General features: G+C 71.7%; 148 protein-coding genes and 5 pseudogenes (2 of these 153 cut by a window edge). 86 read left to right on the top strand and 67 right to left on the bottom strand.

Features of this window, described 5'->3' with window-relative positions:
- The 6 genes in view from C1N81_RS07225 to mnhG are tightly spaced (each overlapping or abutting the next) and all read left to right on the top strand, a layout consistent with a single transcriptional unit that may run on beyond the window.
- A protein-coding gene (locus tag C1N81_RS07225; protein ID WP_394427864.1) for a Na+/H+ antiporter subunit A crosses the window boundary here: on the top strand, positions 1 to 2,382 show its 3' portion. 525 nt of this gene lie to the left of the window's left edge; the window shows 2,382 of its 2,907 coding nt (coding positions 526-2,907); its start codon lies beyond the left edge, outside the window; its stop codon occupies positions 2,380 to 2,382.
- Entirely contained in the window at positions 2,379 to 3,014 is a 636-nt protein-coding gene (locus tag C1N81_RS07220; RefSeq protein ID WP_394427863.1) for a Na(+)/H(+) antiporter subunit C, read from the top strand. The genes C1N81_RS07225 and C1N81_RS07220 overlap by 4 nt, the downstream gene beginning before the upstream one ends.
- Complete coding sequence (locus C1N81_RS07215) at positions 3,011 to 4,762, top strand: Na+/H+ antiporter subunit D (RefSeq protein WP_394427862.1); 1,752 nt, start codon at positions 3,011 to 3,013, stop codon at positions 4,760 to 4,762. Before C1N81_RS07220 ends, C1N81_RS07215 begins: the two co-directional genes overlap by 4 nt.
- Positions 4,759 to 5,346, top strand: a complete 588-nt coding sequence (locus C1N81_RS07210) for a Na+/H+ antiporter subunit E (RefSeq protein ID WP_394427861.1) — start codon at positions 4,759 to 4,761, stop codon at positions 5,344 to 5,346. The genes C1N81_RS07215 and C1N81_RS07210 overlap by 4 nt, the downstream gene beginning before the upstream one ends.
- Positions 5,343 to 5,645 (top strand): monovalent cation/H+ antiporter complex subunit F, encoded by a 303-nt coding sequence (locus C1N81_RS07205; RefSeq protein ID WP_394427860.1) that lies wholly within the window; start codon positions 5,343 to 5,345, stop codon positions 5,643 to 5,645. Before C1N81_RS07210 ends, C1N81_RS07205 begins: the two co-directional genes overlap by 4 nt.
- Entirely contained in the window at positions 5,642 to 6,013 is a 372-nt protein-coding gene (mnhG, locus tag C1N81_RS07200) for a monovalent cation/H(+) antiporter subunit G (RefSeq protein ID WP_394427859.1), read from the top strand. Before C1N81_RS07205 ends, mnhG begins: the two co-directional genes overlap by 4 nt.
- A 114-nt stretch (positions 6,014 to 6,127) precedes the next feature.
- Here the strand turns inward: mnhG and C1N81_RS07195 are convergent, their stop codons facing one another.
- Positions 6,128 to 7,426, bottom strand: a complete 1,299-nt coding sequence (locus C1N81_RS07195) for a YrhB domain-containing protein (protein WP_394427858.1) — start codon at positions 7,424 to 7,426, stop codon at positions 6,128 to 6,130.
- A 409-nt stretch (positions 7,427 to 7,835) separates the two neighbouring features.
- Between C1N81_RS07195 and C1N81_RS07190 the strand changes: the two genes are divergently transcribed.
- Both C1N81_RS07190 and C1N81_RS07185 read left to right on the top strand, forming a co-directional pair.
- A complete protein-coding gene (locus tag C1N81_RS07190) occupies positions 7,836 to 8,810 on the top strand; it encodes an aldo/keto reductase (RefSeq protein WP_394427857.1) in 975 nt (324 codons plus the stop codon).
- Positions 8,811 to 9,654: 844 nt separating this feature from the next.
- Positions 9,655 to 10,401: a methyltransferase domain-containing protein gene (locus tag C1N81_RS07185; RefSeq protein WP_394427856.1), complete on the top strand. Its 747-nt coding sequence runs from the start codon at positions 9,655 to 9,657 to the stop codon at positions 10,399 to 10,401.
- Positions 10,402 to 10,517: 116 nt separating this feature from the next.
- Here C1N81_RS07185 and C1N81_RS07180 read toward each other — a convergent pair whose 3' ends face one another.
- The 3 genes from C1N81_RS07180 to C1N81_RS07170 all read right to left on the bottom strand — a co-directional run bounded on the left by C1N81_RS07180 (position 10,518) and on the right by C1N81_RS07170 (position 14,187).
- Positions 10,518 to 10,946 carry a hypothetical protein gene (locus C1N81_RS07180; protein WP_394427855.1) on the bottom strand — a complete coding sequence of 143 codons (429 nt, stop codon included), beginning with the start codon at positions 10,944 to 10,946 and terminating at the stop codon, positions 10,518 to 10,520.
- 98 nt (positions 10,947 to 11,044) lie between these two features.
- Complete coding sequence (locus tag C1N81_RS07175; protein WP_394427854.1) at positions 11,045 to 13,495, bottom strand: ABC transporter permease; 2,451 nt, start codon at positions 13,493 to 13,495, stop codon at positions 11,045 to 11,047.
- Positions 13,492 to 14,187, bottom strand: a complete 696-nt coding sequence (locus C1N81_RS07170; RefSeq protein ID WP_394427852.1) for an ABC transporter ATP-binding protein — start codon at positions 14,185 to 14,187, stop codon at positions 13,492 to 13,494. Before C1N81_RS07170 ends, C1N81_RS07175 begins: the two co-directional genes overlap by 4 nt.
- A gap of 268 nt (positions 14,188 to 14,455) precedes the next feature.
- Between C1N81_RS07170 and C1N81_RS07165 the strand changes: the two genes are divergently transcribed.
- Both C1N81_RS07165 and C1N81_RS07160 read left to right on the top strand, forming a co-directional pair.
- Complete coding sequence (locus C1N81_RS07165) at positions 14,456 to 15,895, top strand: sensor histidine kinase (protein WP_394427850.1); 1,440 nt, start codon at positions 14,456 to 14,458, stop codon at positions 15,893 to 15,895.
- Positions 15,892 to 16,596 carry a response regulator gene (locus C1N81_RS07160; protein WP_394427848.1) on the top strand — a complete coding sequence of 235 codons (705 nt, stop codon included), beginning with the start codon at positions 15,892 to 15,894 and terminating at the stop codon, positions 16,594 to 16,596. Before C1N81_RS07165 ends, C1N81_RS07160 begins: the two co-directional genes overlap by 4 nt.
- A 63-nt stretch (positions 16,597 to 16,659) precedes the next feature.
- Here the strand turns inward: C1N81_RS07160 and C1N81_RS07155 are convergent, their stop codons facing one another.
- Together C1N81_RS07155 and C1N81_RS07150 are read right to left on the bottom strand one after the other, a co-directional pair.
- Positions 16,660 to 16,854 carry a hypothetical protein gene (locus tag C1N81_RS07155; protein WP_394427846.1) on the bottom strand — a complete coding sequence of 65 codons (195 nt, stop codon included), beginning with the start codon at positions 16,852 to 16,854 and terminating at the stop codon, positions 16,660 to 16,662.
- Positions 16,855 to 17,100: 246 nt separating this feature from the next.
- Positions 17,101 to 17,364 carry a hypothetical protein gene (locus C1N81_RS07150; RefSeq protein ID WP_394427845.1) on the bottom strand — a complete coding sequence of 88 codons (264 nt, stop codon included), beginning with the start codon at positions 17,362 to 17,364 and terminating at the stop codon, positions 17,101 to 17,103.
- Between the two features lie 257 nt (positions 17,365 to 17,621).
- On the opposite strand from C1N81_RS07150, the gene C1N81_RS07145 reads away from it, so the two are divergent.
- The 3 genes from C1N81_RS07145 (at position 17,622) to C1N81_RS07135 (ending at position 19,822) form a co-directional block, all read left to right on the top strand.
- A complete protein-coding gene (locus C1N81_RS07145; RefSeq protein WP_394427843.1) occupies positions 17,622 to 18,272 on the top strand; it encodes an HAD family hydrolase in 651 nt (216 codons plus the stop codon).
- A 171-nt stretch (positions 18,273 to 18,443) separates the two neighbouring features.
- A complete protein-coding gene (locus C1N81_RS07140) occupies positions 18,444 to 19,043 on the top strand; it encodes a hypothetical protein (protein ID WP_394427841.1) in 600 nt (199 codons plus the stop codon).
- Positions 19,044 to 19,243: 200 nt separating this feature from the next.
- A complete protein-coding gene (locus C1N81_RS07135; protein ID WP_394427840.1) occupies positions 19,244 to 19,822 on the top strand; it encodes a hypothetical protein in 579 nt (192 codons plus the stop codon).
- 41 nt (positions 19,823 to 19,863) lie between these two features.
- On the opposite strand, the pseudogene C1N81_RS07130 reads toward C1N81_RS07135, so the two are convergent.
- From C1N81_RS07130 to C1N81_RS07110, 5 genes and pseudogenes are all read right to left on the bottom strand, one after another.
- Positions 19,864 to 20,293: pseudogene (locus C1N81_RS07130) on the bottom strand (transposase); the annotation flags it as partial.
- Between the two features lie 10 nt (positions 20,294 to 20,303).
- A pseudogene (locus tag C1N81_RS07125) lies at positions 20,304 to 20,363 on the bottom strand (hypothetical protein); the annotation flags it as partial.
- Between the two features lie 81 nt (positions 20,364 to 20,444).
- Complete coding sequence (locus C1N81_RS07120) at positions 20,445 to 21,725, bottom strand: phospholipase D-like domain-containing protein (protein WP_394427838.1); 1,281 nt, start codon at positions 21,723 to 21,725, stop codon at positions 20,445 to 20,447.
- A gap of 122 nt (positions 21,726 to 21,847) precedes the next feature.
- The gene (locus C1N81_RS07115) at positions 21,848 to 23,983 is read right to left on the bottom strand and encodes a trypsin-like serine protease (RefSeq protein WP_394437780.1); all 2,136 of its coding nucleotides are present in this window, start codon (positions 23,981 to 23,983) and stop codon (positions 21,848 to 21,850) included.
- Positions 23,984 to 24,239: 256 nt separating this feature from the next.
- Positions 24,240 to 24,737 (bottom strand): hypothetical protein, encoded by a 498-nt coding sequence (locus tag C1N81_RS07110; protein WP_394427836.1) that lies wholly within the window; start codon positions 24,735 to 24,737, stop codon positions 24,240 to 24,242.
- 805 nt (positions 24,738 to 25,542) lie between these two features.
- On the opposite strand from C1N81_RS07110, the gene C1N81_RS07105 reads away from it, so the two are divergent.
- Both C1N81_RS07105 and C1N81_RS07100 read left to right on the top strand, forming a co-directional pair.
- A complete protein-coding gene (locus tag C1N81_RS07105) occupies positions 25,543 to 29,031 on the top strand; it encodes a polymorphic toxin type 17 domain-containing protein (protein WP_394427835.1) in 3,489 nt (1,162 codons plus the stop codon).
- Positions 29,031 to 29,486 carry a hypothetical protein gene (locus C1N81_RS07100; RefSeq protein WP_394427833.1) on the top strand — a complete coding sequence of 152 codons (456 nt, stop codon included), beginning with the start codon at positions 29,031 to 29,033 and terminating at the stop codon, positions 29,484 to 29,486. Before C1N81_RS07105 ends, C1N81_RS07100 begins: the two co-directional genes overlap by 1 nt.
- A gap of 84 nt (positions 29,487 to 29,570) precedes the next feature.
- Here C1N81_RS07100 and C1N81_RS07095 read toward each other — a convergent pair whose 3' ends face one another.
- Together C1N81_RS07095 and C1N81_RS07090 are read right to left on the bottom strand one after the other, a co-directional pair.
- Positions 29,571 to 30,092 (bottom strand): hypothetical protein, encoded by a 522-nt coding sequence (locus C1N81_RS07095; RefSeq protein ID WP_394427831.1) that lies wholly within the window; start codon positions 30,090 to 30,092, stop codon positions 29,571 to 29,573.
- 1 nt (position 30,093) lies between these two features.
- Complete coding sequence (locus tag C1N81_RS07090) at positions 30,094 to 32,301, bottom strand: hypothetical protein (protein WP_394427830.1); 2,208 nt, start codon at positions 32,299 to 32,301, stop codon at positions 30,094 to 30,096.
- A 592-nt stretch (positions 32,302 to 32,893) separates the two neighbouring features.
- Here C1N81_RS07090 and C1N81_RS07085 point away from each other — a divergent pair.
- From C1N81_RS07085 to C1N81_RS07070, 4 genes are all read left to right on the top strand, one after another.
- Complete coding sequence (locus C1N81_RS07085; protein ID WP_394427829.1) at positions 32,894 to 33,547, top strand: phosphotransferase; 654 nt, start codon at positions 32,894 to 32,896, stop codon at positions 33,545 to 33,547.
- Between the two features lie 295 nt (positions 33,548 to 33,842).
- Positions 33,843 to 34,388: an EF-hand domain-containing protein gene (locus C1N81_RS07080; RefSeq protein ID WP_394427827.1), complete on the top strand. Its 546-nt coding sequence runs from the start codon at positions 33,843 to 33,845 to the stop codon at positions 34,386 to 34,388.
- 274 nt (positions 34,389 to 34,662) lie between these two features.
- Positions 34,663 to 35,073, top strand: coding sequence for a hypothetical protein (locus C1N81_RS07075; RefSeq protein ID WP_394427825.1), 411 nt, complete (start codon positions 34,663 to 34,665; stop codon positions 35,071 to 35,073).
- Between the two features lie 184 nt (positions 35,074 to 35,257).
- Positions 35,258 to 35,917, top strand: coding sequence for a histidine phosphatase family protein (locus tag C1N81_RS07070; RefSeq protein WP_394427824.1), 660 nt, complete (start codon positions 35,258 to 35,260; stop codon positions 35,915 to 35,917).
- A 44-nt stretch (positions 35,918 to 35,961) separates the two neighbouring features.
- Here the strand turns inward: C1N81_RS07070 and C1N81_RS07065 are convergent, their stop codons facing one another.
- The 3 genes from C1N81_RS07065 to C1N81_RS07055 all read right to left on the bottom strand — a co-directional run bounded on the left by C1N81_RS07065 (position 35,962) and on the right by C1N81_RS07055 (position 38,267).
- Positions 35,962 to 37,020, bottom strand: coding sequence for a chitinase (locus tag C1N81_RS07065; RefSeq protein WP_394427823.1), 1,059 nt, complete (start codon positions 37,018 to 37,020; stop codon positions 35,962 to 35,964).
- A 267-nt stretch (positions 37,021 to 37,287) separates the two neighbouring features.
- Positions 37,288 to 37,476 (bottom strand): hypothetical protein, encoded by a 189-nt coding sequence (locus tag C1N81_RS07060; protein ID WP_394427821.1) that lies wholly within the window; start codon positions 37,474 to 37,476, stop codon positions 37,288 to 37,290.
- 206 nt (positions 37,477 to 37,682) lie between these two features.
- The gene (locus C1N81_RS07055) at positions 37,683 to 38,267 is read right to left on the bottom strand and encodes a CGNR zinc finger domain-containing protein (protein ID WP_394427819.1); all 585 of its coding nucleotides are present in this window, start codon (positions 38,265 to 38,267) and stop codon (positions 37,683 to 37,685) included.
- A gap of 151 nt (positions 38,268 to 38,418) precedes the next feature.
- Between C1N81_RS07055 and C1N81_RS07050 the strand changes: the two genes are divergently transcribed.
- Both C1N81_RS07050 and C1N81_RS07045 read left to right on the top strand, forming a co-directional pair.
- Positions 38,419 to 39,729, top strand: coding sequence for an MFS transporter (locus C1N81_RS07050; protein ID WP_394427818.1), 1,311 nt, complete (start codon positions 38,419 to 38,421; stop codon positions 39,727 to 39,729).
- A gap of 136 nt (positions 39,730 to 39,865) precedes the next feature.
- Positions 39,866 to 40,102, top strand: a complete 237-nt coding sequence (locus C1N81_RS07045) for a hypothetical protein (protein WP_394427817.1) — start codon at positions 39,866 to 39,868, stop codon at positions 40,100 to 40,102.
- Positions 40,103 to 40,141: 39 nt separating this feature from the next.
- On the opposite strand, the gene C1N81_RS07040 is transcribed toward C1N81_RS07045, so the two are convergent.
- Positions 40,142 to 40,597 (bottom strand): nitroreductase family deazaflavin-dependent oxidoreductase, encoded by a 456-nt coding sequence (locus C1N81_RS07040; RefSeq protein WP_394427815.1) that lies wholly within the window; start codon positions 40,595 to 40,597, stop codon positions 40,142 to 40,144.
- A 413-nt stretch (positions 40,598 to 41,010) separates the two neighbouring features.
- Here C1N81_RS07040 and C1N81_RS07035 point away from each other — a divergent pair, with 413 nt between their 5' ends.
- The 3 genes from C1N81_RS07035 (at position 41,011) to C1N81_RS07025 (ending at position 44,196) form a co-directional block, all read left to right on the top strand.
- Complete coding sequence (locus tag C1N81_RS07035; protein WP_394427813.1) at positions 41,011 to 41,853, top strand: mycofactocin-coupled SDR family oxidoreductase; 843 nt, start codon at positions 41,011 to 41,013, stop codon at positions 41,851 to 41,853.
- A gap of 51 nt (positions 41,854 to 41,904) precedes the next feature.
- A complete protein-coding gene (locus tag C1N81_RS07030; protein WP_394427811.1) occupies positions 41,905 to 43,563 on the top strand; it encodes an amidohydrolase in 1,659 nt (552 codons plus the stop codon).
- A 102-nt stretch (positions 43,564 to 43,665) separates the two neighbouring features.
- Complete coding sequence (locus tag C1N81_RS07025; RefSeq protein WP_394427809.1) at positions 43,666 to 44,196, top strand: hypothetical protein; 531 nt, start codon at positions 43,666 to 43,668, stop codon at positions 44,194 to 44,196.
- Between the two features lie 84 nt (positions 44,197 to 44,280).
- Here the strand turns inward: C1N81_RS07025 and C1N81_RS07020 are convergent, their stop codons facing one another.
- Positions 44,281 to 44,961, bottom strand: coding sequence for a HEAT repeat domain-containing protein (locus C1N81_RS07020; RefSeq protein ID WP_394427807.1), 681 nt, complete (start codon positions 44,959 to 44,961; stop codon positions 44,281 to 44,283).
- Positions 44,962 to 45,253: 292 nt separating this feature from the next.
- Between C1N81_RS07020 and C1N81_RS07015 the strand changes: the two genes are divergently transcribed.
- Positions 45,254 to 46,357 carry a TolB-like translocation protein gene (locus tag C1N81_RS07015; RefSeq protein ID WP_394427806.1) on the top strand — a complete coding sequence of 368 codons (1,104 nt, stop codon included), beginning with the start codon at positions 45,254 to 45,256 and terminating at the stop codon, positions 46,355 to 46,357.
- Between the two features lie 85 nt (positions 46,358 to 46,442).
- Here C1N81_RS07015 and C1N81_RS07010 read toward each other — a convergent pair whose 3' ends face one another.
- The 3 genes from C1N81_RS07010 to C1N81_RS07000 all read right to left on the bottom strand — a co-directional run bounded on the left by C1N81_RS07010 (position 46,443) and on the right by C1N81_RS07000 (position 48,966).
- A complete protein-coding gene (locus C1N81_RS07010) occupies positions 46,443 to 47,135 on the bottom strand; it encodes an SDR family NAD(P)-dependent oxidoreductase (protein ID WP_394427804.1) in 693 nt (230 codons plus the stop codon).
- Positions 47,136 to 47,341: 206 nt separating this feature from the next.
- Entirely contained in the window at positions 47,342 to 48,175 is an 834-nt protein-coding gene (locus tag C1N81_RS07005; RefSeq protein ID WP_394427803.1) for a helix-turn-helix domain-containing protein, read from the bottom strand.
- Positions 48,176 to 48,300: 125 nt separating this feature from the next.
- Positions 48,301 to 48,966 (bottom strand): hypothetical protein, encoded by a 666-nt coding sequence (locus tag C1N81_RS07000; protein WP_394427801.1) that lies wholly within the window; start codon positions 48,964 to 48,966, stop codon positions 48,301 to 48,303.
- Positions 48,967 to 49,743: 777 nt separating this feature from the next.
- Here C1N81_RS07000 and C1N81_RS06995 point away from each other — a divergent pair.
- The 4 genes from C1N81_RS06995 (at position 49,744) to C1N81_RS06980 (ending at position 52,827) form a co-directional block, all read left to right on the top strand.
- The gene (locus C1N81_RS06995; protein ID WP_394427800.1) at positions 49,744 to 50,112 is read left to right on the top strand and encodes a MerR family transcriptional regulator; all 369 of its coding nucleotides are present in this window, start codon (positions 49,744 to 49,746) and stop codon (positions 50,110 to 50,112) included.
- A gap of 89 nt (positions 50,113 to 50,201) precedes the next feature.
- The gene (locus C1N81_RS06990; RefSeq protein ID WP_394427798.1) at positions 50,202 to 51,020 is read left to right on the top strand and encodes an oxidoreductase; all 819 of its coding nucleotides are present in this window, start codon (positions 50,202 to 50,204) and stop codon (positions 51,018 to 51,020) included.
- Positions 51,020 to 51,634, top strand: a complete 615-nt coding sequence (locus C1N81_RS06985; protein ID WP_394427797.1) for a TetR/AcrR family transcriptional regulator — start codon at positions 51,020 to 51,022, stop codon at positions 51,632 to 51,634. Before C1N81_RS06990 ends, C1N81_RS06985 begins: the two co-directional genes overlap by 1 nt.
- 95 nt (positions 51,635 to 51,729) lie before the next feature.
- Entirely contained in the window at positions 51,730 to 52,827 is a 1,098-nt protein-coding gene (locus C1N81_RS06980) for a MerR family transcriptional regulator (RefSeq protein ID WP_394437778.1), read from the top strand.
- A gap of 46 nt (positions 52,828 to 52,873) precedes the next feature.
- On the opposite strand, the gene C1N81_RS06975 is transcribed toward C1N81_RS06980, so the two are convergent.
- A complete protein-coding gene (locus C1N81_RS06975; protein ID WP_394427796.1) occupies positions 52,874 to 53,656 on the bottom strand; it encodes an SDR family NAD(P)-dependent oxidoreductase in 783 nt (260 codons plus the stop codon).
- An 87-nt stretch (positions 53,657 to 53,743) separates the two neighbouring features.
- Between C1N81_RS06975 and C1N81_RS06970 the strand changes: the two genes are divergently transcribed.
- The gene (locus tag C1N81_RS06970; protein WP_394427795.1) at positions 53,744 to 54,598 is read left to right on the top strand and encodes a helix-turn-helix transcriptional regulator; all 855 of its coding nucleotides are present in this window, start codon (positions 53,744 to 53,746) and stop codon (positions 54,596 to 54,598) included.
- Between the two features lie 47 nt (positions 54,599 to 54,645).
- On the opposite strand, the gene C1N81_RS06965 is transcribed toward C1N81_RS06970, so the two are convergent.
- On the bottom strand, positions 54,646 to 54,981 hold the full coding sequence (locus tag C1N81_RS06965) for an STAS domain-containing protein (protein ID WP_394427794.1): 336 nt from the start codon (positions 54,979 to 54,981) through the stop codon (positions 54,646 to 54,648).
- Between the two features lie 356 nt (positions 54,982 to 55,337).
- Between C1N81_RS06965 and C1N81_RS06960 the strand changes: the two genes are divergently transcribed.
- Positions 55,338 to 56,051 carry a S1 family peptidase gene (locus tag C1N81_RS06960; protein ID WP_394427792.1) on the top strand — a complete coding sequence of 238 codons (714 nt, stop codon included), beginning with the start codon at positions 55,338 to 55,340 and terminating at the stop codon, positions 56,049 to 56,051.
- Between the two features lie 133 nt (positions 56,052 to 56,184).
- Here C1N81_RS06960 and C1N81_RS06955 read toward each other — a convergent pair whose 3' ends face one another.
- Positions 56,185 to 57,312 (bottom strand): sensor histidine kinase, encoded by a 1,128-nt coding sequence (locus C1N81_RS06955; protein ID WP_394427791.1) that lies wholly within the window; start codon positions 57,310 to 57,312, stop codon positions 56,185 to 56,187.
- The gene (locus C1N81_RS06950; RefSeq protein WP_394427789.1) at positions 57,309 to 57,962 is read right to left on the bottom strand and encodes a response regulator; all 654 of its coding nucleotides are present in this window, start codon (positions 57,960 to 57,962) and stop codon (positions 57,309 to 57,311) included. Before C1N81_RS06950 ends, C1N81_RS06955 begins: the two co-directional genes overlap by 4 nt.
- Before the next feature lie 148 nt (positions 57,963 to 58,110).
- Between C1N81_RS06950 and C1N81_RS06945 the strand changes: the two genes are divergently transcribed.
- The 3 genes from C1N81_RS06945 to C1N81_RS06935 all read left to right on the top strand — a co-directional run bounded on the left by C1N81_RS06945 (position 58,111) and on the right by C1N81_RS06935 (position 60,879).
- A complete protein-coding gene (locus C1N81_RS06945; protein ID WP_394427788.1) occupies positions 58,111 to 58,866 on the top strand; it encodes a BPL-N domain-containing protein in 756 nt (251 codons plus the stop codon).
- A 120-nt stretch (positions 58,867 to 58,986) separates the two neighbouring features.
- Positions 58,987 to 59,523: a hypothetical protein gene (locus C1N81_RS06940; protein WP_394427787.1), complete on the top strand. Its 537-nt coding sequence runs from the start codon at positions 58,987 to 58,989 to the stop codon at positions 59,521 to 59,523.
- A 357-nt stretch (positions 59,524 to 59,880) separates the two neighbouring features.
- Positions 59,881 to 60,879 (top strand): GAF and ANTAR domain-containing protein, encoded by a 999-nt coding sequence (locus C1N81_RS06935; RefSeq protein WP_394427785.1) that lies wholly within the window; start codon positions 59,881 to 59,883, stop codon positions 60,877 to 60,879.
- A 196-nt stretch (positions 60,880 to 61,075) separates the two neighbouring features.
- Here the strand turns inward: C1N81_RS06935 and C1N81_RS06930 are convergent, their stop codons facing one another.
- Both C1N81_RS06930 and C1N81_RS06925 read right to left on the bottom strand, forming a co-directional pair.
- A complete protein-coding gene (locus C1N81_RS06930) occupies positions 61,076 to 61,276 on the bottom strand; it encodes a hypothetical protein (RefSeq protein WP_394427783.1) in 201 nt (66 codons plus the stop codon).
- A 560-nt stretch (positions 61,277 to 61,836) separates the two neighbouring features.
- The gene (locus C1N81_RS06925; RefSeq protein WP_394427781.1) at positions 61,837 to 62,226 is read right to left on the bottom strand and encodes a VOC family protein; all 390 of its coding nucleotides are present in this window, start codon (positions 62,224 to 62,226) and stop codon (positions 61,837 to 61,839) included.
- 942 nt (positions 62,227 to 63,168) lie between these two features.
- Between C1N81_RS06925 and C1N81_RS06920 the strand changes: the two genes are divergently transcribed.
- The gene (locus C1N81_RS06920; RefSeq protein WP_394427779.1) at positions 63,169 to 64,254 is read left to right on the top strand and encodes a ThiF family adenylyltransferase; all 1,086 of its coding nucleotides are present in this window, start codon (positions 63,169 to 63,171) and stop codon (positions 64,252 to 64,254) included.
- Between the two features lie 5 nt (positions 64,255 to 64,259).
- Positions 64,260 to 64,859: a GNAT family N-acetyltransferase gene (locus tag C1N81_RS06915; protein WP_394427778.1), complete on the top strand. Its 600-nt coding sequence runs from the start codon at positions 64,260 to 64,262 to the stop codon at positions 64,857 to 64,859.
- A 211-nt stretch (positions 64,860 to 65,070) separates the two neighbouring features.
- Here the strand turns inward: C1N81_RS06915 and C1N81_RS06910 are convergent, their stop codons facing one another.
- Entirely contained in the window at positions 65,071 to 65,565 is a 495-nt protein-coding gene (locus tag C1N81_RS06910) for a MarR family winged helix-turn-helix transcriptional regulator (RefSeq protein WP_394427776.1), read from the bottom strand.
- A gap of 294 nt (positions 65,566 to 65,859) precedes the next feature.
- Between C1N81_RS06910 and C1N81_RS06905 the strand changes: the two genes are divergently transcribed.
- The 8 genes from C1N81_RS06905 to C1N81_RS06870 all read left to right on the top strand — a co-directional run bounded on the left by C1N81_RS06905 (position 65,860) and on the right by C1N81_RS06870 (position 75,262).
- Positions 65,860 to 67,038 carry a PP2C family protein-serine/threonine phosphatase gene (locus C1N81_RS06905; protein ID WP_394427775.1) on the top strand — a complete coding sequence of 393 codons (1,179 nt, stop codon included), beginning with the start codon at positions 65,860 to 65,862 and terminating at the stop codon, positions 67,036 to 67,038.
- Between the two features lie 190 nt (positions 67,039 to 67,228).
- Positions 67,229 to 67,585, top strand: coding sequence for an STAS domain-containing protein (locus C1N81_RS06900; protein WP_394427773.1), 357 nt, complete (start codon positions 67,229 to 67,231; stop codon positions 67,583 to 67,585).
- A gap of 346 nt (positions 67,586 to 67,931) precedes the next feature.
- A complete protein-coding gene (locus tag C1N81_RS06895; protein WP_394427772.1) occupies positions 67,932 to 68,264 on the top strand; it encodes an STAS domain-containing protein in 333 nt (110 codons plus the stop codon).
- A 1,144-nt stretch (positions 68,265 to 69,408) separates the two neighbouring features.
- Positions 69,409 to 70,251, top strand: coding sequence for a polyphosphate polymerase domain-containing protein (locus C1N81_RS06890; protein WP_394437776.1), 843 nt, complete (start codon positions 69,409 to 69,411; stop codon positions 70,249 to 70,251).
- Positions 70,248 to 70,925 carry a DUF4956 domain-containing protein gene (locus C1N81_RS06885; protein WP_149515877.1) on the top strand — a complete coding sequence of 226 codons (678 nt, stop codon included), beginning with the start codon at positions 70,248 to 70,250 and terminating at the stop codon, positions 70,923 to 70,925. Before C1N81_RS06890 ends, C1N81_RS06885 begins: the two co-directional genes overlap by 4 nt.
- Positions 70,925 to 72,655 (top strand): CotH kinase family protein, encoded by a 1,731-nt coding sequence (locus C1N81_RS06880; protein WP_394427770.1) that lies wholly within the window; start codon positions 70,925 to 70,927, stop codon positions 72,653 to 72,655. Before C1N81_RS06885 ends, C1N81_RS06880 begins: the two co-directional genes overlap by 1 nt.
- 196 nt (positions 72,656 to 72,851) lie before the next feature.
- Entirely contained in the window at positions 72,852 to 73,607 is a 756-nt protein-coding gene (locus C1N81_RS06875; protein WP_394427769.1) for a response regulator transcription factor, read from the top strand.
- Positions 73,604 to 75,262: a HAMP domain-containing sensor histidine kinase gene (locus C1N81_RS06870; RefSeq protein WP_394427768.1), complete on the top strand. Its 1,659-nt coding sequence runs from the start codon at positions 73,604 to 73,606 to the stop codon at positions 75,260 to 75,262. The genes C1N81_RS06875 and C1N81_RS06870 overlap by 4 nt, the downstream gene beginning before the upstream one ends.
- A gap of 161 nt (positions 75,263 to 75,423) precedes the next feature.
- Here the strand turns inward: C1N81_RS06870 and C1N81_RS06865 are convergent.
- Positions 75,424 to 75,705 (bottom strand): annotated as a pseudogene (locus tag C1N81_RS06865) (winged helix-turn-helix transcriptional regulator); the annotation flags it as partial.
- A 43-nt stretch (positions 75,706 to 75,748) separates the two neighbouring features.
- On the opposite strand from C1N81_RS06865, the gene C1N81_RS06860 reads away from it, so the two are divergent.
- The 3 genes from C1N81_RS06860 (at position 75,749) to C1N81_RS06850 (ending at position 80,423) form a co-directional block, all read left to right on the top strand.
- Positions 75,749 to 77,143, top strand: a complete 1,395-nt coding sequence (locus tag C1N81_RS06860) for an MFS transporter (RefSeq protein WP_394427766.1) — start codon at positions 75,749 to 75,751, stop codon at positions 77,141 to 77,143.
- 314 nt (positions 77,144 to 77,457) lie between these two features.
- On the top strand, positions 77,458 to 79,287 hold the full coding sequence (locus tag C1N81_RS06855; protein ID WP_394427765.1) for a serine/threonine protein kinase: 1,830 nt from the start codon (positions 77,458 to 77,460) through the stop codon (positions 79,285 to 79,287).
- Positions 79,288 to 79,412: 125 nt separating this feature from the next.
- The gene (locus C1N81_RS06850; RefSeq protein WP_394427764.1) at positions 79,413 to 80,423 is read left to right on the top strand and encodes an aldo/keto reductase; all 1,011 of its coding nucleotides are present in this window, start codon (positions 79,413 to 79,415) and stop codon (positions 80,421 to 80,423) included.
- Between the two features lie 135 nt (positions 80,424 to 80,558).
- Here C1N81_RS06850 and C1N81_RS06845 read toward each other — a convergent pair whose 3' ends face one another.
- Together C1N81_RS06845 and C1N81_RS06840 are read right to left on the bottom strand one after the other, a co-directional pair.
- Entirely contained in the window at positions 80,559 to 82,199 is a 1,641-nt protein-coding gene (locus tag C1N81_RS06845; protein ID WP_394427763.1) for an amidohydrolase, read from the bottom strand.
- Between the two features lie 150 nt (positions 82,200 to 82,349).
- Positions 82,350 to 83,027, bottom strand: a complete 678-nt coding sequence (locus C1N81_RS06840; RefSeq protein WP_394427761.1) for a TetR/AcrR family transcriptional regulator — start codon at positions 83,025 to 83,027, stop codon at positions 82,350 to 82,352.
- A gap of 70 nt (positions 83,028 to 83,097) precedes the next feature.
- On the opposite strand from C1N81_RS06840, the gene C1N81_RS06835 reads away from it, so the two are divergent.
- Positions 83,098 to 84,555 (top strand): purine-cytosine permease family protein, encoded by a 1,458-nt coding sequence (locus tag C1N81_RS06835; RefSeq protein WP_394427760.1) that lies wholly within the window; start codon positions 83,098 to 83,100, stop codon positions 84,553 to 84,555.
- 87 nt (positions 84,556 to 84,642) lie between these two features.
- Here C1N81_RS06835 and C1N81_RS06830 read toward each other — a convergent pair whose 3' ends face one another.
- On the bottom strand, positions 84,643 to 84,987 hold the full coding sequence (locus tag C1N81_RS06830) for an Atu4866 domain-containing protein (RefSeq protein WP_394427758.1): 345 nt from the start codon (positions 84,985 to 84,987) through the stop codon (positions 84,643 to 84,645).
- Positions 84,988 to 85,259: 272 nt separating this feature from the next.
- Between C1N81_RS06830 and C1N81_RS06825 the strand changes: the two genes are divergently transcribed.
- The 3 genes from C1N81_RS06825 (at position 85,260) to C1N81_RS06815 (ending at position 88,170) form a co-directional block, all read left to right on the top strand.
- Entirely contained in the window at positions 85,260 to 86,654 is a 1,395-nt protein-coding gene (locus C1N81_RS06825) for an amidohydrolase family protein (protein WP_394437774.1), read from the top strand.
- A gap of 253 nt (positions 86,655 to 86,907) precedes the next feature.
- Positions 86,908 to 87,342 carry an ANTAR domain-containing protein gene (locus C1N81_RS06820; protein WP_394427757.1) on the top strand — a complete coding sequence of 145 codons (435 nt, stop codon included), beginning with the start codon at positions 86,908 to 86,910 and terminating at the stop codon, positions 87,340 to 87,342.
- A gap of 186 nt (positions 87,343 to 87,528) precedes the next feature.
- A complete protein-coding gene (locus C1N81_RS06815) occupies positions 87,529 to 88,170 on the top strand; it encodes a hypothetical protein (protein ID WP_394427755.1) in 642 nt (213 codons plus the stop codon).
- Here the strand turns inward: C1N81_RS06815 and C1N81_RS06810 are convergent.
- Both C1N81_RS06810 and C1N81_RS06805 read right to left on the bottom strand, forming a co-directional pair.
- Positions 88,158 to 92,066 carry a CHAT domain-containing protein gene (locus C1N81_RS06810; protein ID WP_394427754.1) on the bottom strand — a complete coding sequence of 1,303 codons (3,909 nt, stop codon included), beginning with the start codon at positions 92,064 to 92,066 and terminating at the stop codon, positions 88,158 to 88,160. The genes C1N81_RS06815 and C1N81_RS06810 overlap by 13 nt on opposite strands.
- Positions 92,067 to 92,367: 301 nt before the next feature.
- Positions 92,368 to 92,661, bottom strand: a complete 294-nt coding sequence (locus C1N81_RS06805) for an STAS domain-containing protein (protein ID WP_394427753.1) — start codon at positions 92,659 to 92,661, stop codon at positions 92,368 to 92,370.
- A 402-nt stretch (positions 92,662 to 93,063) separates the two neighbouring features.
- On the opposite strand from C1N81_RS06805, the gene C1N81_RS06800 reads away from it, so the two are divergent.
- Positions 93,064 to 95,112, top strand: a complete 2,049-nt coding sequence (locus tag C1N81_RS06800; RefSeq protein ID WP_394427751.1) for a hypothetical protein — start codon at positions 93,064 to 93,066, stop codon at positions 95,110 to 95,112.
- Between the two features lie 57 nt (positions 95,113 to 95,169).
- Positions 95,170 to 96,060 (top strand): ricin-type beta-trefoil lectin domain protein, encoded by an 891-nt coding sequence (locus C1N81_RS06795; protein ID WP_394427750.1) that lies wholly within the window; start codon positions 95,170 to 95,172, stop codon positions 96,058 to 96,060.
- Positions 96,061 to 96,125: 65 nt separating this feature from the next.
- On the opposite strand, the gene C1N81_RS06790 is transcribed toward C1N81_RS06795, so the two are convergent.
- The 4 genes from C1N81_RS06790 to C1N81_RS06775 form a co-directional block, all read right to left on the bottom strand.
- Entirely contained in the window at positions 96,126 to 97,232 is a 1,107-nt protein-coding gene (locus C1N81_RS06790) for a hypothetical protein (RefSeq protein WP_394427748.1), read from the bottom strand.
- A gap of 2,607 nt (positions 97,233 to 99,839) precedes the next feature.
- The gene (locus C1N81_RS06785) at positions 99,840 to 110,897 is read right to left on the bottom strand and encodes a hypothetical protein (RefSeq protein ID WP_394427746.1); all 11,058 of its coding nucleotides are present in this window, start codon (positions 110,895 to 110,897) and stop codon (positions 99,840 to 99,842) included.
- A gap of 36 nt (positions 110,898 to 110,933) precedes the next feature.
- Positions 110,934 to 115,070 (bottom strand): type VII secretion protein EccCa, encoded by a 4,137-nt coding sequence (eccCa, locus tag C1N81_RS06780; protein ID WP_394427745.1) that lies wholly within the window; start codon positions 115,068 to 115,070, stop codon positions 110,934 to 110,936.
- A gap of 93 nt (positions 115,071 to 115,163) precedes the next feature.
- Positions 115,164 to 115,616 (bottom strand): WXG100 family type VII secretion target, encoded by a 453-nt coding sequence (locus tag C1N81_RS06775; protein ID WP_394427743.1) that lies wholly within the window; start codon positions 115,614 to 115,616, stop codon positions 115,164 to 115,166.
- A gap of 136 nt (positions 115,617 to 115,752) precedes the next feature.
- On the opposite strand from C1N81_RS06775, the gene C1N81_RS06770 reads away from it, so the two are divergent.
- Complete coding sequence (locus tag C1N81_RS06770; protein ID WP_394427741.1) at positions 115,753 to 116,361, top strand: hypothetical protein; 609 nt, start codon at positions 115,753 to 115,755, stop codon at positions 116,359 to 116,361.
- A 28-nt stretch (positions 116,362 to 116,389) separates the two neighbouring features.
- On the opposite strand, the gene C1N81_RS06765 is transcribed toward C1N81_RS06770, so the two are convergent.
- From C1N81_RS06765 to C1N81_RS06740, 6 genes are all read right to left on the bottom strand, one after another.
- Complete coding sequence (locus C1N81_RS06765; protein WP_394427739.1) at positions 116,390 to 116,713, bottom strand: WXG100 family type VII secretion target; 324 nt, start codon at positions 116,711 to 116,713, stop codon at positions 116,390 to 116,392.
- A 43-nt stretch (positions 116,714 to 116,756) separates the two neighbouring features.
- Positions 116,757 to 119,558 carry a right-handed parallel beta-helix repeat-containing protein gene (locus C1N81_RS06760; RefSeq protein WP_394427737.1) on the bottom strand — a complete coding sequence of 934 codons (2,802 nt, stop codon included), beginning with the start codon at positions 119,556 to 119,558 and terminating at the stop codon, positions 116,757 to 116,759.
- 7 nt (positions 119,559 to 119,565) lie between these two features.
- Positions 119,566 to 120,912: a type VII secretion integral membrane protein EccD gene (gene eccD / locus C1N81_RS06755; RefSeq protein WP_394427736.1), complete on the bottom strand. Its 1,347-nt coding sequence runs from the start codon at positions 120,910 to 120,912 to the stop codon at positions 119,566 to 119,568.
- A gap of 52 nt (positions 120,913 to 120,964) precedes the next feature.
- The gene (locus C1N81_RS06750; RefSeq protein WP_394427734.1) at positions 120,965 to 121,279 is read right to left on the bottom strand and encodes a WXG100 family type VII secretion target; all 315 of its coding nucleotides are present in this window, start codon (positions 121,277 to 121,279) and stop codon (positions 120,965 to 120,967) included.
- A 75-nt stretch (positions 121,280 to 121,354) separates the two neighbouring features.
- The gene (locus C1N81_RS06745; RefSeq protein ID WP_394427732.1) at positions 121,355 to 121,720 is read right to left on the bottom strand and encodes a WXG100 family type VII secretion target; all 366 of its coding nucleotides are present in this window, start codon (positions 121,718 to 121,720) and stop codon (positions 121,355 to 121,357) included.
- Between the two features lie 176 nt (positions 121,721 to 121,896).
- Entirely contained in the window at positions 121,897 to 122,469 is a 573-nt protein-coding gene (locus C1N81_RS06740; protein WP_394427730.1) for a TetR/AcrR family transcriptional regulator, read from the bottom strand.
- Between the two features lie 140 nt (positions 122,470 to 122,609).
- Here C1N81_RS06740 and C1N81_RS06735 point away from each other — a divergent pair, with 140 nt between their 5' ends.
- The 4 genes from C1N81_RS06735 to C1N81_RS06720 all read left to right on the top strand — a co-directional run bounded on the left by C1N81_RS06735 (position 122,610) and on the right by C1N81_RS06720 (position 127,175).
- The gene (locus C1N81_RS06735) at positions 122,610 to 124,100 is read left to right on the top strand and encodes an MFS transporter (RefSeq protein ID WP_394427728.1); all 1,491 of its coding nucleotides are present in this window, start codon (positions 122,610 to 122,612) and stop codon (positions 124,098 to 124,100) included.
- A 111-nt stretch (positions 124,101 to 124,211) separates the two neighbouring features.
- Complete coding sequence (locus C1N81_RS06730) at positions 124,212 to 125,105, top strand: SDR family oxidoreductase (RefSeq protein ID WP_394427727.1); 894 nt, start codon at positions 124,212 to 124,214, stop codon at positions 125,103 to 125,105.
- 145 nt (positions 125,106 to 125,250) lie between these two features.
- Positions 125,251 to 125,916, top strand: a complete 666-nt coding sequence (locus tag C1N81_RS06725; protein WP_394427726.1) for an O-methyltransferase — start codon at positions 125,251 to 125,253, stop codon at positions 125,914 to 125,916.
- Between the two features lie 146 nt (positions 125,917 to 126,062).
- Positions 126,063 to 127,175 (top strand): acetate/propionate family kinase, encoded by a 1,113-nt coding sequence (locus C1N81_RS06720; RefSeq protein ID WP_394427725.1) that lies wholly within the window; start codon positions 126,063 to 126,065, stop codon positions 127,173 to 127,175.
- Positions 127,176 to 127,214: 39 nt separating this feature from the next.
- Here C1N81_RS06720 and C1N81_RS06715 read toward each other — a convergent pair whose 3' ends face one another.
- The gene (locus C1N81_RS06715; RefSeq protein WP_394427723.1) at positions 127,215 to 128,840 is read right to left on the bottom strand and encodes a PucR family transcriptional regulator; all 1,626 of its coding nucleotides are present in this window, start codon (positions 128,838 to 128,840) and stop codon (positions 127,215 to 127,217) included.
- A 481-nt stretch (positions 128,841 to 129,321) separates the two neighbouring features.
- On the opposite strand from C1N81_RS06715, the gene dnaK reads away from it, so the two are divergent.
- From dnaK to C1N81_RS06675, 8 genes are read left to right on the top strand one after another with little or no spacing between them, the layout of a single operon-like run.
- Positions 129,322 to 131,235, top strand: coding sequence for a molecular chaperone DnaK (dnaK, locus tag C1N81_RS06710; RefSeq protein ID WP_394427722.1), 1,914 nt, complete (start codon positions 129,322 to 129,324; stop codon positions 131,233 to 131,235).
- Between the two features lie 9 nt (positions 131,236 to 131,244).
- Positions 131,245 to 131,859 carry a nucleotide exchange factor GrpE gene (locus tag C1N81_RS06705; protein ID WP_394427720.1) on the top strand — a complete coding sequence of 205 codons (615 nt, stop codon included), beginning with the start codon at positions 131,245 to 131,247 and terminating at the stop codon, positions 131,857 to 131,859.
- Between the two features lie 6 nt (positions 131,860 to 131,865).
- Entirely contained in the window at positions 131,866 to 132,825 is a 960-nt protein-coding gene (locus C1N81_RS06700) for a DnaJ C-terminal domain-containing protein (RefSeq protein ID WP_394427718.1), read from the top strand.
- Entirely contained in the window at positions 132,822 to 133,223 is a 402-nt protein-coding gene (locus tag C1N81_RS06695) for a chaperone modulator CbpM (protein ID WP_394427717.1), read from the top strand. Before C1N81_RS06700 ends, C1N81_RS06695 begins: the two co-directional genes overlap by 4 nt.
- Positions 133,214 to 135,853 carry an ATP-dependent chaperone ClpB gene (clpB, locus tag C1N81_RS06690; RefSeq protein ID WP_394427715.1) on the top strand — a complete coding sequence of 880 codons (2,640 nt, stop codon included), beginning with the start codon at positions 133,214 to 133,216 and terminating at the stop codon, positions 135,851 to 135,853. Before C1N81_RS06695 ends, clpB begins: the two co-directional genes overlap by 10 nt.
- Positions 135,850 to 136,308: a thioredoxin gene (gene trxA / locus C1N81_RS06685; protein WP_394427713.1), complete on the top strand. Its 459-nt coding sequence runs from the start codon at positions 135,850 to 135,852 to the stop codon at positions 136,306 to 136,308. Before clpB ends, trxA begins: the two co-directional genes overlap by 4 nt.
- A gap of 38 nt (positions 136,309 to 136,346) precedes the next feature.
- On the top strand, positions 136,347 to 136,610 hold the full coding sequence (locus tag C1N81_RS06680) for a UBP-type zinc finger domain-containing protein (RefSeq protein ID WP_394427711.1): 264 nt from the start codon (positions 136,347 to 136,349) through the stop codon (positions 136,608 to 136,610).
- A complete protein-coding gene (locus C1N81_RS06675) occupies positions 136,610 to 138,397 on the top strand; it encodes an FAD-dependent oxidoreductase (protein ID WP_394427709.1) in 1,788 nt (595 codons plus the stop codon). Before C1N81_RS06680 ends, C1N81_RS06675 begins: the two co-directional genes overlap by 1 nt.
- Positions 138,398 to 138,428: 31 nt before the next feature.
- Here the strand turns inward: C1N81_RS06675 and C1N81_RS06670 are convergent, their stop codons facing one another.
- Positions 138,429 to 139,172, bottom strand: coding sequence for an SDR family NAD(P)-dependent oxidoreductase (locus C1N81_RS06670; protein ID WP_394427707.1), 744 nt, complete (start codon positions 139,170 to 139,172; stop codon positions 138,429 to 138,431).
- A 238-nt stretch (positions 139,173 to 139,410) separates the two neighbouring features.
- Here C1N81_RS06670 and C1N81_RS06665 point away from each other — a divergent pair, with 238 nt between their 5' ends.
- Positions 139,411 to 140,244, top strand: coding sequence for an aldo/keto reductase (locus C1N81_RS06665; RefSeq protein ID WP_394427705.1), 834 nt, complete (start codon positions 139,411 to 139,413; stop codon positions 140,242 to 140,244).
- 160 nt (positions 140,245 to 140,404) lie between these two features.
- On the top strand, positions 140,405 to 141,598 hold the full coding sequence (locus C1N81_RS06660) for an alcohol dehydrogenase catalytic domain-containing protein (protein WP_394427703.1): 1,194 nt from the start codon (positions 140,405 to 140,407) through the stop codon (positions 141,596 to 141,598).
- A gap of 9 nt (positions 141,599 to 141,607) precedes the next feature.
- Here the strand turns inward: C1N81_RS06660 and C1N81_RS06655 are convergent, their stop codons facing one another.
- Positions 141,608 to 142,234: a TetR/AcrR family transcriptional regulator gene (locus C1N81_RS06655; RefSeq protein WP_394427701.1), complete on the bottom strand. Its 627-nt coding sequence runs from the start codon at positions 142,232 to 142,234 to the stop codon at positions 141,608 to 141,610.
- Positions 142,235 to 142,335: 101 nt separating this feature from the next.
- Between C1N81_RS06655 and C1N81_RS06650 the strand changes: the two genes are divergently transcribed.
- Positions 142,336 to 143,268, top strand: coding sequence for an NmrA/HSCARG family protein (locus C1N81_RS06650; protein ID WP_394427699.1), 933 nt, complete (start codon positions 142,336 to 142,338; stop codon positions 143,266 to 143,268).
- A gap of 28 nt (positions 143,269 to 143,296) precedes the next feature.
- Here the strand turns inward: C1N81_RS06650 and C1N81_RS06645 are convergent, their stop codons facing one another.
- Positions 143,297 to 144,268, bottom strand: coding sequence for an SDR family NAD(P)-dependent oxidoreductase (locus tag C1N81_RS06645; RefSeq protein ID WP_394427697.1), 972 nt, complete (start codon positions 144,266 to 144,268; stop codon positions 143,297 to 143,299).
- Positions 144,269 to 144,334: 66 nt separating this feature from the next.
- On the opposite strand from C1N81_RS06645, the gene C1N81_RS06640 reads away from it, so the two are divergent.
- From C1N81_RS06640 to C1N81_RS06630, 3 genes are all read left to right on the top strand, one after another.
- Positions 144,335 to 144,907, top strand: coding sequence for a TetR family transcriptional regulator (locus tag C1N81_RS06640; RefSeq protein WP_394427695.1), 573 nt, complete (start codon positions 144,335 to 144,337; stop codon positions 144,905 to 144,907).
- Between the two features lie 132 nt (positions 144,908 to 145,039).
- On the top strand, positions 145,040 to 145,708 hold the full coding sequence (locus tag C1N81_RS06635) for a Type 1 glutamine amidotransferase-like domain-containing protein (protein WP_394427693.1): 669 nt from the start codon (positions 145,040 to 145,042) through the stop codon (positions 145,706 to 145,708).
- An 86-nt stretch (positions 145,709 to 145,794) separates the two neighbouring features.
- Positions 145,795 to 146,742: a phytoene/squalene synthase family protein gene (locus tag C1N81_RS06630; protein WP_394427691.1), complete on the top strand. Its 948-nt coding sequence runs from the start codon at positions 145,795 to 145,797 to the stop codon at positions 146,740 to 146,742.
- 49 nt (positions 146,743 to 146,791) lie between these two features.
- Here C1N81_RS06630 and C1N81_RS06625 read toward each other — a convergent pair whose 3' ends face one another.
- The 7 genes from C1N81_RS06625 to C1N81_RS06595 form a co-directional block, all read right to left on the bottom strand.
- Complete coding sequence (locus C1N81_RS06625; RefSeq protein ID WP_394427689.1) at positions 146,792 to 149,014, bottom strand: 2-dehydropantoate 2-reductase; 2,223 nt, start codon at positions 149,012 to 149,014, stop codon at positions 146,792 to 146,794.
- Positions 149,011 to 149,892 (bottom strand): SDR family NAD(P)-dependent oxidoreductase, encoded by an 882-nt coding sequence (locus C1N81_RS06620; RefSeq protein ID WP_394427687.1) that lies wholly within the window; start codon positions 149,890 to 149,892, stop codon positions 149,011 to 149,013. The genes C1N81_RS06625 and C1N81_RS06620 overlap by 4 nt, the downstream gene beginning before the upstream one ends.
- Positions 149,892 to 151,226 (bottom strand): MFS transporter, encoded by a 1,335-nt coding sequence (locus C1N81_RS06615; RefSeq protein WP_394427685.1) that lies wholly within the window; start codon positions 151,224 to 151,226, stop codon positions 149,892 to 149,894. The genes C1N81_RS06620 and C1N81_RS06615 overlap by 1 nt, the downstream gene beginning before the upstream one ends.
- On the bottom strand, positions 151,223 to 152,179 hold the full coding sequence (locus C1N81_RS06610) for a polysaccharide deacetylase family protein (protein WP_394427683.1): 957 nt from the start codon (positions 152,177 to 152,179) through the stop codon (positions 151,223 to 151,225). The genes C1N81_RS06615 and C1N81_RS06610 overlap by 4 nt, the downstream gene beginning before the upstream one ends.
- A gap of 144 nt (positions 152,180 to 152,323) precedes the next feature.
- Positions 152,324 to 153,334 carry an Lrp/AsnC family transcriptional regulator gene (locus C1N81_RS06605; protein ID WP_394427682.1) on the bottom strand — a complete coding sequence of 337 codons (1,011 nt, stop codon included), beginning with the start codon at positions 153,332 to 153,334 and terminating at the stop codon, positions 152,324 to 152,326.
- A gap of 250 nt (positions 153,335 to 153,584) precedes the next feature.
- The gene (locus C1N81_RS06600) at positions 153,585 to 153,830 is read right to left on the bottom strand and encodes a hypothetical protein (protein ID WP_394427681.1); all 246 of its coding nucleotides are present in this window, start codon (positions 153,828 to 153,830) and stop codon (positions 153,585 to 153,587) included.
- 139 nt (positions 153,831 to 153,969) lie between these two features.
- Complete coding sequence (locus tag C1N81_RS06595; protein ID WP_394427680.1) at positions 153,970 to 154,989, bottom strand: M4 family metallopeptidase; 1,020 nt, start codon at positions 154,987 to 154,989, stop codon at positions 153,970 to 153,972.
- A 423-nt stretch (positions 154,990 to 155,412) separates the two neighbouring features.
- Between C1N81_RS06595 and C1N81_RS06590 the strand changes: the two genes are divergently transcribed.
- Entirely contained in the window at positions 155,413 to 155,892 is a 480-nt protein-coding gene (locus C1N81_RS06590; protein WP_394427679.1) for an SRPBCC family protein, read from the top strand.
- Between the two features lie 91 nt (positions 155,893 to 155,983).
- On the opposite strand, the gene C1N81_RS06585 is transcribed toward C1N81_RS06590, so the two are convergent.
- From C1N81_RS06585 to C1N81_RS06570, 4 genes and pseudogenes are all read right to left on the bottom strand, one after another.
- A complete protein-coding gene (locus tag C1N81_RS06585) occupies positions 155,984 to 156,817 on the bottom strand; it encodes an ABC transporter permease (protein ID WP_394427678.1) in 834 nt (277 codons plus the stop codon).
- A 194-nt stretch (positions 156,818 to 157,011) separates the two neighbouring features.
- Positions 157,012 to 158,019, bottom strand: a pseudogene (locus C1N81_RS06580) (ATP-binding cassette domain-containing protein); the annotation flags it as partial.
- A gap of 47 nt (positions 158,020 to 158,066) precedes the next feature.
- Positions 158,067 to 158,270 (bottom strand): MbtH family protein, encoded by a 204-nt coding sequence (locus tag C1N81_RS06575; protein ID WP_394437772.1) that lies wholly within the window; start codon positions 158,268 to 158,270, stop codon positions 158,067 to 158,069.
- Positions 158,271 to 158,401: 131 nt separating this feature from the next.
- The gene (locus C1N81_RS06570; RefSeq protein ID WP_394427676.1) at positions 158,402 to 168,991 is read right to left on the bottom strand and encodes an amino acid adenylation domain-containing protein; all 10,590 of its coding nucleotides are present in this window, start codon (positions 168,989 to 168,991) and stop codon (positions 158,402 to 158,404) included.
- A gap of 337 nt (positions 168,992 to 169,328) precedes the next feature.
- Between C1N81_RS06570 and C1N81_RS06565 the strand changes: the two genes are divergently transcribed.
- From C1N81_RS06565 to C1N81_RS06550, 4 genes are all read left to right on the top strand, one after another.
- Entirely contained in the window at positions 169,329 to 169,646 is a 318-nt protein-coding gene (locus C1N81_RS06565) for a hypothetical protein (RefSeq protein WP_394427675.1), read from the top strand.
- Positions 169,647 to 169,783: 137 nt separating this feature from the next.
- On the top strand, positions 169,784 to 170,119 hold the full coding sequence (locus C1N81_RS06560) for a PadR family transcriptional regulator (RefSeq protein WP_394427674.1): 336 nt from the start codon (positions 169,784 to 169,786) through the stop codon (positions 170,117 to 170,119).
- Positions 170,120 to 170,184: 65 nt separating this feature from the next.
- Positions 170,185 to 171,003, top strand: a complete 819-nt coding sequence (locus C1N81_RS06555; RefSeq protein WP_394427673.1) for a hypothetical protein — start codon at positions 170,185 to 170,187, stop codon at positions 171,001 to 171,003.
- A 233-nt stretch (positions 171,004 to 171,236) separates the two neighbouring features.
- Positions 171,237 to 172,298 (top strand): DUF4184 family protein, encoded by a 1,062-nt coding sequence (locus C1N81_RS06550; protein ID WP_394427672.1) that lies wholly within the window; start codon positions 171,237 to 171,239, stop codon positions 172,296 to 172,298.
- Between the two features lie 98 nt (positions 172,299 to 172,396).
- Here the strand turns inward: C1N81_RS06550 and C1N81_RS06545 are convergent, their stop codons facing one another.
- Together C1N81_RS06545 and C1N81_RS06540 are read right to left on the bottom strand one after the other, a co-directional pair.
- A complete protein-coding gene (locus tag C1N81_RS06545) occupies positions 172,397 to 172,990 on the bottom strand; it encodes a TetR/AcrR family transcriptional regulator (protein WP_394427670.1) in 594 nt (197 codons plus the stop codon).
- Entirely contained in the window at positions 172,987 to 173,352 is a 366-nt protein-coding gene (locus C1N81_RS06540; RefSeq protein ID WP_394427669.1) for a DUF1304 domain-containing protein, read from the bottom strand. The genes C1N81_RS06545 and C1N81_RS06540 overlap by 4 nt, the downstream gene beginning before the upstream one ends.
- 508 nt (positions 173,353 to 173,860) lie before the next feature.
- Between C1N81_RS06540 and C1N81_RS06535 the strand changes: the two genes are divergently transcribed.
- The gene (locus tag C1N81_RS06535) at positions 173,861 to 174,244 is read left to right on the top strand and encodes an ANTAR domain-containing protein (RefSeq protein WP_394427668.1); all 384 of its coding nucleotides are present in this window, start codon (positions 173,861 to 173,863) and stop codon (positions 174,242 to 174,244) included.
- Between the two features lie 108 nt (positions 174,245 to 174,352).
- Here the strand turns inward: C1N81_RS06535 and C1N81_RS06530 are convergent, their stop codons facing one another.
- The 3 genes from C1N81_RS06530 to C1N81_RS06520 form a co-directional block, all read right to left on the bottom strand.
- Positions 174,353 to 175,462, bottom strand: a complete 1,110-nt coding sequence (locus tag C1N81_RS06530) for a GDSL-type esterase/lipase family protein (protein ID WP_394427666.1) — start codon at positions 175,460 to 175,462, stop codon at positions 174,353 to 174,355.
- 268 nt (positions 175,463 to 175,730) lie between these two features.
- A complete protein-coding gene (locus C1N81_RS06525) occupies positions 175,731 to 176,357 on the bottom strand; it encodes a hypothetical protein (RefSeq protein ID WP_394427665.1) in 627 nt (208 codons plus the stop codon).
- A 169-nt stretch (positions 176,358 to 176,526) separates the two neighbouring features.
- Positions 176,527 to 177,399 carry a LysR family transcriptional regulator gene (locus tag C1N81_RS06520; RefSeq protein ID WP_394427664.1) on the bottom strand — a complete coding sequence of 291 codons (873 nt, stop codon included), beginning with the start codon at positions 177,397 to 177,399 and terminating at the stop codon, positions 176,527 to 176,529.
- Between the two features lie 150 nt (positions 177,400 to 177,549).
- On the opposite strand from C1N81_RS06520, the gene C1N81_RS06515 reads away from it, so the two are divergent.
- The 4 genes from C1N81_RS06515 (at position 177,550) to C1N81_RS06500 (ending at position 180,820) form a co-directional block, all read left to right on the top strand.
- The gene (locus tag C1N81_RS06515) at positions 177,550 to 178,299 is read left to right on the top strand and encodes an SDR family NAD(P)-dependent oxidoreductase (protein WP_394427663.1); all 750 of its coding nucleotides are present in this window, start codon (positions 177,550 to 177,552) and stop codon (positions 178,297 to 178,299) included.
- An 87-nt stretch (positions 178,300 to 178,386) separates the two neighbouring features.
- Complete coding sequence (locus C1N81_RS06510) at positions 178,387 to 179,199, top strand: SDR family NAD(P)-dependent oxidoreductase (RefSeq protein ID WP_394437770.1); 813 nt, start codon at positions 178,387 to 178,389, stop codon at positions 179,197 to 179,199.
- 85 nt (positions 179,200 to 179,284) lie between these two features.
- Positions 179,285 to 180,028 (top strand): Mut7-C RNAse domain-containing protein, encoded by a 744-nt coding sequence (locus tag C1N81_RS06505; RefSeq protein ID WP_394427662.1) that lies wholly within the window; start codon positions 179,285 to 179,287, stop codon positions 180,026 to 180,028.
- A gap of 162 nt (positions 180,029 to 180,190) precedes the next feature.
- On the top strand, positions 180,191 to 180,820 hold the full coding sequence (locus C1N81_RS06500) for a 4'-phosphopantetheinyl transferase family protein (RefSeq protein WP_394427661.1): 630 nt from the start codon (positions 180,191 to 180,193) through the stop codon (positions 180,818 to 180,820).
- A 78-nt stretch (positions 180,821 to 180,898) separates the two neighbouring features.
- On the opposite strand, the gene C1N81_RS06495 is transcribed toward C1N81_RS06500, so the two are convergent.
- Both C1N81_RS06495 and C1N81_RS06490 read right to left on the bottom strand, forming a co-directional pair.
- Positions 180,899 to 181,681 carry a thioesterase II family protein gene (locus tag C1N81_RS06495; RefSeq protein ID WP_394427660.1) on the bottom strand — a complete coding sequence of 261 codons (783 nt, stop codon included), beginning with the start codon at positions 181,679 to 181,681 and terminating at the stop codon, positions 180,899 to 180,901.
- A gap of 192 nt (positions 181,682 to 181,873) precedes the next feature.
- Positions 181,874 to 183,079, bottom strand: a complete 1,206-nt coding sequence (locus tag C1N81_RS06490; RefSeq protein ID WP_394427659.1) for a cytochrome P450 — start codon at positions 183,077 to 183,079, stop codon at positions 181,874 to 181,876.
- A 298-nt stretch (positions 183,080 to 183,377) separates the two neighbouring features.
- On the opposite strand from C1N81_RS06490, the gene C1N81_RS06485 reads away from it, so the two are divergent.
- The 3 genes and pseudogenes from C1N81_RS06485 to C1N81_RS06475 form a co-directional block, all read left to right on the top strand.
- Positions 183,378 to 184,529 carry a glycine amidinotransferase gene (locus tag C1N81_RS06485; RefSeq protein ID WP_394427657.1) on the top strand — a complete coding sequence of 384 codons (1,152 nt, stop codon included), beginning with the start codon at positions 183,378 to 183,380 and terminating at the stop codon, positions 184,527 to 184,529.
- Between the two features lie 230 nt (positions 184,530 to 184,759).
- Positions 184,760 to 204,643: a type I polyketide synthase gene (locus tag C1N81_RS06480; RefSeq protein WP_394427656.1), complete on the top strand. Its 19,884-nt coding sequence runs from the start codon at positions 184,760 to 184,762 to the stop codon at positions 204,641 to 204,643.
- Between the two features lie 130 nt (positions 204,644 to 204,773).
- Positions 204,774 to 216,032, top strand: a pseudogene (locus tag C1N81_RS06475) (type I polyketide synthase); the annotation flags it as partial.
- Positions 216,033 to 216,098: 66 nt separating this feature from the next.
- Here C1N81_RS06475 and C1N81_RS06470 read toward each other — a convergent pair.
- Positions 216,099 to 217,148 carry a methyltransferase gene (locus C1N81_RS06470; protein WP_394427655.1) on the bottom strand — a complete coding sequence of 350 codons (1,050 nt, stop codon included), beginning with the start codon at positions 217,146 to 217,148 and terminating at the stop codon, positions 216,099 to 216,101.
- 302 nt (positions 217,149 to 217,450) lie between these two features.
- Between C1N81_RS06470 and C1N81_RS06465 the strand changes: the two genes are divergently transcribed.
- On the top strand, positions 217,451 to 230,686 hold the 5' portion of the coding sequence (locus C1N81_RS06465) for a non-ribosomal peptide synthase/polyketide synthase (protein WP_394427654.1). 5,538 nt of this gene lie beyond the right edge of the window; only the first 13,236 of its 18,774 coding nucleotides appear in the window; the start codon lies at positions 217,451 to 217,453; its stop codon lies off the right edge, out of view.

Here is a 230,686-nt window from a genome sequence, read left to right as displayed (position 1 = left end):
GGGCTGCTCATGCTCGGGCACTTGGCGGGTACGTACCGGATCTCCGAGATCCTGGACGCGCCGCCCGCCGCGAGCGACACGCTGTCGGCCGCCCTCGTGCTCATCCTCGTAGGGGCGCTCGCCAAGTCCGCGATCTGGCCGCTGAGCATGTGGCTGCCGAACGCGATGGCCGCGCCCACCCCGGTCAGCGCCTATCTGCACGCGGCCGCGATGGTGAAGGCCGGGGTCTACCTCGTCGCCCGGCTCGCTCCCGCCTTCGCCGACGTCACGCCGTGGCGGCCGCTGCTGCTCACCCTCGGCACGGCGACGATGCTGCTCGGCGGCTGGCGCGCCCTGCGCCTGAACGACCTCAAGCTCGTCCTCGCCTACGGCACCGTCAGCCAACTCGGCTTCCTGGTCGTGCTCGCGGGGGACGGCACGTACAACACCGGGCTCGCGGCCGTCGCGATGATCCTCGGCCACGCGCTGTTCAAGGCACCGCTGTTCCTGATCACCGGCATCGTCGACCATGCGGCCGGGACACGTGATCTGCGGCGGCTCTCGGGTGCGGGGAGGGCTCTGCCGTGGGTGTGCGCCGTCGCCGTGCTCGCGGCGGGATCCATGGCCGCACTGGTGCCGCTGCTCGGCTTCGTGGCGAAGGAGGCCGCGTTCGACGCGCTGCTGCACGGAACGGTCGCCGAGCGCTGGGTGCTCGCCCTGCTCGTCGTCGGCTCCGCGCTGACCACCGCGTACACGCTGCGCTTCCTGTGGGGCGCCTTCGCCCGCAAGCCGGGCCTGGACGACACCCCGGTGCACCGCGTCGGCGCCACCCTCCTCGCGCCGCCCGCGATCCTCTCCCTCGGCTGCCTCCTGCTCGGCCCTGGCATCGGCCTGGTGGCGCCGCTGTTCGAGGCGTACGCCGCGCAGTACACCGTCCCGGCGCACCCGTACCACCTCGCGCTGTGGCACGGCTTCGGCACGGCGCTCGGTCTGTCAGCGCTCTCCTGGGCAGGCGGCGTCGTCCTGTTCCTCGGCCGGGACGGCGTCGTCGGACTCGGCCGGCGGTTCGCCTGGCCCAAGGCGGACGAGGTCTTCGGCCGCACCGTGCTCGGCCTGGAACGCACCGCGCTCCAGGTCACGGGCTCGGTGCAGAAGGGCTCGCTGCCCGTCTACGTCGCCACCGTCCTCGGCGTCATGCTCGCCGGGCTCGTCGCGGTCCTGGCCACCGACCGGCCCTGGGGCCACGCACCCGCGCCCCGCGCCTGGGACACCCCGTGGCAGGCCGCCGTCGCCGCGCTGACCTGCGCGTGCGCGGTGATGTGCCTCGCCGTGCAACGCCGCATGAAGGCCGCCGTCCTCGCGGGCCTCACCGGATACGGCACGGCGCTCCTGTACGTCGTCCAGGGCGCGCCCGATCTGGCGCTCACGCAGTTCGGCGTCGAGACCGTCTCGACCGTCGTCCTGATCCTCGTCATGCGGCGCCTCCCCGTGAACTTCGGCGAGGCCGTACGCTCCTGGCGCCGCACGGCCGCGGTACTGCTCGCGTTCGGCAGCGCCGCCGGGATCGCCTGCGCGGTGTGGCTGGCCGCGGGCGCCAGGACCGCCGTCCCCGCCGGAGCGGCGATGACGGAGGAGACCGCGCACCACGGCCTCAAGGACGTCGTCGCCACGATCATCGTCGACTTCCGCGCCTGGGACACGATGGGGGAGTCCGCCGTTCTCGCGGTCGCCGTGCTCGGCGTCACCAGCCTGCTCTACGTCCACCGCAGACAGGGGCCCTCGCCCGGTGCGGCGCCCGCGCTGCCCGGCGGGGTGACGGCCTGGTCCCTGGCCTCGCGCGCCATCCGGGTGCCGGACCGGTACACGCAGACCGCGCCGGGCCGCAGCTGGCTGACGGCGGGGGACACCCTCGCGCCCGAACACCGCTCCGTCGTCCTGGAAGTCATCGCCCGGCTCGTCTTCCACCCGATCCTGACGCTCTCGGTGTACCTGCTGCTGTGCGCCGAGAACCTGCCGGGCGGCGGATTCGTCGGCGGACTTGTCGCGGGCGTCGCCCTGATGATCCGCTACATCGCGGGCGGCCGCCACGAACTGGCCGCCGCCGCCCCCGTCCACGCCGGCTTCTTCACCGGACTCGGCCTCACCCTGTCGACGGGCGTCGCCCTCCTCGGCCTCGCCGACGGCACGGTGCTGCACGCCTTCACCTGGCACGGACACCTGCCGCTGATCGGCGACTGGCACCTGGGCACCGCCGTCCTCTTCGACGTCGGCGTCTACCTCCTCGTCCTCGGAGCGGTCCTCGACGTGATCCGCGCCCTCGGCTCGAAGATCGACCAGCACACGGAACACCGGGCCGGGCTCGCGCTCGCCGGGGACCGCGCGGAGGGGGAGGGCGCCCGGTGACCGTCAGTCTGACCCTGCTCGTCTGCGCCGTCGTCCTGACCGCGGTCGGCGGCATCCTCATCCACACCCGCAGCCTGACGCGCGTCCTCGTCGGCGTCATCGTCTGCGGCAACGGCGTCAACCTGTTCGTCCTCACCACCACCGGCCGCGCAGGGGCCCCGCCGCTCCTCTACCCCGGCGTCGCGTTCGCGCGGGTCACCGACCCACTGCCGCAGGTCATCGCCCTGACCGCCGTCGTCATCACGCTCGCCACCACGGCGTTCGTGCTCGCGATGGCCTACCGCAGCGGCCGGCTGACCGGCTCCGACTTCGTGCCCGACGACGTCGAGGACCGGCGCGTCGTGCTGCGCGCGGAGATCGCCGAGGAGCGTGCGGAGCTGCGCGAGCGCTACCGGGGCGAAGGGCTGGGCGCCTGGCGCGAGGAACGCCGCGAACAACGGCACCGGCTCCGCCTGGACCGCGCCTACCAGGCGCGAGCCCGGGACGCCACGGGGGATCTGTGGGACGACATCCTCGGCGCGGACCCGAACCAGGCCGCGGGGCGCGAGCGGGAGCCCGACGCCGGCCATGACACCGCCCCCGACCCCAACACCCCCGGCCCCGACGCACGGCAGGAGAACGACCCGTCGTGAACGCCCTCGTCCCGCTGCCCGTCGTGCTGCCGCTCGCCGCGTGCGGCCTGAGCATGTTCATCGGGCCCCGACTGCGCCTGCTGCACCGCATCATCGGCGTCGGCGTGCTCGCCGCCGTGCTCGTGGTCGACCTCGTCCTGCTCGTCGAGGCCGACCGCACCGGAGCGCACGTCGTCCACCTCGGCGACTTCGCCCCGCCGCTCGGCATCACCCTGGTCGCCGACCGGCTCGCCGCGCTGATGCTGACCGTCTCCGGCGCCGTCACCCTCATCGTGCTCGTCTACGCCCTGGGCCAGGACATGGCCGACCGGGAGGAGAGCGCCCCGATCGCCGTCTTCCACCCGGCCTACCTGGTCCTCGTCTCCGGCGTGTCGCTGACCTTCCTCGCCGGCGACCTCCTGAACCTGTTCGTCGGCTTCGAGATCATGCTGATGGCCAGCTTCGTCCTGCTCACCCTCGGCGGCACCGAACCGCGCCTGCGGGCCGGTTCGACGTACGTCGTCGTCTCCCTCGTCTCCTCCCTGGTGTTCCTCGCGGGCATCGCCGTCGCCTACGCCGCCACGGGCACCGCGAACTTCGCGCAGCTCGCCGTCCGCCTGCCCGAACTCCCGCTCGGCGTGCGGACGATGCTCGAGGTGCTGCTGCTCACCGTGTTCGGTGTCAAAGCGGCCGCCTTCCCGGTCGCCGCCTGGCTGCCCGACTCCTATCCGACCGCGCCCGCGCCGGTGACGGCCGTCTTCGCCGGGCTGCTCACCAAGGTCGGCGTGTACTCGATCCTGCGCACCGAGACCTTGCTGTTCCCCGGCAACCGGCTCTCCGCCGTGCTCATGGTCGTCGCGTTCGCGTCCCTGGTCATCGGCATCCTCGGCGCCGTCGCCCAGACCGACCTCAAACGGCTGCTGTCCTTCACCCTCGTCAGCCACATCGGCTTCATGCTGTACGGGATCGCGCTCGGCAGCCGGGGCGGCATCGGCGGCGCCATCGTCTACACGGCGCACCACATCACCGTACAGACGACTCTGTTCCTCGCTGCCGGACTATTGGAACGGCGGTACGGGACAACGGAGTTGACGCGGCTCGGCGGCGTCGCCCGCGCCGCTCCGCTGCTCGCCGCGCTCTGGTTCGTGCCCGCCATGAACCTCGCCGGAATCCCACCCCTGTCGGGCTTCCTCGGCAAGCTGGCCCTGATGCGGGCCGGTGCGGCGGACGCCGGGGTCTACGCATACCTCCTGCTCGGGGCCTGCGTCGTCGCCAGCCTCCTGACGCTGTACGTCATGGCGAAGGTGTGGAATCTGGCGTTCTGGCGGGCCGCTCCCGCAGACCTCCCGAGGGAGGGAAGCGTGCTGGAGGACCGCGACGACTCCGACAACTCCGACGACTCGGGCAAGTCGGACAATTCCAGCGACTCCAGCGACTCCAGCGACTCCAGCGACTCCAGCGACTCCGGCGACTTCGGCGACTCCGCGTATGGCCATGGCGCCCCGGGTGCGTCTGTCCGTACGTCCGTCGACACGTCCGTCACCGCTTCGGCCGGTGCGTCCGTCGACAGAGGCGGCGGCTCGGTGGCGGTCGCCTGCGTCCGCACCACCGCCCGGATGCCGCGCGCGATGACCGCGGCGACGGTGGCGGCCGTTCTCCTCGGTCTCTCCTACACCGTGCTCGCGACGCCACTGACCGGCCTTGCTGACCGCTCGGCCGCCGAACTGCTGGCAAGGACCCCCTACGTGGAGGCGGTGCTGAGGAAGTGACCACCAGACCTCCGGCCGCGAAAGTCCGCACCCGCCGTCTCGACGTACCGCTGATCGCGTGGCTCACGGTCATCTGGATGCTGCTCTGGTCGGGACCCACCTGGGGCAACCTCGTCAGCGGTATCGTGGTCTCCGTCGTCCTGTGCCTGGTCTTCCCCCTGCCCAGCGTCGAACTCGCCCTGCGTCTGCGCCCGTTGGGCATCCTGCGCCTCGCCGGTTACCTCGTCTACGACATGGTGGCGTCCAGCGTCTCGGTGTCGCGGCAGGCCCTGCGCGGCGGGCGGCGCCCCGCGGCGGTGATCGCCGTCCCGTTGCGCTGCCGCACGGACCTGATGATCGCGGCGACCGCCGTCGCCGTCTCCTGTGTGCCGGGCGGCGTCCTCGTCGAGGTGAACGGCTCGGCCGCCATCCTGTACCTGCACATCTCCGACGCCGACGACACGGCCGTCCTGCACCGGACCCGGACCGACGTGTGGCGCCTGGAGGCCCTCGTCGTACGAGCCTTCGGCACCCGCGCGGAGATCGAACGTGTCGCCGCGGACCCCGAACCTGTACCGCCCCGACGAAAGGACCCCGGGCCGTGACCTCGGTGGACACCATTCTGCTCGACGCCGCACTCGCCGTGATCCTGCTCGCGGGCGCCCTCCTGCTGATCCGCATCTGGCGCGGCCCGTCCATGCTCGACCGCGCAGTGGGAGTCGACGTCGCGGCGGCCCTCATGGTCGCGGGAATCGGCGTGCAGGCGGCGCACAGCCGGACCCGGTACTACCTGTCGATCATGCTCGTGATCGCCTTCCTCGGCTTCACCAGCTCGGTCGGCATCGCCCGTTTCATCGCCGTACGCGACCGCCCCGCCGAGCCCGCACCGAAGGAGCGCCCGTGAACAACTGGCACCTCGCGGCCGACCTCACCGGCGCGGCCTTGCTGCTCGTGGGCGCCCTGGTCTGCCTGTCCGGCGTCCTCGGACTGCTGCGGCTGCCCGACGTCCTCACCCGCAGCAGCGCCGCGACCAACCCGCAGACCCTGGGCATCCTCCTGCTCACCGCGGGCGTCGCACTGCGCCTGCGCTCCTGGGCCGACCTGGGCACGCTCGCCCTGGTCGTCTTCTTCCAACTGCTGACCAGCCCCGTCGCCGCGCATCTGGTGGCCCGCGTCGCCTACCGCACCGGCCAGACCGGCGACGACGCCCTGCTCTACGACGAACTCGCGGAGTCGGACGCGCTACGGGTGAGCCGCGACGCGGAGGCCTGACCCGGGGGTGACCTGGGGGTGACCTGGGGGTGACCCCGGGGTGCCCCGGGGCGTAGGGTCCCTGGCCCTGACCCGGCGTCGTACCGTCCCTGTGCGCTGATCACCGGGTCTTCGTCATCGGTACCGGATCACGTGCAGAGCTCGTAGGCCCGTCTCGTCCAGAGAGACCGGCTCGTCGGAGGAGCCGTCCATGAGGAGGACGCGCGTCTCCGTGGTCAGCGCCGTCACCAGCCAGCCGGCCGCTTCCCGGCCGCGCCCGTCCGTCCGTCGCACCCAGACCAGGCTCCGTGACCCCGCCGGGAACGTGGACACCTCATCGAGCGCCGACTGCCAGCCCCGGTGCTCGGAGGCGGAGAGCACGGGTCCGAGCTCGGCCAGCGTCGGCTCGAACCAGTACGCGCGCCCCGGTGCGGGCGGCGCCGGAAGCGCTCCGGTGCCCGGGGTACGCCCCTGATCCCAGTGCGCGAGCCAGGCCCATGGCGCGGAGTTGGGCAGGTGGAACGGTGCGCCGACCTCCTTCGGCACGACCACGGTCGCGTCCAGCAGCGTGTCCTGCCAGCGGCCCTCCCGCAGATGCCGTCGGGTGTCGCACGAGAACACCCAGCCGCGGGCCGTCTCGTCACCGGGGCCGGGCCCGACCAGCTCCACCTCACCGCCGTACACGCTGTGCAGCCACTGCCGCGCCTTGGCACACCCCGCCTCGAAGTCGCGTGCGGCCCCTTCCCAGGGCGCGGGCGTGGGCCGCGGCACGGAACGCAGGAGAACGATCTCGCGCACGTTGCCGGTGTCGAGGCGGGCCAGGGAGGAGGTGAGGGGGTCGAGGAAGACGACACGGCCCTGGTTGTTGTGCGCATAGATCAGGTTGCCGGTGACTTCATGACCGGCGGCCTCCCGGCGGACCCACACCACGCCGCGCGTATCGGGCCCGCCTTCGGCGACGGCTTCGATTACGTCGTCCCAGCTGCTCACCGGGACCGGGACCGGGGCGAAGTCGGGGAAGTAACGCTGATGCAGCCGGGCCCACCACCCCGGCGCCTCGTCGGACGGCTGCCAGGGCAGAGGCGTCGACGCGGCGCGGTCGATCATCGAGTGCAGGGTGACCAGGCAGCCGCGGGCGTTGATCCTGCGCGGCTGGTTCTGGACACGAGCCAGCGCCTCGTCGTACGACGCGGCCGGCGCGAGGTCCGCGAAGGGGGCGCTGGGCGACGGGTGGAACGGGGCGCCGCCGTCCTTGGGCACGACGACCGACGCCGCGAGCATGGGCGTCTGCGGAAAGCCGGACTGCGGCACGGTGCGGCAGGGGAACAGCCAGGCCGTGGCGCTCTCGTGCACCGGGTGCGGCGCCGCCAGCTCCACCAGGCCGCGATAGAGCTGGTGGAGCCAGGCGGACGCGGCCTGATCAGGGGTGTACATCTACGAGTGCGCCTTACTTGGGGGCCGGCTACCGGCGGTGGTGGGAGCGTGCGGGTGTGTGCCGTGCGCGACATCCTCACACCGTCGCGTCGTCGCTCGCAACGATGGAGCGGTGAACCAGGGGTTCGTGGGCGGTGGTTGAAGCAGGTGCACACCTGGCGTGCGGTCTGGTCGACGGTACGGCGGTCCGGTCGATGGTGTCGACGGTATGGCGGTCCGGTCGACGGTATGGCGGTGCGCTCTTCGCTTCCGCCGCCCATACGGTGAGTACGCTCGACCTGTTGTGTTTCTCGCAGGGCCGACTTTGCGGGCCCGCCCGGCTTGCGCCGGGGCTCCGTAGCGGCTGCCCGGCGGGAGCACGACAGCGCAGCGGCACCAGCGCTCCGCGCGGACAAGGAGAGAGGAAGCCATGAAGCACATCAAGCTCGGTGACCTGGAGGTGGCCCGGATCGGGTTGGGCGCCATGGGCATGTCCGCCGCCTACACCGGCGCGGGCAGCGACGACGCCGAGTCCGTCCGCACCCTGCACCGCGCCCTCGAACTGGGCGTCACTTTGATCGACACCGCCGAGGTCTACGGCCCGTACACCAACGAGGAACTCGTCGGCCGCGCGCTGAAGGGCCGTCGCGACGACGCGGTGCTGGCCACCAAGTTCGGCCTGGTCTCCCACACCGGACGCGAAGGCGGAGCCGACAGCAGCCCCGCCAACATCCGGACCGCCGTCGAGGGCTCCCTCGCGCGGCTGGGCACCGATCACATCGACCTCTACTACCAGCACCGCGTCGACCCGGGAACGCCCATCGAGGACGTCGTGGGCACCCTCGCCGAGCTGGTGGCCGAAGGGAAGATCCGCTACATCGGCCTGTCCGAGGCCGGACCGGAGACCATCCGCCGGGCCCACGCCGTCCATCCGGTGACCGCGGTGCAGTCCGAGTACTCCCTGTTCACCCGCGACCCCGAGGCCCACGTGCTGCCGGTGCTGCGCGAACTGGGTATCGGCCTGGTCCCCTTCTCGCCGCTCGGCCGCGGTTTCCTGACCGGGACCATCCGCTCCACGGAGCAGTTCGCCGCCGACGACTTCCGCGCCGACAACCCCCGCTTCGCCGAGGAGAACTTCCAGCACAACTTGCGGCTGGCCGACCAGGTCGCGGAGATCGCCGCGGGTATCGGCGCCACCCCGGCACAGGTCGCACTAGCCTGGCTGCTGGCCCAGGGCGAGGACATCGCGCCCATCCCCGGCACCCGGCGCGTCGCGCGTGTCGAAGAGAACGCCGCCGCCGACGCGGTGCGGCTGTCCGACGAGCAGCTCGCCCGGCTGACCAGCCTTCCGCCGGCCGCGGGCGACACGCACAACGAGGCACAGATGCGCCTGATGGAGCGCTGAGAACAGCCGCTTGGGTTGAGGGGCGCCATCCAGCCGCTTCCTTCCCTCCGCGCCGAGCGCGCGGAGGGAACGGTTCGGTGGGGGAGTGCCCGGAGGGAGGTCCCCTCACGTCGGCGCGGGCCGGACGAAGGCTGCGCCCTCAGCCGAGAATCCCGCTCCTCAGTGCAGCGGCTCCCAATGCGCAAACGCCTCCACCATGCCGGGCCTACCGGGGTCGTCCCAGACGAGACAGCCCCAGACGAGACCGGGGTACGTATGGTTCCCGTACATACCCCGCGGTGACGCACGGCGTCCGCGGTCCCGCTGCTCCTCGGACGGCATCGGTGATCCACGTCTCGAAGATGCCGCCCGATCGGACCCTCGTTCACGTTCACGGAGGGTGTTAGCGTAGGTGTGAGAGGGACGACCAGTTCGCTCATGGAGACTGAGGAGGTGTGTTGATGACTGTCGTGGAGACGCCCGCTGCGTGCGGCGCCCGGACCATCCTCACCTCCCGGGCCTCGTCCTGACCTTCGCCTGCCTGCCCCCCTTCTCGTAGGGGAGTGCTCTCGGCACGCCTGTTGTCCGGCGGGGCCCCAGTTCAAGGGTCTCCACTTTGCTTCATCGACTCACTCCATTCCCCTCCGCTCTCCCTAGAGCTCCTGAGCGCGCCCTTTCGGGCGAAGACCTCCTCGCCACCGGCGCGGAAGGGAGCAGCGACAGCAAGGGCACCCCGGGCCTGCGCGCCGTGGCCCGGCACGAGGCCGGCGCAGCCCGGGAACAGATCGTCGCCGTAGACAACGCGCCCGGCGCGCACCCTCAAGCAACCCCCTCACTTCAAGGCACGACGAAAAGGAAGCAGGTCATGGACCTCCCTCGCATCTTCACCATCCGCGAGAGCAACCACCGCATCCACAACCCGCTGACCGCGGACAAGCTCGCCGCCCTGGGCCGTGCCCTCCACCTCGCCCCCGGAACAAGGGTGCTCGACCTGGCCAGCGGCTCGGGCGAGATGCTGTGCACCTGGGCCCGCGACCTGGGCTTCACGGGCACCGGGGTGGACATCAGCACGCTCTTCACCGAGCAGGCCCGGGCCCGCGCCGCCGAACTCGGCGTCGCCGACCGGGTCGAGTTCCTCCACGGTGACGCCGCCGGCCATGTCGCCGACCAGCCGGTCGATCTGGCTACCTGCCTCGGCGCCACCTGGATCGGCGACGGCGTCGCCGGAACGACCGAACTGCTCCAGCGCAGCCTGCGCCCCGGAGGACTGATGCTGATCGGCGAACCGTACTGGCGGCAGACCCCGCCCGACGACAAGGTCGCCAAGGCGTGCCATGCCAACGCCGTCGCCGACTTCCTGCACCTCCCGGAACTGATCGAGCGGTTCCGGGAACTCGGGTACGACGTCGTCGAAATGCTGCTGGCCGACCAGGACAGCTGGGACCGCTACGCCGCGGCCCAGTGGCTCAGTATGCGCCGCTGGCTCGACCAGAACCCGGACGACGAACTCGCCCCCGAGGTAAGGGAAGAACTCACCACCGAGCCCGCCCTCTACGCGCGCTACGGGCGTGAATACCTCGGCTGGGGTGTCTTCGCCCTCATGAAGCGCTGACAACCCGTCCCGTGCGGGGCCCGGGCGCCACCACACCCGGGCCCCGCACTGGCGACGTCATCACCGCGTCGCGCGGGCGGTACGTGCGGGCGGGGGCGGCGTCCTGACGCGGCACCTCACCAAGGGATGTAGACGTGCTGCAGCCCGATGTAGAACTGAACCCCGGCATAGACATACAGGCCCACCGTCCCCAGCAGCGTGCCACGCGCCGCGTAGAGCCCAGGCCGTGACCGCCGTTCCATCAGCACCGTCAAGGTGATGCTGCGTTGCGTGCACCACCCCCACACGGCCGCGAGCCCGGCCCCGAGAAGGGCTCCCACGACCGGCGCTCCGACGAGCAGGCGCCCTGCGTTCTCCAGCGCGACCTTGCGGGCATGGTTGTACTGCCAGTTGACCGGATCCGGATGGTGCGCCGCGTCTGTCGCGGCAACGAAGAGCCCGACCAGCAACGGTGCCAACAACAAGGCCGCCCATACCAGCGGAGCGACGACACTGCCCTGCCGCCCGTGCCCCTCCCGCGTCGCACCCTCACCCGACTCCGTCATAGCGCCAGTGTGACGCACTTGAAGCGTGCGTGCGGCGCGAGGGGCGACATGAACACCGGTCCGCCTGCGCCTGGTTGGGCTCCACACCTGACGCGCAGTCACTCCGCGCGCAGGGCCGTAGCGGTGCGTGTTCCGGCCAGTCGGACGGCTGGCAGCAGCGCGCCGAGAACGGCGATGAGCAGACCACCGAGGACGAGGACGCCCAGACCGGCCGGCTGATAGACGTTCATGACCGAGGCGGGAATCCCGATACCCGCACGGTCGCCCATGGCGGGCACGATGAGGTGGTGCAGGGCCAGACCGAGGGGCACTCCCAGGGCGCCGCCGGCCAGGCCCGTGAGTACGACCGACGTGACGATCGTGGTGACGGTCTGGCGCGGGGTCATGCCGAGAGCCTTCTGGATGCCCATCTCGAGCGCGCGTTCACGGGTGTCCAGAAGCACCCCGTTGAGGACGCCGAGCGCGGCAACGGTGACGAGGAGAGCGGTGAGCAACGCGGTCAGGAAGTCGAGGGCGACGGCCTGATCGCCGCCGTTCGGGGGGCGCGGAACATCGGCGGTCAGATGCAGTGGCTCCAGGGCGGTGTTGAGTGTGTGGAGGTAGCCGGTGCGGTCGGTGCCGGGACGCAGGGCGATGTAGTGGCCGGTCGGCTTCAGGTCGATGCCGGCCGCGGTGATGGTGGCGAGGTCGGTGAAGACCTCCATGCCCTGGTTGCGGGTGTCCAGGACGGTGCCGACGATGCGGACGGTGACATGTGCGCCTTGGCGGTAGAGGGTCACCGTGTCGTCGATGGCGGCGCCGGTGGCGGTCAGGAACGGAAGGGGGACCACCGCCTCCCCGGGCCTGTCCATCCAGCGGCCGGTGACGAGCGCGTAGCCGGCCCAGGAGGCGTCGCCGTCGAAGGCGATGACGTCGGTGGAGCCGCTGACGCCCGCGATGGTCGCCTGGCCGGTCGCTTGGCCGTAGTGTGCGCGCGTTCCCGGTTGCTCCTCGATCGCTGTGTCGAGCGCTGCGGGGTCCGCCTCGGCCAGGGCGTCGGCCGCCGCGCGGGCCTTCGCCTCGGCCGCCGGGTCGGGTCCCGGCGGGGCGTCGGCGGGCGGGGCATGCGGCTCGATGGTCACGTCCGCGACGTCGTGCGCGCGGGCCTTCGTCACTTCGCCGAGCGAGAAGCTCAGACCGACGGCGAAGGTGACGGCGGCTGTGCCGAACACCACGGCGGCCATCATCGCGGCCGTGCGGGCGGGCCGGGCGAAGGGACGTGCCAGGCCCAGGCCGACGGGCCGGGGCAGGGGGACACGTGCGGCCAGGCGCGCCGCCCACCGGCCGCGCGCCGAGACGGGCCCGTGTCCGAGAGACAGCGCGTCGACGGTGCGCAGACGCCCGGCCCGCCAGGAACCGGCCCACGCCGTCGCGGCGACCAGGACCAGCGTTCCCGCGACAACTGTGACGTCCACCCCGGGCGCGGCGCCGGACGGAGCCACGCCGTAGGCGCCGGCGGCCTCCGACAGGATCGGGATCATCAACAGATGACCGGCGACGACACCGAGCGCGGCGCCGATGGCCGTGGGGATCAGCGCTTGTCCCACGTAGGCCCGCATGACCTGGCCGGGGGTGAAACCGACCGCTTTGAGGATGCCGATGCGTCGTTGTCCTGTGCCGACCGCGGCGGTCACCACATGAGCGACGATCAGCACGGACATGACCAGGCCGAGCATCCCGAACGCGAGGAGGAACGGCACGAACAGGGCGATGTCGCGTTCGGCGTTCTGGCGCACGGTCAGCCAGGACTGTGATCCGCTCACCGCGCCTTCGGGGAGACGCCCCGTCACCGCGTCGCGCCCCGCGGACACGTGCGCGGCCGTGTCGGCGGTGGTCAGGCGGTACAGCATCTGGTAGCCGCCGGGCGAGGCCCGGGTTGTCAGCGCGGCCAGTTGGGCGGGTGCCACCCAGGCGTCGGCGGTACGGGTCGCGGAGCGTGCCACCCCGACGACGGTCAGGGACGGACCGCCGGGCAGAGCGTGGAAGGTGAGCCGCTGACCGGGTTCCGCGAAGAGCCCATCACCGGCGGAGAGCACGATCTCACCGGGACGTTCGGCCCAGCGCCCCGCGGTCATGGCAAGAGCGTCGACCTTCCCGCCGGGACGGCTACGGCCGACGATCGCCATCGGCGACAGATCCCGGCCCTCGTCCGTCCGCGGAACCGCGGAAACCGTACGGAACGGCCCCGACGCCGCGCTGACCCCGGCGGCACGGGCGGTGCGGGCGAGTTGCTCCCGCGCGACGGTGTCCGCCTCGAAGTGCACGGACAGATGAGCACCTCGTTGCCGGGCAAAAGCGTCGGCGAAGGGTGCCTTGGAAGCAGTCAGGAGGGACCCGCCGAGCAGGGCCGCCGCCACCGCCGCCATCGTGGCCAGCGCGATCACCGACGACTGCGCACGGCGGCGTCCCGCCCCCGACCGCACCACCCGTCCGAGCGCGCCGCCCGCACGGCCCTTCCGCTTCGGGCCCTCCTCGTGCGCGGACGCGGGGCGCATGCGCAGGGAACTCATCGCACCGGCTCCTTCGCCTGGTGTGCGGCGATCCTGCCGTCAGCGATCCGTACGGTCCGGGTCGCACACGCCTGTGCCAGCGCGAGGTCATGTGTCACCAGGACGACCGTCTGGCCGTCTTGGTTCAGTTCGGTGAACAGCCGGCCGACGTCCTCGCCGGAGGCGCTGTCCAGTGCTCCCGTCGGTTCGTCGGCCAGCAACAACGGCGGCCGGTTCATCAACGCGCGTGCCACCGCGACTCGTTGGCGTTCGCCGCCGGAGAGACGTCCGGGGTAGGCGCGAGCATGCCGGTCGATTCCGAGCCGCTCCAGGAGGCCGCTGGCGCGTCGCCGGGCCTCGGCACGCGTGAGCGTCCCCGCCAGCTGTGCCGGAAGCAGCACGTTGTCGGCGACGCTCAGGTCGTCCAGGAGATGGAAGAACTGGAAGACCATGCCGACCTTGGCCCGCCGGTAGCGCGCCGCGGCGGCTTCGCTCAGCCGGTCCACCCGTGTTCCGTCGACCGTGACCGTCCCGTCGTCCGGCCTGTCGAGCCCCGCGAGCAGGTTGAGCAGGGTGGACTTGCCGCTGCCCGACGGGCCGAGGAGCGCCACGCTCTCGCCCGCCGTCACCGTCAGCGAGGCGTTGTGCAGGGCCGGCGGTCCCTCGTCGTATCTGCGGCTCACACCGCGCACCTCGATCACGGACGTGGTCATGTACGTACTCCCCAAACTCGACGACGGACACCGGTCCGACCGCCCCGTGGTCGAGGGCACAGGGCCCCCGAGTCAGGGCCTCCCGGAACCGGCCCGCTGGACGCTAGGTGGATCGACGCCGCATCCGCCTCGTCCGCCGGAACCCCTTTCCGTACTGCCGTGGAGCCACCTCGCGCCGTCTCCTCCCTGAGAAGTAGTCGGCAGGAGTACCTCACATGGGCCCTGGGAGCGACGCGACGCGCGTCTGCCGTCCATCACAATGAGCCGCGTGTCCTACGTACCGTCAGCGAGCCGCTCGGACCGGCGGGCCCTGCTGTCCGCCCGGCTGAAGCGCCTGACAGGCGCGTCCTGCGTGACAGCGCGCCCGTCAGAGTTGCGGGCGCGCGCGACTTCGGCGCTGTGGCGCGCCACCGGTCCGCTGCCGCGCCCGGGCCGCCCCAGCCTCCTCTTCGATGTCGCCCTCGCGGCCGTCGTCGCGGCCACCATGACCTTCTACGCGGCGGACGCCCCGGGCGGCACCCATGTCGTCGGGGTCGTCGACGGTGTGGCCGTGGTGGTCGAGCCGACCGGCTCCCACCGCTGGGTGGGCTGGGTCGTCATCGCCCTCGTCACCTCGGCCGCCCTTGCGCTGCGCCGCCGCTACCCGCTGGCCGTGCTCTGGCTGGTGACGGCCGCCGCCGGGCTGTTCGCGCAGGACGCGCCGTCACGCCTGGTCATCTACCAAGGCATCATCGCCGCGTACAGCGCCGCCGCCTACAGCCCCTACCGAGCCGCAACCCTGACCAGCCTGCCGGTCGCCATCACGGTGTTCAGCACCACCGGGAACACCGAACTGCCCATCATCCCCGACAAATACGTGGCGCTGTGGGTCCTCATCCCCCTCGTCTTCGCCGCCGACGGCCTGCGCGGCTGGCGGCTGCGCGCCGACACCAGCCGCGAGCGGCTCGCCGCACTCGAACGTGAACGGGCCGCGGAACTGCGCCGGGCCGCCGAACGCGAACGTACCCGCATCGCCGCCGAACTCCACGACGTGGTCACGCACAACGTCAGCATGATGACCATTCAGGCCGGCGCCGCCCGCAAGGTCATGGATGCCTCGCCCGACCAGGCCCGCGAAGCGCTGCTCGCCGTCGAGGCCGGCGGCCGCGCGGCCATGACCGAACTCCGGCACGCCATGGGCCTGCTCACCATGAACACCGCGGGCTCAGAACCGGCGACCACCGCGGGGTCCGGACCGGCGACCACCGCGGGGTCCGGACCGGCGACCACCGCGGGCTCCGGACCGGCGACCACCCCGGACCTGGCACCGCAGCCCGGCCTGGACCGCATCCCCGACCTGGTCGGCGGCGTGCGCGACACCGGACTCGACGTCACCCTCACCGTCCACGGACCACCCGCCCCGACACCGTCCGGAATCGGCCTGGCCGCCTACCGGGTCGTCCAGGAAGCCCTCACCAACACCGTCAAACACGCCTCCGGCGCCACCGCGACCGTGACCGTCGACCACGCCCCCGAGGTCCTGCGCATCGAGGTCACCAACACCGCAGGCACCCCCAGCGCCTCGTCCGCGACCGGCCACGGCCACGGTCTCATCGGGCTGCGCGAACGACTTGCCGTCTACGGTGGCACCCTGCACAACGCCCCACGCCCCGAGGGCGGCTACCGCATCGAAGCCCTCATCCCCCTGACCCGTACGGAGAGCTCGTGACCGCCCCGCTCCGCGTCGTCGTCGCCGACGACCAAGCCCTCGTACGCACCGGCTTCCGCATGATCCTGACCGCCGACGGCATCGACGTCGTCGCCGAGGCCGCCGATGGCAACGAGGCCATCGAGGCCGTACGCCGCACCCGCCCTGACGTCGTTCTCATGGACATACGGATGCCCCACCTCGACGGTCTGGAGGCCACCCGCCGCATCCTCACCGGCGCCCCCGGCGAGCCCCGGGTGATCATCCTGACCACCTTCGACCTCGACCACCTCGTGTACGCGGCGCTGTCCGCAGGCGCCAGCGGTTTCCTCCTCAAGGACGTCACACCGGAACATCTCAGCGCGGCCGTCCGCCTGATCCGCACCGGCGACGCGCTCCTCGCCCCGGCCATCACCCGCCGCCTGGTCGAACGCCATGCCACCCGCGACGCGCGAACCACCACCGCCCACCGCGACCTGGCCACCCTGACCCCACGCGAACTCGACGTACTGCGCCTGCTCGCGCAAGGCCTCAGCAACGCCGAGCTCGCCGCCCGCCTCCACCTCGCCGAGACCACCGTCAAGACGCACGTCACCCGCGTCCTGGCCAAACTCCGACTCCGCGACCGCGTCCAGGCCGTCGTCACCGCCTACGAAACCGGCTTGGTCACGGCGGGGGATCGTGACATCGACCAGGAAACACCATCGGTGCCGGAGGCCTGAAGGCGCGCACGCCCTGCCCCGCCCTGCCCCGCCCTGCCCCGCCCTGCCCCGCCCCGCCCCGCCTCAAGAGGCCTCCGCCGGACCCGGTGAGTGCTGCTGCGTTCGCTGATGACGCATGCGGGCCCGCAGTGACGGGTAGCGCGAGTACTTGTCGGTGTCGCTGAGGTGCGCGGCTGCCGCGATCGCCGGATCGACCACCCCGGCCGGCCAGTTCTTCGGCACACCTCGAAGCTGCTCGCCGGCTTCGGCGAGCAGCATCCGACCGACTGCCGCGCGCCTGCCAAGTCGCAAGCCCAAACCTGCTACTCAGCAGGCGGACCGCGCACCGGCTGGACCAGGCCGGGCGCAACGCCGCCGACCGCACCCGCATTCGGGCCCGCGGCCTAGCGTCGTTGGTCACGTAACAATGTCGGTGACCAGCCGACAGGGTACGGGCAGGGGCCGTGCCACGGCCGTTCCTTCATGACGGTCCGGCCCGCAGGTCGTGTGCGGGTCCAGTTCCGTTCAGAAGTTGATCCAGTCGGCCCACCAGAAGGTGGCTTTGTAGGCACCACGGATGGCGTTGCGGCCTCGGTTGCCTGCCAGGAGGGCAATGCCCAGGGCGACGAGGAACCAGACGGCGAAGACGGCGGCGATGACAGCACCGATCTTGAGTGACCAGGCGACGCTGATGCCGGTGATGGCGACGGCGGTGAGGACGAAGCCGATATGTGCGACCCGTACGTCGACACGAAGCGCTTCGCGGCCGACGTCTCGCGTCGCCCTCATATCGGCGTCATAACGCTCCCTCGCCGCGCCGGAGTCGGCGTACGGCCCTTCTGGCCAGTCCTGTTGCATCCGCCGACTCCTATCTCCTCGCACGGATTATGTCTGGTGCTGCTGTGACTGAGCGGGGGCGGGTCTGTGCGCAACGAAGACGAGAGGGGGTGAATCGGAAGATTCGGTCTTGTTGCAGACCAGCTTCCGGCCACGAGATCCGCCCGCCCTGAGATTGCCGCGATGCTGCTCATGTTCTACTGCCTCGCATGCCGTTGCTGCTGCTGGATCTCGACAACACCCTGGTCGACCGCGACGCTGCCTTCCGAACCGCTGTCGCGGCATTCCTCGCCGAGCACGGCCTGCCCGATACCGACCTCACATGGGTGATGACGAAGGACGCCGGTGGCTATGCCGCCCGCGACGACGTTGCCACGGCCATGAGCGACCGATACCGGAGCAGGGTGCCCGCCGAAACCATTCAAACATTGCTCGACCACGGCGCGGCCGATCGCGTCGCGCTCACGAACTCCACTCGCACGGCACTGATGAGAGCCCGAACTGAGGGCTGGACCAGCGTCATCGTCACCAACGGCCGTACCAGTCAGCAAGAGGACAAGATCCGCCATGCCGGGCTCGACCAACTCGTCCATGGCTGGGTGATCTCCGAGGCAGTTGGCCACAAGAAGCCCGAGCCGGAGATCTTCCATGCTGCCGCGAACACCGTCGGAATGCCTCTCGCCGGTGCCTGCGTCATCGGCGATTCACCGCATGCTGACATCGCCGGCGCAGATGCCCTCGGGCTTCGAAGCGTGTGGGTGTCGAACGGGCAGCCATGGAAACGGAGTTCCTTCCGTCCCACCCATGCTGTGCAGAATGTCGCAAGCGCAATCAACTACGTCATCGGCACAGCGAGATGACGGCCACCGTTGCCTTGCCGCCCCGTTCGGTAAACGACAACTGGCAATGGGCTGCACGGCGCAGCGCCCAGTTATATCCCGGAACGCGGTGGCGTGCGGGGATGGCGATAAAGGGAGGCGATCGAGAGCCCCGGCGTGAGAAGGTGCGCATGAATCGCGGACGGGGGACACATGGGGCTCGACTACAGCTATGACATGTATCTGCGTCCGCGCAATATCGCCAGGGTGTTGACCAATCTGGCCGCGCTGGCGCCACCGGAACGCGACGTGTCGCCGCTTGAGGTCATCTTGCCTGGCGGAGAACGTATCGTCCTCCCGTTTACGTCCAGGTTCAAGAGTGATCCGGTCGATTGCTCGACAGGCAGCGAGTTCGAACTCGACACGGTCCTCGTGTTCGACGTGGATGACGTCCTGCGTGAGTTCTCGCGGACGGACGGCCCTGACCTTGAGACGGACGGTCGTCTACGGCTCGGGTACATCTACGTCGAGGTCCGGTTCCAGTCCTTCTTCGACCCGGTTTACGCGTCGGTGTATTGCTGGCCCGCGACGTCGAGGATGAGCCGCTTGTTCGCACGGTCGGCGAACGCCAGGAAGGCGTTCACCGACCTCGCCGCCGCCAGCGGCGCAGTGTGCTGCCTCTTCGACACCGGCGACGGTGCCCCCGAGTACGTGTGCTCGCTCAACGGGCAAACCGTCAACGAGGCAATCGGTGGACCCCGATTCCCGAGCAGGCAGGCACTTGTGGCGACGTGGGACGACTCGACGATGTGAGCCGACGGGCGCTCGAAATCCGCCACCGGGGCGACCGCGCGGGAACTGGCTCCACTTGATGACCTTGGTCCTTAGCCGCGCAGCCGCGAAGGTTTTCTTGGACCTCGTCTCGATTGCCTGCGATAGAAAGTCGAGCGGGTTCGTGGAGCTGGGCGCTTCTGCTAGTCCCTCCCTCGGTCAGATTGTGTCGGCAGCGCTGTGTGGACGATCATGCGTCGATGGACATGGGCTATTGGGCGGTGCTCGCGGACTCGGAGCGGGAGCAGTGGAACTACGTTCCCCGCCAGACGGTGGGGCCGCTGAGATTCGGAGACGATCGACATGAGGCGGTAGCGATCATGGCGGGGCATGGCTTCGCTGCCGAGGAGCGTGAGATTGAGCGGTGGAATCCGCAGCGGGCCCAGTGGCGCGTCGAGTTTCGCAGGGTTGAGTCGGACAAGCATCGCTCTGCTGTGAAGTGCTATTTCGTTGAAGGCGTGGGCTTGACCTGCGTGCTCGTCGATGGGCTGCGCGGTCCCCAGGTCATCTGCGAGGGGATCCGCCTGATCGGCCGTGTGCCGTCGGAGCTGGACGCGGAGATGGAGGCGCGCGCTGATGAACGTGGCCTAAGCATCTCGTTTTGCCTCACGGGCGACCTGTGCTGGCCGGACTTCGAGTTCGATCGGGGCGGACAGCGCGCTGGCGATACGGTCCTGAGCTGGGCATCGTTCGTCAACACGGGAGAGATCGCGGGTACTTCCTGGGACATCACTCCCGCCGAGGTCTGGCACCACTGGTAGATCGCTCCTGGCGCTGAACCCTGAGAGGGTGCGCCTCATCGGATGAGTCGGCGGTAGCAGATGAGGGCGCCGGACGGCTCGAAGCCGCGGCGGGCGATGCGTGGCACGATCTGTCGACGGCGCAGCCAGCCGCGCAGGTGGTCGAAGTCGTAGCCCTTGTCGGCGTGGAGTTTGGCCGGGCGGCGGCGCCGGGGCCCGTAGCGGGAGCGGATCGGCGGGATGCCGCGCATCAGCGGTATCAGAGCCTGGCTGTCGTGGAGGTTGGCGCCGGAGACGCCCACCGAGATCGGCAGCCCGTCGCGGTCGCAGATGACGTGGATTCTCGACCCGAGTTTGCCGCGGTCCGTCGGATTCGGTCCAGACAGGCCCCCCTTTGACAGCCCAGACACTGGCCGAGTCGATCGCGCAGCGCGACCAGTCCGGCTCGCCACTCCCGCCGAGCCGGTCCAGCATCACGCGGTGCAGCGTGGCAGCTGGTGTCGTCTTCGCCGGGGGCACCGATGTTCAGGTCGAGGTGTCCGTCGCCGTCGATGTCGCCGGTGGCGGCGCCGAAGCGCTCGTCGGCCTCGAACGCGTCGGGGACGCCGGGCTGGCCCGAGCCCTTGGGGAGGGATGTAGTGCGTCAGTGTGCGGCCAGAGTGCCCTGTTCGCGGGTGGCGACGGAACCCTTGCACTCGGCGGTGGCGTCGGCGGCGCCTGGCTGCGCGGCGTCGAAGATGGCGGTGAAGCGGGCGGCGTACGCGTCGTGCGCCGCGTCGTCATCGATCTTCAGCAGCGCTTCGTCGTTCTGACGGAGAGCCGGGTTGCTGTAGTTGTGGCTTCCGGTCCACACCAGCTTGTCCGGCTTGTTCAGGTAGGCACCGTCGATCAGCAGGAACTTGGAGTGGATGAGACGGCGGCTGTTCGTCGGGTCGCTGTCGTCCTCGTGGTTCTCGCAGCGGATGGCGGGGCCGCCGCTGTAGTGAACCGTCTTCCAGGCGGTGGTACCCATCGAGGAGTAGACGATGGACACGCCGCAGCCCTGGTCGCGCAGCTCGGCGAGTTCGGCGGCGACAGCGGTGCGGGTGAACAGGAACATGCCGAGGCGGATCTGGGTGGTGCGCTGGACGCCGTCGGCGTCGGTGTACTTGCAGCCGCTGATGTTGTCGAGGATACCGACCACGGTGTCGGTGCTCGCCGTGGTGCCGGCCCGGGGGAAGAAGTACGGCTTGTACGGGCCGGAGGTCGGCTGGGTGGAGTAGGCCCAGGAGTCCCAGTCCATGCCGGCGAGTTCGGCGAAGTACGCGCTGTAGGTGGCGTGCAGGCCCGGATCGGCGGCGATGTAGGCGTCGTTGTACATCTTGGTCCAGCTGCCGGTGCTGAAGTTCGATGAGGACTGCACCACCACGTCCTGGAGGTCGCCGGTGTCGGAGAAGAGCCAGAACTTGTTGTGGTTGATGGAGTCGCCGAGGGCGGGCTCGCCGAGGCAGGACTTGTTCTCCGGGCACATGCCGACGAAGGAGGGCTGCTTGCGGTCGGTGCCCAGGGCCGCGGCGAGAATGCTGTACGTGGTCGACTCGGGCCTGCTGCTGACGCTGCCCTGGTCGAGTACGACCTGCACGTCGACCTGGCGTTCGGTGTGCGCGGCGGCGAGGGCGCGCGCCACTTCGGCGTCCCAGAACTGGTAGACGGTGACCTTGATGTCCGCACCCGGCGCGGTGGCCGCGATCAGGTCGAGGATCCGCAGCCGGATCGCCTGCTGTTCCGCGACGGTCCCGTCGGGCTGGTTGAAGACCCAGCCGGTCGAGGCGGTGGCCGCCCGTGCCGCGGGGGCGGTGCCGCCGAGCAGGACGGATAAAGCGAGCAGCAGCGCTGTCGCGGCGAGCATCACGGGGCGGACAAATCGGTGTGGGGCGCCGGACATGCGGGCTCCTCGGTGGGGATGGGTGGGGAGGCAGACAAGAGCCAGGGGCTCCCGGAGGTGTTCCGGGAGCCCCTGGACGGTCGGTCGGCGGCCGGGATGCGGTGGCCGTCGACCGGGTGGGATCAGCGTGCGGCGGTGCCGAAGGCGGTGCCGGTGGCGGGCAGGCCGCCGGTGCCGGGCTGGTAGGTGGTCACCGTTCCGTCGGTGCCGCCGGGGATGACGTTGCCGATCGGCAGGGCGTGCAGGGCGCCGTAGGAGCTGGGCCCGTAGGGCAGGCCCGCGTACAGGCGGGTGCCGGTGAAGTGGATGCTCTCGCCCAGGCGCTGGCCGGCCTTGGGGGTGCCGGGGATGCCGTCGCCGTCGCCGGCCTCGATCCACAGGTCGTTGTCACCGGCCGCGCCGATCAGGCCGAAGACGTGGATGGCGCCGGACTCGGTCTCGGTGCCGATGGCCTCGCCCGGGGTGCCGACGGCGACGAGCAGGGTGGCGGCGGTGGCGGCCTGGCGCGGGGCGGTGTTGATCGCGGTCAGGCTCTCGCCCATCCGGTCCCCGGCCTCGGAGGTGCCGCTGACGGTGTCGTCGGCCTCGCCCTGACGCAGTTCGCGCAGGTAGCTCCAGGACTTGTCGGCGTTGATCCGCACCAGGACGACGCGGCCCGCCTGGTCGCGGTCCTTGCCGCCCGCGGTGGTGGTCTCGCCCGGCGAACCGATCGCGAGGATCGAGGTGTTGGCCGCGGCGGTGGCGGAGGCGCGGTACGAGGTCATGGCCAGGGCGGCGCCGAACTCGTCGCCCTTCTCGGCGGCGCCGACGATGGCGCTGTTGTCCTGGTCCATCCCGCCGATGCTGGTGGGCCGGCCGTCGGCGTCCAGGGTGTGGCTGAACAGGGCGACGGTGCCGGAGTCGGTGGCGGCATCGACGGCCTCGCCGGGGGCGCCGATGGCGAAGTAGTTCTCGTCGCCGGTGACGGCGGCGCCGAACTTGTCGCCGGCCTCGACGGTCCCGGGCACGCCGGTGGGCAGGTCCTGGTGGAGGGTGCGGCTGGTGTCGTCGTAGACGTAGAAGGCCATGCCGCCTTCCTTCTCGGTGCCGACGGACTCGCCGGGTACGCCGATCAGGATCCAGGGCCGTCCGGCAGCGGTAGTGCCGGCGGCCAGGGACTGGCCCATGTGGTCACCGGCCTCGGAGGCGGAGGAGAGGATGGCGCCGGTGCCCGCGCCCTGCTCCAGGTGCTTGGCCTTGACCGTGCCGGTGCCCAGGCCGCCCGAGGCGCCGAAGAGGATGTCGACCATGCCGGCGTCGGTGGCGCCGTCGAGGTCCTCGCCGGGGGTGGAGACGACTAGGTCGGTGTAGCCGTCCTGGTCGTAGTCGACGGTGTCGATCGCGGTGCCGAAGCCGTCGCCCGCCTCGGCGCCGCCGGCCACCCAGTCCAGGTCCTGGTCGATCTGGGCGGTGCCCTTGCCGCCGCCGTACACGATGCGTACGAGGCCGGCCCCGGCGTCGCCGCCGACGTTCGCCTTGGCGTCGGCGATCGCGATGTCCTCGATGCCGTCGCCGTTGAAGTCGGTGATGTCGGTGGCGCCGACCGTGGTGTCGATCCAGGACTTCAGATCGTCCACGCGCACGCCGATGGCGTCGGTACGGGTCTCGGACGCGTCGGTGCCGAAGCAGCCGCCCTGCCAGGAGCGGGAGTTGATGCCGACCAGCTCGAGAGTGCTGCCGTTGGCGGCGAGCTGCGGACCGCCGGTGTCACCCGCGCACAGCGTGGCCCCGTCCTTACCGGCCAGCGGCAGATCGCTGCTGCTGGTGGCGCCGACGGTGAAGGCACCGGTGTGCAGCTTCAGCGGCGACCACTCGGTCTTGGTGCGCCCGTAGCCGGCCGCGGTCACGGTGGTACCGGCGGCCGGGGCCTGGGTGGCGAGGGCGGCGGGGGTGACGGTGGTGACCGGCTTGTCCAGGCGGGCCAGCGTCACATCGCGGTCGGTGCGCGGCGCTATCTGGGTCACCGTGCGGACCTGCCCGGCGGTCGTGCCCAGGTCGGTGCGGCCGATGGTGGCCTTGGTCGTCTTGGCGGGGGCACCGGCGGCGGGCTTGCCGTCGGCCGAGAAGCAGGTGGCGGAGGTGAGCAGCCACTGCGTGTCGACCAGGACGCCGGAGCAGGTGCGCTCGTTGTCGCCGATGTCGATGCGGGCGGTGAACACGGCGGTCTGGGCTGCGGCTTCTGAGCCGACGAGAGCCTGGGCGGGCAGGGCGGTGAACATACCGGCCGCGACGGTGGTGGCGACCAGGCTGCTCAGCAGCGCTGCCCGGGTGGTTGTTCTGGGCACGGAAATACCGGATCCGATCAAGTTTGTCAGAGGAGCAACATGCGCGGTGATGGCCCGACACTGGGTCCGAGCACACGGCGAAATGCGCTGGGTGCGAGGAGAAGTGTTGTGGCGCCGGTGGGGCCGCTCAGGGCGTTGCGCAGCCGTGGGGTACTTCGAGGCGCCGACATCTTCATGGTGGGTTCGAGACCTACTTCGTGGTCCGCAGCTCGAGGAGCATGAAGTCGCGTTCCTCCGGGTCGGCGGTCTCGCCGACGTTGGTCCAGAGGTTCTTCTTGATGTCGTAGGTGGTTGTCTCGTCGTCCACGGTCATGGTGGCTTCGGTCGTGTAGTCGTTCCCGCGGATGCCGTAGACAGCGGGGATCTCCATCGTCAGAAACCCGGAAGCGCCGGTGACGCGGAAGCAGTACAGCTTGTTGTCGTCGCGGGAGCGCACCTCCAGCTGCCCGGAGCCGGTGACGCAGTCGGCGAGCACGATGTGACCGTCGCCCCGCTTGAGGGTGATGCCCTTCTCGGCCTTGATGGCGTCGGCGCCCGGATAGTCGAAGGTCTCGACGAGGTAGCCCGGCGCCTCGTCGGCAATGGGAACAGCAGTTGCGGAAGTGTCGGACCGGGTGTCGGCCAGCACCATGGCGGTCGCGGCGACAGCGGCCGCGACCGCGGTCCCAACCAGGCGTTTGAGCTTCATTGTTGTGATGTCCTCATGGGTCAACTGTGGTGGAGTTGTGGGGGTCTCCGTCTTATCATCGAACTGGATCTTCGTTGCCCACGGAGATGGACCGGCCCCACTGTTGAGGTGCGGGTTCTTGTGGGTGTCCAGGTGTCAACGGGCGATTGGCCAGCGCATGAAGCGCGAAAGCCCTGCAGGCATACCGGGGAAAATTGGGCATACCATGAAGGTGCCGCGCAGTCTCAAGTGGCTTGGGGGGAGCGGCCTCCCGCGTATATGCGTTGTGTAACGATTCGAGTGCGGCGGAAGGTTGTGCTGCATTCTCGTGAGGCGCGTCACAATGGGCGGGTCGCGAGGTCGGCATGCCCGGAGTCGCCCGTAGGTCTGCGCACGCAGATTCGCGGATGCCGCGGATTGGTCCCTTCTGTCGTTTCAGGGTTCGGTGGACTTTCTGTCGCGGTCCTGAAGGCTGGGCGTAAGGGATCTTAGGTTCGGAAAGTGTCATCTTTCCGGAGTGAGCGGCTTTGTGCGTGCCCCCCATTGCCCCAATATGCCCCGCAATTGCGGTACTTGCGCCGAGGTGTTCTCAATGGCCACCTGTAAGTCGCGGGCCTACAATGATCATTTCAGTCGGGCAAATCAGGTGATGTGGCGCATTTTTATGGCGTTATGCCCAACATGTGAAGCTTCAGTGTTGGTGCATCCCTGTGCCCTGTACATCGATGAAGAAAGGCGCATTGTGTCGAGATCTCGAAGACCAGGGGGACGGGTTCCTCTGGCCGGTTTGTTGCGTACTGCAGCCACCTGTCTGGTGGCTCTCTCCGTGACGGTCGGTTCCGCGAGTCTGGCAACCGCCGACGACGCTGCTGGGGCACAGACATCCGCCAGTGCGGCGCGCGCCCAAGTTCTCCATTTGTGGCGCGTGGGCGGCAAGGCGACGAAGGAGGCCGCCGCGCAGGCGCTGTTGGGCAGCGATGCCGCTGTGACGCAGTTCCTGGAGTCCGGGCAGCAGGGGGTCGTCGAGGAGGACAACCGCATTGCCGTGCTGCGCATGCTGAACACCGCTGGACCTGGTGTGCAGCAGGCCTCGCAGTCGGCGCTCGACGGCACGGCCGCGGAGCTGCAGACGTTCCTCACCGAGGGATGGGCCGTTCCGTACGGTGACGACCAGCGGGTCGAGGTGCTGCGGATCATGGGCGCCGGCGGGCGCGGGGTGCAGGCCGCCGCACAGGCCGCTCTGGACGACGGCTCGGAGGAGGCGCTGGCCGGTTTCCTCAACGAGGGCCAGTACACAGCCCGGCAGGACGACGAGAGCGTCGAGACCCTGAAGATAATGGGCGTGGGCGGCCCGCAGGTCCAGGCTGCTGCCCAGGCGGCGCTGGACGGCACTGCCGATGACGTTCACGACTTCCTCGAGTCGGGGCAGTACGTTGCCCGCGACCGTGATGAAGAGACCATGACGATCACGGAGCTGGCGGCGCTTGCCACCAGCGCCGGCAAGCGTGCGAAGTCCGAGACGGACAAGGCCAAGGCGACCTCGGCGCGTGCGGTGAAGGCGTCGCAGTTGGCGAAGGAAGCGGCCGAGAAGGCTGCGGCCGAGACGGCTGCGGCCAAGGAGTCGGCCGAAAAGGCGTCGAAGGCCGCCGGGCGGGCGGCGGATGCCGCGGATGCCGCCGCCAGCGCGGCCAGCACCGCTATCCGGGCGGCTGGAGAGGCGATGTCGGCTGCGCGCACTGCGGCCAACGCCGCGTCCGCGGCGGCATCCGCGGCGGCTGCCGCGGGCCAGGCCGCAGCCCGCGCCTACGACCAGGCCACCGCGGCGTCGAAGGACGCCTTGCAGGCCTCGGCCGCCCGTACGGCAGCAGAGACGGCCAGCAAGGCCGCCAAAAGCGCCCGCACCGCGGTCGCTGCGGTGACCAACGCTCTGGACGCGCTCGTCGAAGCGGTGAATTCCGCACTCGCCGCGGCCAGCGCCGGACAGCACGCGGCAGCGGCCGCCAGCGCGGCGTCGGAGGCCGGCGCGTACGCGAATGTCGCCGACAGCCAGGCACGCCGTGCGGCCGATGCGGCGGCTCGGGCCCGTCGAGCTGCCTCTACCGCGACCAGTGCGGCGAACGCTGCGCAGTCATTCGCCAACAAGGCGGCGGCCTCGGCCCGTACGGCACGCGATGCGGCCAATGACGCGGCCACCCATGCCGAGAACGCGGCCAAGGCGGCGAACGAGGCCGCACTGCATGCGGGCGAGGCACGCGACTACGCCAACCAGTCCAGCAAGCACGCCACCGCAGCCCTTGCCGCGGCGAAGGTCGCGAACACCGCGGTCGCCGAGGCCAAGGTCGTGGAGCAGACCGCACGGGATTCCGAAGCGGCCAAGCTCAAGGCCGATCTGGACAACGCGCTGCTGCTCGCGGAGGAGGGCAAGAAGGCCTACGAGAAGGATCAGCAGGCGCAGGTCGACGCGCAGACCGAAGAAGGCCGGCGCGACGCAGAGACCCGCCAGCTGCTCGATGAGGCGGGCGCTGACGGTGTCTCGGACGACGTCGCCGTCGCCAAGGGGCGACAGGCCGCGATCCGGCTGCTGGACGATGGCGGCACGTGGACCCAGCAGGCCGCCGAAGCGGCGCTGACCGGCAGCGCCGAGGACACGCTCGCCTGGGTGCGCGGCGGCTACCAGGCAGCGACCGCCCAGGACGACCGGGCTGCCGTCACGCACCTGAGGGACACTGGGACCGAGGAACTGCAGGCCGCTGCGCAGACCGCGCTTGAGGGCACCGATGCCCAGATCGCTGAGTTCCTGAAGACGGGTCAGCACACGGTTCAGGCCGACGACTACCGGGTGGAGATCCTCAAGCTCTCCGGTCAGGGCGGGGCCGCGATGAAGAAGGCTGCGACGGCGGCCATCGACGCCGGAACCACCGAGGCGCTGCGCAAGTTCATCGAGGTGGACCAGTACACGGCCCGCGAAGAGGACGAGCGCGTCGCAACCCTGAAGATCCTCTCCGACGGCGGTGCCCAGACCCAGGCCGCCGCGCAAGTCGCACTGGCCGGCCCGCCCAGCATGCTGCACCAGTTCGTCGAGACCGTGCAGTACAAGACGGCCCGCCAGGACTACGAGCAGGCCGCACACGTGGCAGGCGTGCAGAAGCTGCTCGCCCAGGGAGCCCGTGCCGCTGCTCAGGCCAGTCAGAACGCGGCTCTGGCCGCGGCTGCCGCGGCGACCGCCAACAATGCCGCGGACAAGGCCGAGGGGTACGCGGCCGACGCCAAGAAGTCGGCCGACGACGCGGCCGGTTACGCCACCGAGGCGGAGGGCTACGCCGATCAGGCCGAGTCCTCCGCAGTCCGCGCGCAGAACTCCGCCAACCAGGCCAGGGACGCGGCGGCCACCGCGGAGCAGGCTGCGGATGACGCCGCCTCATCGGCGCACTCGGCGGCGGCATCGGCCACGCGCGCGCATGCCTCGGCCGACTATGCCTACCAGCAGGCAGACGCCGCTGCGGCCTCGGCGCTGGCGGCAGGCAAGGATGCTGCAGCCGCGGCGAAGGCCTTCGGCGAGGCGCTCGTGGCAGCCATCAAAAAGATCGAGGAAGAGCAGCGCGAGAACGAGAAGCCGCCTGCTGAGGAGGGGGATGGTCAGATGGACTATCCCGACTCCGACAATGAGGAGCTGGTGGGCGAAGGCGGGCTGTCCGCCTCGGACAAGGCGCAATTCGCCCTGGACATCGCAGGCATCTTCGACCCGACGCCGATCAGTGACGGCGCATCAGGTCTGATGAGCCTGTTCAAGGGCGACTGGGCCGGTGCGGGACTGGCGGCAGCGGCGTTCATCCCGTACGCGGGTGACGCCCTGGCCAAGCCGGTCAAGTTCGCCAAGTACCTGGACAACTTCGGGCACCTTGCCAAGTACGTTGACGACATCGACTTCGTCAAGGGTGCGATGAAGAGTGTCAAGCACCTGTCGCCCAGTCAGTGGGAGCACGCGCTCACCCTGATGAACAAGATGTCGGGCGACGCCTCGAAGGCGTACACCAAGGGTGCTTGGAGCAACCTGGCCAAGTCGAAGAGGCTGCCTACGGACGGCCCGGTCCCGTTCGTGCCGCCCAAGAAATGGGATCCCAAGCGGCCCCAGGAGAGGGGAGGCGGCTACAAGGACCGGTATGGGAACATCTGGACACGCGCGAAGGACGGAAAGGACGAGTGGGACGTCCAGATCCCCAAGGGGAAGAACTTCGAGATCTTCGCCGGCAGTAAGAATCAGGGCAAGGACTATTCGCACGCCAACATTTCGAACGATGGGCACGTAACGCACTGATGGACTTCATTCGACTCATCGCGGACGACGAGGTCGTCTTCCAGATCAGCATGAACCGAGAAGACGTGCACGCTGCCGACGAGGCGCTGCAAACATGGCTCCCGCTGGTATCCCGCCTGCGGCCCATAGGAGTGGAGTTCGCGGAAGCGGACCCGAGCGGTCTGCGCCACGGTTTCATGGGCACGCTGATGGTGGCGCGCCGGCTGCCTGGAAAGGCCTCGGCGCCGCAGGAGTTCGAGCAGTTGCTGCGCGAGGTGCTCGCCGAGCTGGAAGCCCCGGAACTCCGCGTGCGGTTCAACGAGGGTGAAGGTCTGGAGGCGAGGGCTGAAGCGCCCCATGGCCCTCAGCCTGGTTATGGGCCCCACGGCGTCTATGTGCTCTTCGCCGCCCTGGGATATGACCCGCTGAACCCAGAAGGCGGCGTCATGGATTACGACGACGACGAGGATCTGTAGGCGAGGCGGCCCCAGGAGTTCGTACTCCTGGGGCCGCCTGTGCGTTCGGTTGAGGTGTGCTCGGCCGCGATGAGGGACCAGTCGCTAACCCACCTTCAGTTCCATCTCGCAGTCGAGAGACTGTGTGAACTCACGATCTCCTTGGCGGTACTGGAACCGGCAGTGCTCAACATTTTTCCGGGGCGGTGAGGTGATGCGGATTTTGGCCTGGAAGAATATGTCGCTCTGTTTCTTGGGTGCGACTTTGACCGGGGATTTTGCGTAGTCCTTCAGGTGGGCGAAGTCCGGCGTGTCCGACTCGCCGTCCAGAGCCAGCAGAGGCAGCCCGTCGGTGTCGTTGATGTTGTAGGCCGCGTAGCCGAGTACCTTGAGGCCCTTCGGCGGGTCGATGATGCTTGCTCCCGTGATCGCAATGCTTTTGCCGCTCACATTGTTCGGCACGGGGAGGGCGAAGTACCATGTCTGGCCCACCTTTGCGTGGACGTTTCCGACGGTTCCGCTCGACTGTGCCCCCTCAGAGTCCAACGCGTTTCCGTCGGACGGAGACTGAGACGGGGACGCCGAGCAGCCGGCGAAGACGAGGGCGCACGCCAGCGTGGCCGTCACTCTAGTAAGAGTAGAAGACGCCCGGCTTCCCCGAAGGACTGTCATTCTTTCCCCAGATGTAGTGCTTGGAGTTCTTCCGGTCGCCCGCGGTGATGCGCTGCTTGTGATCGCGGTCGTAACCCGTCGACCCGCCCAGGGAGACCCCGTACGCGCTGACGGCGCCCGACCACTTGATGCTGCGGTTCCTGCTGAGTTGGAAGTACGAGCCTCGCGCGACGTAGGCGCGGTGACTCTTCTTGGAGTCCAGGTAGGCGACGCCGTCCTTGTTCCGGACGTCCTTGCCGTACTTACCGGTGGCGCCACCCGAGGGGATGGTGTACTTACCGGGCTTGATGACGTAGCGGATGAACGTGTTGCCGCCGCCGCACTTCCACGTCTCCTTGTACTTCGTGTACTTGATCGGCACCTTCCACTGCTTCGCGTAGTACGGGCCCTTGTTGGTGTAGCCGGTGGTGACGCTCATCGAGGAGCCGAGGCTGGCGCTTCCGGTGATCGTCCAGTTGCTGCCCGTCTTCGCGGCGACGTCGACGGTCGACGACAGTTTGCTGTCGTAGTCCACCGATGCCTTGGCGTCCCAGTAGGCGTGCCCTTCGCCCACCGTTGTGTAGTAGATCTTCTTGTCGATGACCTTGGTCTTCGTACGGTCGCACCCGCCGTCCATCGGGCGCACCACCAGGTTCTTGGTGTCCTGCCCGTTGACGATGTAGGGATTGAAACCGGTCGGCAGGTCGCCCGTGGCGTTCTGCCACTTGGGGAGCGGGCTGTCGCCGAGTGTGTCGGTGGTGCCCGCTTCCTGCTTCTCGGCCCAGCTCGCGGCGTAGCTCGCGGACATCTTGACGCTGGTCGTCGTGTCCTGTGCCTGGCTCAGGCTGGACACCTCGCCGCTGTCAGGGGTGGTGCCCAGCGGCAGGACCTCGGCGGGCGTGGCGCTCTCGTCATCGGCGACGGCCAGGCTCAGCGCCGACGCGGTGGCAGTGGCCGGGGCCGCGGTGAGGTGGGTGATTCCTCCCATCGGAACGCCGGTCGAGGTCGTGCCCGTGACGGTCGCCATCGCGTTGACGATGCCGCCGTTCTCGGCCGCTGCCTGCTGGACGTCGGCCGGGAGCGACTTGGGCAGGGTCAGCGACCAACTGCCGTCGGCTGCCGTCACAGCGGTGCCGAGGGCGGGAAGCTCCACCTCCGTGCCGTCCTCGGGTACGGCGTCGATCGCCTCGACCTTGACGGTCAGTCCGGCGGCCGGTGCTCCGCTTCCGAGGACGAACTTGCCTTTGAGTACTTCCGGAGCGGCGGGAGCGGCCGGCTCGCCCGGTTCCTCGGACACGGCGGCAGGGGCGTCGGGGTCGTCCGCCGCGGCGCCCAGTGTGGGCTTCGACTCTCCCGCGTCCGTGAGGCAGGTGGCGGTGTCCGCGAGGACTTCGCCGGAAAGTCCCTGGCCGTAGTCGGTGTTGGTGGCGGTGAGGCTCGTCGATCCCGCGTAGGCCCGCACCGTGCCGTCGCTGGTGGCGGTCCGCACAGTTCCCGGGCCGGCGCTCCAGCCCTGCGTCTGGGTGGCGTCGGTGGTGCCGACGACGGTGCCCTGGGCGGGGAAGCCGGGGCGCGGACTGGCCGTGTAGGGCCAGGCCCGGATGACTCCGTCCGTCAGGGTGTATGTCGTCGAGCCGACTGCCCATACGTCGTCGGCGTTGGTGAAAGCGACCACCGCGGGGTCGCCGATGCTCAGGACGTCGGGGTCCAGAGTGACGTCGCCCGCACCGGTGAGCGGTGCGCTCTGGTGCCATATTTCGAGCTTGCCGCCGCCGTGGATGGAGAAGATGAGTTCCCCGTTGGACCACACGCGGTTGTGTCGTGCCGTCCAGTTGGACGTGTAGGTCTTGACCGGTGTGAGGAGGCTGCCCCCGCTGCCGCTTCGGTCCTGGAAGGACTTCAGCACCCCGGCCGCCGTGATTTCGTAGATGACGCCGTGGCCTCCTGTGAAGTAATAGCTGCCGCTATTCAGGGTGGCCGATTTTCCGGAATCGATGAGGGTCGATTCGGATGCGTTCGACGGGTTCCAGTCGACGAATTTCTGAAGCTTTTTCCCGTCGGGATTGATGAGGTAGGTCGAGACCTCTGTCGCGCACGCTTCTGCCGCGGCAGCCGTGGCGCCCCCGGTGAATTCAGGTGCCGTGATCGAGCCCACGGCCAAGGCTACGACGAATGCCCCGCTCATGAGGAGTCTGGTCCGACTCCGTGAAATGCTGGATGACACTCAGGTTCCCCCTAGTATCGAAGACCGAGGTCGTGCGGTCTTCCGTGAGATGGATGAAATCACGGGGTGCCCCCTCTTCAAAGGTCCTTCACAGATTCGGTGATCGTTTCAGGGCCTGTGAGGTGGTATGTCCGGCCCGCTTTCTCGATTCCTGAGATTCGCTTGAGCTTTTTCTGAGCAAGGTGATGGAGGTGAAGGCGGGAACCCGGGCGCTGTCGAAGAAGCTCGTCGCCGCTGAATGCGGCGGAAAGCGACGATGACAGAGACCTGGCCGGCCGCAGGCGTCACGACCTCGGCGGCCGCAGCGCTGAGGAGTACCGCCCGCCTCCGGCGTGCTCCCGGAACGGCTGCGTGGCCGCTGCCTGTTCGCGTACTTCCGGTCCTGTGCCCGAACGCAGCCGCGAAGTGGCCGGACTACGCTGGCCGAGTGATTGAGGACGGCTCCAGCGACAGAGGCAGTGTGACGACGGTGCGACGGATCGGAGCGACGATCCGTAGGCCGAGAGGCGCGTGGACACCAGCCGTCCATGCCCTTCTGAGGCACCTTCAGTCGGTGGGATTCAGCGGGGCTCCGCGCCTGTTGGGGACCGACGGTACCGACGAGGTGCTGTCGCTGCTCTATGGAGAGCCCGCGTTCGCGCCCTGGCCGGAGGCGTTGCGCGCCGCCGACGGAGTGGGTGAACTGGGCCGCTGGTTGCGCGGGTATCACGAGGCTGTCCGGACCTTCCGGCCACCGGCCGATGCCCACTGGCAGGGCCAGGAAGAGGAGTGGCGGCCAGGCATGGTGATCCGGCACGGAGACCTCGGTCCATGGAACTCGATCTGGGACGGTGGCCGACTCGTCGGCTTCATCGACTGGGACTTCGCGGCGCCCGGTCATGCCATCGACGACCTGGCCCAACTCGCCTGGTACGTCGTCCCGCTGCGGCCCGTGGAGCAGCAGCGACGAGCGTCGGTCACTGGCCTCAGCACGCTGCGGGCTCGCCTTGATGCGCTCTGCACCGCTTACGGGGAACGGCCCGAAGCCGTGATCGAGGCGCTGGACGCCCTTCAGTCCCGTGAGGCCGCGCGCATCGAACGCCTCGGCGGGCAAGGCATCGAGCCATGGGCCGGCTTTCTCGCCCGTGGTGACGCGGCCGAGATGCTGGCCGAGCAGTGCTGGATCCGTTCGGAGGGTGGCGCGCTCATGGGCACTGGGCGCGAGTGACAGCATCTTCCGGCCCGTGCACACGCGGGGGACCGCCGCTGCGACGCCAGCGCCGCGGCGACCCGCCGATCCCACGGACCACTGCTCCGGCTATCAGCCCGGGCGCCTGACCGGGAACCGGGCACGCGGAAAGCCGCCCCGGGACTCCCGTAGCCCTGGGGCTCGCGGCCGGGAATGCACCTAGGCGAACCGCCGGCCCGGACCTACCGTGCGCCTATGGATGCGCCGCGTACGCGCCAGGACGGCGTCACGACGAGCGCACACCGCGCGTTCAGGGGTGTTCTTGGAGGCCGGAATGGCGCAGAGCAGCATCGAGCAGAAGTTCACCACTCTGTTCGCTTGGTTCGATCGCGACGGTGACGGCTATCTGACCCGTGACGACTTCCAGGCGATCGGTGAGGTGTTCGCCGCGGTGGCGCCGGAAGAGGGCGCGAAGGGCGCGCTGCGGGAGGCGTTCGCCCTGTGGTGGGATGTCCTGGGCGAGGCCGGAGCGCCCGACGCGCAGGGCCGCATCGGGCCCGCGCGGTTCATCACCACCATGCGGTCCCACGTCGCCGCCGACGCGAAGACCGTCGAACGCCTGGTGATGCCCATCATCGACGCCCTCATGCGGGCCCTGGACACCGACGGGAGCGCCACTCTCACCGCTGACGAGTACGTCCGTATGTACGACGCGCTCGGCATCGATCAGGCCACCTCCGGTGCGGCCTTCCAGCGCCTCGACCGCGACGGCAGCGGCACCATCACCCACGACGAGTTCCGTATCGCCATCGAGGAGTTCTACCTCAGCACCGATACGGAGGCGCCCGGCAACTGGTTGCTCGGGCCGCCGCTGACGTAAGGGTGAGCCCTGGGACCACGGCCCCGAAAAACCCCGGACGCTCCGGGGCAGGGCTTGCGGCCCGGGACGAAAGGCATGCCGCTTTGAGGTCTTCCATCCCCATCTGATGAAGCTTGGAGTGTTGTCACGAGTCTGTGATGTTTCTTACGGTATGTGGTGATGTGCGGTTCCTAACTTCGTGAGTACGCGGTCTTCACGACGCGTTCGACTCATCCCGATCGAACTCATGGAAAGGGGCCGGCGCATGCAGACCTCTCGTTTTGTTCGCACGTCTGTGGCATCCGCCGTTCTCGGCCTCGGCGCGGTGACCGCCGTCGCCGCTACTGCCGAAGCCGCTCCACAGCCCGTCGCTTCCGCCGCCTCCCAGTACGGCTCCGGGGCGGGCGCCACCCAGACCGTCGGCGTGGTGCACCCCGGCAGTCGGCACAGCGAGCAGGACGTGCCGCAGCACTCCATCAAGCACCAGACCAAGCACCACACCAACCAGAGCGGCAAGACCCGCGACGTGCGACTCGCGGACGGCGACATCGCGCACGTCACCAAGCTGCCCCACGGCACCTACCAGGCGTGGATCACCCGGAAGGGAGTGCGGATCGCCGCCCTGGACGCCGGCCACAGCACGGCCCACACCCACGGTCACTTCTACGTACTCAACGCCCACACCGGGGCCGTACACCTGCGCTGACCCCTCATCCCGCCTCGGCCCCGCACTCCACCGCGTGGAGTGCGGGGCCGAGGCGGGCTTGCCCGGTAGGGCGGATGACTCAGTGGGGAGTCCCGCTGACGCGATCCGTAGGATCGGAAGACCAACGATCGGAAAACCAGCGATCGGAAGACCAACGACCGGAAGACCCGGAGGCCCGTCCCGCATGCGTCTGATCCTCATCCGCCACGGCCAGACCCCGTCCAACCTCAAGCACCTTCTGGACACCGCGGTGCCCGGTCCCGGCCTGACGCCGCTGGGGCAGGAGCAGGCTGCCGCGCTGCCCGAGGCGCTGGCGGGCGAGGCGATCGACGCGCTGTATGTCTCGACGCTGCTGCGCACTCAGCTGACCGCCGCCCCGCTGGCCGCGGCCCGGGATCTGGAGCCGGTGGTGCGCGAGGGGCTGCGGGAGCTGATAGCGGGTGAGCTGGAGATGCGCGGCGACGACGAGGCGGCCGACCTCTACATGACCACGGCGTTCGCCTGGGCGGCCGGTGATGTCGAGCGGCGGATGCCCGGCGCGGAGACCGGCACCGAAGCGCTGGGCCGCTTCGACGCCGTCGTCGCCGAGGCCGCCGGTTCCGGCGCGGGCTCGGTGGCGATGGTCAGTCACGGCGCGGCGATCCGCACCTGGGTCGCCGCCCGCGCCGTCAACGTCGACGTGGCGCACGCGGCGTCCCACCCGCTGGCCAACACCGGGGTCGTCGTTCTCGACGGCTCGCCCGCCACCGGCTGGCAGTGCCTGCTGTGGGAGGGCAAGCCGCTCGGCCCGTCCTCCGGCACTCCGGGCGGCGACGGCCCGACGGGCGAGCCGGTGACGGGCTGACGTGCGGACGGGCTGACGTGCGGACGGGCTGACGTGCGGACGGGCTAGAGCCCCTTCACGTTGTCGCCGAAGGTCCAGTTCTTCGAGCCGTCCCAGTTGATCGACCAGGTCATCAGGCCCTTCAGGGAACCGCCGTACGTGTTCCATGCCTGCTTGACCTGGCTGGGCGTCATATAGCCGCCGCCCGCGCCGGACTGGGCGGGCAGGCCGGGGACCTGCTTGTCGTAGGGAACCTTGATGGTCGTGCCCTGGATGACGAGGCCCTTGTTCAGGCAGGTGGTCTGGGCAGTGAAGCCCTGAACGGTGCCCGCGGAGTAGGAGTCGCCGGAGCAGCCGTACATCGAGCCGTTGTAGTACTGCATGTTGAGCCACCACAGGCGGCCGTTGTCCGCGTACTTCTTGATGATGGGCAGGTACGCGCCCCAGATCGACCCGTACGTGACGCTGCCGCCGGTGACATAGGCGGTCTCCGGGGCCATCGTCAGGCCGAACCCGGACGGCATCCGGGCGAGGATGCCGTCGATGATGCGGATCAGGTTGGCCTGCGACGTGGACAACTGGGAGATGTTGCCGCTGCCGGTGAGGCCGGTCTCGATGTCGATGTCGATGCCGTCGAAGTTGTACTGCTTCAGGATCGGCACGATCGTGTCGACGAACCGGTCGGCGACCGCGGTGGAGTTGAGGTCGATGCCGGCCGTGGCGCCGCCGATCGACATGAGGATCGTCTGGCCCGCGGCCTTCGCCTGGCACATCTCGGCCGGGGTGGCGACCTTCACGCCGGTGTCCATGCCGTTCTCCCACAGCGCCGTGCCGTCGGAGCGGATCACGGGGAAGGCGGCGTTGATGACGTTGTAGCCGTGCTGGGCGATCGCCGGGTTGGTGATCGGGGTCCAGCCGAAGGGAGGGTGGACGCCGTTGGCCGCGCCGTCCCAGTTCTCCCAGTAGCCCTGCAGAACCTTGCCGGACGGTCTCGGCTTTGTCGCACAGGTGTCGGCTGCGGGGGCGGCCGGCGCGGCGACCAAAAGCGTGGTGACGGTCGCGGCCGCGGTCAGGGCGGCGGCGAGCAGGCGGGAGGTGCGGGGGCTGCGCGGGCGGAACGGCATGGGGGCTCCCGTGGGGTCGCTGAGCGCCGGACAGGGGTGGGGTGTCTGGATGTCGCGAGCATGACGCACGGTAGGCAGGTCCAGACCTTTCGTCAATGGGTCTGGACCAATTGAGTACGGGCGCAACTCCGCGGTGCGGCATGGAGGTTGGATCCGGGGCGGCGCGAACTCCTGATTCGAGGCTTGGGATCGCTGCCTGCGGACGTTGTCCAGCGGCTATTGCCGTGCGGGCCGGTCGGGCGCGCGAAGGGCATGGGAGTGCGGGGACTAGCGCTTCAGTGCTCGGTAGCGCTTCATGAGGGCGGTGATCCTGTCGGGGTCGGCCTGGTTGTTCAGCTCTGTCAGCAGGTCGTCGGGGCAGAGTTCGTAGAGGTCTCCCCACCAGCGTCGGCCCTTGTTGTCCCAGATCCGGTAGCCGCCCGGTATCCCGCGCGCTACGTACCGCCGTTTGCTCACGCCACCCCTCCGACCGTTGACTCTCCCGGCTAGCCAAGCAGATTGCTTCGCGGAGCACGATGTCATTGATCCCCAGTCATCGAACCCTGGTCGGGAGGGGGCAGCGTGGCGCCGAACGCCATCTATCGCGACCTGACGGTCGTCGCTCCATTCGCTCAGTAGCGCGTCGCAGTCGGCATCACGCTTGATGTGAGCGGTTGCCGAGCTCAGCAGGGTTTCTGTCGGGCCGCGTAGCGGCGGGCCTTCGCGCGGTTGCCGCACACGCGCATCGAGCACCAGCGGCGGCTGCGGTTCTTCGAGGTGTCCCAGAAGACCCAGGCGCAGGCGTGTTCGGAGCAGCGTTTGAGCCGGGCGGCCTCGCCGGTGACGGCGAGTTCGCTCCAGGCGATCGCTAGTGCGGCCAGCGCCTTGCGGGGTGCGGTGAGATGCGGGGCGGGCGCGAGCACCCCGGCGCGCAGGGTCGCTCCGGTCCCTGTGTTGTCCGTGCTCTCGGCGGCACCGGTGGTCACGACGACCGGCAGGTCGCGCAGTGCCTCGGTGGCCTCGTACAACAGCGTCGGATCGGCCTGGTCGCCCACGTGGACTCCGAGCTCCTCGCGTATCCCGGCTCGCATCCGCAGGCACAGCGCGTGGTCCTGCGCACGCACCCGCTCGCGGCCGCGCAGCAGCCCCTGTTCCCGTAGCCACGCGTCGAGCCCGCGAGCCGTGTCGAGGTCGTCGGTGCCCTCCTCGACGTCGACCGTGTTGGCGAACGCCTGGACCAGCAGGGCGGATGGAGGTGTGTCGACCATGTCTGCGAGTGTACGCCGACTAACCGGCTATCGGTTTGACCGGGTAGCGGGGGCCGGGCCATCCGTGCCAGACTCAAGGCGCCAGAGTTCACCCCCAAAAGGGGTTAGACGGTTAGAGCCCACGCTTGGGCCGGAGGCATGGGGGAGACGGGTGAGTGAACCCAGGTTCGACACCATCGAGGCACCGCCGACGCCAGAAGGGGGGCCCGCCGAGTCGTCCGCGTCAGGGGGCGAACGCGGCAGGCGGAACACCGTTGTCCTGCTCGTCTTCACCGCCGTCACCAACCTCGCGGACGGTGTCACCAAGATCGCCCTGCCGCTCATGGCCACCCAGGCATCCGGTTCACCTGCCCAGGTCTCCGCCGTCTCCCTCACCCTGTCCCTGCCGTGGCTGCTCGCCGCCCTGCACGTCGGTGTCCTCGTCGACCGCCTCGACCGGCGCCGACTGCTGTGGGCCGCCAACGCGCTGCGCCTCCTGGCGATCGGCTCGCTGATACCGCTGGTCGCCGCCGACACCGTCACCATCGTCGTGCTCTGCGGTGCGGGCGCGGTGCTCGGGATCGCCGAGGTCATCGCCCTGACCTCGGCCTCGGCGCTGATCCCGGCGCTGACCCCGCCGGAGGGCAGGGAGCGGGCCAACACCTGGATCGCGGGCGCGGAGACGGTCTGCAACGAGTTCGCCGGGCCCTTCGTCGGCGGCCTCCTCCTCGCGGCCGGTACCGGTGTCGCCCTTGGCGCGACCTGGACGGCCTACCTGGTGGCCTCGCTCATCGTGATCCTGCTCGTCGGCCGGTTCCGCGCGGCCCGGGAGGACGGCGGGGGCGTCGAGGCTGCCCCCGCGACCGTCCGTCTCCAGATCGCCGAAGGCCTGCGCTACCTCTGGAACCACGTGCTGCTGCGCACCATGGCGCTCATCCTGACCGTCCTGTGCGCGTGCTGGGGTGCCTGGCTCGCGCTGATGCCGCTCTTCGCCACCTCCGTCATGCACCTGAACGCCCGTGAGTACGGCACCTTGCTCAGCGCGCTCGGCGTCGGCGGCCTGGCCGGCGCGCTCGCCGTGAGCCGCGTCAACCGCCTCTTCGGCCGCCGCTGGGTGATGTTCGCCGATCTGATCGGCACGTTGGCGATGATGGCCGTGCCCGCGCTGACCACCGACCTCTGTGCCGTGGCCGTCGCCGCCTTCCTCGGCGGCATGGGCGGCACCCTGTGGACGGTGAACTCCCGGACCCTGGCGCAGCGCCTCGTGCCCGACGCCCTGCTCGGCCGGTTCAGCGCCGTCAACCGGCTGTTCAGCTGGGGCGCCATGCCTGTGGGGGCCGGGCTGATGGGGTTGCTCGCCGAATGGTTCGGCCTGAGGCTCGCGTTCGCCGTCTTCGCCGTGTCGGTGGCCCTGACCGTGCCGCCGTTTCTGCGGGTCATGACACGGCCCGTGCTCGCGGAGGCGTTCGGGGACGGCAAGTAGCGCCGCCCGAGGTTCCCGTAGCGTCTTGGGTGCAGGGCATTGAGGTGCAGGTAATTGAGGTGCAGGTAATCGAGGCGCAGGGGCGGCAGGTTGTACCTGTGTCGGCTCTCGCAGTTCCGTTGATGGAGGGTGGCACATGAAAGTTACGCTGACCGACGACGAGGCGCTTGTTCTGTCGGACTGGCTCGACCGGGTGATGCACCGGGACGACTTCGCGCAGCTGGTGGACGACCGAGCGGTGTGGGCGCCGCTCCTCAAACTCAGTGGTTCCCTTGAGACGCAACTTCCGGTCATCTTCGATGCTTCGTATGCCGACCAGCTCGAAGCGGCACGTGAACGCCTGGTGGCGAGACTGGGGGACTTCGGGAAGTGACTTTCGCGGGTGCCGGCGAACTCGTACAAGCTCAGCGCGTCACTCTTGCCGTGCGATGTGGAAGATGGGCCGGCTGGGGGCGATGCGGCGCAGATCGGCGTTGGTCGGCTTCCGCGCGACGTCGGGAAAGAACACGGGGACCTCCGCCTTCCAGCGCTTCATGTAGGCGCTCAGCACTGCGGGCTTGTCGTCATCGGCGACCTCGGTGGCGGTGAACGGAACGGACTTCTTGCCCAGACGTAGCTCTCCGCGGCCCGCGGCCCGCAGGTTGTGGGTCCACTGGACGTGGCCGCGCGGAGCGAGGAGGTACGTCTGCCCATTGGTCGTCAGCACGTGGACGGGGGTGTGCCGTGAGAGGCCGCTTTTGCGGCCGCGGACCGTGAGGATGCGGATACCGAAGAGGCCGACTCCCCGGCGGCACAGCCAGATGACGACGGGGTTTGTGACGTGCACGAAGAACCAGCCGGGCTTCTGCAGGTGCGTGTGCGCGGTCATCCGGGGCTCCCTGAAGAAGAGAGTTTCCGAGGGCGCTGCTCTCGCTTGTGGGCAGTGTGTGCGCGTCCGGTGCTCCGCATCAAGTGCACTGCTCTGTTTTCGGTGCGGCGCTCAACTCGCCGCTTGACGTCCCCGCCCGACCATCGAGCGGAACTGCCCCCTACGTTCCCGCCCTGCCACCAAGCGGAACTGCCCCACACGTGCCCACACGTGCCCACACGTGCCCGTACGTGCCCCCAAGTGAGAGCCCGCGCGGACCAGTTCAGCCACGCCGCCAAGCTGGGCAACCGGCGACCCTTCCGCCACGCCGCTCTTCGACCGGCCTCTGGTCAGGCCGGCCGTCGCGCGGTACATCACCCATAGAACTCCGCGCGGCGGGCTCGGCCCGCCGCTGAACGGCAGGGACTCGCGACATGGCCGATGAGGAAGCTGAACCGGCGCAAGGGCGTCTCGGCGGCAAGGTGGCCTTTGTGACAGGGGCGGCCGGAGGCCTTGGACGTGATGTCGTGCGCCGCATGGCCGGGGAGGGCGCGGATCTGGTCATCGTGGACATCTGCCGGCCCGTCGACACCGTGCCGTATCCGCTGTCGACGCCGGAGGACCTGAGCGACGCGGTCGAGGAGGTGCGGGATCTGGGCCGCCGCGTCGTGGCGCGGCAGGCCGATGTACGCGATCGGGACGCCCTCCGGGAGGCCTACGACGCGGGGCTCGCCGAGTTCGGGCAGATCAATGTCGTGGTCGCCAACGCGGGGATCGCGCCGCTGCTCGTGGAGGACCAGGTGCAGGCGTGGCACGACGCCATTGGCGTCAACCTCACCGGCACCTTCCACACCATCGAAACCGCCCTCCCCTCGATGGTCGACGCCGACCAGGGCGGCTCGATCGTGATCGTCAGCTCCACCGCCGGACTGGTCGGTATCGGCGGGGCGAGCAATGGCGGTCTGGGCTACGCCGCCTCCAAGCACGGCCTGGTCGGGCTGATGCGGACGTACGCCAACAACCTCGCCCCGCACAGCATCCGCGTGAACTCCGTACACCCCACCGGCGTGGCCACGCCCATGGTCGTCGACCCCGTCATGGCCGAGTTCGTCGCCCAGGACCCGATTCTGTCCGAGGGGGCGCCGAACGCCCTGCCGGTGGACGTGATCGAACCGCTCGACGTGTCCAACGCCATCCTGTGGCTGGCCTCGGACGAAGCCCGCTACGTCACCGGTGTCACGCTCCCCGTCGACGCCGGATTCATCAACCGCCGCTGAGCTGCGCCGTCGCTGAGCCGCGGATTCGCCGAGCCGGAGGTGCGGCAGCCCATGACTGATCAGTACGCGGACACGATCCTGGTGGGCGGGCACGTCAGGACGGTGCACGGTCGGGCCGAGGGGCTCGCCGTACGCGCCGGTGTCATCGAGACCGTGGGCAGCGGCGCGGAGATCCTCGAGCGGCGGGGACCGCACACGCGGGTGGTCGACCTGGCCGGAGGCACTGTCCTGCCGGGCCTGCACGACCTGCATGTGCACCCGATCTACGCGGGCGTCCGGGAACGCCGCTGCAAGGTCCCCCAGGGCTCGAGCCTGGAACAGACGCTGAGCATTGTGGCCGAGCACGTGGCCCGGGCGGCCCCCGGCGCATGGGTGCTCGGCGGGCAGTGGGACGCGTCCGCGCTCGGCGTCAGCCCGGACCGGACCATGCTCGACGCCATCGCCCCCGACCATCCCGTTCTCCTGGAGGACACCAGCGGCCACAGTTCGTGGGTCAACAGTGCGGCACTCAGGGCCGCAGGGATCGGCCCCGGCACCCCCGACCCGCCGGGCGGCATCTTCGAGAGGGACACCGTGGGCCGTCCGACCGGCGTCCAGCGTGAGACCGCCGCCGACCTCCTCGCGGCCTCGGCACCCAAACCCGCCGATGAGGAAGTGGAGGCGGCTCTGGAGTGGGCCCTGGGGGAGATGCTCTCCTACGGCATCACGTCGTTCACCGAGGCCGCGGTCGGGTTCACCGCCGGGCCGCGCTCCGAACTGCGCGCCTACACCCGTCTCGCGGCGCGGGGCGCCGTCAAGCAGCGGGTGCGCCTGAGTCTCGTCTGGTCCCCGTACGACCCCGGATGCGACGAGCTGATCGCCATGCGGAACCTCTACGCCGGCGCCCGCCTCGCGCCCGACTGCGTCAAGATCTTCCTGGACGGAGTTCCGACGGACAGCCACACCGCGGCGATGATCGAGCCCTACGCGGACACGGTGGAGGGCCGGGGCGACGAGGCCGGGCGGCACGGGATGCTCGCGATCGCGCAGCCGGTCCTGAACGAGGCGGTGACCCGGTTCGACCGGACGGGTATCACCGTGAAGTTCCACGCGGCCGGTGACGCCGCGGTGAGGGCGGCGCTCGACGCCATCGAGGCCGCCCGCTCGGCCAACGGGCCCGGTCCCTGCATGCACAACGTGGGGCACTGCACGTTCGTGACCGAGTCCGACATCGGGCGTGCCGCGCGCATCGGCGCCACGTTCGAGGTCTCCCCCTACCTGTGGCGGCCCTCCCCGATCTGCGCCGACATCGCCGCCGCCGTCGGCCCGGCCGCGATCCGGCGCGTGTGGCCGGTGCGCGAGATGCTCCAAGGCGGCGCGCTGGTCGTCGCGGGATCGGACTGGTGCGTCGTGCCGTCGGTGAACCCGTGGTCCGCCATCGAAACCCTCGTCACCCGCCAGGAGCCGGGAGGAGGCGCCGCATCCTTCGGCCCCGACCAGGCGATCACCTTGGAGCAGGCCTTCGACCTCTTCACGGTCAACTCCGCACGCCAGGAGGGAATGGCGCACCGGGTCGGACGCATCGAACCCGGCATGCACGCCGATGTCGTCGTCGTCGACCAGGACCCCTTCGACGTACCGATCACCCAGGTGCACGCCACCGAGGTGAGGATGACGTTCGTCGAGGGCGAGATGGTCTACGACGCGGAGGGACAACGGGGCCCGAAGTGATGCCGTCGCCGCCGAACCGAAGGCTTCCCCTGCCAAGAACGTGGGGCACCTCGCAACCTCGTCGTGCCATGCCCGCGTGGCGGGGAGGGGATGATGCGGGCCATGGAACTTCCGTACTCAGCTGCTTGGTTGTCGCGTTGGCGTGTCGAGGTCACGGACGCCGTGAACGGCATGATGTCGACCTTCGAGGAGACGCACGGCTTCGCGCCGGGCGCCAATGAGGTACGCGTCGCCAACGAGGACGATCTTTGTGCCGCCCGTGACTACGCCCGGTTGTCCCTGGGGTTCGATGACATGCGCCTGTTCTACGAGTCCATCGGGGAGGTCGCCCTGCCGGATGTGGGCAACGGCTACTTCATCCACTCGGCGCGCACTGTCCTGGCCGAGGTAGCGGAGGGAGGCTATGTGTTCATCCCAGAGGCTGACGATCCACACGGCACGGTGATCGGCTCGGACGGAGGAGGCCTTCTGTTCGTGGCCGACTGGGGTGGTGTGATCCACCGATCCCGGACGGCTTCCCTGGAGGTGGGAGAGTTCGACGGGGTCGCCGATGACCTGCCGGAATTCCTTGATCTCCTCCGACGGTCCGTAGTTCATTTCGTGAGAACGGGCGAACCTGGCGGCTACCTGTAGGCGGCGGGTCCGGGCGGGGCGTCGGAGCCTCGCCGCCGCCGGTCAGTCTCCGGACACGGCGCCGCGCCACCAGGAGCCAGGGAGCTACCGCGTGCGCAGGAGTCGCTGCGCTTTGGTGCGCACATCGGCGTTCTTCTCCGTGGCGGTCAGCGCGGTCAGTTCGTCGGTGAACCGCGACACGAGTTCCGGGGTGTACTGCAGCGCCTCGACCGCCCGGTACCTGACGCGGGAGCGCGGGTCCTTCAGCAGACGGCTCAGTGCGGCTCTGGCCTCGGGATTCTCCCGGGCCTTCGCCGAGGAACGCAGGTGCACGCCGAGCGCGATGGCCGCGCCCACTCGTTCTCCGGTCTCCGGGGAGCGGGCGAATTCGAGGATCTCGGGCAGCTCCAGTGACGGCGCCATTTGCGCGATGTCGCCCGCCACTTGCTGCCGCACCCCGAGCGGCGTGCCGTAGAAGGCGCTGGACAGGGCCTGGAACTCCTCCCGTACGAGCTTGCGCGCCACGCCTTTCACGGACGCGCGCAGCTCGTCGGGGTCCGCGCGGTCCGCCTGTTGGGCGAGGTTCTCCATCTCCTCGCTCATTTTCCTGCCGAGACTGGCCCTCACTTCGACGCCGAAGACGGACGCCGAGAGTTCCCCGCTCTCGGTGGCCACCTTCTCCAGGATCTTGCGGAGGGGTGCCCTGAACAGGATCAGCAACAGGACCAGCAGGGCCGGCCAGATGAGCGTCTGCAGGTAGGAGAGAACTATGTGCGCGACGTCCATCGGCCTCAACTCCTACCGGTCGGCGTCCGCTTCCGCCGAGCCAGTCGCCACCCGCCCTGACACACCCCAGCCTGCCACCGAAGCCCGGATGCGGACCCTGGTCGGCCGGTGGGGGAGGGCAGACCGACGGCAAGGAGACGCGGAAGTTCCCGGATGACCGAAACCGTGTGCCCCGCCAAGTCATCTGGCGCGTCCAGGCGTTGACCGCGTCGCTGTGTGACGTTTGCATGTCGGTGGCTCTCCGAATGGAGTGCCGAGGCGGACGGTGTCCGGGGGAGACGTGGGGGGAAACATGAACCGGGTAACAGCCAGACGTGGTCGGGTCGTCCTGAGCGCGGCGGCCGTGGTCTGTGTGATCACGGCGGTTCTGCCTGGAGCGGCCTGGGCGGGGCCGGGCGACGGCGCGGATGGCGCTGACGTCGGCGCGGCCGGTGTGGAAAGGGTCAGCGTCGCGGCCGACGGGACCCAGGCCAACGACGATTCCGCCGAGGCGTCGATCACACCGGCCGGTGACCGCGTGGTCTTCTCCTCGTACGCGAACAACCTCACCCCCGGCAACACGGGAAGAAACAGCCGGGTCTTCGTCCGCGATCTGGCGACGGGAGGGAACCGGCAGTTCGGCGGACCCGCGAAGGGGGCGCCCATGCTCAGCAGTGACGGGCAGATCCTGGCCTATCTGGCCCCCAGGTTCGACAGTGAGGCCCTGTATCAGAACCATCTGAGCCTGGGCTGGTCGTCCGCCTACACCTGCTCGCTCCTGACCTGCGAGGCGTCCATGGGCGCGAGCGAACGGCAGCAGGCGATCACGGTCCGCTTCAGGTGGCCGGAGCAGAATCAGCGCGTCCAGGTCCGCAGCCCGGACACCGGCGAGCTGCAGACGATCGACATCATTCACAACACCGCACCGATCCGGCCGTCCCTCAGCGCCGACGGCACCCGTCTCGCCTATCAGGACGGCGGTGAGCAGGACATCCTCTTGTGGGACTGGGCCGGCAACAGCGTCAACTACCCGATCGAGGGGGAGGGCAGGGCGGCCGAACTCGTCCAGCTCAGCGACGACGGCAGCAAGATCGTCTACCTCTCGGGCCCCGACACGTACGTCCATGACATCGCCTCCGGCACCGCCGTGCAGGTGTCCGGCGTGAAGGGCATCGCCATCGACCCCACCGGCCGCTACCTCTTGCACACTCCGTCCGCTGCGACCGGGCCGGCTCCGCTCACGCTGCGGGACCTGGAGACGGGCACGGACGAGAGCGTCACCGACCGCCCCGCCACCGCCGGGATCGACTCGGTCAGCGCGGGCGGGCGCCAGGTGGTCTTCCGGTCCACGGCCGGGGACCTCGTTCCCGACGACACCAACGGCAAGGCGGACATCTTCCTGCGCACCCTTCGCTGACCACCCCGGCGGCACCAGGCACCGGAGTGTCGGCAGCGCGGCGGACGACCGGCCCTGCTCTCGGAGCGGGCAGGGGGGCAGGGGTTCACCAAGGGAGGTTCCCGGATCGGTCGATGAACTGTCCCGTCGGTCCGTCCGGGCCGATCGTCGCGAGCGTCACGATGGACTCCGCGCCGTCGGCGACGCTGTGTCCGACGCCGCCGGTGAAGTCGGTCGCGGTCTGGCCGGGGTCCGCGGCGTTGACCTTCACGTCCTTCAGTTCCTTGGCGTACTGCGTCGTGAGCATCGTGACCGCGGCCTTCGAGGCGGAGTAGAGGGGCAGGGCGTACTGCGACTCGATCCGCTCCGGATCCTGGGTCATGCCGAAGGAGCCCATCCCGCTGGACACGTTGACGATCACAGGGTTCGTCGACTTGCGCAGCAGCGGCAGGAAGGCGTGCGTGACGCGCACGAGCCCGACGACGTTCACGTCGAGCACGGCGCTCACGTCCGCCGCGGTGTACTCCTCGACGGGGCCGACCTTGCCGAGGACGCCGGCGTTGTTGACCAGGACGTCGATGGCACCCTCCCGCGCGGCGACATCCGCGGCGGCGGCCCGGACCGAGTCCTCGTCGGTCACGTCGATCTGAACGAACCGGGCGCCGAGCGATGCGGCCGCGGCCAGACCGCGCTCACGGTCGCGGGCGCCGAGGAGGACGGTGTGCCCCGCCGCGACGAGGCGACGAGCGGTCTCAAGACCGAGGGACTTGTTGGCGCCGGTGATGAACGTGGTGGTCATGCTGGTTCCTCCTGGTCCGAACAGCACGGTCGTGCGCTGTTCACGCACTTCATGCTGGGTCCACAGGAGGGGTCGGCGGGAGCTACGGTGCTTCCTGGTATCGCGCGTACCACCCAGCGGGCCGGTCCCACCGGACGAGGAGGAACTCCCACCGGACAAGGCGGAACTCCCACCGGACGAGGCGGAACGCGGGGCTTCAGCCGGCTTCAGCCCTGAGGCGCCATTCTCTGGACCCCGACGGTCGCGAGGAGTTCGAGTTTGCTGCGGGCGTCGGTGCCCGGCTGCGGCGTGTACACCACGAGGCGGAGATTCGTGTCCTGGGTGTGGAGGATGTCGGAGTTCATGGCGATGTCTCCGACCTCCGGGTGCTGGACGCGTTTGTGCGCACTCTGGTGGCCACCCACGGCTCGGCGGCTCCACAACTCGCGGAAGCGCGGGCTGTCGCTCAGCCTCGTCACCAGCGCCGCGAGGTCGGGATCGTCGGGATACCGGCTCGTCGTCGCGCGCAGGTCGGCGACGAGGGACTCCTCGAACGCCGCCCGCTCGGCCGCCGTCTGCCGGACCCGGGGCAGTTCACCCAGGAACTGCCAGACCAGGACGTTGCGGTCGCCCGCGTCGCGGACCGTGGGATCGCCGAACGTGGCCGCGAACAGCTGATTCCAGTGAAGCAACTGCCACGTGGCGTCGAAGATGGCCAGGGGGCTGCCGACGAGCTGGTCCACGATCCGGTACAGGCTCTCCGGGATCCTTCGTGGCACCCGGCTCGGATCCGCCGCATGACCGGCCATGCGCAACAGGTGAGCGTGCTCGTCGTCCGACAGGCGCAGGGCGCGGGCCAGGGCCGAGCAGACCTGTGCCGAAGGTGTCGCCACCCGGCCCTGCTCCAGCCGGACCACGTACTCGACGGAGATACCGGCGAGCGTCGCCAGTTCCGCGCGCCGCAGACCGGGAACCCGACGGGGTGAACCGTGCGCGAAGCCCACCGTCGCGGGGTCCAGCCGGTCCCGCCATGCCCTCAGCGCGGCACCGAGTTGCTCCATGCACATCAACCTTCCGCACACCCCGCCCCGCTGGAACCTGGCTGGATGGTACGTGCTGCACCGCGAAGACCCGTAGCCCGATCAAGGGCTCCCGGAGAGCTCCCGTGTGTCAATGCCTCCCGTAGTCAGTCATTCCCGGTGGTGTCGAGCATCTCGGCCGCGGTACGGATCTGTGCGGCGCGGTCGCGGTGTTCAGCGGCTCGACCGGCTTCGCCCTGCTGGGCGAGCTGACGGGTCAGGTTGTCCTCGAGCGCCGCGAGTTTCTGGAGCGCTGCGAGGGTCTTCGACCGCAGCCGGTCTGCCACGGCTTCCAGCGCTTGGACGGAACGCTGGTGTTGCGTGTGCGGCGCGGCGGAGGCCGCCACCTCCCGGTCGACCGCGTCCTGTTCACGGGTATCGGCCCCCTGCTCCCGGCGCAGCGCTGCCCGGCGACGATCCAGACGCGCCTGGCTGGCGCGCAGCAGTTCCTCCGTCCGCTCGATCTCCTCGTAGGAGCGCTGCGTACGCGTGGGAGCCGGTTGGCCCGCTGCGCGCAGCCGTTGATCCAGACGCTGCTCGCGGGCGGCGATGTCCTCGTGCCAGGCGTCCGCCTTCGCTTCCCGCGCGTCCGCGGCGGCCTCCCGCGCGTCGGCGATGCGCTCGCGTTCATCGGCCGCTGCCTCGCGCGCACCGGCCGCGGCATCGCGCCGGTCCGCTGCCTGCTTTCGCGCACCGCCGGCATCTTCCCGCGCGTCGCGACCCGGTGCCGCGTCGTCTACGGGTGCGGGGTCGTCCGTGGAGTCAGCATTCATTGGGGCAGTATGCATCGCCGCGCCACACCGGATGAGCCGCGTGCGACCGGAACTTGCCCGGCGTATTCGGCGAGCGCTCGGAGCAGGCCGTAGGTGGACACGCCTGACCACTCGCGCCCTGAACGAGGAACGGGGAGGCCGGGCACGACCCTGTCGCGGCAGGAACCCCGCGACCGGCGTCTTCTCGCACGTTCGAGCCGGTTTTCCTGTGCTTCGGACACCCGGAAATCTGTCACGGCGGTTGTAGACATTCGGGAGGGGGGTGGTTATGGTTTGTGTCGTAGCCGAGATCCACAGGGCCTGGCGGACAGTGAGCTGCTGGGTACTCGGATTCGCAGGTTGCGGTTGGCATGACGGTGCGGCGGTGGAGTCCCGAAGCCAGGGCAGTTGCAGGACGGTGACGGGGCTGACGGCCGGACCGGGTGGCCCGCAGTGCATCAGGGGCCGCCATGCAGGACCGCGGGCGGGCAGGAATCACGTCCGCGGGGCAGTGGACAGCAGGAGAGTTTCACCTAGAGGAACACGGAGGACCTGTAGCGCCAGCAGGATCGCCCGGGAAACGCATCGCCGCCCCGGGTACCGCAGGACATCGATAGCGAGGTGGTCTGAGGTCAAGCAACCGCGATCCCCGTACGCCCGGCAGTACAAGCGCCGGACAAGCGGACACAGAAGGCCCATGCCAGTGGTGGGCCGGCAGTTGGTGTAACAGTTTCTTCGGGGCCCGGGTGCCGACAGGCATCCGGGCCCCTCGACGCGTTTTCCAAGAGAGAGGTGCAGATGACAGCAGCCAACCCGGATCATCGCTCCGACGACCGCCCCGATGCCGGCGGCCGCCTGGACGATGACGATTACCCCGCCTACACCATAGGGCGGGCCGCCGACCTGCTCGGCACCACTCAAAGCTTCCTGCGGGCCGTGGGCGAGGCCCGCCTGATCACCCCGCTGCGCTCCGAGGGCGGACACCGCCGCTACTCCCGCTATCAGCTGCGCATCGCCGCCCGCGCTCGTGAACTCGTCGACCAGGGCACTCCGATCGAGGCGGCCTGCCGCATCGTCGTCCTGGAGGACCAGCTGGAAGAGGCCCAGCGCCTCAACGCCGAATACCGCCGCACCGCCGGTCCCGCCTCGGCCGGGGCCGGCGCGTGACCGGCTGACCCGCGTACAGCCCTCCGCCGACCCGCGTGAGCGGCCGCGCCAACGCACTGACCTCGCACGCTCCCCCTGCCCCCGGGAGCGTGCAGTCGCCATCGGCGATCCCCCGCCCGGTAGCCGCCCTGGCCGCAGGGCACACCGTCGTCGGCACCGTGCGATCCGAGCAGGATCTGCGGGCCTTCGAGGAGCTCGAACCCGGCAACGCTCACGGTCGCCTGCTGGATGTGACCGAGGATGACGCCGCCGCTGGTGTGGTCGCGGAGGTGGAGCGGAGTGTCGGCCCGCTGGACGTCGTCATTGCGAACGCCGGTTACGGCCTGGAGGGCACCTTCGAGGAGACCCCGCTGGCCGAGGTGCGGCGGCAGTTCGAGGTCAACGTGTTCGGGGCCATGGCCACATTGCAGGCGGCACTGCCGCACATGCGCCGTCGCCGCCGCGGGCACCTGATGGCCGTCACCTCCATGGGCGGGCTCATGGCCGTGCCCGGCATGTCCGCATACTGCGGCAGCAAGTTCGCCCTGGAGGGAATCCTCGAGGCGCTGGGCAAGGAAGTCGCGCAGTTCGGCATCCATGTGACGGCGATCGAGCCCGGCTCCTTCCGCACCGACTGGGCCGGGCGGTCCATGACACGTGCCGAGCGGACCGTCGACGACTACGACGAGTTGTTCACCCCCATCCGCGAAGCCCGGCAGAAGGCCAGCGGCAACCAGCTGGGCAATCCGTCCAAGGCCGGGGAAGCGGTGGTGCACATCGCGGCCGTCGAGCGACCGCCCGCCCATCTCGTCCTGGGCTCGGACGCGCTGCGGCTGGTCACGGCCGCCCGCACCGCCGTGGACGAGGACATCCGCGCCTGGGAGGCGCTCTCCCGCACGACCGACTACAGCGAAGGCGCTCAGCTCTGATGCCCGGCCACCATCCCGCGCGTGGCCGTCGCGCCACCGAGCGCAAGGGGGACGTCCGGGAGCGCGCCATCCTCGACACCTGCGAGACGCTGCTGGCGCAGAAGGGCTACGACGCCATGACCGTCGGCGACGTGGCCCAGGGCGCCGGTATCACGCGTGGCGCCCTGTACTTCTACTTCGGCTCCAAGCAAGAAGTGGTCACAGCACTCGTGGCCCGGACCGTCGAGCATCTGTGGGAACGGTCCCGGGCCACCGCTCAGGCGGAGGAGCCGCGCCAGGCCATCGCGACGGCCATGCGGCGCACGGTCGAGCTGTGGAACGAGCACAGCCTGGTCATGCGCGCGGCGATCGATCTGTCGCTGACCGTGCCGGAGATCGGCGAGCTGTGGAACCGCACGGCCGACCTGTTCATCGGGGCCATCACCGCTGTCCTGGAACGCGCCGGCGTCCAGGCCGGAGACGCACCGGACCAGGCCCCGGCGATGGCACGCGCCCTGTGCTGGATGATCGAGCGGACCTTCTACCACGCTTCCCGGGAATCCCCCGAGAAGCTCCAAGAGGCGTCGGCGACGTGCGAGCACATCTGGCTGACCAGCGCCGGTCTGACCACCTGACCGACCTTTTACGTTCCGGGCCCGGGTTCGCTCCGAGTGTTGACCCTCACGTGACGTCAGGCCGCATAGTCGGTGCCGTGGAAGAGCACTGGACTGTGGGACGGGTGGCCGACTTGGCCGGCGTGAGCGTCCGCACGCTGCATCACTACGACGAGATCGGGCTCGTCGAGCCGTCGGCGCGGACCGCGGCCGGGTACCGGGCCTATGCGGCGGGCGACGTGGAGCGGCTGCGGGAGGTGTTGGCCTATCGCCGGTTGGGCTTCGGGCTGCGGGAGGTCGCCGAACTGGTCGGCGACCCGTCCATCGACGCGGTCGCGCACCTGCGCCGTCTGCGCGGCTTGCTGGTCGAGCGGCGTGATCGCGCTGACGCCATGGTGGCGGCCATCGACCGGGAACTCGAGGCGCGGGCGAAGGGACGGATGGTGACACCCGAGGCGCAACTGGAGATGCTCGGTGCACGGCTGTACGACGAGATCGGCGTCGCCTACCCCGCCACACGGCGCACTGAGCCGCGGATCGCCGCGCAGATCTGGGCCGCGCTCGGAGACGCGCAGACAGTGCTGAACGTCGGGGCCGGCACCGGATCCTACGAGCCCCAGGATCGGCACGTGACCGCGGTGGAGCCCTCGACGGTCATGCGGGGGCAGCGGCCGGCCGGCTCGGCACCATGCGTGGCCGCCGCCGCGGAGAGTTTGCCGTTCCGGGACAAGTCCTTCGACGTCGCGATGGCCGTCTCCACCGTCCACCACTGGCAGAACCCGATAGCGGGGCTGCGTGAGATGCGGCGCGTGGCCCGGCGGGTGGTGGTGCTCACGTTCGACACGGACGAGCCCGGATGGCAGGACCGGTTCTGGCTCACGCGCGACTACCTGCCCGAGTTCGCCGGCATCCTCGATGAATTCCCTTCCCTTGCCGGGATGGCCGACGCGATCGGTGCGCGCGCCGAGCCGGTGCCCGTCCCGTGGGACTGTGCCGACGGCTTGTTCGAGGCGTATTGGCGCCGGCCGGAGGCGTATCTGCAGGAGCAGGTGCGCCGCGCGGTGTCGGTGTGGACGAGGGTCGGACCCGAGGCCGAGCAGCGGGCGGTACGCGGCTTGCGCGAGGACCTGGACTCCGGCCGATGGGCCGAGCGCAACAGCGACCTTGTCACCCTCGACGCGGCAGACCTCGGCCTCCGCCTCCTCACGACCTGACCCGCGTCGCGGATCCAGCGCCGGCTGGCCAAAAGCGCTTCGCTGACTAGGCGCCGGCGCCCCCGTCCACCGGAACGATCGCGCCGGTGACATACGAGGCCCGGTCGCTGAGCAGCCACGCCGCCGCCTCGGCGACTTCGCGGGGCTCGGCCATCCTGCCCAGCGGGACGCCTGAGGTGATGCTCGCGACCACACCCGGGGTGGCTGCCTCCCATGTGTCGATCATCTGGGTCGCGGTGCCGCCGGGGGTGATGCCGTTCACGCGGATGCCCTGCGGTCCCCAGGTGACGGCAGCGGTCTCGGTGAGGCTGTTGAGGCCGCGTTTCATCGCGCCGTAGGCGGGCAGCGCCGGGTTGGCGCGGCGGCTGCCGATGCTCGACGTGTTGACGATGGCTCCGCCACCGCTTTGCCGCATGAGCGCCGCCTGCGCCGTCATGGCCGTCCAGTGCGCCCGGAAGTTCACCGCGAACTGCCGGTCGATGTCCTCGTCGTCCGTCGTGTCGAGCGGGCCGGGCTGCTGGATCGCCGCGCCGTTGTTGAACGCGCCGTCCAGCCGTCCGTGGAGTTCCCCGACGCGGTCGACGGCCGCACGGATGCTGTCGCTGTCGGCGAGGTCCAGGGGCACGGCGTCGGCTGCGCCGCCTTCGGCGCGGATCTCGTCGACGATCCGTCGCAGAGCGTCGGTGCCGCGGGCGGCGAGCACGACGGCGGCTCCCTCACGGGCGAAGAGCCGGGCCGCGGCCTCCCCGATTCCGCGGCTGGCGCCGGAGATGAAGATGACCTTGCCGGTGAGCAGGCCGATGGGGGCGATGTCGGTGTGGTTCGTCATGACAGCAATCCCACGTCACCCGCCGCGGCGGAGACAGGCACAAGCGGTACCAGGATGCGGGGGCGGAACAGCGCGCACACTTGGGCCATGGACAGACAGGAACTCGGGGCTTTCCTCCGCAGCCGCCGTGAGCGGCTCCGGCCGCAGGACGTCGGTCTTCCCGCCGGGCCACGGCGCCGTACACCGGGGCTGCGCCGGGAGGAGGTCGCGGTCCTCGCGCACATCTCCACCGAGTACTACGTGCGGCTGGAACAGGGCCGGGCGCCGCGCCCGTCGGGTGAGGTCCTCGCCGGAATCGTGGGTGCGCTGCGGCTCACCGGTGCCGAGTCCGACCACCTTCACCTCTTGGCGGGCACCGCGCCGGCCCGCACCGGGCTGCACCGGCGCGACGTGCGCCCCAGCATCCTGGCGCTGCTGGAGCGGCTGCCGCGGACGGCCGGGATGGTGGTGTCCGCGACGTTCGAGGTGCTGGCGTGGAACAACCTCGCGGCCGCCCTCATGGAGGACTTCGGCGTCCTCGCCACGGAGGACCGCAATCTCGCACGCCGTGCGTTCCTGCCGCCGCCGGAGGGTGACGGCGCACCGTTGTACGGCGTCTCGGACGTCGCGGAGTTCCGCCACCATGTCGTGGTGGAACTGAGGTCCGCGCTTGCCCGTTATCCGTCCGATCCCGCGGTGTCCGGCCTCGTGGCCGAACTCAAGGACGCCGGCCCCGACTTCGTGCGGCTCTGGGAGCGGCACGATGTGCAGGTCGAGCCGAGGTTGACGAAGACTTTCCACCACCCGGTGGTCGGGGAGGTCACCGTCGACTGCGACGCACTCGCCCTCACCGACCGCGACCAGCACCTCGTGCTCTACAGCGCACCGGTGGCGTCCCCCGCCGCGGAGGCGCTGGCCCTGCTGGACGTGCTGGGCACGGAAGTCGGCGACTACCGGCGCTGAGCCGGTTCGGGTGGATTTCCGCCCGCGGTCCGAGGCCGCCGGGCCTGTCAGGTGTGGCCGTTGTCGGGCGGGGGCGGGCCCAGGAGGTGGGTGATGCCGGTGATGTCCAGGACACGGCGTACGGCCCTCCCCGCGGCGACCAGGAGCAGGAGGCCGCCGGTCGCGGCGGCGTGACTGTGGTGGCGGGCGAGCAGGGTGATGCCGATGGAGTCGATGAACGTCAGGTCGCCCAGGTCCAGCTCTACGCGCCTGCCGGTCAACGGGGTCAGGGCCGCCTGCAGACCGGGCGCGGTGGCGATGTCGAGTTCGCCGCTCAAGCGCAGCAGGACGGTGTCGCCGGCGTCGACGACTTGGACCCGCAGGCCTGGCGGTGGTGTGCCCACGGTGTCGGTGCTCCTCCTGTTGCGCGGCAGGACGGCCCCCGAGGGTGTGGTGCTGCGAGAGACGGTGCGCCAGGCGGGGGCAGGGCGCGGCGCACCGGTGTGTGATCACGTTCTACCCCGTGTGCCATGGGCGGCAGGAGCCGCAGGGCGCAGCGTTATCTGGCTTGACTCGCCGTGCCTCTTCGCATGGAGGGCGCAGCGCTGCGTGGTACATGGTGGTACGGCCGGGGTCGGGTGTCGGCGCTGTGCCAGGCGGTTCGGTTGGGGAACGTCCCGGTGTATCAGTCCGTCTCCACAGCTGGACGCCCGTTGGCCGAGGAAGGGAGCTGTGTCTGATGGTGTGTCGAGTACGTGTGATGCTGCTGAGCGTTCTGTTGGTGCTGACGGGTGCCGGCACGTCGACCGCGCCCGCCTCCGCTGTCATCGGCGGGTCGAAGAGCGACTACGGTCCCTGGGCGGTGCGCATGCTGGTGGACGGCAAACCGGCATGCACTGGCACGGCCCTCACCTCTCAGTGGATCATCAGTGCTTCGCACTGCTTCTTCGAGCAGGGCCGGCCGGTCGCCGACAAGCGGATCTCGTTCCGCGTGGGCAATCTCGACATGCGCAAGGGGGCCACGGTCCGTCCGCTGCCGGGCAAGCGCGTGGGAAGCGCACGTGCTGACATGCTGCTCATCAAGGTCGCGCCCATGAAGGTGGGCACGGCACGTCTGGCCACGGCCGCAGTCCGCCCCGGCCAACTCGTACGGCAGTACGGCTGGGGCGCCACCTGCACCGAGGACGAGAACAGCTGTCAGTCCCCGGTGCTCAAGCAGTCCACGCTGCGGGTCGTCCGGCCGGACGACCCCCGCTGCGAGGGCTACACCGCCCCGGGCGGCTCGGACTTCTGCATGGAGAAGGTGTCGGGCATTCCGGCCGGCGGCGACTCCGGCGGCCCGGTGATGAGCATCGATGCCCGCGGGGCCGAGACCCTTCTCGGGGTCTTCGCCGGCTCCGACCGGGAAGAGATCGCCCAGGCGGGGGAGGTCTCCCAGCAACTCGCCTGGATCCGTTCGGTCATCCGGCGGTAGCGGTCGCGGGCGTCGGCCGCTGGCAGTCGCACGCCTCGGCCGCTGCCAGTCGCGCGCCTCGGCGGGGGCCAGTCGCGCGCCTCGGCGGGGGCCAGGCGAACCAACCTCATGCTCGCACTGTCACCGTCACCGTTCAGCGGTGCGGCAGACGCAGCCGGACCCGCCAGCCGCCGCCCTCGCACGGCCCCGCATCCAGGCGCCCGCCGAGGAGCTCGGCACGTTCGCGGAGCCCGACAAGGCCTTGGTGTGCGCTGGGCAGCGAGAGGGCGGGGCGGACCGGGTCACCGTTGGTGATGGTGACACCGTAGGCCGTGCTGTCGTGCCACAGTTCGACGGTCGTAGCGGCCCCGGGGGCATGCTTGCGCACATTGGTCAGCGCCTCCTGAACGGTGCGGTACAAGGCGCGCTGTGCCGGGGCGGGAACGCCGTCCGAGTGCGGGAGTCGGCCCGTCACCAGAACATCCAGGCCGCTGCGGCTGACGAGGCGGCGGAGGTCGGCGATGGTGGGCTGCGGGGCCAACTCAGCACTGCCGTCGTTCTCGTCGGTGCCGTCGCTGTCGCCGCCGGAAGAGGCGCGGAGCAGGGTGACCATGGTCCGGAGTTCGTCGAGGGTGTCGACGCTGAGCGTGCGGATGGTGCCGGCCGCCTCGCGGGCCGCGTCGTCGGCGGCGGTGACCTGGAGGGCTCCTGCCTGTACGGCGATGAGGCTGACCTGGTGCGAGACGACGTCGTGCATCTCCCGCGCGAGCTGGGCCCGTTCGCGGGCGAGGACGGTCTGGGCGTGCAGTTCCCGCTCGTGCTCCTTGGCCGCCTCGGTCTCCGCCAGCTGTCGCCGCAGGTCCTGCCGGGTCTGGACGAGCTGGCTCAGCAGTACGGGGCCGGTGGCCATCGCGAGCATGTAGACGAAGGTGACCAGGGTCCAGATGCGCTCCTGACCCGTGAAGTCCGTCAGCGGCCAGGGAGCGGCGGTGGTGAGCGCGAAAAGGACCGCGTACAGGGCGAGCAGCCGCCGGTCACGGGTGCGGGCGGCGAGGGCGTAGAGCGCGGCGATCGGCGCGATGAGGACGTCCTGGACCAGGGATCCGGGCAGACAGAGCAGGAAGGCGGTGCGGGGAAGGCGGTGGCGCAGGGGCAGCACCGCGCAGGACAGAACGCCGAGGGCGAGGCCGTAGGCGGTGTCGTCCTCCAGGTTGAGCCAGAGGTCGAGCCCGGCGACGGCGACCAGGGCGAGGTCGGTGAGTGCGGTGCGGATCTTGTTCATCGCTCTGTGAGCAGTCCCGCCCGCTGTGCGAGCAGTGCCGCCTGCACGCGGCCGTCGACCCGCAGCTTGGCCAGGATCGCGCTGACGTGGTCCTTGACCGTCCCGCTGCTCAGATGGAGCCGGTCGCCGATCTCGGCGTTGGAGAGCCCTTCGGCGATCAGCACGAGCACGTCCCGTTCCCGCTCGGAGAGCCGCTCGACGCGCGCGATGGCCTGGTCGGTCCGCCCTGCGCCGGGATGGCGGCTGAGCAGGGAACGCGTCGCCTTGGGGGACATGACGACGCCGCCGGAGGCGAGCATCCGCACCGCCTGTGCGAGCTGGGCCGGTTCGGTGTCCTTGAGCAGGAAGCCGGCCGCCCCGGTGTCGAGAGCGCGCAGAACGTACTCGTCGGTGTCGAAGGTGGTCAGCATCGCGACGGCCGGCCGCTTCGGGGCGGGCAGCGCGCACAGTTCGCGCAGGATGGTGAGGCCGTCCACGTCCGGCATCCGGATGTCGAGGAGGACGACGTCGGGCCCGTGCTCGCGGACGGCTGCGAGGGCCTGGCCACCGGTGGCCGTGGCGACCACCTCGATGTCGTCGGCCGCGTTGAGGATGAGCCGGAAGCCGGAACGCACGAGCGCCTCGTCGTCGACCACCACGGTCCGGATCATGTGTGTGCTCTGTCGTACGTCGTGTCATTCCCGGTCACGTCCTGAACCCTATGGCCGACACGGCATGAGCGGCGACCCGCCGGTCAGGGGGCCCTTCCCGCCGATCGGCGGGTACCGGGCACGAGCCGCAGAGCGGGAGGGTGAAGCCATGACCGCTACGCGCCCCACTCACCGTCCCCTCATCCTCACCGCCGCTCTCGTGAGCGTCGCCCTGTTGGCTACGAGCTGCACGCCGTCCGGGGCTGAGGAGCGTCGTCCTCTAGCGGTGATCTACGACGGTCCGCAAGGCTGCGACGACTGCGCGCCGACCATTGCCAAGGTGCTGCGCGAGTCGCCGCGGCATTTCCGGACCAAGTTCGTCAAGGCCCCTTTGCGGACCTCCGACCTCGCCGGGGCGAAGCTGTACGTGCAGCCGGGCGGCGGCGCTGACCTGCAGCGGACCTGGAAAGACCTGAAGAGTTCCGCAGATGTCCTCCGCACATGGGTCAGGGAGGGCGGCAGCTATCTGGGACTGTGCTTCGGCGCCTACCTGGCGGGCCGCACTCCTGGCTTCAACCTGCTGCCCGGCGACACGGACGGCTATACCGACTCCGAAGGCGCCGTGGTCGACGACGACCGCGACACCGTCATCGAGGTGGCGTGGCGGGGCAAGCCGCGCCACGTGTACTTCCAGGACGGCCCGACCTTCTTCTTCGGCGGCGCCGCCGAAGTGGAAGTCCTGGCGTCCTACCCCGGCAACGGTCTGCCCGCCGTGGCCGTCGCCCGCTACGGCAAGGGCCGTGTCGGAGTGAGCGGACCTCACCCGGAGGCCGATGCCTCCTGGTACGACAACGCGGGGCTGGAGAACCCCGACGGCGTCCGCCCCGACCTGGCGTACGACCTGATCGAGGCGACCGCCGGCTGACCCGCTACAGCCGCGGACGGCGGTATCCCCCTCTTCATCGGGCGCGGGCCGGAGAATGGGGAACCGGTTGACTAGCAGATCGGGGCCTCTATGAGTCTGTCGGGACAGGTACTTCCGCTGGTGGGTGTCGCGCTGGGCGCCGTCACGTCGTTCCTGGCCAGTAGCTTGAACGACCGGGCACGATGGCGGCGCGAGCAATCCGTGCGCTGGGACGAGCGGCGTCTGGACGCCTATGGCGAGTACATCCACGCGGTCAAGGAGCTCGCGGGGCGCTATCAGCGCATCGCCGCGGGCCGTGGACTGGTGACCGGTCCGGCGCCGTTGGATCTCACCGCCGACGTGCTTGCCGAGCTGGGCGCGGCCGAGTCCCGTCGTTCCGCTCTGGGGGAGACCTGTGAGTTGTTGGGAGACACGGACACGAACACGGCCTCCAAGACGCTGAATCACTGCCTGTGGCGTCTGGAGCACCTGGCACGGGGCGTGCCCACTCACTCCGAACAAAGCTGGGAGCAGGCCTACTTGGAGTTCAGGAATGCACAGCGGAAGTATCTCGAGTGCGCACGGGCCAGTCTGGGAGTAACAGGTCCGGTCAACCGGGTTGTCACCTGGCCCTCAGCCTGGCGGCCCGTGAACCGACCGTCACGCACCGACCGATGAGGTGAGCTGTGTTCGCGGCGACCGGAGCGGGAGCCGGACAGCCGATCCGCACAGGCCGTGCTCACCGCCTCCGCCGCCGGCCGGCAGGACCGGGCTGCCCACAAGGCCCAACTCTCGAAGACGCGCCCGGGGCGCTGCCTTCCAGGCGATGCCCGAGTACGGCCTGTACTGCGCGTTTCCCGTTGACCCTGCCCGTCGGGCGGGGTCCCGGGGTTGACCGGCGCGGTGGAGCGGATACGGTCGGAGGGAGTGCTTCGGCCCGAAGGCACGGTGATGGACCACGGCCCCGACGGGGGTCCTCGCAGTGTGCGCGGATGATCGTTCCGATGCGGCGCTGGTGGTCCGCAGGGTTCCGCGATGGTGGGACCCGCCGACCGGAAGGCCTCGCCCGTGCACACACACCACAGTTCACCTCGTTCCGGCGCCTCGGTGCCGTCCCCGGGCGCCGAGTGCGGCAGGCGCGCGAAGCCGTCGGCCGGTGCGGCGGAGGAGGAGGCGCTGCGCGCGCAGTCGCGGTCGTTGCATGAGCAGGTGCTGAGCCTGCGTAAACAGGTGCACGCCCGTACGCGGATCGCCGTGGCGCAAGGGCTGTTGATGGGCCGTTACCAGCTCGCGGATCCGGAAGTGGCGTTCGATGTGCTGCGGCAGGTCTCGCAGCGTTTCAACGTCAAGCTCCACCAGATCGCCGTCGCCCTGACATCCGCCCCCGCCCCCGCCTTCGCCCCCGCGTTCGCCCCCGCCGCGCAGCCCGGGCTCCGACCGCTGTCGACGGCCCGCACCCGTGTCCCCGCGCCCCGGCTGGACGCCCTGCACGCGGGCCGTCTCAATCCGAAGCATCAGGGCCAGGTGCTGTCAGCGGCCCTTGAGCGGGTCATGGACCTCACCGGCGCCGACTTCGGCAACGTGCAGCTCGCCGAGGCCGGTGTGCTGCGCCTGGAACAATACGTCGGCCATCCGCAACTGTTCACCGACCACTTCGCGTTCGTCCAGGAGGGCACCGCCTCTTGGCGGGCGGCCGAGGCGGGCCGTCAGGTCACGGTCCGGGATGTGGAGAGTGCCACTCTCTTCGACGACGAGACCCGCCAGGTCCTCCTGGACAGCGGCAGCCGTGCCATCCACTGCATTCCCTGCACCGCGGGCGACGGCATCGTGCGCGGTGTCATCTCCGCCCACCACAACCGCCCCCAGCCCAACCCCCTTGACCAGGAGCAGCTGGCCGAGCTGGCGCGACTTCAGCGAGTGGTCGGCACCTGGCTGCACTGGCACACGGACACCGTCCTCTCGGACGCCCTGGACCACCTCCATCACACCGCTGCTGCGGCCCGGATGCCTTCGGCGGTCGCCGCCGAGCGGTGATGGGCGCGCGGTGATGAGCGAGCGGAGTGTCGTACGCCGCCGTTTCGGGCCCGGCGTACGGCACTTCGACGGGGCGCACGCACCGCTTCCGCCTGGGTGCCCTCCCACCGGCTACGCGCGCCTGGTGGGTCAGTCGCCGGGGATGAGCCCGGGGCAGCCCCCGAGCTTTCATCGCTTCAAGACACCGACGGGATGCCTACTGGTAGCAGGGGCTCCCGCACAGCACAGTGACCCTGCCGCCGTCATCGGCCGCAGTAGAGGCGGTGAGGGAGGCGGTGGACGCGGGGGTCTTGCTGGTTTCCCAGGGCATGGGCGCCGCCACGGCCTGGGAGGCAACAGAGGTGAAGGCTGCGGCAGCAACGAACACGGCGGCCACCGCCCTCTTGCGCAGACGCATCTGGACTCCTTGATCGACGAGCGGCCAGTACGATCCGGCGGCCGACGCACTGCGCGGAAGGCCACCAGGGCTGACGCCAGTCTCACAGTGGGTGCAGCCTCGGGCCAGATGTGCGCGCGGAGTTCGGCGCATCTCCATACGATCACTGCGAATGGCAGGCCGTGTTCCGGGGGGCCCGACGACTGGAAGGTTGTCGAACTGCTGCGGCAAGCACTCCAGCGAGTCAAGGATTCCGGAGCACGCGTGGACAGCGGACGGATCGGAGATGCTGGCCGGTTGGGTGGACAGCGTCGACGCCGACGCCGCTCAGTGGCGTCACGAAGTCCAACGGATCGCGACGGCTCTGGGACCGCTCGGGCACGATCGGTAGCCCCGCCCCAGGAGGTGGGAGGAGCCCGCTCTCGTGTCCACAGCCACCCCGACCGTCGGGGGGCTCTGCCGGGCGCAACGGCCCGGTTTCGCCTGCGGGTATCAGCTCAGCCGGCCTGGACCTGCCCACGTCCCGCCGGGGCCCGCAGCCCTGCGGCGCACCGGCGGTCGGGCCGACCGGTGGCCTCGGCTCAGTCCGCCGTCAGAATCTCGAGGTTGTGACCGTTCGGGTCGTCGAAGTAGGTGCCCCGGCTGCGTCCGCGCACACGGACTTCGCCCGGCGTCCGATGATGCGGGTCCGCCCAATGTGTGAGGCCCGCTGCCTGGATCCGGGCGAGGATCGCGTCGAACTCGTCGTCGGTGACCAGGAAGGCGTAGTGCTGCGGAGTGATCCGCTCGCCCAGGGCGGTGTCGTCGATCTCCCGGTCGTAGTAGTCGAGGGTGACTCCGTTGGCGACCTCTACGGGGGCGAACGGTCCGTTCGGCGCGCCCGCTCGCAGGCCGAGGATGTCGGCCAGGAAACGGGCCGAAGCCTCCTTGTCGTGTGCGGCGACGATGGTGTGATTCAGCTCTATGGGCATGGTGGAGGCCTCCCTCGTCGGTGGCGTCGACCGGCCGTTCGCGGTGACGTGTGTTGTCACGCTACGGACCGCGCCGTCGGCACACATCCGTCCTGCGGTGCGCGTCCGCTGGGTCCTCGGGCCTACATCGGAAGTCCGGCCGGGGGCGGGCCGGTTCTTGCCCGTAGGGCGAAGATGTCGCGATCGGCGACGGGAGCTGCACCGGCCGACACGGCTGACATCGGCGGCCGCTGGCACTGGATTTGTAAGGCATGAGGCCCTGCACAAACGGCCTCCGTGTGCGAACTGATCGGCATGGTGTTCGCGGCGCTGTTCGTTGTGGCTGCCGTCGCGGCGGGTGGCTCCCTCGCGGTCGAGGCGTGCCGACGGGACCGGCATCAGTACCCCCGCGCGAGGGCCCCTGGCTCGGGACATGGCTGGCCACGCGGCGGCACTCGGCCTGGGTCTCTGGTCGGGCGACGCCGCTCCTTCCGGCTTCCCCTTGCCTTCGGCTCCTGGTGTCGCCCGACCGGCTGACGATGAGCGGCCGATTCACATCGTCACGCCACATCTTCAGGTGATCTACTCGTGCCCCCAATGCCACCCATGGTGGCTACACGGTCAGGCGAAGCAGCGGGAGGTGTGAACCCCGCCCCTGGCAAAGGCGCGAAGCCGATGTGATCGTGCCGGAGAGCCTCACTCTCCGCCCGTCTTCAATATGCAGCAGCGCGTGCGGGGGCGCGCATCGCAACGTTAGCGCCGGGGGCGCGCGCTATACGGAGATCAATTCGAGCGTGCGCCCCCGGGTGATCGGCGCTTTTGCGCCACGTTTCGTGGCTACCTTTGCGGCTTGTGACACCTTCTTCGCCAATGGGTCAATCATCCATTTATAGGAATGACGAAACGTTCCGGCCTCTCCTGTTCGATCTCTCGGACCCCGAACGATGCGTCGCACTGCGGAAGTTGCGCGCCTCCGGAGAGGTCCGAGAGGTCCACGACCACATCGACGCGCAGCTCGAGGAGTTCGTCCGCTGTCTCGCGCCGGGCGAGCAGTGGGACAGGGGCAAACTGGCCGACGCCATCGCACGGGCTACGGACGGCGCTCCCCGAGACACCTACGGCACCTGGGTGTTCTACCCGTGGTCGGGCCGGCTCGTACACGTGCTGCCGAAGGACGCCTACCGGCTGGTGCGCACCGACCGCAACCGCGGCAAGATCACCCGTGCTCAGCAACGTGATCTCCTGACGCGCACCATCGCGGTGATCGGGCTGTCCGTCGGAGCCGCCGCGGCCATGGCGTGCGCGGCGGAAGGGGTGGGAGGCTCCTTCCTCCTCGCCGACCTCGACCAGCTCAGCCTGTCCAACCTCAACCGCCTGCGGGCCGGCGTCCACGAGCTGGGCATCGACAAGACGGTGCTGTGCGCCCGCGCCATGGCCGAGCTCGACCCCTACCTGCACGTCGAGATCTACCGCCAGGGCCTCGACGACACCTCCCTGGAGGCGTTCACCGCCCAACACCCCGACCTCCTGATCGAGGAGTGCGACACCCCCTGGGCCAAGGTGGCCGCACGCGAACTGGCCCGCGCCCGGCGCATTCCGGTGCTCATGGAGGCCAACGACCGCGGTCTGCTCGACATCGAACGCTTCGACCTGGAACCCGACCGGCCGCTGTTCCACGGTCGTATCGGCACCACCACGGCAAACGATCTACGGCATCTGGGCCGGGAAGCGCTGCGTGCGTTCATGGTGCGGGCCGTCGGAGCCGAGCGGCTCAGCCCGGCGATGGCGAAGGCGCTGCCCGAAGTGGGCCGCACCCTGTCCAGTTGGCCGCAGCTGGCCAGCGGCGTCCTGCTCGGAGGTGCCCTGGTGACGGACACCGCCCGCCGGATCCTGCTCGGCGAGCACGTCGCGTCGGGCAGTCACTCCCTGGACCTCAGCGCCCTCATCCCGGCCCAGGATCCCGAGCCGCAGGCCACCGCCCCGAAGCACATGCGGGCGGACCGCCTCTCGAAGTCCCACGACCCGCTGCCCGCCGGAGGCCCACGGTGAACCGCATGCCCGACCTGCACGGCCCGCGTCTGCGGCTGCGGGAGATGCGGCTCGACGACCGGGACAGCTACGTGCGGATCTTCACGCACAAGCTCCTCACCCGGTACCTGGGCATCGAGCGTCTGGACCGCCGCCAAGCTGAGGAATCGTTCGTCCGCGCGCTCGTCCAGCCGGACACCGCCCCACGTAACCGGTACACACTGGCGGTCTGCCCGCCCGCCCCCGAACCGGACCCCATGATCGGCACCATTGGGCTGCTGCGCGAGGAATACGGCAGTAACGCCATGGTGACGGGCCTGGTCGTGCTCCCCGGCTCGCCCGCCGGCGGACACACGCACGAAGCGGGCAGGTTGCTGCTGGCCTACGCCTTCGGGCACCTGAACCTGCACCGGGTCTGGGCAGGACACCGGAGCGACCATGTCCATATGCGCCCCATCATGCAGGCGGCCGGATTCCACCAGGAGGCGACCCTGCGACAACTGTTCCGCACCCAGGGTGTCTGGCACGACGTGACCACCTACACCGCTCTCGCGCCCGAGTGGAAGGCCCAGGCCACCGAGGCCGAAACACGTATTTTGGACGGTGCCCCCAAGACAGTCGCCTGACTCGGTCCGCTGTCGCGTCGGCTTTCCGGCGGTGGAGTGGCGCGCAACATGCGTCTCCTGCCGACGACCTGAATGCCGACCGTTCCCGCGCCGTCCCCATGTCCCGCGCGATGTCCCGCGCGATGTGTCCCACGCGATCGGCTGGCCAAGGGCCGGGAGACCCCCGATACGCCCTCGGCCACGTGGTCGGCACGTGCGCGCCGGGTCTGCCTCAGGTCCGGTCGGACTCGGAGAGCGGGCCCGCGTTCAGGACCACGGCGAGCGCCTGCAGTCCGGCTATCAGATCCTGCCGTGAGGCGGCGGGCATCCGGTGCAGGACAGCATCGAGCGCGCGGATACGGTGGGTGGTCACGGCGTCCAGGACGTCGCTTCCCTGCGGTGTGAGTACGAGAGTGATCTCACGCCGACTGGTGGATGCGGGCATCCGGCGCAGCAGGCCGGCGGCTTCGAGCCGGTCGCACAGTCGGCTCGCCGCCGAGGGGAGCGTGCCGGTCGCCGCGGCGAGTGCCCGGAGGTTGAGAAGCGGAGCCGCCCGGATGGCTGCCAGGGTCTGCAGCTGCAGCGGCGACAGCCGCGGGGCGACGGCGTCGGCGGCTGTGCTCCACAGCGAGGCCAGGGCGCCGACGGCTTCGGCGGTGCGTGCGGTCACGTCAGGGCGGGAATGCGGCATGAAGCCGGAGGAATGGTCGCGGCCGTCGCTGCTCATGGGGGAAGGTGCACCTCTTACGGGCCGAGGCAGTGGGGGTACCCCTCGTCTGCCCGCTTTTACCCGCCTATCCCCACCGTTTTCTCGCAGTGGGGGACCCGGTGGGGGAGCGCCGTTGACGGGCGGCGACAGAGCAGGGATACACTCATAAACAGTTGCCGTAAGACAACTGTTTCTTCCCGGCCTGACCGGCGGCCTCACCCAGGGGATGCCTCGGGCGGGCATCGCCGGGAGGATGATGACAGGGCCGCCTGTGCGTCAAGGCGGGGCCGCCGATTTGTGGAGAAGGCTGTTGTGACGAAGTTCCTGGCCGTGGAGCGCGCGATCCGCAGCGCCGCACCGTACGACCTCCTCGACAGGGCACGCCTCGCGGTGGTCACGCAGTACGGGGCGCTCAACGTCGACCTGCTCATGGCGGACTACAGCCTGACCGTGCTGCAGCAGGTCTCGGCGGCACCGCACACCGCGCCGCCCCTGCCCGTCCACTCCAGCCTGGAGGGGCGGGCCTTCGTCAGTCAGGAACCCTACGGCCATACCGTGCGTGACGAAGGAGCGGTGGACCTGTTCCTCCCGGTCACCGTGCGCGGCGACCGGCTCGGCATCCTTTCCGTGCGCCTGCCCGACGAGCGCTGCACCCCGCAGGCGGTCGAGGAGCTGACGGCCCTGGCCGAGATCCTCGGCTACGCCGTGGTCGTCGCCGACCGTGACACCGACATCTACCTGCAGGCCCGCCGTGCCACCCGCCTCACCCTGGCGGCCGAGATGCAGTGGCAACTGCTGCCGGGACGCGCCTGCGCCCGCGCCGAATACACCATCGGCGCCCAGCTCGAGCCGGCCTATGCCGTCCACGGCGACAACTTCGACTGGGCCACGACCGCCGACACCCTCACCCTCACGATCATGAACGGTATGGGTGAGGGCATCGAGGCGTCCCTGCTGACCAACCTCGCCGTCAACGCGCTGCGCAACGCCCGCCGCGCCAACATCTGCCTCGCCGATCAGGCGGCCCTCGCCGACCAGGCCCTCTACGCCCAGTACCGCGGCGAGCAGTACGTCTCCGCTCTCCTGCTCTCCTTCGACCTGGCGACCGGGCGGGTAGAGGCGGTGGACGCCGGGTCACCCCAGCTGTGGCTCCAGCGCGGCCAGACGGTCGAGCAGGTCACCTTCGAGGCCCAACTGCCGCTGGGCATGTTCGAGGAGACGGACTACGTCGCCCAGGAATTCGAGGTGCTGCCTGGCGACCGCCTGCTGTTCGTCAGCGACGGCGTCTACGCGGCCCTCTCCGAGAGCGGCGAAGCCTACGGCGAACGCATGCTCGCCAAAGCGATCAAGGAGACGCGCCTGCTGCCGGCGGCCGCCGTACCGCGTGCCGTCCTGCGGGAACTGGCCAACTACCTCGAAGCGGACGTGGACGATGACGCCCTGGTGGTGTGCATGGACTGGATCGGCCGCGAACCCCAGAGCCAGGGGTGAATGATGCGGGCGCCCCGCCCTCCCCGCCCTCTCGCCTCCCGGCACGCCGATCCGGTCGTGGGCTGGGCAGGCGGCAAGAGGAACGCCGGCACGGTGCCACAGCCTTCCGGGCGGACGCGAGCCACCGCATGAGCTGCCCGGACAGTTCGCAGACGACGCCACGGACACACGAGACGAGGAACCGATACGGATGGGCCTGACCGACCACCCCACGGCAGGCGCGGGCATCCGCTCGTCCGCGCCCTGCGGCCCCCTGTGGCTGATCGAACTGGCCGGTGACTTCGACTACAGCAACCTCGACACCCTCGCCGACACGACCGCGCACGCGCTGCGCTCGCACCCGGGGCCCGTCGCCTTCGACCTGAGCGCTGTGACGTTCTGCGACTCGTCCCTGCTCAACCACTTCCTGCGGGTGCGCTGGCAGCGTCCGGTGCACCTGGTGGCCATGCCCGCACAGACACGGCGGGTCTTCGAGATCACGGGAGCACTGGTGGCGTTCAGCGTCTTCACCAGCGTGCAGGACGCTCTGGACGCGGCCACCTACTGAACGGCGGGGCCAGCGAGCGTCAGGGCTGCCCCGGTGTCGGACCCATCGGGCATCAGCGGTGCGTTACGCGACCACGCATCCTGTTCCGCATGGACCGGGCGGGAGTAGCGTGGGCATCAGTCCGTGGACTATGCCTCGCCGTCAGCGCGGCGAATGCTTCTTCGGCGATCTCTCGGGCCCGTGAGGCGGGTCCTCACGCCAGCGGCTGCCCTTGGCGGGACCCGGTGCCCGCCCTTCATACGCGCCGCACCACCGACCGCCGCGGACGGTCTGCCTCCCCTTCGTAGCATCGTCCGCCACCCCCTCTCGGGCGGTGCGGTGCACCACCCGAGAGGGAGCGCCGCGCATGCGCAACTTCTTCGTCGACGACCTCTGCCTGATCACACCCCTTCACCACGAGGAGGGCGTGCGACTGTCCGGTGAGGTGGTCGGTGCGCACCAGGTGCCGCTGGCGACAGCCGTCGCCGACTGCGCCCGGCAGGCTCACGAGATCACCGTCGATCTCACCCAGGTCCGCTACCTCTCCAGCAGCGCCCTGGCCACCCTGGTCGGCCTCGCCCGCACCCTGCGCCCACCCCAAGTCCTCTGCATCGACGCGCCGCCCGAGCTGCGCCTGGCCGAGCGGTGCGCCCATCACGGCTGGGACCAACTCGCCACCCTGTGCCTGCGCCGCACCTGAGCCACCGCCCGTTCCTGCTGTCGCGGGAGGCAGCAGGAACCGCACACGCACCGCGGTGCCCGCGCGAGACGGACACCGGCGCTGCCGCACCCGGTACGGGCTCAGGTGACGTCCGCGGACGGCTGCCGCGTCGCGCGCAGGTGACCCCGTCTGCCGTGGGAGGCGCCAGGGGCGGGAAGGCGGGTCACTGAGCGGGGGCCGGGCCCAGTGACCCTTCTGCTCCGACCACTGGGGGAGAAGCGCCTGGACAACAACACGGCCTGCATCACGTCTTGTTGCCCCGCCTGTTCTACCGATACCGAGGCAACGAAGTACAGGGCGGATCATCCGGAAAGCGCGGCGTTGATGGGCTTGCGCGGGGCCGCAAGCCGTCCCCTCCGGCCCGGCGGCGGGCGGGGGCCGGTGCGGCTACGTACAGAGTGCGGTGGGCGGCCGGCGCCTACGCGCAAGGCGGGCGGGGTGTGGGGATCTTCCGGACCGGGCAGGCGCCCGGTGGGCGAAGTCGTGCAGGCGGCTTCAGCCGTTGACTCCTCCGGGTGTCGGCAGTCTCCCGCCTGCTGGTGTCCGGAGTCGAGGCGGGCCCGGTTGCGTCGCCGACAGACCGTGCAGCCGGGCCTGCTCACTTGCGGGACGCGTCCGGTCGGCCCGTGCCGTGCGACAGGCCGGACGCGTCGCCCACCACCCCTCCCGCGCGGCGGTGGGCGTCGCCAGGTCTCCCGGGCGACATGCGACGGGTATCCCGATACCTCGACGGTATGCGCGTTCGGGGCCGCCCGTACGGTGGCCGCACGCGGGCCGAGAGCCCGGTCGACCGTACCCGGGCCGAGAGGCCGGTCGACCGTATCCGGGCCGAGAGGCCGGTCGACCGTATCCGGGCGGTGGTGTCCGGGCGGCGGTCGCTCAAAGCGAGTGAGTCGCCGTGTTCACTTCCGCGCCATCTCCAAGTCTCCTGAAATACACCCACGATTCTCATGTGCTCCTCATGTGCCGTTGGTTGCGTGTGCTTCGCCGGTCGGTCCGCAACGTACGAGCAAGGAGGCGCATGGTGTTCCTGTCGAAGGCAGCCGCGGCGCGTGAGGGCCGCGCGAAGGAAGTCCGGGAGGGTGACGGGGGTGCGGGGAGCGACAGCGAGGAGCCGTTGCATGTGGCCAGCCGGCTGCACGCGTTCAACCGGTTCGAGCTGAAGTACCTCGTCCCCGTCGACCAGGCCGCGGACATCCGGGACGAGCTGGCGGAGCGGATGGACACCGATCCGCACAGCCCGGTCGGCGGGTACGGGGTGTGGAGCCTGTACTACGACACTCCGCAACTCCGGTTCTACTGGGAGAAGATCGAGGGCCTGAAGTTCCGCCGCAAGCTGCGCATCCGTCACTACGGCGACCTCGACGGGGTCACCGACGAGTCGCCGGTCTGCGTGGAGATCAAGCAGCGCGTCAACCGGGTCACCCAGAAGCGCCGCATCACCCTCCCGTACGGGGCCGCACGGCAGCTGTGCGACGGGCGGGAGATGGTCGAGCACTCGGCGAAGGAGAGCGCCTTCGTCCAGGAGGTCCTCGAACTCGTCGTCCGGCTGAACCTGCGGCCCACCGCCATCACCGGCTACCAGCGCGAGGCGCTCGTCGGGCGGAGCGCGGACACCGGTCTGCGCGTCACCTTCGACCGCCGGATCCGGGGCCGGGACCGGGACTTCCACTTCGGCACGCCGACCCCCGAGAACCGGTTCACGATCCCGCCGCACCTGTCGGTCATGGAGATCAAGGTGAATGAGCGCACGCCGCACTGGATCACCGATCTGGCCGCGCGGCGCAACCTCAACCTCGTACGTATCTCGAAGTACGTGCAGTCGATCGAGGCGTTCGGGCTCGCCCCGCGCTCGGTCTTCCACGTCAATGAGGCGGACTGCCCGCCACCCACCCCCTCTGGAGAACTGCCGCTGCAGCAGCGGCCGGCGCAGGACGATGCGTCGTTGAAGGTAGGAGCACAGTGAATTTCGATCTGCAGGAACTCAGCGGCACGTTCAGCGTGGCCGATGTCGTGGCGGCGATGGCGCTGTCGTTCATCTTGTCCACGGTGATCGGTTACACGTACCGGTACACGCACCGCAACGTCTCCTACAGCCAGTCCTACGTGCAGACGCTGGTCATCGTCGGCATGATCGTCGCTTTGATCATGCTGGTCGTCGGCTCGAACCTGGCCCGTGCGTTCTCCCTGGTCGGCGCCCTGTCCGTGGTGCGCTTCCGCAACGCGGTCAAGGAGACCCGGGACGTCGGCTTCATCTTCCTGGCCATGGCGATCGGTATGGCGTGCGGTGCCCGGTTCTACACCCTGGCAGCGGTCGGCGCCGTGGTGATCTGCGCGGTCGTCCTGGTCATGTTCAAGTTCAACTGGTTCGCCCTCAACGTGCAGCGCCAGGTCGTCAAGGTGCAGGTCCCGGCCGGGGACGACTACACGCCGCAGATCCGCGACGTCCTCATCAAGTACACCTCCGAGTTCGAGCTGGTCAGCACGGAGACGATCCGCGGCGGCGCCCTCAACGAGGTCTTCTACACCGTGCGCCTGAAGAAGGGCGCCGAGCCGGGTGACCTGGTCAGCGCCTTGCAGGAACGCACCTCCGGTCAGCGCGTGACGGTCCTCACCGGCTACGACACCACGGACCTGTGATGAGCGGCGAGACCTCCGCGCAGCGCGGGCGGCGTCTGCGGGACAGGGTGCCCGTCCGGCTGCGCCATCACTGGAAGCCCGCCGCGACGCTGGGCGTCGGGCTCGCCGCGATGGTCTATTTCCTGGGCGACGCGCGGATCTCCCCGTACGTGACGTCGTCCTCCCGGGTCGAGGCCGACGCCATCACCGACGACGTGCAAGGGACCGTGGGCCTGTACGACACGTCGGCGAAGCACTCGATCCAACTCGCCTACCAGCAAACCGACTTCGACAAGATGATGAAGGAGTTCAAGAAGGACGGCACCAAGGACTACATCGAGGCCGACCTCACCATCGACGGGGTCTACCTCAATGACGTCGGGATCCGTCTGAAAGGCAACTCCACTCTGTCGTCCCTGCGCGGAAACAAGGGCATGCCCGGTGGCGGCCGGGACCTGCCCAAGGGTGTGCAGGGCGCCCCGGCCGGCGGCGCCCCTGGAGGCGCCGCCGGCGACGGGGGCGGAGCGGGCAAGGACGGAGCCGCCGGAGCCCAGGGTGCCGCCAAGGAAGGAGCCGCCGGGGCCAAGGGGGCGGGCAAGGGCGGCGGTGGCATGGGTGGCATGGGTGGCAGGGGCGGCATGGGTGGCATGATCCAGTACGATCTCTCCGCCCAGAAGCCCGAGGAACTGCCCTGGCTCGTCAAGATCGACGAGTATGTCGAAGGCCGCGCCTATCAGGGCGAGCGGGAAATCTCACTGCGTCCCGGCAGCAACGACCAGGTGCCGCTCAACGAGGCGCTGTCCCTGTCCCTGACCGACAAGAGCGGGCAAAAGGCTGAGCGCTACGCCTTCACCGAACTGAAGGTGAACAACCGGCCGGCCGCCGCACGCCTCATGGTCGAGGCGCCGGACACCGACTATGCCGAGGATGTCGACGGCGGCGACGGTGTGATGTACAAGGCGCGGGCGGGCGGCAGCTTCGAGTATCGAGGCGACGACCCCAGCGACTACGAGAGTTCCTTCAAGCAGCTCAACAAGAAGGGCAGCCAGGACCTCGAACCGGTGATGAAGTTCATCAAGTGGGTCAACAGCGCCTCGGACCAAGAGTTCGCGAACAACCTCGACAAGTATGTCGACGTCGACTCGCTGGCCTCCTACGTGGCCTCGCAGAACCTGCTCCTCAACTTCGACGACATGGCCGGGCCGGGCAAGAACTACCTGCTCTGGTACGACCTCGACACCAAGAAGTTCTCCGTACTGGGCTGGGACTACAACCTGACCTTCAGCGGAGACGCGACGACCGGACCGGATGACTCGGTCGGCATGGGCGGCGGTATGGCCGGGGGCGCGCCGGAAGGAATGCCCGACGGTATGCCGGAAGGTATGCCCGAGGATGTACCGGAAGGTATGCCCGAGGGTGTGCTGGAAGGAATGCCCGGGGGAGAGGGTGCCGAGGGTGGCATGCGGGGCGGCATGATGCAGCACGTCCTGAAGACGAAGTTCCTCGACTCCGACGCTTTCGACGATGTCTATCAGGAGGCGTACCGCGAGCTGTACCAGCAGTTCTACGGCTCCGGGACGGCGGCGAAGGCGCTGAAGGACATCGGGGAGCAGGCACGTGCCGCAGGTGCCGACGCAAAGGAGCTGGGGACCGCCCTGTCCAAGCTCCAGAAGACCGTCAGTGACCGCACCACAGCTCTGGCCAAGGACAAAAAGGTCACCGGCAAGGTTACTGGCAAGGTCACTGGCTGAGCAGGCTGACACCCCGGGGGGCCAACCCGATGCAGTGCACCCTGGGGTGTCACAACCGGACCTTCCTGATCATATGTGCCGCCCAAATGCACAGAATCCGCGTCTACCATCGCGCCGTGCGGCGGGGGCCCGCCCGCCGCTGCTCGCTCTCGCTCCCGCTCCCGTTCCCACTGTCCGTCTCCCGAGGTGTCCGCACGTGATCGACTCACCCATACCCGCGCGTGCGTCCCAGGCCGGTCACACCGTCCTGGTCGTGGAGGACGACGCCAGTATTCGCACCCTGCTCACGTCCGCGCTCGGCGCGGCGGGCTACCTCGTGACGAGCGCCGCCGACGGGCAGGAGGCCATGTTCGAGGCGGGCAACCGGCGGCCCGACCTGATCGTCCTGGACGTGATGCTGCCCGACACCGACGGATTCCAGCTCACCCGCGACCTTCGCGCCGCGGGTGTCTACACCCCGGTGCTGTTCCTCACCGCCCGGAGCGGTGTCGAGGACCGCATCATCGGCCTGAGTTCCGGCGGCGACGACTACGTGACCAAGCCCTTCCACGTCCAGGAAGTGCTGCTGCGCATCCGCGCCATACTCCGCCGCAGCGGCACACCCACCGCACACGACGGCGGTGTGCAAGAGCCTCTGCGTTACGCCGATGTCACCCTGGACGAGGGCACCCACGAGGCGTGGCGTGCGGGCCGCCCGCTCCGGCTGTCACCGACCGAATTCCGTCTGCTGGCCCACCTGTTGGAGCAGCCCGAGCGCGTGCTGGAGAAGGCGGAGATCCTCCAGCGGGTGTGGCGCTACGACTTCTCGGGCGACACCCGCATCGTCGATACGTATGTCAAGACTCTGCGCCGCAAGATAGACCGCGACGCGCTTCCACTGATTCACACGGTGCGCGGTGTCGGCTACTGCCTGCGGCTGCCGCGCGACCAGAGCACGGCAACGCCCCGGTGAAGAGTCTCCGCCTCCCGCGCCCGCGTTCCCTGCGCGCCCGGCTGGTGCTGATCGCCGGGCTCCTGGCCACCAGCGCGGTCCTGTTGTGCCAACTGGCGGGCCTGATCGTCCTGCGGGGCTGGCTCACCGACCAGGTGGACGAGCGGCTCTCCCATTTCCGGCCTCCGGACCGTGTCTACGAGGACCTGGCAGGGGACGGCACACTGCGGCCGCCGAGTTCGGACAACACCCTGCCCTCGGACTACCGCGTCTACTTCTACGACAAGGACGGCCGTCTGCTGCGCACCTTCCTGGGATCCGGCACCCACGCCGGACCCGGGTTGCCCCGAGAAGCGGCACAGCTGGACCTGACGGCTGGGCGCCCGACCACCGTCCCGTCGGACGACGACGATGCGGGATCGAGTTGGCGCGTGGTGTCCTACGCGGGCCCGGACCGGATGCATGCCGTCGTCGCCCTGCCCCTGGACACGGTGGACGGTGCCACCGCCAAACTGCTGTGGGTGAGCCTCGGGCTCGGCGTCGCGGTCGCCGTCGGAGTGGTCGTCCTGGGCAACGGTGCCGTCCGCCTGGGCCTGCGCCCGCTCTCGCGCGTCGAGAGCACCGCACAGGACATCACCGAAGGCGCCCTCGAACTCAACGTCCCCGTCACCGACCCGGACACCGAGGTCGGCCGGCTCGGACTCGCCCTCAACACCATGCTCGACCGACTGCGCACGGCGCTGCACCGCACGGAGACCTCCGAACAGCAACTGCGCCGCTTCCTGGCGGACGCCGGCCACGAACTGCGCACCCCGCTCACCGCCATCCAGGGATTCGCGGAACTCCTTCTCGACGAACCCGGTATGGCGGATGATCGACGTCACGAGTCGTACACGCTGCTCGCCCACAACGCCGACCGGATGAGCCGCCTCGTCGACGACCTGTTCCTGCTCGCCAAGCTCGGCGAAGCGGGCGAGGGCGGAGGCGCAGAGGGAGGCGGCACCAGCGGAGCACGCGCCGCACACCGCGAACCCGTGGATCTGCTCTCCCTGGCCGCCGACGCCATCGCCACCACCGCCGTACGCCACCCCCACCGCCGCATCACGCTCGGACCACTGATCAGCCACTCGTCCGACCCCGGCACCGAAGGCGACCTGGACGTCATCGAAGTGCCCGGCGACCCGCACCAACTGGCGCAGGTCCTGGGCAATCTGCTGGCCAACGCCTGCGCCCACACCCCGGCCGGCACTCACGTCCACGTCCGGGTCGGCACCACCCGCACCACCGCCGCACCGACGAGCCTGAGCAACGGCCCGTCCCTGCCGCCAGGCACGCCCGTCTGCGCCATCGAGGTCGCCGACGACGGCCTCGGGATCAGCCCCGGCGAAGCCCGTCACGTCTTCGACCGCTTCTACCGCGCGACACCGCCGGAACCGTGCGGTGAGGCGGCCTGGGACACCGCTCCCGGGGCCGCTCCCGGGGCCGTTCCCGGGGCCGCCCCGGGGAGCGGTCTCGGACTTGCCATCGCCACCGCCATAGCGACCGCGCACGGCGGACGCCTCGAACTGGACAACCACCCCGGGCACGGTTGCGTCTTCCGTCTGCTCCTGCCCGATCCGACCGCCGTGCCGAAGGAGGACACCGATGCGGCTCACTACCGTTCGGCTCACCCGTGACTTCGGCTCACCCGTGACCACAGGCCATCCCGCCGAGCGGCTTACGCTCAAGGACACACCCGCCCGAATACCGTCACCGGCGCCCGGGCGAGCGTTCCTCTGCCCACCACCGCGGCCCGTACGGGCTGGGGATGCGAACTCGGGGTCGCTGTCCCGCGGTGTCAGGAGGCCGGTGCGGCGGCGTCGTAGGCGGCGCGGGCGGCGGTGATGTCGCCTCGGTGGCGCTCTGCCCAGCCGACGAGTCCGGAGAGGCTTGCGTGGAGTTCGCGGGCCATGGGCGTGAGGCTGTATTCCACCTTGGGCGGCACAGTGGGGTAGACGGTCCGGATGAGCAGGCCGTCGCGTTCCAGCTTGCGCAGGTTCAGGGTGAGCATGCGCCGGCTGATGCCTGTGATGGTGCGTTCCAGCTCGGTGAACCGGACCGGCCCGTGTGCGGCAGCGACATCACGTTGGTCGGCACTGGCCGTGCTCTGTGCCGGGCAGTTGATGGTGATCCTCGACGGCACCGTCGTGAACGTGGCGCTGCCGTCCATCCAGCGGGATCTCGGCCTCTCCTCGTCGGGGCTGGCCTGGGTGGTCAATGCCTATCTCGTCCCCTTCGGCGGCCTGCTGCTGCTCTCGGGACGGCTCGGCGACCTCATCGGGCGCAAGCGCGTCTTCATCGCCGGCCTGGGCATCTTCACGCTCGCGTCCCTGCTGTGCGGTGTGGCCCAGGACCCGGCCATGCTGCTCGTCTCCCGCTTCGTCCAGGGCATCGGCGGTGCGGTGACGTCCGCTGTCACTCTCGGCATGGTCGTCACGTTGTTCCCGCAGTCGAAGGAGCGGGCGAAGGCCATCGGCGTCTACAGCTTCGTCCAGTCCGCCGGCGGTTCGCTGGGCCTGCTCGCGGGCGGCGCCTTGACGCAGACCATCAGCTGGCACTGGATCTTCTTCGTCAACGTCCCGATCGGCGCCGTGGCCGTGCTGCTGGCCCGGCGCCTGCTCACGTCCGAGCGAGGCATCGGGCTCGACGAGGGAACCGACGTCATGGGCGCGCTCCTGGTCACCTTCGCGCTGATGCTCGGCGTCTACACGATCGTCGAGACCACCCACTACGGCTGGACCTCCGCACACACGCTGAGCTTCGGCGCCGCGGCGCTCGCCCTGCTCCTGGCGTTCGTCGTCCGGCAGGCGAAAGCGCCCCAACCGCTCCTGCCCCTGCGTGTGTTCCGCATACGCACCGTGTCAGGAGCGATGGGCATCCAGGCCCTCATGGTGGCCGGGATGTTCAGTTTCCAGTTCCTGTGCGTGCTCTATCTGCAGAAGGTGCTCGGCTTCGACGAGATGCACACCGGTCTCGGGATCTTCCCGGTCCCGGTCGCGATCGGCGCCCTGTCCCTCGGCCTCTCGCCCAAGCTGATCGCGCGCTTCGGCCCCCGGGCCGTCCTTCTGCCAGGACTCTCGCTCATCGCGGCCGGTCTCGCCATGTTCGGTCGCGTACCGGCAGGCGGAAGCTACGTCGTCGACGTCCTGCCCGCGCTGCTGCCGCTCGGCATCGGCTTCGGCCTCGCGATGCCGTCGCTGGCCACGCTCGCGATGTCCGCGGCCACGCCCCAGGACTCGGGGATCGCCTCCGGCATGTTCAACACCATGCAGCAGATCGGCAGCGCCTTCGGCCTCGCGGTTCTCAGCACGCTCGCCACTTCGCGTACGGACGCCCTGCTGGGTGAAGGGGCGAGCACTGCCGCGGCACTCACCGGCGGTTACCAGCTTGCCTTCCGCATCGGCGCGAGCCTCGTCGTCGTCGCACTCGTCCTCGCCGTCACTGTGCTGCGATCCCCAGGAGCGGCGCGACGTCCAGCGGCGGAGGAGGAGCCGGTCGAGGCGAACGCCGCTACATGACCGGGCGACGATGTCGAGCACGGCGGCGACCCGCTTGAGGCCGGCCGGGACCTGCCGGTGTGCAGGCCAGGCCCGGGTGCGCGAGCGGTCGGCAGCGCAGCCCTCTCCCGCGCTTTCGAAGTCAACCGGATCGTCGAACGCACGCCACGAAACACGTGAGTTGAGCTGCGGGCCGGATCGCAGGACCTCCCTGCATCGCGCCTCAACCGCCCTCCCCTCGCAACGGGCTCGGCGCCGCACATTGGGTAGTCTCACCAAGGCTTTCCGAGCGCCGACGGCCGGTGCTGTACGTCACGATCAGGGGGATACACGGGATGACTGCGCCTGCCCACGGCCCGTTCCAGCCCATGCAGCCGGAGGATCCGCCCGTGATCGGCGGGTATCGTCTCGCCGCCGTGCTCGGCGCGGGTGGCATGGGCAAGGTGTATCTGTCCTACACGCCCGGGGGACGCCCCCTTGCGCTGAAGGTCATCCGGCCCGAGTTCAGTCAGGACCCGGAGTTCCGCCGCCGCTTCGCACAGGAAGTCCACGCCGCTCAGCGTGTCCAGGGCCTCTACACCGCGCCTGTGATCGACGCCGACACCCAGGGCAGTCCGCCCTGGCTGGCCACGGCCTATGTGCCAGGACCCTCGCTCGCACAGGCGGTGGCCCAGCACGGCGCCATGCCCTTGCGCAGCGCCCTGCTGCTCACGGTGGGCGTTGCCGAAGCATTGCAGGTCATCCATGGTGCGGGCATCATCCATCGCGACCTGAAGCCCGGCAACGTGCTGCTGGCCGGTGACGGCCCGCGGGTCATCGACTTCGGTATCGCCCGAGCTGCGGACGCCACCTCGCTGACCCATAGTGGTGTGAGCGTCGGCACTCCGGCTTTCATGGCACCGGAGCAGGCGGCGGCCGGGCCGGTCACAACCGCCACCGACGTCTTCGCGCTCGGCCAGATCACCGCGTTCGCGGGCATAGGTGCTCCCGCCTACGGCGACGGCCCCTCCCACGCCGTCCTGTACCGCATCGTCCACGAGGACCCGGAGCTGAGCCGACTGCCCGACGCGCTGCGGCCGTTGGTGTCGCGGTGCCTGAGCCGTGACCCGGGCGAGCGGCCGTCACTGGCCGAGGTCATCGAGATGTGTCACCGGGTGTCGGAGGCCCCCTTGCGGCAGGGTGAGGACTGGTTGCCGCAGTCGTTCGCGACCGGGCTCGTCGGCCGCTCCCAGATGCCCGCCCCGGCACCTACTCCGCCACCAGCGGCCCCCACGCCTTTCCCGGCCGGCGGCCCGGCCTTCCATGCCCCGACCGAGGCGGCCGGCCCACCCGCACCCATGCCCGGCCCTCACCCGCAACTCCTTACGGCGCCCGGCACCCCGCCTCCGGCCGCGGGCCACTTCCCGTACGCGCCGACCCAGTTGAACCAGACCCCGCCCCCTGGTTCCTACGGGCCGCACACTCCGCCCCAGGCCGGTGGGCCGCATCCCGGCTACCTCAATGGAGCGCGTCCCTGGGCGGCCGCGCCGCCTCCTCCCGGACGGCGGTACACCGGTCTCATCGTCGCCATGTCCGTGATCGGAGCCGTCGGCGTCGGGCTGGGCGTCATCGGGGCGTTGCTGCCCGACAAGAACCCCGACAAGAACCCCGACAAGAAGAACGAACAGGCGTCGTCGGCTGGTGGTTCGGCCTCCGCCGGTGAGGCGGGCAAGGACGGTGGCGGCAAGAACCGGCCCGATCCCGCACCCGCCTCCTACAAGGGCATCAATCTGGCCGGCGGCTACTACCTGCAGCTCGCCGACAATCCGCCCAAGCCGATCGAAGGCTCCGAGACCGGAGCCATGTACGCGCTCGGAGACGTGTACTTCGACGTGGACGCGACCGGCATCAGCGGCTCGAAGGTCGGCAGCTCCAACGGGAAGCTGGTCCTGCTCGACAATGCGCAGGAGGGCTCGCTGAAGACGTGCCGTCAGGAGACCCGCTTCACCAAGAGGATCAACCTTGACCAGCTGACCGCCGGCTCTCAACTCTGCGTCCACAGTGATGCGGGCCATATCGCGGTCGTGACCTACCGGGGCAGCTCCTCAGCCGACGACCCCAGCCGCTACGTCAGTGTGGACCTCACCGTATGGCGCAACGCAGAAGAGTCGACGCGGGACAGCTGAGAGCGGCGGAGCGGACCATGCACACCAGGGCGACTCGCTCGACTGATACGGAGCCCGGGTGCGAGCCGACCCCGGACTGAGGCGTAGTTGCGCTGGAGTGCACTCCAACTCCTAGGTTCGGCGCCATGCGTTACACCAAACTGGGAACGACCGGGCTGGACGTCTCCGCCATCACCCTCGGCTGCATGAGTTTCGGGGAGCCGGACCGGGGCGGCGAGCCCTGGTCGCTGGGCGCGGACGCCAGCCGGGACATCATCAAGCAGGCCCTTGAGAGCGGCGTCAACTTCCTCGACACAGCCAACGGATACAGCGCCGGAAGCAGCGAGGAGATCGTCGGCCAGGCGGTCAAGGACTTCACCCGGCGCGAGGAGGTCGTCCTCTCCACCAAGGTCTGGATGCGGATGCGCCCCGGCCCGAACGGTGCCGGGCTGTCCCGCAAGGCGATCTTCGCCGAGCTCGACGCCTCCCTGAAGCGGCTGGGGACCGACTACATCGACCTGTACCAGATTCACCGCTGGGACTACGACACCCCGATCGAGGAGACTCTTGAGGCGCTGCACGACGCGGTGAAGTCCGGGAAGGTCCGCTACATCGGAGCCTCGTCCATGTACGCCTGGCAGTTCACCAAGGCCCTGTACCTGGCCGACCTGAACGGCTGGACCCGGTTCGTGTCGATGCAGGACCACTACAACCTCATCCACCGTGAGGCGGAACGGGAGATGCTCCCGCTCTGCGCCGACCAGGGCATCGGCGTGATCCCGTGGAGCCCGCTGGCACGGGGCAGACTGACACGGGCCCGGGACGCCGCCACGGCGCGTGCCGGAACCGACGAGGGCGGCAAGATCCTCTACCGCGACGGGGACCAGGCGGTGGCCGAACGCGTCCACGAGATCGCGGCCAAGCGGGGTCTGTCCGCGGCCCAGGTCGCCCTGGCCTGGGTCATGCGCAACCCGGTGGTGACCTCGCCCATCGTCGGCGTCACCAAGCGGGCCCAGCTGGCCGAGGCGGTCGCGGCGGTGGACGTCGAACTCGACGAGGACGAGACCGCCTACCTGGAAGAGCCCTACCAGCCGCACGAGGTCGCCTACTTGGAGGAGTCCTTCTACAAGTCCCGGCCTGTGGAGGGGGCCAGGTAATCCCGCCTCTCAGTCGCCTTCCAGACGCAGTTCCAGACCAACGTCCGACGAGCACAGGTCGGCACGGACGCGCATACGCTGCCTGCTACGAGAGCAGGTGCCCGGACAGCTTCGCTGTGCGGACGTGTCGACGGCTCAGAGATCGTCCGCGCGGTACGTGACCCGGCCGTCGGCCACGGTCAACCGTACGGGCAGGGCCGGGAGTTCGAGTGCCGGTGTCATCGTCGGGTCGTCGGCGAACACCGACAGGTCGGCGCGGAAACCGACGCTGAGGCGCCCGGCGATGCGCTCCTCGCCCGCCGCGTACGCGGCGTTGACCGTCATGGCCCGCAGCGCCTCCATCCCGGTGAGGGCCTGGTCGGGGCCGTGCGGGGGTGCCGTCAGGTCGCGGCTCGGGCGGCGGTGCCGGGCGCCGGCCATGACGCCGAGCGGTGCGTACGGGGCGATCGGCCAGTCCGAGCCGAGGACGACGGTCGCTGCCGCGTCCCACAGGTCGCGGCAGCGCCACGCCCGTCCGGCCCGCTCCTCACCGAGCCGTCGCGACCAGTTGTCGGTGTGGTCGGCCCGGGTGAAGTCACAGCAGTGTGTGGGCTGCATCGAGGCGACGACGCCGAGCGCGGCGAAGCGCCGTACGGTGTCGTCCGGGACGGTCTCGATGTGTTCGACGCGGTGACGTACGCCTGTGTGGTGCGCGGCGCGCCCCGCGGCAGCCGACTGCGCCCTCTCGATCGAGTCGAGCACGTGCCGTACGGCCGCGTCGCCGATGGCGTGCGTCGCCGTCGGCACTCCTGCCCGGTGCAGTTCGCTGACGACGTGCGTGTACGCGGCCGGGTCCGGCCAGAACGCGTGCGTCGACTCGCCGTGACAGTCGGGCCGCTCCAGCCAGGCGGTGCCGTTGTCGATCGTGCCGTCCATGAACAGCTTCACACCGGCCGTGTGCCACAACTCGCCGCCCGTGCCCTGCAGTTCGACGAGTTCGCGCAGCGCATCGGCGTCGGCGCCGGGCTGGCACCAGGGCGCCACCCGCAGTCGCAGAGGGAGGTCGCCGGAGGCGTCGAGCGCGGCGTAGAGGGCGAGGCTGTCGCCGTTCGCGTCCATGGCGTGCCCGCCCGTGAGACCGGCCGCCGCCATGGCGTGCAGAGCCTGCGCCAGGCGGGCGCGGCGCTCCTCGTGCGTGGGCTGCGGTGCGGCCCGTTCGACGAGTTCGCAGGCGGCGTCCTCGAGGAGCAGTCCGGTGGGCCGGCCCTCGGCGTCGCACACCACTTCGGCGGCCTGGTCGAAGGCCCGGGGCCCGTCGACCCCGGCGAGTTCGAGGGCGCGCGGGCTCGCCACCATGGAGTGGGCGTCGAAGAGCTGGAGCAGGGCGGGGATCCCGTCGAGCACGGGCGAGAAGGCGGCGGCATCGACGGGCTGGTCGCCGAAGACGTTGGGGTCGAGCCCCCATGCGTGCAGCCATGCCCCGGGCGCGAGCGTCTGCCGGTGGCGGGCCAGTGATTCCCGTACGCCGTCGAGGTCGGTGGCGCCGGAGAGGTCGAGGCCGTGGGTGAGTTCGGCGCCGGAGACGGGGTGCAGGTGGCCGTCGACGAGTCCCGGGGTCACGACGGCACCCTTGAGGTCGATCGTGGTGGTGCCGGGCCCGGCGAGCGCGCGGACCGCCCTGTCGTCACCGAGGGCGCTGATCAGTCCGTCCGTCGCGGCGAGCGCGGTGTGGGGGAGAGCGGTGCCGGTGGCCGGGTCGAGCAGCCGGGCGTTGAGGAGGACGAGTCGGGGTTCCATGGTGTGGCTCCAGGAGTGCGTCGGCACCGGCACAGGCACCGGCACCGGCATCGTTGGCGTCGGCGTCTAGTGACGGGGTGCGAGGGCGGCGAGTTGCGATGCATGGGGGAGTGATGCGCGGGGGAGTGGTGCGCGGGGGGAGGTGGCGGCTCAGGGTTCCAGCGGGCCAAGTACCCCACGGGGCAAGCCGAGTTCGCGTTCGGCAAGGGTCACCGCCATCCTGGTGACCGCCGGGGGCAGCTGCTCCGAACCGGCGCCCGCGTCCGCGCCGAGACCGTCCAGGACGACCAGGATCTGCATCGCGACCACCTCGGGATCCGGCGTACGGAACTCCCCTCGTCCGGTGCCGTCCGCGATCAGGGCGGTGAGGCGTGCGCGCCACATCGCCTCCTGTTCGACGACGCGCTCGCGCAGCGCGGGCCGGTAGCGGCTGAGATGGCGCGCGTTGATCCACAGTCGGCTGATGTCGTCCCATGCCGGGCCCGTGGTCCGCGTGAAGAAGCGGCTGAGCCGTGCGGTCGCGGGCTCGCCAGGACCGTCCCCGGCCGCGTCCACGATTCCGGCCGCGTGCCCGGGCCCGTCCTCGGGCAGCAGCGCGTCGAGTTCGCCCGTCGCCGCGCTCCCGAACGCCTCCGCGACGAGCAGCTCCGCCGAGGGGAAGTAGTGGCTGACGAGCCCGGGACGTACCTCCAGTTCCTCGCCGATCCGCCGGAGGGTCACACACTCCAGACCTTCGGAAAGCGCAACAGAAGCGGCTCGCGCAACGATTTCCGCACGTCTGGCGGCAGGAGATTTTCGGATTCGCTTGCTCGGAACGCTTGACGGCATGAGCGGCACGTTATTGAGTGTGCGACCAATAAGCAAGCAGGCGGGTAGGACGAGCACCCCGGAGGACTCCATGGCGTCGACGCTTCCCGATCCAGGCCCGGACGCGGAGGGAATGACCGCCGCCCCGCCCGGTGACCGGCCGGGCGTCCGCACCACGGCCACCGGCGTCGAGGCCCACGGCATCGACCACATCCCCGACGCCGAGCGCCGGGGCAGACCCCGTGAGCTGTTCGCCGTCTGGGCGGCGGCCAATGTCAACTACCTGAACCTGGTGGTCGGGGGCGCCCTCGTCCTCATGGGGCTCACCCTGTGGCAGGCGCTCGCGGTGCTGGCCGTCGGCAACGCGTTCTGGACCCTGACCGGACTGCTCGCCGTCTCAGGCCCCGCCGCGGGCGCGCCCAGCGAGGTGATCACCCGGGCGCTGTTCGGCGTCCTCGGCAACCGCGTGAACAACGCCGTCACCGGCTGGATGATCTCGGTCCTCTACTTCGCGCTCAACCTGTCGGCCGCGGCCGTCGCCGCGTTCTCCCTCGTCGAGAAGGTCGGCCTCACCGCGAACACAGGTGTCAAGACCGTGGTGATCGTCGTCATCGCGGCGCTCACGCTCACCATCAGCGTCTACGGTCACGCGGTCATCGTCCGGCTGTACCCGCTGATCACGCTCGCCCTCGCCGCCACCTTCACCGCGGTCGCCGTGAGCGTCGTCCGGCACGCCGACTTCGCCTACGTCCCCGAGCACCGCCTCACCGGCGTCGACCTGTGGGCCACGGTCCTCGCCGGGATCACTCTGATCGCCTCCGGCCCGCTCTCGTACACGACGAGCGCGGACTTCTCCCGCTATCTGCCGCGCACGACGTCGAAGCGGGCGGTCCTCGGCTTCACCGCGCTCGGGGGGTTCCTGCCGAGCATGGTGGTGTGCTCGCTCGGTGCCGCCGCCGCGACCGTCGTCGACATGAGCGAACCGCAGTCCGCCCTCGAAGGCATCCTGCCGCGCTGGTTCACCCCCATCTTCCTGCTCGCCCTGGTCCTCGGCACCATCGCCATCAACGCGCTGACCGCCTACAGCGCCGGTCTCGCCCTGCAGGCCGTGGGCCTGCGCATCCGCCGCTCCGTCAGCGTCCTCTTCGACGGCACGGCGGCCGTGGCCCTCACCCTCTACGCACTGCTGGTCTCCAACTTCCTGGACACGGTCAACAACGTCCTCCAGCTCACCGTGGTCCTGCTCGGCCCCAGCACCGCGATCTACGCCACCGACATCGTCCTGCGCCGCAACCGCTACGACGGCCCCGGCCTCTGCGACGAAACCCCCGACAGCCCGTTCTGGTACCGACGGGGCGTCAACTGGGCCGGTGCGGCAGCCCTGGTCCTCGGCACCACCACAGCCGCCCTCAGCGTCGACACCCTCTATACCGGCCCGATCGCCGCGGCCGCGGGCGGCATCGATCTGGCGCTCCCGGTGGGCATGGTGGTGGCGGCCGGGTGCTACGCGCTGACGATGCGCGGGCACATACGTCCAGCCAAGGTGTGACCCCCTTCCGTAACTCCCCGCTCGGCACGCCGGGCCGCACCGAGGGCGTGCTGGAGATCCAGGTCTCGGGCGGGCTCGCGTGCTTGATCAGCCGCGCGACCGGACGCCCCAGTCCCGGACGTCCCCGTTCCGGACGCCCCCGTCTCGGACGTCCCCGTCCCGGGCGCGCTCGTCGCCCACCCGGTAGAGCACCAGGTGCTCGTGGAAGAGAACGCCGTCGCGGATGTCGCCGGTGGCGGTGAAGCCGGTGTCGTCGACGTAGTCGATGTGGTCGCCGGTCACGGTGTAGCAGCCGGTGTAGGCGCTCCGGCGGGACCCGCGGGCCTCGTCGTAGCGGCCGTTCGGCAGCAGTTCCTGGCGGATGAATCCGTCGCCGGTCACCCACATCCCGACGTGCGGATGAGGGGCGCGGGGTGTGTCGTTGCTGGTCATGGCTTCATGGTCGGCCCGGCGGCCGGTGGCAGCCAGGCCGCCGTCTCCCCAGGTGCGGGCTTCCTGGGGGCGAGGCACCCACCCGCCGTCACGAGCGGAACGGCGTGGCTGCGGCATCACCACCACGGACCATGGGCGCCGCGCACCTGGGAACAAGGCGGCCTGGTTGCCGTGGCCAGGGCGGCCAAGGCTGGGTGCCGAGCAGTACCGGCGTCTTCGACGTCGTCACGAGCTGCCCGTCCCCCTGTCCTGTGCACGGAAGAAGACCTCTCATCAACGTCAACGACACCACCCATGCCGCCGTCCTCGAAGAGCTGCGCCGTCGCCCCGCCGGTCAGCGGCGCATCCTGTTCACCGGCGCGACGATCGTCACCATGGACCCCGCCCTCGGCGTCGTCGAGGGCGGCGACCTCCTCATCGAGGGCGACACCATCACCGCCGTCGGCCATGACCTCGCCACCGGCGATGCCGTGGCCGTCGACGCCACCGGAACCATCCTCAGCCCCGGCTTCGTCGACACCCACCGGCACGCCTGGGAGACCCAACTGCGCCGGATCATGCCGGACGTCGACGACCTCGGGGGCTACGTCATGTCCACCCTGGCCGGTCACGCCCCGGTCTACCGGCCCGAGGACATGTACATCGGCACCAGACTGGCCGCCCTCACCGCGATCGACAGCGGCATCACGACCATGCTCGACTTCTCCCACAACTCCCGCACCCCCGAGCACTCCGACGCCGCCGTCGAGGCCCTGATCGACACCGGCATCCGCGGCGTGCACGCCTCCATGGGCCCGCACTTCGGCGACTGGGACCGCCAGTGGCCCGCCGATCTGACCCGCCTCAAGGACCAGTACTTCAGCAGCGACGACCAACTGCTGACCCTGCGTCTGGCAACCCTCGCCACCGCCGAGATCGCCGGACCGGCGCTCTCCTACGGTCCCGAACTGGCCCGCGTCGCCGCGGATCTGGGCATCGGCGTGAGCGTGGACGCCGTCTTCGGCACGTCCTCCTCGGAGGCGATCCTGCGCTGGGCCGACGACGGCATCCTCAGCCCCGGCGTCGCCCTCATCCACGCCACCGGACTGACCCCCGAGGCATGGAAGGCGATGGCGGACACCGGCACCACCGTGGCACTCGCCCCCACCTCCGACGCCCAGATCGGCCTGGAGACCGCCGTCCCCGCCATCGACGAGGCCCTGTCCGCCGGCATCCGCCCCGGACTGAGTATCGACGTCGAAGTCGCCCTGGCCAGCGACATGTTCACCCAGATGCGGGCCCTGCACGCCATCCAGCGGATGCGCGCGGTCAACGCCGCCCACGGCACCGATCAGCAGCCCCACCGCCGCATCACCACCCGCGACGTCCTCGACTTCGCCACCCTTCAAGGCGCCCGCACCAACGGCCTGGCCGACGCCACCGGCTCGCTCACCCCGGGAAAGAAGGCCGACCTTCTCGTCGTCCAGGCCGAGGACCTCAACAACATGCCGCTCAACGACCCGATCGGCACCGTCGTGCTGGGCTCCGACGCCCGCAACATCAGCGCCGTTCTCATCAACGGCGAGCCCCGCAAGTGGAACGGCCACGTCCTCGACGTCGACCTGGCCGCCCTGCGGGCCGAGGTCCACGCCTCGCGCGCGTACGTGCTGAACACCCCGTCGGTGTGACCATGCTCCCTCGTTGTCCCCGCGCGTCCTGGACCTGATCCGAGGGCGATGTCAGCCGGCTTCGGCGCCCTGGCGGTCGGCGCCGTCCTGCTCCTGCCGTCCCTGTGGTGGCTGAGAATCACGCAGCCGGTCACGGTGGCGTGCCGCGGTGAAGTGCAGATTTGACGGCCGCCGGCAAAGGGTCCCCGGCGCATCGACCGCAGCGGTCTTCTGTTGCGGCCCGACTCGCGCGAGACTTGTACCTTTCCGTCATATGAAGAGCCGAGGTGACGCGGGCATGGGTCCTACGGCAAGTGAAGGCGAGCCGGTCTGGTGGGATCAGCGCGCCGAACAGCGGATGAACCAGTACGCCCGGGCATATGCCCTGCAGGAGGGGGCGGCCGAGGTGCGACAGCGGGCCGCCGCGATGCGGCTGCGGGCCGCGTCGATGCGCATGCTCGCCCAGTCCATGCGTACCCGCCCCCGTACCGGCGCCGCCCCCGCCGCTGCCGAGCCGGAGGAGGGGTCGTTGGCGCGGTCGGTGCGGGACGCGGTGGTGACCGACCAGGCCAAAGGCCTCCTCGCCGCCTGCCTGCTCTGCACCCCCGGGCAGGCCCTGGCCCTCCTGCAGGAACACAGCCGCAGAGCGAACCTCCCCTGCGCGGTCATCGCCCGCCAGATCGTGCAGAACCGGGGCATTGCCTCCTAGCCCGCCCGCAAGAGCCCCGTCGACATGCGGGCGGCGGCCCCGGGTGTGGGATGCGCGGACCGCGTGGCTTCACTCGTATGAGGGCCGCCGCAGGTCCGCTCCGGTACGCCTCGTCCGCCTCTGCAACTCTGACGTGGAGTGGGGTGGTTCGAGTGATTGGGCGAGCGTTCAGAAGGGAGGCTTTCGGTGACGGAGACGACGGGGGAGACGGCCGGGGTCGTACGGCTCATCGGGATGCCCGACCTTGCGTGGACGGATCAGGCCAGTGCGGAGTTCGCCCGCGACTTCTTCGAGCTGGCCGGCATGGCAGGGATGTGTACGGAGCCGGACCCGTTCGACGCCGACCTGGAGGCCTTCGGCGACGCCGCCTCGCACGCGGTCGCCGATCTCGACGGGGAGGTGCGCCGGGGCGCCGGCGCGGCAGAGGTGCTGATGGCGATCTGCGTCTTCGTCGGCGCCCAGGGTGCGGTCTGGGCAGTGCCCAAGGTGTGCGACGCGTTGTGGGCGCCGCTGCGGCAGCGGCTGGCGGCCCTGATCGGTGCCCGCTCCTCCTCGGTCGCCGACGGTGCCCAGCCCAGTCATCGCATCACGCTGCGGACTGTTGTCGGGCCCGCCCGGTCCGTGGTGGAGGTGACGTTGGAGATCGGGCCTCAGTGCGACGCGGCCGCACTGGCCGACATCGCGGAACGTCTGCAGCGGCAGTCCCTCGCGGAGATCGGCGATCGCGACCGTCCGGGCACCGTGGTGAGCCACATCGTCGCCCAGGACGGCACTGCCGGTCAGCGCTCGGAGACAGCGCTGCCGAACGGGGACGATCACACCCCGTAGAGGCAGAACGCCGCCCAGTGGTGGGGCCGTGCATGCGGCCGTACCCGATCGGCGACGAGCGGTCCGGGGCCCGCCGATGGCCCGAACCGCGCCCGCTTGTCGGCCGCGGTCGCGTCCCGCACCATTTGCTGAGCGCGCCGGAGCGCCTCGCCGTACGGGGTGCCGTCGCCGGAGCGGGCCAGTTCGTAGAACAGCGTCATGAGCTGGACGGTGGAAGCGTCCGGGACCGACCACTGGGAGCCGATGACGCCCGGGATTCCGGCCTGCAGCAGACCGCCCGGGAGGCTCAGGGTCTCGTCGGGCGCGTCGCTGCCGGGCACGGCGGTCTCGCAGGCGGAGAGGACCGCCAGCCTGGTGCCGCGTAGGTCCGCGAAGAGGAAGTCCGCGACGGACAGCCGGTCGTCGTCAGCGAGGAGAAGGGCGCTCTCCAGGGGATGGGCCAGGTTGCTCGTGCCGTGGCAGATGAAGTGCAGATGACCGCAGTCCGCCAACGCCGCGAACACGCGCGAGCGGCTCGCTTCGTCGTGGACGAGAACCGTGTTCTGGACGCGAACCGTGTTACGGGCGAGAACCTTGTCGTGGACGGGGACCTCGTCGTGGACGGGGACCTCGTCGTGGACGGGGACCTTGTCGTGGACGGGGACCCTGTCGTGGCCGAGGTCGGCCCCCCGGCCTCGCGCGAGAACGCCGCTCGCCTCGGTCATCGCGCCGGGCAGCCGGTCCCCGCTCGTCGGCAGCGGCTCGACGACCACCAGGGTGCGCTCCTTGACCGGTTGCGAAGCGAGCTTCCGTGCGGCGATGAGCGTGCGGGCGTTCACCGCGTAGGTCAGCAGCAGATCGTCCAGGGCGTAGCGGCGGCCGGTCGGAGCGCTCGGGTCCGGCCGCCAGGCGGCGTGCAGAGGCAACAGGCCCAGGGGGCCGGTCGGGACGAGCACTGCGTGCGGGGTGCTGCCCAGCGCCTCGACGAGTGGGCCCATGGCCGCCTGCCACAGCCAGCCGGTGGCCTTCTCCAGGTGGGCCGGCCAGCGGCTGCCGGAGCGGCGGGCCGCCAGCAGACGGTGGGCGTGTGACGTCGCCTCGTCGGCGGTGAGTTCGGGCAGATCGACCGGGACAAGGGTGCCGTCGCCGTGCACGATGAGCGCGGCGCCCCCGAAGCGGGTGGCCAGCAGGTACACCAGCGGTGCCTCGGCCGCCGCGGCGACGACGGTGGGCAGGTCCGGGGCGGCGTACGGGTCCGGCAGGCCGCGCAAGGCGCCGATGCGGTCCACGAGGTCGCTGAGCTGTGCCCGCAGCCGTTCCGCCTGGACGCGGCTGGGAGTACGGCCGGACCGGGCCGCGATCAGCTCGCACCGTTCGATGTCGCGCAAGGTGCCGGTCAGCCGCTCGAACTCGTCCGCGAGATCGGCGTGACCGGCCTCGCGCAGACCGTGCACCTGGCGCGCGGCGAGCATCTCGGACAGCACGCAGGCACGACCCTCCTCGACCGTCAGTACGGCCTGCCCGTAATCACCCGCCTTGACCAGGGCGAAGGCGGCTTCGGCGCAAACGGACGCACCCGCGCGGAGCCAGCTGATCTGGTGATCGGCGTTCTGCAGACGGCGGATGCGATGGATCAGCCGGAGCGTGGTCACGTACGCGGTCGCGCTCGCGTCCCAGCGCCCTTCCGCCGCCTCCAGGATCCCCAGGTGCGAGCCTGCCCATACGGCGCTGCGCGGGTGTGGGGAGTCCATGGCTTCGACGAGCACGGGGCGCACCTGCTCGGCGGGGACACGGGCGGCGTCGGCCTCCCAGGACGTGAAGAGGGTCTGGGCGTTGGCGAACACATTCCGGTGATGCCCGGTCGCACATTCCCGCATCTGTGTGGCGAGCTCGTCGTCCGGCACACCGTCGACGGCCGCGGGACCCCGCCCGACCGTGCGGAGGACTGCCTCCAACGACTGACGCCGGTCCGACGGATCACGACACAGTGCGATCCCCTTCCGCAGAGCCGCGACGGCTGCTTGCCGGTCACCTGTGAACCCGGTGGCACGAGTGGCTTCGAAGTAGGCCTGGCCGTGCAGTTCATGCACCTTGACCAGGATGGCCGCGGGTGGCGGCGCCGACCGGTGTGGATTGTCCGGCGCCAGCGTGGCGAGGAGCGGGCCCAGGGTGAGAAACGCCCGGCCCAGGTCGGCGGGGTTGCCTTCGTGCCCGCACCGCTGCAGCAGCAGGGAGGCCAGTCGCATCGATGCCAGCCAGGGGTGCCCCGTGCCGCCGGGGCGGCACGTCAGGGCCTCGTCGGCCCACGCCACCGCCAGATCGGCATCCGCCCGGTTGCCGGTGAGGTCGGCCCTTCGCTGGTACGCGTCGGCCGCCCGGCCGAGCGCGACCGCCCGGGAGCTCGATCCGGGTGGCGCCGCGTCGATCGCCCTCCGCAGGTGGGACAGCGCCGCTCCGAGCGAGCGGAGTTCCTCCTCGGGAGGCCCGCTCAGCGCGAGGTCCGCCGCTTCCAGATGGGCGACGAACGCCGCGGGGACCGCTTCGCGCTGCGCCGCGCCTCCCTCGTCCCGGTCGGTCACCGGGCCCGTCCTGACCATGTCACGGTCGTGACCGGGGCGTCGTCCCTGAAAGTCGAGGAACTCCGAGTCGTGCATGGCGGCCCGCACGGCTGCTTTGACGCCGTTGGTGGCACAGTCCACCAGGAGTTTCCGCCGTCTGCCGAGCAGCCAGGTCTCCCGCTCGGACGCCCGGCCTCGGCCGCTGTCGCGAAGTGCGTCGAAGACCTGGATCGCGAGCGGCTGGCGCAGCAGCGCGTGGTCATGGAGCAGCGCTTCGACCTCGTCCCAGTACGACACGTGGTGGACGAGGTGGCGTACGACGTGTCTGGTGTCGTGTTCCTGGCGCTCCAGGACGGCCGCGTGCCGACGCAGCCGGGGTGCCGGATCCACCGGGCCGCCTGACGCGGACGTCACCAGGCGGGCGGGGTCCTGCGGCACGCGTCGGCCGAAGGCGGCCACGTACTCGGTGAAGTGCCCGGTGGCGATGGTGTCGTCGCGCTCGGCGAGGCCGCGCGCGAAGCTCAGCTCCATCATCACGCGCTCGACCTGTTCCCAAGATGTTTCGCAGCTGGTGTGTGCCAGCAGGAGGGCACCCCAGTGGGTCTGTCTCCGGCAGTCGGCAGGCAACTCGGCCCTGAGGATCATCTCGGCGTGGCGGGCGGCGGCGGGGCTGTTGAACTCCGGGGCCTCGGCGAGCATGGCCAGACGGTCGGCGAGTGTGGCGTCCGGGCCGCAGAAGTCTCCTGCCCAGGCGGCGAGCCGCAGCCAGTGTTCGTCGTCGGCCAACTCCCGCACGGTGCATCCGCGGCGCTGCACCTCCTGGTTCCAGACCAGGGTCTGGACGACGCCCGCGTGCACGCCGACGCTGATGCATCGACGGAGGAGGAAGATCTGCATGGTGCGGGCCACGGTGGAGCGGACGTCGCCCCGCCGACGGAACCTCTCCCTGTCCTCGGCCAGATCCCTGGCCACTGACGCGGAGACGAGCCCGGGGAACTCCGTGAACAGGTCCAGCAGCGCCGCGGCGCTCCCTACGCGGCGGTCGTCGTCGAGGGCGCGGTACATCTCGGCGTGAGCCTCGGCGTGCACGTAGACCTTGGTGTCGAAGGCGACCTCGATCCCGAACTCGCGGGCGTCCGCGAGCTGTGCCAGTCGGCAGCGGGCCTGGGCCGCGTGGACGGGATCGAACTGCTCGGTCTCGGCGCGCACGGTATGGACGAAACGCGCTGTGGCCAGCCCCACCAGTTCCGGGCGCTGGAGCAGCATGCGGCGGGCCGCCGCCTGGGAACGCGTTCGGCAGTACTCGCGGAGCAGGTCGGCCAGTTCCTCGCCGCGCTGCACATCGGCGGGGGTCGTCATGGCGCCTCCCGAGCGGGTTGCGGCGGCGGCCTTACGTGACTCACCCGGGCGACTGTAGGCGCCCGTTGCGTGTGACGAGTTCTGTGCGTCACCGCTTCCGTCGAAGGCGTGAACCCCAGCGCGAGGCTGTCGGCGGTCGGACCAGCCAGTTGGTTCGGATTGGTGGCGGCGGGGCCGGGTAGCTGCGCTGCAAGCCGTTTGCGGTGCGCCGCACGGGGTGAGTCCCGAGTTCGGCAGCGTAGCTCGGGGTGCTGTTCCCCGCGGCCGGCTCGATCAGCCGTGGGGAACAGTGCAGAGCGCGTCAGCCGCACCGGCACGCCGGTGTGTCGTGCAGGGACAATCGATCCTTCAACGGGCAACGCGAGAGGGCGCGCTGCACGCTGCGGCTGGGATTGCCGAGCGAGAGGCTGCCGTGCGCCTCGTGCATGGCCAGCCGGACGCCGTACAGGGTGTAGAGGCTTGCGTTGTCGCAGCGCGTCACGGCCGACCAGTCCACCAGGAGGTGACGGCTCCCCTCGGCCAGCACCTCGGAGATGAGGTCACAGACCTCGGTCATGCTGCCCGTGTCCAGTTCTCCGTCGAGGGTCAGCACCATGAAGTAGCCCGGTGTGTCGGGCGTGCGGGCGAGGGATATACGCCGTGCGCCCGCACGGCGATCGGAAACACTCGTCAAGGCAGACACGCCCGGACCCCCAGTCGAAGAAGCACGCTGATCGTGCCACTGGTTCGCTTCTGGTCCTCTTGGTAACGACGCGGCATCACCCGAAAGGTTCCCGCGGAGCATCGGACGCAGCCGCCTGCCTCGACCGACTGCCTCGACCGCCTGACCCGACCGCTTGCATCGACCCCGTGGCGAACGAACACGCTGCCCGTTTCTGTCCGTAACGGGAACGCCTGTAGCCAAGATGTTTGCCGTTACATACTATCTTCGACCTCGCGTAAGGTACTTGATCACTGACGACTTCCGGTGGAATCGAGCGGAACGACGGACACAACGATGCAGAGGCCCCCCACGCCCACGCGCGTCGACTCCCACGGGAACGCCCTGGCCGCTCTGCGGCGACGAGTGTTCACCGGGCGGGTCGCCGAGCTGCGGCTGCTGCGTGAGCTGTTGCTCAGCGAGGAGCGCGGCAGTTTCGTCGTGTGGCTGCACGGCATGGGCGGCCTTGGCAAGACGGCGCTGCTGCACCGCTTCGCGGACGACGTGGAGGCCCAGGGGCTGACCAGCCGCACGGTCGACCTGCGGCGCACCGAGCCGAGCCCGGAGGCCTTCCGGGCGGCCCTCGACGCGCAGGCCCCGCTGGACGAGGCGAGTGTGCTGCTGATCGATTCGGGGGAGTCGCTCGGCCCGCTGGAGCAGTGGCTGCGGGACGTCTTTTTGCCGAGTATGCCCACACATCTGCTGGTGGTCGTCGCGGGTCGGCACCCTCCTGCCGCGGAGTGGCGCACCGACGCCCAGTGGTGGCACGCGTTGCGCAGTGTGGAACTTCAGGGCATGGACGACGCCGAGGCCGCCGTGCTGCTGCGCAACCGGGATGTGCCCGAATCGGCGATCCCGGGCATCGTCCGGGCAGGATACGGGCTTCCGCTGGCGCTCGTCCTCCTCGCCGACGCCCACATAGGTCAGGAAGAGACGGCCGGACTCCCGCGCCAGTGGGAGCTGCGCGATCTGCCCGAAGTCGTACGCGAACTGCTGCGCCTCTCCCTGCGTGAACTGCCGACCCTGGCCCAGGCCGACGCTCTGCATGTTCTGGCGCTCGCCGCTGTCACCACCGAGGAACTGGTGCGCAACGCCCTGGACGTGCCGCCCACCGAGGCCCGCCAGCTCTGCCGGTGGCTGCGGGAGCTGCCGTTCGTGCGCACCACACCCGACGGTCTGGTCCCGCACGAGCTGATGCGCGAGGCGCTCGTGGCGGACCTGCGCTGGCGGGGGACCGAGGGGTTCGAGCAGCTCGTCCACCGGATCGGCGGGCACTACGCGGAGCGGCTGGCGCAGGGCACCGGCGACCGCTGGGCGTCCGGCGTCGGTCTCGCCGCCCTGGCGCGGGTCAACCGCGCGGTGCGGACGGCGACCGACTGGCGGGGCGTGGCCCGTTTCCGGCTGCGCACGGCACGCGCCGACGAGCGCGACGAGGTGCTGGAGCTGCTGCGCGCCGAGCACGGGGAGGGCGCCGCCGAGCTGGCGGCCCAGTGGTGGGACCACCAGCCCGCGGCCTTCACGGTCACGGAGGACCGGCGCCGTCTCGTCGCCGTGCTCGTCGCGCCCACGCTGGAGGGCGACGGCCCGCACATACCCGACGACCCGGTGGCGCTTGCGGCGCTCGACGCGGTGCGGGCCGGCTCCCCGCTGCGGCGCACGGAGCGGCTGCTGCTGGCGCGCTGGAGCTGCGGCAACGCACCGGCGAACCTCGCCGCGCTCGTCACCCTGTGGGCCACGACCCCTGGTATTGCCGTGAGTTGGACGGTCGCAGCGCCGGAGGACCGTGAGCTGTCCGCGCTCCTGGCGCTGTGCCGCCACCGCGCGACGCCGGTCCCCGACGGCGGGGGCGGGGCGCTCGTGTCGTATGCGCAGGACTGGCGGATCGAATCCTTTCCGTGCTGGATGGCCGCGCTGCGGACGCGGCTGCCGGCCGACGAACCGGGCGCGGCGCACGTCGCCGAGGCCGAGCCGACGCCCGCGCCCCTGCCCTGGCCCGGGTTCGCGGAGGCGGTGAAGCAGGCTTTTCGGAGTGTGGGGGCCGGGGACACCGGGGAGCTCGCCGAGAACGCGTTGCTGACCACGCGGCTCGTCCAGCCGGGGGCGGACGCGACGGCGTTGCGCACGGTCCTCGATCAGACCGTCGAGCGGCTGCGCACGGCGCCGGGGACCGCACAACTGGGCGCGGTCCTGGAGATCACGTATCTGAGCGGGCCGCGGAGCCAGCAGGCCGCCGCGAGCCGTCTCGGACTCTCCTTCAGTACGTATCGACGAAGGCTGTCGGCCGCGCTGACCAAGGCGGCCGAACTGCTGCGGGAGCGCGACCTGTACGGCGGGGTCGTGAGGTAGGGCCCGGTGGGCGGGTCCGTGCGAATTGGCTATTTCTCTGTGAGTTGAGGACATGCGGTGAGTGATTCCGAGCAGGACGACACGAAGCGACGGCAGCGGGCGCGGTTCGTCGAGGCGCTGACGACCAGTGCCCAGCAGCCGGGCGAGCGCTCCCGGGCCGGGGTGCGGATCGCGGGGGCCGTGGCGGTCCTGGCGCTGATCGCGGGCGGCACCATGGGGATCGGCGCGTGGCGCAGTCACCAGGCGGACGAGAACGCCAAGAAGGAGAAGATCGCGGCGCAGCAGGCTGCGGCGGAGCGGAAGCTGACCGAGGCGCCGAGTCCCACTCCGACGAAGACCGTGAAGCCGTCGCCGAAGGAGTCGCCCAAGCCGACGACGCAGGCGCCGCGCATCGAGCCGGTCGCCCCGCCCGTGACGCGGTCGCCGTCGCCGACGCCGACGGTCAAGAAGGAAGTGAAGAAGGCGGTCGTGCCGGCCGTCACCGACCGGTCCGGGGTGCTGCTGAAGAACGTCGCCACCGGCATGTGCGCCGATGTCCCGTACTACGGGCCCGGCAAGGTCGGCGAGCCGGTCAACCATTACTTCTGTGACGGCTCCGACGGCGACAACCAGTTGTGGAACATGCGGGTCCACGTCGGTGACACCGGCCCCGGCGGGAAGAAGCTCGTTATCTTCAGCAACGTCAAGGACGGTCTCTGCCTGGACATGCCCGACCGCGGCCCCAAGCCGGTCGGCACCACGATAAAGGAGGCCGGCTGCCACAACAGCATGGACGACAACCAGCTGTGGTGGCTGGAGCCGTCCGGCGCCGATGTCTTCAAGATCCACAACGTGCTGAGCAACGACCAGTGCCTCCAGTCGCAGGGCCAGGCCGTCAAGAAGCCGAACCAGCGGCTCATCATCGGCTCGTGCGCCGAGAGCGACGCGCGGTGGCAGTTGCTGGGCTGAGCCCACTGTCGCGGAAGGGCCCGGGAGCTGTGCTCCCGGGCCCTTCTCGCGTTCCGCCCCCCTCCCTACCGCCCGGCCCCCGGGGCGAGTGAGTCCAGCGGGTACCGTGCCCCGCCCGTGCCCTCGTAGCAGCGGTCCGCGCTGAGGCGGCCGGAGAGGCCGGGCAGTGACGTCCAGGCGTGGTCCTGGAGGGCGGCCTGGTCGGCCTGGTCCTGGAGGGCGGCGCGCAGGTCCGCCCGCAGGTCCTCGTGGGCGCGGTGGAGCCGGTCGCGGGCTGCGGTGGCGCGGGTGAGGGCCGTGGCCGCCGTGCTCCGCGTGTGTGCGGCCGAGGTCAGCGCGGTCCCGGCGGCGGTGAGCCGCGTGCCGAGGTCCTCGACCGTCGCGGCCGCGCGGTCGGCGGCCTCCCGTGCCGCGGTGGCCACGCTCCGGGCGATCCCGTCCGCCAACCGCGCCTCCCACAGCGCCTGTTGAGCGGAACCGTCCTCCGGGCCCGCGGAGGCGGCGGCCTGTTCGGCCGCTGCCAGTCGGTCGGCTGCAGCCGTCGCCTCCGCCGCCCTGAGGACCGCTTCCCGCTCCGCGTCCTCGCGTGCCGACTCGGCCTGGGCGAGGCGCTCGCCGAGCGCCTCGTGGGCCGCCCGTGCCTGCGTGAGCGCCGTCGCGGCCGCGTCATGCTCCGCGGTGGACCGACTCAACTCGGCCTGCGCGAGCGCCAGTTCACGCGCCGCTTGGTCCTCGCGCGGGCGCAGGTCCGTCGCGCGCGCCGCCGCGTCCGCCTCGGCCGCCATGGCGTCCGTCGCGGTGACGATCGCCGCGTGCAGCCGTTCCCCGGTGGCCGCCGTGGCCGGGGTCAGGTCCGCGAGACGGCCCTCCGCGGTGAACGGCCAGAACCGCAGGCCCGTCGCCCCGCGCAGCGCCAGCTCCACCGGGCGTCCGGCGGCGACGGCGGTGCGCGACCCCACGTACAGGGCGCGGGCGAGGCGCGTGGCATCCGGGTCGGGGCCGAGGTCGAGCCAGAGCTGCGCGGCGCTCTCGTCGCCGTCGAGCCCCGCCGCGAGCACGCCCGGCAGGTCGCCGACCGGGTGGCGGGCCCAGTCCCGCAGGGCCGCGTCCGGCTGCCGCGCGAGCATCGACGGCAGGTCGTAGACCCGCGAGGCGGTCCGGGGCCCGACCACGCCGTGGCCCAGGAGATCCCGCTCGAAGAGGCGGACCGTGGCGCTGCCGGTGACGTACCGGGTGCCCTCGGGCCGGTCACGGCGATCACCGCGTCCACGAGCGTCTCGTAGCTGCGGGTGTTCGTCCCCGTCTCCGCGCGGGCCGGAGCGCCGATCTTGACGCGGTCCCGCTGGGAGCCGGAGGCCGCGGCCCCTGCGGTGCCGGAGACCGGCTGACGCTGGAGCACGGGCACGGTGAGCCCGAGCAGGTGCATGTTCCGGTCGGTGCCGCTCTGCGTGAACTGATGGCCCAGACCGACCGTGTGGCCCGCCGCCGAACCGCTGGTGACGGTACGGGAAGGCAGCCGCAGCCGGTCGACGGCCATGTCCTCCGCGTCCGAGACCGGGCGCGGATTGTGCAGCGTGACCTGGAGGGCCGGTTCCTCGTCCCGCTCGCCCACCGGCCAGGCGCCGGGCATCGTCGAGGACAGGCCGCTCGCCGTGCCCGCCGGATCGATCGTGATGCGCCCGGCCTGGACCAGTTCGCCGAGCCGGGCCGCGGCCGCCTCCGGCGCGGCGTCGGCCGTCAGGCCCCAGGCGGCCGTCGTCGCGGGCGCCACCGCCTCCAGCGCCTCGGACAGCTGTCGCAGACCGTTGAACCCGGCCACCGGAGTCGGACCGGTCGGCACGAGTGGGGGACCGGCCGCGAACGGCACGTCCCCGAGGGGCAACGGCCCCTCGGACGCGGGCAGTCGGGGTCCACGTGGGTGACGCGCGGCGGCACCGGCGGCGTGTGCGGGCGGGGCTCGACGGCTTCGGAGCCGGCGAACCGCAGCGTCGCCGCCGCCGGTACGCGCACCTCCCGCGCGGGCCGCCCGCGCAGCATGCGTCCCAGGCGCTGCGCGAAGCCTCCGCCGTCCCGCTCGGTGAGCGTGAGCCAGCCCTGGTCGAGGACGCCGCCCAGCAGGTCCGGCGGCCAGTCCAGGACCAGGCTGCTGCGCACGGACCCGGTGAGGACGTAGCCCACACCGTCGAAGTCCGCCACGCGATCCGTGCGGGTCTTGAACCGGTCGTCGGCGGTGGCATCGGTGCGCACGGTCCTGCCCCGCGTCGCCGAGAGGCTCAGGACGGGACCGGTGCGGTCACTGCGGCCGGTCGCCTCGCCAGGGCGCGGGAAACGCGACAGCGGGGTCGCCGACGCCTGGAAGGTGCTGGTCAGGCCGTGTGTGTCGGCACGCCCCGCAGGTGTGTGCACCGTCGTGTGGTCCAGGCCCGTGCCCTCGCCCGCCGCCCGCCCGCGCACCTGGCGCAGGACCGGCGCGGACGCCTCCGTGCGGGCCCGCACGGTCACCTCCACGAGCCGGGTGCCGCGCGCCGTGGCATGGCGGAACCACAGGCTCATGGAGCGCCGTCCTGGCAGTGCCCGCAGCGCCGCGGGCGAGGTGAGATCGGCGATGCGGGTGGCGACGCCCGGCAGGTACGCGGAGTGCCCGGGGCGGGTCGCGCCGGGGGCCTCCCGCTCCACCAGGGCGAGCAGTTCCCGGCGCAGCCGGTCGCGGCTCTCCTGGCGTCGCACCGGGTCGTCGAGCTGGGTGACCGTGAGGACGGCGCCCGTGCCCAGCTCGCCCGTGCGGACGAACCGGTCGGGCAGCGGCAGCGTCGGCGCCGCGAGCACCGGCCGGGGCAGCCCGGGCGCTCCGGCGAACCAGCGCGCGTTGCGGGCCAGTTGTTCGGTGGAGAGGGAGAAGCGGATCGCGTCCGGGACATCGACCGCGACGGTGACCCCGGCCCGCGCACCCAGGCCCACAAGGTTGCCGAGCAGATTGCGGGTGCCCTGGCGCAGCGTCACCAGGAGCGTCGCGTCCGCCGTGACGACGTGCAGCTCACCCGATTCCGTGGGCACCCGCACGACCGAGGTGCCCGCGGACCGCTCGCCCGTACGCTCGTCCACCCGCGCACCGGTCAGGCGCCCACTGGGATTGGCCTGCGCCACCCGAGGCGGCTGTCCTCCCCGGGGTGTGGCCGGCAGGGCCCGCAGGGCGGTGACACCGCCGCCGCCCTGCTGCGTCGTGATGCGGGAACTCTGCTGCGCCGAGGCGTCCTTCGCCGACAGGTCGCTCTCGACGGAGGCCCGTACGCCGCCGTCGCCGCGCGGCCGGTGCAGATAGCCGGTGATCTCCAGCTGGAACTCCTGGTCGGCGCCGAGCCCCGGCAGCACGAGCCCCTCCACGACGTACCCGCCGTTGAGGATCTGCTGCGCGCGGGCCAGCACGCTGGAGACCCGCGTCTGCTGGAACAGGGCCTCCCCGGCGAACGCGCCGCGGCTCGCGGCCGACGGCCCGGCGAGGTACTCCGCGACACGGGCACCCGGCGTCATCACGACGGAGGGCAGCCGCCCGGTGAAGGTGTGCAGGCTCCGGCCGAGCGGCCCGGCCGGATGCAGGCCCGCACCGGCGCCACGGACGAGCTGACGCAGCGCGTCCTGGAGCGCCTCGCCGACGCGGAACAGGTCCACCGACGCGTCGTCCGGCAGCCGGGTCAGCCCCGGCAGCGGCCGACCCTCACCGTCCGTCAGGGCCAGGCGCCCAGCGTCGTCGTCCACCCCGCCGCCCGTGCGCGGCGCACGGATCACCGGGCGGGGCGCGGGCGCGGGCAGGACGTCCGTCGCCGGGGCGGTGCGCCGGTGCGGCACGGCCAGGGTGATGTGCCCGGCGACATCGACCGGCGCGGCGGGCTCCACCGGCCGCCCGAGCAGGCCGATCGGGGCAGGCCGCGCCGCCTCCTCCTGCGGTGCGGCGGGCGGGGCGGCGAACCGCACCGACGGCTCCTCGGTGACGCCTTCGAACAGGTCGAGGGCGAAACGCGCCGGAACCGCGAAGACCTCGGTGCCGTCGCCCGACGTGACGATGACCTGGTCCGTCCCGAGCGCGGAGCCCGCCGTGGACGCGGCACCGTGCTGGCGGCCCCAGGTGTAGTCGGCGACCGAGTCGAGGGACCAGCCGCCGCCCGCCAACGGCCACCGGGGACCGCCGCCGAAGCCGACCGAACCGCCGAACTGCGTGCCCCGCTGCCGCGTCCCGCGCGCCTCGTACGAACTGGAGCCGGTGGACTCCACCTCCGGCAGCCGCCGCGTGTGCACGGCGGGCGGGGCGCCCGCCGTACCCGGCAGCGGCGTGCGGTCCCGTACCGCCGTGAACCGCAGTTGTACGCGCCGGCTGCCGCCGATCCGCCCGGGCAGCTCGAACCAGACCGGACGGCCGCCCTCGACGGCGTCCGGCAGCGCCGTGGCCAGACCGTGCGCCGACCGCAGCTGTTCGAGGCGGCGCAGGTTCGCCAACTGGGCGTGGACGCGCGGCTCGTCGAGCGCGTACAGACCGTGCTCGCGCGGCGGCAGGAAACCCTCCCGCGCAGCCAGTCCTCCGCCCGGTCGAACAGGACCTCCGTGCCGTGCGCCGACAGCGGCACCGCGGAGAAGCCGATGCCCTGAAGATGCTCCAAGTGCCCCGGAAGGCGCCGCAGTTCGTCTCCGGTCGGGGCCTGCCCGCGGGCGAGGGAGCGGGGCGGGAGCCGCAGCTCGGCGGAGTCGGGCCAGGGGCCGAAGCTGCCCGTCACCTCGCCGCCGCCCGCCCGCACCAACGTCAGGCGGTACACGATGTCGGCCGAGACCAGCAGATGCGAACCGGTGGTCAGCAGGCCGTGCATGAGCGAGGCCTTGCTGGCGGTGTTGAGCGCGTCGGTCGACTGCCAGGCCGCCCCGCCCTTGCCGTACACGCCGCCGCCGACGCGGGTCGCCGCCGAGGGATGCCCGGCCGCGTGATCACCGGTGAACTGCGGACCGCCGCTGCCCTCCAGGCCGAGCCCGCTGGTCAGCCGCGCCGAACGGTCGACGCCCGACGTGTGCGTGAGCCAGCTCTCCAGGGCGAACTGCCCTTCCGGGCTCCGGGCGCGCGTCGCCCCCGGCCGCACCGTCGCGGTCAGCCGCAGGACGCCCACCGCGCTGCCGTTGCCGTCCGTGAGCACCGGCGAGTACACGCCGCGCCCCCGCTGCATCGGCAGGGTGCCGCGCAGCACCCGGTCGGACAGGAACCCCTCCAGCTCACGCCGCGAATCCTCGCCGAGCCCGTGCAGCGCGGCGAACGCGTCGTCGCCGAGCACCTCGTCGAGCAGCCGTCCCGGCTCGCCGAGACCGTCCACACCCCACAACGGCAGATCGTCCAGAGCGGCGGGCTCGGGGTGCGGCCCGGTCGCCGTCTCGTGCACCTGCGCCCGGTGCTCGGGGAACCAGACGGTGAGCGGCCCGAGCCGCCGCTCCGCACCCCACGTCGCCGGGTCGGCGTCCCGGCGGTCGGCATCCACGCGCGTCTGCCACGCGCCGGTGAACTCGACCGGTCGCGCCGCGTCGTTGGCCCGCTGCATCGTCGTCGTGGTCACACCGTCGTTGACGGTCGCGGACAGGCTCAGCTGATTGTGCGTCAGGCTCAGCGTCAGAGAACCGTCGAACCAGCGCAGCGCGCCGGCCGGACCGTCGTAGACACCGGTCCACGGGATCGGCACGGTCCGGGTCGTCCCCGAACTCTCACCGGCCGACGACGACTGCCCGCCCTCGTTCTGCCGCTCCACCTTGGTCGAGCGCGGCACCTCCCCGTGCGCGCCCGACCGGGCCGAGGCACGCGGATCGGTCAGCCGCAGCCGTACGTCCACGGGGTGCTCGACGCCGCCGAGGACGACGACCACCCGGTGCCCGCGCGCACTGCGCACACTCGGAAGATGCTGGACGATCTCCGCCGCGTCGAGCAGCTCGCCGAGCTGCTCCCGCGCCGCGCTCTCCTCGGCGCCGCCCGGCGTGACGCCGAGGCTGTCGAGGATGTGCTGGTGCAGCGCGTCGAGCACGGTGTCCGCCATCGGCTCGTAGGCGACGAGGCCGACGCTGCCGTCGAGACGGGAGCCATAGGTGAGGACGTAGGGGGAGAGGGGGGCGGAAGGCTCCGCCGGGGTCGTCTCCGCGGGTTCGCTGGTTGCGGCGGTCCCGGTCGGCTGCGCGTCGTCCGTCGGCTGAGGGCCGGTGGTGTCGTACGTGCCTACAGGCTCCGTCCGCTGCTGAGGCGGGGCCTCGCTCGGCTCGTCGCGCGGCGGAACGGGAACGGGCTCCGCCTCGTGGGACACCGGCTCCCTGGTGACGGGGCGCGGGTCGAGCCCGAAGAAGGTCTGCGGCGCCGTCTCCGTGCGGGGAGGCGGCGAGGGGAGCGGCCGCGTCACCGGCGTCGACGACACGGGTGGCGTGGGGGTCGATGTGGCGGAGGTGACCGGTTGCGGCGTGCCCCAGGTCGGCCCTGAGGAGGCCTCCGAGCCCGAGGTGTCGGGCCGGTGTGCCGCATCGGCCTGCTCGGTGGGTTCGGTGGCCGCCCACGGCCCGGTGAACGGCGCCGGAGCGTCGAAACGGGCGAGCACGACGGCACGCCCGTCCTCGGGGCCGGCGCTCCACGCGGAACCCGTGTCCGTCAGGACCGTCAGGCGCAGCCCCAGGACGGGCGCCGCGAGCGCGAGCGTGAGCCAGTCCGCGTCACGTCCGCCGGTGGTGCCGCGTACGTCCGCGAGCGCGTCGCGGACCGCGTCCGGTGCGGCGGAAGCGAGCAGGGGCGCACCGTCCGGTGTGGTGGCTTCGGTCAGCGCGGGCCACAAGCGGGCTTCTTCACGCGGTAGCCGTACGTCCGCCGCGAGGGCCGCGCCCAGCCCGGAACGCAGCTCCTCGGGCCCGGCGGGCCAGCTGTGACCGGCAAGGGCCCCGCTCTCCGCGGGCGCGGCGGCGATCAGCGCGTGGGCCAGGGCGTCCCCGTCCGCGGGCACATGGATCGGCGAGAGCCCGAGATCCTCCAGCTGGTCGCCGACCGGTGCCTGGGCCGACGCGCCGTCCATGCCCTCGGTGGTGGCCGTGGCCGGGGAGGGGATGAGGGTGATGGCGGTCGCGGGCGCGCCGGGCCGGGTGGGCACCAGGTGGATGCCCGAGCCGTGCGGGATCAGGGTGTGGGGTTCGGCGTGGGGGTCGAGGTGGTCCCAGGCGGCGGTGACGGTGTCGAGGTTGGCGGTATGGCCGATCCAGCCGCTGTCGCCGCGGAGGTAGGCGCCGGTCGGGGTGTGGAGGAAGTCGTCGCCGAAGCTGGTCCAGCCGAGGGGGGAGAGTTCGGTGCCGTCGGGCAGGCGTATCCAGCCGCCGGGGTTGACGGCGTAACCGGGCCGCGTGGACGACGAGGCGCCCGCGCCGTCCGGCACCGGCAGCGTGAAAGAGGTGTACGGGGCCGAGGAGCCACCCGCGCCGGGTTGCCGCGCCGGGGAGAAGGGAACCCGCGTCACGCCGCCGGTCCTGGGCCCGGCCAGCGTCACCGGGCGGCCCACCGGCCAGCGCGACGCCACCGGGTCCACGCCCTGGTCGGCGGAGCCGCCGCGCAGGCCGCCGTACTGCTGGCGGTGTTCGTACATCCCGGGCTGGCCGGCGAACGTGGTCGGGTCCACGGACGGGCCGGTGAGGTCCATGTGGTTCTCGAGCTCGGCGACGTCGATGGTCGCGCGCCCGAGACGGAGGTAGTCCCTGCCGTCGGGTTCGAAGCGGATGGCGCGGGGGGTGACACGGGGGCGGCCGTCGACGGTGACGAGGAACGGGAAGTTGAAGTTGCGGGCAGTGACCGGCTGGGCGTCGATCTGCCAGGGATCGATGACGATGATCTCTTCGGGCCTGCTGCGGCGGCCGACGGCGACGAAGACGTGGTCGGTGTGCGGGGCGATGGGGTTGCGGCGGTCCTCGCCCGGCTGGAGGTTGAGGTCGACGTACCAGATCGAGGTGCCGGGCGGCAGGGGTGCGCGATTGAGGAGTGCGAAGGTCATGGCGGCGTGCTCGCCGCAGTTGCCGGTGCCGACGATCTCGGCGATGGCGGCGCTCTGGCCGAGCCATTCCTGGTGGCTGGAGACGGGTTGGCGGTGCACGTCGTCGCGGGAGTAGGCCAGCATCTCCCGGGTGCCGCCGCCGTGCGCGGCGACGGACGAGATCTGATTGGCCTGTCCGTAACGAATACGGCTCCGGACGTCGTCGAGGACCGTACGCCCCAGCTCGCGCAACTGCTCCTGCGGCGGACGCGGGACGACCTGCACGCGGCCGGAGCGCGGCTGGTGGCTGTGGCGGGGAGGCCGGGACTCGCGCGGCACGACGGCGGCCGGTGTGCGCCGGCTGCCCACGGAACGGGTCTGTTCCACAGGGCGGTACTGCCGCGAGCGGCGCTCCATCTCGCGCAGCGCGGGGCTGCGGTACGAGGTCGGGGGCGCTGTCCTCGGATCGTAGAACTGGTCGCTGTAGTGGGCACCGCTGTAGGCACTGGTGGTGCTGTACGGGCTGCCTCCGCTGTACGGGCTGCCTCCGCTGTACGCGCTCGGCCCGCTGTGCCTGCTGGGCCCGCCGTACGTCCCGCGTGCCGGGGCTGCCGGGAAGTCGTCGACGTCCATCATGTCGGTGTCCGACCAGGTCGTCGTCCGTGAGCCGCCGGGCAGGGCGGCCGGGGCGCCGCTGACGAGGGTCTGGGCGATGGCCTCACCGCGCGCCCGCAGGGGTCGGCGCAGCTGCCAGGACGGCAACGCCTCGTGCAGCCGCTCCAGTTCGGCGGGGGTGACGGGGGCGCCGGTCCACTGCAGGCGGCTCAATTCACGGCGCACCTCGTGCGCGAGGATCTGCGCACCGAGCGAGTCGAGCGCGGCCGGAGCAGCGGCAGGGGAAGCGGCGTGGACCGGGTCGCCGGGCTCCCGGGCCGCAGGAGCCTCGGGGGTGAACAGGCCGGAGCCGCCGATGAGTTCGCGGGCGAGTGCGCGGGCCGGAAGGTGCATGCCGCGCAGGAACTCCGCCGCCACGAGCTGGACTACTTCGTCGGGGCGGGGGACGACGCCGGCCGGGTTCTCCCCCGGGGCGACGGCGGCGATCCGCTCGAAGACCATGTCCTCGGCGCGGGTCAGTGCCTCCTCGCGCCAGGCGGGCGGCGTCGCGGGGTCCGTGAGTCGCTGCCGCGCCGCTTCCAGGTCGAACCGCGCCGCACCCGGGTGCCCGAAGGGGCCTGTCCGGGTGGGGGGTTGGCTGGACGCCGACGCGGGCGTGGCGGTCTCCGGGACGGCGCTCGCGATGCCGTCCGCGATGTCGCCCGTGATGTCGCCCCGGACGAGCGGGATGTCGACGGCGCTCGCCGCCGGGCCGCCCACACGGGCGGGCACCATGCGGATGCCGCCGGGGTGGATGGTGAGGGTGTGGGGTGCCGCGTCGGGGTCCAGGTGGTCCCAGGCGGGGACGACGGTGTCGAAGTTGGCGGTGGTGCCGATCCAGCCGCTGTCCCCGCGAAGGAGAGCGCCGCTCGGGGTGTGGAGGAAGTCGTCGCCGAAGCTGGTCCAGCCGTGGGGCGACAGTTCGGTGCCGTCGGGCAGGCGCACCCAGCCGGCGGGATTGACCCCGTAACCGGGCTGCCGGGACGACGAGGCGCCCGCGCCCTCCGGGACGGGGAGCGTGAACGGCGTGTACGGGGCCGAGGAGCCGCCCGCCGCCGGAGCGTACGAAGGGGCGACCGGCACCCTCGTCACGCCGCCGGTCCGGGGCCCGGCCAGCGTCACCGGGCGGCCCACGGGCCAGTGCGCCGCCACCGGGTCGACGCCCTGGTCGGCGGAGCCGCCGCGCAGGCCGCCGTACTGCTGGCGGTGCTCGTACATACCGGGCTGGCCCGCGAACGAGGCCGGGTCCACCGACGGACCCGTGAGGTCCATCTGATTCTCCAGCGCCCCCACGTCGACCGTGCCGCGCGCCTCGTGCAGGTAGTCCCTGCCGTCCGGCACGGCGCGCTCCGCACGCGGCGTGATCTCCCAACGGCCGTCGCCCGGCAGCAGGAACGGGAAGTTGAAGTGGCGGGCGGGCACCGGCACGGCGCCGATCTGCCACGGGTCCACGACGACGATGTTCTCGGGGTCGTTCTCGTCGCCGACGGCGACGAAGACGTGGTCGGTGTACGGGGCGATCGGGTGCTCCGGGTCCTCGCCCTGCCTGAGGTTCAGGTCGACGAACCAGAGCGAGGTGCCGGGCGGCAGCGGGGTCCTGTTGAGCAGCGCGAAGGACATCGCGGCGTGTTCACCGCAGTTGCCGGTACCGATGATCTCGGCGACGACCGCGTCCTGGCCCAGGCGTTCCTGCGCCGTGGCGACCGGCTGGCGGTGCACGCCCTCCCGCGCCAGGGCGAGCATCTCTCGGGTGCCGCCGCCGGACGCGGCCACGGACGAGACCTGGTTCGCCTGCCCGTAACGGATGCGGTGCCGAACGTCGTCCATCACGCTCTGCGCGATGTCGGTGAGCTGCTCGTGCGGCGGGCGGGGGGCCAGCTCGGGCTCGTGCGCGGGTTCCTGTGCGGGGGGCGGGGACGCGGGTACGTCGTCGACGTCCATCATCTCCGTGTCGGAGTACACCTCGGTGGGGGAGCCGCCCGGCAGCCTGAACGGTGCGCCGCCGACGAGCGTCTGGGCGATGGCCTCACCCCGGGCCCGGAGGGGCTGGTTCTGCCGCCAGGCGGGCAGCGCGTCGTGCAGACGGACCGCGTCGTCGGGGGTGATCGAGGCGCCGGTCCAGTTCAGGCGGCCCAACTCCCGGCGGATCTCGTGCGCGAGCACTTGCGCCGCGAAGGAGTCGAGCGGCGTGGTGGAGGGCTGCGGCCCGGTCCCGGCGCCCTCACCAGGGGCGGGCGCGGCCGGACCGCTGCTCGTGGGGTGGGAGGAGGTTCCGTTCTGCTGGGGCGGCGGGGTGGCGGTGCCGCCGGTTTGGGCGGGTGGGGTCTTGGGGCCGCTGCCGGTGCCCGGTCCTGCGCTCGTGTCCGCGCCTCGGCCGGTGCCGGTGTGTGGCTCTTGGGCGGACGGCGACGCGGTCGTGGGGAGCTTCGTGTCACCGGACGAGCCGGGGGTCTGCTGGCCCAGCGGAGGATTTCCGGGAAGCGGGCCAGGGGACGACGAGGTCGGCGCCACGGGTGCGGCGGTGCCGGGTCCCGACTGCCTCACGGGGTCGGACGCGGCTGAACTCGGCGCCGCAGGGGCGGAGTTCGGGCGTGCTTGTTCGGCGACGGGGCCGGACGTCGTCGAGTTGGGGCCGGTTGTGCTGGTGGCGGTTCCAGTAGACCCAGCGGGGCCCGTGCTCGCGTTGCCCCCGGTCGTCCCCGGGTTCGGGACCGTCGAGCCGGGCGACCCGGTGCCCGGGGTCGCGGGCGTGTTGGCGGGCGCAGGGGCCGAGGGCGTAGGTACGACGGGCGTGGGTGCGGGTGTCTCGTCCGTCGGGCGAGGTGTCGGTTCGGGGACGGACGCGCTGGGGGCCGACGACGCGGGGTTCGCGCCCAAGTCGCCGCTGGCGCCCGCGTCCGGGGCGGGAACCTGCGTCGTGGACCCGGGGTTCGTGGTGACGGGGCCGGACGACGTGGCACCCGGACCCGGTTGGCCGCCGGCGCCGCTGCCTGAGCCCGGAGCCGTACCGGTGTCCGGGGTGTTCTCCGCAGGAGCGGCGTGTCCGTCGCCGCCACCGGTCGCGGCAGGGCTTGGACCCGGCCCCGTCGGTGCCTGGGTCGGCGACTCCGGGTTCGGGGGAACGGTCGGGGGCGTGGTGCCGACCGTGCTCTCACCGGTGGCGGGACGGGTGTCGCCCGGCTGCCGGTCGGGGCCGGTGGGCGCCGGGTCGCCCTCGTGGCCGCCGCCGGTTGCCGGAGCACCGGCGCCGACGCCCCCGCGTGAGGGCGCGGAGTTCGCCGGACCCGAGGACGTGGACGGCGCGCTCTCGGCCGGAGCCGTCGGGCGGCCGGGCTTCGAACCGGGCGGCTCCGGGTGCGTGGTGCCGGAAGGCCCGGACTGCTTCGGCGCGTCCGTGCCGGGTGCGTGCGTCGTCCCGCTCGTACCGCCGCCGGGTCGCGCACCCGAACCGGGCAGCGGACCGCCGGAGGGGGCGCTGCTGCCGGGGCTCGGGTCGAGCGGCCGCTGCCCCTGGCCGGGGCCCGTCGTCGGGCCGCCCGCCGCCACGGCGCCGCTGTTGGTCCCGGGAGCCGGGTCGTGCGGCGTCTGCCCGTGACCCGGCGCCGGACCACCGGTCAGGCCGCTGTTGCTGCCCCCCGGCGCCGGGCTGTCGGTCCTGCCACTGTTGCCGCCCCCTGGCGCCGGGTTGTCGGCCCTGCCACCAGTGCCGCCACCAGTCGTCGGACCGTCGGTCATTCCGCTGTTGCCGCCACCGGTCGTCGGGCTGTCGGTCCTGCCGCCGGTGCCGCCACTGGTCGTCGGAGCGTCGGTCCTGCCACTGTTGCCGCCACCCGGCGTCGGACCGTCGGCTCTGCCCCCAGTGCCGCCACCCGGCCTCGTACCGCTACCCCCGCCACGGCCCTCGCCGCCGCCCGGCGCCGGCTCGGGGCGGCTCCCCGTGGGTGCGGTCTCGATGTACGTGTTGCTTCCCTCGTTGGCGCGCACGTTGCCGCCGCCCGAACCGGAGCCCGATCCTCGTCCGCCGCCGCCCGGGGTGTCGTCCAGGGTGGCGGGGCGGTCGTACCCGGTGCCGGTGCGGGTCGGGGGCTTGCCGCCGACGGAACCCTCGCCGGTGCGGGGGCCGCCCTCGGGGCGCGGCTGTGTGGTGCCGTGCGGGTCGCTCTGGGGACCGCCGAGCTTCTGACCGGGTCCGGCGAACGGGTCCAGGGGCGGTTTGCCGCCCTGCGAGGTGCCCTCGCCGGTTGCCCCGGGCGGCCGGTTGTCGGCGGTCGCGGGGAAGTCGTGCCCGCGGCCCGCAGGAGGCGTGGGAGCCGGCTGGTGGGAGCCCGGAGGGGCCGTGCCCGGCTGGGGTTCGGGGGTGCCGTGGGGATTGGCCTGCGGGCCGCCGAGCTTCTGCCCGGGGCCGGTGAACGGGTCGTTGCCGCCGGGCTGATGCGACTGCGGCCCGTTCTCCGCCGGGCCGGGGCGCTGGGGCTCCGGAGTGCCGTGGGGGTTGGACTGGGGGCCGCCGAGTTTCTGGCCCGGGCCTGTGAAGGGGTCGTTGCCGCCGCTGTTGGTGCCGGGCTTGGGCCCGTTCTCCGCGGGGCCGGGGCGCTGGGGCTCCGGGGTGCCGTGGGGGTTGGACTGGGGGCCGCCGAGTTTCTGCCCCGGGCCCGTGAACGGGTCGTTCGTGCTGCCGCTGTTGGTGCCGGGCTTGGAGCTGGTGTTCTGGCCCGGACCGTCGTCGCCGGTCTTCGGGGCGGGGGTGCCGTGGGGGTTCTCCTGGGGGCCGCCCAGGCGTTGGCCCGGCCCTGTGAAGGGGTCGTCGGTGCGGCCGCCGGGCTGCCTGGACGGACCGCCGCCGGGGCCGCCCTCGTTGCCCGCCGGCTTCGGTGTGCCGTGCGGGTTCTCCTGCGGGCCGCCCAGCCGCTGGCCGGGGCCGCCGAAGGCGTCGGAGCGGCCGCCGTTGCCGGCGGCGCCGGGGCGCTCCTGGACGGGCGGCGTGGGGGTGGGCACGTCGCCCGTCCCAGGCCGTCCGCCTTGGCCGCCCGCGCCGCCCGGACGCTGCTGCACGGGCGGCGCGGGCGTGGGCACATCGCCGCTGCCCGGGCGGCCGCCGCCAGGGGTCGGCCGGGACTGTGAGGGGACGGGGGTGTCCTGGGCGAGCGGCTTGCCGGGGGCGGTCGCCGGGTTGCCGGGCGGCGGCGCGCTCTGCGAACCGTCGCCGCCGGTACGGGTGTTGGGCATGCCGATGTCACCGGTCCGCCCGCCGCCGGGGCCGCTGCTCGTGGGGTGGGAGGCGTGCGCGGAGGCGCCGCCGCCCTGCGGGGGGTTGAGGGCGCCGGGTCCGCCGTCGCCGCGGAAGGAGCCGGGTCCGGAGAAGGTGTGATCGCCTCCGGCGCCACCACCGGGGACGCGGGGCGGCGGGGAGACCCCCGGGCCGTCGCCGATGCCGCCGGGCACACCGCCGGTGTCGGGGGTGGCCTTCGGCGGCGCGGTGGGCGGCGGGGTGCCCTTGGGGCCGCCGACGGGTCCGGCCGGGTGCGGGGTGTAGTGGTAGCCGGCGAAGCCGCCGCCGAGGCCACCGACGAGACCGCCGAGGCCCAGACTCCACGCCTCGGCGCCCCAGTCGACGTCGTAGTCGGTGCCCGCGATGGCGGCGCCCGCGGCGCCGGCGGCGACGTCGATGCCCAGGTTGAGCGCGGCGCCGGAGACCGCGCCGCCGATGGCGCCGATGGCGGTCGTGCCGACGGTTCCGATGCGGGCGGCGATCTGGGTGAGGACCGGGATGAGGCGGGCGAGGAGCGCGCCGATGGCGGAGAGCAGACCGCTCAGCAGGGGGCCGAGCGCCATGAAGGCCATGCCGAGGATGGAGCCGAGGATCATCGCCCACATGGAGGCGTTGACCTTCTTGGCGTACTCGTCGGCGGCCTTCTTCAGCTCGTCGGCGTAGCGGTGGATGGTCTGGCCCACCGTCCACGCGGTCTCCGCCGCGTCGTCGATCGTCTTGCTGAGCCCGTCGTCCCATGCCAGCCGCATCGCGTCGCCGGCCTTGCCGGTCATGTCGATGCCGTCGACCTTGCCCTTGACCGCCACGCGGCGTTCGTGGAGGTCGTCGCCGAGCCGGATCCAGGCGTTGCCCAGTTCGATGATCTCGTCGAGGCTGATGCTGCCGAGTACGGAATCCGCGTCTGCCATGGTGCGGGGTGCCCTCCTTGGGCGTACTGCGCCGGGTCAGGCGTTGTCGGTGACCTTGGTGGACGGGGCCGGGGCGGGCGGCTCGGACGCCGGCCGCGGGATGTGCGGCGCCGCCGACTCCGGCAGGGCGATCTGGACGAGGACGGGCTCGTGCGAGTGGCGGACGAGCTGGCCGCGGCCCGGCGGGCGGCGCCGGGCGCGGTGTTCGGCGATCAGCGCGCCCTCGCGGTGGTCGCCGGAGAGGAGCAGTCCGTCGGTGCCGATCTCCTTGAGCTTGCTCAGCAGCGGGTCGGACATGACGGCGCGGCTGGCGCCGCCGGCCCGGCGGGCGAGGACGAGGTGGAAGCCGAGCTCGGCGGCCTGCGGGATGAACTCGGCCAGCGGAGCCAGCGGTCCGCGGCCCATGCCGCCGGCGGCGAGGTCGTAGTCGTCCGCCACGACGTACAGCTCGGGCCCCTGCCACCAGCCGCGGGAGGCGAGCTGGCCCGCTGTGATGTCGGCCGGGGGGATGCGCGAACGCAGTGTCTCGGCGAGGGCCTGGACCTGTCCGGCGACGAGGTCGGCCGAGCCGCCGCGGGCGCCGATGTACTCCTCGGGGACGACGCCGAGCAGGCTGTGCCGGTAGTCGACGACCATGAAGCGCAGGTCGCGGGCGCTGTGCCGGTCGGCGAGGCCGCGCATCCAGGTGTGCAGGAAGGCGGTCTTGCCGGAGCCGGAGTCGCCGAAGACGACGAAGTGCGGTGCGCCGGCGGTCATGTCGAGGCCGACGGGGCGCAGGTCGGACTCGCGCAGTCCGATGGGTACTTCGTGGGGGGCGATGGCCGGGCCGTGGCCGTCCCAGCGTTCGGCGTCCGAGGGCGCTTCGGCGCGGGCGAGGTCGCGGACGGTGAGGGAGGAGGGCAGGACGCGCAGTTCGGGCGCGGCGGGCCTGGTCCACGCCTCGGCGAGCCGCTCGACGAGGTGCTGTTCGGCGTCGGCGAGGCCGTCCGTGCTGTCGTCGCCGTCGAGCCGGGGCAGCGCGATGTGGTGGGTGAGGCCGGGGGTGGCGAGGCCGCGGCCGGGGACGCTCTGGCCCAGTGCGCGGGCGGCCGGGCGGTTGATCTCGGACTCGGAGGGGTCGTTGAGGCGCAGTTCGAGGCGGCCGGGGATGTTGTCGCGCAGGTTGACGCGGATCTCGGCCCAGCGGTTCGCGGTGATCCACAGGTGGACGCCGACGCCGAGGCCGCGGGTGGCTATCTCGGTGAGGGTGGTGATGGCGTTCTCGTCGGCGCTGTGCAGGGCCGCCCAGTTGTCGATGACGAGGACGATGTCGGCGGCGCGCACCCCGTCGGGGAGGCGGCCTTCGGCGCGGCGGGTGCGCAGTTCGGCGGACGACTGGATGCGCAGGTCGCGGAACATCTTCTCGCGGGCCGCGACGATCCTGCTGACCTCGGCGAGGACACGGCGTACGCGTTCCTCGTCGCGGCGTCCGGCGACACCGGCCACGTGCGGTGCGTCGGCGAGGCCGTGCAGGGTGCCGCCGCCCATGTCGACGCAGTAGAACTGCACTTCGTCGGGGGTGTGGGTGAGCATCGCGCTGAGCATGGCGGTGCGCAGGAAGGTGGATTTGCCGCTCTGCGGGGCGCCGACGAGCGCGAGGTGGCCCTGGCGGCCCGCGAGGTCGAGGACGAGCGGGCGCTGTTCCTGGCGGGTGGGGACGTCGAGGACGCCGACGGGGAACTTCAGCTCGCCGCCGTAGGGCCACTGGGCGCAGCGCAGGCCGAGTTCCTTCTCGGGTTCGGGTTCGCCGAGCAGGGCGGTGAGGCCGAAGCGGGCGGGCAGCGGCGGGAGCCACACCTGGTGGCCCGGGGTGTCCTTGTTGAGCAGGCGCTCGACGGCGATCTCCAGTTCGGTGGCCCCGCCGTCGGGGTCCCATTCCCAGCCGGGCTTCTCGTTGTCGTCGTCGGTGAGCGGGGGCAGGTCGCCGTGGACGGCGAAGGGGACGGGCTCGGCGGAGGACGGTTCGTCGTTGCCGGGCTTGTGGTACGGCGCGGAGATGTGAGCGACGCGGAAACGCTCGTAGACCGACTCGTCGACCTTCAGGTAGGCGGAGCCGGGGATGGCGGGCAGCGTGTAGGCGTCGGGGGTGCCGATGACGGCGCGGCTCTCGGCGGCGCTGAACGTGCGCAGGCAGATGCGGTACGACAGGTGCGACTCCAGGCCCCGCAGGCGGCCTTCTTCGAGGCGCTGGGTGGCGAGGAGCAGGTGGATGCCGAGGGAGCGGCCGACGCGGCCGATCTGGACGAAGAGTTCGATGAAGTCGGGCCGCTGGGAGAGGAGTTCACCGAATTCGTCGACGACGACCACGAGGTAGGGCAGCGGTTCGAGGGGCTTGCCGTTGATGTCGGTGCCGCCCGCCGCCTGGCGGAGCTGGTACTCGCGGACGGAGTCGACGTTTCCGGCCTCGCGCAGGAGCCGCTGGCGGCGCTGCTGTTCGCCCTGGAGGGCCTGGCGCATCCGGTCGACGAGGGCGAGGTCGTCGGCGAGGTTGGTGATGAGGCCGGAGACGTGGGGGAGTTCGGTGACTCCGGCGAAGGTGGCGCCGCCCTTGAAGTCGACCAGGACGAAGGCGAGATGGTCGGGGGAGTGGACCATGGCCATGCCGGTCACGAGGGTGCGCAGGAGTTCGCTCTTGCCGGAGCCGGTGGCGCCGACGACGAGGCCGTGCGGGCCGATGCCGCCCTGGGCGGACTCCTTGAGGTCCATGACGAGGGGGGAGCCGCTGCCGGTGACGCCGATGGGCACGCTGAGCAGGTCGCGGGCGTCGGGGGTGCGGCGGCGGGCCGCGGGGTCGAAGGCCGACACATCGGGGACGCCGAGCATCTCGGAGAGGGAGACGTGCTCGGACAGGACCTGGTCGCGCTCTCCGGACAGGCGCAGCGGCGCGAGGGCGCGGGCCGCGGCTTCCAGTACGGCGTCCTCGGGCGCGTCGGCGACGCCCCGTTCGACCTGGGCGTGGAGTCCGGGGGCGCGGCCTTCGAGGACGAGGCCGCCGCGGGCGTCGGTGCGGGCGCGGACGTCGACGCGGCCCGGTTCGGAGCCCTCTTCCTCGACCAGGCACACCACGTGCAGGCCGAGGTCGGGTCCGGCCTGGGAGAGCAGGTCGTGCAGGAGCGCGGTGCGGGTCCAGGGCTGCGCCGGGTCGTAGTCGTCGAGGAGGACGACGAGGCGGCGGCGCGGGGTGTTGTCGCGGGTGGCGGCGAGGCGGCTGAGCCGTTCGGCGCGGGCGGCGACCTCCTGGTCGAGGCTCTGGCGGAGGTGGTCGTGGAGCTCGGCGAGGCTGTCGGCGAGCAGCGGGACGACCTCTTGCTCGCGGCGCTGGGGGTCGGTGCCGGGCTCCTGGGCGTGGGGCAGCCACTTCGCCCAGTCCCAGTCCTTGTTGCCGCCGGTGACGACGGCGACGCGTACGTCGTCGGGGGCGTGCAGCACGGAGAGCTGGAGCAGCAGGCTCTGGGCGAGGCGGCGGGTGCGGGGGCGCGGGCCCAGGAGGCTGACGACGCCGCAGGAGCCGAGGTCGAACCAGGCCGCCTGGTCGCCCAGGGTGCCGTAGGTCTGCACGAGTTCGGCGGCGGCGTGCTGGGAGCGCAGGTCGAGGTCGGTGGTGGGGTCGTGCTGCTCGTGCTGGTGCAGGGACCGGGCGAGGGGGACGGTGCCGGTGCCTAGGCGCAGGTGCAGGAAGTCCTGGTCGCTGGGGCGGCGTTCCCATACGCGGCGTCCCCGGGTGGCCATGGCCCAGAGCCGGTCGGGGTGCGGGTGGCGCCAGGTGTCGGCGGCGCGCTGGGCGGCCCGGGTGTGCAGCACCTGCTTGCGGATGCCGGCGAGGTACTCGAAGTACCGCTCGCGCTGGCGGAACTGGTTGCGGCGGCGGCCCGCGCGCAGCTGCATCCGTACGCCGATGGTGATGCCGACGGAGACGACGACGAAGGCGATGCCGAGCAGGATCATCCAGGCCCGGCCGTAGGCGACCATGTAGGCGGCCATGCTCATGCTGGACAGCAGGGGCAACAGCAGCATGAGCCAGCCCGCCGCGCCCTGCGGCTGGGGCCGCTGGGGCGGGGCGGCCAGGGTGATCTTGCCCTCCGGCATCGGTGGGGGCGTCATCCTGACGGGGCGGTGGAAGGGGATTCGACTCACAGTGGCTGCCTAGCGGGGGTACGAGGAGCGGGACGGGGAGGGGAGGCGTTCGGGGGTGCGGGCGGGCCGGTTCGGCCCCGGGGAGCGGGCGGTTCAGTAGGGGAACGTCATGGTCACCGCCGTCTTGTTGGTGTCGGTGACCTCCTCCGGCGGGTCCTGGCTGTCGCCGTCTCCGTCGCCGGATCCGGTGAGGGCGCTGTGGAAGTCGGCGAAGAGTTTGCGGATGCCGTCCTCGGCAGTGCTGAAGTTCGACCAGGACATGTGGACGCCGTCGGCGAGCGCGGGCAGGACGCCTTTGCTGGGGTCCTCCTCGGTGCCGAACAGTTCGGTGATGACGCGCAGCCAGTCCTGGGCCACCACGTCGGCGTCCTCGGCGGACTTGCCCTGCCAGGCCAGTTTGAGCTGGCCGAGCTGGGTGTTGATGACCTTGAGGCTGTCGGAGACGTCCTGGGCGAGGCTCGTCATGTCGTCGCCGGTCTTCTTCATGTTGACCGGGGAGACGTCGATGACGGAGGTGTCGTAGTCGGCCGTGCCGTTCTCAGCCATGCTGCACCCTTTCCGAAGAGTCGCGTTGCACAGGGGACTTGACCCGGTCGGCCGCCGGAAGAGGAGGCTGACAAAAGGTTATACAAGTGATAAACCTGGCAGTGTTCCATGAGGCCAGAGGGGCGAGGGAGCCACCGTGACCGACCCGATCACTTCGCAGTACGACACGACCCCCCTGCCGGAAGGGGACGAGAGCGACGAGCCGGGGGCCGACCACGGAGCCGACCTCAGCGGTCTCGTCCCGCAGGACAAGGTCGCCTGGAGCACACCGCCGTCGTTCAACGACGACCCGAAGGACAGCGGGTCCGGCGGTGGCGACTCCCCGCCCGAGGGCGGGACGGAACCCTCCGGCGACCTGCGCATCGACCTCGGCTCCGTGCGCACCGCGGAGACGGCGATGCTCACCGAGGCGCGCGGCGCCGTGGCGGCGTACGAGGAGGTGCGCGCCAAGGTCGCCTCGTCCAAGGACAGCGTCTTCGGCCAGGGCGCCAAGGAGCCCGGCCGGTACGTCTGGAACCCCGCGTCCCAGGGCTCGTCCTGGCAGGAGGGCGAGGACAACCCGTTCGCGGAGGCGGGCGAGACGTTCGCGGCGGACATGAACCCGGCGCAGGAGCGGGCGCTGCTCCAGGTCGGCTCGGCGCTGGAGAAGCTCGGCGAGTACATCGCGCTGCTCAACCACGGCGGGCAGGTGTACGCGCACACCGACCGCGAGTCCCGCTTCCCGGCGCCGCCCGCCGAGAGCTGAGCGGCATCGGGCACGCACGCCCGCGCCCTCAGCCATGGCCCTGACCGTCGTTGAGGTTGCCGAGGTTGGCCTGCTCGGCGTCGTGGTAGTTCTGGTAGCTGGTGCGCAGCCGGTGCAGGATGTCGTCCAGCAGGTCCGCCAGGTCGTGCTGGCTCTTGTGGAACCAGGTCTTCATCTCGTCGAAGGTCAGATACGCCGGGCTGGACCAGTGGGTGGCCAGATCGTTCATCTTCGTGTCGATCGACGCCATCTTCGCGTTGATCGTGGTCGCCTCGCGCTGCACCGTGTGGATCGCCGTCTGCATGTCCTCCAGGTAGGCGCGCCACTCCTCGACCGTCACTTCTTCCGCCATCGGCAGGTCACCTCTCCTTCCGCCGGTCCGTGGTGCTGCTCACTCACCGGGCCTCGCCCGGTGGCAGGTCGGCGGGGAGCAGCGTGGTGAGCAGGGCCGGGTCCGCCGAGGCCAGGTCCTGGGCCGTCAGGTCGAGTTCGGCGACGCGCTGCGCGTGCCGCTCGGTCATCAGCTGGAACACCTGCCGGGCGCTGCGCCCGTTGCCGAACTGGTCGCCGCGCGGCACCTCCTCGAACCAGGTGTGCAGCGCTTCGGCCGTCTCCGCCGCCAGCGCGTACTCGTGGCTGGCGGCCTGGTGTTCCACGATGCGCACGAGCTCCGCCGAGGTGTAGTCGTCGAAGTAGAGGGTGCGGGTGAACCGCGAGGCGAGACCCGCGTTCGACTCCAGGAGCCGGTTCATCTCGCCGGGATAGCCGGCGACGATGACGACGACCTCGTCACGGTGGTCCTCCATCAGCTTCACCAGCGTCGAGATCGCCTCGGTCCCGAAGTCGGTGGAGTGGCCCTGGGGGACGAGCGCGTACGCCTCGTCGATGAACAGCACACCGCCCAGGGCCCGCCGGAAGACAGCGGTCGTCTTGGGCGCGGTGTGGCCGATGTACTCACCGACCAGGTCCCCACGGTCCGCCTCGACGAGATGGCCGCGGCTGAGCAGTCCGAGCGCGGCCAGGAAGCTGCCGTAGAGCCGGGCCACGGTGGTCTTGCCCGTGCCGGGGTTGCCCGCGAAGACGAGGTGTCGGCTCAGCGGCGGCGGAGCGAGGCCCGCGTCCTGGCGGACCTTGACCATCTGCATGAGCTTGGTCAGCGTCAGGACATCCCGCTTGACCCCGTCCAGACCGACCAGGCGGCCCAACTCCTCGTGGAGCGCGGCGAGCCGGTCCTCGGCCGCCTGCTCCCGCGCGCCGTCCTTGTCCACGGTGTCCGCGGTGCCTGCGGGCTTCGGGGCGCCGGCGGGCACGGCGACGCGGCCCGCCTCCGCGCGCGGCGAGCCGGACGCATCCGGGGATTCAGGGGAACCCGACTGGGCGGACAGGGTCGGCAGCACCGCGTCCTGTACCTCCAGGGTCCGGCAGTCCTCGGCCTCGACCACGGCGTCATCGTCGCGCAGCAGGTCCTTCTCGGTGGCCTCGACGGTGCAGCGGCGCAGCGTCACCCGGGAGCGGGCGCCCGCGTAGACGGCGGGGAAGCGGCTCTTGTCGAAGTGGCAGTCCTCGTAGCGGCCCCGGCCCTCCTCCTCGACGTAGAGCGCGTTCTTCCCGGCGTCGGAGACGGTCGTCCCGCTGATCCACGGCCGGGCACCGGCACCGACGACGATGCCGCTGCCCCCTGCCTCGCGTACGGCGCCCCCGTCCATGACGACGGCGCTGTCCGCCTCCAGGAGCAGCCCGGTGGCGCCGCTGCCGGTGACGTTCACGTTCTCCAGGCGCGCGCCGGTCCCGCGGCCGACGACGACACCCGTCTCCTTGGCCCCGGTGACCGTGCAGTCGGTCAGCAGCGGGCGGTGGCTGGTGCGCAGGCGGACGCCCTCGCGGCTGGCGGAGACGGTGCAGCCGTGCAGCGCCGCGTCGCCGCCGTCGACGCAGATACCGGCGAGCCCGGCGTCGGTCACCTCGCAATCGTGAGCGAGGAGTTCGGCGCGTTCGGTGACGCGCACCCCGTACTCGGGCGTCCCGCGCACGGTGGTGCCGCGCAGCCGCACCCGGCCGCCGCCGCCCAGATGGACGGCCGTGTACGCGGAGTCGCGCACGGTGCAGTCGGTGAGGACGACCTCGGCCTCGCCCACCGCGTACAGCCCGTTCGCGTCGCTGCGCGCGAACGTCGACTCCCGCGCCATGGCCTGCCCCGAACCGCTGACGACCAGCGCGCTGTCCTTGACGTCGACCGCGCGCACGCCCGTCAGCTCCGCCGTGGCCGCGGCGGTCACCAGGACAGCGGCGCCGGAGGTGTGATGGACATGGCAGTCGTCAAGCAGCACGCTGCTGGAGCCGTCCACGAGGACCCCGGCGCCCGCCGTACGGAAGATCTCGCAGTGCTGGAGGCGCACACCGCGCCGCGCCTCACGCGAGGAGGTCGCCTCGGCGCCGGGCGCGGAAGCGGCCTCGCCCGCCCAGCCGTTGGTGTCCTGCGCGGCGGGCCCCGCCACCGCAGTGCCGCGCAGCCACACGCCCTGGGCGCCCGACTCGTGCAGACGGCACTCGCGCAGCACCGCCGTGGCGTGGCCCTCCGCGAACAGGGCGGCCGCGCCACTGCCACGTATCTCGCACCGGGCCAGCGTGGCGTGCGCGCCCGCCGCGAGGACCACGCCGTGCCGGGTGACCCCGTCAAGGAGCGCGTCGCTCATCTCCGCGCGCGCCTCGTCGTCGACGAGCAGACCGTCGCCCGTGCAGGAGCCGACGGTGAGTCCCTCCAGCGTCGTACGGGCGGCTCCGGTGACGCGGACGGCGACACCCTCCGCCTGCCGCACCGCACACCCGTGCAGCAGCGCCGTCGCCGTACCGCCGATCTCCACGCGGCCACCGCTGACCGAGCAGTCCCTGAGCACCGGTTCGCCGCCCCGCACAAGCAGCGCGATCTCCCGCGGCGCGGTCGCGGTGAGCACGAAACCGGTCACCTCGGCCCGGCCCCCGAAGACGGTGAGAGCGGGGCCGCGCGTCGCGACCACCCGCACCTCGCCCTTGGCGACCAGGCTGACGTCCTTGTCCAGGACGACGCTCTCGGTGTACGTGCCCGCCTGCACGGTGATCACGGCCCCGGGCTTCGCCGCGCGCACCGCCGCGCCGATGGAACGGTGCGCACCCCAACTGCCGGGAGCCACCCGCTGCGCGGCGGGCTTCACCGGGCCCACGCCCCGCTCACAGACCGCTTCCCAAGCTTGAGAGCCAGCCGAAGAGCCCGAACACCCCCGCGCACAGCGGCAGGGCGGCCACCGTCAGGAAGGTGGCGAGAGCGGCGGGCCAGGTCGGGCGCTCCGTCTCGACGGGACGCAGCGCCGCGCCGAAGGCGAGGAAGATCCCGACGCCGACGAGGACGGCGCCGACGGCGAACGCCATCAGCGGACCCGCCGCACGGGAGTCGGCCATGTACAGCGGCACCCGCACCGCGAGGGCAAGGAGGCCGAGGACCCCGGCGGCCACCTGCGGCACCACCGCGGACAGCACCCGCACGGCCCCGGCCTGGAGCAGCACCCCGACCGCGACGCAGCCCACCAGGATGAGCCCGTACACCCCGCGCGAGGCGCTCAGCGTGAGCAGCGCCGCCGCGAGGAAGAGGGCTGACACGGTGCTGAGCAGCGTCAGCAGCCCGTTTCCGCGCCGCACCACACTCGCCACGTCCTCGTCGCCGAGCGTCGCGGCTCCGGTGTCGGGACCCGAGGGCACAAGCACGGCGATCTGGCTGGCGATCCGCGGCAGCAGCCCGCAGAGCACGAGCAGGGCGAACGCGACGACCGCCGCCGAACCGGTCCACCCCGCGTGCACCGCCGTCAGCGGCACCACGAACAGCGCGACCACCACGGTGAACAACTGGAGCACCACGGTCGACGGCACCGGCAGCGCCACGAGCGCGGCCAGCGCGCCGAGCACGGCGGTCAGGGACACCACCACGGGCGTCAGCACCGGTCCGTGCAAGGGCGCGGTGAGCCCGGCGCAGGCCATCAGCGGGCAGGCGCTGAGCGCCAGCAACTGCCGTACCGCCGACGGCAGCGGCCAGTTCTTGCGCTGCGCGAACCAGGCGAGGAAGGCCACGCACACGGCGGCCAGCGCGAACACCGGCGCCGCCAGAGCGGCCGGCCGGTCGGCGCCGAGCCACAGCGCGGACAGGATCATGGCCACCAGGCCCGCGCCCACCACGCACTGGGCGCGCAGCCGCGGGCTCCACAGCCGGCCGTCCTCGCGCGCCTCGGCCACCTGCTCGTCGAGGTCGGTGACGACGAGGTCGCCCGCCTCGGCGGCGCGCCGGTCCCGCAGATAGAGCGTCGCGCCGTCGGCTATGCCGGCCACCGCGAGGGTGTCGCCCGGAGCCAGCGGGACGCCGCCCGCCTCGGCGAGCGACCAGACCGGGGGCATCGCCTCGGACTCGGGCTGACCGCACAGGGCCGCCAGCCTGGGGGCGTACTCGGCGACCGGGGCCTGCGCGGGAAGGGCGAGATCGACGCGCCTGCGTTCACCGACCACGGTGACCCGGCAGCGTTCATCGGGCACAGACGTTTCCTTAGGTGTGGGAGCGGGGCCACGAGGGCCCGAGCGGTGCGGGTCAGTGCCGCCAGGTGGACATGTTCGACCACTCGGCGTCGCTGTAGTTGTTCCAGTTGACATGCATGGCGTGGGCGATCCGGCCGAGCACGCCCTCGGGGCCGAAGAGCCCGTTGGCGGCCAGGTCCCACTCGTTCTGCATGTCCTGGTAGTAGGTGGCGGCCTGGCTCTCGCGCCAGGCGTCGGCCAGCGGCGTCAACTGCGTCTTGAGCGTCTGGAGATCGTCGGAGACCTCCCCGGCTCGCGCGTTCAGCCAGCCGCCCGCGGCGGCGAGACCTTCACCGACATAGATCGGTGTGCCATCGACATCGGGCATCTGCGACTCCTCGGGTGTCCGGGCACGAAGGTCCCGGGGGTGCGGTCGGAGAGGGAGGGGCGGCGCGCGGCCGGTTCAGGAGAAATTGGTCCCGCTCGGCGCCTTGGGGATGTCCTCCCCGAGCGCGGCCAGGTTGTTGAGGTTCTGCTGCTCGGAGTCCTTGTAGTTGACGTAGTTGCCCTGGAGCCCCTTGGCGATGCCCTCCAGCGCGTCGTGCAGCATGCGCGCGTAGATGTCGTACTCCGCCATCAGGGTCTGGAACTGGTTGTGGGCGATGCCCTGCCAGCTCGCTTCCAGGCTCGTCACATACGTCTTGAGCTCCGCGAGCTTCCCGGCGATCTCGGTCGCGGTGGTGGTCGTGTTGCCGGACGCCGCGGCCAGGTACTCAGGAGTCACCCGATAGGTGACCCCACCCACGCTCACGGAAGGCTGGTCCGCCATGGAAGGATTCCGCCTCTCTCGCTCGATACCCGCGGCAGTCAAACATGCGAGGGGGATCGCGAGCAGGGAGTGAGCGCGGTTGAGCAGCGTTTGAGCAGGGGGTGAGCCAGGGGACGCGTGCGAGGGAGGGCGGCGCTGCCCGTCCGCGGCGAACCTGTGTGGATGCGGGGCCGCGTTCAGGGCGCCCCCAGAACCCGCATGAACTGGTCCGCGAGCGCCTTGGTGTCGATGTCGTTCGCGTCGTGGCCGGACAGGATGAGGAAGAAGGGCGGCCCGATCAGGAGTGCGGCCGCCTGCCGCGTGGACAGGGCCGCCCCGCACGCGGCCCGCGCCGCGTCCACGGTCCGCGTCGCGCTCTCGCCGATGATGTCGCGCGAGGCCAGCAGGAGAGCGACGTCCGGGTCGTGCTGCGCCTCTCCCACGAGGGCCCGGTAGGCCGCACCCGCGTGGGAGCGCGTCAGGAACGTGACGAGAGCGTCGAGGTAGGCCTCGACGTCCGCGCGGACATCTCCGCTGAGAGGTACCGCCAGTTCGTGCTGGGCGTCGAGCACGCTCGCCTCGTACAGCACTTCCGCCTTGTTCGACCACCAGCGGTACACGGTCTGCCGGCCCACTCCGGCTCGTTCCGCGATGCCTTTCATCGTCAGTGCCGCGTATCCGACTTCGACCAGCAGGTCGTCGACGGCGTGCAGCACGGCAGCCCGTGCGCTTTCGCTGCGTGGCCGTCCGCGGCCAGTGCCTTCCACCATGCTCTCACTATAAACGAGACACCGTGCATCGCATGTGTTAGCTTAACGATGCACGGTGCCTCGAAAGTGCGTTTCAAGGCCGTCCGGCCCGCGCTGCGCGCCGTGCTTCGCGTACCGCATCCATGAAGGAATCGAGAGCAATGGCTTCCACCACGCTGGAAAGTCCCGCGCGCCCGACGCAGAGATCCGGCCCGGTCCTCGCGTGCATGAGCGTGTGCACCGCCCTGGTGGTCGGCTTCGTCGCGGCGATCAACCTGGCCGTTCCCGACCTGGCGGCGAGCTCCCTGCGGCCGACGTCGTCCGAGCTGCTGTGGATCGTCGACGCCTACGTGGTGATCTTCGCCTGCCTGGTCATCCCCGCCGGCGCGGCCGGCGACAGACTCGGCCGCAAGGGAACACTCCTGACCGGGCTCGCCGTCTTCGCGGCCGGCGCCATCGTGTCGGTCGCCGCGCCCACCGTGGCCGTCATGCTGACAGGCCGCGCCATCACCGGACTCGGCGCCGCGTGCGTCCTGCCCCATTGCGTCGGCATCCTGCTGCACGCCACCGCCCCCGAACGCCGCACCCACGCCCTGGCGGTCTGGGCGGCGGCCTCCGGCATCGGCGGTGTCGTCGGCAACGTCGGCGGCGGAGCGGTACTGACCGGCGGATCATGGCGCACGCTGTTCGTCGCCGTCGCGGTCATCGCCGTCGCCTGCCTGACCTGGGCGGCACGATCCGCACCGCGCAGCCCACGACACCGACGCACCGTGGACCTGCCCGGCACCCTGCTGTTCGTGGCGGCCGTGGTGGCCCTGCTCACCGGAATCATCGAAGGACCCGAACGGGGCTGGGTCGGCACCACCGTACTCACCGCCTTCGCCGCCGGCCTGATACTGAGCGTGTCCTGGGTGCTGGTCGAGCTGCGCGTCGCGCACCCCATGCTCGACCCCCGGCTCTTCCGCGACCCGCGACTCGGCAGCGCGAGCCTCGGCATGACGGTCGTCTTCTTCGGCAACTTCGGCCTCTTCTACGTCAATGCCTCGCTGCTCCAGTACGGGCGCGGCTTCTCCGTCCTGGAGACCGGTCTCGCCATCATTCCGCTGACCGTTCCCCTGCTGGTCGGCACCCGCTACGTGCCCGGACTGATACGCCGCGTCGGGGCACCCGCCACGCTCGCCACGGCATTTCTGCTGGGCAGCGGCGGCCTGGTGGGGCTCTCCTACGCGTCCACCAGGGCGTACCCGGTGTACGCGGCCGCACTGGTCGTCGTCGGTCTGGGCATCATGCTCGCCGCTCCCTGTCTGACCGCGCAGATCGCGTCTGCCCTACCGGTGGAGCGGGCCGGGATCGCCGGAGGGCTCCAGTCGGCGACCCGCGAACTGGGCAGCGCCCTCGGGGTGGCGGTCGTCGGCACCGTCCTGACCGCCGGCTTCACCCGGCATCTCCCCGCAGCTCTCCAGGCGCACTCACCCGTCCCACGCACGGTCAGGGAGGCGCTGGCTCTGGCGCCTTCGGACCACGACGCGATCACCGGGGCCTTCACTCGCGGAGCCGACACCGCGCTGCGCGCTGCCGCCCTCGTCGTCCTGCTCGCCGGGGCGCTGGTCGTCGCGGGTGCCCGGCGCGGCTCCAAGACGGCGATGCGCTAGGGCAGCGCCACCACAGCCTTCCCGGGGCGCGGCGAACACGCCGGGCCCAGGGGCATCCCCACCACCTCTCCCACCAACACAGCCCGCAAAGGGCGAAGGAGAACGACACTCATGCGCGCATTCATCACCGGAGCGACCGGCTGGATCGGATCGGCCGTCGTCGACGAACTCCTCAGCGCCGGCCACCAAGTCACCGGCCTCACCCGCTCGGAAGAAGGAGAGCAGAAGCTGACGGCCAAGGGCGCGGCCGCCGTCCGGGGCGACCTGGACGACCTCGCCGCGCTGCGGGACGGCGCGGCCCGGGCCGACGCCGTCATCCACCTCGCGAACAAGCACGACTGGGGCAACCCGGCCGAGTCGGACCGTGCCGAACGCGCCGCCGTCGCCGCTCTCGGGGACGCACTGGCCGGCAGCGACCGGCCCCTGCTCGTCGCATCCGCGCTGTCCGGCCTCGTCGAAGGACGACCGGCCACCGAAAACGATGCCTCGCCCGCCGTCGGCCCGCACTCCAACCGCGGCGGAAGCGAGAACCTCGCCCTGGACTACGTCGCCCAGGGCGTGCGGACCGTGATCGTACGGTTCGCGCCGAGCGTGCACGGCCCCGGCGACTGGGGCTTCGTGAACTTCCTGACCGCGGCGGCCCGCAAGCAGAGCGCCTCGGGCTACATAGGTGACGGTTCCACCGCCTGGTCGGCGGTGCACCGCAAGGACGCCGCCCGTCTCATCCGCCTCGGTATGGAACAGGCCCCCGCCGGAACGCGCCTGCACGCCGTGGCCGAGGAGAGCGTCACCACCAAGGAGATCGCCGAAGCCATCGGCCGCAGCCTCCATCTGCCGGTCACCTCCGTCGCACCGGAGGACGCCGGATCCCACTTCGGCTTCGTCGGGCACTTCTTCGCCTCGACCATGACCGCCGGCAGCAAGGCCACCCGCGAACTCCTGTCGTGGCAGCCCACCGGCCCCACCCTCATCGAGGACATCGACGCCGGCGCCTACACGGCCTGACACCACCAGCAGCACGAAGGGCGGGTGCCGCATGCACCGGGGGCCGCACGCATCGGGTGCCGCACGCATCGGGTGCCTCAAGCACCGGGTGCCTCAAGCACCGGGGCGCCCGCCCTCCCCCCCAACACCCAAGGAGCACCACCTCATGACCACCTACCCCCTCACACTTGCCGAGCCGCGCGTCACCGCTGCTCTGACCCGCATGTTCGAGGCCGCGGACCGCGACGGGCAGGCCGCACAGCGTCTCGACGCCCAGTACCACACCGACCGGGTAGCGTTCACGGCCCAGCAACTCGCCGACGCGGCGCAGGACATCTACATGCCGATCTCCGCCGAAGGGGGAAAGCTCCTCTACAACCTGGTACGTGCGACCCGGCCCGCCTGGATCGTCGAGTTCGGCACCTCGTACGGCATCTCCACCGTGCACCTGGCCGCCGCCGTACGGGACAACGGCGCCGGGCACGTCATCACCACCGAGATGAGCCGCACCAAGGCGATGGCCGCCCGTCACACCTTCACCGCCACCGGCCTCGACGACGTGATCACCGTGCTGGAGGGCGACGCCCTGCGAACCCTCGCCGAGCTGGAGACCCCCGTCGACTTCCTCTTCCTCGACGGATGGAAGGATCTCTGCCTGCCCGTCCTGCGACTTCTCGAGCCGCATCTCGCACCGGGCACCCTCGTCGTCGCCGACGACGTCGATCTCCCCGACCTGGCCCCCTACCTCGACCACGTACGGGACACGGCCAACGGCTACCACAGCGTCACCTTCCCCGTGGAGGACGGCCTGGAGATCAGCTGCCGCCTGTAGGTGGGGAGGCGGGCCGGACGCGCCCCTGAATGTCCCGTTTCCTGGGTGATCGCATCGGGTACTCGGTGGCGGGGCATCGAAGCCCGGTACGAGCGTCAAGATGCCTCTTCCGGAGCGTGTGGCAGGACGACGGAGAGGATCGGCGCGTGCGCACAGGAACCGGCCCCGTACTGGTGACAGACGCGGGGTCATCGAGTCTGCGCCTGACCCTGTTCGGGGACGACGGTGAGGTCCTCAACGAACATCACAGCGACTCTCCTCCCGGCGAAAGCGCGCGCGGATCGCTGCGGAAGCTGCTGGAGGAAGGGCCGGCTCCCGCCGCCGTGGGCCACCGCATCGTCCACGGCGGCTCCGAGATGCGCGGTCACACACTGCTCGATGACGATGTGCGGGCCCGGTTGGACCGGGTGGCAGACCTCGCGCCCTTGCACGTCTCGCCGGCGCTGACCGTTCTGGACGCGGCCCGGGACCTGCTGCCCGAGGTTCCGCACGTGGTCTGCTTCGACACGGTGTTCCACTCCGGCCTGCCCGCCGCCGCACGGGAGTACGCCGTACCCGTTGGCTGGCGCGAGGAATATGGACTGCGCCGCTACGGCTTCCATGGCCTGTCGTACGCCTGGGCGCTGGCCCGCACCGCCGAACTCCTCGGCCGCCGCCCCGACCGGCTGCACCTGGTGATGGTGCACCTGGGCGGCGGCTGCTCCGCCTGCGCCGTGCGCGAGGGGCGCAGTGTCGACACGACGATGGGCTTTACGCCGTTGGAGGGTCTGGTGATGAGCCGTCGCAGCGGCAGCGTCGACCCCGGCGCGCTGACCTGGTTGCTGAAACGGAAGAACGTGTCGGCGGACGAGATCGAGGACGCCCTGAACCACAAGTCGGGTCTCCTCGGCCTCTCCGGCACATCGGGCGACACGCGTGACCTGGTCCGCAGCCGTGCGGCGGGCGACGAGCGTGCCGCACTCGCCCTTGACGTGTTCACCCATCACTGCCGTCGCGGTATCGGCGGAATGGCCGCGTCCCTGAGCCGTCTGGACGCCCTCGTCTTCACCGGTGAGATCGGTGAGGATCAGCCCGAGGTGCGTGAAGAAGTGTGCGCCCGGCTGTCCGTACTCGGCCTCACGGGCGGTCTGCGCCCCGTGGTCGCGGAGCGGCCCGAGATCGTCAGCGCGCCCGATGCGCGCGTCCCTGTCGTGGTCGTCCCCACCGGGGAGGCTCGGCAGATCGACCTGGAGACCCGGGCTCTCCTGCCCGGGGGCTGAGCGGGCCGCACGCCACGGCCTCACCGGCGGCAAGGCCCATCAGCCGGATCCGCCCAGCACGATCTTCCAGACCCGGGTCGCCACCTGGAGATTGAGCCGGGACTCGACGTTCGCGAGATCGTAGCCGCTGATCTCGCGGATGCGCTGCAGTCTGTAGCGCAGCGTGCTGCGGTGGATTCCGAGAGACGCGGCGGCCTCGTCGTAGTTGCCGTCGCACTCGAAGTACCGGGAGAGGGTCTCGACCATGGCCGCGTGATGCCGGGAGTCGTAGCCGATGAGCTGCCCGAGCCATTCGTGGACGAACGTCTCCAGTTCCTGGTGATCGGTGCCGGGCCCCAGGATGCGGTAGAGGCCCAACTCGTCGAAGAAGGTCGTGCCGTACCGCTCGCGGGAATTGAGGCGTACTTCGAGGGCGCGCTGTGCTTCCTGATAGCGGCGCGGGATGTCGGTCACGGAGTCGGAGAGGGCGCTCACCCCGATCGTCCCCGACTGTGTCCCGGTTTCCCGGGCGAGCGCCTCGTACAGTGCGCGAGCGGGCGGCCTGCCGTCGGCGATCAGGACGACGTGGCCGGAGCGTTGGGTCAGCAGCGCGCGCATACCGAAGGCGGTGGCGGCCCGGTTCACGGTCCGGGCGAACGAGTCGTCCACGGCCTGGTCCAACCACTGCACGACGATGACGTAGTGGCTGCGGTGCAGGTCGTGGCCGACTGCCTCGGACCGGGCGTAGGCGCTCGCGGCGTCCGTCCCCGCCAGGAGGTCGTCGACCAGATCGCGGTGGAGCCTCAGCTCCACCTCGGCCAGATTGCGCAGGTGTGTCAGCTCCAGGGCGAGCGACGCGGCGGCGTGCTCCAGGGCGAACACGGTGTGTGCGTCGGCCTCACCCGAGGTATCGACCACGGCCAGCACGCCGAGGATCTCGCCGTGGGGGCGGACCAGGGCGATCAGCCGGTCGTCCATGCGTACGGGCCCGGCCTCCCGGGCGACGGCGTGCAGCATTGCGTCCTGGCGCACGGGATCCGGTTCCGGATAGGGAGCGGGGCGTCCGGGCCCCGCCCAGGCCCGTAGCCGGCCGAAACGGTCCTCGACCAGAGAGGGGAGTCCGGTGAGACGGTGCAACGCGTCGGTGACGCCGTCCACTCCGCCGTCCGAGGCGGCCACGTCGGCCATGAGCGCGTGGACGGCCCGTTGATGGCCCAGCTGGGCCACGACGGAGATCAGCTGCCGCTGCAGGACTGCGCGGTCCGCCCTCAGCCGGTGCGACTCCGACACCGCCTCGCGTTCACGGCGGCGCGCCGAGGCGAGGGACAGAGCTGTGCTGATCTGACGGACGAGTGCGGCGAGCCGTGAGCGCTCCGCCTCGGTGGGCCGGGAACGGGACGTCACCACGAGGTAGCCGCGCAGTCCCTCACTCCCGCGCAGCCCCAGAGCCCGTCCCCAGCGCCTGCCGGGCACGCTCACGGGACCGTCTCGCCCGGCGAGCTGTCGCACCACGCCCACCAGGGCCGGGGCGGGAACCGGCCCGGTCGCGGAGCCGGGGAGCAGTTCACCCTCTTCCACGAGGTAGCCGGCCTCGGCCCTGTACGGTCCGGCGGCGGCCACGCGCTCCATGGCGAGGCGCAGGATCTCACCTTCGTCAGGGGCGTCGAGCAGGGCACTGAACAGCATCGACAGTTCGTGGCGGACATGGCCGGCCGGGGCCCGGGCGAGCGGGCGGGGGCCTCTCCGCGCGGCAGCCGCGGGAGGCCGGTAGGCGCGGCCCTCCGGCGGGCCGCCAGAAGCGGAGCAGCGAGGCTGATGCGGCCGACTGTCGGCCATGGGCCACTCCGTTCTCAGAGCCGTCCGGGGGCCAGTAAGGCGTGTGCGGCTGTCTCTCTGACCGTTCCTCGTGCGAAAGATCCGCTTCTTCGCGTTCATCCTCCTATGACGATCCGGCGCATGCATGTCTGACTTGCCGGGCCGAGGCGTGGGGCCGACCGGCTCATCACTGTGGGAGGTGTTCGCGAGCCGTCGTCGTGCGCACCGACACGGAGGAAGGGCCGCGACCTGATGCGCGTGCCGCAGAGCGCGGCCGGCTTTCCAGTGCGTCGCAACGATCCTGATCCGGGGAGTCGGCCCAAAGCCGCCGCACCGGGAGGAGGAGTTCCTCATGGCCAAGGCAGTGGGAATCGATCTGGGCACCACCAACTCGGTGATAGCCGTGTGGGAGGGCGGCGAACCGTCCGTCGTGCCCAACAGTGAGGGCAACCGCACGACGCCGTCGGTGGTGGCCTTCACCGACAGCGGTGAACGCCTGGTGGGCCAGCTGGCCCGGCGCCAGGCGATCCTCAACCCCAAGGGCACCATCTACTCCGCCAAGCGGTTCATCGGCCGGCACTTCGACGAGGTCGCCGAGGAGGCAAAGGCGGTCACGTACGACGTCGTGGAGGGTGAGGGCGGGGAGGCCCGCTTCAAGGTGCGCGACAAGCTGTACGCGCCTGAGGAGATCAGCGCGCAGGTGCTGCGCAAACTCGCCGACGACGCGTCCAAGCAGCTCGGAGAACGCGTCACCGAGGCGGTCATCACGGTGCCCGCCTACTTCAACGACGCTCAGCGCACCGCCACCAAGGACGCCGGACGTATCGCGGGCCTGGAGGTGCTGCGCATCATCAACGAGCCGACGGCGGCCGCCCTCGCCTATGGCATGGACAAGAAGGAGCACGAGACGGTGCTCGTCTTCGACCTCGGCGGCGGCACCTTCGACGTGAGCATCCTCGACGTCGGGGACGGCGTGGTGGAAGTGCGCTCCACCGCCGGAGACACCCATCTGGGCGGGGACGACTTCGACCGGCGTCTCGTGGACCACCTCGCGGACGGCTTCCAGAAGGAGAACGGCATCGACCTGCGTCAGGACCCGCAGGCACTGCAGCGCCTCTTCGAGGCGGCGGAGAAGGCCAAGACCGAACTCAGCTCGGTCACGCAGACGCAGGTCAGCCTTCCGTTCATCACCGCCGACGCCTCGGGGCCCAAGCACCTCACCGACTCGATCATGCGGTCCACCTTCGAGCAGATCACCAGCGACCTCGTTGAGCGGTGCCTGGGCCCGGTCCAGCAGGCCATGGGTGACGCCAAGGTCGGCGAGAGCGACATCGACGAGGTCATCCTCGTCGGCGGTTCCACCCGCATCCCCGCTGTCCAGGCTCTTGTCCGCCGCCTGACCGGCGGCAAGGAGCCGAACATGAGCGTCAACCCCGACGAGGTCGTGGCCCTCGGCGCCGCGATCCAGGCCGGGGTCCTCAAGGGCGACGTCAAGGACGTGCTGCTGCTCGACGTCACCCCTCTGTCGCTGGGCGTGGAGACCCAGGGCGGGGTGATGACGAAGATCATTGAACGGAACACCACCATCCCCGTACGCCGCTCGGAGACCTTCTCCACCGCCGAGGACAACCAGCCGGCCGTCGATGTGGTGGTCCTCCAGGGCGAACGGGAGAGGGCCGCCGACAACCGCATGCTCGGCCGGTTCCAGCTCACCGACATCCGGCCGGCGCCGCGGGGCGAACCTCAGATCGAGGTCACCTTCGACATCGACGCCAACGGCATCCTCGAGGTCAAGGCCCGGGACAAGGACACCGGCAAGGAGCAGGGCATCACCATCAGTGAAAGCTCCAACCTGGACCGCGGTGAAGTCGAGCGCATGGTCCAGGAGGCCGAGCGCAACCAGGGCCAGGACCAGGCACTCCGTGAGGCCGTGGACGCCCGCAACGAGCTCGACGCCGTCGCCTACCAGGTCGAGAAACGGCTCGCGGAACTGGGTGACGCGGCCCCGGCGCACGAGAAGGCACGCGCCGAGATGCTCGTGTCCGACGCCCGGACGGCGGTCAAGGAAGGCGCCGACGTGGAGCGCGTCCGGCCCCTGACCTCCGAACTCCAGCAGGTGCTCGCCGGACTCGACTCCCATCAAGGTGCCACCGCACCGGGCGGCCCGGGCCAGGACACCGGCGGGGGCGGCGCGACCGGCGGCGGCCCGAGCGGCGGCGGTGGCGGCGACGACGACGTCATCGACGCCGAGTTCGACAAGGACTGAGGAAGCGCCATGCCGATGCACCCCGGAGAACCCCGTCCGCCCGCGTCCGGACACCCCGTTCCGCCGTCGGAGGGTGTCGAGCCCTCGTCCGCCGGGAGCCCTCCGCGATCGGGCCCGCAGCTGGACCCGGGGCCTGTCACGGGGGAGTCCGGCCCCGACGCGACGGGCGGCCCCGCGGCACCGTCCGAGCAGGAAATGCAAGAACTGCAAGAACTGCAGGACCGCTGGCGCCGGGCGCTCGCCGACCTCGACAATCAACGCAAGCGGCACGCAAGGGAGTTGGAGCGGGAGCGGGCGACCGAGCGGTCCAGTACGGCCGCCGCCTTCCTGCCGGTCCTCGACAACCTCGAACTCGCCCTGACCCACGCGGGCAGCGACGCGGGCGCGATCGTGGAGGGCGTCCGGGCGGTCCGCGACCAAGCGGTGAACGTCCTCGAACTGCTCGGCTACCCGCGCCACGCGGAGACCGGCATCGCCTTCGACCCGGCCCGGCACGAGGTGGTCGGCGTCGTCGACGACCCCGACGCCTCGCCCGGCACGATCGTCGAGGTGCTGCGCCCGGGATACGGCGACGGGGAGCGCCAGCTCAGGCCGGCCTCCGTCACCGTCGCGAAACGGGAGTGACCGGTCATGGCGCAGGACTTGTACGAAGTGCTGGGCGTGTCGCGGACCGCGAGCCAGGACGAGATACAGCAGGCGTACCGCAAACTCGCCCGCAAGTATCACCCAGACGTCAACAAGGACCCCGGAGCGGAGGAACGCTTCAAGGACCTCAACGAGGCGTACAGCGTCCTGTCGGATCCGAAGACCCGGGCCCGCTACGACCGCTTCGGTGAGGACTTCCGCAAGATCCCCGAGGACTACGACGAACGGGTCGCGGCCGGGGCCGGAGCCGGAGGCGGCTTCCGAGGCAGGAGAACAGGGGGTGCGGCGGGTTCCCGGGTCCGGTACGCCACCAATTTCGGCGACGACTTCGCGGCGGACGGCGTCGACCTGGAGGACCTGTTCGGCTCGATCTTCGCAGGAGGCGGCGCCCCCGGCGGTGTGCCGGGAGCCGACCAGGAGGCCGAGCTGCCGCTCACCGTCGAGGAGGCGTACCGGGGCGGCCGTCGCACGGTCACTCTCGCGGGCGCCGCCGGGCAGCCGCGGCGCTACGAGGTCGACGTCCCGGCGGGCGTCACCGACGGGCAGCGCATCCGACTGGCGGGCGAGGGCGGGCGGGGCAGCGGTGACGCCCCGGGAGGCGACCTGTACCTGCGGGTCCGTATCAAGCCCGACCCCCGCTTCCGCCTCGACGGCCGCGACGTGCACGTCCAGGTGCCCGTCGCCCCCTGGGAGGCGGCCCTGGGCGCGAGCGTGCCGGTACCCACCCCCGGCGGCAGTACGGCCAAGGTCACCGTGCCCGCCGGGTCCTCCAGCGGGCGTCGGCTCCGGCTGCGCGGTGAGGGAATGCCGCATCCGCGCGGCGCCGACGGCGATCTGTACGCCGAGATCCGCATCGTGGTGCCGCCCACCCTCGGCGACCGTGAGCGCGAACTGTTCGAGGAGCTCGCCGCCACCTCTTCCTTCGACCCCAGGAGGACGCGATGAACGACCGACCCGCGGGAGCGGCGGGCGGCGCCCCCACCGCACGAAGCGCCGGCGGCGTCCCCGCCCCGGCCGCCGTCCGGTACGCGCTCGTGCCCGTACGGGTACCCGTGCCCCGGCTCTCCCTCCACACCGCGGCCCGGCGCTCGGGCCTCCACCCTGATCTGATCCGCCGGTTCGTCGCCCTCGGCCTCGTCGACGCGGAACGGGACGCAGCGGGGCGCCTCTCGTTCGACCCGGGCACGCCGGCGGTCCTCGCCCGTATCCAGCGGCTGCGCTCCGGGCTCTGCCTCAACTACGCATCCATCGGCCTGGTGCTCGACCTGCTGGACCGCATCAGCCTGCTCGAAGCCGCCCTGCGAGGCCGCGTCACGAGGAGTGAGACACCCCCATGGACATGAACCGGCTCACCCAGAAATCCCAGGAAGCCCTCCAGGAGGCCCAGACCGCGGCCGTCCGCTTGGGGCAGACCGAGGTCGACGGGGAACACCTGCTGCTCGCACTCCTCGACCAGGAGGACGGTCTGATCCCGCGGTTGCTCCAGCAGGCGGGCGCCGACCCGGAGGAACTGCGCACGGCGGTGCAGGACGAACTCTCCCGCCGCCCGAAGGTCACAGGACCCGGCGCGGCCCCCGGCCAGGTCTACGTCACTCAGCGCCTCGGCCGCCTGCTCGACGCCGCCGAACGGGAGGCCAAACGCCTCAAGGACGAATACGTGTCCGTGGAGCACCTCCTGCTCGCCCTGGCCGAGGAGGGATCCTCGACCGCCGCCGGGCGGCTGCTCAACCGGGCGGGCATCACCAGGGACGCGTTCCTCGGTGCGCTCACCCAGGTCCGCGGCAACCAGCGCGTCACCTCCGCCAACCCCGAAGTGGCGTACGAGGCCCTGGAGAAGTACGGCCGTGACCTCGTCGCCGAAGCCAAGGCCGGCAGGCTCGACCCGGTGATCGGCAGGGACGCCGAGATCCGCCGCGTCACCCAGATCCTCAGCCGCAAGACCAAGAACAACCCCGTCCTCATCGGCGATCCGGGCGTCGGCAAGACCGCCATCATCGAGGGGCTCGCCCAGCGCATCGTCCGCGGTGACGTACCCGAAGGGCTCCGCGACAAGATCGTGTTCGCCCTCGACATGGGCTCGCTCGTGGCCGGCGCCAAGTACCGCGGTGAATTCGAGGAACGCCTCAAGGCCGTGCTCAGCGAGGTCAAGGCCGCGCAGGGCGGCATCCTGCTCTTCGTCGACGAACTCCACACCGTCGTCGGGGCGGGCGCCGCCGAAGGTGCCATGGACGCGGGCAACATGCTCAAGCCGATGCTCGCGCGCGGCGAACTGCACATGATCGGCGCCACCACCCTCGACGAGTACCGCAAACACATCGAGAAGGACGCCGCCCTCGAACGCCGCTTCCAGCAGGTCCTCGTCGACGAGCCGAGCGTGGAGGACACCATCTCCATCCTGCGCGGGCTGCGCGAACGCCTGGAGGTCTTCCACGGTGTGAAGATCCAGGACACCGCGCTGGTCTCCGCGGCCACCCTCAGCCACCGGTACATCACCGACCGGTTCCTGCCCGACAAAGCCATCGACCTCGTCGACGAGGCGTGCGCCCGGCTGCGTACCGAGATCGACTCGATGCCCGCCGAACTCGACGAGATCACCCGCCGGGTGACCCGCCTGGAGATCGAGGAGGCCGCCCTGTCCAAGGAGACCGACCCCGCCAGCAAGGCCCGCCTGGAGGAGCTGCGCAAGGAACTGGCCGACCTGCGCGGCGAGGCCGACGCCAGGCACGCGCAGTGGGAGGCCGAGCGGCAGGCGATCCGCCGCGTGCAGGAACTGCGCCAGGAGCTGGAGCAGGTCCGCCACGAGGCGGAGGAGGCCGAACGCGCCTACGACCTCAACCGCGCCGCCGAACTCCGCTACGGCCGCGTCCAGGACCTGGAGCGCAGGCTCGCCGCGGCGGAGGAGCAACTGACCGCCAAACAAGGGCAGAACCGGCTGCTGCGCGAGGTGGTCACCGAGGAGGAGATCGCGGAGATCGTCGCCGCCTGGACCGGCGTACCCGTCGCCCGCCTCCAGGAGGGCGAACGCGAGAAGCTGCTGCGCCTCGACGAGATCCTGCGCGAGCGCGTCATCGGCCAGGACGAGGCCGTCAAGCTCGTCGCCGACGCCATCATCCGCGCCCGCTCCGGCATCCGCGACCCTCGCCGCCCCATCGGCTCCTTCATCTTCCTCGGCCCCACCGGCGTCGGGAAGACCGAACTGGCCAAGACCCTCGCCCGGGCCCTGTTCGACTCCGAGGAGAGCATGGTCCGCCTGGACATGAGTGAGTACCAGGAGCGGCACACCGTCAGCCGGCTCATGGGCGCGCCGCCCGGATACGTCGGCTACGAGGAGGGCGGCCAGCTCACCGAGGCCGTGCGCCGCAAGCCGTACTCGGTGGTGCTGTTCGACGAGATCGAGAAGGCGCACACCGATGTCTTCAACACTCTGCTGCAGATCCTCGACGACGGCCGCATCACCGACGCGCAGGGCCGCACCGTCGACTTCCGCAACGCGGTGATCATCATGACGTCCAACATCGGCTCCGAGCACCTCCTCGGCGGCGTCACCGCCGAGGGCGAGATCGAGCCGGACTCCCGCGCCCTGGTCATGGGCGAGCTGCGTGGACACTTCCGCCCGGAGTTCCTCAACCGCGTGGACGACATCGTGCTGTTCAAGCCGCTCGGTGAGCGGCAGATCGAGCGGATCGTGGAGCTGCAGTTCGACGAACTCCGCCACCGCCTCGCGGAACGCCGTATCACCGTCGAACTCACCGACGCGGCGCGGGAGCTGATCGCCCACCAGGGCTACGACCCGGTGTACGGGGCGCGGCCCCTGCGGCGCTACATCTCCCACGAGGTCGAGACGCTGGTCGGGCGCGCCCTTCTGCGCGGCGACGTCCAGGACGGCGCGACGGTGCGCGTCGACGCCGAGCACGGCGAACTGGTGGTCACCTACGACAAGGAGCACGAGGACCGGGAAGCGAGGGCGGCGTGAACACCACCCGGACGACGACGGTGACCTGCCCCCACTGCGGGCGCGTCAACCGGATCCCCGTGGCCGCCGAGGGACACCCCAGGTGCGGCCGGTGCAAGCAGCCCCTGCCCTGGCTCGTGGACGCGGGCGACGACGACTTCGCCGAGGTCGTCGAGCGGGCCACCGTGCCCGTCGTCGTCGACCTCTGGGCCACTTGGTGCGGCCCCTGCCGCATGGTCAGCCCCGCCCTCGAACAGGTCGCCCGCGACCTCGCCGGACGCATCAAGCTCGCCAAGGTCGACATCGACAAGAACCCACGGCTCAGCCGGCGCTTCGAAGTGCAGGCCGTGCCGACCCTCCTCGTCCTGGACAAGGGCAGCACGATCGCCCGGCAGGCCGGCGCGGCACCCGCGCACGTCCTGCGCTCGTGGGTCGAGCAGGCGCTGGAGGGCCGGCGAACCACCCCAGCACAGTGACCGCGGCCGACCAGGCCCATTCCCCGAAGGAGAACCTCATGGCCACGCTTCCCGACCCCCACCTGGCGATGGTGCGCCCCGTGACCCCGCGCACCCCCGAAGGCTGCGAGGAGTGCCTCAAAGAGAACTCCCCGTGGGTGCACCTGCGCCTCTGCCTGACCTGCGGTCACGTCGGCTGCTGCGACTCCTCTCCGCTCAAGCACGCCAGGAAGCACGCGGCGGCCGCCGGTCACCCCGTCGTGCGGTCCTTCGAGCCGGGAGAGGACTGGCGCTGGTGCTTCGTCCACGAGGCCCTGGTCTGATGAACGCCACCGAGCACGAGCACGAGCACGAGCACGAACAGGAACACGAACACGGTGCGGTCGGTGAGACACCCGACCGGTACGGAGCGTTCCCGCGCCTCACGCCGGAGCAGGTCGAGGACCTGAGCGCACACGGCGAACGCCGCAGCATCGCCGAGGGCCAGGTGTTGTACCGGGAGGGGCAGCCGGTCCGTGAGTTCCTGGTGATCCTGAGCGGGACCGTCGAAGTTCTCGACGACCTCGGCGGGCCCGACGAGCGGACGGTGGCCGTGCACGGACCCGGCAGGTTCCTCGGCGAACTCGGACTCCTCGAAGGGCAGGCGGCGTTCGACACCGCCGTGATGCGCCAGGCGGGGGAGATCCTGGCCGTACCGGTGGAGCGGCAACGCACCCTGGTCGGCCGCGACCCCGTCCTCGGCGACCTGATCCTCCGCGCCTACCTGGGCCGCAGATATCTGCTCATCGGCCTCGGCGCCGGCTTCCGGATCCTGGGGTCGTGCTACTCACCGGACACGCTGCGGCTGCGGCAGTTCGCCGCGCGCAACCGGTTGCCCCACCGCTGGGTGGATCTGGAGAAGGACAAGGAGGCGGAGGAACTACTGCGCCGGTTCGCCATCCGTACCGAGGAGACACCGGTGGTCCTCTGGAAGGGCGACAGGGTGCTGCGCAATCCGAGCAACGCCGAACTCGCCCGGCTCATCGGGCTGCCCGCCCCCGCCCCCTCGCCCGACGCAGGACGGTGCGACGTCATCGTCGTCGGCGCGGGCCCCGCAGGGCTCGCCGCCTCCGTGTACGGCGCTTCCGACGGCCTCACCACGGTCACCGTCGACGCGGTCGCCACCGGAGGCCAGGCCGCCACCTCGTCACGCATCGAGAACTACCTCGGCTTCCCGTCGGGCATCTCCGGGGGCGAGCTCATCGAACGCGCGGTCCTGCAGGTCCACAAGTTCGGAGCCCGCCTCATGGTCCCGGCGGAGGTCAACGGGCTCACCCAGCAGGACGACGAGTACGCCGTCACCTTCACCGACGGGTCCCGGGTCCGAGCGGGCGCCGTGGTGCTCACCTCGGGCGTGTGGTACCGCAGGCTCGACGTGCCCGGCATCGACCGCCTGGAAGGAACCAGCGTCTACTACGCGGCGACGGTTCAGGAGGCCAGCCTCTGCCAGGCCGACCCGGTCGCCGTGGTCGGCGGCGGGAACTCCGCGGGGCAGGCGGCGCTGTTCCTCGCCCATCACGCGTCCAGGGTTTACCTCCTCGTCCGGGGCGGTGACCTCGGCGCCGACATGTCGCGCTATCTGGTGGACCAGGTGGAGCAGCACCCCAAGATCGAGGTACTGCTCCACACCGAGGTCCGGGAAGTCGAGGGGAAGGAGCGACTGGAGTCGCTGACAGTCGAGGACAACACAAGGAACGAGCGCCGCGAGCTGCGGGCCACAGCCCTGTTCGTGTTCATCGGGGCCCGGCCGCGCACGGACTGGCTCAGGGGCGTGCTGGCCCTGGACGAGAAGGGCTTCGTCCTCACCGGCGCCGACGCCCAGGCGGTGGCCGATACGCATCAGTGGGCCGCGCTGGGCCGCGATCCGCTGCTGCTGGAGACCACCCTTCCCGGGGTCTTCGCCGCCGGCGACGTCCGAAGCGGCTCGGTGAAACGGGTGGCCTCGGCGACCGGCGAAGGCGCCATGGCGATCCGGCTCGTGCACGAACACCGCGAACGGAAGGGAAGCCAGGCATCCGCCGGTTCCGAGGGACATCACCCCGCGCCGGGCGGCTCCGCGTCTCCAAGCTGAGCTTGCGGGCGCCCCGCGCGCGCTCACGTCCTCACTTTCGGCTCTCCCGGTCGCGCAGCCATTGCCCGAACTCGGCGGCGACGATGCGCTCGTCATGCACGCCGGCCGCGTCGTCGGAGGCCAGCCAGACGATGGGCGGGCCCATCACCGCAGGGCTCAGAAACGCGTGGCCCTCGGCGACGACGTCCTCGGGCAGCATCCCGGTGACCGTCGCGCCTCCGGGCAGCAGCAAATTGACGGTGACGCCCGTGCCCCGCAGGTCGGCCGCCATGATGCGGGACAGCGCCTCGCTGCCGGCACGCGACGGCCCGTAGGGAACGAAACCGGCGCGCGACATCGTCGAGTGGTTCATGGAGATGTTGACGATGCGGCCCGCGCCGGATGCCAGCATCCGCGGCGTGATCTCGCGGGCGACCAGGAAGTAGCCGGTCAGATTGGTGTCGATCACCGCGCGGAAGGCGTCGGACGGTACCTCCCAGAAGCCCTGCGGCTCTGTCATGAAGCGCGGGTTGACCGTCCGCATGCCGATGCCCGCGTTGTTCACCAGCATGTCGACGCCGCCGAGCCGCGACCACACGCGTTCGACGGCCCTGGCCACCGACGCCTCGTCGCGCACGTCCATCTCGACGCCGCTCGCCCCCGGCAGTCCCGCGGCGACGGACTCCGCACGCTCGCCGGACCGCCCGGTCAGGGCGACGGTGGCGCCCGCCGCGGCCAGGGCGGACGCCATGGCAAGCCCGAGTCCGCTCGTCCCGCCGGTCACCAGCACCTTCATCGGATCACCTCTGTCTCGAGAACCGGCCTGGCCGGGGTGGCGTGGCCCGCATACGTCTCAGCCCGCCCCTGTCGCTGCGTACCCCCAGCACACGCCGATTCACCGCAACAGCGGACGCGTCACCCCGCTGGAGGATTCCGGTGCGCCATCGCGGGCCGGAGCCCCTTCGGTGCGTTCAGCTGAGAATGTCGAGCAGTTGGTGGTCGGTCCTGGCCACCGTTACATCCAGGAGGCAGCCATGGCGGATCCGCGGACGGTCACCCTTCCTTGCGGGGCCGCGGTCCCGGCGCTGGGTCAGGGCACCTGGGGGATGGGGGAGGATCCCGGACGCCGCGCGGCCGAGGTGTCGGCCCTGCGCGCCGGGCTGGACCTCGGGATGACCCTCGTCGACACCGCCGAGATGTACGGGGACGGCGCGGCGGAGGAAGTGGTGGCCGAGGCGGTGGCCGGACGGCGGGACGAGGTCTTCCTGGTCAGCAAGGTGCTCCCCTCCCATGCGGACGCCGGTGGCGTGGCCGAGGCATGCCGGGGGAGTCTGCGTCGTCTGCGCACGGACCGGATCGATCTGTACCTGCTGCACTGGCGCGGAGCCGTGCCGCTGGAGGAGACGGTCGAGGCGTTCGAGTCCCTGGTGCGGGAGGGCGCCATCCGCTCCTGGGGCGTGAGCAACCTGGACGTGGACGATCTCGCCGACCTGCCGCCCGGAGCCGTGCCGCAGACCGACCAGGTGCTGTACAACCTCAGCCGTCGGGGGCCCGAGTACAGCCTGCTGCCCAAGTGCCGTGAACTGTCGATCCCCGTCATGGCGTACTCGCCGGTCGAGCAGGGCTGCCTGCTCGGCCACAAGGCGCTGCGGGACGTGGCAGCCGCCCACGGTGCGACGCCCGCGCAGATTGCCCTGGCCTGGGTCCTGCGGCACGAGGATGTCATCGCCATCCCGAAGGCGTCCTCCCGCGCGCACGTGCAGGAGAACAGAGCGGCTCTGGAAGTGGAGCTGACCGCCGAGGACCTCGCGGCCCTGGACCGGGCGTTCCCGCCGCCGGACAGCGAAGGACCGCTGGAGATGCTGTGACACCCCTGCAGCAGGGCAGGGCAGGGCAGAGAGGGGCCGACTCCGGCGTGCACACGTGGAAGGGCAGTCATACGTTGGGAGAACCGAGGTCGCAAAACCCCCCAAAACATCGCCGGGACTCCCGCGGCCGAGCCCCCATGGACAGGCAGAGGAGATCGTCATGGCGAGCAGCAACCGCGCCGTCACCTTCCAGAACCCCAAAGAGATGCGCGTCGAGTCTCTGGACTTCCCGAAGCTTCAGATGCCGAACGGGAAGAAGGCCCCGCACGGAGTCATCCTCAGGATCGTCGCCACCAACATCTGCGGCAGCGACCTGCACATCTACCGGGGGTCCTTCCCGGTGCCCCAGGGCATGGTGATGGGACACGAGATGACGGGGGAGGTCATCGAGGTCGGCCCCGACGTCGAGTTCCTCGGCGAGGGCGACCTCGTCTCCGTGCCGTTCAACGTCGCCTGCGGCCGATGCCGCAACTGCAGGGCGCGCCGGACCGACGTCTGCGAGACCACGAACCCCGAGGTGTCCTGCGGGGCGTACGGCTTCAACCTGGGCGACTGGACCGGCGGCCAGGCCGAGTACCTGTTCGTCCCGTACGCGGACTTCCAGCTCCTGCGCTTCCCGGACAAGGACCAGGCCATGGCGAAAATCCGTGACCTGGCGCTGCTCTCGGACATCCTGCCCACCGCGTTCCACGGCCTCATGGAGGCCGGTGCCAAGCCGGGCTCGACCGTGTACATCGCCGGCGCGGGCCCGGTCGGCCGCTGCGCCGCGGCGGCGGCGCGCCTCCTCGGGGCGTCCTGCATCATCGTCGGTGACTACCACAAGGACCGCCTGGAGCTGGTGAAGAAGAACGGCTGCGAGACGATCGACCTGAGTCAGGACGCGGCGCTCACCGACCAGATCGAGGCCATCCTGGGCGAACCCATGGTCGACTGCGCGGTCGACTATGTCGGCAACGAGGCACACGGCATCGGCCGCAAGGCCGAGGACATGGACCCGGCCTACGCCATCAACCAGGTGGTCGACGCCACCCGCGCGGGCGGAGCCACCGGAGTCATCGGCGTCTACGGCCCCGACCCGCTCGCGAAGTCGAAGGCCGAGCAAGAGGGAACGTACCCGATCGACTTCGGCAAGGCCTGGATCAAGTCGCCGCGGATCGCCGCCGGGCAGGCGCCGATCATGCACTACAACCGCGAGCTGATGATGGCGATCCTGTGGGACCGGATGCCGTACCTGAGCCCGATGCTCAACACGAAGGTGATCAGCCTCGACGACGCCCCCGACGCCTACGCGACCTTCGACACGGGAGTGGCCGAGAAGTTCATCATCGACCCCCACGGCCTCATTGCCGCCTGAGGCCCGCCCTCATCCGCCCCTGCGAGTGCGCGGGTCACCGGTCGAGGAGCTGGAGTTCCCCGGCGTCTCCGTGTTGCCCGGTTCGGGGCTGAGCCCTTCCACGGTGAGGTGGAAGAGGCGGGCGGCCTGGGTGCCCGGGTCCTTGTGGTGCTCGGTGGCCAGGGCGATGCCGACGGCAAGGGTCAGCAGGTCGTGGAAGGTGACGTGCGGTGCGACCGCGTTGTCGTGGACGGCGCGTCGTAGCAGGGGAGTTGCGGCCTCCTCGATCTTGCCGCCACAGGATTGCGGGGAGGGTTCCTCGGTGGGGGGCTCGAAGCTGAGGGTGTTGGCGAATCCGCGGGCCGAGACGGCGTAGTCGACGAGTGCGCGAAGCCACTCAAGGAGGGCGGCGCGGGTGTCCTCGGCCGCACTCAGCCGGCGGGCGTGCTCGCACAGGGCGTCGATGCGGTCCTGGAAGACGGCTTCGAGAAGGGCCCGGCGCGTGGGGAAGTGGCGGCGCACGGTCGCCGATCCGACGCCTGCGATGCGGGCGATCCGCTCCTGGGACGCCTCCGCGCCGTGCGCGGCGACCTCGGCTTCGGCGACAGCGAGGATGCGCAGGTAATTGCGTCGGGCGTCTGAGCGCTGACCGGTCATGATCTCCTCATTGCTAAACGGCGGGCCCCGCCATATTCTAGCCGCAGGCAAATCGGCGGGCCCCGCCGTTTTCTTTCTCCCGTATACGAGGAGCGGCAGTCATGCCCGTAGACAGCGATACCGTCCTGGTTACCGGCGCCACCGGCCAGCAAGGCGGGGCCACGGCTCGAGCGCTCCTTGCCGCCGGGATACCCGTCCGCGCGCTCGTACGCGATCCGTCGTCGAAGCCCGCCCGGGCGATCGAGGAACTGGGCGCGGAGCTGGTGCGGGCGGACCTGTCCGACCGGGCTTCCCTCGATCCCGCGGTCGAGGGGGTCCGTGCCGTGTTCTCCGTGCAGATGCCGCCGATGACCGAGGCAGGGGTGGACTTCGCGGGGGAGTTCGCCCAGGCCGCCAACCTGGTGGATGCGGCGAAGGCCGGGGGAGTGCGGCAGTTCGTGCAGTCCTCGACCAGTGGGGTCGGCGCACACACCCGGGCCCCCGGCTGGGCCGAGGGCCGCTGGGCGGCGATGGCCGACTACTTCGGCACCAAGCAGGCGATCCTGGAGGCGGTGCGTGGTGCGGGCTTCGCCCACTGGACGGTGATCAAGCCCGCCTTCTTCATGGAGAACCTGCCCCTGCTGGCGCCCCGGGGACCGCGCGGCGGGTTGCTGACGGTACTGAAACCCGACACCGAACTGGCCCTGGTGGCGGTGCGGGACATCGGCACGGCCGCGGCGCAGGCCCTTCTTGCCCCCGACCGGTTCCATCAGGTCGAACTGGAACTGGCCGGTGACCTGCGCACCATGGAGGAGATCGCGCGGGCCCTGTCCGCCGCCTGGGGTGTGACCGTGACCGCACCCTCCATGAGTCTGGCCGAGGCCCTCGACGCGGGTATGCCGCAGTGGGGAGCCGGACACGAGTGGAACAACGCGGTCCTCCAGCCCGCCCGGCCCGCGTTCGCCAGGGAGTTGGGCATCCCGCTCACCACCCTCACCGCATGGGCGAATGAACACCTGGCACCCGTGTCCGGCCCCGGGGATCGGGTGCTCTGACCCTCCCCGGCCCCGGCCGGGGCGGACTTCAGGCGCCGAGCAGGTCGGTCGAGACCGTCCAGAGGCGCTCGGCGAGGGCGGGATCGAGGGCCCATTCCTTGACGCCGTGCGGATGTCGAGCGAGGTCGGCGTCGTCCGGCACGGTGTAGGCCTCGCGCGCGTCGTCGAGGTAGTGGCCTCCGGAGCGGGCGAACTGTGGGGCGACGGCCGCGACCACGGTCGTGGCGGCGCCCTGCTGGAGCGTCTTGTACGTGAAGACTCCGGCGGCCTCGGCCGCGTCGAGTGACCGCTTCTGCTGTTCGGTGAAGTTCCGCTGCAGACCCGTCGCGACACCACCGGGATTCACCGCGTTGGCGACGATGCCGTCGGACGCCCACCGGCGGGTCGCCTCGACGGCGAAGAGGGAGTTCGCCGTTTTCGACTGGGCGTAGGCGATCTGCGGATCGTAGCGGCGCCGCTCGAAGTGAAGGTCGTCGAAGTCGATGCCGGAACGCATGTGCGCCGTCGAACTGACCGAGACGATCCTCGCCCCGTCGCGCTCCGACGCTCCGAGGGCCAAGGCGTCGTGGAGGCCGACGGCGAGTGCGTGATGGCCCAGGTGATTCGTCGCGAACTGCAACTCCCAGCCTTCGCGGGTCCGTTCGAGACCGCCGGTGACCACACCCGCGTTGTTGATCAGCAGGTGCAGCGGGCCGCTCCACGCGTCGACGAAGGACGTGACGGAGGCCCTGTCGGCGAGGTCGAGGCGGACGACCCGCGGGCGGATCCGCCCTGTCGAGCTCTCGATCGTTGCGGCGACGGCGTCACCCGCGGCCGTGTTGCGCACGGCGAGTGTCACCTGTGCCCCGGCCGCGGCCAACGCGCGAGCCGTCTCGATCCCGATTCCGGAGGAAGCTCCCGTCACGATCGCCCGGACGCCGGTGAGGTCGACGTCCCGCACCACCTCGGCGGCGGTGGTGGTGGCGGTGAAGGGCGTGGAGAGAGGTTCGCGAGCGGTCATGGCGCCGAGGCTATACACACTTGACTGAACTTGTATAGCTAGACTGGCGCCCTCTAGGATCGCCTCATGAGCAGCCCCGAGGCCGAGCCCCTGGCATCGCCGACCACCGAGACCGACCGTCGGACCACGGTTCTGGACTCCGCCCTGGCCACGTTCGCCCGGTTCGGCTACCGGAAGACCTCCATGGAGGAGGTGGCGCGGGCGGCGCACATCTCCCGCCCGGGGCTCTACTTCCTCTTCGCCTCGAAGGAAGCCCTGTTCCGCGCCGCGGTCACCCAGGCTCTGGAACGCGACATCGCGGCGGTCGAACACGTCCTGGCCGAGGTCGACCGCCCGCTCCCGCAACGTCTCATCGAAGCCTTCGACCGCTGGGCGGGCCGCTACGTCGGCCCGCTGGCCCGCGATGTCGCCGGGGTCGTCGAGGACAACCCCGACCTCATCGGACCGATCGCACAGACCGCTCCACGGCGGTTCGAGGAGCTGATCACGGACGCGCTCGCCGTCGACTCGGGCCGGGAGAGGGCCGCCCGCGTGGCGCAGACACTGATCAGCACATCGATCGGCCTGAAGCACCAGGCAGAGTCGCGGGATATCTACCTCGCACGCCTGAAGGTCGCCGTCGATCTCCTCGTGCACTGAAAGACACCTCCGGCCACCGGTCGGACGAGGTGTTCCTCGCCCGACCCGCCCGGGGGCTGCTGCCCAGGTGGCGGCGCGGTTGCACACGGCGGTCTCGTTGCGCGCCTGCTTCAGCCGTGCTTGGCTCGCGCGATGAACTATCTGCTGACGGCGAGCGGCCTGCGCAACGACACACAACTGGACGCGCTGCGGGACATGCTGGGGAAGCCGTTCGGAGAGGCGAACGTCGTGTACGTGCCCACGGCGTCACTCGCGGAGCCCGGGGACCACGGATGGTTGCTCGCGGACATGAACCGGGTGCACGGCCTGGGCTGGCGCGAGTTCGACGTCCTGGAGCTGAACGGCCTGCCCCGGCAGACGGTGCTCGACCGGCTGCTCCACGCCGACGTCGTCTACGTCAGCGGCGGCAACCACTACCACCTCGCGCGCAGCATCACCGGCAACGGCCTCGCCGACGGCTTCCTGGAGGCGCTGCAGAGCCGCGTCTACGTCGGGTTCAGCGCAGGATCGATGATCTTCAGCCGCCATCTCACCGCACACTCCGCCGACGTGATCGGGGACACCGCGGACCTCCACCTGCTCGGCACGAAGACGGTGGAGCCGCCGTTCGGCCTCTTCGACTGGTACCTCAAGCCCCATCTGTACTCACCCGATTTCCCCGTGCGGGACGACGCCTGGGCCGATCGCATCGCCGCCCGGGCGGACTTCCCGATCTACTTCATCGACGACGAGACGGCCGTTCGCGTCAGGGACGGTGAGGTGGAGGTCGTCTCCGAGGGCCGGTGGCGGTTCCATCCGTGACGCCGTGACGCGACACATGCGCGGAGGCAGCGCCCCCCCGGCCGGTGCGGTCCTCCGCCCGTCCGACCGCCTCTTAGGATCTTGCGATGCCCACCTGGAAGAAGACGCTGCGTGATGCCGGGATCCGGCGCGCCGACCTGCACGCGGACTACTCCCGCCAACGCGACCTCGTGAAGACCTTCGCGAAGAAGGAGTACCTGGCGGTACGTCTCCTGCTGCCGCGGGACCTGCGCCCACCGGTCGTCGCCGCGGTCGCCTTCATGCACGCCACCGACAACCTCATCGACACCGGTGACGTCGCCGACCGCAAGAATGCGCTGGCGCGCTGGGCCGAAGCGACCCGTGCCGCACTCGACGAACCGGCGGTCGGCACCAACGCCACCCTGCGGACACTCGCCGACACCGTCATGCGCCACCCCGGCCTGCGACCGCGCGTCGAAGCCTTCCTCGACGGCGCCCCTCTGGACGTCGACTACACGGGCTTCACCACCGAGGAACAGCTTCAGGAGTACGTCACGGGCTACTCACTGCCCGCCTTCATGCTCATGGCCGGTTTCGTCGCCCCGGACAGCGCACAGGGTCCTCGCGGCGGGCGCGGCGATCAAGCCGCGTTCGAAGAGGGATGCCGCGCGCTGATCGAGTCGATGCAGCGGGTGGACTGGCTCGACGACCTCGCCGAGGATGCCGCCGACGGCGTGGTCGGCATTCCTCGGCAGGACCTCGACCGGCACGGGCTGACCGTGGCCGGCATCGCGCAACCCACGGACAGCACCCGGCGTTCCCTGGCCGCACTGGTCCAGGAGCAGGCCGCCCTGGCGCAGGACCGGCTCCGGGCGGCGGAGCGGCTGCCCCGGCTCGTCGTCCCGGCGGCCGGGCCCTTCGCCACCGCGCTGTGCCGCCTCCAGCACCTCAAGCTGGCCGCGGTGCGCCGGGCGGGCGGCGATCTGGTGGACGGGGGAGCCGAGGCGCCGTTGCCGGCGGTCCTGAGAACACTGGGCGGCCAGTACCGGGCGGCGCGGCGCCGCCGAAGGTAGACGCCGTCCGGTATGGCCCCGCGACGTGGGAGTCATCGGGGCCCCGTGCTCATGCGGCGGCGAGCGAGACCAGCACCGTTGCGGCGAGCGAGGAACGTGTGACCATGCCGGACACCGAGGTGTTCTCCGAGCGGGCGTGCGCGCCCGAGCCGATGGCGCCGATACCGTCCAGGACCGGTGTCCCGGCGGCCACCACGAAGTTGCCGTCGCTGGCGCCGCCCACGGATGTCTCCCGCAGCTCCTCGCCGAGCAACGCGGCGCACCGGCGGGCCAGTTCGGCGTAGGACGCGACCTGCGGGGTGCGTTCGAAGACGGGGCGGTTCCAGTCTCCGCCGACCTCCACACGGGTCCGCGGGTCCACCGGTGCGAGCGCGGCGAGGGCGTCGGTGATGCGCTGTTGCTCGGCCGAGGAGGCGACACGTACGTCGATGTGCGCGACGGCGCTGCCCGCGGTGACGTTGCTGCGGGTGCCGCCCCGAACCGTGCCCACGTTGAGCGAGGTGCCCGCGCCGGGGTCGCGGAGTGCGGCCAACCGCAGGACCTGGTGGGCGAGTTCGTCGACCGCGCTCGCCCCTGCGGTCGGGTCGAGCCCCGCGTGCGCCTCGGTGCCGGTGACCGTGAGCGTGAACAGGCCCACGCCCTTGCGGGCCGTCTTGATGGCGCCGTCGGCGGCCGCTTCGAAGACCATGGCGAGCCGGCTGGTGCGGGACTCCTCCACGATGGCTTCGTGGGAGCCGAGACTGCCCGTCTCCTCGTCGCCGTTGAGCATCAGGGTGCAGGCAGGGCGGGGCAGGTTCAGTGCGTCGAGGGCGCGCAGGGCCCAGACCGCCTGGACGAGACCGGCCTTCATGTCGAAGACGCCGGGTCCGCTGATGTGGTCGCCGTCGCGGTGGAAGGGCCAGGCGTCGAGAGTGCCGGTCGACCAGACCGTGTCGTAGTGGGCCAGGAGGAGGACGGGCCGGTCGTCCCCGGCTGTCGCGTTCCGGGCCGGGTAGCGGCGTATGAGGATGTCGCCGACGTCCGTGCGGGGCAGCGTCTTCTCCGACTCCGGCGCGCCCAGGCGCTGGTCGAGCCAGTCGCGCAGCCAGCCGAGGCAGGCGTCGAGGGCGGCCCGGTCGTCACTCGAACTGCCCTGGGAGGTGTAGGCGTCGAGGTCCGCGACCATCTCTTCGCGGTGTTCCTCCAGCCAGACACGCACCGCCTCGGCCTGCTCCGCTTCGGGCAGACGGCCGGGGACCGCGGACCCCGTGAGCCGGTCCAGCTCGTCGAGGCGTGACTCCGACATCTTCTGCGGAGCGCCTTCCAGGTCGAGCAGCCCGTCCATGACGGTGCGCAGGAGCGGGGTGGGCAGTCCTTCGCGGGCCGCGTGGTCGAAGACGTCGGCGTAGTGGGTGGTGACCTCGACGGGCCGGTGCCGTACGGCGAGGTCGCGCCAGATGCCGCTGCGGTCCTTGCTCTGCGTGCGCAACCAGGCGGTCAGCCGGTCGAGGGCGGCTTCGCGTGCGGCCGGGTCGGCCCCCTGCCGAAGGGGGTGGGGGTCGAAGGCGTCGAAGGGCTCAAGGGTGATGCCGAGCCGGTCGGCGACGGCGAAGATCTCGTCGGTCAGGCCGGTCATGGCGGCCCTGTGCCGGTCGATGAGGTCGGCCATGGGGGCGTCGGCGAGGGCGGTCGCGGCGAGCATCGCGCCGAAACCGGCCTTGGCCCACAAGTACCCCTCGACGTTGTCGCTGGCCACGGCCGGGCCCCAGCTGTGGAGGTCCTCGACGACGGAGCGGACGCGGTCGCTGACCGGGGCACGGTCGCACTCACCGATGACGAGGGCTCCGGCGCCGCCGTCCAGGACGACGCCCGGTTCGACCACGTCGGCGAAGATGTTCACGAAGGCGGCGACGGTCCGCTCGGCCCCGATGTGCTGGGCGATCAGTGCCTCGTTGAAACCGTTCTGGAGCGAGACGACGAAGCCGTCCGGGGCGAGACGGGGCGCGATCCAGGCGGCCGCGCCCCCCGTCGCCTGGGCCTTCACCGCCAGCAGGACCCGACCGAGGGTTCCCTCGAACTCGTCCGGGGTGACGGCCGTGACGGGCACGCCGGTGCGGGTGCCGCCGCGGGCGACGACGAGTCCGTTCGCGCGGATCGCCGCCACGTGCGCCGGGTCGGCGTCGACGACGGTGACGGGGTGGCCGGCGCGCGCGAGGGCGAACGCCAGCGTGCCGCCGATCGCGCCCGCGCCGACGACGGTGTAGGCGGCTCGCTGGGGGGATGGGGCGGTCATCGGGTGGGTCCTTCCGTGGGGGCGGCGAGCGGGGTCGCGCCGGGCGCCGTGGGGGCGAGCGGGGTTGCTCCGGGCGCTGTGGGGGCGGCCGGTGTCGCGGCGAGCGAGGTGGCGCGGGTGTCTCCGGGCTGCCAGATGCGGGGCAGGTGCAGCGCGCCCGTGCTGGAGCCGCCGTCGACGCGCAGGACCTCCCCGGTGATCCAGGAGGCGTCCGGGCCCGCGATCCAGCACACCGCGCGGGCGATGTCCCGGGGATCGCCGGGGCGGCCAAGGGGGTTGGTGCCGATCGCCGCCGCGTACTCGGCGGAGACGGGGTTGCAGTCGCTGGCGACCTGGACGAAGCCGGGGCTGACCGCGTTGACGCGGATGCCGTGCTCGCCCAGTTCCAGGGCGGCGGCCCGGGTGGCCATCTCCAGGGCGGCCTTGGAACTCGCGTACGGGCCCCCGCCGGGCCGGGCGCGCAGCGCGGACCCGGAGGAGATGTTGACGACCGCACCGGGCCGGCCGGCGGCTACAGCGAGCCGGGCGAACGCGCCGGTGGTGAGGACGGGCGCCCGCAGGTTGACGGCGAACAGCCGGTCCCAGGCGCGGGCGTCCACGTCCAGCATGTCCAGGGAGGGGTAGAGACCGGCGGCGTTGACCAGGACGTCCACGGGGCCGTGCCCGGACCAGGCCGCCTCGACCAGGGCGGAGGGGGCATCCGGGTCCGTCAGGTCCGCGGTGTGCGTCGCCGCCCGGCCGCCGAGGCGTGCGGCGACCCTGTCCAGGGCGCCCGGGTCGCGGTCGGCGAGGGTGAGCAGGGCGCCCCGCGCGGCGAACTCCTCGGCGATCGCGCCGCCGATCCCGCCCGCGGCGCCGGTGACGAGGACATGAACCATCAGTCGAACTCCTTGTCCTTGGTCTCCGGCATCGTGAGATAGACGACGAGGGAGATCAGCGCCGCGACGGACACGTAGATCCACAGCAGGTCGCTGTGGCCGCTCTCGTGCAGCCAGGTGGTGAGGTAGGGCGCGGTGCCGCCGAAGACGGCGACGGCGAGCGCGTAGGGCAGGGCGATGCCGGTGGCACGGACCTCGGCCGGGAACTGCTCGGCCATGATGACGGCGCAGTTGGCGGAGTAGCCGAGGATCAGCAGCATGCCGATGAGCTGGACGAGGAACAGGCTGAGGAAACTGCCGTTGAGCAGGTGCAGCAGGGGCCAGGCGAGGACGACGAAGCCGGCGGCGAAGCCCGCCATCGTCGGCTTGCGGCCGATGCGGTCCGACAGCCGCCCGGCGAACGGCAACGCCACGACGAAGACGAGCAGACACAGCGTCTGTGACAGCAGCGCGGTTCTGAGCGGGATGCCGGTGGTCAGATTCGCGTACGTGGGAAGGTAGTTGACCCAGATGTAGTAGGTCAGCGTGCCCGCGATGGTGATGCCGACGACCCGCAGGGTCGCCGCCGGGTGCTCGACGAACATCGCCTTGACGGGGTTGGTCCGGGTCCGCCCCTCGCCCTGGGCCTGGGTGAAGGCCTCGGTGTCCTCCACGGAGACCCGCAGCCACAGACCGACGAGGCCGAGCAGGGCGCCGAAGACGAACGCGGCCCGCCAGCCCCAGGAGTGCACGGCGTCGTCGCTCAGCGCCGAGGTGGTGAGGGTGCCGAGGAGGGAGGCGATGAGGACGCCGCCCGCCACCGACACCTGCTGCCAGGACCCGGCGAACGCGCGCCTGCCGCGGGCGGCCGACTCCACGAGGAAGGCGGAGGACGAGCCGAACTCGCCGCCCGCCGAGAACCCCTGGACGAGCCGTGCGAGGAGCAGGATGAACGGCGAGAGCACGCCGATGGTCTCGTAGGTGGGCGTGATCGCGATGAGGAACCCCGCGCCCGCCATCAGGGCGACGGTGAGAGTCATGCCCTTCTTGCGGCCCCGGCGGTCGGCGTAGGCGCCGAGCACGGCGGCGCCGACCGGGCGCATCACGAAGCCGACGGCGAAGACGGCGAGCGTCGAAAGCAGCGCCACCGCCCCGTTGCCCTTGGGGAAGAACTCGTCAGCGATGATCTTGGCGAAGATGGAGTACAGGGCCCAGTCGACCCATTCGACGGTGTTGCCGATGGTGCCGGCGACGATGGCCTTGCGCTGGGCGCCGCTCAGTCTCCCGCCGCCGGCGGCGGGACCGCCGTCTTTGGTCAGGGAACCGGCGGGGGTGGCGGATCCTTTGGTCGTCATGGCGTCTGCTCCGGGGCTTCGGGGGCGGGACGAGCGGTCGTCGGGGTGGTGAGTACGGCACGCGCGGCGTCGGCGAGCTGGGCGTGCGTGGCGAACCAGACGTCGGCGTGGCCGGTGATGTGATCGAGCAGTTCCCGCAGCGCCACCAGGCGCGAGCGGTGGCCGATGACATGCGGGTGCAGGGTGAGCTGGAAGACCCCGCCGTCGCGGTAGGCGGCGTCGAACTCGTCCCGCCAGATCTCCAGCACGTCGCGCGGGCGGCTGTGCGGGCGGACCGAGCCGTAGCGGTCCATGGTGAAGTACGGGGCGTCGTCCCGGATCCAGTCCACCGGGATCTCGACGAGCCCGGTGGGCCTCCCGTCGGCGAGGATCTCGTACGGCTCGTCGTCGGCCATCAGCGAGGAGTCGTAGGCGAAACCGAGCTCCAGCATGATGTCGAGCGTGGAGTCCGAGAAGTCCCAGGAGGGCGTACGGATGCCCACAGGACGTCGGCCGGTCAGGGATTCCAGGGTGTCGAGGGCGCGGGCGGTCAGCTCCCGCTCGTCGTCGCGGCCGAGCAGCATGTTGCGCTCGTGGATCCAGCCGTGGACGGCCAGTTCGTGCCCGTCACGCGTGTAGGAGCGTGCCTCCTCGGGGTGGATCAGGGCCGAGACCGCCGGCATGAAGAACGTCGCGGGGACGGAGTGCCGGCCGAGCAGGTTCAGGATGCGGGGGGCTCCCGCGCGGGCCCCGTACTCGCCCTGGGCGAGCCTGCCGGGGCTGGTCTCGCCATCGCGCAGCGGGATCGTCTCGTGGTCGGAGTCGAAGGACAGGGCGACCGCGACCCGGGCGCCGCCGGGCCAGCGATCGGGCACCAGGCGCCGCCCGGCACGTACGGCGTCGACGTGGCCGCGCCAGGTCTGTTCGGTCCAGCGCCAGCTCTCCGCGGGCAGGCCGGAATCGTCTGTGGGCATGCTGACTCCACCAGGGGTCGGGGGCGGTACGAATGATGAGAACAGAAGGTTGAGGGGGGAGCGCTCGTGGTGTCCGGCGGCCGGTGCGATGCGGTGCGGTGCGGTGCGATGCGGTGCGGTGCGGCTCTGCGGACCGTGGAGGGCTCAGGCGGCGGGTGGGACCATCCGGTGCCAGGAGTACTTCATGGTGACCAGATGCAGCGTCACGTCGGAGGCGAGGAGGCCGGGCAGCGCTCCGATGACGTCGCTGGTGTAACGGAAAAGGTCCGTGCGGCGCGGCAGCACCATGTGCCCGACGAGGTTGAAACGCCCGGTCGCCGCGCCCAGGAACTTGGTGCCCGGATGCCCGGCGAGCTGCCGTCCCGCCGCGTCGAGCCGGTCGGGCTCGATCGACAGCCAGACCATGAACTCGGCGTCGTAGCCGAGCAGCGAGGACTCCACCAGCGTGCGGAACTGCAGGACACCGCGGGACATGAGCCGGTCCATGGCCCGCGCGACGCTGGACTCGGTGTGTCCCAGACGCCGCGCCAGGGTGCTGACCGGGGTGCGGCCGTCCTCCTTGAGCTCCGCGACGACCTCCTGCTCCAGGGTGCTGAGCGCTTGCGGCGTCCCGTCCCAGTCGGCGCGCTCGAAGGGGGAGGACGAGGAGGCGGGCCGCAGGTCGGCGGCGGCCTCGGGAGGCAGCAGCCCGGTGTCCCAGAGGGAGGCGGAGGTGAAGGCGCGGATGACCGGCACGGCCTCGGTGCTGGTGATGAGGTCGGCCGCCGGCAGGTCGGTGAAGAGCATCCGCATCATCTCCTCGTTGTCGCGCGCGACGAAGTCGACGATGAGGTCGGCGGCACCGGTCACCACCGCCACGAAACGGACGTCAGGACTGGCGGTGAGCCGGTCCGCGACGTCCAGACCGCGACCGGGCCTGGCCTGCACCCGGACGAGCATGGAGGATCCCTCCCGCGTCCGGTCCAGCTCCAGAGTGCCGATGACACGCAGCAGCCCCCGCTCGCGCAGGGACCGGTAGCGGCGCTGGGCCGTCGTCTCACTGGCGTCCACCCACCGCGCCACCGCGCTCCACGGGGCACGACCGTTGAGCTGGAGGGCGGCGATGATGCGCCGGTCCAGCTCGTCGAGGGTGTCCGCGGAGGCTCGGTGGTTCATGCCGCTGACGCTAATGAGCACTCCGGCCCTCGTCAATGAAGGAATCCTGCATCATCGCTGGTCAACGACGTGTCAACCAGCAGTCGAGGCGTTACGCAGGGGTAAACGGCCCAGTTCGGGCCAGCGAACGGCCGGGGGCCGGAGCGTGGCGGATTACGCCACCAGGTGTCCGAAAAAGTTCCTCGGGCCTGGCGCCACCTGGCCGAACCCCTCCGGACACGACCTGGCCGCCACCGCCCCTTCGAACGGCTCAGCTCTTCTCGCCCACCGCGCGGCAGCCGTCAAGAAGGCTCTCCTGCTGTTGGCGTATCACCCGTAGCGAGTCTTTGATCGCGTCGAGCTGACTGGCTACGAATATCGATTCCGCGGGGGTCGTCCAACCCGGACGCCGCCAGGACTCCCGCAGCGTACGCCAGACATCTTCGTCACGGATCTCCCGGATGAGCCGCGCGATGTCCTGCACTTTGTCGTCCAGCTCTTCTATGTCGTGCTCCATTCCATTCCTCTCCGTCCCAGGTCTTGGTCTCGGTCTCGGTCTAGGTCTCGGTCTCGACACGCAACAACGTCCGAGCGAGGCAAAGTCGTCACAAGAGCTTTGGCCGCCTTCGAGATAAGGCGATGTCTTCGTCGGGCCGCTACCAGATTCCCTGCTTTCGTGCTGCGGCGCGAACGACCTGCGGAGCCTCTCGGGACACCTTCTTGTTGGTCGCGAGAATCGCCGCCTGAGACGCGGCGATCGTGGCAGCGTCCTTGAACTGGGCCGTGGGCCAGAGGTTCTGCAGCGTCTGATACATAATCAGCGTGCCCTCGGCCATGCCGATCTCGCGGCAGATCAAGTAGAACCAGCGATTGGTGATGCCTGACATCAGGTGCGGGTCGGCAGGCTGGAAGTAGCCACTCATGTCGCGCGGCTGCGGATCCCGTCCCATGACGGGGTTGTCGTATGCGGTGCCCGGCTCCGCCATGTTGCGCAGCGCCTCGCCGGTCAGTTGAGGTGCCATGATGTCGTCGCCGATGAGCCAGTCGTGATGGTCCGCGTCGTGGCCATGGACCCACGCGTCGATCGCCGAGGCCAGCATGTCGCTGAACGACTCGTTGAGCGCGCCGCTCTGATCGTTGGTGTAGTTCAGCCCGCTGGTGAACTGCGTCACTCCGTGGGTGAGCTCGTGGGCTGACACGTCGATATCGGCCGTCAGATCTCGGAAGACGACGTTGCTTCCGTTCCCGAAAACCATGAGCAGTGCTGTTGGATCGAAGAACGCGTTGTCGAAGCCGACTCCGAAGTTGACGTTCGCGACCACGTTCAGGCCGGAGTTGTCGAGGGAGTTGCGTCCGAGCTTTTCGCGGTAATACTGCAGGACCTTGTGCATGTGGTCGTACGCGTCGTTGGCGTTCTGCCCCGGCACGGCCGGGTCGCCCTCGCCCCGTACAGCTTTGACGTTGTATTTCCACTGGTGCAGGTCGTCATAGATGATGACGCCGGCCGTCCCCGGCCGGGGTATCTGAACTCCTTCCACCAGCTCTTCAGTGAGTCCCAGAGGAGCGGGCGTGTTCGGAGCTGCCACGGGTGCCTGGATCCGCGCTTGGCGGAACTTCGCCGATACGACGGCAGATCGCTGGGCGTCGGTGGGGTCGAGACTTTCCCTGGCGTGCACCCTCGCAATGTGGTCCAAGACATGGGCGGGAACAAACGAGCATATGTGGCGCATATGAAGACCTCCCCGTTTGCTGTTGGCTACTTCACCTCCTACACCCTTCGGTCGTGCGTGTCGATGGGGTGCCGCAGCGTATTAGTGACCGGGTTGTGAGTGGCTCACCATTTTCCACTGGGGTCTCATCCAAGCAATTGACGACCAGGTGTCGTGCTGACGGATCAAGGGGTGGTGGCGTGGGCGCAGGGAATTGCAGATTCCGAGCGAGTTGCTTCGCTGACTACTAAATGCGGTCGCCAGGTGTGAACATCTCGTGCCTTGCGGCGGCGGCTCAGCGCGCGGGACAGGGCGTGCGGGCGCGAGATCTCGTGCCGCGTGCCGGTCCCCCGGCACCGGGTGCGGGCGGGGTGCGTGCGAGGGTGGAGCATGACGACTGAACGTTTTGATGTGGCCCGTCAGATCGCCGCGCCCCCGTCGGCGGTCTTCGAGGTGTTGCGATCCCCGCGGGGCCACGTGGCCATCGACAGCTCGGGGATGCTCCAGTCCGCGGAAGGGGAGCCCGTCAGCGGGGTGGGGGACGAGTTCGTCGTGCACATGGACCGGGAAGCGCTCGGCGACCTGCCGATGGGGCGGTACGACGTGACCGTGATCATCACGCGGTACGAACCCGACGTGCTCCTGGAATGGACGATCTCAGGCACCATCCAGCCGCCCATCCGGCACCTCTACGGGTACCGGCTCGAACCCAGTGCGGCGGGGACCCTCGTCACCTCGTACTACGACTGGAGCCAGATCGACGACAAGTACCGGGAAGCGGGCGTCTTCCCTGTCATCCCGGAGGCGGGGCTGCGCGCCACGCTCGGAATCCTCGCTCGCACCGTCGAGAATGGCGCCGTCGGATTCTGACGGCGGGTCGGCCAGCCCCAGTTGCAGGGCTCGCGGTACTGACCAGTGCGGACGGCGACCGGCCAAGTCGTCGTCGGCACCGGTGTCAACGTCAGCCCCGGGCGATTCTCCGGTACCGGCCGACCGCCAGCGGCATGAAGAGGGCGATGACGGCGCACGCGCACAGAAGCGCGTAGGCGGTGGCGTGCTGGACGGGCCAGGAATCGGGCGGGAGTACCGCCGACGGGGCCTTGTTGCCGAAGAGGGAGCGGGTGGCGGTCGCGGTCGCCGATACCGGGTTCCACTCCGCGACCACGCGGAGCGGGCCGGGCATCGTGGCGACGGAGACGAAGGCTCCCGAGACGAAGGTGACCGGGAACAGCCAGATCAGCCCGGCGCTCTGGGCGACCTCGACGCTGCGGGCCATGAGGCCGATCGTGGCCCCGACCCAGGACATCGCGAAGGCGAAGAGCAGGATCAGGCCGTAGGCGGCGATGGCCTCCACGGCCGAGCCCTCGACGCGCCAGCCGACGAGCAGACCGCACAACGAGGTGACGGTGAGTGTGACCGCGCTCAGGGCGAGGTCGGACAGGGTGCGGCCGAGGATCACGGAGCCGCGCGGTGTGGGCAGGGCGCGGAAACGGTCGACCATGCCTTTGTCCATGTCGGCGGCGAGTCCGATGGCGGTGAACGAGGCATTGAAGGTGACGGCCTGGGCGAAGATGCCGCCCATCAGGAACGTCCGGTACTCGGCGCCGCCGAGGCTGCCGCCGAAGACGTAGGCGAGCAGCAGGACGAACATCAGCGGTTGGACGAGCGCGGCGATGACCGCCCCCGGGGTGCGACGCAGATTGAGCAGGTTGCGCCCGGCGATCAGGAGTCCGTCCCGCACGGTGCGAAACGGTGGGGTCGGTTGGTGCGCGGTCAGGTTCAGCGTCGTCGCCATGCGTGGGCTCCCTTCTTGCGTCCGCTGCGGCGTCGGAGCGGGGCGGGTCGCTGCTCGGCGGTGGGGTGAGTGTGGGAGGCGGGGGAGGGGTCGGCCTCGGGGTCCAGCTCCCGCCCTTCCGCGTCCAGCTCCCGCCCTTCCGCGTCCGGCCCCCGTCCTTCCGCGTCCGGCCAAGGCCCCTGCGCGTCCAGCTTCGGCCCCTGCGCGTCCAGCTCCGCGGAGGAGACGTCAGCGCTCCGCGGCTTTCCTGTCAGCGCCAGGAACACGTCGTCCAGAGTGGGTGGCGCGAGTGACACGTCCCGTACGGTGAGCCGCGCCGCTTCCAGTACGGCGAGGGCGTGCCGCAGTGCCGCGGCGCCATGGTCGGTGGCGACGGAGATCGTGCCGGTACGCCGGTCCACGTCCGGTGCGTAGGGGCCAAGGCCCGCCATCACCTCGGTGACCGCGCCGAGGGTTTCCGGCGCGGCGGGGCGGAGGGTGATCCGTTCTCCGCCGACGGTCTTCTTGAGTTCGTTCGCGGTGCCGCGGGCTATGACGCGGCCGTGGTCAATGACGGTGATGGAGTCGGCGAGTTGGTCGGCCTCCTCAAGGTATTGGGTGGTGAGCAGGACGGTGGTGCCGTCGGCGACGAGGTCCTGCACGGCCTGCCAGGTGTCGGCCCGGCCGCGCGGGTCGAGCCCCGTGGTGGGTTCGTCGAGGAAGACGACGGCGGGGCGTGTGGTGAGGGCGCCGGCCAGGTCGAGGCGGCGACGCATGCCGCCGGAGAAGCCGCCGCTGGGCCGGTCGGCGGCTTCGGTGAGGGCGAACCGTTCGAGCAGGTCGGCGGTGCGCCGCCGGGCCTCCTTGCGGTTCATGCCGTGGAGCCGGGCGACGAGGTAGAGGTTCTCGCGTGCGGTAAGGCGTTCGTCGACGGCGGCGTACTGGCCGGACAGGCCGATGCGTTCACGCACGGCCTCGGGGGCGTCGCGGACGTCGTGCCCGGCGACCGTGGCGCGGCCGCCGTCGGGGCGCAGCAGGGTGGTGAGGATGCGTACGACGGTGGTCTTGCCCGCGCCGTTGGGGCCCAGGAGGCTGAGTACGGTGCCAGCCGGGGCGCGCAGGTCGATGCCTGCGAGCGCCCGGCGGCCACCGAAACTCCGTGTGAGGCCCTCGGTCACGATCGCGTCCGGTCCCTGGAGGGGGTCGGCGGCGGCCCGGCCCAGGTCGTCCCCGTGCGGAAGGGGGCTGAGCAGGTTCGTTCCTGATGCGTTCATCGGGAGGCCATGGCGCTGCGGGGCGTGAGGTCCGTCCAGTGGGTGTCGACGTAGGCGATGCAGGCCTCGCGGGTCGTGGGTCCGTGGACGGGCCGCCAGCCCGCGGGGATGTCGGCGAACTCGGGCCACAGCGAGTGCTGGCCCTCGTCGTTGACCAGGACACGGTGCTGGATGGCGGGGTTGTCGAAGGGGTTGGTCATGGTGCGGTCACTCACTCTCTCGGTCATGTGGAGTCAACTGGGCGCTCTGCGCGCCTACTTGAGCTGCCTGCTGGCTGCTGCCTGCTGGCCGCCTGGCCGCCTGGCCGCTTGTCGGTCACTGATGTACGGGGTCATGTGGCACGCAGCGCCGCGTCGAGGACGGGTCCGATGACGGCCCGGGAGTCGGGGCGGAGCATCTGGGCGTGGCCGCACTGCACGTCGTGGACGTGCAGCGTGCCGTCGACGTACGGCTCCCACAGGGCGGGGACGAGGCCGTTCCCGGGGTCTTCGTCCGTGGCGCGGAAGAAGAGGATGTCGCCGTGGACGGTGCGCGGGACGTAGCGGCGCATCAGCCGGGCCTGGGCGGCGAAGTTGCCGACCATGGTCTCGATGGTGCCCGGCTCCAGGGCGCCGAGCGGGCTGCCGGTCTCCCGCAGCGCGTCGCGCACGGCGGCGGCGTCCAGCGGGGCGTCCGGGTCCCAGGCGGACAGGTCGACGCCGAGGGCGGTCAGCAGGGCGCGGAAGACGACGTCGTGTCCGGCGTCCTCCAGACCGTCGGCGGGCGGTGCGGGGAAGGCGTCCATGATGGCCAGGAGCGCCACGTCCTCGCCCGCCTCCTGGAGTTGCACGGCGATCTCTTGGACGACGTTGCCGCCGAAGGACCAGCCGAGCAGCCGGTAGGGGCCGTGCGGCTGCACCGTGCGCAACTGCGCGACGTAGTGCGCCGCCATCGCTTCGATGCTTTCCGGGAAGGGCTGTGTGCCGTCCAGGTTGGGCGTCTGCAACCCGTACACGGGCCGGTCGGTGAGGTGCTGAAGCAGTCCCGCGTAGGACCATGCCAGGCCGCCCGCCGGGTGTACGCAGAACAGGGGCGGGAGCGTGCCGCCGACGCGCAGCGGCAGCAGGGAGGCCAGGTCCTCGCCGGGCCGGGCGCCGCCGGACTCCGCCTCGCGGGCCGCGAGCGCCGCCGCGAGACCGGCCGGGGTCGGTGCCTCGAACAGTGCGCGGATGCCGAGATCCGTGCCGGTGGCGTCGCGTACGTGTGCCAGCAGGCGGGCTGCCAGCAGTGAATGGCCGCCGAGTGCGAAGAAGTCGTCGTCGGCCCAGCACTGTTGCGTGCCCAGCTCCTCCGCGAAGAGGGCGCACAGCAGGTCCTCGCGCGGTCCGGCCGGGGGCCGGCCCGTGGCGCGTGCCAGGTGTTCGCCGTGCGGGGTGGGGAGCGCGGCACTGTCCAGCTTGCCGCTCGCGGTGAGCGGCAGCGCGTCGAGGGTGACGAACGCGGCGGGAACCATGTAGCCGGGCAGTTCGGCCGCGACGGCCGCGCGCAGCGTGTCACGGTCCGACCCACCCGGCGCGACCGCGCCACGGCCCGACCCACCCGGCGCGACCGCGCCACTGTCCGACCCACCCGGCGCGACCACGGCACGGTCGGGCACCACGTAGGCGACCAGCTGTTCCGTGCCCTGGGCGTCCTGCGCGCCGACGGAGCGCAGCACCACGGCCGCCTGGGCGACGCCGGGCCGCCGCTCCAGTACGGTGACGATCTCGCCGGGCTCCACGCGGAAGCCGCGCACCTTGAGCTGGCCGTCGGCCCGGCCGATGAACTCCAACCGGCCGTCGGAGCAGCGGCGTACGAGGTCTCCGGTGCGGTACATGCGCTCGCCCGGCGGGCCGAACGGGTCCGGTACGAAGCGGGCGGCGGTCTCGGCGGGCCGGTCGAGGTAGCCGCGGGCCAGGCTCGTTCCCGCGAGGTACAGCTCGCCGGTCGCGTTCGGTGCGGCGGGCCGCAGGTGGCGGTCGAGGACGTAGGCCCGGGTCCCGGCGACGGGGGTGCCGAGCACGGGCCGGTCGCTGTCGCCCAGCGGCGTGTGCAGGGTGTCGACGGTGGCCTCGGTGGGTCCGTACAGGTTCCACACGGTGAGGCCGGGGACCTCGCGCAGCCGCTGCCACAGGCCGGGCGGCACCGCTTCGCCGCCGAGCGCCAGGACGGCGGGCGGGTGCCCGGCCGTCCCGGGCTCGCACAGCCCGGCGTCGAGCAGGGCCGCAGCGTGGCTGGGGGTGGTCTCCAGTACGTCGATACGTTCCTCGCGCACGGCCCGGACGAGGGCCGCCGGGTCGCGGCGGGTGTCGTTGTCGACGACCAGGAGCTCGTGCCCGTCGAGCATCCACAGCACGGGGTCCCAGGAGGCGTCGAAGGAGAGGGAGGCGGTGAGTGCCACCCGGAGCCTGCGCCCGCCGCTCGCCGCCGGCGCGAACAGCGCCTGCCGGTGGTGCTCCCACAGCTGGGCCAGCGACCGGTGTTCCACGACGACGCCCTTGGGGCGTCCGGTGGAGCCCGAGGTGTGCAGCACGTAGGCCGCGTCCCGGGGGCCGGGCGCACCGTCCCTGGGTGGTTCACCGGGGAGTGCGGCCAGGGCCGCCAGGGTGTCGGGGGCGTCCAGGAGGATCACCTGCCAGGGCCCGTCGGGGACCCGGTCGGCGGTCGCCATGGTCGCGAGGACGACAGCCGGTCGCGCGTCGGTCAGGACGGCGTCCACCCGCGCCTGCGGCAGGGCGTCGTCGAGCGGGGCGTAGACGCCGCCCGCGGCCAGGACACCGAGCAGCGCGGTCAGCGAGCCGGTGGAGCGCGGCAGCAGCACCGCGACGGTGCGGTCAGGGCCCACTTCGTGCGCGCGCAGCAGATGGGCCAGGCGGGCGCTGTCCTGGGAGAGTTCGGCGAAGGAGAGCGCCTGCGGGCCGCAGCGCACCGCTATGTCGCCGCTGCGTGCCGCCGCGACGGTGGCCTGGAAGCCGGCCGCCACGGTCGGGTGCCGCGGGTCGGCCTCGGGTCCGCGCCCCCGGTCGAGCAGCTCGGTGCGCAGGGCTCGGCCCAGAGGGTCGTGCCCTGAGAGCGGCGTTTCCGGATCCTTGACGACGAGCCGGAGCAGCGTGACGAAGGAGTCGGCCAGGTGCTGGGCCGTCGCCGTGTCGAAGAGGTCGCGGGCGAACTCCAGCTCACCGGTCAGCTCTCCGCCGCCGGACTGCTCGGAGAAGTTGAACGACAGGTCGAACTTGGCCGCGGCCGTGTCCACGCCCTGCACCGCGGCGTGCAGTCCGGGCAGGTCGAGGGTGGGGCGGCCGGCGTTGTTGAGGGACAGCATCACCTGGAACAGCGGGTGCCGGGAGAGGGAGCGCGGGGGCGCCAGGTCCTCCACGAGCGACTCGAACGGCAGGTCCTGGTGCGCGTACGCGGCCAGGTCGGTCTCCCGGGCCCGCTCCAGCAGGGTGCGGAAGTCCGGATCGCCGTCGGTGCGGACCCGCAGGGTCAGGGTGTTGACGAAGAAGCCCACAAGCCCGGCGAGCGCCTCGTCGGTGCGGCCTGCGACCGGACTGCCGACGACGATGTCCTCTCCCGCGCCGTGCCGGTCGAGGACCGCGGCGAGTACGGCGTGCAGGGCCATGAAGGTGCTGGCCCCCTCGCGTCGTGCCAGCTCCGCGAGGCGGCGGCCGTCGTCCTCGGTGAGCGGCAGGGTGATGCTGCCGCCGCGTCCGGAGCCGGTATCGGGGCGGGCCCGGTCCGCGGGCAGCGCCAGTTCGGTCGGTATTCCGTCCAACGCGTCGCGCCAGTACGCCAGTTGCCGTGCGTGCACGCTTTCGGGGTCATCGGGGCTGCCCAGCAGGTCGCGTTGCCAGAGGGCGTAGTCGGCGTACTGCACCGGCAGCGGCGTCCAGCCCGGGGCGCGGCCGTCGACCCGGGCGGCGTACGCGGCCGCCAGGTCCTGCGCCAGCGGGCCCATCGACCAGCCGTCGGCCGCGATGTGATGCGCCGTCAGCAGCAGGATGTGCTCCTCGGCACCGGTCCGCAGCAGCTCCGCGCGCAACGGCAGGTCACGACTGAGGTCGAACCCCTCGCGCGCCGCTGTGCGCAGCACGTCCGGGGCCTGGCCAGGGCTGCTGGGCGTGACGGTGAGCGTGGGGCGGGCCTCGCCGGGGGAGAGGACGCGCTGGGCCGGGGTGCCGGGCCGGCCCGCGGCGTCGCGGAAGACCGTGCGCAGGCTCTCGTGCCGGGCCACCACGTCGCCGAGCGCGGCGCGCAGGGCGGGCACGTCGAGCCGGCCTTGGAGCGCCACGGCCATGGGCAGGTTGTAGGAGGCGTCGGCGGCGTGCATCCGGTTGAGGAACCAGAGCCGGTGCTGCGCGAAGGACAGCGGCAGGTCCGCGGGCCGGTCGGTCCGGGCGTGCAGGGACGGGCGTCCGCGTGCGGCGCCGTCGAGGCGGCGGGCGAGTCCGGCCGGGGTGGGGTCCTCGAACAGGGCGCGGACGGGAATCTCGACGCCGAACGCGCTCCGTACGCGGTTGACGATCCGGGTGGCCAGCAGTGAATGGCCGCCGAGCGCGAAGAAGTCGGCGTCGCGGCTGACGGAGTCGGTGCCGAGGCACTCGGCGAACAGCGCGCAGAGGATCTCCTCCTGCGGGGTGCGCGGACGCTCGCCCCGCTCCTGTACGGCCGCTCCCGGGTCGGGGAGCGCGGCGAAGTCCGTCTTGCCGTGCACGGTGAGGGGTATCTCCGGCACCAGCGCGAGGTGGGAGGGCGTCATGTACGCCGGGAGCCGGTCGCCGACGAACGCGCGCAGCCGGTCGGCTGTCGGCTCGGCGCCGGTCTCCGGCACGGCCCAGGCGACGAGCCTGCCGCCGCCCTCGGCGTCGCGGACGCTCACCACGGCCTGCCGGACGGCCGGGTGCGTCGTGAGCGCGGCCTCCACCTCGCCGGTCTCGACGCGGAACCCGCGCACCTTGACCTGGGAGTCCGTGCGGCCCACGAAGACGAGCGACTGGTCAGGGCGCCTGCGCACCAGGTCACCGGTGCGGTACATGCGGCTGCCCGCGGGACCGTACGGGTCGGCGAGGAACCGGTCGGCGGTCATGCCGGTCGCCCCGTCGTAGCCCCGGGCCACACCGGCTCCGGCCAGGTACAGCTCACCGGTGACGCCCGGCGGCGTGGGGCCGAGGCGTGCGTCGAGGACGCGGGCGCGCAGGCCGGTGATCGGCCGGCCGATGCCGGGGACCGAGCCGGGTGTCACCCGGGCGATGACGCTGTCCACGGTCGTCTCGGTCGGCCCGTAGAGGTTCCACACGCTCACGCCGGACAGCTCGGCCAGGTCCCGCCACAGCTTCTCGTGCACCGGCTCGCCGCCCAGGGCCACCACGCGCGGCCAGGGCTTGCCGGCGGCGAACAGGCCGCAGGCGCGGAGCTGTTCGAGGAAGGACGGTGTCGTCTCGATCACGTCGATCCGCCGCTCGTGCACCAGACGCACCAGCGCCTCCGGGTCGCGTCGGCTGTGGTCGTCCACCAGGTGCAGCTCGTGCCCGGCGGCCATCCACAGCAGTGGGTCCCAGGAGGCGTCGAAGGTCGCCGCCGCCGTCAGCGCCACCCGCAGGGGCCTGCCGTTGTTGGCCTGCTCGGCGGGCTCGATCAAGTGGCGGCCGTGGTGACGCAGCAGGTTGGCGAGCGCGCGGTGCTCGACGACGACGCCCTTGGGGCGGCCGGTGGACCCGGAGGTGTGGAGAACGTAGGCGGGGTCGGCCCCGCGGGGCCCGTCCGGCGGCAGCGTTCCGGCGGGCAGGTCCGGGTCGGGCGCCTCCTCCAGGTACAGCGTGGGGGTGCGCGAGGCGGGCAGTTCCGCGGCGCAGGCCCGCTCGGTGAGCAGGACCGCGGGGCGCGCGGACTCCATGATCTGCGCGTTGCGCTCCACCGGGTGCGACGGGTCGAGCGGCACGTACACCGCGCCGGCGCGCAGCACGCCGAAGACGGCGGCGATCTGCCGCGCGGAGCGGGGCACCGCGACGGCGACCCGGTCACCGGGGCGGACGCCTGCCGCCGACAGCCGCCGGGCCACGCCGAGCAGCTCGCCGGCCAGCTCGCCGAACGAGACCGTGCGGTGCCCGTCGGCCACCGCGGTGCGGCCCGGGGTGACCGCCGCTTGTGTCTCCAGCACGTCGCAGACGCTGTGCACCAGCTCGTGGCCGCGTTCGGCGGAGCCGTCCTGGGGGCCCGTGTCGAGGGCGGCGCGGCGCTGGTCCTCCGTCAGCATCTCCAGGGCGCCCAGGCGCGCGTCGGGGTCGGCGAGCGCGGATCGCAGCAGGCGGGTGAAGTGGTCGGCGAAGCGGCGGACGGTGCTCTCGTCGAAGAGTTCGGCGCTGTACTCCAGTTCGCCGGTCAGTCCGGCCGGTCCGCCGTCGACGCCGTGCAGTTCAGTGAAGTCCCAGGTGAGGTCGAATTTGGCGGTCGTCCGCTCGGGCCGGAGCGCCTCCGCGCGGACACCGGGCAGGTCGAGCCGGGGCGCGCTGGTGTTGTTCAGCGCCAGCATCACCTGGAAGAGCGGGTGCCGGGAGAGTGAGCGCGGCGGCGCCAGGGCCTCCACCAGCCGCTCGAACGGCAGGTCCTGCCGTCCGTAGGCGCTCAGGTCCGTGGTGCGCACCCGGTCGAGCAGCTCACGGAAGGCGGGATCGCCGCCGGTGTCTACGCGCAGCACCAGGGTATTGACGAAGAAGCCCACGACGTCGTGGAACTCCTCCTCGTCGCGGCCCGCCACCGGCGTGCCCACGACGATGTCGTCCCCGCCGCCCAACCGGTGCAGCAGCGTGGCGAGCACGGCGTGCAACACCATGAACGGGCTGACTCCCGCGTCCTGCGCGAGCGCGACGAGCGCGCGGTGCCCTGCCGCGTCGAGGCGCATCGGTATGCGGCCCCCGCGGTTGGTGGCGCGCTCCGGGCGCGGCCGGTCGTGGGGGAGGGGCAGTTCGGGCGGCAGGCCCGCCAGCGCCGTGCGCCAGTGCGTCAGCTGCCGCGCCGCCAGTGAGTCGGAGTCCTCCGGGTCGCCGAGCCGGGCGCGCTGACGCAGCGCGTAGTCCGGGTACTGCGCGGGCAGCGGCTCCCACCGCGGGCCCTGTCCGCCGGTGCGGGCCCGGTAAGCCGTACTCAGATCACGGACGAGCGGCCCCATCGACCAGCCGTCGGTGACGATGTGATGGAGCGTCAGCAGCAGGAGGTGCGAGCCGGACGCGCCGTCCTGTTCCTTGAGGGGCGCCAACAGGGCGTGCACCGGCGGCTGTCGGGTCAGGTCGAATTCCGGCACGGGGAAATCGGAGGGCCGGCCGCCCGGCCGCACCGAGGTGGTGTGCAGCTCGACGCCGCACTCCCCGGCCGGGAGAACGACCTGGTGCGGCCCCTGCGCGTCCTCCCGGTAGACGGTCCGCAGGCTCTCGTGCCGCGCGAGCAGGTCGGAGAAAGCGGCCCGCAGCGCGGGCACGTCGAGGGCGCCGTCGAGCCGGACGGCGACGGGGATGTGGTAGCGCTCGCCGCCCTCGCCCATTTGTTCCAGCAGCCACAGGCGGTGCTGGGCGGCGGAGAGCGGAAGCCGTGCGGGCCGCGGCCCGGGAGCTGGGCCGACCGGGCTCTCCCCGGGCCGTCCCGGCTCGCGGTCGGCGTCGACGAGTTCCGCGAGGCCCTCGACCGTCGGCGCCCCGAAGAGCGCCCGGACCGGCAGCCGGGTCCCGGTCCGCTCGGCCAGCCGCGACAGGAGCCGGGTGGCAAGCAGGGAGTGACCGCCGAGAGCGAAGAAGTCGTCGTCCCGGCCGACCTCGGACAGCCCGAGGACGTCCGCCATCGCCGCGCAGACCGCCTCCTCGGTCTCGGTGCGCGGCGCGCTCCTTGGCCCCGTGGAAGGAACGGTGGCCTCCGGCAGCGCCGTGGTGTCCAGCTTCCCGTTCGGTGTCAGTGGCAGCCGCTCGGTGACGGCGTAGGCCGCGGGCACCATGTGGGCGGGCAGCGACGCCGTCAGGGCGTCGCGGACCGGACGCGGGTCGCGCCGCACCTTCGCGCCGGCCGCGTCCTCGGCCGGTACGAGGTAGGCGGCGAGGAGTTCGCCCCCGGGCCCGTCCGCGCGGACCGTGACCGCCGCCTGCGCGACCCCGGGCAGCGCGCGGAGCGCCGTCTCGATCTCACCGGTCTCCACCCGCTGACCGCGGACCTTGATCTGTCCGTCGCTGCGCCCGACGAACTCCAGCGAGCCGTTCTCGTGCCACCGCGCCAGATCCCCTGTGCGGTACATGCGCTCGCCCGGTTCGCCGAAGGGGTCGGCGAGGAACCGGTCGGCGGTCAGCCCGGACTGCCCGGAGTAGCCGCGGGCCACGCCTTCGCCCGCCAGGTACAGCTCGCCGGTCGCGCCGCACGGCAGCAGCCGCAGCGCCGCGTCCAGTACGTAGGAGCGGGCGCCGCGGACCGGGCGGCCGATGACGGGGATGTCGCCGCCGATGCGGGCGGTGACGGCGTTCACCGTCGTCTCGGTCGGCCCGTAGAAGTTGTAGGCGAGCAGGTCCCGCTCCCCGGAGAGGCGCTGCCAGAGTTCGTCGTTGACCGGCTCGCCGCCCAGCGCGATCACCGTGGGGCGGTGCGCCGCCGTGCCGTCCGCGTCGTCGTCCTGCGCGGTGAGACCGGCGGCCAGCAATTGCTGGAGGAAGCTGGGCGTGGTCTCGATGACATCGATGCGCTCGGCGCGGAGGAAGTCGACCAGCGCCTCGGGGTCGCGGCGCGTGGTGTCGTCGACGATGTGCAGGTGGTGGCCGCCCAGCATCCACAGCAGCGGGTCCCAGGAAGCGTCGAACGAGGTGGCGGCGGTGAGGGCGACCCGCATCCGGCGCCCTTCGGCCAGATCCGCGCTCGCGTGCGACTCCTGCCGGTGGTGGGCGAGCAGGTTGCTGATGGAGCGGTGCTCGACCAGTACACCCTTCGGGCGGCCCGTCGAGCCGGACGTGTAGATGAGGTAGGCGGCGTCGTCGCCCTTGGGCGCGGAGGGCAGGGAGAGGCCGGGCGCGGGGTCCGGGGTGCGCGACAGTTCGCGCACGGCGGTGCCCGTGGGCGCCATGCCCGCGACCGGGCCGTCGGGTGCGCAGACCAGGATCACCGGGGCGGAGTCCGCCAGCAGGTAGGCGATGCGCTCGGCCGGGTAGGCGACGTCCACCGGCAGGTAGACCGCGCCGCTGCGCAGCACGGCGAGTGGCGCGACGACGGTGTCGACCGAACGCGGCAGGGCCACTGCCACGGTCGTGCCGGGGCCCGCGCCGTCCGCCCGCAGCGCCGCGGCGGCCGCGTCGACGGCCCGGTCCAGTTCGGCGAAGGTCAGGCCGCGCGTGCCGTCGTCCACGGCCGGCGCGTCGGGTGTCTCCCGCGCCAGCCGCGCAAGCACCTCCGGCAGCGTCGGATCTCCGGCTCCACCGTCCTCGGCCGCCTCGGGGGATATCGCCGTACCGTCCGGGGCGGCCGGTGTGCCGGACCCGAGGGCCAGCATCCGATGGCGCTCCTGAAGGTCAGTCAGTTCTACGGCGCTGAGTGGTCGTTCCAGGTCCGCGACGAGTTCCTCGGTCAGCCGCAGGATCCGCTCCAGGTGCCCGGCGGCGGCCCGCTCGTCGTAGAGCGCGGCGTTGGCGAGAGCGTCGACGCGGGCACCGGCGCCGCCCGGCGCGGGGTGCACGGCCAGCGTCAGGTCCTCCACGGGGCCGAGCGCGAGGTTGTGCAGGGTGCCGCTCGCCGGACCGAACCGCAGGTTCTCGTCGAAGGCGAGCACGTTCACCGCGGGCCCCGTCAACGGCTCGCCACGGACCAGGCCGCGCTCCCGGCGCAGTTCCTCCGCCGGGAACCGCTGGTGCCGCAGCACGCCACGCATCGCCGTCGTGGTCCGGCGCAACAGGTCCTGCACGGAGTCGGTCGCCGACACGCGCAGCCGCAGCGGAAGAACCTGGGACATCATGCCCGGCGTCCGCCGCGCGGTCCGGCTGCGGCGGCCGGTCACCGGCATGCCGAGGAGCAGGTCCTCCGCGCCCCGCATCCGGTGGACGTAGGCGGCCGTACCGGCCACGAACAGCGCGGGCCAGGCCACCCGGCCCCGACGGGCACCGTCGCGCAGCCGCCGCCAGCGGGCGCCGTCCAGGGTGACCGACCGCCGCAGCACCTCCGCGCCCGGAGCCACCGTGCTCTCCGTGAGCCGCTCGGCGAGCGGAGCGCCCTCCAACTGCTCGCGCCAGTAAGAGGCGTCCTCGGCGTATTGAACGGACTGCGGATACTGCCGCGCTTCCGCGACCAGGGGCTCGAGCGGCAGCGGCTCGGACGGGACGTCGCGCCCGGCGGCGAGGAGACCGTACGTCTCGGCGATCCGGCCCAGCGCCACAGCGGCGCCGTACCCGTCCAGCACCAGGTGATGAGTGCGCAGGAACAGCAGATGTCGGGCATCGGAGAGCCGATACAGCGTGAAGGCCGTCACCGGGCCCCGCACGACATCGATGGGCGTGGACAGGTCCTGCCGCATCGCCTCGTGGGCCGCCGTCGCACCGTTCGCATGTGCGGACAGGTCGACGAAGGAGACACCCATGGCGGAGTCGGCATGGACGTATTGACCGGCCGTCACGCCGCTCGGGTCGTCGAAGGCCCCGGCCGTCACGCCGCTCGGGTCGTCGGCCACCCCGGCCGTCACACCGCTCGGGTCGTCGACGACCGTGACGCGCAGCGCTTCCATCTCCCGCGTCACGAGCGTGACGGCCCGCCGCAACGTGGCAAGGTCCAGCTCCCCTGTGATGTCGACGTACTCGGCGATCGTGAAGTCGGTTCCCCGCGGGCGCACCTGGTGCGCGAACCACAGGGATTCCTGCGCCGCGGTCAACGGCAGCCTCACGGTGCTCCCCTCAGCCATGGGCCCGCTCCAGTACCGCACCGATGCGTGCTGACACCGTCGACCACCCCTCCTGCTCGCGCCTCACTCGGTGCAGATGCGAAGCCTGCGCTGCACCGTCTTTCGTGGTTGATCCGAGACGCATGGGGCTGCGGATTGGTGTGTGACACAAGACACTCTTTGTTACTAGTTCGTACTTCGCCCGCTTTCACTCCGGTGGCGGGGGGCATTCCAGACATGCGCTGGGACAGGGGGGCCGAGGACCCATCCGGGCCGGGGGAGGGCTCCGGATCAAGAGGGTCAAGCACGGTGCGCGCATCACACGCCACCGGACCCGAGCGCAGAGGAGCACCTTCAGATGCACCGATCAGGATGGGCCAAGTCGCTTCGCGGGATAGCCGTGACAGGGGGCGCGGTCGCGGCCTTCACCCTCACCGGGGTCACGGCCGCGTCGGCCTCCGACACATCGGCAAGGTCGGAGAGCGCCTGGCCCCGGCAGGAAGCCCCGGCTCGACACGCGTCGACAACGGCGGGCGGCTACCGAGGGACGCAAGGCTTCAACCTGTGCCTGCTCTCCCGTTGTTCGACGGGCTCGGGCGACGACACCCGAGGGGGCACCGGCCTGGTGCAGGGCGGCAACCTGTGCCTGCTCTCCTTCTGCGAGGTGCGGCCCTGACCGGACCGTGCGATGCGGCCCTGACCCGGACCGTGCGATGCGGCCCTGACCCGGACCGTGCGATGCCGCCCTGCCCGGACCGTGCGATGCGGGGATGCGGCCCGCTGAACGTCCGTCGGACGGAATACTCTGTCGCTATGAGCGAACGAGGAATGCAGGAGCTGGCCCTGCTGCTGCTGACGGCGCTGGCGAATGCCCCTCGGCACGGGTACGCCATCGCCCAGGAGGTCAAGACCATGACCGACGGCCGGGTGACGCCGCGCACGGGAGCGCTCTACGGGGCGCTGGACAGGCTGCTGGCGGAGGGGCTGATCCAGGTGGAGCGCGAGGAGGTGGTGGGCGGCCGGGCTCGACGGATCTTCGGTCTCGCTCCCGCCGGACGGGAGCGGCTGGAGGCCGAGGCGGAGCGGCTGGCCGCGACCGCCCGGGAAGTCAGGCGGCGACTGGCGGACGGCTCGGCGGCGCCGGCGTGAGCGATCCCCTCGTCCGTCTGTATCCCGCCGCATACCGGGCTGCTCACGGGCAGGAGATCATCGACGTGCACCGGGAGATGACGGCCGACATGCCGCGTCCGGCCCGGCTGCGCGCGGACGCGGATCTGGTCGCGCACGCCTTGCGGGTTCGGCTGGGGCTCGACTCGGCGTCGCCTGCGGGGCGTTTCTTCGCCCTGGCTGCCCCGTTCGCCCTGGCGGCCGGTGCGGTGGACAGCGGGCTGCATCTGACGCGCTGGTACGCCGGGCTTGTTCTCTCGCCGGCCCCGATAGGAGTGCAGCTCTCCGCCGTGGAGGGGGCGTGGCTCCTGTACATGCTGTTCTCGCTGCTGGTGTGTGTCGGCGCGGTCATCGCCCTGACCGGCCGGTGGGGGCCGGGTGTCGGCATGGCGGTGTGCGGGCTGCTGGGGACGGCCGTGCAGTGGGTCGCCGGTGCGCGCGTGTACGACGACGGGGCCATCCCGCCGGTCGCGGTGTTGCTGACCGTCGCTGTTGTTCTGGCCTGCCCTCCCGATCGACGCGGTGACAGGCGACTGTCGACGGCAGCCGGAGCCATGGCTGCCGCGGGGTGGTTTCCCGTCGTCGTCGTGCATGCGGGGACCTATGCCGGGGCTCTCGGTGTGACCACGGACTACGGTGCCTGGCCGATGCTGGTCCTCGCCCTCACCGGGGCCGTCCTTGCCCTTCGCGCACGTTCCTCGGGTCTGCGGGAGTTGGGCGCGGTGGCTGTGGCCTCTCCGTCGCTGGTCGCCCACTCCTACGCGACTGTCTGGGGCGATGCCTGGCCCGTTCTCGGCACCCTTCTCCTGCTGTCGTTCATGACCGGGCTCACTTCGTTCTTCCAGGCAGTGCGCAGCCGACGCTGACGTCCTGTCTCCTTCCGGCCGGCCGGCCGCCCGCTGCCGGGCGGCCGGCTTTGTCGTGTCGGCCAGGTGTCGTCCTGCCTGAGGGGTTCCACGGTGGTGGCCCACCGTGCCCCGCACGCATTGCAATAGTCCGTTGAGATGAATACTCTCTCCAGTGTTCTATCCGGAGGTGCAGTCCGGGCCGGCCGTGCGACCTGGGGGCCCGCGGCGAAAGGGCGCGCCCGCAGCGCGCCATGCAGCACCTTCCGCCAGGTCCCTTCGGAACAGAGAAGATCACCGAGTTGCCGTTCACCTTGTCCCACCCCGCAGCAGTGCTGCCATTGATGCGTCGGCCCTTCGTTCCGGCGGCTCTGGTCGCAGGTGCCATGGCGCCCGACGTCGTGTACTTCCTGGACGCCCTCGGCGTGTCCGAGACCAGCCCCCGGGACTGGTACGGGCCGCTCCTCAACGCCACGGAGACCCATTCGCCCGGCCTCGGTCTGGTGATCAATCTGCCCGTTGCCATCGGCCTGGTCGTCACCTACCGGATGCTGCGCGCGCCGGTCACGGCACTGCTCCCCTCCGGCCTCCGCCTTCCGCGACCCGCGCGGACAACCGGCCTGCCGGCCAGGGCCCATCACGCCATGTGGCTCCTGCTCTCCGCCCTGATCGGTATCGCCTCCCACCTGGCGTGGGACTCCTTCACCCACGGCGACGGCTACCTGGTCACCCACGTGCAGGCGCTGCGCGCCTCGGCCCCCGGAGGCCTGACGGTCGCCCGGCTGCTGCAGTTCGCGAGCACCGCTCTCGGGCTGGCAGCCGTCGCGCGGCATCTTTGGCGGCGCCGGGACCGTCTGCGGATCCACGACGGCACTGACACCACTGCCACCCGCCTCGGTCCCGTCATGCGGTGGAGCGTGGTGACTCTCCTGGCTGCGGCAACCGTGCTGGGCGGCGCCGTCGACGCCCGTGACGACTTCAACGCCTACCGCTACGTGACCGAGGTGGACTACAGCCAGCCGACTGTCGTCGATCTGGGAGACGGCGCGAGCGAGACCACTTACCCGTCCAGGACGGTCCGAGCTCCGTGGGGGACCCTCGCCGAAGGCGTGTTGACCGGGGCCGCCAAGAGAGCGGGTGCAGCGTTCGCCGTTGCACTGCTGCTCTACTCCGCGACCTGGCAGATCGGCGCTACTCGGCGCCGGTCGACCAAAGAGTCAAGCCCCGTCCCCTTGCCGCAGCCGTCGGCCAGGTCCGGCCAGTGTGCCGAGCCGCCTCCCCACGCCAGCCGATCAACGCGCCGGGATCGAGTGTGAACCGTTGAGGCGGCTCGCGCCGTGCACGGAAGGCCCACGCACACCCCCGCCGCCCGCGGGCCCGAACCGCCAGCAGCACGCTCGTGCAACTCCTCAGTTCAGGACAGCCGGTCGGGGGAGGGGCCGAAGAGCTGGTGGATCGACATCACCAGGCGCCAGACCTGGCGAGCGAGGTCGTCGGGCCGTTCGTCGACCAATCCATGCAGCCAGTCGGCGAACACGCCGGTGAACACGGCCGCAACCGCCGAGTCGGCCGTTTCGGAGTGCGGTGCCCCCGCCTGCTTCCGCTCGACCTGGGACCGGGCCCTGAGTTCCCGGTGCAGCAACTCTCCGAAGGGCCCGCTGCCGCCCGTGTGAAGAAGCCCCCGGTACAGGTCGGCGCGCGCCGCAGCCGCGGTGAAGAACGCGGCGAGCGCGGGCGGCGGGACCGCCGGATCGGGCGCGCCTTCGAAGGCGTGGACGGCTTCCACCGCGTCTCGCACCACCTCCGTGCAGGCGTCGACGGCCAGCGCCTGAAGATCGTCGTAGTGCAGGTAGAAGGTGGCCCGGCCGACTCCCGCGCGACGGACCACCGCGGAGACGCTGACGCCTTCCAGCGGTTTGCCGACGCACTCGGCGAGCAGTGCCTCGCGCAGTCGTCCCCGGGTCCGCGCGGTTCGCGGGTCCTGCCCCGCCTGCGGCTCGCTGCTCATCCGGCCAACAGTACGGCGACCAGGGCCAGAATCCCTGGCACGCACTGCCCGAGCAGAATGCGACGACTGGACGTGCTCGCCGCGCCGAAGGCACCGGCCACCACGACACAGCTGACGAAGAAGACCTGCACCTGGAAGGCCGTCGAGTCGGAAGCAAGCAGCCCCCATATCAGTCCGGCCGCCAGGAACCCGTTGTACAGACCCTGGTTGGCGGCGAGCGGCGCAGTGATGCGGGCTGCCTCCTCATCCATACCGAAAGCCGCTCGGTTGCGGGGCCGCTGCCAGAGGAACATCTCCAGCACCAGAAAGTACAGATGCAGCACGGCAAGCGCGCCGACCAGAACCTCTGCAACGACCTGCATCTTTATCCACCTGTTCTCGCATCGCACCCGGATGGCAGCGCCTGGCTGCCACTTCATGGACAACTGTACAGAATCTGTTGGACAGGTGTTCAGGAAGTATTCCGGCGGGAGAAGGGCCCAAACACCGCGGTTCGGCGGGCTGTATGCCGAAGGGCCCTGTGCGGGCAGCGGATGGTGGGTCATACTCACGGCACGCGATGCCGCCCGGCTGACCGGGCGGCGGAGCGGGGGCCTGCTTCGGCAGTGAGGCAGGCCGTCCACACCAAAACTGACGCATCGAGTGAATCCGGGCCGGGTCTGAATGCGGCCTGCTTGACCTGTGCGCAATCCAGGGCTGGGGCCGCGTCGGCACAGTACGCCTGCGCCGCACTCGGAGGCCGTCCATGCGCCACCGTGCTGACGCAGCCCGGTAGGGCTGGTCAGGGTACGAGAGTGCGAGTCCGGAGCTGTGCGGGGTAGGGGTCCAGATGACGCCCCCTAAACCCCCCCTGGACCCCGGAGGCACACCGTGGCGCCCCATCCATCCCGGCCTGCTCCCCGTCGGCAGTCGGAAGACGAGGCGGCCCAGGAGGCCGCTCTGCAGGCGGAGATCGCCCGGCTGAAGGAAGCGATCGGTGCCCGCGCGGACATCGACCGGGCCGTCGGTGTCCTGATGGCCGTCGCCCGCACCCCGCCCGCGCACGCTCTTGACGCGCTGCGTGAGACCTCCCGGCGCACCGGCACCGACCTCGACCGCCTCGCCGGCCTCATCGTCGAGTGGGCCCGCACCCAGAGCCTCCCCACCACGATCCGGACCGAGCTCTACCACCAGATGCGCTGCGCCCCCGCGCTTGCGGCCGCGCGGCAGGAATGTTCCGCCGACCGCACACGCTCCGCGCCCGCCTCATCCTGACGCCCCGGTAACTGCCGTCACGGTGGATGGAGGTCGTGGCGTGGGTCCACGGGGCCGGCCTGCGGCCCCGTGGACCCGAACAAATGGCCCATCCTCAGTGTGCCTTGCCTACCGCGGTGCCAAATTCATGCTGGTGGGGCTCTTGCCGGGGGTGTTGGTGCAGCGGTGGTCGGCCGCCGGCTGGCGGAGGTGAAGGGTCAGGCAGCTGCCGAGGGCTTGCTGGCCGTAGCGGTTGGGGTGCAGGGACTCCTGGAGCTGTCCCTGGCCGGCGCCGCTGGTCACAAAGCGCATCCACTCGCTGGTCGTCCCGCTGGGCGGGTTCTCGAGGTCGGCGTGCCGGGTGGCCGTCGAGCAGACCTCGCGGCCCTCGAAGGCGCGGGACAGATCGAGGAACTCCGCCCCGGCCTCCTCGGCCGCCTGCGCCAGTGTCGTGCTGATCTGCGGGACGAGGTCGTCGTGCGCCCAGGTGAGGTCCTTGTCGAAGAACGGGCAGCCGCCCTGGGTGAGACGGTCGTACTTCTCCCCGGCGTAGCGGATGCGGCCCGCGTCGGGCAGCGGGGAGGGGTAGGACTGCAGGATGAGCCGGTAGGAGCCCTTCTTGTGGCCTGCCCGCTTGAGCGCGGTCTGCACGTCGGAGAGCGTGTCGACGGCGGCCTGGCGCATGGCGGGCAGCCGCTCGTTCACCTCCCGGGTGGCGTCCGCGGCACAAGGGGAGCCGCCGAAGGGCTTGACGAACTCCTTGGTGCAACCGGTGATGATGTCGGAGAACCCGAGGTCGTTGCCGCCGATCGAGACGACCACCGCGCGCACCTGCTGCCCGGTCACCTTCTTCTGGAGCTGTCCGGCCTGCGAGGGCTCTCCCTTGAACGCGACGCCACCGTTCTCGGGCAGCTTCACGGCCGACGACGTCGCTCCGGAACAGGCCAGGTTGAGCTTGCGGACGTTCAGTGCGAGGGAGCGCACCTCGGCGACGTCGGAGCGGTTGCAGCCGTCGTCGTAGGAGGCGCCGTACACGCGGTGCGGCTCGCTGCCGCTTTGCGACTCCCAGGCCCGGTCGGTGCCCGACCAGCCCTCGGCCTGCTCGTTGCTGTTGCCCGCCCAGCGGCCGCCCTCACCGGAGATGAAGCTGTCGCCCAGCAACACCACCCACGGCGCGTCCGCAGCCGCGGGCACGTGCTCCGACGCGCTCGTGGGAACCGTGCCCGTCACACCTGTCACGCACACTGCGACAGCCGAAACCGCCAGCGCCCTACGACGCCACGAAGAAGAGGTCATGCCCCTGCAAGGCGGCAGGACGGCGGAAAGTTACGCCCAGCACATGGCTTGCAGCCGAATGGACCAAGGGACAAATCCGCCCCACCGCACGCCGCCATAGGGGGCAGACTCAACGTCGGCTCTGGAGCCTCTGGAGCCTCTGGCGGTCTGCGCGGGAGCTGGGGCCCGGTGGACACGGCTTTGAGGCGTCGCTGAGCGGTGAACACGGCTTTCAGGCGTCGCCGGGTGGAGCGGGAAAACGCGACTCGCGGTCCGTGTGCGCGTAGACCTGCCCCGAGTGGTTGAGCAGGGCGATGTACTCGCCGACCTTCTCCAGGGCCGAGCCGACCTGGAGCAGTGCGCGCTCCATCGCCGGGTTCATCTCGGCGGCGAACTCGCGGCCCGCCGGGGCGAAGGGGTTGTCGGAGTCCTCGGCCGGGGGTTTGTAGCCGCTGGAGAGACTCGTGTGCCCTTCCCCGTTGTCGGCCTTGTCCTTCGCGGTCTGCCCGAAGACGGTGTCCTTCACGGAGGCGACGTGCGCGCGTACCTCCTCGTACTTGGCGACCATCGCTCGCGCCTCCACGAGCATGGATGCCTCGGCGGTGCGCAGCGAGGCGAGGTCCACGGCGAGGTCACCCGAGGGCGGACCCGGTTCCTTCATGTCCGGTCCGCTGCCGCCGTCGCCGACGTCCTGGGGATCTTCGTTGAAGGAGGGGGCGGTCGTCCACGCGACCTTGTCCTCCGGGACGAGGCCGCTGAGATCCTTGCCGTAGTCGGCGCTCTTCTCCGAACCGTCGTCCGACTCGTCGGACTCCGGCAGCGGGGTCTTGTCGTAGGCGGACTCTATGGCGCCACTCATGCTCGCTCCCTCGTCTGTCCGGTACCGCGTTGGCGCTGCGGTGACCGGGGGCCTGTTCTGGACAACACTTCCAGCTTTGGCACGTGTGTAAGCACGGGTGTGTGGTCGAGCACAGAGTCAACTGCCACTCGGCGACCGCATCCGCGGGCTGTGGCGGCTGAGTGCGGACCTACCACTGCTGCCGGTTCAGCTGGTCCAGCAATGCGCTCTCCGCCCGGCCCGGAGTGCGCCGCATGCCCGCTATCACCGGTGCCGTGAGGGCGGGGTGCAGGGGGCGGGTCAGCCGTTCGAAGCCGTCGGGGATGGCGGACGACGGCGCGATGGTGACGCCCAGGCCCTCCGAGACGAGCCGCACCGCGGTCGAGATCTGCGAGGCTCGGCCGACCGTCGAGGGAGCGAGCCCGTGGTCGGAGAGCAGGCCGGCCAGGTATTCGTCGAGTTTGCTGGTGCGTTTGTAGCGCACCCACCCCTCGGCGGCGAGGTCTTCGAGGAGGAGCGGCTCGGGCCGGCGCAGCAGCGGGTGGCGTTGCGGTAGGACGGCGACGTACGACTCCGTGCCGAGTGTGTGGATGTCGAAGGTGCATCCCGGTGGAACGTAATGCACCAGGAGCATGTCGAGGGTGCCCTGGCGTGCGAGTCGCTCCATGTCCGCGGGATCGGGTTCCTCGTGGATCGTGACTTGCAGATGCGGGTGCCGACGGCGCAACTCCCCGAGGGCGCGCGGGAGTTGGCGGGTCCCTAGTCCCATGTGGACAGCGATGATCATTTCGCCCGTCAGGTCACCGTCGGCGGCGCGGGCCGCGGCGAAAGCGCGCCGGGAGGCGGTGGTGGCGACCTCTGCCTCCGCGAGGAAGGCCCGCCCCGCCACCGTCGGCGTCATTCCCTGTCGGGTCCGCGTGAACAGACGTACTCCTACCTGTTTCTCCAGGGCGCCGATCTGCTGAGACAGGGACGGCTGGGTCAATCCCAGACGATCGGCCGCCGCGGTGATGCTGCCCTCCTCGGCCACTGTCAGCGCGTACTCGTACTGCCGCACGTTCACTCGGAACCGCCTCGCCACATAGAAGCTTTCTATAGGGAACATACCAAGTTGCTCTTTGCGCCTATGTCCAACGCGTGACTACCTTCTGGACCGCAAGCGGCACGTGCGTACCGAAAAGCGGCGCGTGCGCATCGACATGAGGGAGAGAAAATGCGTCTCGCCGACAAGGTCGCCCTGGTCACGGGCGGAGGAGCGGGTCTCGGCCTGGCGATCGCCGAGAAGTTCGCGGCCGAGGGCGCCCACGTCTACATCACGGGGCGGCGGAAGGAAGTACTCGACAATGCGGTGGCTTCCATCGAAGGCCGTGTCACGGCGGTCGCCGCCGACTCCACGTCGTCGAGCGACCTCGACGGCCTGGTCGAGACGATCCGGAGGGACCGGGGGCGCCTTGACGTGCTCGTCGCCAACGCGGGCATGATCGAGCGGGCCGACTTCGGCGACGTCACCGAAGACCATTTCAAGCGCACGTTCGACATCAACGCGCGCGGGACCATGTTCACCGTCCAGACGGCGCTCCCCCTCATGCCGGTCGGCGGCTCGATCATTCTGGTGGGCTCGATCCAGGGCTTCAAGGGACTCCCCGGGTCCACTGCCTACAGCGCCGCGAAGGCGGCCGTGCGCTCCTACGCGCGCGTATGGGCGGCCGAGTTCGGCGATCGCGGCCTTCGGGTCAACGTGCTGACCCCAGGACCGTTCGACACCGCCATCATCGACGGGCAGGCCGAGTACTTCGGGCAGGACCCGGCGGTCCTCCGCGCCTCGATGGCCGCACACGTTCCCCTGGGACGCCTCGGCCGCCCAGAGGAACTCGCCAATGCGGCACTGTTCCTCGCCTCGGACGAGAGCAGCTTCATGACAGGGGCCGAACTCTGCGTCGACGGTGGCATGGGGCAGGTGTAGCCGTCACCAGGCAGGACTCTTCCGGGCCCAGGTCCCGGAGCTCATATCACCGCCCGGACTTCAACGAAGTGGACAGGAGTGGCAGCAATGGACAATCAAGCAGGCGTCAGCCATGGCGACGGAGTGCCGCCGAACAACGCCGATGCGGGACAGAGACTGGCCGGAAAGGTCGCGCTCGTGACGGGCGCGTCCAAAGGCATCGGTGCGGGCATCGCGCGGGAATTCGCCGCGGCCGGGGCGTCGGTCGTGGTCAACTACGCTTCCGGCGCGGCCGACGCGGAGCGAGTGGTGCAGGACATCCGGGCACGAGGAGGCAGCGCGATCGCCGTGCGGGGAGATGTGTCGGTGTCGGCGGACGTGGAACGTCTCTTCGCCAGGACCGTAGACGCGTACGGCCGATTCGACATCCTCGTCAACAATGCCGGTGTGTACTACCCGCAGCCGCTGGAGACCGCCACCCAGCAGGAGATCGACCGTCAGCTGTCCGTCAACGTGACCGGGCCGATCCGCACCATTCAGGAAGCCCTCAAGTACTTCGGGCCCGACGGTGGGTCCATCATCAACATCGGATCGCTGGACAGCGCCCGCGCGGTGCCGGGGATGGCGGTGTACGCCGCGACGAAGGGCGCCGTCGACGCCTTGACACGCGTCCTGGCCGCCGAACTCGGCCCTCGCGGCATCCGGGTGAACACCCTGGCCCCTGGCGGTGTCGAGACAGAAGGCATCCACGCCGTCGGCTTCATCGGCAGCGACGCCGAGGCGGGCATGATCGAGCGCACTCCTCTGGGCCGCATCGGTCAGCCGAAGGACCTGGCGAAGGTGGCGGTCTTCTTCGCCTCCGAAGAGGCCGCATGGGTCACCGGAGAGCGCCTCACTGCCTCCGGTGGCCTGCGAACCTGACACATCATGGGACGGCGGAGACCGCGAATGCGCACTGGCCGGGCCTCCTCGCGGGGCCTGCCCGTCGCCGTGGCATTCTGTGCCGATGAACGGTCCGGAGATCCTTATCGAAGTCGCCCCTGACCTCGGCTTGTTCGTGCCGCGCGCCTACCGGGACGGCACGCCTGCGCCGCTCACCGTCGACGGCGTCTCCACGCTCGGGCACGTCGTCGAATCGCTCGGGGTGCCGCTCACCGAGGTCGGTGCGCTCCGCGTCGACGGCGCCGAGGCGGGCACCGGGCACATCCCGGCGGCGGGGGAGCGGGTCGAGGTGCGGGCCGTCACCCGGCCGCAGCCGGTACCGGGCGCGCCGCTGCGCTTCCTCCTCGACGTCCACCTGGGTACCCTCGCCCGCCGGATGCGGCTGCTCGGCGTCGACACCGCCTACGAGGCCACCGACATCGGTGATCCGGCCCTCGCGCTCCGCTCGGCGACCGAACGCCGGGTCCTGCTCAGCCGCGACCGGGGGCTGCTGCGCCGCCGCGAACTGTGGGCGGGCGGCTACGTCTACAGCGACCGCCCCGACGAGCAACTCCGCGATGTCCTGGGGCGGTTCGCGCCGGAGCTGCGCCCCTGGACCCGTTGCGCCGCCTGCAACGGCACGCTGGCTGCGGCCCGCAAGGAGGACGTCACCGACCGCCTCGAGGGTGGCACCAGGGCCGGTTACGACGTCTTCGCCCAGTGCGGGCAGTGTGGACGCGTGTACTGGCGCGGGGCGCACCAGGAGCGCCTGGAGGCGATGGTGACGGCGGCGATGGCCGAGTTCGGGCCGGGGGCGGGGCACAGCTGACCCGCGCACTGGTCGTCGGTGCCACCGTGGGTGCACTCGGCAGCGTAAGCGGCGGATGGAGAGGTGGACGACGATGAAGGGCTCAGGGAGCCGGACGGGCCCCTTCGGTCCGGCACTGTGCCGCGTGTCTTCGGCGACTCCGTCTCTGCGGGGGCCGGTGACATGATCGAGCACATCCTTCCGCAGGGGGTGGCCGCCGCCGAGGCCTTCCGTGACCTGCCGCTCGCCGACCTGTATCCGCAGGAGGCCCGGATCGTCGAGCGCGCCGTGGCCTCGCGCAAGCGCGAGTTCGCGACGACACGGCGGTGTGCGCGCGAGGCGCTGGCCCGGCTCGGTCTGCCTCCCGTGCCGATTCTTTCGGACCGGCACGGGGCCCCGCGGTGGCCCGAGGGTGTGCTGGGCAGTCTCACGCACTGTACTGGTTATCGGGCCGCGGTCGTCGCCCCGGCGGCCGATCTGCGGCTCCTGGGCATCGACGCCGAACCCGATGCGCCGCTCCCGCGAGGAGTGCTGGAATCCATCACGCTCCCCTCCGAGTTGCGCCTCGTACGGCATCTGCTCGTCCGGCGTCCGCAGGTGCGGTGGGACCGGGCGTTGTTCAGCATGAAGGAGGCGGTGTACAAGAGCTGGTATCCGTACACCGGTCACCGGCTGGACTTCCTGGACGCCGAACTCGACTTCGACGCGGACAGCCCCGTGTTCACCGCGCGGCTGCGCGTTCCAGCGGCCCCCCGTCTGGAGGGCCGCTGGCTGGCGGACAAAGGCTTGCTGGTCACCGCCATCGCGGTGTGAGGGGACGGGCCGTGGATCAATCAGTTCGGGAAGCGCCCGTTCGGGAAGCGCCGTCCTTCCGTCGGGTTCCCTCCCGCGTCACTCCGCGACGGATCCTGACGTGGTGGTGGCGCGCAGCGTATCGGTGACGAGCGAGGCGATCTCGGGCTCGTTGTCGGTCAGGAAGAAGTGGCCGCCCGGGAAGACTTTCAGCTCGAACGCGCCGGTGGTGTGCTCACTCCATGCGGCCGCCTCGCCGATCGGGACATGGTGGTCCTGGTCTCCCACGAGGGCGACGACCGGGCTGTCCACCATGGCGTCCGGTCCGGTGGAGTAGGTCTCGGCGGCACCGTAGTCGGCGCGCACCGTCGGCAGGATGAGCCGGAGCAGTTCCGGTTCGTCGAGGACGCGGCTGTCCGTGCCTTCCAGCTCCCGGAGTTCGTCCACGATGCCCTCGTCGTCCCGGAAACGGACGCCGCGGTCTCCGCTGATGGAGGGCGCCCGGCGTCCGGAGACGAAGAGGGCCTGGGGTGCGGCGGCACCGTCGCGTTCGAGCAGGCGTGTCAGTTCGAAGGCGACGGCAGCGCCCATGCTGTGTCCCAGGAGGGCGCAGGGGCGGTTCGCGACGAGCGCTCTCAACTCCTCGAACGCGGCTTGGGCGAGCTCCGGCACGGTGGTGAGACAGGGCTCACGAATGCGGTCCTGGCGGCCCGGGTACTGCGCGGCGAACACCTCGATCCAAGGGGGCAGGCGCTCCGAAAGGGAGATGAAGGCGCTCGCGGAGCCTCCGGCGTAGGGCAGGCACACCAGAGTGACGCGGGCGTCAGGGCGCGCGTGGAACGTACGGAACCATGTGTTCCGTGACGGAAGGGGTCGTGCCATGGTGGAGCGGCTCCCTTCGGCTCGGCGGGGATCGTGGTCTCGGCCGACCCTTTCGGGCCGGGTGGGGCATGGCATCCGTGCATGCCGCCGTTACGAGCCGTCAGGGTGCACCGCAGGCCCCGGCCCGACGCCCGGGCCCTGCTCGACGCCCGGGCCCTGCTCGACACCCGGCTCTCGCCACGGCCCTCTTCCTCACACGTCCCAGGTGACCGGAAGACTCTTCACCCCGTGGATGTCGGACAGTTCCGTGCGCAGTGCGATCTCCTCGGCCGGTACGGCGAGACGCAGCGACGGGAAGCGGTTGAGCAGCGCGGGGAACCCGACGCGCATCTCGACCCGCGCCAGTTGCTGCCCGAGACACTGGTGAATGCCGTGTCCGAAGGCCACATGTCCCCCTTCCTGGCGCTGGAAGTCGAGTGTGTGCGGGTCGGTGAAGCGCGCGGGGTCCCGGTTCGCGGTGTTGTAGGACAGTATGAGCGACGAACCGGCCTCGACGGTACGGTCGCCGAGGCGGACGTCCTCCAGCGCCGTGCGCATGAACGTCTTGCCGACGCTGAGATAGCGCAGCAGCTCCTCCACGGCCCGGTCGGTGAGGCCGGGGTCGTCGCGCAGGGCCGCGAGCTGCTCGGGGTGGCGCAGCAGCGCGAAGGTGCCGAGCGCCAGCATGTTCGCCGTGGTGTCGAGGCCGGCCGCGAGCAGCACCAGGGCCATCCCCAGCAGCTCCTCGTCCGTGAGGTCGCTGTCGGTGAGTTCGCTGAGCACGTCGTCGGTGGGGTGCGCGCGCTTGGCGGCCACCAGCTCGCCGAGGCGCTCGCGCGTCGTGGTGTAGGCGACGACGGTGTCCTCGTCCCGCGCCTCGGCGTCCATGAACGACTCGAACTGCGCCTGGAACGAGGCCCGTTCGGCGGACGGGACGCCGAGCAACTCGCAGATCACCCGGGCCGGGACGGGCTTGGCGAAGGCGCTCACGAGATCCGCGGGCGGCCCCGACTCCCGCATCGCGTCGAGGTGCTCGGCGGTGATCTCCTCCACGCGCTCGGTGAGCAGCCGCATCCGGCGCACGGTGAACTTCCCCATCAGGGGCTTGCGGTAGCGGCTGTGCCGCGGGTCGTCCATGAGCAGGAACTCGCCCGGCGGGACCGGTGGCAGCTCCAGGCCGCCGTAGTCGACGGTCGGGTGACGCATCAGCTCCCGTCGTGAACTGAAGCGCGGGTCCGACAGGACGGACCGGATCAGGTCGTACCCCGTGACGAGATAGCCGACGTGACCGCCGGGAAAGGTGTAGCTGCTGAGGGGGCCGTGGCCCTGGGCTTCGAGAAGCTCCGCCGGAGGGTCGAAGGGGCAGCCCGGTCGCCGCGCGGCCGGCAATGTGGAGACGGTGTGCAACGGGTCACCCATGACCCTTCCTCATCTCACGAGAGAACGAATTCGACAGAGCCCGATCGACAGAGCCCGATGGACAGAGCCCGATGGAAAGAGCCCGATGGACAGAGCCCGATGGAAAGAGCCCGATCGACAGAGCCCGAAAGGCATGCGCCTTTCTACCCGCCGCGCCGCGGACCTGTCCAAGGGTGAACAGGGAATCCGTGCCGTAACGGTGGAACACCCCGATGCCCGCGCGGGGCGGAGGCCGGTGAGGATGGCGAGTGCTCTGCGGAGTTCACGGCAGGCCCCCGACGAGTAGGCGGTTCACTGCATGCTTCTGAACAGTTTTGACGAGTGGTCGCGACTGCGTGAGGTCGTCGTCGGATCGGCGGAGAACTACGTCTCGCACGAGCGGGAGCTCTCGTTCGACCTGTTCTTCCACGACAACCTCGCCCAGGACAACCCCGGCCGTTCCGAGTGGTACTACCCACGGCTGTCCGCGCGCGGTGAGCGGTCCGACCGGCAGCGGCAGCCGGTGGCCCAGCGCTACGTCGACGAGCTGAACGAGGATCTCGAAGGGCTGGCCGACACCCTGCGCGGCCTCGGCGTCACCGTCCACCGCCCCCGCGCGCTGCCCGCCACGACCGCCGAGGTCACCACCCCGGCCTGGTCCGCCTCCGTCGTTCCGCCGCTCAACATCCGCGACAACACGCTCGTCCTCGGCGACGAGATCATCGAGACCGCACCGATGATCCGCTCCCGGTACTTCGAGACCCAGCTCCTGAAACCGCTGTTCCAGGAGTACTTCCGCAACGGCTGCCGCTGGACCGTCATGCCCCGCCCGCTGATGACGGACGCCTCCTTCGATCTGTCCTACGTGCGCTCCGCGACCGTCGGAGGGCCGACCGAACCCATCGGGGAACCGCAGCCGTCGCCCTACGACGTCGGCCTGGAGATGATGTTCGACGCGGCCCAGTGCCTGCGGCTCGGCCGGGACATCATCGCGAACGTCTCGACCGAGAACCATGAACTCGGCGTCGCCTGGCTGGAGCGCCACCTCGAAGGCCGCTTCCGCGTCCACCGCGTCCACCGGCTGAGCGACAGCCACATCGACAGCATGGTGCTGGCCCTCCGCCCCGGCCTGCTGCTGGTCCGCTCCGAGGCGGTCGCCGACTCCCTGCCGCCTGCCCTGCGCCGCTGGGACCGGATCGTCGCCCCCACCCCCACCCAGAACAACTTCCCGCGCTACGACGACGATGACCTCATCCTGACCAGCCCCTTCATCGACCTGAACGTGCTGTCGGTCGACCCGGAGACCGTGCTGGTCAACGAGGCGAGCCCGGAGCTGGTGCGGACCCTGGAGGACGCGAAGTTCACCGTCGTGCCGGTGCGCCACCGGCACCGGCGTCTCTTCGGCGGCGGATTCCACTGCTTCACCCTCGACACCGTGCGGGACGGTGGCCCCGAGGACTATCTCGAATGAGCAGGCCGCGGCGGACCGGGGCATTCCTGTGCCGCCCGGGGTGTAACGGCGGAGTTCGCCGATGGTGCCGCATCCGCCGGGTGAAAACGTAGGGCGGGGAACACCGCTCGCATACCGCCAGAACTCGAATTCGGGCCCATTCGGCTACAGGTATTCACCCCGTTCCTCCGCTCCTTTTCATGGAGAGCCCGGAGTTCCGGGGAATCCAGGAAATCTAGGGAGTCGTACTCATGAGGGCAGCGGACGGTCGGGACTCGGCGCTCGCCATCATCGGTGTCTCATGCCGTTTCGCCGGGGCGGAGAATCCGGACGCGTTCTGGCGGCTCCTTGCCTCAGGTGGCAGCGGCGTCGGCGAGGTACCGTCCGGCCGCTGGACGGGAGCCGCCGCCGAGCACACCCCCCGCACGGGTGGCTACCTGGAGCGCGTCGACGCGTTCGACGCCTCGTTCTTCGGGATCTCCCCGCGCGAGGCCCCGTTCGTCGACCCCCAGCAGCGGCTCGCCCTCGAACTGGGCTGGGAGGCCCTTGAGGACGCCCGGATCACGCCGGACCGGGTGCGCGGGACCCGGCTCGGCACGTTCGTCGGCGTCACGGGCGACGACTACGCCCAGCTCCTGTCCCCGCACGTCGGAACGCTCGCCACACAGCACGCACTGACCGGCGTACAGCGCGGCGTCCTCGCCAACCGGCTGGCCGCCTTCCTCGGCGCCCACGGACCGAGCATCACCGTCGACTCCGCGCAGTCCTCCTCTCTGGTGGCGCTCCACCTCGCGGGCGCGAGCCTGCGCGCGGGCGAGTCCGACGCCGCCCTGGTCTGCGGGGTCAACCTCCACCTGCTGCCCCAGAGCGTGCTGCTCGCCGCTCGCCTCGGCGCGCTGTCCACCCGTGGCGGCTGCTTCACCTTCGACGAGCGCGCCGACGGCTACGTACCCGGAGAGGGCGGCGGTGCCGTCGTCCTGAAACGCCTCGACACCGCACTCGCCGACGGCGACCGCATCCTGTGCCTGGTCCGCGGCAGCGCGACCAACAACGACCCGGGCGGCGCGACCCTGACGGCGCCCACCGCCGAGGCCCAGTCCGACGTGCTCACGTCCGCCTACCGCAGCGCCGGCATCGGGCCCGGCGCCGTACGCTACGTCGAGCTCCACGGCACCGGCACACCCACCGGCGACCCCGTCGAGGCCGCCGCGCTGGGCGAGGCCCTCGGCCGCCACCGCCCCGCCGAGCGGCCTCTCGCCGTCGGCTCGGTGAAGACCAACATCGGTCACCTGAGCGGCGCCGCCGGCATCGCCGGACTCATCAAGGTCGTCCTCTCCCTCAAGCACCGACGGCTGCCCGCCAGCCTCAACTTCGAGAACCCCAACCCGCGCATTCCCCTCGGCGAACTCAACCTCCGCGTGCAGCGGGACCCGGGTCCGTGGCCCGACGGACCCGCGCAGTCGGAGGGCGAAGCCGGTGAACTCGTCGCCGGTGTCAGCTCCTTCGGTATGGGCGGCACCAACTGCCATGTGGTGCTGTCCAGCTGGAACCCCCAGCCGACGCCGTCCCCCGCACCGACGCCGTCCCCCGCACCGACGCCGTCCCCTGCACCCACGACGGCGCTGCCAGAACTGCCGTGGCTGCTGTCCGGGCGCACCGATGCCGCCCTGCGCGACGCCGCCTCCCGGCTGGCGAGCTGCGGCGCGGCCGACGGCACGGAGGCGTCGGCGGCGGAGGTCGCGTGGTCCCTCGCCTCGACGCGCAAGGGCTTCGAGCGGCGCGCGGCCATCGTGGCGGCCACGCACGAGGATCTGCTGACCGGAGTACGCGGACTCGCCGACGGTGCCCCCACGTCCGACGTGGTGCTGTCCGGCCCGACGACCCCGGGCGAGGCGGCAGTTGTCTTCTCGGGCGGGGCCCCGAAGGCCGCCGGCGCGGTCGTGGCCCTGTCCGTCTTCCCGGTCTTCGCCCAAGCGCTGGCGGAGGTGTGCGAGGTCTTCGACGACGTGGCCGCCGAGGTCGCCGACACGCTTGGCCTGCCGGAGGGGGCGCGGACGCGACAGGGCGTGGAGGACGGAGGGTTCGGCGCGGCACTGCGTCAGGCCATGACGTCGGCCGCCGACGACGTGGAGCCGGGCCCGGGGGAGGGCGGCCGGGACCAGGCGGGCGCCTTCGCGTTCGGCGTGGCCTCGTGGCGGCTGCTGACGTCGTGGGGGCTGCGCCCGACGACGGTCGCGGGACACGCGGTGGGCGAGGTGACGGCCGCCCACGCGGCGGGTGTGTGGTCGCTGCGGGACGCGGCACGCCTGGCGCTGGCGCGCGGCTGGCTCGAAGAGACCTCACCGGCCCATGGGGCGGAGGCCTACCGCAGGGTGCTGTCCACGGTCGAGCCCGGCACCTCCCGGCTGACCGTGATGTCGACGATGCTGGGCGGGACGGCGGAGCCCGATCTGCTCCGGGACCCTGAGCACTGGTTGCGGCAGGCGCGGGAGACGGGCCCGTTCACCGACGACGCCTCGGCGCTGATGTGGGACAGCGACCTGTCGCTCGTCGTGGAGGCGGGACCGGACGCGGTTCCCACCTCCTCGGCCGCCGCGAACGATCCGGACGCGGCTCCCACCTCCTCGGCCGCCACGAACGATCCCGACACCGCTCCCACCTCCTCGGCCGCCACGAACGATCCCGACACCGCTCCCACCTCCTCGGCCGCCGCGAACGACGACGACGTCCCTCCCGCCTTCGTGCCGCTGCTCGCGGAAGACCGCGTATCGCTCAGGTCGCTGGCGACGCTGTGGGTGGCGGGCGCCGATGTCGACTGGACCCCTCTGCTGGGCGGCGTCCGGAGCGTCGACCTGCCGACCTACCCCTTCCAGCGCCGCCGCTTCTGGCTGGAGACGGGACCGGAACAGGCCGCCCCGCAGGCCGCGACCGGGACGGAGCCACCGGCCGCCGCGCAGGCACCCGTGGAGACCAGCGCGGCCACGGCACCCGCCGTTGACCCCGCGCACCCCGGACGCGAGGCCGTCGCCGCGCTGAGCGGGCTCACCGGACCGAAGCGGACGGCGGCCCTGCGTACGTTCGTGTGCGAGCAGGCGGCCGCCGTCATGCGGGACTCGGCCCCGGTCGACCCGGCGCTCACCTTCAAGGACCTCGGTTTCGACTCCGTCATGATCGAGGAGCTCGGCAGGATTCTCGCGGTGTGCACGGGGCTGCCCGTGAGGGGCAGCACGGTGTTCGACCACCCCACGCCGCAGGCGCTGGCCGCGCACCTCGACGCCTCGCTCACCACCGCCCCGGGGCCCACCGACCACTCCGGGCAGCCCGCCACCGGACTGGCCACACGCTCCGCATCGCCAGGTGCCACGGGCCCGGCCCAAGACCACTCCATTGCGCCGCACACCGCACGGCCGGACGACGGCATGACCGGCACCGCACCGGCCCAGGACACCCGCCCCCGGCACCCCGACGACGACGCCGTGGCCGTGGTCGGCATGGCCTGCCGCTACCCCGGCGGCGTCGCCTCGCCGGACGACCTCTGGCGCCTGGTCGCCGACGGCACGGCGCCCGACACCGCCTGGCCCACGGATCGTGGCTGGACGCCGCCCGGCGCGGACACCGGCCGGACCGCGCCCGGCGGCGGATTCCTCAGCGGGGCCGCGGACTTCGACGCCGACTTCTTCGGGATCTCGCCGCGCGAGGCGCTGACGATGGACCCGCAGCAGCGGCTGCTGCTGGAGACCTCCTGGGAAGCCCTCGAACAGGCCGGACTGGACCCGGACCGTCTGCGCGGCTCGACCACGGGCGTCTACGTAGGCGCCACACCGCACGACTACGGCCCCCGCGCCGACCAGGCGCCGGACCACCTCGCGGGCCAGATCCTCACCGGCAGCACCCCCAGCGTCATCTCCGGCCGGGTGGCCTACACGTTCGGCTTCGAGGGCCCGGCGGTGACGGTGGACACGGCGTGCTCGTCGTCGCTGGTCGCCATGCACCTGGCGGGGAGGGCCCTGCGGTCGGGCGAATGCGATCTGGCCCTGGCCGGCGGCGTGGCCGTCATGGCGACAGCCGGTATGTTCCGCGAATTCGGGCGGCAAGGGGGCCTGGCGGCGGACGGCCGGTGCAAGCCCTTCTCGGCCGACGCCGACGGTACGGCGTGGTCCGAGGGCGTGGGCGTCCTGGTGCTGGAGCGGCTGTCGGACGCCCGGCGCAACGGGCACCGTGTGCTCGCGGTCGTGCGGGGCAGCGCGGTCAACCAGGACGGGGCGTCGAACGGCCTGTCCGCGCCCAGCGGACCCGCGCAACAGCGGGTGATCCGGGCGGCGTTGGCGGATGCCGGGCTCGGCACGTCCGATGTGGACGTGGTGGAGGCGCACGGGACGGGGACGCGGTTGGGTGACCCGATCGAGGCGGAGGCGCTGCTCGCGACGTACGGGCAAGGGCGTGATCCCGAGCGGCCGTTGTGGCTGGGGTCGGTGAAGTCCAATGTCGGGCATACGCAGGCCGCTGCCGGTGTGGCGGGTGTGATCAAGATGGTGGAGGCGCTGCGCCATGGCACGCTGCCCGCCTCTCTGCATGCCGAGGAGCCGTCGCCGCAGGTCGACTGGTCGTCCGGCGGAGTGCGGTTGCTGGCTCGGGCGCGGGAGTGGTCCGGGGCGGAGCGGGTGCGCCGGGCGGGTGTGTCCTCGTTCGGGATCAGCGGCACCAACGCCCACCTCGTTCTGGAACAGGCCCCGGCCGAGACCGAGCCGGTGAGCAGCCGCGATGTGCCCTCGGTGGTGCCGTGGGTGCTCTCGGCCCGTGGCGCCGACGCGCTCCGCGGCCAGGCGGAGCGGCTGGCGGCGTTCGCGGACGCCCGCCCCGACGTGTCCGCGGCGGACGTGGGTCTCTCCCTGGCGGCCGGGCGTGCCGTGCACGGGCACCGTGCGGTGGTGGCGGGTGCGTCGCGGGAAGAGTTGCTCGACGGGGTGCGGGCGGTGGCCCGGGGCGAGGGCGATCCCGGTGTGACTCAGGTGGACGCGGATGTCGCACGGACGGTGTTCGTGTTCCCGGGGCAGGGGTCGCAGTGGGTGGGTATGGCGCTGGAGCTGCTGGCGGACGTTCCGGCTTTCGCGGAGCGGCTGGAGGAGTGCGCGGCGGCTCTGGAGCCGTACATGGAGATACCTCTCTTGGAGGCGTTGGGCGACGCGGCGGCCTTGGAGCGGGTGGAGGTGGTGCAGCCCGCGCTCTGGGCGGTGATGGTGTCGCTTGCGCGGGTGTGGGAGTGGTTCGGGGTGCGTCCCGCCGCGGTAGTCGGACATTCGCAGGGTGAGATCGCGGCTGCGGTGGTGGCGGGCGCGCTGAGTCTGGAGGACGGAGCGCGCGTGGTCGCGCTGCGCAGCCGGGCCATCGCCGAGGAACTCGCGGGCCACGGCGGCATGGTCGCCGTCCAGCGACCCCTCGCCGAGGTGGAGGGGATGCTCGCCGCCTTCGACGGGGAACTGACCGTCGCCGCCGTGAACGGGCCCGGATCCACCGTGGTCTCCGGCGGCACCGCCGCGCTCGACGACCTGATGGCGCAGTGCGAGAGCCGTGGCGTCCGGGCCCGCCGCATCCCCGTCGACTACGCCTCCCACTCGGCGCAGGTGGACACCATCGCCGACCGGATCCTCGCCGACCTCGCCCCGATCCGGGCGGGCCGCGCCCAGGTGCCGCTCTTCTCGACGGTCACCGGCGACTGGCTCGGCGACGATGTGCCGGACGCCGCCTACTGGGTGCGCAACCTCCGCCACCGGGTCCGCTTCGAAGAGGCCGTACGGGAGTTGGCCGCCGACGGCTTCGACGCCTTCGTGGAATGCAGCGCCCACCCGGTGCTCGCCGGCAACATGACGCACACCCTGGAGGAGACCGGCCGGGACGCGGTCGTGACCGGCTCGCTGCTGCTCGGCGACGGCGGCCTGCGGCGCCTCCTCACCTCACTGACCGCCGTCTTCACCCACGGCATATCCGTGGACTGGAGCCGCGTCTACACCGGCACCGGTGCCCGCCACGTCCCGCTGCCCACGTACGCCTTCCAGCGCGAGCGCTACTGGCTCGACCCCGTCAGCGGCGGCGGCACCCCGGACGTCGCGTCCGCCGGGCTCACCCCGGCCGGCCACCCGTTGCTCGGCGCGGTCCTGCGCACCGCGGGCGACGAGGGCCTCGTCCTGACCGGGCGGCTCACCCCGCACAGCCACCGCTGGCTGCACGACCACGCGGTCGGCTCCCTCCCGCTGCTGTCTGGTACCGCCCTGCTCGAACTGGCGGTGCACGCCGGGGACCGGAACGGCACCCCCCACCTCGACGAACTCACCCTGCACGAGCCGCTCCCGCTGCCCACCGGAAGCGGCATCACGGACCTCCAGGTCACCGTCACCGCCGACGGCCCCGACCGCGCCACCGCGACCGTGCACAGCAGGCCCGGGGCCGACGACGGCCAGGACACCCGGGGCTCCCAGCTGCCCTGGACCCACCACGCGACAGCGACCCTGAGCGCGACCGCCCCGGCCCCCGCCGCCCCCGACTGGGCCGCCACCTGGCCGCCCCCCGGCACCACCGAGACCGACCTCACCGGCCTCTACGACGAACTGGCCGACGACGGCTACGTCTACGGCCCCGCCTTCCAGCTCCTCGCCCGCATGTGGAACGCCCCCGACGGCACCGTCTACGCCGAGGCACGGCTGCCCGGGCACGACGACGCCGCCGCCCCGCACGACGAGGACTTCGCCCTCCATCCGGCCCTCCTCGACGCCGTCCTGCACGCCGTCGTCACCACCACCCGCTCCGAGGACGGCGTGCGCCTGCCGTACGCCTTCAACGACGTCGCCGTCACCGCACCCGGCGCCCGCACACTGCGCGCGCGGATCACCCCCTCCGGTGACTCCACCGTCGCCCTCGACCTCGCCGAACCGTCGGGTCGGCGGGCAGCGAGCATCGGCTCCCTCACGCTGCGACCCGCGGACCTCGCACGGCTCACCGCGTCCCACGAGGCGACGCCCCGCTCCCTGTTCGCCGTGGAGTGGGAGCCGCTGACGCTGCCCGGCGAGACGCGCCCCACGGGACAGTGGGCCGTCCTGGGCGACGACGACGCCCCCGTCCTCGCCACACTCCGGAACGCCGGCGCCGCGCCGGACGTCCACCGCGACCTCGACGGCCTGCGTGCCGCCCTCGACGCAGGCGCCGCCGCGCCCGACATCCTCGTATGGACCGTGGGCGACGGGCCATGGAGCGTGGACGACGAGCCATGGAGCGTGGGCGACGGGCCATGGAGCGTGGGCGACGGGCCACGGACCATGGACGAACGGCGGCGGACCATGGACGATCGGCGGCGGGACGCCACGGTGACCGCCGCCCACCAGCACGCGGCCACGGCCCTGGAGACCGCCCGCGCCCTGCTCCTCGACGAACGGCTGGCCGGTACCCGGCTGTTCGCCGTCACCGAGGGAGCGGCGGGCCCGGCCCCGGTGACCGACGTCGCGGCCGCCACCGTCTGGGGCCTCCTGCGCAGCGCGCACACCGAGACCCCCGGACGGTTCCTCCTGGCCGACACCGACCGGGATCCCGCGTCGCTGCGCCTCCTGCCCGCCGTCGCCGCGGGCGACGAACCCCAGGTCGCCCTGCGCGCGGGACAGGCCCACACCCCCCGGCTCGCCCGTGTCACAGGACGGGTCGAGTCCACCGCCGTCCCCTTCGGTCCCGACAGCACGGTCCTGCTCACCGGCGCCACCGGACACATCGGCCGCCTTGTCGCCCGGCGCCTGGTCCGTGAGCACGGTGTACGCCGACTCGTCCTCGTCAGTCGGCGGGGAGGCGAGGCGACCCGCGACCTCACCGCCGAACTCGCGGGAGAGGGCTGCGAGGTGACCACCCTCGACTGCGATCCGGCGGACCACGACGCCCTGCGGACCGCGCTCGCGGGCCTCGGCGCCGACCACGCCCTGACCGCGGTGGTGCACGCGGCGGGCGTCCTCGACGACGGAACCGTCACCTCCCTGACGGCCGACCAGCTCACGACCGTGCTGCGCCCCAAGGTGGACGCCGCCTGGAACCTGCACGACCTCACCCGCGACGAGCCGCTGACCGCGTTCGTCCTCATGTCCTCGGTCTCCGGCGTCCTCGGCGGCGCGGGACAGGCCAACTACGCCGCCGCCAACGCGTTCCTCGACGCACTCGCCGCGCACCGGGCCGATCTGGGCCTGCCGGGACAGAGCCAGGCCTGGGGCCTGTGGGACCAGGACGACCGCAGTGGCGGCATGGCCTCGGGCCTCGACACCACCGACCGCGCGAGGCTGGCCCGGCTCGGCGTCGCGCCGCTGCCCGAGGAGCAGGCCCTCGCGCTGTTCGACCGGGCCGTCGCGGACCCCGCTCCGCTCACCGTGCCCACCAGGCTGGACCTCCGGCAGGTGCGCGAACAGGCGGAGAGCGAGGGGATCCCGGTCCTGCTGCGCGGGCTCGTCCGTCCCCCGCGGCCCGCGGGCGGCGACGGAACGTTCACCGAGCGCCTGACGGCACTGTCGCCCGACGAACGGCTCGACCTGGCCCTCGGACTCGTCCGCGAACTGGCCTCCGCCGTCCTCGGCCACGCCTCGGCCGACCGGGTCCCGGTCACGCGCGCCTTCCGCGACTTCGGCTTCGACTCACTCAGCGCACTCGAACTGCGCAACCGCCTGAACAACGCCACCGGACTGCGCCTTCCCGCCGGACTGGTCTTCGACCACCCCACCCCGACGGAACTCGCCGCCCACCTGGTGGACCAACTGGTGGGCGAGGAACCGGGGGAGGAGCCCGCCGCGCCCACGGCCCCCACCGATGAACCCCTCGCGATCGTCGGCATGGCCTGCCGCTACCCCGGCGGCGTCACCAGCCCCGAGGAACTGTGGGAGCTGGCCGCCACCGGCGGCGACGGCATCGGCCGCTTCCCGGCCGACCGGGGCTGGGACCTCGACGGACTGCACCACCCCGACCCGGACCACACCGGCACCTCGTACACGCGCGAAGGCGGATTCCTTTACGACGCGGGCGACTTCGACGCGGGCTTCTTCGGGATCTCGCCGCGTGAGGCGCTGGCCATGGACCCGCAGCAGCGGCTGCTCCTGGAGACCTCCTGGGAAGCCCTCGAACAGGCCGGGCTCGACGCGGACGGCCTGCACGGCAGCCGCACCGGAGTCTTCGCCGGGCAGGTCTACCACGACTACGCACCGACCCCGGACCGGACCCCCGGGCACGTCGAGGGCCTGCTCATGACCGGCAGCGCGGGCAGTGTCCTGTCCGGCCGGGTGGCCTACACGTTCGGCTTCGAGGGCCCGGCGGTGACGGTGGACACCGCGTGCTCGTCGTCGCTGGTGGCGATCCACCTGGCGGGGAGGGCCCTGCGGTCGGGCGAGTGCGATCTGGCCCTGGCCGGCGGCGTGACGGTCATGGCCACCCCCGCACCCTTCGTCCAGTTCTCCCGGCAACGGGGTCTGGCGGCCGACGGCCGCTGCAAGCCCTTCTCGGCCGACGCCGACGGCATAGGTATGTCCGAGGGCGCGGGCGTCCTCGTCCTGGAGCGGCTGTCCGACGCCCGGCGCAACGGACACCGCGTACTCGCGGTCGTCCGGGGCAGCGCGACCAACCAGGACGGGGCGAGCAACGGCCTCACGGCACCGAACGGCCCTGCCCAACAGCGGGTCATCCGGGCGGCGTTGGCGGATGCCGGGCTCGGCACGTCCGATGTGGACGTGGTGGAGGCGCACGGGACGGGAACGAGGCTGGGCGACCCGATCGAGGCGGAGGCGCTGCTCGCGACGTACGGGCAAGGGCGTGATCCCGAGCGGCCGTTGTGGCTGGGGTCGGTGAAGTCCAACGTCGGGCATACGCAGGCCGCTGCCGGTGTGGCGGGTGTGATCAAGATGGTGGAGGCGCTGCGTCACGACCTGCTGCCCGCCTCGCTGCACGCGGACGAGCCGTCGCCGCATGTCGATTGGGCGGCGGGCGGGGTGCGGCTGCTGGCTCGGGCGCGGGAGTGGTCCGGGGCGGAGCGGGTGCGCCGGGCGGGTGTGTCCTCGTTCGGGATCAGCGGCACCAACGCCCACCTCATCCTGGAAGAGGCACCCGTCGAGACCGGGCCCGGGGCCGAGCGACGCGTCGAACTCCCGGTCGTGCCTTGGGTGATCTCCGGCCACCACCAGGACGCTCTGCGGGCACAGGCCGGTCGCCTCGCGGCCTTCGTCGAGACACACCCGGACACCTCCGCCACAGAGATCGGCGCGGCACTCGCGGCGGGCCGTGCGGTGCGGGGACACCGTGCGGTGGTGGCGGGTGCGTCGCGGGAGGAACTGCTCGACGGAGTGCGGGCGGTGGCCCGGGGCGAGGGCGACCCCGGTACGGCACGGGCCGAGGCTGACACCGCGCGAACGGTGTTCGTGTTCCCGGGTCAGGGGTCGCAGTGGGTGGGGATGGCGCTGGAGTTGCTGGCGGACGTCCCGGTGTTCGCGGAGCGGCTGGAGGAGTGTGCGGCGGCGTTGGAGCCGTTCATGGACGTTCCGTTGGTGGAGGCGTTGGGTGATGGTGCGGCGTTGGAGCGGGTGGAGGTGGTGCAGCCAGCGCTCTGGGCGGTGATGGTGTCGCTGGCGCGGGTCTGGGAGTGGTTCGGGGTGCGTCCCGCCGCGGTGGTGGGTCATTCGCAGGGTGAGATCGCGGCTGCGGTGGTGGCGGGTGCGTTGAGTCTGGAGGACGGGGCGCGCGTGGTGGCGCTGCGCAGCCGGGCCATCGCCGCCGAGCTCGCAGGTCACGGGGGCATGGCGTCGGTGGCAGCCGCCGAGAAGGACGTACGGCGACTTCTGGACGGCATCACGGAGCCCGTGACCGTGGCCGCGGTCAACGGGCCGGCCACCACCGTCGTCTCCGGCACCCCCGAAGGGCTCGACGCGCTCAGGACCCGGTGCGAGCGCGACGCAGTGCGCTACCGCCGCATCCCGGTCGACTACGCCTCCCACTCCGGGCAGGTGGACGCGCTCGCCGACCGTATCCTCGCCGACCTCGCCCCGATCCGGGCGGGCCGCGCCCAGGTGCCGTTCTTCTCGACGGTCACCGGCGACTGGCTCGGCGACGACGTGCCGGACGCCGCCTACTGGGTGCGCAACCTGCGCCGGCCGGTGCGGTTCCAGGAAGCCGTACGCGCTCTCGCCGCCACGGGTACGGCTACGGGTGCGTTCGTGGAGTGCAGCGCGCACCCGGTGCTGACCGCGGCCGTGGAGGACACCCTTGAGGAGGCCGGTCACGAGGCCGCGGTGACGGGAACCCTGCGCCGCGACGACGGAGGGCCGCGACGCCTGTTCGCCTCGCTCGGCGAGGCCTTCGCCCAAGGCGCGCCCGTGGACTGGGCGAAGGCGTTCGCCGCCGTCGACGCCGGGCACGTCGATCTCCCCACCTACGCCTTCCAGCGCGAACGCTACTGGTGGGAGCCTGCCACGCCGCACGGGTACGCCGCCGCGCAGGACACCTCGGGCCCCGGCGACGACACCGGCTTCTGGGAAGCGGTGCAGAGCGACGACACCGAGGCCCTCGCCGGCCTGCTCGACGTGGACGGGGACGCCCTGGCGGGTGTGCTGCCCGCTCTGCGGACCTGGCGCAGGCACCGTACGGACCGGGCCGCCGTCGACTCCTGGCAGTACCACGTGCGCTGGGCTCCCACCGCGCTGCCCGCCGCCCCGGTCCTGACCGGGACGTGGCTGCTGGCGGTCCCTGCCGACTCCGTCGCGGCGGCCGACTGCGCCGATACGGTCGCCGCCGCCGTGCGCGACCACGGGGGTGACGTCACCACGCTCACCGTGACCGCGGACGCCACCCGGGACGACATCGCGGACCTGCTGCCCGAGGGGACGTTTACGGGTGTGCTGTCCCTGCTGAGCGTCGTCGACAGCGACAGCGACAGCGACAGTGGCAGTGGCAGTGGCAGTGGCAGTGGCAGTGGCAGCGGCAGGGGCAGCGACAGCGGCGCCGAGGAGCGGGTCGGGCGCACCGGACTCACCACCACCGCCGCCCTCTTCCAGGCGCTCGGCGGGGCCCAGACGTGCGGCCCCCTGTGGTGCCTGACCCATGACGCGATCACCGCCACCGCGCAGGACGCGCGGACCGTGCGCGACCACGCCGCCGCCCAGCAGATGGTGTGGGGCTTCGGCAGGATCGCGGCTCTGGAACACCCCGAGCGGTTCGGTGGACTCGTCGACCTGCCCGCACGCCCCGACGGGCCCACGGGCCGCCTCCTCGCGGCGGTCCTGGCCGGTGACAGCGGCGAGGACCAGGTGGCCCTGCGCCCGTCCGGCGCGCTCGTCCGGCGTCTGTCCCGCACCGGCGCGGTCGGGACCCGGCCGGCGTGGCGCCCGCGCGGCACCGTCCTGGTGACCGGCGGTACCGGAGGTCTCGGCGCCCGCGTGGCCCGTCACCTCGCGGAGCAGGGCGCCCAGCACCTCCTGCTGGTCAGCCGGCGCGGTCCCGACGCGCCGGGCGCCGCCGAACTCCGCACCGAACTGGAGGAGAGCGGCGTCGGTGTCACGCTCACCTCGTGCGACGTCGGCGACCGCGCGGCCCTCGCCGAGCTGCTCGCGACCGTGCCCGCCGACCGCCCCCTGACGGCGGTCGTGCACACCGCCGCCGTCCTGGACGACTCCGTCGTCGACGGCCTCACCCCCGACCGGATCGACCAGGTCCTGCGGGTCAAGGCCGACGGCGCCCGGCACCTGCACGAGCTGACCCGGGACGCCGACCTGGACGCCTTCGTGCTCTTCTCCTCCCTCGCGGGCACGCTGGGCGCCTCCGGACAGGGCAACTACGCCCCCGGCAACGCCTACCTGGACGCGCTCGCCGAGCAGCGGCACGCGCTGGGACTGCCCGCCACCTCCATCGCCTGGAGCATCTGGGACGAGCGCGGCATGGCCACCGAGGGCGACATCGAGGCGACCGCAGGCCGCCACGGTCTGCCCGTGATGGACCCCGGCCTGGCCGCCGCGGCCCTCCTCACGGTGGCCGGCGACACGGAACCGACCGTCGTGATCGCGGATGTGGAGTGGGACAGGTTCCACGTGGCCTTCACCGCCACCCGCCCCAGCCCCTTCCTCTCGGACCTGCCCGAGGTCCGGCAACTCACCACCGCGGACGCCGCCGGGCCCGACCCCGAAACGGCCCCGGGCGCCGACGGGCTCGCCGGGCGCATCGCCGCACTGGGCGACCGCGCCGAACAGCAGGCCGCCCTGCTCTCCCTCGTCCGCGAACAGGCCGCCAAGGTCCTCGGCCACTCGGGGCCCGAGGCCGTCGACCCCACGACCGCCTACCGCGACCTCGGCTTCGACTCGGTCACCGCCGTCGAACTGCGCAACCGCCTGAACAAGGTGACCGGGCTCCGGCTCCCCACCACCCTCGTCTTCGACCACCCCACGGCCCGCGATCTCGCCGCCCGTCTGCGGGACGAACTCGTCGGCGGACGCGACACGGACCCCGCCCCTGCCGCCGCGCCCGGCCCCGTCCCCGCCCCGGCGGACGACGACGACCCGATCGCCATCGTCGGCATGGGCTGCCGTTTCCCCGGAGACATCCGCTCCCCGCAGCAGCTGTGGCAGCTGCTCCGCGACGGGGGCGACGCCATCACCCCGTTCCCCGACGACCGGGGCTGGGACCTCGACACCCTCCGGGGGACCGGCTCCGGTGACCGGACCGGCACGTCGACCGCCCAGGAGGGCGGATTCCTGCACGACGCGGGCGACTTCGACGCGGAGTTCTTCGGGATCTCGCCGCGTGAGGCGCTGGCGATGGACCCGCAGCAGCGGCTGCTCCTGGAGACCACCTGGGAGGCGCTCGAACAGGCGGGCATCGACCCGACCACTCTGCACGGCACCCGCGCGGCCGTGTTCACCGGCACCAACGGCGGCGACTACCTCGCCATCAGCCCCGACGTCCCCGAGGAGACCGCCGGGTACGTCGCCACGGGCAACACCGGCAGCGTCCTGTCCGGCCGCGTCGCCTACACCCTCGGCCTTGAGGGACCCGCCCTCACCGTCGACACCGCCTGCTCGGCCTCCCTCGTCGCCCTGCACCTGGCCGTGCGCTCGCTCCGCCAGGGCGAGAGCGATCTGGCCCTGGCCGGTGGCGTGACCGTCATGTCCACCCCGGGCATCTTCACCGAGTTCACCCGCCAGGGCGGCCTGGCCCCCGACGGGCGCAGCAAGGCGTTCGGAGCCGGCGCGGACGGCGCCGGGTTCGCCGAGGGCGTCGGCGTCCTCGTCGTCGAACGACTCTCGGACGCCCGCCGCAACGGCCACCAGGTCCTCGCGGTCGTACGGGGCAGCGCGGTCAACCAGGACGGTGCGTCGAACGGCCTGTCCGCGCCCAGCGGCCCCGCCCAACAGCGCGTCATACGGGCGGCGTTGGCGGACGCCGGGCTCGACGGGTGCGACGTGGACGTGGTGGAGGCGCACGGTACGGGTACGAAGCTGGGCGACCCGATCGAGGCCGGTGCGCTGCTGGCCACGTACGGGCAGGGCAGGGACCCGGAGCGGCCGCTGTGGCTTGGGTCGGTGAAGTCGAACATCGGGCACACCCAGGCCGCCGCCGGTGTCGCGGGCGTCATCAAGACCGTACTCGCCCTGCGGCACGGCACCTTGCCGCCCACCCTGCACGCCGACGAGCCCTCGGCTCACGTCGACTGGTCCTCCGGCGCCGTGTCCCTCCTCACCGCGCCGCGCGACTGGCCCGCGACAGGACGGCCCCGGCGGGCCGGAGTCTCCTCGTTCGGCGTCAGCGGAACCAACGCCCACGTCATCCTGGAACAGGGACCGGACGCCGACCCGCACGACTCCGACCCTCACGACGACGACCATGGCTCCGACGACCACCGCTCCGACGGCACCTTCGAACCCTGGACCCTGTCGGCGCAGTCCGACGCGGCCCTGCGTGAACAGGCCAGGCGCCTGCTCCCGCTCGCGCAGGAGGGGGCCGCCCGGAGCGGCGACATCGGCCACACCCTCGCGACCACACGCGCCGTGCTCGACCATCGCGCGGTCGTCCTCGGCGCCGACGGCACCGACCTGGCCGGCGCCCTGACCGACCTCGCCGAGGGCCGGCAGACACCCGACATCGTCCGCGGCACGGCCACCCCCTCCGACGGCCGCGTCGTCTTCGTGTTCCCGGGTCAGGGAACGCAGTGGGTGGGCATGGCGCTGGAGCTGCTGGCGGATGTTCCGGTGTTCGCGGAGCGGCTGGAGGAGTGTGCGGCGGCGTTGGAGCCGTTCATGGATGTTCCGTTGGTGGAGGCGTTGGGTGATGGTGCTGCGTTGGAGCGGGTGGAGGTGGTGCAGCCTGCGCTCTGGGCGGTGATGGTGTCGTTGGCGCGGGTGTGGGAGTGGTTCGGGGTGCGTCCGGCCGCGGTGGTGGGTCATTCGCAGGGTGAGATCGCCGCGGCTGTGGTGGCGGGTGCGTTGAGTCTGGAGGACGGGGCGCGCGTGGTGGCGCTGCGCAGCCGGGCCATCGCCGCCGAACTCGCGGGCCACGGCGGCATGGTGGCCGTGGAACAGCCCCTCGCCGAGGTGGAGAGGATCCTCTCCTCCTACGACGGGGACTACGACGGGGACAACGGCGAGGCTGTTCACGGCGGGGAACTGACCGTCGCCGCCGTGAACAGCCCCGCCACCACAGTGGTCTCCGGCAGCACCGAGGCGCTCGACGGCCTGATGGCGGACTGCGAGAAGCGCGGCATCCGGGCCCGCCGCGTTCCCGTCGACTACGCCTCCCACTGTGAACAGGTCGAGACGATCCGCGCCCAGGTCGAGAAGGCGGTGGCCGACGTGGCGCCGCGGCCCACACGGATACCGTTCTTCTCCACGGTGACCGGAGGCGAACTCGCCCACACGGAACTGGACGGCACCTACTGGTACCGCAATCTGCGGTCCACCGTCCGCTTCGAGGAGACCGTACGCGCCCTGCTCGACGCGGGATTCCGCAGGTTCGTCGAGGCCAGCGCCCACCCGGTGCTGACCACCGGGGTGCAGATCACGGCCGAGGACCACGGCACGGACGTGACCGTCACCGGCACACTGCGCCGCGACGACGGCGGCCGGCCGCGCCTGATGCGGTCGCTGGCCGAGGCGTTCGTCACCGGCGTACCCGTGCGGTGGGCCCGCTCCTACGAAGGCCGCCCGGTCCGGCGGGTCGAGCTGCCCACGTACGCCTTCCAGCACAAGCGCTACTGGGTGGCGGACGGCGGCGCCGCCGGTCGCCGTACCTCCACACACCAGGACGGCGCGGAAGCCACCGGGCACGCCCTGCTAGGCAGCGCGGTGCCGCTGCCCGGGACCGGCGGGGCCCTGTTCACCGGGCGGCTGTCGCTGCGGGACCAGCCCTGGCTCAGCGACCACGCCGTACGCGGCCGCGTACTGGTGCCGGGCACGGCCCTCCTGGACATGGTCCTGCGCGCCGGGGACGCCGTCGGCTGCGACCGCGTGGAGGAACTGATCCTCGAGACGCCGCTGCTCCTGGACGCCTCCCGGCCGACACAGGTGCAGGTGCTGGTCGCCGGGGCCGCGGAGGACGGCAGCCGTACGGTGGACCTGCATGCCCGGGTCCAGGACCCGGCGTCCCAGGACTCCGGTTCCCAGGACACGGAGTGGGTGCGGCACGCGCGGGCGACGCTCGTGAGCGACGCCGGGCACCCGGACATCACGGACTCCGAGAACTGGCCCCCGGCCGACGCGCAGCCCGTGGACATCACCGGCCTCTACGAGCGGCTGCACGAGCAGGGACTCACGTACGGGGAGCAGTTCCAGAGGCTCACACAGGTATGGCGCGGGCCGCGGGGCGAGCTGTTCGCCGAGGTTTCCGCGCCCGGGACGGACGTGACGGGCTTCGGTATCCACCCGGCGCTCCTCGACGCCGCCCTCCACGCCTGGCCCGCCTGCGCGGACGAAGAGGCCATCGGACGGCTGCCCTTCCTCTGGACCGGCGTCACCCTGCACGCCACCGGCGCGACGCGGTTGCGGGCCACGCTCGTACCGACCGCCGAGGGCGCCTACTCGGTACAGGTCACGGACAGTTCGGGTCTGCCGGTCCTGTCCGCCGACGGACTCCTGACACGTCCGCTCGACGAGGCGCGGCTTCCGGCCCCGCCCGAGGACGGCGTCGCCGCCGCCTACCGGGTCGCCTGGACCCGCGTACCGGCACCGGCCCCGAAGGACGAAACGCCGCGGGTCGCGGTGCTCGGCGACACGGCCGAGGGGTTGCCCGTGACGGATACGGAGCACGCCGGGTACGCCGACCTGGAAGCACTGGAGGCACATCTGACGGGCGGGGACGAGTCGTCGGCGCCCGGTCACGTCCTGGTGGACCTGAGGACCGAAGCATTCCCGTGCGCCGATGAAGACATGGCCGCTGCCGCCGAGGGCATGGCCCTTCGCGCGCTGCAACTGGCGCAGCAGTGGCTGGCGAGCGACCACTTCACGGAGTCCCGGCTGGTCCTCGTCACCGGCGGCGCCGTACAGGTCCACGGCGGCGAACGCCTGGACCACCTCGCGGCCGCACCCGTATGGGGACTGGTGCGTTCGGCACAGACCGAGCACCCCGGGCGCTTCGTCCTCCTCGACGTCCTCGACGTCCTCGACCGGACCGACGCGACGCCCGACACGGTGCTGGGTGCCCTGGCCACGGGCGAGCCCCAACTCGCCGTCCGCGGCGACGATATCCTCGTTCCGCGGCTGGTGCGCGGCGAGGAGTCGCCGACGCACGTGCACATGCCGGCCCCGGCAGGGGAGCGGGCGGAGCCCGTCCCGGCGCACGACGAGGACCTGGCCGGGGAACGGCGTCTCGCCCACGCCGGGAACGGCACCCTCGAAGGGATCGTCTGGGGCCCGTCGCCCGAGAACAAGGGAGGCGAGGGCCAGGGCAGTCGCACGCTGGGCGAGCACGAGGTGCGCATAGCGATCCGGGCCGTCGGGCTCAACTTCCGTGACGTACTGATCCCATTGGGCATGTACCCGGACGCGGAGAACGCGCGGATGGGCAGTGAGGGCGCGGGCGTGGTCACCGGGATCGGGCCCGGCGTGACGGGTGTCGCGGTCGGCGATCGGGTCATGGGCGTCTGGCAGGACGGGTTCCGCTCCTCCGTCGTGGTGGACGAGCGGGTCGTGGTGGCGATCCCGGAGGGGTGGTCGTTCGTGGAGGCGGCGTCGGTTCCGGTGGCGTTTGTGACGGCGTTTTATGCGTTGGTTGATGTGGCGGGTGTGCGGTCGGGGGAGACGGTGTTGGTGCATGCGGCGGCGGGTGGTGTGGGGATGGCTGCGGTGCAGTTGGCGCGGTGGTTGGGGGCGGAGGTGTGTGCGACGGCGAGTGAGTCGAAGTGGCCGGTGGTGCGGGGGCTTGGGGTGGCGGAGGGGTGTATTGCTTCGTCGCGGTCGGTGGGGTTTGCGGAGGTGTTTCGTTCGGGTGTGGATGTGGTGGTGGATTCGTTGGCGGGGGAGTTGGTGGATGCGTCGTTGGGGTTGGTGCGTCCGGGTGGCCGGTTCGTGGAGCTGGGCAAGGCGGATGTGCGGGATCCGGGGGAGGTTGCTGCCGCCTATGACGGCGTGATGTACCGGGCGTTCGACCTCGCGGAGGTGGCACCCGAGCGCCTGGGAGAGATGCTGCGCGAGGTCGTGGAACTGTTCAGGGCCGGTGCGCTGGAGTTGCTGCCGAGGCAGGAATGGGATGTGCGGCGGGCGGGTGAGGCGTTCGCGCTGATGAGCCGGGCGAAGCATGTGGGCAAGCTGGTGCTCAGTGTGCCGCCGACTGGTCGGCCTGTGGCATCTCCCTCGGAGGGTGAGGGTGAGGGCGCAGGTGGTTGGGTGTTGGTGTCGGGTGGTTCGGGTGTGCTGGGTGGTGTGGTGGCGCGGCATCTGGTCCGGGAGCGGGGTGTGCGCCGGTTGGTGTTGTTGAGCCGTAGTGGTGAAGTGGGCGCTCTGGTGCTGGAGTTGGCGGGTCTGGGTGCTGAGGTGCGGTCGGTGGTGTGTGATGTGGCGGACCGTGTGGCGTTGCGGGGTGTGGTGGAGGGTTTGCCGGGTGGTGTGTCGGGGGTGGTGCACGCGGCGGGTGTGCTGGATGACGTGGTGGTGGAAAGGCTGTCGCCGGAGCGGCTGGAAGGTGTGCTGGCGGCGAAGGTGGTGGGTGGGTGGAATCTGCATGAGGTGATGGCGGATTCGCAGGGCCTGTTTGTGTTGTTCTCGTCGGCTGCTGGGGTGTTGGGGGCTGCGGGGCAGGCGAATTATGCGGCGGGGAACGCGTTCTTGGATGGGTTGGCGGCGTTCCGGCGGGCGCGTGGCTTGTCGGGTGTGTCGGTGGCGTGGGGGTTGTGGGAGCAGCGCAGTGTGATGACGGGAGGGTTGGAGCGGGCGGATCTGGCGCGGATGCGTCGGATGGGTGTGCTGCCGATGTCCACGGAGGACGGGCTGCGCCTCCTCGACACCGCCGAACAGTCGACGGACAGCTTGATCGTGGCCGCGCGGTTCGACCCCCGGGCCCTGGCCGCGGGCGGAGCCGACGGCGCCGTCGGACCCATGGCGCGGGACGACCGCGCGCGCACCTCCGTACCTCTTCGGCGCCGAACCGTCGCGTCCGTCGCGTCCGTCGCTTCCGACGAGGCCGACGCGCAGCCCGACGGCCCCGCGCTGCCGGCGCGCCTCGCCGGACTGGGCGACGCCGAACGGCATCAGCTGGTCCTGCGCACCGTGAGGGAACACGCGGCGACCGTGCTGGGGTACGACTCGGCCACCGCGATCCCCGTCGAACGGGGCTTCCTGGATCTCGGGATCGACTCGCTCACCGCGGTCGAACTGCGCAACCGGCTGAAGACCGAGACCGGCCTGCCCCTGGCCGCCACCCTGGTCTTCGACCATCCCGATGCCACCCGCCTCGCCCACTACCTCGCGCAGGCGCTGGGCCCTCAGGAGGCCGACGGCACACCCGCGGATGGAGACGCGCATGCCGGCCCGGGGCGGCGTGCGCACGCGGGCAGCGCTCAGGCGACCGCCCCCGAAGCGGATGCGCCCGACGTGTCCGGGCGCCTGGAGTCGGCGGACGCCGACGAACTCTTCGACTTCATCGACCGGGAATTCGGTCCGAACTGACCGCCACGGCGCCGCCCCTGGCCCCCAGCGACCAGGCGGGCGCCGTCCGATCCATGACCCCGCGGCAAGACCATGTGAGGCCCTGATGCCGGAAGATGACAAGCTCCTCGGCTACCTGCGCCGGGTGACCGCCGACCTGCACGACACCCGGGGACGGCTGCGCGAGATCGAGGCCGCGGCCCACGAACCGATCGCCGTCGTCGGCATGGCCTGCCGCTTCCCCGGCGGCGTCACCACCCCCGAGGAGCTCTGGCAGCTCGTCCGCGACGGCGCCGACGCCATCACCCCCTTCCCCGACGACCGGGGCTGGGACACCGACGCTGCCTACGACCCCGACCCGGACGCCCCCGGACGCACCTACGTCCGGGAGGGCGGCTTCCTGCACGACGCCGGTGACTTCGACGCCGGTTTCTTCGGGATTTCCCCGCGTGAGGCCGACGCGATGGATCCTCAGCAGCGCCTCCTGCTCGAAGCGTCCTGGGAAGCCGTCGAGCGGGCGGGCATCGACCCCGCCACCCTCAAGGGCCGTGCCGCCGGGGTCTTCGTCGGCGCCGTCGCGCTCGACTACGGGCCGCCCCTGGACGCCGCCGACGGCATCGAGGGACACCTGATGACCGGCACGACCACCAGCGTCCTGTCCGGCCGCATCTCCTACACGCTCGGACTTCAGGGGCCCGCCGTCACGGTGGACACCGCCTGCTCGTCGTCCCTCGTCGCCCTGCACCTGGCCGTGCGCTCGCTCCGCCAGGGTGAGTGCGATCTCGCCCTCACCGGCGGTGTCACCGTCATGCCCACCCTCGGCACCTTCATGGGGTTCAGCCGTCAGCGGGGCCTCGCCCCCGACGGCCGGTGCAAGCCCTTCTCCGCCGCCGCCGACGGCTTCGGGCCTGCGGAGGGCGCCGGGATGTTCTGCCTCGAACGGCTCTCCGACGCCCGCCGCAACGGTCACCGTGTCCTTGCCGTCGTCCGCGGCACGGCGGTCAACCAGGACGGCGCCAGCAGCGGACTCTCCGCCCCGAACGGTCCCGCACAACAGCAGGTCATCCGGGCGGCGCTGGCCGACGCCGGGCTCGACGGGTCCGACGTGGACGTGGTGGAGGCGCACGGCACCGGCACCAAGCTGGGCGACCCGATCGAGGCCGGGGCACTGCAGGCGACATACGGGCAAGGGCGCGATCCCGAACGGCCTTTGTGGCTTGGGTCGGTGAAGTCGAACATCGGGCACACCCAGGCCGCCGCCGGAGCTGCCGGCGTCATGAAGACCGTACTGGGCCTGCGCCACCAGGAACTGCCGCGCACGCTCCACGCCGACGATCCGTCCCCGCACGTCGACTGGTCCACCGGAACCCTGCGGCTGCTCACCCGGCCCGTTCCCTGGGCCCGGGGCGAACGGCCGCGCCGGGCCGGGGTGTCGTCGTTCGGCGTCAGCGGCACCAACGCCCACGTCATCATCGAAGAGGCACCGGTAAGCGAAGAGGCACCGGTAAGCGAAGAGGCTCCGGCCACCGAAGAGGCACCGGCCACCGAAAAGGCACCGGCCACCGAAGAGACGCCCGTAGAGCAGTCGGGTCGGACCCTGCCGACCGTGCCCTGGGTCCTGTCCGCCAAGTCCGCCGCGGCCCTGCGCGACCAGTCCGCACGGCTCGCCGCCCACGCCGAACAGCACCCCGGTCACACGCCCGCCGACATCGGCTGCACCCTGGCCACCACGCGCACCCCCTTCGACCATCGGGCCGTACTCCTCGCCCCGCAACACGGCGACGCCGCGCGCCTGCTGCGGCAGTACGCGTCGGGCGAGGAACCCGCACCCGCCGAGTTCGTCTCCGGCACGGTCCACGACGGGATCGGGCCCGTCTTCGTCTTCCCGGGGCAGGGCTCGCAGTGGACCGGCATGGCCGTCGAACTGCTCGACGCGTCACCGGTGTTCGCGCGGCGCATGGACGAGTGCGCCGCCGCGCTCGCACCCCATCTGGACATCCCCCTGCTGCGAGCGCTGCGCGACGAGACGGCGCTGGAGCGGGTGGAGGTCGTCCAGCCCGCGCTGTGGGCGGTCATGGTGTCGCTGGCCGCGGTGTGGGAGTCCTACGGCGTCCGGCCGGCCGCGATCGTGGGCCACTCGCAGGGCGAGATCGCCGCCGCGGTCGTGGCGGGCGCGTTGAGCCTGGAGGACGGGGCCCGCGTGGTGGCACTGCGCAGCCGGGCGCTGACGGCACTCACCGGCCGCGGCGGCATGGCCTCCGTCACCGCACCCGCGGACGACGTGCGCCGCGCCGTCGCCGCCCACGACGGCGCCCTCTCCGTCGCCGCGGTCAACGGCCCCTCGCACCTCGTGGTCTCCGGCGACGCCGCCGCGCTCGACGCACTGCTCGCCGCGTACGACGCCGACGGCGTGCGCACCCGCCGCATCCCGGTCGACTACGCCTCCCACTCGGTCCACGTGGAGGAGATCCGCGCCGAGGTCGAGAAGGCGGCGTCGGGTCTTTCGCCACACCCCTCCGACGTGCCGTTCTACTCCACCGTGACCGCCGAGAAGGCCGACACGACCACGCTGGACGCCGCGTACTGGTACCGCAACCTCCGCTCCCAGGTCCGCTTCGAGGACACCGTGCGCGCCCTGCTCGACGCGGGGTTCCGCCACTTCGTCGAGGTCAGCCCGCACCCGGTGCTCACCCCCGGCGTGGAGCGGACCGCGGAGGACCACGGCAGCGACGTCGCGGCGGTCGGGACGCTGCGGCGCGGCGACGCCGGTGAACCCCGGCTGCTCAGGTCCCTCGCCGAGGCCCACGTCGCCGGAGTGCGGGTGGACTGGTCCCGCGTGTTCGACGCGACCGGAGCCGTCCACGTCGACCTGCCGACCTACGCCTTCCAGCGCACCCGGCACTGGCTCGACTCCGCCACGACGGCCACCGCCGACGCCGCCGCCACGGGCATGGAACCCGTCGGGCACCCCCTGCTCGACGCGGGTGTGCCCCTGCCCGACAGCGACGGCCACCTGTTCACCGGCCGCTGGTCCCTGCGCACCCACCCGTGGCTCGCCGACCACACGGTCGTGGACAGGGCGGTCGTCCCGGGCAGCGCCCTCGTCGAGACCGTGCTGCGCGCGGCGGACGCCGTCGGCTGCGACCGGCTGGAAGAACTCAGCATCGAGAAGCCGATTGTCCTCCCCGCGGACGGCGGCGCCCTGCGCGTCCAGGTCACGGTGGGCGGCCCCGAGGACGCCGACGGCCGCCGGGCCGTCGGCGTGTACATCGGTGACACCGACGGCGTCTGGTCACGGCACGCCCGCGCCACCCTCACGGCCGCCGCCGCCGCCACCGACGACGACGTTGAACCCGCGGGCCTCGACGCCTGGCCTCCCGCCGACGGCGCCCGGCAGATCGACACGAGCGGGCTGTACGAGCGCCTCGCCGCCGCCGGACTCTCCTACGGCCCGGTCTTCCGCGGCCTCGGCGCCGTCTGGAGCCAGGGCGACACGCTCTACGCCGAGGTCACCCTGCCCGAGGAGGCGCGGCGGAACACCGACGGGTTCGGCCTGCATCCGGCGCTCCTTGACGCCGCCCTGCATGCGTGGTCGGCCCGGACGGAAGAGGGCCGTACCTCCGTCGAAACCTCCGTTGCATCCTCCGTCGAACTGCCCTTCCTGTGGACCGGTGTGTCGTTGTACGCCACGGGGGCGTCGCGTCTGCGCGTACGGCTCACGCCGGTCACCGGCGGGGGCATGTCGGTGCTCCTGGCGGACGACACGGGCCGACCGGTGGCCTCCGTCGACACACTCGTGACCCGACCTCTCCAGGGCTCCGACGCGACGCTCGGAGGTGGGACGGGCACACTGCACCGAGTGCAGTGGACCCCTGTACCGCTGCCGGACGCCGACACGATCGCCGACACGATCGCCGACACGATCGCCGACACGCCACCGGTCCTCGCGTGCGTGGGCCCGGAAACCCCGGCCGACGGTCTCGAGGGCATCGCGTCACATCACGACAGCCTGACCGGCCTGGCCGAGCAACTGGCCGACGGCCGGTGCCCGGCACCGGCATACGTGCTGGCCAGCGTCGACCAGAAACCGGCGGTCCCGGGTGACGCCGAGGAGGACACGGCGGGGGAGGCCGTGGCCGCCGCCGCCCGAACGCTGGCACTCGTGCAGTCCTGGCTGGCCGACGACGCGTTGTCCGCCACCGGCGCCAAGCTGGTGCTGCTCACCCGGGGAGCCGTCGCCGCGGGACCCGGTGAGGGCGTGCGGGATCTCGCGGCCACACCCGTCTGGGGCCTGGTGCGCTCCGCGCAGTCGGAACACCCCGGCCGGTTCGTCCTGGCCGACCTCGACCACGAACCCGCCTCGCTCGCCGCGCTGCCCTCCGCCCTCTCCACCGGGGAACCGCAACTGGCGCTCCGGCGGGGCGAGACCCTGACCCCCCGCCTCACCGCGGTACCGGAGACCCCCGAACTACCCGATGCCGACTGGCAGTTGCGTGCCACTCCCGGAACCGCACTCGACCGAGTCGCCCCGGTTCCCGCCACGGCGGCGACCCGGCCGCTCGGCGTGCGCGACGTACGGATCGAGGTCCGGGCCGCCGGTGTCAACTTCCGTGACGTACTGATCTCGCTGGGCACCTACCCCGACGCGGAGAACGCGCGGATGGGCAGCGAGGGCGCCGGCGTCGTCACCGAGATCGGCCCCGGCGTGACGGGCGTCGCCGTCGGCGACCGGGTCATGGGTCTGGGAGGCGACTGGTTCGGCTCGTTCACCGTGGTGGACGAGCGGGTGGTGGTGGCGATCCCGGAGGAATGGTCGTTCGTGGAGGCAGCGTCGGTTCCGGTGGCGTTTGTGACGGCGTTTTTTGCGTTGGTTGATGTGGCGGGTGTGCGGTCGGGGGAGACGGTGTTGGTGCATGCGGCGGCGGGTGGTGTGGGGATGGCTGCGGTGCAGTTGGCGCGGTGGTTGGGGGCGGAGGTGTGTGCGACGGCGAGTGAGTCGAAGTGGCCGGTGGTGCGGGGCCTTGGTGTGGCGGAGGGGTGTATTGCTTCGTCGCGGTCGGTGGGGTTTGCGGAGGTGTTTCGTTCGGGTGTGGATGTGGTGGTGGATTCGCTGGCGGGGGAGTTGGTGGATGCGTCGTTGGGGCTGGTGCGTCCGGGTGGCCGGTTCGTGGAGCTGGGCAAGGCCGATGTACGGGACCCGGAAGAGGTCGCTGCTGCCCACGACGGCGTGACGTACCGGGCGTTCGACCTGGTGGAAGCGGGACCTGGCCGCATGGGGGAGATGCTGCGCGAAGTGATTCACCTCTTCGAGACGGGTGCGCTGACGCGTCTGCCCCTCGGGGTCTGGGACGTGCGGCGGGCGGGTGAGGCGTTCGCGCTGATGAGCCGGGCGAAGCATGTGGGCAAGCTGGTGCTCAGTGTGCCGCCGACTGGTCGGCCTGTGGCATCTCCCTCGGAGGGTGAGGGTGAGGGCGCAGGTGGTTGGGTGTTGGTGTCGGGTGGTTCGGGTGTGCTGGGTGGTGTGGTGGCGCGGCATCTGGTCCGGGAGCGGGGTGTGCGTCGGTTGGTGTTGTTGAGCCGTAGTGGTGAAGTGGGCGCTTTGGTGGGGGAGTTGGCGGGTCTGGGTGCTGAGGTGCGGGTGGCGGTGTGTGATGTGGCGGACCGTGTGGCGTTGCGGGGTGTGGTGGAGGGTTTGCCGGGTGGTGTGTCGGGGGTGGTGCATGCGGCGGGTGTGCTGGATGACGTGGTGGTGGAAAGGCTGTCGCCGGAGCGGCTGGAGGGTGTGTTGGCGGCGAAGGTGGTGGGTGGGTGGAATCTGCATGAGGTGATGGCGGATTCGCAGGGCCTGTTTGTGTTGTTCTCGTCGGCTGCTGGGGTGTTGGGGGCTGCGGGGCAGGCGAATTATGCGGCGGGGAACGCGTTCTTGGATGGGTTGGCGGCGTTCCGGCGGGCGCGTGGCTTGTCGGGTGTGTCGGTGGCGTGGGGGTTGTGGGAGCAGCGCAGTGTGATGACGGGAGGGTTGGAGCGGGCGGATCTGGCGCGGATGCGTCGGATGGGTGTGCTGCCGATGTCCACGGAGGACGGGCTGCGCCTCCTCGACACCGCCGAACAGTCGCCCGAGAGCGCCGTCCTCGCCGCCCGCCTCGACGTCCGCTCCCTCGCGGCCGGCGACGCCGCCGACCACCCTCTGCTGAGCGGCCTCGCCCGGAAGACCACCGCCCCCCGGCGCCGCCGCCTGACCGACGCAGACCCCGGCACCGCGGACCGGGCCACGGCGCTGAAGGACTCCCTGCTCCGCCAGCCGCCCGAGAGGCGCCGGGCTACGCTGCTCGACCTCGTCCGCGCTCAGGTGACCACCGTGCTCGGACACGCGGACGCCGGTGCGATCGAGCCGGACCGGGCGTTCAAGGACCTCGGTCTCGACTCGCTGACCGCCGTCGACCTGCGCAACCGGCTCGGCGCCGTCACAGGACTGCGGCTTTCCGCGACGCTGGCCTTCGACCACCCCACCTGCTCCGCCCTCGCCGGGCACCTGCTCGGCGAGCTCCTCGGAGCGGACGTTCTCAAGGCGGAGCACACGGCCGCCGCGGCGCCCGGCCGGGACGATCACGACCCCTCCGGGACGCCCACGTCCGACGACCCGATCGCCATCGTCGGCATGGCGTGCCGCTACCCGGGAGGCGTGGCCACCCCGGAGGACCTGTGGCGGCTCGTCGACTCCGGCGGCGACGCCATCGGCCCCCTCCCCGCCGACCGGGGCTGGGACCTGGACGCCCTGTACGACCCCGACCCCGACACACCCGGCCGGGCCTACGTCCGCGAGGGCGGCTTCCTGCACGACGCGGGGCGCTTCGACGCGGAGTTCTTCGGCATCTCGCCCGTCGAGGCCCTGGCCACCGACCCCCAACAGCGGCTGCTCCTGGAGACGGGCTGGGAGGCCGTCGAGCGGGCGGGCATCGTCCCGGCGACCCTGCGCGGCAGCCGGACCGGGGTGTTCGTCGGCTCGCACTACCAGGAGTACGGACCCCGCCTGCACCACGCCGGGCAGGGCGCCGAGGGGCACCTCATCACCGGCACCGCCGGCAGCGTGGTGTCCGGCCGGATCGCCTACGTCCTGGGCCTCGAAGGGCCCGCCGTCACCGTCGACACCGCCTGCTCGTCCTCGCTCGTCGCCCTCCACATGGCCGTACGGGCGCTGCGGGCGGGGGAGTGCGACCTCGCGCTCGCCGGGGGAGTCGCGGTGATGCCGGGGCCGGGCGCCCTCATGGGCTTCAGCCGTCAGCGGGGCCTGGCACCGGACGGGCGCTGCAAGCCGTTCGCCGAAGCGGCGAACGGGACCTCGCTCGCCGAGGGTGCGGGCGTCCTGCTGGTGGAACGGCTCTCGGACGCCCGCCGGAGCGGACACCGCGTCCTCGCCCTGGTCCGCGGTACCGCGACCAACCAGGACGGTGCCTCCAACGGCCTCTCCGCCCCCAACGGGCCGTCCCAGCAGCGCGTCATCCGCGCCGCCCTCGCCGACGCCCGCCTCACCACCGCCGACATCGACGCCGTGGAGGCCCACGGCACCGGCACCCGCCTCGGCGACCCGATCGAGGCCCAGGCCGTCCTCGCCACCTACGGTGCCGGCCGGGACACCGCCGCCGACCCGGTGCGGCTCGGCTCGGTGAAGTCCAACATCGGGCACACCCAGGCCGCCGCCGGGGCGGCCGGTGTCATCAAGATGGTGCAGGCGCTGCACCACGGCGTCCTGCCCCGCTCCCTGCACCTCGACAAGCCGTCGGACCACGTCGACTGGGCGAGCGGCGACGTCGAGCTGCTGCGCGACCCCGTCGCCTGGCCCGCCGGTGAGCGGCCCAGGCGTGCAGGCGTGTCCTCCTTCGGCATCAGCGGCACCAACGCCCACGTGATCATCGAAGAGGCCCCGCGGGAACAGCCCGCACCGGCCGGCGCCGCCGAGCCGACCCACGACGCCCCCGAGGGGGCCCCGGCCCCCACCCTGCCGTGGGTGCTCTCCGGGCGCTCCCCGGCCGCGTTGCGCGATCAGGCCCGCCGCCTCCTCGCGCACCTGCGGCAGCGGCCGGCCGCCGCCGGCCCCGCCCCGCGCGACCTGGCCGTGGCGCTCGCCACCCGACGGTCGCTGTTCACGCACCGGGCCGTCATCACCGGCGAGGGCCACGAGCACCTCACCGCAGGACTGGAAGCGCTCGCCGCCGGCCGGCCCGCGCCCCACTTGACGACGGGCGCCGCGCAGGCCGGGCGCACGGCTGTCCTCTTCACCGGCCAGGGCAGCCAGCGCGCGGGCATGGCCGCACAACTCCACCGCACCCACCCGGCCTTCGCCGCCGCCTTCGACACCGTCTGCGCCCGCTTCGACACGCTGCTCCCCGACGAACCGCCCCTGCGGGACATCGTCTTCGACACCGGCGAGAGCGCCGCACGCACCCTCACCGGGACGCTGCACGCCCAGTGCGCGCTGTTCGCGGTCGAGGTCGCGCTGTACCGGCTCCTCGCCTCCTGGGGGCTGCGCCCCGACGCGGTGGCGGGCCACTCCGTCGGCGAGATCACCGCGGCCCATGTCGCCGGTGCGCTCTCCCTCGACGACGCGTGCACGCTCGTCGCCGCCCGGGGCCGGTTCATGCGGAACCTGTCCGAGGACGGCGCGATGGTCGCCGTACGGCTGTCCGAGGCCGAGGTCGCGCCGCTGCTGGCGGACCGGGCCCACGAGGTCGGTCTCGCCGCCGTCAACGGCCCCGACTCCGTCGTCCTCTCCGGAGCGGCGGATGCCGTCGAGGAGATCGTCGCCGAGCTCGAACGGCTCGGCGCGCGGACGAGGCGGCTGACCGTGTCCCACGCCTTCCACTCGCCGCTGATGGAGCCCGTACTGGCCCCCCTGCGCGCCGAACTGGCCGACCTGGACGGTGCCGCGCCCGAGATCCCGGTCATGTCCCATCTGACCGGCGGGTTCCTGCCCTCCGACAGGCCGGTGGAGCCGGAGCACTGGGTGCGGCACGTGCGCGAACCGGTCCGCTTCGCCGACGGGATCGCCGCACTGGCCGCCGACGGAGTGACCACCTTCCTGGAGATCGGCCCCGACGCCGTCCTGTCCGCCATGGGCCAGGACAGCGCCCCCGAGGCCGCATTCATCCCGACGCTGCGTGCCGAAGAGAGTGACACAGCCGCCCTGACCCGGGCCGTCGGGCAGCTCTTCGTACGCGGCGCCGACCTTGACTGGTCCGCCGTACTCGCCGTCCCGGACGGTGCGCCGCACACCGCCGACCTGCCCACGTACGCCTTCCAGCGGGCCGACTACTGGCTGCCGTCGGACGAGGGCACCCGGCGTCCCGACGACCGTTCCGACGATGCCGCTCTTGCTCACGAACTCGCCCTCGGAGACGCCGAGTCGGCGGCCACTCTGCTGCCGCTCCTGACCGCCTACCGTCGGCGGCGCGACGAGGACGGCCGCATCGACGGATGGCGTCACCGCGCCTCCTGGACGACGATCGCCGTCCCCCCGGCGGCACCGGGCGGCATCTGGGTCCTCCCCGTCGCCGCGGAACAGGCCGACGACCCGTGGGTCACCGGCCTCGTCGCGGCACTGACCGCCCAGGGCATGAAACCGGTCCTCATGCCGTGCGCGGATGGCGACGCACTGGCCGACCAACTCCGGTCCCTCAGCGGGGAGTTCGGGCCCGTCTCCGGCATCCTGTCGCTGATGGCCCTCGCCTCCGGACAGCACCGCGAGCACGAGGCGGTACCCCAAGGAGTCGGTCTCACGCTGGCGCTCCTGCGAGCCCTGGAGGAGAACGGCAGCCGGGTCCCCGTGTGGCACGCCACCCGCTGCGCGGAGGCGGTCGGCGCCGCCGAGCACGTCCGTCATCCCGAACAACTCGGCGTACGGGCACTCGGGCGCGTCGCCGCCCTCGAATCCTCCGGGCAGTGGACCGGCACGGTCGACCTGCCCGAGCGGATCGACGGCTGGACCGGCAGCAGGCTCGCCGCGGTCCTCGCCCACAGCGCGGCCGACGGGGGGAGCGGGAGCGACGCCGCGTTCGAGAGCGACATCGCGGTCCGCGGCGCGGGCCTCTTCGCCCGCCGCGTCATCCAGGCGCCCGCTCCCACGCCTGTCGACACCGGCGTCGCCACCCCGTGGCCGCCCACCGGCACCGTGCTCGTCGCCGACGGCACCGGACCCGTCGGCCGACAGGTCGCCCTGCATCTCGCCCGCGAGGGCGCCGAACACCTCCGGCTCGTCTCCCGTCCGGCTTTGGCGGACTCGACCTCCGCGGAAACGGCCGACGCCCTGCGCGCCGAACTCGCCGCGCTCGGCGCCCGCGCCGACATCGTCACCCGCGACCTGGGCGACCGGGCCGAAGCCGCGGCCCTGTTGGAGGGCCTCCCTCCGACCGGCCCGCTGACTGTCGTCGTCCCCACCCGCCCCGCGTCCGGCGGCAGCGCCCTCGCCCAGCAGACCGCCGCCGGGCTTCAGGAGGCTCTGCGGACCGACGCCCTGGCCGCCAGGAACCTGCACGACCTCACCCGCGACCGGGCCGAGCCTGCGGCCTTCGTCCTCCTCACCACCCTCACCGCCACCCTCGGCGCCCCCGGGCAGGCCGGACCGGCCCTGTCCGACGCTCTGCTTGACGCCCTGGCCGAGGAGCGGCGCAGCGCCGGACTGCCCGTGACCCGCGTCGCCTTGGGGCCATGGGCCGACGAGGACACAGCGCCAGACACGACGTCAGACATAACGCCAGACACGACGTCAGACGTAACGCCGGATACGACGTCAGACACAACGCAGCACGTGTCGCAGGGCACAACCCACGACACAGCGGCCCGCGACGGCGGCCTCCTTCCGATGCGCCCGGCGCTGGCGCTGCGCGCCCTCGACCGTGCCGCCCGTGCCCAGGAGACCGGGACCGCTGTCTTCGACGCCGACTGGAAGCGCCTCGCGGCCCACGTCGCCACGACGCCCGGGGCCCGCCCGGCCGCCAGGCTGTTCGACGGTGTTCCGGCGTTCCGCGACGCCCTGCGGGGTGTCGGAGCGCTGCACGAGGAGCCGTCCACCGAGGACCCGGACGCGTTCCTGCGCCGCCTCGACACGCTGCCCGCGCGGGAGCGGAGCGCCGAGATGCTGCGCCTTGTGCGCACCCAGGCCGCCTTGGTGCTGGGGCACGACAGCGACGACGTGGTGGCCCCCGACCGCGGCTTCGTCGACCTGGGCTTCGACTCGCTCACCGCGACCCGGCTGCGCAACCGTCTCGGCGCCGCGACCGGCCTGCAGATCAGTGCCGCCACCGTCCTCGACTGCCCCACCCCGGGCAGCCTGGCCGACCATCTGCTCGAACTCTGCACGGCTCCCCGCACCCGCACTCGCACCCGTCCTCGCCTGCGCCCCCGCAACCGCGAGTGACACGCGGCCGACACGACGCGAGCGGGGCCGGCCCGAAGGCCGGCCCCGCTCGCACGCGCCCGTCGGTCAGCGCTTGACGCCCAGACTCAGCCCGTGCTCGTAGGGCAGCCCCGTAACGGTCTCCACCTCGCCGAACCCGGCCTCGCGCAGCCAGCGTTCGTAGTCGCGCGCCGGATAGGCCATGCCGCGGCCGCTCGCCAGCACGTTGAAGTAGAGCCCGAGCCGGGCGCCGAATACGCCGTCCGTCTCGTCGTCGGAGACGTTGTAGCCGTACACCATGACCCGGCCGCCCGAGGGCAGGGCGTCGTACGCCTTCTTCATCAGAAGCAGGATCGAGTCCTCGTCGAAGATCTCCAGCACATGGCTGAAGAGCACCGCGTCCGGGCCCTCGGGGAACGGGTCGGTGAACATGTCACCGGGCACCAGGCTCACCCGGTCGGGCCGCGCGCCCGCCTCGGCGTCGGAGGCGAGCCGGGAGACGCTCGGCATGTCGAACACCGTCGTCCGCAGCTCCGGATGGCGGGCGACCAGCCGCGCCGAGGTGCTGCCGTCACCGCCGCCCACGTCGAGCACGTGCCGTACGTCGTCGAAGACGGGCTGCTCGATCAGGGCGTCGACCGAGCGGAGCGTGAAGGCCGTCATCGCCCGGTGGAAGACCGCCTCCAGGGGCGGATTGCGGGACAGCCGCCCGTACAGGGTCGGCTCGTCGCCGGGGTGGGCGGCCAGGGCGGTGTTGGTACCCGCCCGCAGCGCCGTCGTCATGTCCGCGAACGCGGGGTAGTAGACCTCTTTCCAGCCGGTCAGGATGTGACTCCAGCTGTCCGGCTCCTCGTCCGCGGCCAGCAGTTCCTCGGCGACCGACGCGTTGTGGTAACCGCCGTCCCGCCGTTCCAGCAGCCCCGTCGTGCAGACCGCCTGGAGCAGGACCCTGAGCTGGTGCGCGGGCACGCCGCAGAACGACTGGATCTCCGCCGCGCTCGCGCCGGGCTTCCCGGACAGGAAGGCGAAGATCCGCAGCTCGGCCGCGGTGGTGACGGCGTTGAACAACGCTGGAGCGTTGACGAGGAAGTGGAAGCGTTCGAGGACCGGATCGTCTTCGTGGGCGGCGTTCTTCATCGTTCTCCACGGGGAAGGAAGGGCGTCGGCCGGCACGCCACGGTGGTCCGGCACGCTAGGCAACCGCGCGCCGGGCGGCAACGACGATCCCCGCCGTTACGGACACACCCCCGCCCGCGACCGGACCACGGGCCCCGCCGCCGGGCGTCGTCGCACCCGCGCCGCTCGTAACTGTGGCTCCCACCGATGCTCGGAACCCCCGCTTCTCAGCAGCATCACCCTTGCCCGCACCTGGCCGCGACGCGCCCGCGTGGACGGCCCGCGGACCTGACGGACGGCCCAGCCCGCATTGAGGAGTGCACGTGATTCCTGCGTCGTATGCGCAACGCCGGCTGTGGCTCGTGGACCGGCTGGAGGGACCGAGCGCCCTCTACACCGTTCCGCTGGTCCTGCGGCTGACCGGGCGGCCGGACGTGGCCGCGCTGCGGGCGGCGCTGCACGACGTGGTCGCCCGCCACGAGGCGCTGCGGACCCGGTTCCGCCAGGTCGACGGCGAGCCCGTGCAGGAGATCGTGCCCGTCGGCGACCTGCCCGACCTGCTCACCGAGGACGAGGTAGGGGCCGGCGAGCTGGAGGACGAGATCGGCCGCACCGCCCGGCACGTCTTCGACCTGGCCGCCGGCATCCCCTTCCACGCCCGGCTGCTGACCGTCGACGACCGGACGTCGGCGCTGGTGATCGCCCTGCACCACATCGCCGCCGACGGCTGGTCCGCCGCCCCGCTCTGGCGGGACCTCTCCGTCGCCTACGCGGCGCGGTTGAGCGGAGCCGAACCCGACGTCGCGCCGCTGCCCGTGCAGTACGCCGACTACACCCTGTGGCAGCGCGAACTGCTCGGCGACGCCGACGACCCGGGCAGCCTGCTCACCGAGCAACTCGCTTACTGGCGTGCCGCGCTGGCGGGCGCCCCCGAGGAACTCGCGCTGCCCGCCGACCGGCCACGCCCCGTCGCCTCCGCGCACGAAGGCGGGATCGTACGTCTCGACGTCCCGGCCGAGCTGCACGCCCGGCTCGCCGCACTCGCGCGGGCCGAGAACGCCACCATGTTCATGGTCTGGCACGCCGCGCTCGCCGTCCTGCTCTCCAAGCTCGGCGCCGGCGAGGACATCGCCATCGGCAGCCCGTTCGCCGGACGCGACGAGGCCGACCTCGAAGACCTCGTCGGATTCTTCGTCAACTCCCTCGTCCTGCGCACCGACGTGAGCGGCGACCCCGCCTTCACCGAGGTCGTCCGGCGGGTGCGCGGCACCGTCGTCGACGCGATGAACCACCAGGACGTGCCCTTCGAGCGGCTCGTGGAGGAGCTGGCCCCGGCCCGTTCACTGACCCGGCACCCCTTGTTCCAGGTCAATTTGACCCTGCACAACACCCCGCGGATCCCGGTCGACCTGCCCGGCCTCGAAGCCGTCGCCGACTTCGCCGGGCTCACGCTGGCCAAGTACGACCTCGACGTCCAGGTCCAGGAACGTTTCGACGAACAGGGCCGCCCCGCAGGACAGCGCGTGGAACTGCACTACAGCGCGGACCTGTTCGACCGCGCCACCGCCGAGGCGATCGCCGGCCGGCTCCTGAGCGTCCTGCGGCAGGCCGCCCGCACCCCGGACCTCCCCCTGCATGCCGTCGACGTCCTCTCGTCCGCCGAACACGAGACCCTGCTCGCCGCGGCGGGCGACACCGGGGCCCCGCCGCCCGGCGCGACCGTGCCGGACCTCTTCGCCGTCCAGGCCGCAGCCCACCCCGACGCGACGGCCGTCAGCCACGGCGCGACCGCGCTCACCTACGCCGAGCTGGACGCCGACTCGAACCGCCTCGCGCGTCACCTCGTCGCCCGCGGCGCGGGCCCGGAGACCAGGGTCGCGGTGTCGCTGGAGCGCACCCCCGCGCTGGTCACCGCGCTGCTCGCGGTCATGAAGGCGGGCGCCGCGTACCTCCCGGTCGATCCCGCGCACCCGGCCGCCCGGACCGAGGCCCTCCTCACCGACGCCGCCCCCGCCCTCCTGATCACCACCGCCGGCACGACCGCGCACACCGTCGCCGCTCCCGGCCTGCCCCGGGTCCTGCTCGACGACCCCGAGACCCGTACCGCCGTCGCTGCCCGCGACGCCGGTCCGCTCACCCAGGACGAACGCCGCGCCCCCCTGCGTCCCGAGCACCCGGCCTACGTCATCCACACCTCGGGCTCCACCGGCGCCCCCAAGGGCGTCGTCGTCGAACACGCCCAGGTGACGGCGCTGCTTCGGTCCGCCGCCGAGCGGTACGGCTTCGGCACCGACGACGTCTGGACCTGGTTCCACTCCTACGCCTTCGACTTCTCCGTCTGGGAACTGTGGGGCGCCCTGCTCACCGGCGGCCGGCTCGTCGTCGTCGACCATGACACCTCCCGTTCCCCGGCCGACTTCCACGCCCTCCTGGTCCGTGAAGGCGTCACCGTCCTCAGCCAGACCCCCTCCGCCTTCCAACAACTCGACCAGGCCGACGCCCGTCAGGACGCCGCGGCGCTCGACGCCCGCCTGCGGGTCGTCGTGTTCGGCGGCGAGGCGCTCGACCCCGCGCGGCTCACGGACTGGTACGCCCGCCACGGCGGCGACGGCCCGCGCCTGGTGAACATGTACGGCATCACCGAGACCACCGTCCATGTCACCCACCTCGACCTGGACCCCCGTACCGGCGACGCGCCCGGCACGCACGGCGGCAGCCCCGTCGGACGCCCCCTCGACCACATCCGCGTCCACGTCCTCGACGACGCGCTGCGGCCCGTACCGCCCGGCGTGCCCGGCGAGATGTACGTGACCGGGTCCGGCGTGGCCCGCGGCTATCTGGACCGGCCCGCGACGACCGCCGCGCGCTTCGTGGCCTGCCCCTTCGAACCGGGCACGCGCATGTACCGCACGGGCGACCGGGCCCGCCGCGCCGCCGACGGCACCCTCACCTATCTGGGCCGCGCCGACGACCAGGTGAAACTGCGCGGCTTCCGCATCGAACCCGGCGAGGTCGAAGCCGCACTCCTGGACCACGGGCAGATCGCTCAGGCGGCCGTCGTGCTCCGTACCGACACCCACGGCGACCGGCGACTCGTCGGCTACGTGGTGCCCCGCGACCCGGCCGACGCCACCGGCGAGCACGGCGCGGAGCTGGCGCGCCGGGCACGTGAGCACGCCGCCACGCTGCTGCCCGCCCACATGGTGCCCTCGGTCTGCGTACCGCTGGAGCGGCTGCCGCTCACCTCCAACGGCAAGCTCGACCGTGCCGCGCTCCCCGCCCCGGGCCGGGAGAGCGCCACCGGCGGCGGACGCGGCCCCGCGACCGCGCGTGAGGAGACGCTCTGCACGGCCTTCGCCGACGTCCTGGACCTGCCCTCGGTCGGGGCCGACGACGACTTCTTCGCGCTCGGCGGCCACTCCATGCTCGCCGTACGCCTGCTCGACCGCCTCCGGGCCGAGGGCGTCCGCGTCGACATGCGGACCCTGTTCACCGCCCCGACGCCCGCCCGGCTCGCCGCGGCGGCGGGCGCCGAACCCGTACGGCTTCCCGAGGGCACCGTCCCGCCCGACGCCACCCGCCTCACCCCGGACATGGTCCCCCTCGCGGGCCTCACCGAGGACGAACTGCGCACCGTCACCGACGCCCTGCCCGACGGCGCGGCAGGTGTCGCCGACATCTACCCCCTCGGGCCGCTTCAGGAGGGGCTCTTCTTCCACCACCGGCTCCACGCCGGGACGGCCATCGGAGACGGCACCGGAGGAGGTACCGCGGGAACCACCGACGACGGCGACCCCTACGTCGTCCGCTACGTCCTGGCCTTCGACACCCCGCGGGCGCTCGACTCCTTCCTCGCGGCCCTGGCCCAGGTGATTGAGCGGCACGACGTCCTGCGCACCTCCCTGGCCTGGACGGGCCTGCCGCACCCCGTGCAGATCGTGCACCGGCACGCCGAACTGCCCGTCACTGAAACCGACCTGGGGGAGGGGCCGGACCCCGTCGAACGCCTCCTGGCCCACGACGGCGAGCCGCTGGACCTGTGCCGCGCCCCGCTGATGGACGCCAGGACCGCCACCGAACCCGGGACCGGCCGCAGGTTGCTCGCCCTGCGCATGCACCACATCACCCAGGACCACACCACGCTCGACCTTGTGCTGCGCGAGGCCACCGCCGTACTCGCGGGCCGGGGCGAAAGCCTGCCCACGCCACGTCCCTACCGTGACTTCGTCGGCCGCGCACTGCTCAGCACGCCCCCCGAGGAACACAGCGCCTACTTCGGCCGGCTCCTCGGCGACGTCACCGAACCCACCGCCGCCTTCGGCGTACTGGAGGGACGGGGCGACGGAAGCGACGTCACGGAACACCGCACCGTCCTCGACGCACCGGTGGCGGCCCGGCTGCGCGCACAGGCCCGGCGCGCCGGAGTGAGCGCCGCGACCGTCCTGCACGTCGTGTGGTCGCGGGTCCTCGCCGCCGTGTCCGGACGCGACGACGTCGTCTTCGGCACCCTCCTCCTCGGCCGTATGCAGTCCGGCGAGGGCGCGGGCGACGTGCCCGGCCTCTTCATCAACACCCTCCCGGTCCGCGCCCGCACGGCGGGGACCGACGTCGGCGGGGCGCTCGACGCGATGCACCACCAGCTCGCGGAGCTCATGGTGCACGAACACGCTTCGCTCGCCGTCGCCCAGCGCGCGGGCGGAGTGCGGGCGCCCGCACCGCTGTTCACCGCCGTGTTCAACTACCGGCACAACGCCTCGGGCGGCCCCGGCACGGTCCTGCCGCCCGGCACGGAACTCCTTGCCTTCCGGGAGCGCACCAATTACCCGCTGCTCGTCTCCGTCGACGACGACGGGCAGGCGCTCGCATTCGACGTCCAGGCGGCCGCCCCGCTCGACCCCGCACTCGTCTCCCGGCTCCTTCACGCCACCACCGAGCGCGTCGTCGACGCCCTCGAACACGCGTCGGGCACCCCGCTGGCCGACCTCGACGTCCTCCCCGACGCCGAGCGGCACCGCATCCTCACCGAGGGGAACGGCACCGGGCGCTCCGACGCGGACCGTACCCTCGTCGACGTCTTCGCCGACCGCGCGGCAGCCACCCCGCAAGCCGTCGCGCTCACCTACGACCACGACGACGCACCCGAGGAGCTGGACTACGCCGGGCTCGACGCCCGCGCCAACCGGCTCGCCCGTCACCTGATCGGCCGGGGCGTCGGCCCGGAGGACCGGGTCATGCTCCTCCTGGACCGGTCGCCGGACCTCGTCGTCGCGCTCCTCGCGGTCCTCAAGTCCGGTGCCGCGTACGTCCCCGTCGACCCGGACCAGCCCGCCGAACGCATCGCCCACCTGTACGCCGACGCCGCCCCTGCCGCCGTCCTCACCGGCACGGCCCACGCCGCGTCCCTGCCCGCGTCCGTCGCCGCGCCGATCGTCGTGGACGACCCCGCTGTCCGCTCCGCCGTCGCGGCGCACGCACCGGAGCCGATCACCCAGGACGAGCGGACCAGTCCGCTCCGCCCCGCCCACCCGGCGTACGTCATCTACACCTCCGGCTCCACCGGCACCCCCAAGGGCGTCGTCGTCCCGCACTCCGGCGCGGTCAACCTCCTCGCGTTCCGCTGGCCCGGCCTGACCGCCGAGAGCCGTCTGCTGCAGTTCGCCTCGATCGGCTTCGACGTCGCGACCTGGGAGATCATGACGGCTTTCGCCGCCGGGGCCCGTCTCGTCGTCGCCCCGGCCGCCCGGCTGCTGCCCGGCGCGGGACTCGAGGACCTCGTCGCACGCCACGCGGTCACCCACCTGCAACTCCCGCCGACCGTCCTCGGCATGGTCACCGACGACCACCGGCTGGCCTCCGTGCGCACGCTGCTGGTCGCGGGCGAGGCCCTCGGCCAGAGCCTCGTGGACCGCTGGGGCGCCGACCGCTGGTTCGGCAACGCCTACGGCCCGACCGAGATCAGCGTCATCGCCGCCGCCGACGGCCCGCTGCGGCCCGGCGCCGCCCCGACCATCGGCCGCGCCCTGCCCGGCGTCCGCCTGTACGTCCTGGACGCCCGGCTGCGTCCCGTCCCCGACGGCGTCGACGGCGACCTGTACGTCGCGGGCGCCGGTGTGGCGCGCGGCTACGTGGGCCTGCCCGGCCTCAGTGCCGAACGCTTCGTGGCCGACCCCTACGGTGCCGCCGGCACCCGGATGTACCGCACCGGTGACACCGTGCGCCGCACCTCCGACGGCCGCCTGCTGTACGTCGGGCGCACCGACGACCAGGTCAAGATCCGCGGCTTCCGCATCGAACCGGGCGAGATCGAGACGCGGCTCACCGAGCACGAAGGCGTCGCGCACGCCGCAGTCGTCGCCCGGGACGACGTTCCCGGCGCCCTGGGCGACAAGCGCCTCGTCGCCTACGTCGTGCCGAAGGAGCCCGGCGACCCCCGCGCCGCCGGACTCTCCACCGTGCTGCGCGACCACCTCGCGGCCCGGCTCCCGGCCCACCTGGTGCCGTCCGCGTTCGTGGCCCTGGAGCGGCTGCCGCTGTCGGTCAACGGCAAACTCGACCGGGCGGCGCTGCCCGTCCCCGACCCGGCCGCCGACGCCGGTGCCGGGCGCCCCGCGGGCACGTACGAGGAACTGATCTGCGCCGCCATGGCACAGGTCCTGGGCGTGCCCCGGGTCGGTGCGGACGACGACTTCTTCGCGCTCGGCGGCCACTCGCTGCTCGCCGTCCGCCTGGTCGGCCGTGTCCGTGCCGTACTGGACGTCGAGATCCCCGTGCACGCGGTCTTCGAGGACCCCACGGCCACGCGACTGGCGGCACGGATGGGGGAGTGGACGGGCGCGCGGGCACGTCCGGCGGTGGTGGCGGGGGTGCGGCCGGAGCGGTTGCCGTTGTCGTACGCGCAGCGTCGGTTGTGGTTCGTGGACCGGTTGGAGGGTGCGAGCGCGCTGTACAACATTCCGTTGGTGGTGCGGTTGTCGGGGCGTATTGATGTGGCGGCGTTGCGTGCGGCGCTGGGTGATGTGGTGGCGCGTCATGAGGCGTTGCGGACGCGGTTCCCGCAGGTGGAGGGGGAGCCGTATCAGGAGATCGTGCCAGTGGACGAGGCGCGGGTGGAGTGTGCGGTGGTGCCGGTCGCGGCCGGTGAGCTGGAGGGGCGGATCGAGGAGTTCTCCGGTCACGTCTTCGACCTGGCCAGTGAACTCCCCCTTCGAGCAACGCTGTTGACGCCGGGCGAAGACAGCTCCGTCCTCGTGCTGGTCGTGCACCACATCGCCGGTGACGGCTGGTCCCTGGCACCCCTGTGGGGTGACCTGTCCGCGGCCTACATCGCACGCCGGGCCGGTCACGCCCCCGCCTGGGCACCGCTGCCGGTGCAGTACGCCGACTACGCCCTGTGGCAGCGCGACCTGCTGGGCGACGCGGCCGACCCCGAGAGCCTGCTGGCGGAGGAGGTCACGCACTGGCGCGCGGCGCTGGAGGGTGTGCCCGCGGAGCTGTCCCTCCCCACCGACCGGCCGCGGCCGTCCGTGGAGACGCACCGGGGCGCGGCCGTACCCGTCCGGGTTCCGGCCGATCTGCACGCGCGACTGGCACGCCTTGCGCGCTCCGAGGGCGTGACGATGTTCATGGTGTGGCAGGCGGCGATGGCCGCGCTGCTGTCGCGCCTCGGCGCGGGCGAGGACATTCCGCTGGGCAGCCCCGTCGCGGGCCGTACCGACGACTCCCTCGGCGATCTGGTCGGGTGCTTCGTCAACACGCTCATCCTGCGCACCGACGTGTCCGGCGACCCCGCCTTCACCGACCTGCTCGGCCGGGTCCGCCGGGACACGCTGAGCGCCCTGCACCGGCAGGAAGTCCCGTTCGAGCGGCTGGTGGAGGAACTGGCGCCGCCCAGGTCGATGGGGCGTCACCCCTTCTTCCAGACCGTCCTCGAAGTGCAGTCCACCCCGCTCCTCGTCCCGGCACTGGACGGAGCGGCCGTGGAGGTGCTGCCCCACACGGTCCGCGACGCCAAGTTCGACCTCGACCTGCAGGTCGCCGAGGACTTCGACACCGAGGGCCGCCCCGCCGGTATGGAGGGCCAACTCGTCTACGCGGCCGACCTCTTCGACCACTCGACCGCCGAGGCCCTGACCGCCCGGCTGGTGCGCGTCCTCGACGCCGTGGCCGACGCTCCGGAGCGGCCCGTGCACACCGTCGACGTGCTCGACGAGGCCGAGCGGCGGCGGGTGGTGGGGGAGTGGTCGCGGCGGCAGCCGGAGATCGCAGGCCCTGACGCCCGGGTCTTCGTCCTCGACGAGCACCTCATGCCGGTGCCGCCCGGCGTCGTCGGAGCGCTCTACACCACCTGCGACGCGTCCGAGGACGCCACGGTCGTCTGCCCGTTCACCGAGGAGGAGTCCGTCATGCGACCCACCGGCGCACAAGCCCGCTGGGACGACGAGGGCCGCGTACACATCGTGACGCCCGACCCCGACCCCGCCCCCGACGCCGAGGCCGCACCGGAGCCGGACGCCCGGCCGTCCGATGCCCTCGCCCGGCGCGGCACGGGGCTGCGCGAGGAACTGCTCCGCTCCGTCTTCGCGCAGGTGCTCGGCGTGCGGGAGGTGGGCCCCGACGACGACTTCTTCGCCCTCGGCGGCCACTCCCTGCAAGCCGTGCGCCTTGTCAGCCGCATCCGGGCCGTCCTCGGCGTCGAACTGCTCATCCGGGATCTCTTCGAGACACCGACCATCGCCGGACTGGCCGCCCTGCTGGACGAGAAAGTAGGCGCTCAGGCGCGTCCGGCGGTGGTGGCGGGGGAGCGGCCGGAGCGGTTGCCGTTGTCGTATGCGCAGCGTCGGTTGTGGTTCGTGGACCGGTTGGAGGGTGCGAGCGCGCTGTACAACATTCCGTTGGTGGTGCGGTTGTCGGGGCGGGTTGATGTGGTGGCGTTGCGTGCGGCGCTGGGTGATGTGGTGGGGCGTCATGAGGCGTTGCGGACGCGGTTCCCGCAGGTGGAGGGGGAGCCGTATCAGGAGATCGTGCCGGTGGACGAGGCGCGGGTGGAGTGTGCGGTGGTGCCGGTCGCGGCCGGTGAGCTGGAGGGGCGGATCGAAGAGTTCTCCGGTCACGTCTTCGACCTGGCCAGTGAACTCCCTCTTCGGGCAACGCTGTTGACAACCAGCGAGGACAGCTCCGTCCTGGTGCTGGTCGTGCACCACATCGCCGGTGACGGCTGGTCCCTGGCGCCCCTGTGGCGCGACGTTTCGACCGCCTACGCGGCCCGCCTGTCGGGGAAGGCCCCGGACTTCCCGCCGCTGCCCGTCCAGTACGCCGACTACGCGCTGTGGCAGCAGCGGTTGTTCGGCGAGGAGGACGCCGCCGACAGCCGGCTCGGCGCGCAGGTCGAGCACTGGCGGGCCGCCCTCGACGGCGTCCCCCACGAGATCGCCCTGCCGTTCGACCGGCCCCGGCCGGAGAGGCCCGGACGCGGCGGAGGCTGGGCCGACATCGAGGTCCCCGCCGATCTGCACGCGCGGATGGCCGCCCTGGCGCGCTCCGAGGGCGTGACGATGTTCATGGTGTGGCAGGCGGCGGTGGCCGTGCTGCTGTCGCGCCTCGGCGCGGGCGAGGACATTCCGCTGGGCAGCCCCGTCGCGGGCCGTACCGACGAGTCCCTGGAGGACCTGGTCGGGTTCTTCCTCAACACCCTCGTGCTCCGCACCGACGTGTCCGGCGACCCCACCTTCACCGACGTGCTCGCCCGGGTCCGCACGACGGCCCTGGACGCCCTCGACCACCAGGACATCCCCTTCGACCGCCTGGTGGAGAAGCTGGCACCCGCCCGCTACACCGACCGTGTCCCGTTCTTCCAGGTCCTGGTCGCCGTGCAGAACATGCCGCAGGCCCACGTCACGCTGCCCGGCCTCGACGTCGACGCGGGGCCCGGCAAACCCACCACGGCCAAGGTCGACCTCGACGTCCAGGTCGTCGAACTCCACGACGAGGACGGCGCGCCGAGCGGCATGGCAGGCGGTCTCACCTACGCCACCGACCTCTTCGACCACTCCACCGCCGAGACCCTCGTCGCCCGGCTGCTGCGCGTCCTGGAGGCCGCCACCGCCGACCCGGCCCGGCCGGTCTCCCGTATCGACGTCTTCGACCCCGCCGAGCGGCGGCGCCTGCTCACCGAGTCGAACGGAGCCCGCAGCGACACCCTGGCGCTCACCGTCCCCGAACTGTTCGCCATCCGCGCCTCCCGCGCGGCGAAGGCCGTCGCTCTCGACACCGGGGCCGGACCGGTCACCTACGGAGAGCTGGACGCCCGCTCCAACCGGCTCGCCCACCACCTCATCGACCTCGGCGTCGGCCCGGAGAGCGTCGTCGCCGTCGTGATGGACCGCTCCCCGGACGTGGTCACCACCTTGCTGGCCGTCCTCAAGGCGGGCGGCGCCTACCTCACGCTCGACCCCGCCCAGCCCGCCGCCCGCACCGCCGACATGGCCGCCCGCAGCGGAGCCGAGGTGTGTCTGGCCGACGCCCGGTACGCCGAGGAGGCGCGCGGCGTGTTCGCCACCGTCGTCGTCGCCGACGAGGGGGACGACGCATGGGCCGACCGGCCCGCGGGCACCGTCGCCGGACGCAGTCTGCCCGACCAGCTCGCCTACACCATGTTCACGTCGGGCTCCACCGGCGAGCCCAAGGGCATCGGCATCACCCACCGCGACATCGTGGACCTCGCGGGCGACCGCTGCTGGCAGTTCCCCGGCACCGCCCGCGGCATGTTCGCCGCGCCGCACACCTTCGACGGCTCGACCGTCGAGGTGTGGGTACGGCTGCTGACCGGCGGCACCCTCATCGTCACCCCGCCCGGCCGGACCGACGCCGCCCGCCTGCGCTCCCTCGTCGCCGACCACGGGCTCACCCACGCCCACCTGACAGCGGGTCTGTTCCGGGTCATCGCCGAGGAGGACCCGGCCGCGTTCGCCGGCGTCCACGACGTGCTCACCGGCGCCGACATCGTCCCCAAGGAGGCGGTCCGCCGCGTCCTGGAAGCCGCCCCCGGCATCACCGTCCGCAGCAGCTACGGGCCGACCGAGGCGACCGTCATCGCCACCCAGATCCCCCTCACCGACCCCGACGCCCTCGGCGACACCGTGTCCATCGGCCGCGCCATGGACAACACGAGCGTGTACGTCCTCGACGACAGCCTCGAACCGGTCCCGGTCGGCGTCGCGGGCGAGGCGTACATCGCGGGTGCCGGACTCGCCCGCGGCTACGTGGCCCGTCCCGGACTCACCGCCGAGCGGTTCGTGGCCTGCCCGTTCGACGTCCCCGGCGCCCGCATGTACCGCACCGGCGACATCGTGCGCCGACGCGCCGACGGCGCCCTCGAGTTCGTCTCACGGGCCGACGACCAGGTGAAGATCCGCGGCTTCCGCGTCGAGCCCGGCGAGGTCGAGAAGCTCCTGGCCGGACACCCCGCCGTCGCCCAGGCCGTCGTCACCGTCCGCGAGGACACCCCGGGGGACAAGCGCCTCGTGGCCCACGTGACCGCGGCGCCCGGCGAAACCCTCCCGGACGTCCGCGAGTTCGTCGCCGGACGGCTGCCCGAGTACCTGGTGCCGGACGCCGTCGTCGTACTGGACCGGCTGCCGCTGACCGCCAACGGCAAGGTGGACCGGGCGGCCCTGCCCGCCCCCGAGGCCGTGGGCACCGAGGCGTCGCGCCGGCCGCCGTCGCTGCGCGAGGAACTCCTCTGCTCCGTCTTCGCACAGGTCCTGGGCGTGCCCCGGGTCGGTGTGGACGACGACTTCTTCGCCCTCGGCGGCCACTCCCTGCTGGCGGTGCGCCTCGTCAGCCGTATCCGCAGCGTCCTCGGCGTCGAGATCCCCGTGCACGAGGTCTTCGAGACGTCCACCGTCGCCGGTCTCGCCGTGACCGTCGAGGAGGCCGGTTCCAGCGGCGTGCTGCGGCCCGCCCTCGTCGCCGCCCCCCGGCCCCGCCGGGTGCCGCTCTCGTACGCCCAGCGCCGCCTGTGGTTCGTGGACCGGCTCGAAGCCGCCGGGCCGCTCTACAACATCCCGATCGCGCTGCGGCTGACGGGCACGCTCGACACCGGCGCGCTCCGGGCGGCCTGGACCGATCTGCTCACCCGGCACGAGAGTCTGCGCACCCGGTTCCTGCACGCCGACGGCGACCCGTATCAGGACATCGTCTCCCTCGACGACTTCCCCCCGTACTTCGCCGTCGAGTCCGTGGACCGCGACGAGCTGGACGCCCGCGTCGACGAGGCCGCCGGCCACGTCTTCGATCTCACCGCGGGACCGCCCGTACGGGCCACTCTCCTCGACGTGGACGGACCCGACACGGACGAGGCCGTCCTTGTCCTGGTCACGCACCACATCGTCGCCGACGGCTGGTCGATGGTCCCGCTGCTGCGCGACCTGTCCGCCGCGTACACCGCCCGCCGGGCGGGCCGCGCACCGGACTGGGAGCCGCTGCCCGTGCAGTACGCCGACCACACCCTGTGGCAGCGCGAGCTGCTCGGTGACGGCGACGAACCCGACAGCCTCCTCGCAGGCCAGGTCGCCTTCTGGCGGGACGCGCTGAGCGGCAGCCCCGAGGAGTTGAACCTGCCCACCGACCGGCCGCGGCCCGCGGTGGCGAGCCGCGAAGGCGGCTGGGTTCCCATGAGCGCCCCCGCCGACCTGCACGCACGCCTGACGGAACTCGCCGTCGCCCAGGGAGCGACCACCTTCATGGTGTGGCAGGCGGCGCTCGCCGTCCTGCTCTCCCGGCTCGGCGCCGGCCAGGACATTCCCATCGGCAGCCCCGTGGCGGGCCGCACCGACGAGGCCGCCGACGACCTGATCGGCTTCTTCGTCAACACCCTCGTGCTGCGCACCGACCTCTCCGGCGACCCGACCTTCACCGAGGTGCTCGGCAGGGTCCGCAGGTCGGCCCTGGGCGCCCTGGGCCACCAGGACGTCCCGTTCGAGCGGCTGGTGGAGGAGCTGGCACCGACGCGGTCCCGCGCCCGCCACCCCCTCTTCCAGATCCTGCTCGCCGTGCAGAACGTGCCCTCCGCCTCCATCGACCTGCCGGGCCTGCAAGTCGAGGCGCTCCCCACGGAACTGGGCCGCGCCAAGTTCGACCTCGACCTCCACGTCGCCGAACAGTTCGACGACGAGGGAGTGCCCGCCGGGATCGACGGCGGCATCACCTACGCCGCCGACCTCTTCGACCGTGCGACGGTCCAGTCCCTCATCGACCGTCTCCTGCTCGTCCTGCGGGCCGTCGTCGCCGACCCCGCCCAGCGCGTCCGTGACATCACCCTGCTCGACCCCGCCGACCACCACCGCGTCCTCACCGGGTGGAACCGCACCGAACGGGCCGAGCCGGCCGCCACCGTCCCCGACCGCTTCCGGATCCAGGCCGCCCGTACGCCGGACGCCCCCGCCCTGGTCGCCGACGACGCGCGGATGACGTACGCCGAACTCGACGCCGCCTCCGACCGGCTCGCCCAGTACCTGACCCGGCACGGCGCGGGCCCCGGGCGCCTCGTCGCCGTCGCCATG

It is taken from the genome of Streptomyces sp. SGAir0957 (assembly GCF_043523415.1).
This window is presented reverse-complemented; position numbering and strand designations above follow the sequence as displayed.

Coding starts and splice junctions, on each gene's coding strand:
- C1N81_RS07195 (WP_394427858.1), bottom strand. CDS start 7,426: ATGTACACCCCTGATCAGGCCGCGTCCGCCTGGCTCCACCAGCTCTAT.
- C1N81_RS07190 (WP_394427857.1), top strand. CDS start 7,836: ATGAAGCACATCAAGCTCGGTGACCTGGAGGTGGCCCGGATCGGGTTG.
- C1N81_RS07185 (WP_394427856.1), top strand. CDS start 9,655: ATGGACCTCCCTCGCATCTTCACCATCCGCGAGAGCAACCACCGCATC.
- C1N81_RS07180 (WP_394427855.1), bottom strand. CDS start 10,946: ATGACGGAGTCGGGTGAGGGTGCGACGCGGGAGGGGCACGGGCGGCAG.
- C1N81_RS07175 (WP_394427854.1), bottom strand. CDS start 13,495: ATGAGTTCCCTGCGCATGCGCCCCGCGTCCGCGCACGAGGAGGGCCCG.
- C1N81_RS07170 (WP_394427852.1), bottom strand. CDS start 14,187: ATGACCACGTCCGTGATCGAGGTGCGCGGTGTGAGCCGCAGATACGAC.
- C1N81_RS07155 (WP_394427846.1), bottom strand. CDS start 16,854: ATGCTGCTCGCCGAAGCCGGCGAGCAGCTTCGAGGTGTGCCGAAGAAC.
- C1N81_RS07150 (WP_394427845.1), bottom strand. CDS start 17,364: ATGAGGGCGACGCGAGACGTCGGCCGCGAAGCGCTTCGTGTCGACGTA.
- C1N81_RS07145 (WP_394427843.1), top strand. CDS start 17,622: ATGCCGTTGCTGCTGCTGGATCTCGACAACACCCTGGTCGACCGCGAC.
- C1N81_RS07140 (WP_394427841.1), top strand. CDS start 18,444: ATGGGGCTCGACTACAGCTATGACATGTATCTGCGTCCGCGCAATATC.
- C1N81_RS07120 (WP_394427838.1), bottom strand. CDS start 21,725: ATGTCCGGCGCCCCACACCGATTTGTCCGCCCCGTGATGCTCGCCGCG.
- C1N81_RS07115 (WP_394437780.1), bottom strand. CDS start 23,983: ATGTTCACCGCCCTGCCCGCCCAGGCTCTCGTCGGCTCAGAAGCCGCA.
- C1N81_RS07110 (WP_394427836.1), bottom strand. CDS start 24,737: ATGAAGCTCAAACGCCTGGTTGGGACCGCGGTCGCGGCCGCTGTCGCC.
- C1N81_RS07100 (WP_394427833.1), top strand. CDS start 29,031: ATGGACTTCATTCGACTCATCGCGGACGACGAGGTCGTCTTCCAGATC.
- C1N81_RS07090 (WP_394427830.1), bottom strand. CDS start 32,301: ATGAGCGGGGCATTCGTCGTAGCCTTGGCCGTGGGCTCGATCACGGCA.
- C1N81_RS07080 (WP_394427827.1), top strand. CDS start 33,843: ATGGCGCAGAGCAGCATCGAGCAGAAGTTCACCACTCTGTTCGCTTGG.
- C1N81_RS07070 (WP_394427824.1), top strand. CDS start 35,258: ATGCGTCTGATCCTCATCCGCCACGGCCAGACCCCGTCCAACCTCAAG.
- C1N81_RS07065 (WP_394427823.1), bottom strand. CDS start 37,020: ATGCCGTTCCGCCCGCGCAGCCCCCGCACCTCCCGCCTGCTCGCCGCC.
- C1N81_RS07055 (WP_394427819.1), bottom strand. CDS start 38,267: ATGGTCGACACACCTCCATCCGCCCTGCTGGTCCAGGCGTTCGCCAAC.
- C1N81_RS07045 (WP_394427817.1), top strand. CDS start 39,866: ATGAAAGTTACGCTGACCGACGACGAGGCGCTTGTTCTGTCGGACTGG.
- C1N81_RS07040 (WP_394427815.1), bottom strand. CDS start 40,597: ATGACCGCGCACACGCACCTGCAGAAGCCCGGCTGGTTCTTCGTGCAC.
- C1N81_RS07035 (WP_394427813.1), top strand. CDS start 41,011: ATGGCCGATGAGGAAGCTGAACCGGCGCAAGGGCGTCTCGGCGGCAAG.
- C1N81_RS07030 (WP_394427811.1), top strand. CDS start 41,905: ATGACTGATCAGTACGCGGACACGATCCTGGTGGGCGGGCACGTCAGG.
- C1N81_RS07025 (WP_394427809.1), top strand. CDS start 43,666: ATGGAACTTCCGTACTCAGCTGCTTGGTTGTCGCGTTGGCGTGTCGAG.
- C1N81_RS07020 (WP_394427807.1), bottom strand. CDS start 44,961: ATGGACGTCGCGCACATAGTTCTCTCCTACCTGCAGACGCTCATCTGG.
- C1N81_RS07015 (WP_394427806.1), top strand. CDS start 45,254: ATGAACCGGGTAACAGCCAGACGTGGTCGGGTCGTCCTGAGCGCGGCG.
- C1N81_RS07010 (WP_394427804.1), bottom strand. CDS start 47,135: ATGACCACCACGTTCATCACCGGCGCCAACAAGTCCCTCGGTCTTGAG.
- C1N81_RS07005 (WP_394427803.1), bottom strand. CDS start 48,175: ATGGAGCAACTCGGTGCCGCGCTGAGGGCATGGCGGGACCGGCTGGAC.
- C1N81_RS07000 (WP_394427801.1), bottom strand. CDS start 48,966: ATGAATGCTGACTCCACGGACGACCCCGCACCCGTAGACGACGCGGCA.
- C1N81_RS06995 (WP_394427800.1), top strand. CDS start 49,744: ATGACAGCAGCCAACCCGGATCATCGCTCCGACGACCGCCCCGATGCC.
- C1N81_RS06985 (WP_394427797.1), top strand. CDS start 51,020: ATGCCCGGCCACCATCCCGCGCGTGGCCGTCGCGCCACCGAGCGCAAG.
- C1N81_RS06975 (WP_394427796.1), bottom strand. CDS start 53,656: ATGACGAACCACACCGACATCGCCCCCATCGGCCTGCTCACCGGCAAG.
- C1N81_RS06970 (WP_394427795.1), top strand. CDS start 53,744: ATGGACAGACAGGAACTCGGGGCTTTCCTCCGCAGCCGCCGTGAGCGG.
- C1N81_RS06960 (WP_394427792.1), top strand. CDS start 55,338: ATGCTGCTGAGCGTTCTGTTGGTGCTGACGGGTGCCGGCACGTCGACC.
- C1N81_RS06955 (WP_394427791.1), bottom strand. CDS start 57,312: ATGAACAAGATCCGCACCGCACTCACCGACCTCGCCCTGGTCGCCGTC.
- C1N81_RS06950 (WP_394427789.1), bottom strand. CDS start 57,962: ATGATCCGGACCGTGGTGGTCGACGACGAGGCGCTCGTGCGTTCCGGC.
- C1N81_RS06945 (WP_394427788.1), top strand. CDS start 58,111: ATGACCGCTACGCGCCCCACTCACCGTCCCCTCATCCTCACCGCCGCT.
- C1N81_RS06935 (WP_394427785.1), top strand. CDS start 59,881: ATGGTGGGACCCGCCGACCGGAAGGCCTCGCCCGTGCACACACACCAC.
- C1N81_RS06930 (WP_394427783.1), bottom strand. CDS start 61,276: ATGCGTCTGCGCAAGAGGGCGGTGGCCGCCGTGTTCGTTGCTGCCGCA.
- C1N81_RS06925 (WP_394427781.1), bottom strand. CDS start 62,226: ATGCCCATAGAGCTGAATCACACCATCGTCGCCGCACACGACAAGGAG.
- C1N81_RS06915 (WP_394427778.1), top strand. CDS start 64,260: ATGCCCGACCTGCACGGCCCGCGTCTGCGGCTGCGGGAGATGCGGCTC.
- C1N81_RS06910 (WP_394427776.1), bottom strand. CDS start 65,565: ATGAGCAGCGACGGCCGCGACCATTCCTCCGGCTTCATGCCGCATTCC.
- C1N81_RS06900 (WP_394427773.1), top strand. CDS start 67,229: ATGGGCCTGACCGACCACCCCACGGCAGGCGCGGGCATCCGCTCGTCC.
- C1N81_RS06895 (WP_394427772.1), top strand. CDS start 67,932: ATGCGCAACTTCTTCGTCGACGACCTCTGCCTGATCACACCCCTTCAC.
- C1N81_RS06880 (WP_394427770.1), top strand. CDS start 70,925: ATGAGCGGCGAGACCTCCGCGCAGCGCGGGCGGCGTCTGCGGGACAGG.
- C1N81_RS06860 (WP_394427766.1), top strand. CDS start 75,749: ATGGTGATCCTCGACGGCACCGTCGTGAACGTGGCGCTGCCGTCCATC.
- C1N81_RS06855 (WP_394427765.1), top strand. CDS start 77,458: ATGACTGCGCCTGCCCACGGCCCGTTCCAGCCCATGCAGCCGGAGGAT.
- C1N81_RS06850 (WP_394427764.1), top strand. CDS start 79,413: ATGCGTTACACCAAACTGGGAACGACCGGGCTGGACGTCTCCGCCATC.
- C1N81_RS06845 (WP_394427763.1), bottom strand. CDS start 82,199: ATGGAACCCCGACTCGTCCTCCTCAACGCCCGGCTGCTCGACCCGGCC.
- C1N81_RS06840 (WP_394427761.1), bottom strand. CDS start 83,027: ATGCCGTCAAGCGTTCCGAGCAAGCGAATCCGAAAATCTCCTGCCGCC.
- C1N81_RS06835 (WP_394427760.1), top strand. CDS start 83,098: ATGGCGTCGACGCTTCCCGATCCAGGCCCGGACGCGGAGGGAATGACC.
- C1N81_RS06830 (WP_394427758.1), bottom strand. CDS start 84,987: ATGACCAGCAACGACACACCCCGCGCCCCTCATCCGCACGTCGGGATG.
- C1N81_RS06820 (WP_394427757.1), top strand. CDS start 86,908: ATGAAGAGCCGAGGTGACGCGGGCATGGGTCCTACGGCAAGTGAAGGC.
- C1N81_RS06810 (WP_394427754.1), bottom strand. CDS start 92,066: ATGACGACCCCCGCCGATGTGCAGCGCGGCGAGGAACTGGCCGACCTG.
- C1N81_RS06805 (WP_394427753.1), bottom strand. CDS start 92,661: ATGGTGCTGACCCTCGACGGAGAACTGGACACGGGCAGCATGACCGAG.
- C1N81_RS06800 (WP_394427751.1), top strand. CDS start 93,064: ATGCAGAGGCCCCCCACGCCCACGCGCGTCGACTCCCACGGGAACGCC.
- C1N81_RS06785 (WP_394427746.1), bottom strand. CDS start 110,897: ATGGCAGACGCGGATTCCGTACTCGGCAGCATCAGCCTCGACGAGATC.
- C1N81_RS06775 (WP_394427743.1), bottom strand. CDS start 115,616: ATGGCTGAGAACGGCACGGCCGACTACGACACCTCCGTCATCGACGTC.
- C1N81_RS06765 (WP_394427739.1), bottom strand. CDS start 116,713: ATGGCGGAAGAAGTGACGGTCGAGGAGTGGCGCGCCTACCTGGAGGAC.
- C1N81_RS06750 (WP_394427734.1), bottom strand. CDS start 121,279: ATGCCCGATGTCGATGGCACACCGATCTATGTCGGTGAAGGTCTCGCC.
- C1N81_RS06745 (WP_394427732.1), bottom strand. CDS start 121,720: ATGGCGGACCAGCCTTCCGTGAGCGTGGGTGGGGTCACCTATCGGGTG.
- C1N81_RS06740 (WP_394427730.1), bottom strand. CDS start 122,469: ATGGTGGAAGGCACTGGCCGCGGACGGCCACGCAGCGAAAGCGCACGG.
- C1N81_RS06735 (WP_394427728.1), top strand. CDS start 122,610: ATGGCTTCCACCACGCTGGAAAGTCCCGCGCGCCCGACGCAGAGATCC.
- C1N81_RS06730 (WP_394427727.1), top strand. CDS start 124,212: ATGCGCGCATTCATCACCGGAGCGACCGGCTGGATCGGATCGGCCGTC.
- C1N81_RS06725 (WP_394427726.1), top strand. CDS start 125,251: ATGACCACCTACCCCCTCACACTTGCCGAGCCGCGCGTCACCGCTGCT.
- C1N81_RS06715 (WP_394427723.1), bottom strand. CDS start 128,840: ATGCTGTTCAGTGCCCTGCTCGACGCCCCTGACGAAGGTGAGATCCTG.
- dnaK (WP_394427722.1), top strand. CDS start 129,322: ATGGCCAAGGCAGTGGGAATCGATCTGGGCACCACCAACTCGGTGATA.
- C1N81_RS06705 (WP_394427720.1), top strand. CDS start 131,245: ATGCCGATGCACCCCGGAGAACCCCGTCCGCCCGCGTCCGGACACCCC.
- C1N81_RS06700 (WP_394427718.1), top strand. CDS start 131,866: ATGGCGCAGGACTTGTACGAAGTGCTGGGCGTGTCGCGGACCGCGAGC.
- C1N81_RS06695 (WP_394427717.1), top strand. CDS start 132,822: ATGAACGACCGACCCGCGGGAGCGGCGGGCGGCGCCCCCACCGCACGA.
- clpB (WP_394427715.1), top strand. CDS start 133,214: ATGGACATGAACCGGCTCACCCAGAAATCCCAGGAAGCCCTCCAGGAG.
- C1N81_RS06680 (WP_394427711.1), top strand. CDS start 136,347: ATGGCCACGCTTCCCGACCCCCACCTGGCGATGGTGCGCCCCGTGACC.
- C1N81_RS06675 (WP_394427709.1), top strand. CDS start 136,610: ATGAACGCCACCGAGCACGAGCACGAGCACGAGCACGAACAGGAACAC.
- C1N81_RS06670 (WP_394427707.1), bottom strand. CDS start 139,172: ATGAAGGTGCTGGTGACCGGCGGGACGAGCGGACTCGGGCTTGCCATG.
- C1N81_RS06665 (WP_394427705.1), top strand. CDS start 139,411: ATGGCGGATCCGCGGACGGTCACCCTTCCTTGCGGGGCCGCGGTCCCG.
- C1N81_RS06660 (WP_394427703.1), top strand. CDS start 140,405: ATGGCGAGCAGCAACCGCGCCGTCACCTTCCAGAACCCCAAAGAGATG.
- C1N81_RS06655 (WP_394427701.1), bottom strand. CDS start 142,234: ATGACCGGTCAGCGCTCAGACGCCCGACGCAATTACCTGCGCATCCTC.
- C1N81_RS06650 (WP_394427699.1), top strand. CDS start 142,336: ATGCCCGTAGACAGCGATACCGTCCTGGTTACCGGCGCCACCGGCCAG.
- C1N81_RS06645 (WP_394427697.1), bottom strand. CDS start 144,268: ATGACCGCTCGCGAACCTCTCTCCACGCCCTTCACCGCCACCACCACC.
- C1N81_RS06640 (WP_394427695.1), top strand. CDS start 144,335: ATGAGCAGCCCCGAGGCCGAGCCCCTGGCATCGCCGACCACCGAGACC.
- C1N81_RS06635 (WP_394427693.1), top strand. CDS start 145,040: ATGAACTATCTGCTGACGGCGAGCGGCCTGCGCAACGACACACAACTG.
- C1N81_RS06630 (WP_394427691.1), top strand. CDS start 145,795: ATGCCCACCTGGAAGAAGACGCTGCGTGATGCCGGGATCCGGCGCGCC.
- C1N81_RS06625 (WP_394427689.1), bottom strand. CDS start 149,014: ATGACCGCCCCATCCCCCCAGCGAGCCGCCTACACCGTCGTCGGCGCG.
- C1N81_RS06620 (WP_394427687.1), bottom strand. CDS start 149,892: ATGGTTCATGTCCTCGTCACCGGCGCCGCGGGCGGGATCGGCGGCGCG.
- C1N81_RS06615 (WP_394427685.1), bottom strand. CDS start 151,226: ATGACGACCAAAGGATCCGCCACCCCCGCCGGTTCCCTGACCAAAGAC.
- C1N81_RS06610 (WP_394427683.1), bottom strand. CDS start 152,179: ATGCCCACAGACGATTCCGGCCTGCCCGCGGAGAGCTGGCGCTGGACC.
- C1N81_RS06605 (WP_394427682.1), bottom strand. CDS start 153,334: ATGAACCACCGAGCCTCCGCGGACACCCTCGACGAGCTGGACCGGCGC.
- C1N81_RS06600 (WP_394427681.1), bottom strand. CDS start 153,830: ATGGAGCACGACATAGAAGAGCTGGACGACAAAGTGCAGGACATCGCG.
- C1N81_RS06590 (WP_394427679.1), top strand. CDS start 155,413: ATGACGACTGAACGTTTTGATGTGGCCCGTCAGATCGCCGCGCCCCCG.
- C1N81_RS06585 (WP_394427678.1), bottom strand. CDS start 156,817: ATGGCGACGACGCTGAACCTGACCGCGCACCAACCGACCCCACCGTTT.
- C1N81_RS06575 (WP_394437772.1), bottom strand. CDS start 158,270: ATGACCAACCCCTTCGACAACCCCGCCATCCAGCACCGTGTCCTGGTC.
- C1N81_RS06570 (WP_394427676.1), bottom strand. CDS start 168,991: ATGGCTGAGGGGAGCACCGTGAGGCTGCCGTTGACCGCGGCGCAGGAA.
- C1N81_RS06565 (WP_394427675.1), top strand. CDS start 169,329: ATGCACCGATCAGGATGGGCCAAGTCGCTTCGCGGGATAGCCGTGACA.
- C1N81_RS06560 (WP_394427674.1), top strand. CDS start 169,784: ATGAGCGAACGAGGAATGCAGGAGCTGGCCCTGCTGCTGCTGACGGCG.
- C1N81_RS06550 (WP_394427672.1), top strand. CDS start 171,237: ATGCAGCACCTTCCGCCAGGTCCCTTCGGAACAGAGAAGATCACCGAG.
- C1N81_RS06545 (WP_394427670.1), bottom strand. CDS start 172,990: ATGAGCAGCGAGCCGCAGGCGGGGCAGGACCCGCGAACCGCGCGGACC.
- C1N81_RS06540 (WP_394427669.1), bottom strand. CDS start 173,352: ATGCAGGTCGTTGCAGAGGTTCTGGTCGGCGCGCTTGCCGTGCTGCAT.
- C1N81_RS06525 (WP_394427665.1), bottom strand. CDS start 176,357: ATGAGTGGCGCCATAGAGTCCGCCTACGACAAGACCCCGCTGCCGGAG.
- C1N81_RS06515 (WP_394427663.1), top strand. CDS start 177,550: ATGCGTCTCGCCGACAAGGTCGCCCTGGTCACGGGCGGAGGAGCGGGT.
- C1N81_RS06510 (WP_394437770.1), top strand. CDS start 178,387: ATGGACAATCAAGCAGGCGTCAGCCATGGCGACGGAGTGCCGCCGAAC.
- C1N81_RS06505 (WP_394427662.1), top strand. CDS start 179,285: ATGAACGGTCCGGAGATCCTTATCGAAGTCGCCCCTGACCTCGGCTTG.
- C1N81_RS06500 (WP_394427661.1), top strand. CDS start 180,191: ATGATCGAGCACATCCTTCCGCAGGGGGTGGCCGCCGCCGAGGCCTTC.
- C1N81_RS06495 (WP_394427660.1), bottom strand. CDS start 181,681: ATGGCACGACCCCTTCCGTCACGGAACACATGGTTCCGTACGTTCCAC.
- C1N81_RS06490 (WP_394427659.1), bottom strand. CDS start 183,079: ATGGGTGACCCGTTGCACACCGTCTCCACATTGCCGGCCGCGCGGCGA.
- C1N81_RS06485 (WP_394427657.1), top strand. CDS start 183,378: ATGCTTCTGAACAGTTTTGACGAGTGGTCGCGACTGCGTGAGGTCGTC.
- C1N81_RS06480 (WP_394427656.1), top strand. CDS start 184,760: ATGAGGGCAGCGGACGGTCGGGACTCGGCGCTCGCCATCATCGGTGTC.
- C1N81_RS06470 (WP_394427655.1), bottom strand. CDS start 217,148: ATGAAGAACGCCGCCCACGAAGACGATCCGGTCCTCGAACGCTTCCAC.